Source organism: Pantoea sp. BJFS-204 (genome assembly GCF_049310725.1).
GTDB lineage: Bacteria > Pseudomonadota > Gammaproteobacteria > Enterobacterales > Enterobacteriaceae > Pantoea > Pantoea agglomerans.
The window spans coordinates 229,423-452,462 of record NZ_JBMOWE010000003.1 but is presented as its reverse complement, the minus strand read 5'-3'; the positions used below and the strand labels follow the sequence as shown (position 1 = coordinate 452,462).

Below are 223,040 nucleotides of genomic sequence, written 5' to 3'. Positions count from 1 at the left end.
CAAGATTTGCCTGGCGGCTTTAGCGCGGTGGTCCCACCTGACCCCATGCCGAACTCAGAAGTGAAACGCCGTAGCGCCGATGGTAGTGTGGGGTCTCCCCATGCGAGAGTAGGGAACTGCCAGGCATCAAATTTAGTGTGCTGATATGGCTCAGTTGGTAGAGCGCACCCTTGGTAAGGGTGAGGTCCCCAGTTCGACTCTGGGTATCAGCACCAGTTAAGACACGAGTTCGGTAAATAAAAGAATTTGCCTGGCGGCTGTAGCGCGGTGGTCCCACCTGACCCCATGCCGAACTCAGAAGTGAAACGCCGTAGCGCCGATGGTAGTGTGGGGTCTCCCCATGCGAGAGTAGGGAACTGCCAGGCATCAAATAAGAGAGAGCCCTTTGCGTATGCGAAGGGCTTTTTTCGTTGTGGCAAACCGCAATAAAACTCCCTCTTCACAGCGTATCTGTCTGTCTATTCATAACAGCAACAGGTCAGTAAGCATATTAAAGCGGCTGTTCAGGCCATAAAAAAACCCGGCACCAGGCCGGGTAGTGAGATAACTGAACGTCTGATCAGTGAATAACCTGCGATAGAAACGCCCGGGTACGCTCCGATTTTGGATTCGCAAAAAACTCCTGCGGTGGCGCGACTTCGACGATCTCTCCCCGATCCATAAAGATCACCCGGTCAGCCACCGTTCTGGCAAAGCCCATCTCATGGGTGACGCACAGCATAGTCATCCCATCCTCAGCCAGACCAATCATCGTATCCAGCACTTCTTTAACCATCTCAGGATCCAGCGCTGACGTGGGCTCATCAAACAGCATAATTTTGGGCTTCATACAGAGTGAGCGGGCGATGGCGACACGCTGCTGCTGTCCGCCAGAGAGCTGGCCCGGAAACTTATGTGCATGCTCGGCAATACGCACGCGTTGCAGATAGTGCATGGCCAGCTCATCAGCTTCCTTCTTTGGAATCTTTCTTACCCAGGAAGGTGCCAGCGTGCAGTTTTGCAGTACGGTCAGATGTGGAAAGAGATTGAAGTGCTGGAAGACCATACCGACTTCGGTGCGCACGCGCTCAATGTTACGAACGTCATCATTAAGATGGATACCGTCAACAACAATGCGGCCCTGCTGATGCTCTTCCAGATGGTTGATACAGCGGATCGTCGTCGATTTGCCGGAGCCGGAAGGTCCGCACAGTACGATGCGTTCACGGGGTTTAACCTGCAGGTTGATGTCTTTCAGTACATGGAATTGCCCGTACCATTTATTCACGTTCTCAAGCGAGATCATCAACGCGTCGGAAGAGTGTGTCATAGAGTCAGTCATGTAAAACCTCAGTGCGATGTACGCCCGGTGTGAAAGCGCTTTTCCAGATACTGGCTGTAGCGCGACATGCTAAAACAGAAGATCCAATAGACCAGTGCAGCAAAGACATAACCTTCGGTCGACATCCCCAGCCAGGTCGGATCGACCGTTGCCTGCTGGACGCTGCTGAACAGATCGAATAGACCAATGATGATGACCAGGCTGGTATCTTTAAACAGTGCGATGATGGTATTGACCAGGCCGGGAATAGTGAGCTTCAGCGCCTGGGGCAGAATAACCAGCATCTGCGTCTTCCAGTAGCCCAGCGCCAGAGATTCGGCTGCTTCGTACTGACCTTTCGGCAGTGCCTGCAGGCCACCGCGAACCACCTCTGCCACATAGGCGGACTGGAACAGAATGACGCCGACCAGCGCGCGCACCAGCTTGTCGATGTTAGTGCCTTCAGACATAAACAGCGGCAGCATCACGGATGACATAAATAGCACGGTAATCAGCGGCACGCCGCGCCAGAACTCAATAAAGATAATCGACAGCGTGCGCACGACCGGCATGCGTGAGCGACGGCCCAGCGCCAGCAAAATACCCAGCGGCAGCGCACCGGCAATACCCACTGACGCAATAATCAGCGTCAGCGTTAATCCGCCCCATTGACGTGTTTCGACACGTTCCAGCCCCAGATAGCCGCCATACAGCAGAAACCAGACAATCACCGGATAGATGACGGCCCAGGCAGCAATATAGCGTCCACGATACGGCAGGCTCTTAATGAACATCGGCACAATCGACAGCAGGCCGATCACCAGCGCCAGGTTAATACGCCAGCGCAACTCATGCGGGTAAAGCCCATACATGAACTGGCCGAAACGAGCATGAATAAAGACCCAACAGGCACCCTCTTTGGTGCAATCGGCGCGCGTGGTGCCGATCCAGTTTGCCTGAAAGACCAGCCAGTTCAGCGCGGGCGGAATGACGTGCCAGATAACCCAGATGCAAAAAAGCGTCAGTAGCGTATTAAACCAGCTGGAAAACAGGTTTTTACGAGCCCAAAACCAGGCGCGACTGACCAGAGTCGTCGGGACGGGGGGCGTTTCATGCGTAGTCACAGACATAGTTATCCCGTTCTCTTAACGCTCAACCAGCGCAATTTTGCGGTTGTAGAAGTTCATAAGCATTGATATCAGCAGGCTGATAATCAGGTAAACGCCCATCGTGATAGCAATCGTCTCGATGGCCTGACCGGTCTGATTCAGTACCGATCCGGCAAACAGCGACACCATATCGGGATAACCGATAGCGGCGGCGAGTGAGGAGTTCTTCACGATGTTCAGATACTGGCTGGTCAGTGGCGGAATAATGACGCGCATGGCCTGCGGAATAATCACCTGGCGCAGCGTAACCGGATTAGGCAGCCCCAGCGACCGCGCTGCTTCATGCTGACCATAGGGTACCGACTGGATCCCGGAGCGGATCACTTCAGCAATAAACGACGACGTATAAATCGACAGTGCCAGCGTCAGGGCTGCCAGCTCCGGTATCATCACCGAGCCGCCACGGAAATTGAAACCGCGCAGTTGTGGCACATCCCAGTGCGTGGCTGGGCCAAACCCAAGGTGTGCAAGCAAAGGAAAGAGAATCAGCATCACAACGGCAGCGGGCCATGTGCGACGTAACTGACCGGTTTTCAGCTGATGTTTACGGTTAAAGCGGTACAGGCCATAGCTCACAGCCGCGGCCAGAAGCAGTGCAATAACAAACGGCCAGCTGCCTGCTGCATAGGTCGGCCATGGAACGTAGAGTCCGCGATTACTGACATACGCCAGGTCAAAAGCATTCAGCGCCTGACGTGGGCCCGGTAGATTGCGTAAGACTGCAAAGTACCAGAAGAAGATTTGCAGCAGGGGTGGGATATTACGGAAGGTTTCGATATAGATATTCGAGAGTTTCCGCAGCAGCCAGTTGTCAGAAAGGCGGGCAAGACCGACCGCGAATCCGAGAATCGAAGCGAAAACAATACAGAGTGCAGAGACCAGCAGCGTGTTGGTTAATCCAACCAGAAACACGCGCGCGTAGGTATCTCCCTCAGTGTACTCAATCAGATGCTGAACGATGCCGAAACCGGCAGTGCGCTCAAGAAATCCAAACCCCGATGTAATGCCGCGATTGGCAAGGTTAATAATGGTGTTATGCGCCAGATAACCCACCACACCAAGCACCGCGACGATGGCGATGAGCTGATAAATCCAGGCGCGAACCGTGGGATTACCAAATGAAAAATCCCTTTTCACGGTTGGGCGTTGTGACATGTTGAAACCTCAGTAACGAAAGCTGGGGTAGGGCACCACAGAATAGGGTGCCCGATTAGTGAGGTCTGTTAACGTACCGGTGGTGCGTACTGAATACCGCCGTGGTTCCACAACGCATTCTGACCACGTGCGATCTTCAGTGCGCTGTCTTTACCGACGTTACGGTCAAAGCTTTCCTGATAGTTACCCACCTGCTTGACGATGTTGTAGGCCCACTTGTTATCCAGCTTCAGATCCTTACCAAAATCACCTTCGGCGCCCAGGAAGTGTGCCATGTCTGGTGTGGTTGGCTTGGCCGTCATCTGATCAACGTTCTTCGAGGAGATGCCCATCTCCTCCGCATTCAGCATGGCGTAGAGCGACCACTTCACGATGGTGAACCAGTCATCATCACCACGACGTACCAACGGCCCCAGCGGCTCTTTGGAGATCACTTCGGGCAGAACAATAAATTCGTCCGGTTTGCCCAGCTTAATGCGTAATGCGTAAAGCTGAGACTGGTCAGACGCCAGCGTATCGCAACGTCCGCTATCCAGCGCTTTAGCCGATTCATCAGAGCGGTCAAAGGTCACAGGCGTATATTGCATTTTGTTGGCTTTAAAGAAGTCCGCTACGTTCAGCTCGGTGTCGGTTCCCGCCTGAATACAGACGGTGGCACCATCCAGCTCTTTCGCACTTTTCAGGCCGGCCTTCTGGTGAGTCAGGAAGCCGATACCGTCGTAATAGTTCACGCCCGCAAACAGGAAGCCCATGCCACCATCGCGCGATGAGGTCCAGGTGGTATTACGTGAAAGCACATCCACCTCGCCGGACTGCAGGGCGGTAAAACGCTCTTTCGCGGTCAGCGGGGTATATTTCACTTTGGTCGCATCACCAAACACAGCGGCAGCCGTCGCACGACACACATCCACATCAATACCGGTAAACTTGCCGCCAGCATCTGCATAGGAGAAGCCCGGCAAGCCGTCACTGATACCACATTGAACAAAACCTTTTTTCTTTATCGCATCCAGTGTGGTGCCTGCGTGTGCTTGCTGAGCAACGGCAACCAGCGAGGCAGCAGCGATCAGCGTAGAGAGCATCATCTTTTTCATAAAGCATCCTGTGTGGCGGGATCATGTTGTTATGTTTGCGCACTTTAGTGTGCGTTTTTCCTGTCTGTGGCGGTCAGCCATCCACGACTCTGCAAAGCTGATGCCAGGTTTGCAGGTTCCTGAATTCGTATGAAAGAACGGTTAATAATCGGAAGCACTTAGAAAGTTCCGCTAATATGGCGCACCAAAAGGAAGCAATGCGAGTCGACCCGATCACATTTAGTGCAAATAGTTTCACTATGTGGGAGCAGTGTGAGCATTCACTCAGGCAGAAATGTATGAAGAGATTGCGTTGCTTTTTAATGCGCAGAAAGTCACATACCCAGCAGTGGCGGGGATGTGAAGCAAGGTGAGGGTCAGGCAGGCACTAAGTCAAATCACAGCGGGCGAAAGCGAGAGGGTGAAATATCACGCCAGCGATTGCAACTACAGTTACCATATTACCGGAAACTGTTTCACTATCATTACCGTGGCTTTGTGCGTCGACGCACAAATAAAAACGCCAGCCCGAAGGCTGGCGTGATTTACAGACAGAACTAAAAATCAGTTCATGCCGTATTTTTTCAATTTCTTACGCAGCGTACCGCGGTTGATACCCATCATCAGGGCAGCACGGGTCTGATTGCCACGGGTATACTGCATCACCATGTCCAACAGAGGCTGCTCGACTTCAGCCAAAACCAGCTCATACAGGTCGCTCACATCCTGACCATTCAGTTGAGCAAAATAGTTCTTCAGTGCCTGTTTAACCGAATCACGCAAAGGTTTTTGAGTTACCTGATCCTGTGAGTTAACGGTTGAAACGGTCAGTACGTCAGAATTTACGCGTTGTTCGAACATAGTTCTTTCAGCTCTTTATTTCGTTACGCAAGATTTTCGAAGTATGCCTCCAACGCCTCCAGCTGTTCGCTGGCATCCTCAATGGCGTTGAATGTGCGCCGAAACTGGTCATTCGGGGCGTGCTCCTGCAGGTACCAGGAGACGTGCTTTCGCGCTATACGGTATCCCTTGCCTGAACCGTAAAAGTCGTGCAGCTCACGTATATGCGAAACAAGCAAGCGCTTGACCTCTGCCATCGGCAGCGGGGCAAGCAACTCCCCAGTGTCCAGATAATGCTGGATTTCCCGGAAGATCCACGGTCTTCCCTGAGCAGCACGTCCTATCATCAGAGCATCGGCCCCTGTATAGTCGAGCACCGCTCTGGCTTTATGCGGGTCAGTTATGTCTCCATTCGCGATAATCGGAATGGAGACACTCTGCTTAACTGTCCGAATGCTGTCATATTCAGCTTCTCCGTTGAACAGGCAGGCACGAGTGCGACCATGTATCGTCAGAGCCTGTATACCGCAGCGTTCAGCCAATTGGGCAATCGCGACACAGTTCCTGTTTTCAGGATCCCAGCCAGTACGAATTTTCAGCGTAACCGGCACATTCACTGCATTAACCACTGCGGAGAGAATTGACTCCACCACGGTGGGATATTGCAGCAAGGCTGAACCCGCCATTTTGCGGTTAACCTTCTTGGCAGGGCATCCCATATTAATGTCGATGACCTGTGCACCAGCCTCAACATTAATGCGTGCAGCTTGCGCCATTTCACTGGGATCGCAACCGGCAATTTGCACGGCGCGAATGCCTGGCTCATCGCTGTGAACCATACGTAATCGAGATTTGTCGCTAGCCCAGACTTCCGGGTTTGAAGACAACATCTCAGAAACTGCCATGCCTGCACCCATTTCGTGACACAGCGCCCTGAACGGCCTGTCGGTAATACCGGCCATCGGTGCTGCAATCAGTCGATTTCTCAGCTGGAGGTTTCCAATACGCATGAAGTCAGAATGGCCATACTGTGTCTGCAAGGCGGCGTATATTACGCATTTTTGCAGGAAGATGAAAGGCCAAACTTTGAACAATCAGCAAGAAAGATCAATGAAATCCGGGCCATGATCGATGCGCATATTTATTAATCTTAAATATCAATGAGTTAACAATTTATGCTGAAATTGTGAGCAAAAGTTTTTCCAGAAAAGTACGTCAATTCGCCAGATAAAAAACGTCACATGCCGTGATTAACGATACAAGCATCCATTTCAAATCGGGAAAGCCCGCAACTTACGCTACGGGCTGGCTGAATGTTCTGTTAAGGCACTTTGTTCCGGGCAGCGCGATATCAGAGGGGGCAGACAGGCGCTATATTCAGGATTTAATCCCGGTAATCCGGCACCACTCCTCTTTAACCGCAACCGGGTCGAGCGTGAACTCGCTGACATACGCTTCGCAGACGCTCTCTGCCTGGCTCTCTAACACGCCCGAGAGACCCAGATGACCGCCAGACTTCGGCAGTACGCTGATCAGCGGGGCCAGTTCACGTAGCGGGCCGGCCAGGATATTGGCCACCACCACATCAGCCTGCAGATTTTCGGGTTGCTGGTGGGGCAGATAGAGCGACAGGCGATCAGAGACGCCGTTGCGCTCAGCATTATCCCGGCTGGCCTGAATAGCCTGCGGATCGATATCAATCCCGATCGCCTGAGCCGCGCCCAGCTTCAGTGCGGCGATCGCCAGGATCCCCGAACCACAGCCGAAATCGATCACCGTTTTGCCCACCAGATCCAGCCCGTCAAGCCAGGTAAGGCAGAGTGAGGTGGTCGGATGCGTGCCGGTCCCAAACGCCAGGCCGGGATCGAGCATCACGTTGACGGCATCGGGATCCGGCACATCACGCCAGCTCGGACAGATCCAGAGCCGCTCACCGAAGCGCATCGGATGGAAGTTTTCCATCCATTCGCGCTCCCAGTCTTTATCTTCGATCTGCTCGATCCGGTGACGAAAACCGGCGCCCAGCAACGGATGCTGCGCCAGTTCGGCGGTAATCGCGGCCATATCAGTTTCTGCATCGAACAGGCCGATAACATCGGTATCGCCCCACAGGCGGGTTTCACCTGGCAGCGGCTCATACACCGGCGTGTCGTTGGTATCCTGAAAGGTCACTGAAACCGCACCGATGTCCATCAGCGCATCGCTCAGCGTTTCCGCGTGTTCACCTGAGCTATTAATTTTGATTTGAATCCACGGCATAACGTCTCTCTTTCCGTCAATGTTGCGGCGCGTCGACCGTTTGCGGCGCGCGTCCAAACAGGTTGCCCACTAAAAATGCCAGCAGGCTTAAAAGCAGTGAGGGCACAATGGGATGAAAACCCAGAATCTGCAGGTTCAGGCTCGCCAGAAAAGCGTAGCAGCCTCCACCCACCACCATGCCGGTGATGGCGCCTGCGGCATTAGCGCGTTCCCAGTAGAGACCCAGTACCAGCGGCCAGAGGAAAACCGCCTCAAGGCCGCCAAAGGCCAGCAGGTTGAGCCAGATAATCATATCGGGTGGATTCCAGGCCGCAATCAGCAGCAGGAGACCCAGTGCGAACGTAATGGTGCCAGATAACAGCCGCAGCCGCGTCTCATTTTCCATCTGCTGTGGGGCAACACGCAGATAGAGATCTTTGATCAGCGTAGCCGAAGCCTGTAACAGCTGGGCATTAATGGTCGACATAATGGCGGCCATGGGGGCTGCCAGAAACAGTCCGGCAGCTAACGGTGGCAGCACAGTGATCATCAGGGTGGGTATAACACTATCCGGCACGGTCAGATTCGGCAGTATCGCCCGGCCCAGCGCACCGGCCAGATGCATTCCCAGCATCAGGATCACCACCACAATGGTACCCAGAATAATGGCCCGATGGACTGCCTTGCTGTCTTTATAAGAGATGCAGCGCACCGCAGTATGCGGCAAGCCAATCACCCCAAAGCAGACCAGCACGACAAATGAACTGAGGAAGGTCGGCGTTATAATCTCACCCGGTCCCTGCGGCGACAGCAGAGCGGGATCAATGTCATGTAGTTTCTGCACGGCCGTGCTCAGGCCGCCAGCCTGATGAATCACCGCGAACAGCAGCAGAAATGTGCCAATCAGCATCACGATGCCCTGCATGGCGTCATTGAGAACGCTGGCACGGAACCCGCCAAAAGCGGTGTAGAGCGCAATAGTGCCGCCAAAAATCAGCAGACCCGTGTCATACGGGATGCCTGCGGCGGTTTCGAGCAGCCGCGCGCCGCCAATAAACTGCACCGTCATGGCACCGATAAAGGCAACCAGCAGGCTCAGACTCGCCAGCCAGATCAGCAGCGGGCTCTGATAGCGGGCGTAGAGCATGTCATTCAGCGTCACCGCATTATGCTTACGCGCCAGGATGGCAAACTTTTTCCCCAGCACACCCAGCGAGAGCCAGACGGCGGGCACCTGCACCATCGCCAGCAATACCCATCCCAGCCCATATTTGTAGGCGGCACCGGGACCACCAATAAACGAGCTGGCGCTGATATAGGTGGTGGTGAGCGTCATCGCCAGCACAAATCCGCCCATGGAGCGGCTGCCAAGGAAATATTCAGTGAGGAAGCTACCCTCGCGCCTTTTGCGCACGGCAAACACCGACAGCGCGGCAATCAACACCAGATAAATCAGTAACGGCAGGATAATTTCACTGTTCATTTGTGTCCTCCAGCGGCATGTCGCGGAAAATTAACCGCACCATTATCCAGCACAGGAATATGAACAACAGGGGAGCAAACAGGCAGGAGAGTTCAAACCAGCGCGGCAGGCCGGTGATACCAATTTCACTGCCACCCAGCCAGGCAGAAAGCCCCCAGGCAGCGAGCCAGAGCAGGGTGAGGTAGAGCGACCAGCGCGCCTCTTTATGTGCCTGTATAAAACGAGCATCCATGATTCAACCTTAACGCCAGCGGCAAAAGAAAAAGGCCGGATTAACCGGCCTCTGACTGACTCAGCGTTGCGTTTACTTCTCGTGCAAGCCGAGTTTTTTCTCCAGATAGTGGATATTGGTTCCACCGTGCTGGAAGTTTTCGTCGGACATGATTTTCATCTGCAGTTCAACGTTGGTTTTGATACCGTCGATGATCAGTTCCGCCAGCGCATTCTTCATGCGGGCGATAGCCACGTCGCGCGTTTCGCCATAGGTGATCAGCTTACCGATCATGGAGTCGTAATACGGCGGTACGGTGTAGCCTGAGTAAATATGCGACTCCCAGCGCACGCCAAAACCGCCTGGCGCATGGAAGCGGGTGATTTTACCCGGACTTGGCAGGAAGGTGACCGGATCTTCAGCGTTAATACGGCACTCGACCGCATGTCCGCGAATAACCACTTCGTCCTGTTTGATCGACAGTGGCTGACCCGCAGCAATGCGCAGCTGCTCTTTGATCAGATCCACACCAGTGATCATCTCGGTCACCGGATGTTCCACCTGAATACGGGTGTTCATCTCAATGAAGTAGAACTCACCGTTTTCGTACAGAAACTCGAAGGTACCTGCGCCACGATAGCCAATCTCAATACAGGCTTTGGCACAACGATTGCCGATAAAGCTGCGCTGTTCTTCAGTAATACCTGGGCCTGGCGCTTCTTCAACCACTTTCTGGTGACGACGCTGCATAGAGCAGTCACGTTCGCCCAGATAGATCGCGTTGCCCTGGCCGTCAGCCAGAACCTGAATCTCGATGTGGCGCGGATTCTCCAGATACTTCTCCATGTAAACCATGTCGTTGCTGAAAGCCGCTTTGGCTTCCGCTTTCGTCATGTTGATGGATTGTTCCAGATCTTTGTCGCTGCGCACAACGCGCATACCACGACCGCCGCCGCCGCCAGAGGCTTTGATGATGACCGGATAACCGATGCGCTTCGCAAAGGCACGGTTTTTTTCCATATCATCGGTCAGCGAACCGTCAGAACCGGGTACGGTTGGGACGCCTGCTTTCTTCATCGCATTAATCGCAGAGACTTTGTCGCCCATCAGGCGAATGGTGTCTGCTTTCGGACCGATAAAGATAAAGCCGGAGCGCTCAACCTGCTCAGCAAAATCGGCATTCTCAGAGAGGAAGCCGTAGCCAGGGTGAATCGCCACCGCGCCGGTGATCTCTGCAGCAGAGATCAGCGCCGGGATGTTGAGGTAACTTTTAACTGACTGCGCCGGGCCAATGCAGACGGTTTCGTCTGCCAGCAGCACGTGCTTCAGGTCACGATCCGCGCTTGAGTGTACCGCAACAGTCTTGATGCCCAGTTCTTTACAGGCACGCAGAATGCGCAGCGCAATCTCACCACGGTTAGCAATAACAATTTTATCCAGCATGATCTGCCCCGTTACTCGATGATAACCAGTGGCTCGTCAAATTCGACCGGCTGACCGCTTTCAACCAGGATCGCTTTCACTACACCTGATTTGTCAGCTTCGATCTGGTTCATCATTTTCATGGCTTCGACGATGCACAAGGTATCGCCGGCATTCACTTTCTGGCCGACTTCCACAAAGGCTTTCGCATCCGGGCTCGGCGTACGGTAGAAGGTCCCTACCATTGGTGAACGCACGATGTGACCGCTGATTTCAGCCGGTGCCGCTTCGGCAACCGCTGCAACAGGAGCAACAGCTGTTGCCAGAGCAGGCTGTTGAACCGGCGCAGCATAAGTCTGCTGCATCATCGGGTAACCCACGTTTGCAGGTGCACGGCTGATGCGAACGGACTCTTCACCTTCAGAAATTTCCAGCTCTGAAATGCCAGACTCTTCAACCAGTTCGATCAGTTTTTTAATTTTACGAATATCCATGAGTGGGGTTCCGTACTCAGTTTGATTAATTAGTTTGAGACAGGCGTTTTACTGCCGTTTGTAAAGCCCATGTGTAGCCGTCAGCGCCAAGCCCACAGATCACGCCAGCAGAGACATCAGAAAGATAGGAGTGATGGCGGAAGGGCTCGCGGGCATGCACGTTGGAGAGATGAACCTCGATAAACGGTATTTCTACCGCCAGCAGGGCATCACGTAGTGCGACACTGGTATGGGTAAACGCGGCAGGATTAATAATGATGTAATCCACATTGCCTTTGGCCTCATGAATGCGATCAATCAGCTGAAATTCAGCATTGGTTTGCAGGTGGCTCAATTCCACATTCAACTGGTCTGCCTGACGTGTCAAATCGTCAACGATCTGACGCAGCGTGGTATGACCATACTTCTCAGGTTCACGCGTTCCCAACAGGTTCAGGTTGGGCCCGTTTAAAAGCAGAATATGTAATTTATGCGCCATCGTGCTGCCATCTCCCGCAATCATTGAGGCATCGCGTAAAATACCTTGCGAATCTTCATTTGTCACCTTTGAGAATGAAAAAGAAGACCCGACGAGCAATAAAGCCGGGCATTATATCCGTTTCGTGTCATTTCGCAGCAAAATACTGGTCTTATCTGCGAAGATGATCGGATGTGGCCTGCGGGCCACATCTTTTATCAGAAAAGTGCAGAGGAAAACAACGGGTGAAGCGCTAGCGAGGCCACCATTTGAGAAATTTTTTGTAACGCCAGGCTAACAGTATTGCAGCAAGTAGTGCGTAGATAAGTGGCTGGGGTGACACGGTTTTCACTGACCAGATATAGTGAATCGGCACCAGAATGGCCACCAGATAGACCGCGTTGTGCAGAGTTTGCCAGCGCTTACCGAGCTTGCGCTGAGCGCGCTGAAACGACGTCAGCGCCAGGGTCAGTAATATCAGCCAGCTGATAATCCCCAGTGTCAGATAGGGACGGGAAATCAGCTCGCTGCCCAGCAGACGCAGATTGTCAGCGCCCAGCTCCAGCAGGTAATAGCTCAGCAGATGGAGAGAAGCCCAGACAAACGTCCAGACGCCAAGCAGACGCCGGGTGCGGATTAACAGCGGTTGCCTGCCATAACGTGCCAGCGGTGAGACCAGCAGCGTACCCAGCAGCAGTTTCAGCGCCATGCGGCCGGTAAAATGCTGAATATCTTTTGCCGGATCCGCACTCAGGCCGCCCTGCATCGCGGCAAGAACCAGATAAACCAACGGCAACAGGGCCGCCAGATGCAGAATCACCTTAAGCCAGGTGATCTGTTTTATCGACAGGCGTACCACCTAGTAATTCTCCCGTAAATCCAGGCCACGATAGAGCGACGCAACCTGTTCGGCATAGCCGTTAAACAGCAGCGTTGGCTGACGTTCGACCTTCAGACTGCCGCCCGGGCCAATAAATCGCTCAGTGGCCTGCGACCAGCGTGGATGATTAACATGCGGATTCACATTGGCATAAAAACCATATTCATCTGCGGCGATCTGGTTCCAGGTCGTTGGTGGCTGATTTGCGGTCAGGGTGATTTTGACAATCGACTTAATGCCCTTAAAACCATATTTCCACGGCACCGTCAGGCGAATCGGCGCGCCATTCTGCGGCGGCAGCGCTTTGCCATAGACGCCGGTGGTCAGAATGGTCAGCGGATGCATGGCTTCATCCAGACGTAAACCTTCGACATAGGGATAATTGAGTCCGCCGCCAATAAAGCGATCTTTCTGACCTGGCATCTGCTCAGGATCGTACAGCGTCTGGAAGGCGACAAAACGCGCTTTGCTGGTGGGTTCCGCCAGAGAGATAAGCTTATTCAGCTCAAAGCCTATCCAGGGCACCACCATCGACCAGGCCTCCACGCAGCGCATGCGATAGATTCGCTGCTCCATGGCAAACCGTTTAAAGATGTCATCCATATCCAGGGTCACGGGCTTCGCCACTTCGCCATCAATGGTCAGTTTCCAGGGCTCTGTTTTCAGCGTACCGGCATTGGCGGCCGGATCGGCCTTATCCAGCCCGAACTCATAGAAGTTGTTATAGCCGGAAACTTTATCCGCAGGCGTTAAGGTCAGATCGGCCTGATATTGCGCTGGTTTGGTAAAGTCCAGCGGCCGGCCTGCTGGCGCGGGTGGGCGATCGTTGCCTTTGAACCAGCTGAGAATATCGGCTTGCGCCACGCCCGGCATACCCATCGCCGCTGCGCTCAGTCCCAGCGTTTTCAGCACCTGGCGGCGCTTCATGTTAAAAATGCTTTCCGGCGTTACGTCGGCTTCGGTCAGACGGGGTGTGCGTTTCATGGTGCCCTCTCCAGACAGGATGTCATTAACCAGCATGATGACTATTACTGATATCAGCCAGTTTCGCCCTAAAAATGTGAAATTTCCTGGCTGGCTGGCACGATGAGAATGCACCGAAAAGTGCCAGGATCAACGTCAGCGATGATATCCCGACGATATACTTCGGCTTCATACGTCCCGGCGCTGTCGGCAACGGCAAATTATGCTATTTTTGCTCGCGTTTTCGTCAGGCTGACGGTACAAGGTTGGGTGATCCGGTTATCACCGCAGTAATACAGGCACAGGGATGCGATTAACCACAAAATTATCTGCGTTTATTACCTTTTTAAGCCTGCTGGCCATGTCGTTGATGCTGGCAGGCTGTGCATTCAGTGTTTTCTGGTTCAGTCATCAGCGGGTTGAACATCGGGCGCAGATACTGGCGACCGAAGTGGATCAGGCGATGTTCACCCAGACGCCGGCAGAGCTGCATGTCTGGCTCACGCGTATGATGCCGATAATGAATGCCGAGCAGATTTCTCTTCACAACGGCAGGCAGACTTTCCTTACCCTCTCCCGACACGAAAACCAGATGCTGGAAGACGAACCTAATCGTTTTATCCAGGTCGATGTGCCTTTGATGCACCAGACGGGTTTAGAGCTGCGGGTCGTCACCCTTGATCCTGCCAAAACCTGGCTGCGCTCCATTACCGGCACCTCTACGCTGGGCATCCTGTTTACCGTCATGCTGGTAATGAGTCTGGTGCTGCTGCTGATGCATCGCTGGCTCAGTCGGCAGTGGCGCGGTATGGAGCATCTTGAAGTACGGGCAGAGGCGATTATCAGCGGTGAGCGCGGCGTAATGCCGAAACGCGGTGCGGATGAGTGGCCACCGAGAGCGAGCCGCGCACTGGATGTGTTGCTGGCGGATCTGCAGGAAGCGGGCGAACAGCGTCTGCGTATCGACACGCTGATCCGCACCTTTGCTGCGCAGGATGGACGCACCGGTCTCAACAACCGGCTGTTCTTTGATAACCAGCTCGCCACCCTGCTGGAAGATCAGGAGGCTGTCGGCACCCATGGTGTGGTGATGATGGTGCGCCTGCCCGATCTGGACACGCTGAAGGATTCGCTGGAGCCGGGGCTGGTTGAGGAGTACCTCTTCAATTTCGTCAACATGCTTTCCACCTTTGTGCTGCGCTATCCTGGCGCCCTGCTGGCACGCTATTTCCGCAGTGATTTTGCCGTGCTACTGCCGCATCGCAGTCTTAAAGAGGCAAACAGTATTGCGGATCAGCTGATCAATGCTGTTGATTCTCTGCCGCCGATGCGGCTGGTTAATCGTGATGATCTCATTCATATCGGTATCAGCGCCTGGCACAGCGGGCAGACTGTGCCGCAGGTGATGGAAAATGCCGAAATGGCTACCCGACGTGCGGCACTGCTGGGCGGCAACAACTGGACCAATGGTGCCGGAAATCCGCAGGACGCCGGGCGGGGTAGTGTGCGCTGGCGAACCTTGCTGGAGAACACGCTTAGCCGTGGCGGCCCGCGGCTCTATCATAAACCCACCGTCAATATTGAGGGTAAGGTACAGCACCGGGTGATGCTGACCCGCATCTTCGACGGCGATAAAGAAGTGCTGGCCGCAGAATATATGCCCCTGGTACAGCAGCTCGGCATGGCTGATGGCTGGGATCGCCAGTTAATGACTCGCATTGCGGCACTCTCTGAACTCTGGCCAGAAGAGACGCTGGTGATCCCGGTGACGATTACCTCGCTTCTGCAGCGCTCTTTTGTCCTCTGGCTGCAGAACATGCTGCTGCAGTGCCCGAAAGCGCAAAGAAAACGATTTTTATTTGAACTTGCCGAGGCAGATGTTTGTCAACACATCAACCGTTTAACGCCAGTTTTCCGCGCACTTAAGGCTTTTGGCTGTCGGGTTGCGGTAAATCAGGCGGGTTTAACCGTGGTAAGCAGCGCCTACATACGACAGCTGCCGCTGGAACTGATCAAGCTTGATGCCGGTCTGGTACGCAATATTGAGCGCCGGACTGAAAATCAGCTGTTTGTGCAGAGTCTGCTGGAAGTCTGTAAATGTACGGGCATTCAGGTGTTTGCTACCGGTGTCCGCACTAAAGCGGAGTGGCAAACTTTAGTCGCGTTGGGCGTAGCAGGTGGGCAGGGCGACTTTTTTGCTCCCTCGCTTCCGGTTAACAGTAACGTGAAGAAGTATTCACAACGTTACCGTATTTAATGAATTGCTGTCGTACTGACGGAAATTTACGGTTTTTTTTAATGTTTATCCGCGTCTGAACCTCTGAACTTACTGCCGGAAATGTTAGATTTTATGTCGGACAGGGCGAGGGGAAATAGCGTGAAATGCAGTGCTGATGGCGTCTGGTCGCCATTCTGCTGTTGTGGATCGCCAGTTCAGATGACTTAAACGCAATCAGGCGTCTTTTTTCACCGAAGCAGAACGTTTTTGCGCCTTGTGGCAGCTTCGTGTGGTTGGTAAAGTAAGCGGATTTTATTTTCCGCCCCCAGCTTGCAGGATTACCCCTTAGTATGTTTAAAAAATTTCGTGGCATGTTTTCCAACGACTTGTCCATTGACCTGGGTACCGCGAATACCCTGATTTACGTGAAAGGACAGGGCATCGTACTGAACGAGCCCTCCGTCGTCGCTATTCGACAGGATCGTGCCGGTTCACCGAAAAGTGTTGCGGCCGTGGGTCATGAGGCCAAACAGATGCTTGGCCGTACGCCAGGCAATATCGCAGCGATTCGTCCGATGAAAGATGGCGTTATCGCTGACTTCTTCGTGACCGAAAAGATGCTGCAACACTTCATCAAGCAGGTTCACAGCAACAGTTTTATGCGTCCCAGCCCGCGTGTGCTGGTCTGCGTACCCGTCGGGGCAACACAGGTTGAACGCCGCGCGATTCGTGAATCCGCTCAGGGCGCAGGCGCGCGTGAAGTGTTTCTGATTGAAGAGCCAATGGCTGCAGCAATTGGTGCGGGTCTGCCCGTTTCAGAAGCGACTGGCTCAATGGTGGTGGATATTGGTGGCGGTACCACAGAAGTTGCGGTGATCTCGCTGAACGGTGTGGTCTACTCCTCGTCAGTGCGTATTGGTGGCGATCGTTTCGATGAAGCTATTATTAATTATGTGCGTCGTAACTACGGTTCACTGATCGGCGAAGCGACCGCAGAACGTATTAAGCATGAGATCGGTTCAGCCTATCCGGGTGATGAAGTCCGTGAGATCGAAGTGCGTGGTCGTAACCTGGCAGAAGGTGTACCGCGCGGCTTTACACTGAACTCTAATGAAATTCTGGAAGCGCTGCAGGAGCCATTAACCGGCATCGTTAGCGCGGTGATGGTTGCCCTTGAGCAGTGTCCGCCTGAGCTGGCTTCAGATATTTCGGAGCGCGGCATGGTGCTGACCGGCGGTGGTGCGTTACTGCGCAACCTGGATCGTCTGCTGATGGAAGAGACGGGCATTCCGGTTGTGGTTGCTGAGGATCCACTGACCTGTGTGGCTCGCGGTGGCGGCAAAGCGCTGGAAATGATCGACATGCATGGCGGCGATTTGTTCAGCGAAGAATAATTGCCTCAACCGGCTAAGAACGCAATGATCATGCGAGGGAGTGGCATGTGAACCGGCGCAATCTGTGCCGGTGCAGTGCGTTCAGCCCAGGGAAGCACGGTGTTACGCCGTCGCTTCCTCTCCTGTTGTCGAGGATCACGCAGATTATATGAAGCCGATTTTTAGCAGGGGACCTTCCCTGCAGTTGCGTCTATTCCTGGCGGTTATCGTGGCGATTGCCATTATCATTGCCGACAGCCGTGTGGGTTCTTTCACCCAAATACGCAACTATCTGGATACGTCGGTCAGTCCGTTTTACTTCCTGGCCAATGGGCCACGTCAGTTGCTGGATGGCGTGTCAGAGTCGCTGGCGTCGCGTCAGCAACTCGAGCAGGAAAACAAAGCGTTACGTCGTGAGCTCTTCCTGAAAAACAGTAACCTGCTAATGCTGGGGCAATATAAGCAGGAAAACGCACGCCTGCGTGAACTGCTGGGTTCACCGCTGCGTCAGGATGAGCAAAAGATGGTGACACAGGTCATCTCCACCGGCACCGATCCTTACACCGACCAGGTGGTAATCGACAAAGGCAGCGTTAACGGCGTCTATGAAGGCCAGCCGGTCATCAGTGATAAAGGGGTAGTCGGTCAGGTCATCGCTGTCGGACAACTCACCAGCCGTGTTCTGCTGATCTGTGATGCGTCACATGCCCTGCCGATTCAGGTGCTGCGTAATGACATCCGTGTCATTGCCGCAGGTAACGGCTGTACTGAAGATCTTCAGCTTGAGCATCTGCCGGGTAATACGGACATTCGGGTCGGCGATGTGCTGGTGACTTCAGGTATCGGTGGCCGATTCCCTGAAGGCTATCCGGTGGGTGTGGTTTCCTCGGTAAAAGTGGATACCCAACGCGCCTATACGGTGATTCAGGCGCATCCGACCGCGGGTCTGCAGCGTCTGCGTTACCTGCTGCTGCTGTGGGGCGCCGATCGCAATGGTGATATGCCGCTGCCGCAGGATGAAGTTCATCGCGTTGCGAACGAGCGTCTGATGCAGATGATGCCGCAGGTCTTACCGCCTGCTGGAGAAATGGGCCCGCCTGCGCCTGCCGTACAGATGGGACCGCCTGCACCGTCAGCTACCAGCAGCAGTGGACAAAGCAACTCCTCGCGTTCACGCGGGGGGCAGCCTTGAGTCGATATCGCAGCCAGGGACGTTGGGTCATCTGGCTCTCCTTCCTGGTTGCGCTTGTCCTGCAGATCATGCCCTGGCCGGATGAAATTTATATGTTCCGGCCCTCATGGCTACTGTTGATCCTTATCTATTGGGTGCTCGCACTGCCGCATCGGGTCAATGTCGGCAGCGGATTTGTGCTGGGTGCCATCATGGATCTGATTGCGGGTTCCACACTCGGCGTGCGTGCGCTGGCGCTCAGTATCATCGCCTACCTGATTGCCTTTAAGTTCCAGTTATTCCGCAACTTAGCGTTGTGGCAGCAAGCGTTAATGGTTATGGTGCTGTCGCTGGCGATGGATGTGATTGTCTTCTGGGCTGAATTCCTGGTAATCAACGTTTCATTCCGACCTGAAATTTTCTGGAGCAGTGTCGTCGACGGTATTCTCTGGCCCTGGCTATTCTTATTAATGAGAAAAATTCGTCGTCAGTTCGCTGTTCAATAAGGAAATTTATGGTAACCCTCTATCTTGCTTCCGGTTCACCGCGTCGTCGTGAGCTGTTAACTCAACTTGGGCTGACATTCGAGCGCATCGTGACTGACGTTGAAGAGCAGCGTCAGCCGAACGAAGCGGCGGAAATCTATGTCCGCCGTCTGGCCAATGATAAAGCGCAGGCGGGTGTCAAACTGGCCGCGCAGGATCTGCCGGTGCTGGGCGCGGATACGATTGTGGTGCTGAATGGCGAAGTGCTGGAAAAGCCGCGCGATGCCGCTGATGCCCGCGCGATGCTGTGCAAACTCTCTGGTCATACGCATCAGGTGATGACGGCGGTAGCGCTGGCCGACAGTCAGCAGGCGCTGGATTGCGTCGTAACGACTGATGTGACATTCCGCACCTTAACCGCCACCGACATCGACGACTATATCGCGACCGGCGAGCCAATGGATAAAGCGGGTGCATACGGTATTCAGGGCAGGGGAGGAAACTTTGTCCGCAAAATTAATGGAAGCTACCATGCAGTGGTCGGATTACCCTTGGTTGAGACAGGGGAGTTGATCAGCCATTTCGAGTCACTGCGTGCCGTAAGGGGTCAACATGACGGCTGAATTACTGGTAAACGTCACGCCTTCTGAAACACGTGTTGCCTATATTGACGGCGGCATATTGCAGGAAATTCACATTGAGCGTGAGGCGCGGCGCGGCATCGTTGGCAATATTTATAAAGGCCGTGTAAGCCGTGTTCTGCCCGGCATGCAGGCCGCCTTTGTTGATATCGGTCTGGAGAAAGCGGCCTTTCTGCATGCCTCAGATATCATGCCGCATACTGAATGTGTGGCGGGCGACGAAAAGAAAAACTTTATCGTGCGGGATATCGCCGAGCTGGTGCGGCAGGGACAGGATCTGGTGGTTCAGGTCGTCAAAGATCCGCTTGGCACCAAAGGTGCCCGGCTGACCACTGACATCACGCTGCCTTCGCGTTACCTGGTCTTTATGCCAGGCGCATCGCATGTGGGTGTCTCTCAGCGTATTGAGAGCGAGAAAGAGCGCGATCGGCTTAAAGCGGTCGTGGCTGACTACTGCGACGATCTGGGCGGCTTTATTATTCGTACCGCCGCAGAAGGCATCGGGGAAGAGGAGCTGGCGCAGGACGCGGCTTTTCTCAAACGACTCTGGACCAAAGTCAGCGAGCGTAAAAAGCGCAATCAGACCCGCTGCCTGCTCTACGGTGAGCTGGCTCTGGCCCAGCGTATTCTGCGTGATTTTGCGGGCGCGGCGCTGGATCGCATCCGGGTCGACTCCCGCCTGACCTGCGACATGCTGGTGGAATTTACCGGTGAATATATCCCGGAAATGGCCGGTAAGCTGGAGCTCTACAACGGTAAACAGCCTATTTTCGACCTGTTTGACGTCGAAAATGAGATTCAGCGCTCGCTGGATCGCAAAGTTGAACTAAAGTCAGGCGGATATCTGATTATCGATCAGACCGAAGCGATGACCACCATCGATATCAACACCGGTGCGTTTGTCGGCCATCGTAACCTTGATGAGACGATCTTTAATACCAATGTTGAAGCTACTCAGGCGATCGCACGTCAGCTGCGACTGCGTAATCTTGGTGGCATCATCATTATCGACTTCATCGATATGAGCAACGAAGACCATCGCCGCCGGGTACTGCATTCGCTGGAAAGCGCGCTCAGTAAAGATCGGGTTAAAACCGGTATAAATGGTTTCTCGGCGCTGGGTCTGGTGGAGATGACGCGTAAGCGTACCCGCGAAAGCATTGAGCACGTTTTGTGCCAGGATTGCCCGGTCTGCAAAGGGCGCGGCACGCTGAAAACCGTTGAAACGGTCTGCTATGAAATCATGCGTGAGATTGTCCGGGTTCATCACGCTTATGATTCTGACCGCTTTCTGGTCTATGTTTCACCGACGGTGGGTGAGGCGTTAAAAACTGACGAGTCTCATGCACTGGCTGAAGTCGAAATCTTTGTCGGCAAGCAGGTTAAAGTTCATGTCGAAGCGCTCTACACTCAGGAGCAGTTCGACGTAGTGATGATGTAACGCCAGCCCGGTTACCGGTTTCTTCGGATATCGGGCTGAAAAATCGCCCTTGTTTGAGATAAAATGCGCGTTTTAACGCTTTTATCGGGAGACGGTCGGGTATGAGAACCAACTATCCGTCGTTTACGGAACACAAGGAGAGGCGTGAGTGAGGCAGTTGCCGAGGATTTTGTTACTGCTGGTCGCGGCAATCATCGTGATTGTCGCGCTGCTGGTCAGCGGATTGCGTCTGGTGATGCCGCATCTCGACAGCTATCGCAGCAACCTTCTGCAATACATCTCCGACAGCAGCGGCGTGCCGGTCAACGCCAGCCAGTTACAGGGTAAATGGGAGAATTTTGGCCCAACCCTGCAGGTTCGCGATCTTAGCGTCGATCTGCATGAGAACGGCAAACTCACTATCAAACGCATCAATCTGGCTCTCGACGTCTGGCAGTCCCTGCTGCACTGGCGGTGGCAGTTTCGCGATCTGACCTTCTGGCAGTTGCACCTCGATACTAATCGCCCGCTGCTGGATAACGACAAAGAGAAAAACAGCTTCCGTCCGGCGCAGATAAACGAACTCTTCCTGCGTCAGTTTGACCACTTTGACCTGCGTGACAGCACCATCCGTTTCCGCACCCCTTCCGGTCAGCATGCTGAGCTGGCGATCCCGCGACTCACCTGGGTCAATGAAGATAACCGCCACCGGGCCGAAGGCGAAGTCAGCCTGTCGAGCTTCACCGGCCAGCACGGCGTGGTCCAGGTGCGGCTTGATCTTAACGACAGCAACGGTTTACTCAATGATGGCCGCATCTGGATGCAGGCCGACGACGTCGATATGCGCCCGTGGCTGGGCCGTTGGGTGCGTGACAATACCCGGCTGGATAGCGCCCGATTTAGCCTGGCGGCCTGGGTTAACCTGCGCGATGGCGACATCTACGCCGGTGATCTGCTGCTGCGCAAGGGCGGAGCCAGCTGGCAGGGCGAGACCGGACGACACCGCATTGAGGTCGATGGGCTGACCGCGCATCTGTCACGTTTCCAGAATGGCTGGGTGGTCAATGTGCCACAAACCCGGCTCAGCACCGACGGCCACGCCTGGCCCGCCGGTCACTTCTCTCTGTTATGGCGTCCTGAAGATAAGCAGATGCTGGGACCGGATGGTCAGCCGGAAGTGCGCGTTCGCGCCACACAGCTGGTGCTGAGTCATATTGCGCCGATCGTTCCGCTGTTTGCGCCGCTCTCACCGGCACTGTTTGAAAACTGGCAGACGCTGCAGCCACAGGGCACCATCGATGGCCTGGCGCTGGATATTCCGTTACAGCAGCCTGAAAAAACCCGCGTACAGGTGAAGTGGCGTGATTTCAGCTGGCAGCACTGGAAACTGTTGCCGGGCATCAGCCATTTAAGCGGTGAAGCGCGCGGCAGCCTGAGCAATGGTCAGGTCAGTGTGGATATGGGGGCGGCGACCGTTCCCTATGGCGACATGTTCCAGGCTCCGTTAGAGATTAAGCGGGTGACCGGTGCGCTGCGCTGGCTGAATGATGATCATGGCCTCACGCTGGCGGGCGAAAATCTTGACCTGGAAGCACGCTCGCTCTGGGCGCGCGGCGACTTCAGCTACCAGCAGAACAGCGGCGGTGAGCCTCGTCTGGATATTCTGGCCGGTATCCGGCTTACCGATGCGGGCGATGCCTGGCGCTACTTCCCGGTGCCGCTATTGGGTAACAGCCTGACGCATTATCTGAGTGGGGCAGTGAAGGGTGGCAAGGTGGACAACGCCACACTGCTGTTTGCCGGTAATCCGGCGCTGTTCCCGTTCAAGCATAATGATGGCATGTTCCAGGTCTGGGTGCCGCTTCGCCAGGCAACCTATGCGTTTCAGCCCAAATGGCCAGCGTTGAGCAATCTCGATATCGACCTTAACTTCCTGAATGACGGCCTCTGGATGAAAGCGCCGGTGGCGAAACTGGGCGAGGTGGACGCGCGCAACGTCACTGCGGTCATCCCCGACTACCTGAAAGAAAAACTGATCATTGAGGGTGATATCAGTGGTGAAGGCCAGCAGATCGCGGACTATTTCGGGCAGACTCCGCTGAAACCTTCACTGGGTGCCGCGCTGGAACAGCTGGAAATCAAAGGCCGCGTCGGCGGCCACCTGAATCTGGATATCCCGCTGGATGGTGAGCAGGTTCATGCCCGTGGCAATGTGGACCTGAACAATAATTCGCTGTTTATCAAACCGTTAAAAACCACCATTAACAATCTCTCCGGGCGCTTCCGTTACGACAACGGCAATCTGGCCAGTGAGGATCTGCGTGCGAACTGGTTTGGTCAGCCGATGGGCGTGCGTTTCAGCACCAAAGAGAATCCGGACGATTTTGGCGTGAACGTCAAACTTCAGGGCGACTGGCAGCCTGCTAAAATCAGCCAGCTTCCTGCAGCCGTCAGCAAGCAGCTGGGCGGAAATCTGCCGTGGCAGGGCGACGTCAATATTACGCTGCCCCATCATGGCGGCGCGCGTTATGACGTGACGCTGAACGGTAATGCAAAAGAAGTAAGTAGTCACTTACCTGCACCGCTCGATAAGAAAGCCGGTGAGGCGATGCCAGTCGCAATTAAGGCCAGTGGCGACCTGCACCATTTCGATCTCAGTGGCAGCGTCGATGCAAACCATCGCTTTAACAGCCGCTGGTTGCTGGAGCCGACGCTGCGCGTCGATCGTGGCATCTGGCTGTATGATGCGCAGAAAACACCTGCTCTGCCCGATCATCCCGGCATGGTACTGAACCTGCCCGCGCTGGATGGCGAGGCCTGGGTGGCGATGATGGCCGCAGGGGGAGCATCCGGGGGCAGCGAGTCAGGCGGCGGCCTCAAAACGGGTGGCGTCACGCTGCCCGGCAATATCACGCTACGCAGCCCGGCGGTCACCCTGGCCGGGCAGCAATGGCATGAGGTTGAAGCGACACTGGCTCAGAGTGCGGGCGGCAAGGGCCAGGTCGGCGTCAGGGCTAAAGAGCTGCGTGGTGCGCTGGCAATGGCCCCGAAAGCACCGTGGCAGGTGAACCTGGATTACCTTTACTACAATCCGCAGTGGGATAACGGTGAAGGCAAAGGCGGCAAAGCGCCACCTCAAAAAGCCACGAACATTAACTTCAGCCAGTGGCCCGCTTTACAGTTGCGCTGTAAAGAGTGCTGGGTGCTGGGTCAGAAATATGGTCAGGTCTCCGCGATGCTGCAACCCCGCGGAGATACGTTAGCGCTTACTAACGGAAAAGTGGATACTGGCAGTTCACAGCTGAAAATCAACGGGGAATGGGTTAACCGCCCGGACGACCAGCGCACTTCGCTGAAGGGCACGCTGAAAGGCCCGAATATTAATAACGCGACCAACTGGTTTGGGGTCAACACGCCGCTGCGCGATGCGCCATTTGATATTGCGTATGACCTGCACTGGCGCTCTGCGCCCTGGCAGCCCTCGGCAGAGACGCTGAGCGGTACCCTGAAGACCCACATTGGCAAAGGCCAGATCGCCGATGTGAATACCGGTGCCGCCGGGAAAATCCTGCGGCTGGTGAGCTTTGATGCGCTACTGCGCAAGCTGCGCTTCGACTTCAGCGACACCTTCACCAATTCTTTCTACTTCGACTCGATTAACGGCACCGCCTGGATCGAAAACGGCATGATGCGCACCGATAATCTGCTGGTGGATGGCCTGGAAGCGGACATTGCGATGCAGGGTAATCTCGACCTGGTGAAGCGTCAGATCGACATGGAAGCGGTGGTTGCGCCGGAAATATCCGCCTCGGTTGGTGTGGCGACAGCTTTTGCCATCAATCCGGTGATTGGCGCGGCGGTATTTGCCGCCAGTAAAGTTCTGGGACCCCTGTGGAACAAGATATCGCTGCTGCGTTATCACATCAGTGGCCCGCTGGATAAACCGGAAATCAATGAAGTGCTGCGTAAACCGCGTGAAACTGACAACAAGTGAATTTGACGCCGTACCGGAATTACCGCAGGCTATGATTATCTGAGCACATAATGAGTGAGAAACGATGACTCTGAACCTGGTAAGTGAGCAGTTACTGACTGCTAACGGCATTAATCAGCAGGACCTATTTTCCCTGTTAGGGCAGCTTTCAGAACGTCGTCTGGATTATGCCGATCTCTATTTTCAGTCCAGCTTTCACGAATCCTGGGTGCTGGAAGACAAAATCATTAAAGATGGCTCCTACCATATCGATCAGGGTGTGGGTGTGCGCGCGGTCAGCGGGGAGAAAACCGGCTTCGCCTATGCAGACCAGATCACGCTGAATGCACTGCGTCTCTCCTCTGAAGCCGCACGCAGCATCGTACGCGAACAGGGAAATGGCAAGGCACACACGCTTTCTGCCGTGATGAACCGTTCGCTCTATCAGGCTATCGATCCGCTGAGCAGCCTGACACGTGAAGACAAAATTGCCCTGCTGCATCGCGTTGATAAAGTGGCTCGTGCGGCTGATCCGCGCGTGCAGGAAGTCAATGCCAGCCTGACCGGCGTTTACGAGCAGGTATTGGTAGCCGCGACTGACGGCACGCTGGCGGCAGATGTCCGTCCGCTGGTTCGCCTCTCTATTAGTGTCCAGGTGGAAGATCAGGGCAAACGTGAACGCGGCGCAAGCGGCGGCGGTGCGCGTACCGGTTATGCGTTTTTCCTGGCAGATGAAGATGGCGAAGTCCGCGCTGACGCCTGGGCGCGTGAAGCAGTGCGTATGGCGCTGGTGAATCTCTCCGCCGTGGCCGCACCTGCTGGTGCGTTGCCAGTGGTACTGGGTGCGGGTTGGCCGGGCGTGCTGCTGCATGAAGCGGTCGGTCACGGTCTGGAAGGCGACTTCAATCGCCGTGGCACCTCGGTGTTCAGCGGTAAAATTGGTCAGCAGGTTGCGTCTGACCTCTGTACCGTGGTGGATGACGGCACCCTTGAAGGGCTGCGCGGTTCACTGGCAGTAGATGATGAGGGCGTTCCCGGTCAGTACAACATGCTGATTGAGAATGGTGTACTGAAAGGCTACATGCAGGACAAGCTGAATGCGCGACTGATGGGGGTTAGCCCTACCGGTAACGGACGTCGTGAATCCTACGCGCATCTGCCGATGCCGCGCATGACCAACACCTATATGCTGGCTGGCAAGTCATCGCCGCAGGATATTATTGAAAGCGTTGAGTATGGCCTCTATGCGCCCAACTTTGGTGGCGGTCAGGTGGATATCACCTCCGGCAAATTTGTCTTCTCAACCTCAGAGGCTTATCTGATTGAGAACGGCAAAATCACCAAACCGGTTAAAGGCGCAACGCTGATTGGTTCCGGCATCGAAGCGATGCAGCAGATCTCGATGGTGGGTAATGACCTGGCGCTGGATAAAGGCGTCGGCGTCTGTGGTAAAGAGGGACAGAGCCTGCCGGTCGGTGTCGGTCAGCCGACCCTGAAGCTGAATAAACTGACCATCGGCGGCACCGCCTGATGTGACCCCAACAACCCGCCGCCTGGCGGGTTGTCAGAATGCTGACAAATCCATAGCCGGATGAACCTGGCAGCAATGCAATAGCTGAAAGCGCAGGGAACACGGGCAGAGGAGGAAAGCGTCCCGCGCCACGGATGGCGCGGGCCGAGCGTGTCAGGGATGACGGATTTTGCGTCTTTCCGATCTGACCGTGTTCCCTTCGCTGGCTGGGTCTTACAGCTGGTCGGGACAGATGTTGTCAACAATCTATTGTTAGCTTTTACGATGCTGCTGATACTGTTCAGCCACCTGTTCAAAATAGCCGGTCAGATAATCGATACAGACCTGCACCTTAAGCGGTAACTTATCCTTCTCGGTATAGAGCGCGTAGACCGGGCGCGGATCGGACTGATACTGCGGAAACAGAATATCGATCTCGCCTGCGGTGATCTCATCAATCACCCACATCATCGGCACATAGGCGATGCCATTGCCCGACTTCAGCCAGCGAATCAGCGTCAGGGAATCATTGGTCACAAAACGTCCCTGCGGTGCCAGGCGTGTCACTAATCCTTCCGGCGCAATCAGTTCGAAATTGTTATCGGGCCGTACGCTATATTCCAGCCAAGAAAAATTATCGATATCACCCGGCTTCTCCGGCGTACCATGCTGCGCCAGATAGCTTTTTGCGGCGCACACCACCATCGGCATCGCACCCAGGCGACGCGAAAATAAGCTGGAATCTTTTAACGCTCCCACCCGAATCACCAGATCCAGACCATCCGCGATCAGATCCGGGGCCGGAACGCCGGTGACCAGATTCACACTCAGCCCCGGATATTCCCGCAGCATATCGCTGGTCATGCCAGCTAACACGTTCTGCGCCATGGTAGAGGAGCTGCCAATTCGCAGTACGCCAATGGGCGTATTGTTAAAAGCGTAAAGCTGTTCATGCACCTGCGTCGCTTCGGCCAGCATACGGCGACAGCCCTGATAATAGATTTTGCCCGCTTCGGTCAGCCCGATACTGCGGGTACTGCGATTCAGCAGTTTCACCTGCAATGCATCTTCCAGTTTCGCGACGATCTGGCTGATTGATGAGACGCTCAGATGAAGCTGACGCGCCGCAGCGGTAAACGAACCCAGTTCGACCACTTTAGCGAAGACAGACATGCCTTTCAGTCGTTCCATTATTTACTCTGACTTAAAAGTGATTTAGATCACATTCTGTAGAAAACTTATAGTCAGGCGCGTTATTATAAGCGCGCCGGGGTATTTCCCGGTGATTCTTCATTGCCTGATACCCTTCGATGATACGCTATTATTAAGCCAGCTGCGGTTCGGATAACGCTTCCAGAGGGTTTTCCTGCGACATCTGAAGAGGCATGAGTATCCCGGCAAGGTCGAACTAAGGATTTGTGATGAGTGTGCTTCCGGTATTTGTCATGTTTGGGCTCTCTTTTCCGCCCATTTTCATCGAACTTATTATTTCACTGATGCTGTTCTGGTTAGTGAAACGCGTGCTTACGCCGAGCGGTATCTACGATCTTGTCTGGCATCCGGCACTTTTTAATACAGCGCTTTACTGCTGTGTGTTTTACCTTGTCTCCCGTTTATTAGTCTGAGGTTTAAGTGAAAGCACTCATAAGAAAAATCGCGCGCTACGCGATTACTATCCTGCTGGTCATCATCGCAGTGGTCATTATTTTCCGTGCCTGGGTCTTCTATACCGAATCGCCCTGGACCCGTGATGCGCGTTTCGCCGCTGACGTGGTGGCGATCTCCCCTGACGTCACCGGCCTGATTACCGAGGTTCCGGTACACGACAACCAGCTGGTGAAGAAGGGCGATACGCTGTTTGTGGTTGACCGGCCGCGCTATCAAAAAGCGCTCGATCAGGCGCAGGCGGATGTTGAATATTACCAGGCACTGGTCAGTGAGAAACGTCGCGAAGCCGGGCGCCGTAACCAGCTGGGCACCTCCGCCATGTCGCGCGAGGCTATCGAGCAATCCAATAACGATTTGCAAACCAGCGAGCACCAGCTGGCGAAATCGGTGGCGACACGCGATCTGGCGAAGATTGACCTTGAGCGCACCACGGTGAAAGCGCCATCCGATGGCTGGGTCACCAACCTGAATGTCTACCAGGGTGAGTTCATTACCCGTGGTTCGGTTGCCGTGGCGCTGGTTCAGCAGCACTCTTTCTATGTGCTGGCTTACCTGGAAGAGACCAAACTGCACGGCGTGGAGAAGGGCTTCCGCGCGGAAGTCACCCCACTTGGCAGCAACATCGTGTTGCGCGGCACCGTAGACAGTGTGGCGGCTGGCGTCACCAACAGCAGCAGCTCGGTCGACAGCAAAGGCATGGCAACGGTGGACTCCAATCTGGAGTGGGTGCGTCTGGCGCAGCGTGTGCCGGTTCGCATCCGGCTTGATCAGCAGCCCGGCAATCGCTTCCCGGCGGGCACGACAGCGACAGTGGTGATCACCGGTCAGGCCGATCGTCAGCCTGAACAGGTTTCACCGATGGTCCGACTGTTTAATCGCCTGCGTGAGTTTGGTTAAGAGGGCGATATGATCGAGTTCCTGCGGTTCCCGGTAAAGCTCACCTTTGCGCTGGTGTTAGCGCTGATGGTGGGTTTTCACTTTAACCTTGAAACGCCGCGCTGGGCGGTGATGACCGCCGGTATCGTGGCCGGCGGTACCGCGTTTGCGGCCGGGGGGGACCCCTATTCAGGGGCGCTGCGCTATCGCGGCGTTTTGCGTATTATCGGGACATTTATTGGCTGTATCGCCGCGCTGACCATCATGATCGCCACCGTGCGTGCACCGGTCGTGATGCTGCTGCTGTGCTGCATCTGGGCAGGACTCTGCGTCTGGCTCTCTTCGCTGATCAAGGTAGAAAACTCTTACGCGCTCGGACTGGCGGGCTACACCGCGCTGATTATTGTGGTGACGGCTAACGCCAGCGGCGGTCTGACGCTGGTGCCACAATATGCGGTAGAGCGCTGCAGTGAAATCGTACTCGGCATCCTGTGCGCCATTCTGGCCGACATGATTTTCTCACCCCGTTCGATTAAAAAAGTGATCGACGCTGAGGTCGATTCGCTGCTGGTGGCACACTATAACCTGCTGCAACTCTGCGTCGCTCACGGTGATAAAGAAGAGGTCGATAAAGCCTGGAGCGCGCTGGTACGGCGCACCACGGCGCTGAACAGCATGCGCAGCCAGCTGATGATGGAATCCTCACGCTGGAAGAACAGCAATCGCCGTTTGCAGATGCTCAATACGCTGTCACTGACGCTGATTACACAGGCAGCCGAAACCTTTCTGATCCAGAATTCCCGTCCTGATTACATTCCGCCCCAGTATCGTCTGATGGTTGAAAAACCAGCCTCGACCGTTGAAGAGGTGCATAAGCGGATGAAAGTGATGCGGCGGGTGATTGGTGCCAGCGGCAAATCAACGCCGGTCACGCTGGCCAGCTGGGTAGGCACTGCTACCGAATATCTGCTGCTACTGAAAGGGATCAAAAGTAATAGCCGGATCACCTCGCTGGAAGAGGAGATTCTGCAGCGCGAGGTGGTGATCCAGGCGCGTTCCGCTGAAACGCATCATGCGATGATCAATGGTATCCGTACCTTTGTGGCGACCGCGCTGGGTTCGCTGTTCTGGCTCTATACCGGCTGGACCTCTGGCAGTGGCTGCATGGTCATGCTGGCTGTCATCACCGCACTGGCGATGCGTATGCCCAACCCGCTGATGATGGCAAAGGACTTTCTCTACGGCATGACGGTCGCGGTTCCGCTGGGCGCGCTCTACTTTATGTATGTTCTCCCGGCGACGCAGCAGAGCGCACTGCTGCTCTGCATCGCAATCGGCCTGCTCGGTTTTATCGGTGGTATCTTTATTCAGCGGCGTCAGCTCGGCACGCTGGGGGCGTTGATTGGCACCCTTAACGTTCTGGTGCTGGATAATCCGATGGAATTCCACATTAACGTCTTTCTCGATAACGTTCTGGGCCAGGTCATCGGCTGCTTCGTGGCGATGATGGTGATCCTGCTGATTCGTGATAAATCAAAAGCGCGCACCGGCCGCAAGCTGCTGAACCGCTTTATGTATGCGGCTGTCTCTGCCATGACGACCAATCAGGCGCGCCGGCGTGAAAACCATTTGCCAGCGCTCTATCAGCAACTGTTTCTGCTGCTGAACCTGTTTCCGGGCGATATCAACAAATATCGCATCGCCCTGACGCTGATCATCGGTCATCAGCGGTTACGCGACGCAGAAGTGCCGGTGAATGCCGATCTTTCTGCTTATCACCGGCAGTTGCGTTACACCGCTGACCGGGTGATCTCCGCCAGCAGCGATGACAAGCGGCGTTACTACTTTGAACGTCTGCTGAAAGAGCTGGATGTCTATCAGGAAAAACTGGCCCATTACGAGGCTCCCGCCAGCGTAACGGAACCGGTAAAACGACTGGCTATGATGCTGGATAAGTACCAGAACACGCTCATCCAAATCTGAATCTGGCCGCTGTGACCTGCAGCGGCCTGCGCAATCCCCACCCATCACAAAATCTGTCGCTTTTGCCAACTATACTCTCCAGACGGAAGAGCAAAACTGACAGGAGCGAATCAATGAAATCACTGCAAGAGAGCCAACTGTTCCGGACCGGCTATTTAGCGGACGGCCAGTGGCATCAGGCGGCCTCTACCTTTGACGTGACCAATCCGGCGACCGGTGAGGTGATTGCACAGGTGGCAAAAGCGGGTAAAGCTGAAACGGAACAGGCTATCGCCGCAGCGGAGCGCGCATTTCCCGCCTGGCGGGCGCAGACTGCAAAAGCGCGCGCTGAAATTCTCACTCGCTGGTACCAGCTGATCATTGAGAACAAACGCTGGCTGGGACAGCTGATGACGACCGAACAGGGCAAGCCCCTGAAAGAGGCGGAAGGGGAAGTTGAATACGCCGCCAGTTTTATTCAGTGGTTCGCCGAGCAGGCGAAACGGACCAATGGTGAGATCATCCCGCCAGCTAAACCCGGCTCCCGTATTCTGGCAACCCGCGAACCGATTGGCGTTGTGGCTGCCATTACGCCGTGGAATTTCCCGATGGCGATGCTGACCCGCAAACTGGGGCCAGCTCTGGCTGCCGGCTGCACCGGCATTGTTAAACCTGCCAATAACACGCCACTCTCCGCCTTTGCCCTGCTGGCGCTGGCGAAAGAGGCAGGTGTGCCTGATGGTGTACTGAATGCGGTAGCCGGTGATACCCATGCTATCAGCGATGCCATCATGGCCAGCAAAGCGGTGCGTAAAATCTCGTTCACCGGCTCCACCCAGGTGGGCAAGCTGCTGATGCGTAATGCTGCCGAAACCATGAAAAAAGTGTCGATGGAGCTGGGGGGTAATGCCCCCTATATCGTGTTTGACGATGCCGATATTGATGCCGCCGTGCAGGGCGCCATTGCCAACAAATTCCGTAATGCGGGCCAGGTGTGCGTCAGCGTAAACCGCTTCTACATTCACAATGCTATCTATGATCGTTTTACTCAGCAGCTGGCTGCCGAAGTGAACAAGCTGAAGGTGGGCAACGGCATGGAAGAGGGCGTGATTGTCGGGCCATTAATTGAGGCATCGGCGGTGGAAAAGGTTGAGCAGCACGTCAATGATGCGGTAGCAAAAGGTGGCAAATTACTGGCGGGTGGCGAGCGACATGCGCTGGGTGGCAACTTCTGGCAGCCCACTGTGATTACTGAGGCGCACGAAGGGATGCAGCTCGCGCAGGAGGAGACCTTTGGTCCGGTGGCTGCCTGTTTCCGCTTTGATGATGAAGATGACGTCATCCGTCGTGCTAACGATACACCGTTCGGCCTTGCCGCATACTTTTACACCCAGAATCTGCAGCGGGTGTTCCGTGTTTCAGCCGCGCTGGAAAGCGGCATGATTGGCATTAATGAATGTGCCGTATCAACCGAGCTGGCGCCGTTTGGTGGTGTGAAAGAGTCGGGGCTGGGCCGCGAAGGTTCGGTACTCGGCATGGAAGAGTATCTGGAGGTCAAAGCGCTGCACCTGGGCGGTTTGAGCTAGCGGACAGTAACGGGCGGCGAAGGTCGCCCGCAGACGGAGCATGGGAGCCGTCAGCATGAAAATCGAGCGTTTTGATTTTAATGAAATTGTTGATCAGGCCCATTTCTTCCGCCAGTTCAGCGAGCGATTTGCGCTGGAGGAGCGCCGCATCTGCGATCTGGATGGATTATGGGATGTGGTGACGGGCGATCTGTTACCGCTGCCGCTGGAGATTGAATTTGTTAATCTGGGCAGGGGACAGCGACGGCGTTATGGCGCGCTGATTCTGTTATTTGATGAAGCGGAAGAGGAGCTGGAAGGTCAGCTTCACTTTAATGTCAGATAAAACGTCAGATGAAAAAAGGCCCCGGCGAGCGGGGCCAAAGGGTTCGTCATACATCTGACGAGGAATTATTTATAAAGCTGTGCGGTGATGTGATAGTTATCGCCGGTGCGCGCCTCAATAACTTTATAGGCACTGGCACCCTGTTCATCCGCTTTCTGAGAAAGCTCAGCGCGGTAATCCATTGGCGATCCCGCGGTTCCACTGATGGTCACGGTGCCCGCAGGCTGCAGGTTCTGCGTCTGATCGCCGGTGACCAGCTGTGCGGCTGATGCGCCGAACGCCATAACGGAAAGCAGACTGACTGTAGCGATGGTTGTTTTGATATTCATGATTATCTCCTCAATACATTCAACAACCAGCGGTTTCTCGTAAAGGCGGGTCGTCGATATCTTCTGACGCCCTTCAGGCGTCATCACGGTTAATTATTTATAAAGCTCAGCGGTGACATGCCAGGTGTTATCCTGGTTGTTTTCGATGATGCGATAGTGGCTCGCGCCCTGGGCATCCGCTTTCTCTGACAGCACCTGACGGATATGCGTCTGGTCGCCATTTCGTCCACCAATGCTGATGGTCTGATTCATTGGCTGCAGACCCTGTGCCTGTTCATTGGACACCAGGCTGGCGGCGTTAGCACCTACTGAGAACAGGGATGCCAGACTCAGTGCAGCGATAGCTAATTTCATTTTCATGGTCAACTCTCCTGAAATTTCTGCTTCAGCTCTCCGGAGCGCAAAAGGGCGCGTCAGACAGAGAGCAGATGGCATTATCGGTTACGCCTTAGTTATACAGTGCGGCGGTAGCGTGATAGTTGCCGTTGTTGTATGCCTCAATCACGCGATAGGCTTTTGCGCCCTGCTGATCGGCTTTGTCGCTGAGTTTCTGTTTGATATCCATCGGTGAACCCGCCACGCCGCTGACACTGATGGTGCCGACAGCCTGCAGATTCTGCGCCTGTGACGCATCAATAGATTCTGCTGCCACAGCACCAAATGAGAGTGCGGAGAGAATGCTCAGGGTAGCAATGGTAGTTTTTACGTTCATAGATTTTTCCTCGTCGTCTATTTTTATCTTTTTATTTAGTGTGATTTGCATCACGAAAAGAAGTATAGAACTAATAACGGAAGAAATTAATACCCCGCTAATAATGTTTTTTTGTGATTCTTTATCCTTATGGCTACTTTTAATAACTTAACGTTATAAAAAAAGGATAAAAAGTAACCTTTAAGCCACTTTTAATTGCAAAAACAGTGAGATAGATCACTTTAACTTTTAGTGCGAAAGTTGGAGGTATATCGGGCTGGAGTTTGATCTGGATCTGGGCAATGGTGCCGGTTCAGTGATGTAAAGCAGTGTAAAATAGCGCAGAAAGTGAAGCAGAGTTATCGATCTGACCAACAGCCGGGCGTGTAAAAGCAGGCTTAATACTTATCCAGAGCGGGTGACTATTGTGGAAAGGGGTGAGCAGAGAGAACGAACTGACGATCTGGCACATGATGGCCTCTCGTCAGTCCGCGATCAGAGTTCCTGTTCAAACAGGGTGAGGATGGCGCCGTGCAGCTGCTTAACGGTGAAGTCGCGCGCGCGGGTAATAAAGATTGTGTCATCACCCGCAATGGTACCCAGAATCCCGTGCGACTTACCCAGTGAATCCAGCATACGTGCAATCAGCTGTGCTGCGCCGGGACTGGTATGAATCACCACCAGTGCATCGTTGTAGTCGATATCCAGTACCAGGTTTTTTAACGGGCTGGTGGTGGTCGGCACACCCAGCTCAGCGGGCAGGCAATAGACCATCTCCATCCTGGCATTCCGGGTGCGCACTGCGCCAAACTTGGTCAGCATCCGAGAGACTTTGGACTGATTGATATTTTCAAAGCCCTCGTCCTGAAGCGCCTGAACAATTTCGCCCTGGGAACTGAATTTTTCTTCTTTTAATAAGGCTTTGAAAGCCTTAACCAGATCGTCTTGTTTCGATGGGTTTCGCATAGGTTACCAATAAATAGAGAGAATAACCGCGCATCCGCCCGCGGCAGAGTGGTGATTATGCATTTATATGCATTTTTATGCAATCGTTCGATTGATGAGCAGCGTCCGGGCGGCTAGCGGGCGGCGATAATAGCAAATAAATCCGCTCAGACCAAAACACGCGTCACAGCCCCGGAAGGCGAAGGTTGCAAAGTTGTTATATTATTGGTGGTGTAGTAACAGAAAACGCACGTAGCCGTTCTCTGTCTGACGACGGCAAAGTTGTCGGTCATTCAGGTGCAATGATAAGTAACTTTTGAATCCGGAGATTAAGTGTGAAAACACGTAGAATTAACAACGGATATTTATCATCGCCTGAGCAGTTGATTAAGGTCTGACACAGATAGAATTTCGGCCCATCTCTGCCCCACCTTAATAAGGAGTTAAGAATGAAAGTTGCCGTTCTCGGTGCCGCTGGCGGCATAGGCCAGGCGCTCGCACTTCTGCTCAAAACCCAGCTTCCCGCAGGTTCAGAACTCTCGCTGTATGACATCGCGCCGGTTACGCCGGGTGTTGCCGTTGATCTCAGCCATATTCCTACCGCAGTGGCTATTCAGGGATTCAGTGGAGAAGACGCCACGCCTGCCTTACAGGGTGCCGATGTGGTACTGATTTCCGCGGGTGTCGCACGTAAGCCCGGTATGGATCGCGCCGACCTGTTTAACGTTAACGCAGGTATCGTCCGTAATCTTATCGAACAGGTTGCCACAACGGCACCTAAAGCGTTGATTGGTGTCATCACCAACCCGGTCAATACCACCGTGGCCATTGCGGCAGAAGTGCTGAAAAAGCACGGTGTTTACGACAAAAATCGGCTGTTCGGCGTGACCACGCTGGATATCATTCGCGCCAATACTTTTGTGGCTGCATTGAAAGGCAAGCAGCCTGACCAGGTGGAAGTCCCGGTCATTGGTGGCCACTCTGGCGTAACCATTCTGCCGCTGCTGTCGCAGGTTAAAGGCGTCAGCTTCAGCGATCAGGAAGTGGCTGATCTGACCAAACGCATCCAGAACGCCGGCACCGAAGTGGTGGAAGCCAAAGCGGGTGGCGGCTCGGCCACGCTGTCGATGGGTCAGGCAGCTGCACGTTTCGGTTTGTCACTGGTACGCGCGCTGAAGGGTGAAGCTAATGTGGTGGAGTGTGCTTACGTAGAAGGCGAGGGTGAACATGCGCGCTTCTTCTCCCAGCCGCTGCTGCTGGGTAAAAACGGTGTGGCTGAACGCAGGCCGATTGGTACCCTCAGCGCTTACGAACAGCAGGCGCTGTCAGGCATGCTGGATACGCTGAAGAAAGATATCGCCCAGGGCGAAGAGTTCGTTAAGCAGTAACTGACGGCTCAGACTTGCAATAACGCCCGGCTTTGCCGGGCGTTTTGCATTACAGTCCGCCAGACTTATAGGCGCGGGCAGCGGGTGTACCGTTGCTGGCAGGCAGCTTCTTACCCAGGGTTTCCATACGCATCTGGAACGGCGGGAACGGCATCTCAATACCGTGCTGATCAAATCCGCTGAGAATCAACTGATGCAGTTCGTGACGAAGCGGCATACGGTGTCCCATCTCAGCAGCATGCACACGAAGTTCAAATAACTGAATGCCCTGCTGCAGATCGACCAGGAAGGCTTCCGGTTGCGGCGTGTCCAGGACATAGCTGCAGCGCTCAGCCGCCTGGATCAGAATGGTGGTCACCTGTTCACTGCTGACTTTCGCCGGAGCCGGAATGGTGAGCACCACGCGCGTCACGGAATCGGACAGCGACCAGTTAATAAACTGCTCGGTGATAAAGGCCTTGTTCGGCACGATGATCTCTTTGCGGTCCCAGTCGGTAATAGTGGTCGCGCGGGTATTAATTCGCGTGATACTGCCGGTCAGATCGCGGATCGTCACGGTATCGCCGATACGAATCGGCTTTTCGAACAGGATAATCAGACCTGAGATAAAGTTGGCAAAAATCTCCTGCAAACCAAACCCCAGTCCCACACCCAGCGCGGCAACCAGCCACTGCAGCTTCGACCACTCAATACCAATCATTGAGAAACCAATCAGCCCGCCAATCAACAGCAGCAGATATTTGGTCAGTGTGGTGATGGCGTAACCCGTACCTGGCGTCAGATTAAGATGCTGCAACAGCGCCAGCTCAAGCAGCGCGGGCATATTGCGCACCAGCTGGGTGGTGATAATAAACACCAGAATGGCGATCAGCACTGACCCCAGGGTGATAGGCTGAATCGACTCTACGCCCTGTACTGAGGTACTGACGTCCCACAGCTGAATATTCTCCAGGAAGCCAAAGGCCGAATGGATTTCTGACCACAGCACAATCACAGAGACCAGGGCGATAAGCATCAGGATAGAGCGTACCAGCCGCAGCGACTGCGCACTGATCGCATCCAGGTCAATTACCGGCTCTTCAATTTCAATCGCATCAGTGTTCAGAGAGCCTTGCTCCTTCTCTTCTTCACTGCGCGCACGGTTAGCCAGCATATCGGCACGACGCTGACGGGCGCGATCAAAGCCAAGACGGCGACGCTGAATCAGCATCCAGCGCCGGATAATGTGATAGATAACCAGCAGCAGGAACCAGATGGCGACAGAGGTTTCCAGTCGCGCCAGCAGCGCCTGCGCGGTAGCCAGATAACCCACAGCGGAGGCGAGGGCAGCCATCAGCGGCATAGCGATCATCAGGTTCCACAGCATCCGGTTCACCATGTTCTCGCCATTTCCCTCTTTATCGAGATAGAGCGGAATCCCGGAACGCTTCAGGCTCACGGTGACAATGCTGATTGCCCCGCAGATCAGGATGAAACAGAGACGGCCCAGCGATGAGGAGAACTGCCGATCTTCCAGATTACCAAAGGCGATCAGCAACATAATCAGCGGCACAATTAATCCGATGCTCAGCGAGTAGTAGCGCATGGCGCGCGCCACCCGATTTTGCGGCCAGCGGAAATGCACAATGAACAGGCCGTTAGGACGGGCAAAGGCAGCGCTGATCATAAACGCCCACAGCAGCGGCAGCGTGGCGGTAATGCCATCACCAATCGCTACGGCGATAGGGTAGGGCCAGGCGTTCTGCAGGCCATAACCCAGCGCACCCCATAACACCGGCAGCGGCAGCGCCACCAGGATCGACCAGAACAGGGTACGGATAGTCAGGCGGAAACGATCCTGAGTGACCTTGCCGACTTTGCTGGCGGAACGGTCAAGGAAAGCATTGAAGTGGCGACGCGAACTGATGCTGAAGCCGACCAGCAGCAACGCACCAATAATCGGCAGCACTGAGTTGCGGCTGGTAAACATCATCGCCATCGCTTTGCCGAGCTGACCCAGCGTATCCAGCGACAGCAGACGGGAAAGATCTTTGGCCAGATCCAGCGGATAACTCAAACCAATCGGGTTAACGTCGGCGGTCCAGAACAGATAGCGGTGCGTCGCCTCTTTGACTTCCGTCAGCGCATCCTGCAACTGCGTGTTGCCAACCTTGAGCTTGGTGATCTCCAGAATCAGCGTGTCACAGCCGGAGATCAGCGAATTGAGCAGTTCCCTCTGAGTGCGTAGCTGCGCATCAAGAATACGCTTCTGGTCTGCGGTGAAAGGCTGACCATCGGCCTGCCGTCCCTTGCGCAGCGCCTCCTGGCGCTCCAGCAGATCTTCATAATTGAGACGCTGCACGCGAAGCTGTGCCATCTCATTATCAATCTGCTGCGACTTGGGCATCTCCGGCAGACGCGCGACCTGCGCCCGTAGCGCTTCGCCCAGCAGATTAGAGGCACCCAGCCACTGCGACTGTTCACGCAGGGTAGAGAGCGCCTGACGGACCTGAATAATCTGGTTAGTGGCCAGTCGCTGCTGCGACGCCACCAGATCCATGCGCTGCGCCTGCTGATTCAGGGCAACCGAGAGTTCGCGGTTAACCCGAAACTGATCGCTGATCTCTGGCGGAAGATCGCCACTGTTTTCTGCCAGTTGCTCGGTGCGGGCCAGCGCGACTTCGGCTTCACGTTGCCGCTGATCGTTGAGCTGGTTGCGCAGCGCCTGAAGATAGTTATCGAGCTGAGTTGCTTTGCGCTGGTGGGCTTCAGCCCGCATCCGCGCCAGTTCCTGACGGTTGTTGGCAGAGAGCTGTGCCAGCTCAAGTTCATCGACCAGCGCTTTATTCGCGGCGCTTTCCGCCTGGCGAGCCGCCAGCTGCAGCTGCCCCTGTGGCGAACTGCTGCTGACGCTCTGCAAACGGCGTTCACTCTCCGTCATCGCCCGGCGTGCTTCCGTCTGCTGCTGCGGCAGTTGCGACAGCGAATCACTGATTTCCCGCGCCCGATCCTGCTCCTGCCGTGCCTGACGCCCCTCTTCCAGCAGCTGGCTGCTGACCTGCAGGATCTCCTGATCCAGCTCGGCGCTGCTCATGTTGTTGCGCACGGTTTTCCCGCTGTCACTCAGCGCGGCGATCTGCTGACGCAGTTCGCGCGCCAGACGCGGAAAATCATCAATAACCTGCTGATATTGCGCCGCGCGCTCCAGCGATTCATCGCGTTCAGAGAGAAAGTTTAAGGCGGCTTCAATCGTCTGGATCTGTTCAGCCTGCGAGGGTGAACTTTTGGCCGATTTTATCTCTTCCAGCTGCTGTTTGAGCTGGCTGGCGTCAGGAAGGCTGGCCGCGAAGGCCGGGCTGCTGAGCCACAGGCTCAGCAGCAGGAGGAGAATCGAACGCACAGAGGACACTCAATTTAATCGACGATGACGTCGGAAATGTCTGTCGCGACCGGCAGCGCAATCGCCAGCGGTTGACCCAGACGGGTTTTGCTTTCTGCTTCCAGGCTTTCAGCCAGTTTGACGCGGCCAGGTGCGAACAGATTGATAACGGTAGAGCCAAGCTTGAAGCGGCCCATTTCCTGGCCTTTCAACAGCACCACGGCGCTTTCATCATCCGCTGCCGGATAGTGCCAGCGCTTGATCACGCCTTCACGCGGTGGCGTGATGGTGCCAGCCCAGACGGTTTCGATGCTGCCGACAATGGTGGCACCCACCAGGATCTGCACCATCGGCCCGATATCGGTTTCGAAGTAGCAGATGACGCGCTCGTTACGGGCGAACAGGTTGGGAATATTACGCGCGGTCAGCGGGTTGACGGAGTAGAGGTCGCCAGGCACATAAATCATCTCACGCAGGATGCCGTTGCACGGCATATGGACGCGGTGATAATCACGGGGCGCCAGATAGGTGGTGACGAACTCGCCATCAACAAATTGGGCTGCCATCCGCTCATCACCCGCCAGCAGGGCGTCGATGGTGTAGTGATGACCCTTAGCCTGGAAAATCTGATCGCCATCAATGTGGCCGAGCTGGCTGATAGCGCCATCCGCGGGCAGGGCGATGAGATTGGCATCGGCATCCACCGGACGCGCATCATCTTTCAGCGGACGAACGAAAAAGTCATTAAAGGTGCGATAGCTGGCGGTATCGGGCTTACGCGCTTCCGCCATGTCGACTTTGTAAAACCAGACAAAGATGTCAATGACCAGTTTGGTCAACCAACCACCGCGGCGACTGGCGCCCCAACCGGCAAGTTCAGTCAGCCATTTCTTCGGGAGAATATGATTCAAGCCGAGTTTTAAACGATCAAACACCTTAGCCTCCTGGCTATTTTATGACGTTGTAAAAAAGGGGGCGGATTGTAGCAGCGCCCCGTTCAGATGGCGACTATACCCGAATTCCGGCACGCTGCACGGTCTGGACGCGCGACTGGAATGCACCTCGCAAAATGCCCCGGCTTATCCGTTCAGACGCGGTTATACCGATTAACTTTCACCATCAGGGAAATTTTTACGCGTTTTTACCTGCGCCATGCTCTCCAGGATACGGTGGTAGTTATCAAAACGGGACCTGTTGATTTTGCCCTGTTCGACCGCTTCGCGAATGGCACAGCCGGGATCGCTGCCGTGTTTACAATCGCGGAATTTGCAATCGCCAAGGAATGCGCGGAATTCGACAAATCCGCGGGTAATTTGTTCCGGCTCAAGATGCCATAAACCGAACTCACGCACGCCAGGTGAATCGATCACATCGCCGCCGTCCGGGAAGTGATAAAGGCGCGATGCGGTGGTGGTGTGCTGGCCTAAGCCTGAGCCATCCGAAACCTCGTTAGTCAGAATAGCGACCTGCTCTTCTTTGTCGAAGCCGAGCAGGGCATTCAGCAGACTCGATTTGCCGACGCCAGACTGACCGGCAAAGATACTGATGCGGTCGGTCAGCGCCGCTTTCAGGTCGTCCATGCCGTTTTTCGCCCGGCTGGAGACCATCACCACGCGATAGCCAATATTGCGATAGATATCCATCTGCTTATCGACAAAGGCGCGCGCCTTGTCATCCAGCAGATCGGTTTTGTTCAGTACCAGCAACGGTTCAATGTCCAGCGTTTCGCTGGCAACCAGATAGCGGTCGATGATGTTTAACGACAGTTCAGGCAGGATTGCGGAGACGACGATGATCTGGTCGATATTCGCCGCCATCGGCTTCACGCCGTCGTAAAAATCGGGGCGGGTTAATACGCTGGTGCGCTCATGCACCGCTTCAACAATACCTTTGTTGCCGCTGGTTGCCGGACGCCACAGCACCCGGTCGCCGGTAACCAGCGAACGAATGGTTCGGCGGATATTGCAGCGGTGGGCGACGCCTGCGCTATCCTCAACATCAGCGTGCATGCCAAAACGGCTGACAACGACCCCATCTGCAGCTTCACCAAACAGGTTGTCATCCGCTTCCGGACGCTCTCTGCGTTGGTTGAGACGGCGATCGTGGTTAGCGCTTACGCGGCGTTGTTGGCCCTTCGACAGTTTATTTTTACTCACTCACCCTCACAGCGTTAGCCAGATTTCGCCCGGCTGGGCAAAACGTCTATGATACACCTTATTCATCGTAAATGACGACTACAGCAACCGCAGGAAACAGCATGGCTACTGGAAATGAACAGAATCTGATCTGGATTGATCTTGAGATGACCGGACTTGATCCGACGCACGATCGCATTATTGAAATTGCGACCCTGGTGACTGATGCCAACCTGAACATTCTGGCGGAAGGGCCGGTCATGGCCGTTCATCAGTCTGATGCGCAACTGGCGCTGATGGATGAGTGGAATGTCCGCACTCATACCAACAGCGGTCTGGTTGCGCGGGTGAAGGAGAGTCAGATTGACGATCGCGCAGCAGAGCTGGCGACCATTGAGTTCCTGAAACAGTGGGTTCCGGCGAACACCTCGCCTATCTGCGGCAACAGCATCGGGCAGGATCGTCGTTTCCTGTTTAAGTACATGCCTGAGCTGGAAGCGTATTTCCACTATCGTTATCTGGATGTCAGTACCCTGAAAGAGCTGGCTCGTCGCTGGAAACCCGATATCCTTCCTGGCTTCAAAAAAGGGGGGACGCACCAGGCTCTGGATGATATCCGTGAGTCCGTGGCGGAGCTGGCTTACTACCGCGAACACTTTTTGCAGCTTTAATCGGCGACGGGTGCGCATGAAATCACCAGGTTGCTGATTTAATCAGCAAACGCGCTGAAAGCGAAAATTTTTGCTTTCAGACGCTTGCAGCAGCAACGATTTCTCGTATAATGCGCACCCCGTACCGGTGAAGAATTTATTAACGGTACAAGGCGCGGGAATAGCTCAGTTGGTAGAGCACGACCTTGCCAAGGTCGGGGTCGCGAGTTCGAGTCTCGTTTCCCGCTCCAGTTTTAAAATGTAAGCAGTACCCTCTTTGCGGGAATAGCTCAGTTGGTAGAGCACGACCTTGCCAAGGTCGGGGTCGCGAGTTCGAGTCTCGTTTCCCGCTCCAGTTTTATTTAGCAGTGCCCTTCTATGCGGGAATAGCTCAGTTGGTAGAGCACGACCTTGCCAAGGTCGGGGTCGCGAGTTCGAGTCTCGTTTCCCGCTCCAGATTTAACATCACCCTCATTTCAGTCCGTTATCCGACTGTTTTACGTCGCGTGATTTTGATTGTTTCATGAAGGTTATCCACAGCACTGCACCCCATCATCTGCGCCTGTTACGGCGATCTGTAAATGGCTTTTGAACAGAGTTATCCACAACCTTGCAGGTTAACCGAAGCGATAGCCTCATTATTAAATAAACACAACTTTTATATAAGTTGTTGATATTTATCATTATGAAAATATTTCAATTTGTTATTTAACAGCAAAATCAGCGTTGTTGCAGTTGAATGACAACAGCTTTTTATTTTTATTCACAGCATGTGGAAAACGATAATTCGCGATCAAGCTGTTCAATCACGCATCACGCGGTAAACCCTTCTCTACTGCACGAACCAGGCGCTTCTGCTGGGCAGGTTGCACTTCAACCACGAGTTGCTCGCGTTTCTGCTGCTGCTGCGTGATTGCCCACAGAATATGTTCATCCAGCAGGTCACTTTCACCGAGTCGTTGTTCCAGTACCTGAACGATTTCGGGCGACCAGGGCGCGTTACCCAGCGCCACTGCAATATTACGCAGCCAGCGTACATGACCAATGCGGCGAATCGCTGAGCCTTCAGTGATGCGTAAAAACTTCGCTTCATCCCATTGAAACAGATCGATCAGCTCAGGGGCGTGTAGCGCCGCTCGCGGTGAAAAGTCGCTTTCGTCACTGAGTTGTCCATAGCGATTCCACGGACAGATCAGCTGGCAGTCATCACAGCCATATATCCGGTTGCCCATCAGCGGGCGAAATTCTTCCGGGATCGCGCCTTCCAGCTCAATGGTGAGATAGGAAATACAGCGCCTGGCATCCACGACGTAGGGCTCAACGATCGCGCTGGTAGGGCAGATGGTCATGCAGGCGACACAGCGGCCACACTGCTCCTGCTGCGGTGTATCTATCGGCAGCGGAATATCGATCAGCAGTTCGCCGAGGAAAAACCATGAGCCTGCTTCCCGATTCAGTATCAGCGAATGTTTGCCGGTCCAGCCGAGTCCCGCTTTGGCGGCCAGCGGCCGCTCAAGCAGCGGGGCCGAATCCACAAACGGGCGAAAATTAAGCTCGCCACAATGCTGCTGGATCATTTCTCCGAGCTTTTTCAGTCGATTGCGCAATACTTTGTGGTAATCACGACCTAATGCATAACGGCTGACATAGCCCAGCTGGGGATTTTTCAACGTGCTGGCAAAGGCGGCTTTGGCCGGAAGGTAGTTCATGCGAACGCTGATAACGCGCAGCGTGCCGGGCAGCAGTTCATGAGGACGCGCCCGCATCATGCCGTGTCGCGCCATCCACTCCATCTCGCCATGATACTGCTTATCCAGCCACGCCTGCAGGCGCGGCTCTTCCGCACTGAGATCGGTATCGGTGATGCCGACCTGCTGAAAGCCGAGATCCAATCCCCACTGTTTAATCTGTTGTGCGAATTGATGAAGATCGAGAGGGTATGACATGAGTAACCAGGATTCGAAGAAAAACAGCCGCAGTTTACCATATTCTGTCTGGCCTGCGCAGGCTGTGGCCCGGCTTGAGCAACAGGGGGCCGATGCGCTCGGCATTACGCTGTATGAGCTGATGCTGCGTGCCGGACAGGCCGCTTACGAGCATCTGACTGCGCACTGGCCAGAGGCCAGCCACTGGCTGATTCTGTGTGGTCACGGCAACAACGGTGGCGATGGTTATGTGCTGGCGCGACTGGGACAGGCGGCGGGCAAAACCGTTACGCTGCTGGCGTGCGAAAGTGAAAAAGTGTTGCCGGAAGAGGCGCAGCGTGCACGGGACGCGTGGCTGGATGCGGGCGGTGAAATTCATGCGGCCGATGCGGTCTGGCCAGAGCAGATCGATGTGATTGTGGATGCGCTGCTGGGAACCGGCAGTCATCGTGCGCCCGAAGAACCCTATGCCACGCTGATCCAGCAGGCGAACGCTCATGCGGCGCCGAAACTTGCCATTGATATGCCTTCCGGCTTATCAGCCCGCAATGGCACCGCGCCCGGTGAGGTAATTAATGCCAGCCATACGCTGAGTGTGGTTGCTCTTAAACCGGGCCAGATCACTGGCAAAGCGCGAGATTACATTGGAGAGCTTTACTATGCCGATCTCGGCCTGGCCGCTTTTCTGGCGGGCGAAGGGGCTCCCATCGCGCGTTATGATGCCAGCGCATTAACCCGCTGGCTCAAGCCGCGCAAACCAACCTCGCACAAGGGCAGTCATGGCCGGCTGCTGGTAGTGGGGGGCGATGCCGGTACCGCTGGCGCGGTACGGATGACGGCCGAAGCGGCGTTGCGCAGCGGTAGTGGGTTGGTGCGAGTACTTACTCACAAAGATAATATTATTCCGATCCTGACCGCCCGGCCCGAAATTATGGTCGATGAACTGACCGATGAGCGCCTGACGGAGGCGCTGGAGTGGGCCGATGTCATTGCGATAGGGCCCGGTCTGGGTCAGCGCGACTGGGGAAAGCGTGCGCTGAAGCAGGTCGCGAGCAGTGAAAAGCCGATGCTTTGGGACGCGGATGCACTTAACCTGCTGGCAATCAGTGCGGAGAAACGTCAGAATCGCATTATTACGCCGCATCCTGGTGAAGCGGCGCGTTTGCTGAATACCGAGACCAGTGAAATTGAGAGTGACCGCTTACATGCAGCGCAGACATTGGCGCAGCGTTATGGTGGTGTAGTGGTACTGAAAGGTGCCGGTACGCTGATTGCCAGCGAGCAGGGTGAAATGGCCTTTGCTGACGTGGGCAATGCCGGTATGGCCTCCGGCGGTATGGGCGATCTCCTGAGTGGAATCATCGCCTCGCTGGTGGGCCAGAAACTGACGCTGTTTGATGCGGCCTGCGCCGGCTGCGTTGCACATGGTGCCGCGGCCGATGCGGTCGCTGCGGAACGTGGTACGCGCGGTATGCTGGCAACTGATTTACTGGATCTGCTGTGGCAGTTTGTTAATCCTGAGATGAATAAAGAAGCATGAAGACCTGTGTTATCTCTTTGCCCGATGAGGCGGCTACGCTCAGTTTGGGCGCTCAGCTGGCGCGCGCCTGTGGCAGCGCGGCAGTGATTTATCTCTATGGCGATCTGGGGGCGGGTAAAACCACCTTCAGCCGCGGCTTTCTGCAGGCGCTGGGCCATCAGGGCAACGTCAAAAGCCCTACTTACACGCTGGTTGAGCCTTACACGCTGGACGACCGCACACTTTATCACTTCGACCTCTATCGTCTTGCCGATCCTGAAGAGCTTGAATTCATGGGCATCCGCGACTATTTCAGCGGCGATGCTATCTGCCTGGTTGAATGGCCGCAGCAGGGCGCCGGTTTTCTGCCGCCGCCCGATCTCACGCTAACGCTGCGTTACGTGGGTGAGGCGCGTGAAGCGGAACTGACGGCACAATCCTCGTCGGGCCAGCAATGGCTTGAACAATTTGGTCAGGGCAGGGATCAGGCATGATGTCACGGATGAAAATAGCGCTGGTGACACTGTTGCTGCTGGTCTGTACACCCCTGTTTGCCGCCACCCTGTCGGATATCAAAGTCGCTAATGGCGACAGCCAGGCAACCATCACCCTGAACTTTGCCGGACAACCTGTCTATGGCTTCTTCCCGCTGCGCAATCCTGACCGTGTGGTGCTTGATGTGCGCCAGAGCGGCGTGGTTCAGGGGCTGCCGTTAAATTTCAGCGGCGAAAACATCGTAAAGCGAATTCGCACCAGCACCCCGAAAGATAAACAGAGCGTGCGGCTGGTGTTTGAGCTGACGCAGGCGGGTAAAACCCGGGCGGTCACCCAGCGCAATGGCAACAGCTACAGCGTGGTCTTCACCATTACCGGTAAGCCGCCTGCTGTTACGCGCAGTGTGCCTGCGCCGGTAACGGCCCCGACGCGCGTGCCCACCCAGAGTGCCGCAGCGGCGAACCCCTTTAATTCGAATCCGGTGACGTCCGTGACCAGCACAGCCAGCACCGTGAGTCCTGGCCGGGCCGTCAGCCAGAACGATACCGTGATTGTGGCGATTGATGCCGGACATGGCGGTCAGGATCCCGGCGCTATCGGGCAGCGCGGACTGAAAGAGAAGAACGTCACGATCGCAATTGCACGTAAACTGCGGGTGTTGCTGAATAACGATCCGATGTTCAAAGGCGTCCTGACGCGTGATGGCGACTATTTTATCTCGGTTATGGGCCGCTCCGACGTGGCGCGTAAAGCCAACGCCAACGTGCTGGTTTCAATTCATGCTGACGCCGCGCCGAGCCATGCGGCGACCGGTGCATCGGTCTGGGTATTATCAAACCGCCGGGCCAATAACGAGATGGCTAACTGGCTGGAGCAGAAAGAGAAACAGTCTGAGCTGCTGGGCGGCGCAGGTGACCTGCTGGCTAACAGTCAGGCCGACCCCTACCTCAGCCAGGCAGTACTTGACCTGCAATTCGGTCACTCGCAGCGTGTCGGTTATGACATCGCCCAGAAAGTGTTGCAGCAGATGCGCAGCGTGACGTCGCTGCATAAACGTCTGCCTGAGCATGCCAGTCTTGGCGTGCTGCGTTCACCCGATATTCCTTCTTTGCTGGTGGAAACCGGCTTTATCAGTAATTCCTCGGAGGAGCGACTGCTTGGCAGTAGCGCACACCAGGATAAGATTGCGCAGTCGATCTATAAAGGTCTGCGCACTTATTTCCTGGCGCACCCGCTGCAATCCATCCCAAAGGAGGAAAACCGGCCGCTGGGCTCGTCGCCAGCGGTTAACGTCGCCAGCAACCCGGCGACCGGGGTGACGCAATATACCGGCGTAACTCAGCGCCATACGGTTACGCGCGGTGAGACACTCTCCGGGATTGCCGCGAAGTATGGCGTCAGCATGTCGACACTGCGTGAAATGAACACCCTGAAGCGGGATGTGGTATGGGTCGGACAGCGGTTGAAAGTGCCGGCCAGTGCGGCCGCCAGCCGCACCACGCGCGCCACGCCACGCGGCATTGTGCGTCATAAAGTGGTTGTGGGGGATTCACTGACCGGCATTGCCGCACATTATGGCGTCAGCCCGAAAGCGATAATGCAGACCAATAATCTGAAATCGACCAACGTCATGTTGGGGCAGAACCTGAAAATCCCTGCATCCTGATTGTTTGCCCGACCGCTGCGCCGGGCGACCAGCTAAAAGGAAAACCATGCCGATACAAATTTTACCGCCCCAACTGGCAAACCAGATTGCGGCGGGTGAAGTGGTTGAACGTCCTGCATCGGTTGTAAAAGAGCTGGTGGAGAACAGCCTGGATGCTGGTGCAACGCGCATTGACGTTGATATTGAAAAGGGGGGCGCAAAGCTTATCCGCATTCGTGACAACGGCTGCGGCATCGTGAAAAGCGAGCTGTCGATGGCGCTGGCCCGACACGCCACCAGTAAAATCGCCTCACTGGATGACCTGGAAGCGATCATGAGCCTGGGTTTTCGCGGTGAAGCGCTCGCCAGTATCAGTTCTGTCTCCCGCCTGACCTTAACCTCACGTACCGCCGATCAAACCGAAGCCTGGCAGGCCTATGCGGAAGGGCGTGATATGACGGTAACGGTTAAACCGGCTGCGCATCCCTGTGGGACCACGCTCGAAGTGCTGGATCTGTTTTATAACACCCCGGCGCGCCGCAAATTTATGCGCACAGAGAAAACCGAGTTCGGTCATATCGACGAAGTGATCCGTCGTATTGCACTGGCGCGTTTTGATGTCGCGCTTTCACTGAGCCACAACGGCAAAATGATGCGTCAGTATCGGGCCGTCAGCGAGGAGAGCCAGCGCGAACGGCGACTGGCGGCTATCTGCGGCACCACGTTTATTCAGCATGCGCTGCGAATTGACTGGCAGCATGATGATCTCTCGCTGCGCGGCTGGGTCGCCGATCCCGCCGGTTCGCGCCAGGTCACCGAGTTACAATATTGCTACGTCAATGGCCGGATGATGCGCGACAAGCTGATTAATCACGCTATTCGCCAGGCTTTCCAGACCCAGCTCCAGGATGACCAGCAGCCCGCTTACGTGCTCTATCTGGAGATCGATCCGCATCAGGTGGATGTCAACGTTCACCCGGCCAAGCATGAAGTGCGTTTTCATCAGTCACGCCTGGTGCATGATTTTATTTATCAGGGCGTGGTCAGCGCGTTACAGGCGATAGCGTCACCCATTTTGCCTGCGCTGCAGGCAGAAGAAGCCGCACCGCGCTGGCAGCCGGAAAACCGTCAGGCGGCGGGGGGGAATCATTTTGCGCAGCCTGCAGCGCCCGCCAGCGAGAATCAATCTTCAGCCTCCACGCGGCAAACACCGCCCGCAGCGGCGCCGGCCTGGCAAAACAAAGAGAACGTGTATCGTCAGCGTGAAGGCGCGGTTTATCAGCAGTTGCTGAAAACGCCTGTCAGCGCCACGCCGCCGCCAAAAAACCGTGAACCGGCACCGCGTCCGGCCGAAAAACCCTCGCCGCTGGCCGCGCATGCCCAGAGCTTTGGCCGGGTACTGACCGTGTTGCAAAACCACTATGCGCTGCTGGAGCAGGATCAGAAGTTAATGCTGATGGCGCTGCCGGTCGCGGCGCGCTGGCTGAAACAGGCGCAGCTTGAACCGGGTGAGGAAGGGCTTAAACCGCAACCCCTGCTGATTCCGGTGCGGCTCAAAATCGCCCTGGATGAACGGCAGGCCGCAAAAGAAAAGAGCAGCCTGCTCAATCAGATGGGTATTGATCTTCAGCCCGAAGGTGACCACGTGACCTTACGCGCGGTGCCTTTACCGTTACGAACACAAAATTTACAAATCTTGATTCCTGAGCTGTTAGGCTATCTCGCCCGGCAGCAGGAGATCTCTGCGACGCAACTGGCCCAGTGGCTGGCGCGGCGTCAGGATACAGAGTCCTCCGACTGGAATCACTCACAGGCGATCAACCTGCTGGCAGAGCTTGAACGGCTTTGCCCACAGCTGCTGAAATCGCCGCCTTCAGGCTTATTACAGCCCATAGAGATTGAGAGCGCGATCAACGCGTTGAAGCATGAGTGAATTAAACCAGGCTGGCCGGCCAAAGGCTATTTTTTTGATGGGACCCACGGCTTCTGGCAAGACTGCTTTAGCAATTGAATTGCGTAAGCGGTTACCAGTGGAACTAATCAGCGTAGACTCTGCCTTAATCTATCGTCAGATGGATATTGGTACGGCGAAACCGTCGGCTGAGGAGTTAGCAGTGGCCCCCCATCGTCTGCTCGACATTCGCGATCCCGCTGAAGCCTATTCGGCAGCGGAGTTCCGGCGGGATGCTTTAGCAGAAATGGCGGATATCGTTGAAGCCGGACGAATACCGTTGCTTGTTGGTGGAACCATGCTCTACTTCAAGGCGTTACTTGAAGGATTGTCGCCGTTGCCCTCGGCCGATCCCGACGTTCGTCAGCGGATAGAGCAAACGGCGCGTGAAAAAGGCTGGGAAGCTTTACACCGCCAGCTGTGTGAAATCGACCCGGTTGCCGGCAGTCGTATTCATCCGAATGATCCGCAGAGACTTTCGCGAGCACTGGAAGTTTTTTTTATTTCGGGTAAAACTTTAACGGAACTGACAAAAACATCCGGTGAAGCGTTACCCTACGACGTGCAACAGTTTGCCATCGCCCCCGCGAGCCGTGAATTGCTGCACCAGCGCATCGCGTTGCGTTTTGAGCAGATGTTGGCGTCAGGATTTGAAGCGGAGTCTCGGGCCCTTTTTGCACGAGGTGATTTGCATACGGACATGCCTTCCATTCGTTGTGTTGGCTATCGTCAGATGTGGTCTTATTTATCGGGCGAAATCGATTACAGCGAGATGGTTTATCGGGGAATTTGCGCAACCCGGCAGCTTGCTAAGCGACAGATGACCTGGTTACGCGGTTGGGAAAATGTTCACTGGCTTGACAGTGACGAGCCCCGGCTGGCGCGTGATACAGTGTTACAGGTTCTTAGTGCGAAGCATGGGTGATTGTGTACAATTGATGGGTTATCGTGCGCAAATTTTTACGCAGTTTTTTTCAGAACCATAGGTTCTACTTGCAACAAACAACAAGCATATAAGGAAAAGATAGAATGGCTAAGGGGCAATCATTACAAGACCCGTTTTTGAACGCACTGCGTCGTGAACGTGTTCCGGTTTCGATTTATCTGGTTAACGGTATTAAGTTGCAGGGTCAGATTGAGTCATTTGATCAGTTCGTCATTTTGTTGAAAAACACGGTGAGTCAGATGGTGTATAAGCACGCCATTTCTACCGTTGTTCCTTCACGCCCGGTTTCTCACCATAGCAATAATACCGGTGGCGGCAGCAACAATTACCATCATGGCGGCAGCAACACAACTGCGCAGCCACAGCCACAACAAGACGGTGATAACGCAGAATAACGCGTCACCGTACAGCCAGGAACGGAGAACAGCGGTTTTCCGTCCTGGTCTTTTATTTAGCGAGGTTATAGCTTGTTTGACCGTTATGAAGCCGGTGAGCAGGCCGTACTGGTACACATCTGGTTCTCCCAAGACAAAGAAGTAGAAGATTTGCAGGAGTTTGAAACCCTGGTCTCTTCTGCTGGCGTTGAGGCGCTGCAAGTGGTTACTGGCAGCCGCAAAGCGCCACACCCCAAGTATTTTGTCGGTGAAGGAAAGGCCGTTGAAATTGCCGATGCGGTAAAAACAACAGGAGCATCGGTCGTATTATTCGATCATGCCCTTACGCCCGCTCAGGAAAGAAACCTCGAGCGCCTGTGCGAATGCCGGGTCATTGATCGCACCGGTTTAATTCTGGATATCTTTGCCCAACGCGCACGTACCCACGAAGGTAAATTGCAGGTTGAGCTGGCACAGCTGCGCCATCTTGCGACACGTCTGGTGCGCGGCTGGACCCACCTTGAACGCCAGAAAGGCGGGATTGGTTTACGTGGCCCGGGTGAAACGCAGTTAGAAACGGACCGCCGGCTGTTGCGCGGCCGTATCAGTCAGATTTTGTCTCGTCTTGAGCGAGTTGAAAAACAGCGTGAGCAGGGACGTCAGTCACGCGCCAAAGCGGATGTGCCAACGGTTTCGCTGGTGGGTTACACCAACGCCGGCAAGTCGACCCTCTTTAACGCCATGACCTCCGCCAACGTCTTTGCCGCAGACCAGCTGTTTGCGACGCTCGACCCCACACTGCGCCGTCTGAATGTTGCTGATGTCGGGGACGTGGTACTGGCGGACACGGTAGGCTTTATTCGCCATCTTCCTCACGATCTGGTTGCCGCTTTTAAAGCCACGCTGCAGGAGACACGTCAGGCGACGCTGTTAATGCACGTGATTGATGGGGCTGACCTTCGCGTCACGGAAAATATCGCCGCCGTCGATGCCGTACTGGAAGAGATTGAAGCGGACGAAATCCCGACGTTACTGGTGATGAATAAAATCGATATGCTCGACGGATTCGAACCGCGTATTGATCGTAACGAAGAGAACCTGCCAATCCGCGTCTGGCTTTCCGCCCAGACAGGCGCAGGCATTCCGTTGCTATGGCAGGCGCTGTCTGAGCGTCTGGCGGGTGAAATAGCCCAGCACGCATTACGTCTGCCACCGGAAGCGGGGCGACTTCGCAGCCGTTTCTATCAGCTGCAGGCGATTGAGAAAGAGTGGAATGAAGAAGACGGCAGTGTAGGATTGCAGATACGTATGCCCATTATTGAGTGGATGCGTTTATGTAAGCAGGAACCGTCGCTGACCAGTTACATTGTTTGATATTGCCCAAACGCATTTACCTTAAAAATTGAAGATTGTCGCACTTTCTTTGCAGACCCGAATACGCTGGCGTTACCCGAGTATTTTGGATTTCAGCAAGGCGGCAACTGAGTGAATCCCCGGGAGCTTACGCAGGTAAGTGACCAGGGTGAGCGAAGGCAGCCAACACCGCTGCAATCCGAAAGCTGAAGGGTAAAAATCGTAATTACAATAAATGGAGTAGAAACATGGCGTGGAATCAGCCCGGAAATAACGGACAGGACCGCGACCCGTGGGGAAGCAGCAATAATCAAGGCGGCAACTCTGGGGGGAATAAGGGAGGACGGGAATCCGGGCCTCCTGATCTGGATGATATCTTCCGTAAGCTGAGCAAGAAGCTTGGTGGACTGGGCGGTGGCAAACAGAACGACAACGGTCAGCGCGGCTCCGGCAGCGGTCGCAAAATTGTTGGTATCGTGGCTGTTGCTGCTGTAGTCATCTGGGCTGCAAGCGGTTTCTACACCATCAAAGAAGCGGAACGTGGCGTGGTGACGCGCTTCGGTAAGTTCAGTCATCTGGTCGAACCCGGCCTGAACTGGAAGCCGACATTCGTTGATCAGGTGCGTGCGGTTAACGTTGAATCGGTGCGCGAACTGGCTGCTTCTGGCGTCATGCTGACTTCGGATGAGAACGTGGTACGCGTGGAGATGAACGTGCAGTACCGCGTGACCGATCCGGAACGTTATCTTTATGCTGTGACCAGCGCGGACGACAGCCTGCGTCAGGCTACCGACAGCGCACTGCGCGGCGTGATTGGTCGCTCTACCATGGACCGCATCCTGACCGAAGGTCGTACCGTGGTGCGTAGCGATACCCAGCGTGAAATCGACGAGACGATTCGCCCTTATAACATGGGGATCGCGGTGCTGGACGTCAACTTCCAGGCTGCACGTCCGCCGGAAGAGGTGAAGTCTGCATTTGATGACGCGATTGCCGCACGCGAAAACCGCGAGCAGTACGTTCGCGAAGCCGAAGCTTACGCCAACGAAGTTCAGCCTCGTGCTAACGGCCAGGCGCAACGTATTCTGGAAGAGGCACGCGCTTACAAAGAGCGTACCGTTCTGGAAGCGCAGGGTGAGGTGGCGCGTTTCGCCAAGATCCTGCCTGAGTATAAAGCTGCACCCGAAATCACCAAAGAGCGTCTCTATATCGAGACCATGGAACGTGTGCTGAGCCATACCCGCAAAGTACTGGTTAACGATCGGAGTAATAACCTGATGGTGCTGCCGCTGGATCAACTGATGCGTGGCGGTCAGACTTCATCGGGCCAGAATGGTCAGAAAGGCGCGAATGGTTCTTCGCTGCCTGCGCGCTCCGATAGCAGTGCCAGCCGCAATGAAACGTCGTCATACAGTCCGGACAATATCATGGATCAGCGTCGGGCAAATGCTCAGCGCAGCGACAGCCAGCGCGAAGGGAGAGAGTAATCGATGCGTAAGCCAATAGTATTTTTAATCATTGTCGTGCTGGTGGCGCTCTATGCGTCCCTGTTTGTGGTGCAGGAAGGGCAGCGAGGCATTGTTCTGCGCTTCGGTAAAGTCCTGCGCGACGGCGAAAACAAACCGCAGGTGTTTGAGCCGGGTCTGCATTTCAAGATTCCATTCCTGGAAACGGTTAAAACGCTGGATGCGCGTATCCAGACCATGGATAACCAGGCCGATCGCTTCGTCACCAAAGAGAAGAAAGATCTGATCGTGGACTCCTACATCAAGTGGCGTATCAGCGACTTCAGTCGCTACTACCTGGCCACCGGTGGCGGTGATGTCTCTCAGGCGGAAGTGCTGCTGAAACGTAAGTTCAGTGACCGCTTGCGTTCTGAGATGGGTCGTCTGGATGTGAAAGATATCGTAACGGACTCCCGTGGTCGTCTGACTACCGATGTGCGTGACGCGCTGAATACCGGCTCTGCAGGCAACGATGATGAAATCGCAACCCCTGCGGCTGATGACGCGATTGCCAGTGCAGCGGCCCGTGTCGAGCGTGAAACCAACAGCAGCGAGCCAGCACCGAACCCGAACAGTATGGCGGCGTTAGGTATTCAGGTGGTGGATGTACGCATCAAGCAGATCAACCTGCCGACCGAAGTGTCTGATGCGATCTTCAACCGTATGCGTGCTGAGCGTGAAGCGGTAGCGCGTAGCCAGCGTTCACAGGGTCAGGAAGAGGCGGAAAAACTGCGCGCCCAGGCCGATTACCAGGTCACCCGTACTCTGGCTGAAGCCCAGCGTGAAGCGCTGATTACACGCGGTGACGGTGATGCGGAAACGGCGCGGTTGTTTGCCGATTCGTTCAGCAAAGATCCTGACTTCTATGCCTTTATTCGTAGCCTGCGTGCCTATGAAAACAGCTTCAATAGCGATCAGGATGTGATGGTGTTAAGCCCGGATAGCGACTTCTTCCGATATATGAAGGCGCCCTCTAACGCGACACGCTAAGAACTGATATAACCTGTGGGCCGACAATGTTGTCGGCCCTTTTTTTTGGGTATCAGAATGAAAACAAGCATCTGGATGGCGCTGGCGCTGGTGTTAGTGCTGGAAGGGTTGGGACCAATGTTTATGCCGCGCGCCTGGCGACGCATGATCCTGACGATGACGCGGTTGCCCGATCGTCTGCTGCACCGCTTTGGTGGAGGACTGGTCGTTGCTGGCATGGTGATTTACTGCATGCTCAGCCTGCACGGTAACCTCTGAGGCTGACGTTCAGACCGGCTAAATTGTGCCTTTCAACGCTATTATCCCCAACATGTTGTAGTGATCAAAACTCAGGCAAAAAAGCGCGCAATCGTATGCTAAAAGTGCTGAAAACCACGGGATCAGATGGTAGAATCCTTTTTTAAGCAATCGGTGATTTTGAGAAATGGGTAAGAACGTCGTCGTACTGGGCACCCAATGGGGTGACGAAGGTAAAGGTAAGATTGTAGACCTTCTGACTGAGCGCGCGAATTACGTTGTGCGTTATCAAGGCGGCCACAATGCGGGCCACACGCTTGTCATCAACGGTGAAAAAACCGTCCTCCACCTGATCCCTTCTGGCATTCTGCGCGATAACGTCACCAGCATCATTGGTAACGGCGTAGTGCTCTCTCCTGAAGCCTTAATGAAAGAGATGAAAGGCCTGGAAGCGCGCGGGATTCCGGTACGTGAACGTCTGCTGATTTCTGAAGCCTGTCCGCTGATCCTGCAATATCATGTTGCGATGGATATGGCGCGTGAACGTGCTCGTGGCGCCAAAGCGATTGGTACCACGGGTCGTGGCATCGGACCGGCTTATGAAGATAAAGTCGCTCGCCGTGCCCTGCGCGTCAGCGACCTGTTTAACAAAGAAACCTTTGCTGCCAAGCTGAAAGAAGTGGTCGATTTCTACAACTTCCAGCTGGTGGAGTACTACAAAGAGCCGGCAGTCGACTTCGATAAAGTGCTGAGTGATGTGATGGAAGTCGCTGACATCATCACTGGCATGGTCGTTGACGTCTCTGAACTGCTGGACGTCGCGCGTAAGCGTGGCGATCTGATTATGTTTGAAGGTGCGCAGGGTACGCTGCTGGATATCGATCACGGTACCTATCCGTACGTGACCTCATCCAACACCACCGCAGGTGGCGTAGCGACCGGTTCAGGCATTGGCCCGCGTTATGTCGACTACGTGCTGGGTATTGTGAAAGCTTACTCAACCCGCGTTGGCGCAGGCCCGTTCCCGACCGAGCTGTTCGATGAAACCGGCGAATTCCTCTGTGCGCAGGGTAATGAGTTTGGCGCGACCACCGGTCGTCGTCGTCGTACCGGCTGGCTGGATGCGGTAGCGGTTCGCCGCGCGGTCCAGATCAACTCCCTGTCAGGTTTCTGCATGACCAAGCTGGACGTGCTGGATGGCCTGAAAGAGGTGAAGATCTGTGTGGCTTATCGTATGCCTGATGGCCGCGAAGTGACCACCACGCCACTGGCGGCAGAGAACTGGGAAGGCATTGAGCCGATCTACGAAACCCTGCCAGGCTGGAGTGAGACAACGTTTGGCGTCAAGACGCTGGAAGGTTTGCCTCAGGCCGCGCGTGACTACATCAAGCGTGTGGAAGAGGTAACGGGTGTGCCGATTGATATCATCTCAACCGGCCCTGATCGTAGTGAAACAATGATTCTGCGCGACCCGTTCGACGCGTAATCATTCAGGCCGGACGCTGTCCGGCCCTTGTTTTTCCATTCTTTGATGCCACTTAACCTCCCTTCGCTTGTCAAACCTTCTGCTGGCTTAAAAAAGCGCACGGCCAGACAGACTCTGGTTTATCATCGTAGCTAATCGAATGGCGATCCGATTTAATCCTGGCATCAATCACAGGGCGAATAAGGTCATGCCGCGCCTGAAGGTTCACTGAGGTTACTGTGCAGCTCACGAGTTTTACTGATTATGGCTTACGGGCACTGATTTATCTGGCATCGTTGCCGGAAGGTCAGCAGACCAATATTACGGAAGTGACGAACACTTATGGTTTGTCCCGTAATCATATGGTCAAAATTATCAATCAGCTGAGCCGGGCGGGCTATGTCGCCGCAACGCGTGGTAAAAACGGGGGCATTCGTCTGGGTATGCCAGCTCGTCAGATTGTCATTGGCGATGTGGTACGTAAGATGGAACCACTACAATTAGTGGATTGCGCGTCCTGTTCCATCACGCCAGCCTGTCGTCTGAAGCAGGCGTTACATGATGCGGTGCAGCGATTTTTGCAGGAGCTGGATAGCTATACGTTGGCAGATCTGGTCGAAGGAAATACACCACTTTATGAGATCATCTTGTCCAGATCGCCGGTGGAAATAAATATTAAATGACATCGGAGGAACCGCTATGTCAAAAGATCCTTTTCAGGATAGAGAAGCTGAAAAATACGAAAACCCTATTCCGAGCCGTGAATTTATTCTGGCTCTGTTAGAAAAACGTGAAAAACCGGCCAGCCGCGAAGAGCTGGCTGAAGAGATGAATCTGCAGGAAGAAGAATACCTTGAGGCGCTGCGTCGCCGCCTTCGCGCCATGGAGCGTGATGGTCAGCTGGTGTTCACCCGCCGTCAGTGTTATGCCCTGCCAGAACGTCTTGATCTCCTGCGCGGTAAAGTCATTGGCCACCGCGATGGCTACGGCTTCCTGCGGGCAGAAGGTCAGAAAGATGACCTCTACCTTTCCGCAGAACAGATGAAATTCTGTATGCACGGTGACGTGATCCTGGCGCAGCCGCTGGGTGCCGATCGCAAAGGCCGCCGCGAAGCGCGCGTGGTCCGGGTGCAGGAACCCCGCAACAATCAGATCGTTGGCCGTTACTTTACCGATGCCGGTGCTGGCTTCGTGGTACCGGACGACAGTCGCCTGAGTTTTGACATCCTCATCCCGCCTGAAGAGACGATGAATGCCCGCATGGGTTCCGTGGTGGTGGTTGAGCTGGTCCAGCGTCCCAACCGTCGCAGCAAAGCGATCGGTAAAATCGCCGAGATTCTGGGCGATGATATGGGTACCAGCCTGGCCGTGGATATGGCGCTGCGTACGCATGAAATCCCGCACACCTGGCCGCCGGAAGTGGAAGCTCAGGTCAGCAAACTGAAAGAAGAAGTCCCGGAAGAGGCCAAAAAAGGCCGCGTCGATCTGCGTAAGCTGCCGCTGGTCACCATCGATGGTGAAGATGCCCGTGACTTTGATGATGCTGTTTACTGTGAGAAGAAGCGCGGTGGCGGATGGCGTCTGTGGGTAGCTATCGCGGATGTCAGCTATTACGTCCGTCCGGGCACCCCACTGGATGACGAAGCGCATCAGCGCGGAACCTCGGTCTACTTCCCGTCGCAGGTTGTGCCGATGCTGCCGGAAGTGCTGTCGAATGGCTTATGTTCGCTTAACCCGCAGGTCGATCGCCTCTGTATGGTGTGCGAGATGACCATCTCGACCAAAGGTAAACTGACCGGCTTCAAGCACTATGAAGCGGTGATGAACTCCCATGCGCGTCTGACCTACAACAAAGTCTGGAACATCCTGCAGGGCGACAAAGAGCTGCGTCAGCAGTATGCGCCGCTGGTTAAAGACCTTGAAGAGCTGAACAACCTCTATCATGCGCTGGAAGCCGCTCGTGAAGAGCGCGGCGGTATCTCGTTTGAAACGGAAGAGGCGAAGTTTATCTTCAACGCCGAGCGCCGTATTGAGCGTGTTGAGCGCGTGTCACGTAATGACGCTCATAAGCTGATCGAAGAGTGCATGATCCTGGCTAACATCGCCTCGGCACGCTTCGTTGAGAAAAATCAGGAACCGGCGCTGTTCCGCGATCACGATCGTCCGACCGACGAAAGCATCAAGAGTTTCCGTACCGTGCTCAACGAGCTGGGACTGAGCCTGCCTGGTGGCAATAAACCGCAGCCAATCGACTATGCGGCGCTGCTGAAGCAGGTTGCCGATCGTCCTGATGCGGAAATGCTGCAAACCATGCTGCTGCGTTCGATGAAGCAGGCCGTTTACGACCCGGAAAACCGCGGTCACTTTGGTCTGGCACTCTCGTCGTATGCGCACTTTACCTCGCCAATCCGTCGTTATCCGGATCTGACGCTGCATCGCGCCATCAAATATCTGCTGGCAAAAGAGCAGGATGAAGGTAAAGGCCTGGTACAGCGCGCCATTAAATACCTGATGCCGAGAGATCGCAGCGTCGCCAAAGATATGACGACAGCAACCGGCGGCTATCACTACGAGATGCCGCAGATGCTGCAACTGGGCCTGCACTGTTCCCTGACCGAACGCCGCGCCGATGAAGCGACCCGTGACGTCGCGGACTGGCTCAAGTGTGACTTCATGCAGGATCAGGTTGGCAACGTCTTCAACGGCGTCATTTCCAGCGTGACCGGATTTGGCTTCTTTGTACGCTTAAGCGATCTGTTCATTGATGGTCTGGTCCACGTTTCGACGCTCGACAACGATTACTACCGTTTTGACCCGGTAGGTCAGCGTCTGATCGGTGAATCGGGCGGACGCACCTATCGTCTGGGTGACACGGTTGAAGTGCGTGTTGAAGCCGTCCATATGGATGAGCGTAAAATCGACTTTGCCCTGATCTCCAGCCAGCGTCAGGTACGTGGTGAAGGCAAAACCGCACGCGACCGGGCGAAGCGTGACGACAAAGCGCCAGCGAAACGCCGTCGTGATGCGAGCAAGAAGTCCAACTTCGAGCCGGACGCCGCTTTCCGGGGCGACAAGGGCAAGCCCGCCGCTGCAAATACCGAGAATAAAAGTAAAAACGTCTCGGAAAAAACCCGTAAAATCGCCGCCGCCACCCGGGCGAAGCGCGCCAGAAAAAAGGCGCAGCCTGACTGATGCGCGCACCCGCCCTTTCTCACTGAGAAAGGGCGGTCATTCATTCATTTCCAAACACTGAGCAGATCGATGAGCGAAATTATTTTTGGTATCCATGCCGTGCAGGCGCTGCTGGAACGTGATCCACAACGATTCCAGGAAGTCTTTATCCTCAAAGGCCGCGACGATCGTCGCCTGCAACCCGTGGTCGCCGCGCTGGAAGCTCAGGGGGTCGTGATTCAGCTGGCCGAGCGCAAGTGGCTCGACAGCCAGGTTGAAGGCGGTGTACATCAGGGTATTGTGGCGCGGGTAAAACCGGGTCGTCAGTATCAGGAAGGCGACCTGCCGGATCTGCTGCAGAGCCTGGAGAAACCCTTCCTGCTGGTGCTGGACGGGGTCACCGATCCGCACAATCTGGGTGCCTGCCTGCGCAGTGCCGATGCGGCCGGTGTTCACGCGATTATCGTGCCGAAAGATCGCTCTGCTCCCCTGAATGCAACGGCCAAAAAAGTGGCCAGCGGCGCGGCAGAAAATGTGCCGTTGATCCGCGTCACCAACCTGGCACGTACCCTGCGTCTGCTGCAGGAGTACAACATCTGGGTTGTCGGTACCGCAGGTGAAGCTGACCATACCGTCTTCCAGAGCAAAATGACCGGTCCGATGGCGCTGGTGATGGGCGCGGAAGGGGAAGGCATGCGTCGTCTGACCCGTGAGCATTGCGATGAGCTGATCAGCATTCCGATGGCCGGCAGCGTCTCTTCGCTGAATGTCTCGGTGGCTACGGGTGTCTGCCTGTTTGAAGCAGTGCGTCAGCGCAACGCCTGATCCCCGATGTGATCCTCGCCACAAATTAGTTTCTGTACCAGGCATAACTGCGCGTCATTCGTATATACCCAAAGGATTTCGGGTTGCATTGAGGCGGCAAGAGAACGAATCCCGATGAGCTTACATGAGTAAGTGATTCGGGTGAGTGAACGCAGCCAACAAAAATGCAGCTTGAAAGACGACGGGTATACTTACTGAGTGACATCCGCGAGGAGTGGTTATGACCTGGACAACACACACCGTTTTTAATCAGCCCCATCCTCTGAGCAACAGCAACCTGTTCCTGTCTGATACGCCGCTCGGCGAGGCACTGTCACGCGAAGGCGCCGGATGGGACCGGGAGTGGCTGGCTTCGGTAGGCCGACAGCTGGGCAGCGCCGAGTCGCTGGAACTGGGCCGGCTCGCCAACGCGGAGCCACCTGAACTGCTGCGCTACGACGGCCGTGGCGTACGGATGGATGAAGTCCGTTTTCACCCCGCCTGGCACCTGCTGATGCAGGGTGTCTGCGCCAGCCGCCTGCATAATCTCAGCTGGCATCCCACAGTACGTGAACAGGCCAGCGTGGCGCGCGCTGCGCGCTTTATTCTGCACGCGCAGGTTGAAGCGGGCACGCTTTGCCCGGTGACCATGACGCACGCGGCCATTCCACTGCTGCAGACTTATCTGCCTGCCGCGTTCGAAGGCTGGCTCGATCCGCTGCTCAGCGATCGTTACGATACCCATGCGCAGCCCGGCGACCAGAAACGGGGTCTGCTGATCGGTATGGGCATGACGGAAAAACAGGGCGGCAGCGATCTGCTCACCAGCACCACCCGGGCCGAGCCGCTGGGCGCGCGCGGCCCGGGTGAAGCCTACCGTCTGACCGGCCACAAATGGTTCTTCTCGGTGCCGCAGAGCGATGCGCATCTGGTGCTGGCGCAGACGCCCGCCGGATTAAGCTGCTTCTTCCTGCCGCGCCTGTTGCCTGACGGGTCACGCAACGCCATCCAGCTTGAGCAGCTTAAAGATAAGCTGGGTAATCGCTCAAATGCCAGTTGTGAGGTGGAGTTTCGCGATGCGACCGGCTGGCTGCTGGGAGAAGAGGGCGAAGGCGTGCGGCTCATCCTTAAAATGGGCGGTATGACGCGCTTCGACTGCGCACTCGGCAGTCATGGTCAGATGCGGCGTGCATTCTCGGTGGCACTCTGGCATGCACATCAGCGCCAGGTGATGGGGAAAAACCTGGTGGATCAACCGCTGATGCGTCAGGTTCTGGCACAGCAGGCGCTGCAGCTGGAGGGACAAACCGCGCTGCTGATGCGGCTGGCGCGCGCCTGGTCACAACCGGCAAAACCGCATGAGGTCACGTTTGCCCGCTTATTCACTCCGGCTGCAAAATATCAGATCTGCAAAGCGGGTGCCCCGTTCGTCGCGGAGTCGATGGAAGTGCTGGGTGGCATCGGCTACTGCGAAGCGAGCGAGCTGCCGCGCCTCTATCGTGACATACCGGTCAACAGCATCTGGGAAGGGTCGGGCAACGTGATGTGTCTTGACGTACTGCGCGTGCTCACCCGTCAGGCAGAGGTTTCGGAGATGCTGAGTCAGGAATTTGAAGCGGTGAGAGGGAGTAATCGTCATTTCGATGCGCGCTGGCGTCAGTTACGGCTGCGAATGAGCAAAGTCCCCGAAGAGCAGGCGCGCGAGGTGACCCGCACGCTGCTGCAGCTTGCGACCGGCGCTCAGCTACTGAAATATGGCGAACCGCCGCTGGCGGATGCATGGTGCCAGCAGTGGCTCGATCGGCGTGGCTCCCGCCCGCTTGAGACAGCAATCACAGACCGTTTACTGGCCCGCGCCTGTGGCAGGTGATGCGCCGTAAAGAATCGCGCTGGCGTACCAGAGACCGGGCATTACCGTTTCACTCAGCGCCACGATCTGATAGTAAGCCGCACCGGCCTGGTTAGCCCGGGTGGCCACGGCCCGCCCGGCATCATCCGGTGAGCCGCGCACGTTAACGGTAATATTGCCCAGCTTCGGCAAACCGCCACTCTGCGCCCGTGAAATCTCCTGCGCCTGTTGCGTCGGCGCGGGCGGTGCTTTTGGCGTGGTATCAAGCGCGGAACAGCCTGCCAGCAGCAGGCTTATCATCAGTAAATAAGCGAAACGCATAGCAAAACCCTCTTTCAGGACGAAGCATTAAGTGTATGTCATCGCCCTGAATGGCGTCAGGATTTAAGGCTGAATACGCTGACCAGCTGGGTCAGGTGATGCCCTTTATCACTCAGGTTCTGCGCGCTGTTTTCCGCCTGTGTCACCAGTTCGCTGTTCTGGTGAGTCGCCTGGCTGATCTGGTTCATCGCCAGATTAACCTGGCCGATGCCTGCCGCCTGCTGCTGCGCCGCGACGTTGATCTCGCCCATCAGCGCCTGCACCTGCTCGATGTGGGTCACAATGTCGCTCATCGCATCGCGCGTCTGCTCAGATAACTGATGGCCTTCCGCCACGTTGCTGATGGAGGTCGCAATCAGTCCATCAATCTCTTTAGCGGCCTGCGCAGAACGCTGTGCCAGCGCACGCACTTCTGCGGCCACCACGGCAAAGCCACGGCCCTGTTCCCCGGCACGTGCCGCTTCAACGGCGGCGTTCAGCGCCAGGATATTGGTCTGGAAGGCGATCGACTCAATCACGTGGGTGATATCCGCAATGCTTTGTGATGAAACCTTAATTGCCGACATGGTGTTGACCGAGCGCACCACCGTCTGGCTGCCGTGACTGACGATATCGCTGGCTTCGGCCACCAGTGACATCGCCTGACGCAGGCTGTCTGCGGTGTGTTCAACCGTCGCGCCAAACTGCTCCATGCTGGCAGAGGTCTGCTCCACGCTGCTGGCCTGACGCCCGATCTGCTCGCTGATGTTATGACTGCTGGCCGCGATGGTGTCCGTGCCGTCGCTGATCTCCTGCGCCGCGCCGCGTACCTGGCTGACGATTTTCTCCAGACCATCGCCAATGCCGTTGATCGCAACGATCAACTGGCCCACTTCATCGCGACGCTGGGTATCCATATGGACCTGCAGATTCCCGGCGGCATACTGCTCCGCCAGATGGATCACCTGCTGCAGCGGACGGGTAATCGCCCGACGGCTGTACCAGACAAACCCCAGCGCAAAGACCACCACCAGAATCAGTCCGGTTATCAGGAACAGGTTACGGCTATGCGTAATCGGGGCGAGCAGGCTTTCACGGTTAACTTCGCCGGCGATCACCCAGTTCCAGCCCGGCAGCTGCTGCCAGGCCAGAATCTGGTGCTCGCCGTTGATCTCTACCTGCAGCATGCCCTGCGGCTGAGTCAGCAGCGGCTGGAGTGTCGCGTCATCCCAGGCGGGTCGTTTTCCTTCGTTGTGCTGATCGAACAGATACTCTCCCTGCGTCTTACCGGGTGTGCCGTTGAGCACAAAGAAATGACCACTATCACCCAGCTTGCGTGCCAGGATTTTTTCACGCATCAGCGCATACTGCTTATCAATGCCAACGCCGACAAACAGGATGGCGACAACCTTGCCACTCTCATCTTTTACCGGCTGATATTGTGTGATGTAGCGATGGCCGAACAGCGTCGCCAGCCCCTGATAGACGTCGCCCTGACGGACGCTTTTCCAGGCGGCGCCGTTGCGGTCAAGCTGCGTACCGATCGCGCGACTGCCATCCTGCTTTTTCAGCGAGGTGGAAATACGGATAAAATCATCGCCGTCGCGCACAAAAATGGTCGCCACGGCGGCGGTGCGTTCGGTGAAATCGTCTACCGCGGTCTGGTCGAGGTTCAGCGTTTTTAACCCGGCGCGCAGCACCGGCGTCGAGAAGGCACCGACCTGCACCCGGGAGCCTTCATCCAGGCTAAAACGCTTAGGCAGGAAACTGGTAAACAGACTGGTGTAGTGAGCCACCTCTTCGGTGAGGGTGGCGTTGAACATGGTGGCCATTTCACTGATGCCCTGCACCTGGTTTTGCATGTCATCGATGGCGAGATTTTCCAGCTGCCGCGAAGCGGTGTGGCTCTGGGTTAGCGTCAGAACCAGCAACAATAACGCTACGCTGAGAGACGTCAGTACAGACAGCTTAACTCCAAGACTCAGGCCGCTGAGAGAGAGACGCTTCATAAATTACCTTTGATCAAGTTAGGGGGACACAACATCAACGGCAAAGCGCGGGAAAAGTTTAGGCCGAAATCTGGCGACTAAACGCAGCAGGGGATTTCGTAAATTAACCCGCAGACGTACACTCAATCGGCACGCCTTGCCCCTTCTCAGGAGAGACCATGATTGAACTCACCACAGAAACGCTGGCCGGTATCGAATGCCTGCACGCCACGCCTGCCGGACAACGGCATCAGCCACTTCCTACCGTGCTGTTTTATCACGGCTTTACCTCTTCAAAAGAGGTCTACGCCTACTTCGCAGTCGCGCTGGCACAGGCGGGGTTCCGGGCGGTGATGCCGGATGCAGATCTGCACGGCGCGCGCTATCACGGTGATGCCGATGCACGCCTTGGCCGCTTCTGGGAGATTCTGAAACAGAACATTGATGAGCTGCCGCAGCTGGAATCGGCGCTGCGCGCTGACGATCTGATCGCCGGCGAGCGCTTTGCGGTGGCGGGCGCGTCGATGGGCGGCATGACGGCGCTGGGCGCGATGGCGCGTTATCCGCAGATTCAAAGCGTCGCCTGCCTGATGGGATCGGGCTATTTTATGCAGCTCAGTCAGTCGCTGTTTCCGCCGCTGGTGGCCGACACGCCTGAGCAGCAAGCGCAGTTTGCTGCCCGCATGGCACCGCTGGCCGACTACGATCCCTGCAACCGGCTGGAGGCCCTGGCAAACCGTCCGCTGCTGTTGTGGCATGGTGAGGCGGATGAGGTGGTGCCCTGGGCGGAGAGCGTCCGGCTGGAGAGGGCGCTGCGTGACAACGGGCTGGCGCAGCATCTGACTTCGCTGTCTGAAAAACAGATTGGACATAAGATCACGCCATCAGCATTGACGGCGCTGGTCAGCTTTTTTAAACAGCAGCTATAAAAATGAGCGGGCGGAGAGTGGATCTGCCGCCCGTAAATTTACCAGCACTTACCAGTGCGCAGACGATTTTTCTGCTGCTCTGGCAGGCGCGTTGACCGGGTTCTTTTGTGGCGCATCCAGCCGATTAACATAGATATAACCCGATGCCGCTTCGCTGCTGTGACTTCTTATCTGCTGCGCACAGTCAGCATTGCTGGCAAGAGCGGGTGGAGACAGGAAGAGACCCAGTAAAGTGGCGATGACGAACGTTTTCATGCCCGACTCCTCACTTCAGGGAACACACTCTGTTAGACGCCGATAAGCCAAACCGTAACGTCTGCATTAAGTTTAGCGACTGTGCACATTATCGCCAGATCGTCCGCCTGAAGCTCTTTATCAGCTTTTTTGAACCTTTCCCGCTTAACGCGCTGTATTCACATGATTAGCACGAAAAGCTACCGTATATGGCACGCCGGATGGCATTTGTTGAAATGTGCGCTTGAGTTTAGCCGTCGCCGCCAGTATGATTACGCGTCAATTTTTCAGCCGCATTCTCAGGCTGTGTCCCACAAACGCTCGTCACAACGAACCTTTGTGGGACACAGCCTATAACGTTCCTTGCTTCCATGGGCCGCGGTTGACCCCGACAGGAGGCTGAATAATCCGTAAGGAGCAATTTCGATGCGTCATTACGAAATCGTATTTATGGTTCATCCTGACCAGAGCGAACAGGTTCCTGGCATGATCGAGCGTTACACTGGTGCTATCACTGGTGCAGAAGGCACGATTCACCGTCTGGAAGACTGGGGCCGCCGTCAGCTGGCTTACCCGATCAATAAACTGCACAAAGCGCATTACGTTCTGATGAACGTTGAAGCGCCGCAGGAAGCGATCGATGAGCTGGAAACGAACTTCCGCTTCAACGACGCCGTTATCCGTAGCATGGTTATGCGCGTTAAAAACGCGGTAACTGAAGCATCGCCGATGGTTAAAGCGAAAGATGAGCGTCGTGATCGTCGCGAAGATTTTGCTAACGAATCCGCTGATGAGTCAGATGCTGGGGATTCTGAAGAGTAATCCATCGTGACGGTTAATCGACTTCGCCTGTCTGGCACTGTGTGCAAGACGCCGGTTCGAAGAGTTAGCCCGTCAGGAATTCCTCACTGTCAGTTCGTGCTTGAGCACCGCTCAGTGCAGGAGGAGGCCGGGTTTCACCGGCAAGCTTGGTGTCGTATGCCGGTTATTATCAGCGGCAGCGCCCATCAGGTGATTACTCAACATATAACGGTCGGCACGCAACTCACACTCGACGGTTTCATTAGTTGCCATCAGGCACGAAATGGCCAGAGCAAAGTGGTGTTCCATGCCGAGCAGATTGAATTGATAGATTCTGGAGACTAGCCTAATGGCACGTTATTTCCGTCGTCGCAAGTTCTGCCGTTTCACCGCGGAAGGCGTTGTTGAGATCGATTACAAAGACATCGCAACGTTGAAAAACTACATTACCGAAAGCGGTAAAATTGTCCCGAGCCGTATCACCGGTACTCGTGCAAAATACCAGCGTCAGTTGGCTCGCTGCATCAAGCGTGCGCGTTACCTGTCTCTGCTGCCGTACACTGATCGTCATCAGTAATCGGCAACTGTCCATTAACGACTTTAAGAGGATAAGGTAATGCAAGTTATTCTGCTTGATAAAGTAGCAAACCTTGGCACCCTGGGTGATCAGGTTAACGTTAAAGCGGGCTACGCTCGTAACTTCCTGGTACCACAGGGCAAAGCTGTTCCTGCTACTAAGAAAAACGTTGAGTTCTTCGAAGCACGCCGTGCTGAACTGGAAGCCAAACTGGCTGACGTTCAGTCTGCAGCAACTGCACGCGCTGAGAAAATCAATGAACTGGGCACTGTAACCATCACGTCTAAAGCGGGCGATGAAGGTAAACTGTTCGGTTCAATCGGTGCCCGCGACATCGCTGATGCAGTGACTGCAGCTGGCGTTGAAGTGGCTAAGAGCGAAGTTCGTCTGCCGAACGGCGTTCTGCGCACTACCGGTGAGCATGAAGTAAGCTTCCAGGTTCACAGCGAAGTATTCGCGAAACTGAACGTGAAAGTAGTTGCTGGTTAATCTTTATTAACTGAGCACGACACAAACGCCGGCCCTGTGCCGGCGTTTTTGTTTTTGTGCCTTTCAATCGCCGCTGTTCACGTTACTGCGCGCGAATAAAGCTGCCGTCTGGCTGACGTGTAAACAGCACCGGACCGTTTGCGCCCTCCACCGTCAGACCTGTTACAGCCCCCTGCGCATCCTGACGGATTTTTACCTGCTGACCACTTTTCAGTGAGCTGAGTGGCTGATCGCTGCCTTCCACCCGCGCCATCGCAAAAACATCATTGACCGGCAGACTATTATCACGAAACAGCTGCGCCAGCGTCTGACCGGAAGCGATGGTCAGATTGCGCCACTCGCCCTGAGAATCGGCTTTTGGCGTCTGCTGAGACGGTGAGGATGACGGCTGGCGGCTACTGTTGTTCTCATAAATATCCGCCTGCATCGGCACCTCTTTCTCCGTCTGGGGTGCGACCGGCTGCTCGACCGGATAGCGCAGCGTGCTGGCGGGCCAGAGAAACGCCACCAGCATCACCAGCAGTGCGGCCACAATGCCACGGCGGTGCGGCGCAGGCAGCGGGTCCATCCAGCGAATGTGGTCGGTAAAATGCCAGATACGCTGAAGCCATGTCGGCAGGCGGGATGACGTGTCTGAAGCCATTCGGGGTTCCTCCTCTCCGGCAGGCTGCTTTAGCCTGCGTGCGGCCAGCCAGGTCTGCAGCCGGGATACAAGATGTTTTGCACGCATCCTGCGGCGTCGTGGGGCTATCTGGCCCATGTTTGCTCTCTTATTCGTGTGCTACAGAGGGGGTGATCCCCCCCGATAGTTATAGTATGGGCAATACCGGCGCGAAGTGCCTGCCAGCATTGATAAAATTGACGGCTCTATTGTTTCTCTTTCCCCGGCAAAAGTCATCTGCGATGCAGGGCATTTTACGCCAGCGGCCTGCGCTGCTATGCTGCCCGTTCGAATTTATCCGAGAGTGAAAGGAACGAAGATGACTACCCCTTCTTTCGACAGCGTCGAAGCACAAGCAAGTTACGGTATTGGTTTACAGGTTGGCCAGCAGTTGCTGGAATCTGGTCTGCAGGGTCTGCAACCAGAAGCACTGCTCGCGGGTCTGCGCGACGCGCTGGAAGGGAACTCGCCGGCCGTACCGGTTGATGTGGTTCATCGCGCACTGCGTGAAGTGCATGAACGCGCTGAAGGCGTGCGTCGTGAGCGCACCGAAGCCATGGCCGCAGAAGGTCAGGCGTTCCTGCAGGAACATGCGCAGCGTGAAGGCGTGAGCAGCACCGAATCAGGTCTGCAGTTCAGCGTGATTACGCAGGGCGAAGGTCCAATCCCATCACGTCAGGATCGCGTACGCGTTCACTACACCGGTAAACTGATCGACGGCAGCGTATTCGACAGCTCTGTTGCCCGTGGCGAACCGGCGGAATTCCCGGTAAGCGGCGTGATCCCAGGCTGGATTGAAGCGCTGACCCTGATGCCGGTTGGCTCAAAATGGGAACTGGTTATCCCACAGAACCTCGCGTATGGCGAGCGCGGTGCGGGTGCCTCTATCCCACCATTCAGCACCCTGATCTTCGAAGTCGAACTGCTGGAAATTCTGTAATTCCGGACGCTGCAACCACTCCGGTTGCAGCGTTTTCTCCCGCTTTATTTCTGCTGTAAATTCACCTGCCACAGAGCAAAGCCGATCGCATCTGTCCCTTTGGGCTGAAGCGGATATTGCGCATGTTGCTTAATAAACCCGGTCGCTCTATCACCCGGTGCCGTTTCAAACTGAATGTCGAGTGGGGTGGATGAGGTAATCGGTGCCAGCCGCCAGTTATTGTCCGCCTTCGGCTGAACTTCACCGTGCGCTTTGGTTTCCGCGCTGATGTAGGCTGCAACCACGGAACGGTTCTCATCCGGCGAGGCAAAGGCAATGTATTTATCTCCGGTGCCGGCAAACTTGCCGCCGTAAGCGCGATAGTTATTGGTCGCCACCAGGAAGGTCGCCTGTGGATCGACGGGTTTACCCTGCCAGCTAAGCTGACGAATACGTGAGGCCTCAGGATGGATCAACTGACACTCTGCGTCGTAGCGTGCGGGCTGGGTCACATCAATCTGATAATTAACCCCGTCAATCACATCAAAGTTATAGGTGCGGAAATCCCAGTTGATCAGCGACTGCGTTTTCGTGCTGTGGGGATCGATCTGATTAAACTGGCCCGCTGAGCACTCCAGCCACTCTTTTACCTGCGCACCGGTGACTTTCATGACCACCAGGGTATTGGGATAAAGATAGAGATCGGCCGCGTTACGGAAGGTCAGCGCGCCTTTCTCCACTTCGACATAGCTGGCCGGATCGTTTTTACGTCCGCCCGCTTTAAACGGCGCAGCAGCAGAGAGCACCGGCAGACGGCCCAGATCCGGATCGCCCTGAATGAAATGCTCCACGTAGGCGCGCTGGGCATTATTGACGATCTGTACCGTCGGATCGTCCTGTACCAGCGACAAGTAGCTGTACATCACATCGGCGGACTTGCCGATGGGCTTCGCCACAAACTCCCGCGTGGCGCGGTGATCGTCAGCCAGTACCTTCACCAGCGCCGGATCCTCTGCCGCCAGCGATTTCTTCGCTGCGGTATCGTAGATTGGCCGCGCCTGTGCTTTGCCGCTGCTCACCTGCCAGCGTCCGCCCTCATTGTTCAGCACCAGGTCAACCACGCCAAGGTGATCGCCCCACATGCCTGGCATCACCGCCGGAATACCGTTCAGGGTGCCGTTGGCGATATCTGCACCCTTGATGTCAGCAAACTCCTTGCCGGGGAAGACCGCATGCGCATGACCAAACAGGATGGCGTTAATGCCTTCCACCTGGCTGAGATAGTAAACCGAGTTCTCCGCCATCGTGTGATACGGCTCGCTGCTCAGGCCGGAGTGGGGAATAGCGATAATCAGATCGGCGCCCTGCGCGCGCATCTCAGGCACGTAGCGGCGAGCCGTTTCGGTGATGTCATCGACGCGTACCTTGCCCTGCAGGTTGGCTTTATCCCACACCATGATCTGCGGCGGCACAAAGCCGATATAACCTATCTTCAGGGTCTGCGTTTTGCCCTCACGATCAACCACCGTAGTGGATTTGATGAGGTATGGGGTAAACAGCGGTTTGCCGCTCTTCACATCAATCACGTTGGCGTTCACATAGGGAAAGCGTGCGCCCGCCAGCGCTTTTTTCAGGTAGGGCAGGCCATAATTGAATTCATGATTACCGAGGTTACCGACGCTGTAATCCAGCGTGTTGAGCGCCTTGTAGACCGGATGGATCTCGCCCTCACGTAATCCTTTGGCCGCCATGTAGTCACCCAGCGGGCTGCCCTGAATGATGTCGCCGTTATCGACCAGCAGGCTGTTTTTCACCTCCTGGCGTGCGGCGTGGATCAGCGTGGCGGTTCGCACCAAACCAAACTTCTCGGTTGGCGTGTCTTTGTAATAGTCGAAATCCATCATATTGCTGTGCAGATCGGTGGTTTCCAGTATCCGCAAATCCACCGTCGCCGCCTGGGTGGCGACGGAAACGCTCAGTGCCAGTAACATCATTCCGGGCTTAAACATGCTTGCTCCTGCTGCAAAATAAATAAGGATCTCAAAATAATGTAAAAGCATGACAGATAGTCATTTTAAATCGTGATGGGTATAACGTTTTGGCGCATCGGTCAGCGACGGATTCTTAAACGATGGAGGCGTAGCGGCACAGGCGTGGCGATAAATGGGTAACTATGATATTGATATATCTATAAATTGAATCGCCAAAGTGCCTGTAAATGGGTACTTCAGGCGGAACTGCTAAAATGTCACTATCTGACGATGAGCTGATCCTGCAGCAGACAGACACAATGAGGTGAAAAATGTTAGAGCAAATCTGCCAACTGGCACGCGAAGCAGGCGACGCGATTATGCAGGTCTATAACGGTGCCGCGCCGCTTGACGTTTCTCACAAATCGGATGATTCGCCGGTGACCGCTGCGGATATCGCTGCACACGAGGTGATCCTCGCGGGCCTCAAAAAGTTAACGCCTGATCTCCCCGTGCTGTCAGAAGAAGATCCGCCAGCCTGGGAAGTGCGTCAGCACTGGCAGCGCTACTGGCTGGTCGATCCGCTGGATGGCACCAAAGAGTTCATCAAGCGTAACGGCGAATTTACCGTTAATATTGCGCTGATCGAAGCGGGCAAGCCGGTAATGGGCGTAGTCTATGCGCCGGTGCTGGGCGTGATGTACTCCGCTGCAGACGGCAAAGCGTGGAAAGAGGAGGGCGGTCAGCGTGAACAGATTCATGTCCGTGATGCGCGTCCTCCGCTGGTGGTGGTGAGCCGTTCACATGGTGACGACGATGAGATGAAAGAGTACCTGAAGCAGTTAGGTGAACATCAGACCGTCGCGACCGGATCCTCACTGAAATTCTGCCTGGTGGCAGAAGGAAAAGCCCAGCTCTATCCCCGTTTCGGACCCACCAACATCTGGGATACCGGCGCGGGCCATGCCGTGGCGATGGCGGCGGGCGCGCATGTGCACGACTGGCAGGGTAAAACTCTGGACTACGCGCCGCGCGAATCCTTCCTTAATCCTGGCTTCCGCGTTTCACTGTTTTAACGCTGTCTGAGCGCTGAGCCTGCTGAAGGCTGAAACCCCGGCGGGCGATGCTCTTCCCACCGGGGCTTCAGCGATTAATCCTTCAGCAGGGAGGTGACCAGCGTAATCACTTTTGTCACTTCATCCTGCGTCAGCGATCCATCCTTCACAAATTTCACCTTACCCTGCTTATCCAGCACCACAATGGCGGAACCGCCCGGCTGTAACTGCCAGGCATGCTGCACATTGCCCTTGCTGTCGACAACAAACTGCGACCACGGATATTGCTGCTTGTTAGTCTCGACGCTGCTGCGCACAAACATGCCCGTACCGGGAATGGCATCATCTGTATTCACGATGGTGGTGGTCTGATAGCGATCATGCGGCAGCTTCGTGGCCTTAATCGCCTCGATCAATGCGGCATTCATCTCTTTAGCGGATGAGCGACCCGCGATGTGCTGAACCACGCGAACTTTTCCGCCGAGCTGCGCGCTATTCCAGTTTTTGTAGCTAAACTTATCCTGCTGCAATAACAGCTCGCCTTTGTCGTTCACGCCAACGGCCGGTACCCGCATATCCTGCCTGAGGTCATGAGCCATCACGCTTGCCGGTATCAGTAAAGACAACGCTACAGCTGCCAGAATTATTCGCATTGCTATTTCCTTGAGTGATCAGACCAGTTAGTCATTTTACTGCAATAGTAAGCAGGGATGATGCGCCTGTCCTGGAAAGGTGTCAGGTTTGTTATGGCCGCCACAATTCCTTAACCAACGAAGGTTTATACTGTGTTGTGTGAGCCTGATAACAGAGTGTTCTGTAATGATGTGTCAATTCAGTAAAAAAAATCACTTTTAGGAACATTAGTAGGTTTGAGTGTTCTATAGTTATCGCGAATTCGCGCTTCATGGGCTGGAACCAAATTTGGAAACGGCGAAGCGTGCTTAAAAATGTACAGGAGTTAGTCAGTATGAAGATCTTCCAGCGCTATAATCCGCTACAAATAGCGAAATATGTAAAAACGCTGTTCAAAGGAAGGTTGTATATCAAGGACGTCGGCGCGTTCGAGTTCGACAAAGGGAAAGTATTAATCCCGCGCGTCAAAGACAAACAGCACCTGAGCGTGATGTCAGAAATTAACCGCCAGGTCGTTCGTCTCAAACTTGAGTTCAACTAATCATAAGGGCGCCGATGGCGCCCTTAGTGTCTGGCCAGTCAGGCCATTTTATTTGTCACTCTGAACCTGAGCAGTGCCAACAATTCTCACAGACTACGTCACATTCCGGTTGTTCCGCGCTGTCCATGTCCAGACTGCTGGTCATTCTACTCTTCTTCGCTTTTTGTCATGCTCAGCACCGGCGGTCGTTCATCGATGCGGGTGACCAGCAACTGATCGATGCGATAGCTATCAATATCCACTACCTCGAACTTGTAGCCAGCAAACTTCACAAAATCGGTACGCTTCGGAATCTTACGCAACATATACATCATAAAGCCGCCGATGGTTTCGTAGTTGCCTGACTGCGGGAAATCATCAATGTCCAGCACGCGCATCACGTCATCAATCGGCGTACCGCCTTCAACCAGCCATGAATTCTCATCGCGCGCCACAATCTGCTCTTCCATACCCTGGCCAACCAGATCGCCCATCAGCGTGGTCATTACATCATTCAGGGTAATAATGCCCACAACCAGCGCATATTCGTTCATGATCACCGCGAAATCTTCTCCGGCGGTTTTAAAACTTTCCAGTGCTTCAGAGAGGGTCAGCGTGTCCGGCACGATCAGCGCCGAGCGAATCTGCAGGCCGCTGTTCAGCGCCATGCTCTGATTACCCAGCACGCGCAGCAGCAGCTCTTTGGAGTCGACATAGCCAACGATATGGTCGATATCGCCGCTGCAGACCAGAAACTTCGAGTGAGGATGCTGGGCGATTTTGGTTTTGAGGCTGGTCTCATCTTCGTGCAGATCAAACCAGACAATATTCTCACGTGAGGTCATGGAGGAGGGAACAGTACGTGACTCCAGCTCAAACACGTTTTCAATCAGCTCGTGCTCTTGCTTACGCAGCACGCCAGCCAGCGCACCCGCTTCAACCACCGCGTAGATATCGTCGGAGGTGATGTCATCTTTACGCACCATCGGCAGCTTGAAAATACGGAAGAAGACGTTAGCCAGGCCATTAAACAGAAACACCAACGGACGCATTATCAGCAGGCAGAAACGCATCGGGTTGATGATGCGCAGCGCGATGGTTTCCGGTGCGACCATGCCGACCCGCTTTGGGGTTAAGTCAGCAAACAGGATAAACAGGCTGGTGACGATGGTGAAGGAGCAGATAAAGCTGAGCTGCTCCGCCAGTTCCGGCGAGACAAACCGGTTAAACAGGCCGCTGAAAACCGGCGAAAACGCCGCATCGCCAACAATACCCCCCAGGATGGCGACGGCGTTGAGGCCAATCTGCACCACGGTGAAGAACATGCCCGGCGTTTCCTGCATTTTCAGCACGCGCTGCGCATTTACGTTGCCTTCATCGGCCAGCAGTTTCAGTTTGATCTTACGGGCGGCCGCCAGCGAGATCTCCGACAGAGAGAAAAAGGCACTGATTACGATCAGTAACAGAATGACAAGTAAGCTATCTAACATATGAGATCCAAAGGGTTATCCACTTGTCATTTTTGGCCTGGGCAGCGTGGGTAAGCGCAAACAGAGTTGGTTTATCCGTGAAACAAAGCTATCCGTGCCAAAAATGTCTGCGCCAGTTCGACAACAAACGACATGTCGGGGCAGAAATGAAAACAGGCGGCATGCCTGTGGTGGCCGATTATAGCAGGAGCGCTCATTGCGCCGCCAGAGGGCAAACCGCTGCTTAAGGGCGCATTAGCAGCCAGAGCGGCCGGTTACAGACTCGGATTTATCTGAGTGAGTCATATCGGACTGATCATTCCGACCCGCAGGAGTTGTATCGCTCACCCCATTTACCGACAATAGCCCCGTTATTTGACTTAGATGTCAGAGTTGCTCCGCCGTTTGCCATAAAGTGCGGCTATGATGAGGATGTTGCCGTTGCGGTAGTGCGGGCAAAGAAGATTAATAAGCGCCCCGCGGAAAAGGGGCCGGCATGATTAACAGGAGTACAGGTGCCACGATTTTATGTTTATTGCATGGCTGGCCTGCTGCTTGCCGCGCCCGCCCTTGAGGCGGCGACAGTGCGATTACAGGTAGACGGCTTATCCGGGGATCTGCAAAAGAATGTCAGAGCGCGTCTGTCCACCATCGGCAGCGATGAGGTCTCTAATGATGGCCGCTTTCGCGCGCGCGTTTCTGTTGCGATAAAAGAGGGGCTGCGCGCGCTCGGTTATTACGAGCCCACCATCGATTTCGAATCCCGCCCCGCGCCTGCGCAGGGTGGACGACCGGTATTAGTGGCACACGTAACGCCTGGTGAACCGGTAAAAATCGGCGGCAGCACGATTGTGGTCGAAGGTGATGCGCGCAATGACGCGGATTACAAAGCCTGGGTGAAGCAGGGACGCCCTGAAGTGGGCAGCCAGCTTAACCACGGGCAATATGACAAATTCAAAAGCGGCTTCTCTAATCTCGCACTGCGTAACGGCTATTTCGACGGCACGTTTAAAAAAAGCCAGCTTGGTGTCTCGGTTGAGCGGCGTGAAGCGTTCTGGGATATCGACTACGACAGTGGCGAACGCTATCGCTTCGGCGACGTTACTTTCCAGGGATCGCAAATTCGCGAAGAGTACCTGCAAAACCTGGTGCCGTTTAAAGAGGGGGACTACTACAGCTCCCGCGATTTAGCCGAGCTGAATCGCCGCCTCTCCGCTACCGGCTGGTTTAATTCGGTGGTGGTCGCGCCGGAATTCAGCAAGGGACGACAGACCAAAGTGCTGCCGCTGAGCGCAGTAATGTCACCCCGCACCGAAAACACCATTGAAACCGGCGTCGGCTATTCCACAGACGTCGGTCCGCGCCTGAAAGGGACCTGGAAAAAACCGTGGATCAACGACAGCGGCCACAGCCTGGCGGCCAGCGCCTACGTTTCCGCGCCGGAACAGCAGGTCGATCTCAGCTACAAAGTGCCGCTGCTGAAAAGCCCGCTTGAGCAGTACTACACCTTCTCCGGCGGCCTGAAGCGCACCGACCTCAACGACACCAAAGCGGATACCACGACGCTTGCGATGTCGCGCAACTGGGACAGCAGCAGCGGCTGGCAGAAGGCGGTCAACCTGCGCTGGAGCCTGGATCACTTTACTCAGGGCAGCGTGACCAACACCACTATGCTGCTCTATCCCGGCGTCAGCGTAAACCGTACCCGTTCCCGTGGCGGCCTGATGCCGACATGGGGCGATTCACAGCGCTATTCGGCAGACGTCTCTGATACCACCTGGGGTTCAGACGTCGACTTCCTGATCCTGCAGGCGCAAAACGTCTGGATCCGTACCCTTGGCGACAGTCATCGCTTTGTGGCGCGCGGCAATCTGGGCTGGATCGAAACCAACGACTTCGAAAAAGTGCCGCCGGATCTGCGCTTCTTTGCCGGTGGTGACCGCAGTATTCGTGGCTACAAATATAAAAACATTTCACCGCGCGATGATGACGGCAAACTCACCGGTGCGTCAAAACTCGCCACCGGATCGCTGGAATATCAGTACAACGTCACCGGGAAATGGTGGGGCGCGGTGTTTGTCGACTCGGGCGAAGCGGTTAACGACATCAAGCAAAGTAACGTCAAAACCGGTGCGGGCGTCGGCGTGCGCTGGTCTTCACCGGTTGGCCCAATCAAATTTGATATCGCCAGACCCATCGGGGATGACGAAGAGCATGGATTACAATTTTACGTAGGGCTGGGGCCAGAACTATGAAGCTGTGGAAAAAGGTCCTGATCGGCATTCTGATCTTTCTGGTCGTGCTGTTGGGTGGGGTGGCATTTTTAATCGGTACCACGCCTGGGCTGCATTTAGTGCTGAAAGGTGCGTCGCGCTGGGTGCCGGGCCTGTCAATCAAGCAGGTCGATGGGGGCTGGCGTAACCTGACCCTTAACGGTCTGCGTTACGAAATGCCTGGGGTCAGCGTCGATGCCGGGCAAATTCATCTGGCGGTGGATCTCAACTGCCTGCTGCACTCCTCCGTGTGCGTTAACGATGTCTCCCTGCGCGATATCAGCGTGGTGGTCGACAGCAAGAAAATGACGCCTGCGGCACCAGCGCCGGAAGAGGAGAGTGGCAACACTAACCTCAGCACGCCATACCCCATCACGCTGCGTCACTTTGGCCTGCACAATATCAATGTCAAAGTTGATGACACCGCAATATCGCTGCTCGACTTCACCACCGGCCTGCAGTGGCAGGATCGTGCGCTGACGCTGAACCCGACCCATATTCAAAGCCTGCTGATTGCGCTGCCGAAAGCGGCGAAAGTGGTCAATGACGAGGTGGTGGAGCCGAAAGTCCAGCAGCCACATCCCGCTGAAAAACCGCTGGGTGAAACGCTGCAGGCGATGTTTGCGCAACCCCTTCTGCCTGAGATGCCTGATTTCCGTCTGCCGCTGGATATTGAGGTGCAGCAGATTCTGGGTGAACAGCTGCGCATTACCGGCGACACCGATATTTCCGTCAGCCGGTTGCTGCTGAAAGCCAGAACCGCCGATCGTCAGATGCAGCTCAGCACGCTGGAGGTGGACTCGAACCTCGGCAACCTGAAGGGTAGCGGTCAGGCGACGCTGGCGGATAACTGGCCTGTCGATTTCTCCCTTAACGGCACAGTGAATACCGATCCGATTAAAGGCGAAAAGCTCGCGCTGAAACTTAATGGCGCGATGCGCGACGAGCTGAAGATGGGGCTGAACTTCTCCGGTCCGGTGAATGCGCAGCTGGACGCCACGACCCAGCTGGCGGTGGCGGGACTGCCGCTGTCACTGAAGCTGACCAGTCCGCAGTTACGCTGGCCGCTGACCGGTCCGGTAGCGTATCAGGCGGATAACCTGGACTATCAGTTCAAAGGCAAAGCCACCGACTATGTGATGTCGCTGCAGACTGCCGTGAAGGGTGAATCTGTACCACCGGCGACGATCTCGCTGACGGGTAAAGGCAACGTTGAGCAGTTCAGCCTCGACCGCCTGCGCGTGGCTGCGCTGCAGGGCAATATCGATCTCACCGCGCTGGTGGACTGGAGCAAGGCGATAAGCTGGCGCAGTGAGCTGACGCTGGCGGGAATTAATACCGCTAAACAGTATCCCGACTGGCCAGCAAGGCTGGATGGCAAAATCACCACCCGCGGCAGTCTGTATGGTGGCAGCTGGCAACTGAGCGTGCCGCAGCTACAGCTGAAAGGCAATGTGAAACAGAACGCCGTGACCGCTGATGGCTCCCTGACCGGTAACAGCTACAACCAGTGGACGGTGCCGGGCATTAAGCTGGCGCTGGGACGCAACCATCTGGATGTTAAAGGCGCGCTGGGCGACAGTCTGGATCTCGATGCCAGTATCGACGCACCCCAGCTCGACAATGCGCTGCCGGGTCTGGGCGGCGTCATCAACGGCACAATAAAAGCGCGGGGTACCCTGAAGGCACCGCAGCTGCTGGCCGATCTTAATGCCCGTGGTCTGCGCTGGCAGCAGATGCAGATCAATCGCGTCACCCTGAATGGCGACGTCCGTTCCGGCGAGCAGGTGGCGGGTAAACTGCAACTGCGCGTCGAGCAGCTGAAGCAGGATGCGCTGAACATCAGCCTGCTGACGCTGAACGCGGACGGCAATGAGCATCAGCATCAGCTGAAGCTCAATGTGCAGGGCAAACCGGTCTCTGGCCAGCTGGCGCTGAACGGCAGCTTTGATCGCCAGACGGAGCGCTGGAAAGGGTCGCTGAACGACACCCACTTTGATACGCCAGTCGGTGAGTGGCGTCTGACCCGCGCCATGGCCATCGACTATCTGAACAGCCGCCAGACGGCCACCATCGGCCCACACTGCTGGCAGAACCCCAATGCGCAAATTTGTGTGCCGGAGCCGGTTGAAGCGGGCCCGGCAGGCAAGGCGCATGTGGTGCTGAATCGCTTTGACCTGGCGATGGTGAAGCCGTTTATGCCGGATGCGACTCAGCTTAGCGGCCTGTTCAGCGGCGACGTGCGCGTCAACTGGACTGCCGATGGCAGCCTGCCGACCGGTACCGTGGCGCTGAAGGGCAACGGCGTGAAAGTGGTGCAGGATGTGCAGGGCAACAATCTGCCGATCGCCTTTGACACGCTGAACCTCAATGCCGCGCTGCGAAACGGGCGCGCCCAGCTCGACTGGCTGATCCGCATCGCCAATAACGGTCAGCTGGATGGCAACGTGCAGATCGACGATCCGCAAAACCGTCGCACGCTGGGCGGTAACGTCAACATCCGCAATGTCTCGCTGGCGATGCTCAATCCGGCACTGATGCAGGGCGAGAAGATCAAAGGCAGCCTGAACAGCAGCCTGCGCCTGGGCGGCAGCGTGCAGCAGCCGCAGGTATTTGGTCAGCTTGGCCTGACGGGTGTGGATGTGGATGGCAACTTTATGCCGGTTGACCTGACCAGTGCCAACCTGAATCTGGTGTTTAACGGCATGAGCTCCACCCTGAACGGGCTGGTGCAGACCGGGCAGGGCAATATCAACCTCAGCGGTAACGCAGACTGGAGCCAGCTCGACAACTGGCGTGCGCGCATTGCGGCGCAGGGCAGCCGGGTTCGCGTGACCGTGCCGCCGATGGTGCGCATGGATGTCTCGCCGGATCTGGTGTTTGAAGCGACGCCAGCTGCCTTTAACCTTGATGGCCGGGTCGATATTCCATGGGCGCGCATCACGGTGCAGGAAGTGCCGGAAAGCGCCACCGGCGTTTCGTCGGATGAGGTGTTGCTGGATAAACAGCTGAAGCCGATTGCACCGCAAACCGCCGCGATTCCGATTAACAGCAATCTGGTGATCCACGTCGGCAACGATGTGCGACTCTCTGCGTTTGGCCTGAAAGCGAAGCTGAATGGCGATCTGAAAATGGTGCAGGATAAGTCAGGACTCGGCCTGAACGGTCAGATCAACATTCCGTCCGGTCGCTTCCACGCTTATGGTCAGGATCTGATCGTACGTAAAGGCGAGCTGCAGTTTGCCGGTCCGCCGGATCAGCCTTACGTCAACCTGGAAGCCATCCGTAACCCGGATGCTACCGAGGATGGCGTCACCGCGGGTCTGCGCGTCACTGGCCTGGCGGATGAGCCAAAAGCGGAAGTCTTCTCCGATCCGGCGATGTCGCAACAGGAAGCGCTTTCCTATCTGCTGCGCGGTCAGGGATTGGGCAGCGATGGCGACAGTAACGCCCTCACTTCAGCACTTGTTGGCTTAGGGGTTGCACAAAGTGGGCAGGTTGTGGGTAAAATCGGGGAGACATTCGGTGTCAGCAATCTCGCTGTTGATACTGCCGGTGTTGGCGACAGCCAGCAGGTGCAGGTCAGCGGCTATGTGCTACCGGGTCTGCAGGTAAAATACGGTGTTGGCATATTTGATTCACTGGCGACGTTAACCTTGCGTTACCGCCTGATGCCTAAACTCTATCTGGAAGCCGTGTCCGGTGTGGATCAGGCTCTCGATTTGCTCTATCAGTTTGAGTTTTAGCAATGCGAATAATTGTCTACGGCAGTTTACGGCGCAAACAGGGAAACAGTCACTGGATGACGAATGCGCAGTGGCTGGGTGATCACCAGATTGAAGGCTTTGAGCTTTACAGTCTGGGCCATTATCCCGGCGTGATTGAGGGCAATGGAGCGGTACATTGTGAGGTGTACCGCATTGATGCCTCAACCCTTGCGGAGCTGGATGCGCTTCGCACCAAAGGGGGAGAGTACAAACGTTATCTGACTCAGACGCCGTTTGGCAGTGCATGGCTTTATGTCTATCAACGCTCAGTGGCAGGACGCCAGCGCATCATGAGTGGTGACTGGCTGAAGCGCGATGAGGAGCCAGAGGCCTGAACAAAAACACCGTCCATCCGGACGGTGTTTTTTTTTTCGACTCACAAACCGGCAGCAGAATTACTTCTTCTGTGCGCGCTCGTAAGAGGAGATGATTTCAGCTTTAGCGGCTTCGGCATTATCCCAGCCATCCACTTTCACCCATTTGCCTTTTTCCAGATCTTTGTAGTGCTCAAAGAAGTGGGTGATCTGTGCACGCAGCAGTTCTGGCAGGTCGTTCACATCTTTGATGTGATCGTACTCTTTAGAGAGTTTGGTGTGCGGAACGGCAACCAGTTTGGCATCTTCGCCAGACTCGTCGGTCATTTTCAGCACGCCAACCGGACGGCAGCGGATCACTGAGCCTGGAACCAGTGGATACGGGGTCGGAACCAGTACGTCAACCGGATCACCATCCAGAGAAAGGGTATGGTTGATGTAGCCGTAGTTGCACGGATAGAACATGGCGGTAGACATGAAACGGTCTACAAACAGGGCACCAGACTCTTTATCAACTTCATATTTGATCGGATCAGCATTCGCTGGGATCTCAATGACAACGTAGATATCTTCTGGCAGGTCTTTACCTGCTGGCACCTGGTTCAAACTCATCTGGCATTCCTTCAGTAGTCGTATGTTGAGTGTCGGCTATTATAGCCAACTGACTCTGAAAGTATGCCCCCTTTTTGGCGTTTCGGAATGCGCCCAAACGCTACTTAGCCGCCACAAACAGCGAAACAATGCCTGCGGCAATCAGTGGTCCTACCGGCACCCCTCGGAAGAACGCCACGCCAATCACTGTACCAATCAGCAGACCACCAATCACCGAAGGCTGGACGCTCATAAAGTTCACGCCACGGCCGCCCAGCCAGGCGACAAAGATCCCCACCAGAATCGCCACAATCGACTTCCAGTTAGCAAACGACTTGATCAGCGCAGAGGCGGGCAGTGAGCCGCTTGCCAGCGGGGCCATCACCGCCACCGTAAGAATAATGATGCCTAAGGTAATGCCCTGTTTTTCTACGTAGGGGAAGAACTGTGCCAGCGGGGTAATTTTAATCGCCAGCAGCACCAGAATTGAAATCGTGACCGCGTTGTTGTGAACGAAATAACTCAGTACGGCAAGGCAAATCAGAATGATGGTCGAGGCGTAAGCAGCCATGGTTTCTCCCTGAAGGTTAATGAGCGCGCTGACTTCAGCCAGCGCTAAAGCCGGTTATCGATCAGCAGTCATCGGGGTTAGCACAGCTGCCTTTACCAAGTGACTGCAACATCAGTGCCTGATTGCGCACCAGGCTCAGGCTCTGAGCGCTCAGCGAAACGCTGCCCAGCGTGCCTTGTGAACTGAGCTGGCTGCGGCTCGCCTCAAGCCAGCTGTCGCGGTAGCTCATCCAGGCGCGTTGCGCGGCACGCAGTTTGTTTTTAGGTTCGCCGGAGAGGGTTTTCATCAGTTTGTTGTACTGCTTATTCATCTCCTGATCCCAGGCCCGATTGGCCGCAGCGTAGCACTGGTTCATGGCAAGGGTAGTCGAGGCGTCATTGAGGCAGCGATCGGGCGAGGCGTCTGTCGGCAGATCCTCTGCCAGCACCGCCGTGCTGAGGCACAGCAGCATCAGAAGTAATCCTGGTTTCATTCTTTTCTCCGGATAACGGATAAGCGGCGATTAGCTTGATGGATGTTCCCGTGATGATCAAGTTGTTAACACTAATCAGGGTTAAAGTTTCGCGCCGTTACTGCCGATACTTCATCCGTTTTAGGGCCGCTGGAAAATTTGCCTTTTCACATACACGGAAACTATCTGGATGAAACAGTTATCACTTCGCACGGGGTTGCTGGCATTGCTGGCATTTATGACACTGCTGCTGTTGGCGGTGAGTTTTATGGGTATCGTGGCAATTAACAAAGGGAATCGCTCGCTGGATGTGATCAACCGCATTCAGGGGATCGAGCTGAACAGTCTTTACCAGAGCAATGCCGATCTGATGCGGGCCCGCGCTAACGCCGCGCTGGCGGTGCGTAAAATTGAAATTGGTTTACTGGAAGAGGGGGCGGCAGTAACAAAACTGTCGCAGGCGGATGTGGTCTCATCACAGCAAAGCCTGAAGCGCTTTGTAGACGCCGGAACGGTGACGGCGCACGGCAAAAAGCTGGCTGATGCAGTTTCGGCCAGTTACAAAGCCTATCTCGACCAGGGCATCAAACCGATGATGAACGCCCTGGATAAGCAATATACCGACGAGTATTACCAGTTGCTGGAAGGCAACCTGGCGACGCTGGCAGCCAGCTACAACAAGGCCGTCACGGACTTCAGCCAGCTGGCCGATCAGATCACCCAGGCCCAGCTGGCGCAGGCGGCCTACAACGAAACCAAAATGAAAATCCTGATCGCCGTGGCGGTGGTATTAACACTGCTGCTGCTGGTGCTCGCCTGGCAACTGCTGCGCCGGATGCTGCTGCAGCCGCTGAACCTGGCCATTCTCCATCTTGAGCAGGTCGCGGCGGGCGACCTCTCGCAGGCGCTGCCACCGTCGGGCAACAATGAGCTGGGGCGGCTTAATCATGCGCTCGCCGGGATGCAGCAGTCGTTGCGTACCTCGGTGAGTCAGGTGCGCGAAGCGAGTATGCAGATCGACATCGGCAGTCGTGAACTGGCCGCGGGCAACGTCAATCTGTCGCAGCGTACCGAAGAGTCCGCCGCCTCGCTGGAGCAGACGGCCGCCAGCATGGAGCAGCTCACGGCAACCGTGCGGCTTAACGCCAGCAACGCCCAGCAGGCGCACCAGCTGGCTAACGCGGTCTCTGATACTGCCGATCGCGGCGCGGAGGTGGTCTGCTATGTGATGGAAAAAATGCATGAGATTACCGACAGTGCCAATCGTATCGGCGACATTCTTGGCGTGATTGATGGTATCGCCTTCCAGACCAATATCCTGGCGCTCAACGCGGCCGTTGAAGCGGCGCGCGCAGGCGAACAGGGCCGTGGCTTTGCGGTGGTGGCAAATGAAGTGCGCACGCTGGCACAGCGCAGCGCTAACGCGGCCAAAGAGATCCGTACGCTGATTAGTGATTCACAGTCGCGGGTCAAAGAGGGCAGCGAGATGGCGACGCGGGCCGGGGAAACCATGGATGAGATTTCTGGTGAGGTCATGCGCGTAACGGCACTGATGAAAGAAATCTCGATGGCCTCCGACGAACAGAGCCGTGGCATTGAGCAGGTCAATCTGGCGGTCACACAGATGGATGCGGCGGCGCAGCAGAACGCGGCGCTGGTGGAGCAGGCAACCGCCGCGACCCAGTCGCTGGAAGCGCAGTCCGATCAGCTTCAGGCAACCATGGCGCAGTTCAGGTTGCAGACGGCGTAAAAACAGCAAGGGCGCGAAAATCGCGCCCTTACTTTTTATATGACTTTTTATACCCCTGCCGGATTAACCCTGACGGCAATCCGGGAACTCGGCCAGGAAACGCTCAACGTCGTTCACCATCGCCTCGTTACCGCAGTAGAACGGACAGCGCTGGTGCAGCGTGACCGGTGGAATATCCAGAATACGCTTCTGACCGTCGCTGGCTTTACCGCCCGCCTGCTCTGCCAGGAACGCCATCGGGTTGCACTCATACAGCAGACGCAGCTTACCCTGAGGATGGCTGGCGGTGCTTGGATAGAGGTAGATGCCGCCTTTCAGCAGATTACGATGGAAATCCGCGACCAGCGATCCGATGTAACGTGAGGTATAAGGACGGTGCGTTGGCAGATCCTCTTCCTGACAGAACTTCAGATATTTCTTCACACCCTGCGGGAAACGAATGTAGTTACCTTCGTTAATGGAGTAGGTGTAACCCGTTGGTGGATAGGTCATACGTTCGTGGCTGAGGCAGAACACACCCAGAGACGGATCGTAAGTAAACGCATGCACGCCTGCACCGGTGGTATAAACCATCATGGTGGAGGAGCCGTAAACCACGTAACCGGCAGCGACCTGCTTGTTGCCTGGCTGCATGAAGTCCGCTTCAACAACCGGCGTACCCGGCTCGCTGACGCGGCGGTAGATAGAGAAAATAGTGCCGACGGAAACGTTAACGTCAATGTTAGAAGAACCATCCAGTGGATCCATTAACACCACGTACTTACCGTTTTCTTCACCTTCAAAGATCACAAACTCGTCTTCTTCCTCAGAAGCGATACCGGCGACGATGCCGCGTGCTTTCAGTGCTGCCTTCAGTTTCTCGTTGGCAAACAGATCAAGTTTCATCTGCTGCTCACCCTGAATATTCTCGACGCCGCTGGCACCCAGAATATCCACTAAACCGGCTTTGTTGATATCGCGGTGGATGATTTTGGCACCCAGCTTAATAGCGGAAATCAGCGCTGTCAGTTCACCTGTAGCGTGCGGAAAGTCATGCTGCTTCTCGACGATAAATTCGCCCAACGTTTTCATAACACATTCCCTGAATCTTCGATGGAGTGGCAGCACGCGTAACAGTCTGCCAACGGATGCGTACGCAGTTTAGCCGATTGAACTTCAAAAACCATAGTCCTAATCCGTTTCTTCCATCTGCGAGCGGCGTTACACTGTGCGCCGAACTTTTGAGTAATGGATCACGTAATGCGCATTCACATCCTCGGGATTTGTGGCACTTTTATGGGCGGTCTGGCGATGCTGGCCCGTTCACTTGGTCATCAGGTGACCGGGTCAGACGCCAACGTTTACCCACCTATGAGTACTCTGCTTGAACAGCAAGGTATTGAATTAACAGAAGGTTACGACGCCAGTCAGCTTGACCCGGTGCCTGACCTGGTGATTATCGGCAACGCGATGACGCGGGGTAATCCTTGCGTGGAAGCGGTGCTGGAACGCAACATTCCTTACCTCTCTGGCCCGCAGTGGCTGCACGATTTCGTGCTGCGCGATCGCTGGGTGCTGGCGGTCGCGGGAACCCACGGCAAAACCACCACAGCCGGCATGGCAGCGTGGATTCTTGAGGCCTGCGGCCTTGAGCCAGGCTTTATTATTGGTGGTGTACCCGGAAACTTCGATGTCTCAGCAAAATTAGGAAAAAGTCCATTCTTCGTGATTGAGGCGGATGAGTACGACTGCGCGTTTTTCGATAAGCGTTCCAAGTTTGTCCATTACTGCCCACGTACGCTGATCCTCAATAATCTTGAGTTTGATCACGCCGATATCTTTGACGATCTGCGGGCGATTCAGAAGCAGTTCCACCATCTGGTGCGGATCGTGCCGGGCCAGGGCAAGATCCTGCTGCCGGAACATGATCCTAACCTCAAACAGGTGATGGCAATGGGCTGCTGGAGCGAGCAGGAGAACGTGGGCGAGCACGGGCGCTGGCAGGCGAAGAAGCTCACCAACGATGCGTCTCACTGGGAAATCTGGCTCGACGGCGAAAAAGTCGGGGAAGTGAACTGGGCGCTGGTGGGTGAACACAATATGCACAACGGGCTGATGGCGATTGCTGCCGCGCGCCATGTGGGTGTGAAGCCGGAAGATGCAGGCCAGGCGCTGAACAGCTTTATAAATGCGCGTCGACGGCTGGAGCTGCGCGGCGAAGTGAACAGCATCAAAGTCTATGATGACTTCGCCCACCATCCGACCGCGATTCTGGCGACGCTGGCTGCCCTGCGCAGCAAAGTTGGCGGCAGAGCGCGTATCCTGGCTGTGCTGGAGCCACGCTCCAATACCATGAAGATGGGCGTCAGCAAGAACGATCTGGCACCGTCGCTGGCGCGTGCTGATGAGGTCTTTCTGTTCCAGCCGCACCATATTCCGTGGCAGGTATCAGATGTTGCAGAAGCGTGCATTCCGCCTGCGCACTGGAGCGCGGATATCGATACCCTGGTGGAAATGGTGGCCAAAGCCGCTCAGCCAGGCGACACGATTCTGGTCATGAGCAACGGCGGGTTTGGTGGCATCCACCAGAAGCTGCTGGACAGGCTGGCATAATGTCACAGGCGCCCGTTTCGGGCGCTTTTTTTTTAAAAGCATTATCTCCGGAAATATTATTCCCTCAATAAATCCCGCATATTTTTGAATTCGATCTACTCACTCTTCCTGCCGTTGCCATATTTTTCTTATTAGTGTCTGAAACAGAAAGGCCGCTCTCGCCGGTTATTTCTAGCATCATCCCTGTAGCGACTGAGGAATAATAATTAACGCGTTAAAGTTAAAGGAATAAATAACAGATTCTCTTTATGCGCGATCTTATATTGATGAGGATTTTAAATATAAGTTAACTATGGGTTAAACGAATGAGTTCGGATAATTCATTGCTCTGATTACCACTAATAAGGATGTTCATATGGGAAATAATAATTCATTGTCGTTTTTGCTGGGCGCCGCGTTGTTATGCAGTTCTGCTGCGGCGCTGGCCACGGCCACCGTTGATTACCGGCATGAGTACCGCCTTCGCGACCGCACGCACTACGACAAGCTGGGTCTGAGCACCACGCTGCCGGACAATATGTTTCTCGGCGTCGAAACCAAATTCAAAACCGGCGGCGCCGATCCAAAAGACAAATATTATAACGACACCGTGTTAAATGTGGTGGAGGTGACCTTTCTGAAATCGTATTACTGGGGGAACTGGACAGTGTCGCCTTTTATTCAGCCAGAGTTTAACTCCTCGCGCACTGAATGGAAATTTGGTGTGGCACCCTGGTATAAATTTAATGATCGCTGGTCTCTCGGTGGCCTTTATCGTCTTGAGCTGACCGATTATGCGCATGACGATCAATGCCGCACCGGCGGTATTGATTATTGCGATACTGACCGGCATCGTACTGCCAACCGTTTTGATCTCTATCTGCGAAATAAAAGCGATCGGCTGACCACTACCTATAAGCTGGTGTATAAGCACGCGGATGCGAAACTCTTTGCCAATAAACATGACGATTACGAACAGGAGTTACAGTTCGATTATGCGCTTGGCAACGATCGCGTCTGGGTGCCTTACGTCACCTTTGGCGATATCGGACGTTCTGCGACATCGAGCGAACGCCAGCTGCGGTTGCGCACCGGTATTCTCTATATCTATCGATAAATGCGCTGCCGGGAGGCGGGCGAGGCTGCCCGCCATGGCGTTACTTCGCTTCGGCCAGTTCGCGCAGATACTGGAAAATCTGACGGGCAGACTTCGGCGGCTTGCTGCCCGCTTTCTCTTTCTGCGCGTTACGGATCATGCTGCGTAACTGCTGACGATCGGCATCGGGATAAAGCGCAATCACGTCGCCCATCGCTTCATCACCCTGTTCAATCAGACGATCGCGCAGCATTTCCAGTTTATGGAACAGCGCAACCTGCTGGTTATGGCGATTATTGAGCTTATCCAGCGCAACGCGGATCGGCTCCACATCAATACTGCGCAGCAGTTTACCGATCAGCTGCAGCTGACGGCGGCGACCCTCTTTCTTGATGCGCTGTGCCAGTTCAACTTCGGTACGCAGGCGCTCATCCAGCGGGATTTTATCCAGCGAGTTTTTACCCAGATCAACCAGTTCGGCACCCAGGCGCTTTAACTCTTCTGCATCGCGTTTAATTTCACTCTTACTGACCCAGATAATCTCTTCATCTTCTTCTTCGTCATTATCTGGCACATCGTCGAGCCACTCATCGGGCTGTTTGGTCATTTCCGGGCTCCCAAAAAAAAGAGGCTAATCCTACCAGTTTATCGGGTGACTGCGAAATTGTTCTCTGACTCTGATAGACTCAAATCATTCACACATAAGATTAGACGGCAGGTCGATGAACGTATCTACTCAGGTTGCAGAACAGCGAAAAGTACTGGAGCAGGCCATTGCGCAGGCACTTGAACTGGCTAAAGCAAGCACTGACAGCGCGGAAGTGGCAGTCAGTAAAACCACCGGCATCGGGGTCAGCACCCGCTATGGCGAAGTGGAAAACGTCGAATTCAACAGCGACGGTGCGCTGGGCATCACCGTCTATCATCAGAATCGTAAAGGCAGCGCCTCATCGACCGACCTCAGCCCGGACGCGATCAAACGCACCGTGCAGGCGGCGATTGATATTGCACGCTATACCTCGCCCGATCCCTTTGCCGGTCCGGCCGACGCAGAGCTGCTGGCCTATGATGCGCCAGACCTGGATCTCTACCATCCGTGGGAGATTGATGCTGACCGCGCCATTGAACTGGCTGCGCAGGCGGAACAGGCATCACTGCGCGCCGACAAGCGTATTACCAACACTGAAGGTGGCAGCTTCAACAGCCACGTCGGCATCAAAGTCTTTGGCAACAGCCACGGTATGTTACAGAGCTACTGCTCAAGCCGTCACTCGCTCTCCAGCAGCGTGATTGCCGAGCAGGATGGCAACATGGAGCGCGACTACGCCTACACCATTGGGCGCGCGTTTGAAGATTTGAAGAGCCCGGAGTGGGTCGGTGCAGAGTGCGCGCGCCGCACGCTCTCTCGTCTGGCACCGCGTAAACTTCCGACCATGAAAGCCCCGGTGATTTTCGCCTCAGAAGTGGCAACCGGCTTATTTGGTCATCTGGTTGGCGCGATCAGCGGCGGCAACGTTTACCGTAAATCGACCTTCCTGCTGGATTCTATGGGTCAGCAGATCCTGCCGGAGTGGCTCACCATCAATGAACAGCCGCATCTGCTGAAAGGGCTCGCCTCCACGCCATTCGACAGCGAAGGGGTGCGTACCCAGGCGCGCGACATCATCAAAGATGGCGTGCTGCAGACCTGGCTGTTAACCAGCTACTCAGCCCGCAAACTGGGCCTGACCAGCACCGGTCACGCTGGCGGCATTCATAACTGGCGCATTGCGGGTCAGGGCCACAGCTTTGACGACCTGCTGAAGCAGATGGGCACCGGGTTAGTGGTGACCGAACTGATGGGACAGGGGGTCAGCGCCATTACCGGTGATTACTCACGCGGTGCGGCCGGGTTCTGGGTCGAGAATGGCGTTATCCAGTACCCGGTCAGCGAAGTGACTATAGCCGGAAATCTCAAAGAGATGTGGCGCAATATGGTTACCATCGGTGACGATATTGAAACCCGCAGCAATATCCAGTGCGGTTCAGTGTTACTGCCTGAGATGAAGATAGCGGGACAATAAAGATGGATTCCTGAAGCAGCCGGTTGGCTGCTTTTTTTTCATCACAATAAAAAGGAAGTAATGATGCGTAAGCATGTGATTGTAATGTTGTCGGCTTCTCTGTTGTTCTCCAGCGTCAGTCTCTATGCGGCGGATCTGGAGCAGGATATGGATACACTGAATGCGAACCTGAAAATCGTCAAAAAAAGTGACAATGCTCAGGAGATGCAGCAGGCGTTAACCAAAATGCGTGCCGCAGCGCAGGATGCGCGACAGGGCACGCCGGATAAGCTGGAAGGCCAGCCGGCTGACAGCCCACAGGTGAAAGATTTCCATGCCGGTATCGACTCGCTGATCGCGCAGATCGATGTGGTCAGCGCGCTGGCGAAAGCCAACAATGTGGACGGGGCGAAACGCGAAGCAGCGAAGTTCGACGACATCCGCAATACCAACCATAAGAAATTCCGTTAATCAGATCGCCGGCCAGCCAGGCCGGCGGTTTTTTACCATCACTTCTGCTTATCACCGTACCCTGAACCCCAGCGCTTCCGGCTTGTCGCCGCACAACATCACCGCTTTTCTCGGTTAAATCCATCAAATTATGCATTCTGCGACGCGTGTCGCACTAAGCATGCAGCCTGCGATCTGACGCACAACCTTCACTTCAATTTCCACTTGCTGCTGGAAATGTTGCCTCTCCACAGCCGGGGCGATGACCGCTAATTTGTTTTTAACGCGAATTATCCGGTTTAACAGGAGTAGCAAGGTGAGTAATAACGGCGTCCCGGTGTATGAAGCGGCACCTGAGAAAGTGCAACAGCTGGCTGACAGCGTGATGACGCAGATTGCTGCGATCTATCAGCAGCAGGGTATTCAGCCCAATGCGGTTCAGCAGCAGATGCTGCAATCGCATGTCGGTGCCATGGCGTCACGCTCGCTGAGCGGTGAGCCGCTGCCGGAAGTGGAAGCGGAGCTGTTTGAGGATATTCCGCCGGAAACGTTAGCGCTGGCGCAGCAGGTCGTCGATCTGTTTGGCAATCTGCCCCGCGAAGAGGCCTGGCTGCTGTCAGTGCATATTGAAGTCGCGCGATCAAACAACCAGAGAGGAACATAAGATGGTAACAGTAGTGATTGGTGATCGTTTAGGTAAAGGACAGAAAGTGGCGGCGGGCATCGAAAAAGCGGGTGGCCGTGCCGTCGTGGTGCCAGGTGTCGCCGCTGACATGAAACTGGGTGACGTGATGAAGGCGGAAAACGCCGATTTCGGCATCTCGTTCTGCGGCAGCGGCGGCGCCGGTGCTATCACCGCTCAGAACAAATATGGCTACAAAGCAAAGCATGGCATGCGTTCTGTCGACGAAGGCGTCACCGCCATTAATGAAGGTGCCACGGTGCTGGGCTTCGGCTTTATGGATAAAGAAGAGTTAGGCGAGCGGCTGGTGCAGGCCTGGAACAAGAAGCACGGCAGCTGATTATGAAAGAACAATACGTTACCCAGGTGACGGTCGAGGGCAAAGGCGACACCAAAGCGAAAGCCTTTGCCGATGCCCTGAGTCGTGTGCAGAACCAGGTGCTGCGCGCGACGCAAAAAATTCTGCTGCGCATTGAACCTCAGGATGTCCGGGTACTGCGCGCGCAGGAGAGCGTCAAAACCGAGAAGTTTCTCTTCTTCTTTCTGGCGCGCCAACGGCGGAGCTTCAGCGTCACGCTGGAGATCACCGTCAGCGTCACCGTTTTCGACACCGAACAGGTGGCGTTCACGGCGGCATCGTAAAGCAGAGCCTGTTAACGCCAGCCAGCCGTTTGCCCGATGCTCTGCTGTCGCGACATCGCGATGATCAGGCGTGGGCGATTCGGCGGCGTGGATAGGGCAGGTAAAAACGACAACAAGGTACAACAACATGTTTTTAATCATTTTGTTTAAGTCGTTGATCATTGGCGGGCTGGTAGGGGTCGGCGTCGGTGCGGGTGCGGCGCGCATGTTCCACGCGCCAACCACTCAGGGCATGGGCGCTTTCCGTACGCTGGGCGAACTGAACTCGTGCGAGGGCGATCCGGCATCCCACTTCTCCTTTGGTCTTGGCTTCTTTTTCAATGCCTGGGCATCGTCGGTTGCAGCCGGTTCATTCACTCAGGATGTGGATCATCGCATCATTCCAAACTGGGGTGCGGCCGCCTTGATGGTGAAGAATCGTAATGTGGCGGAGACGCTGCACGATCCGAAAAAAATGGCCATCGCCTGCGGCATCATCGGCATGATCGTGGTCGCCTTCCTCAACTCCACCGCCTCGGCTGTTCCGGCTGCGCTGCAGGTCACGGCGGTCAAAGTGCTGGTGCCCGCCGCTAACCTGCTGGTGAACACCGTCATGCCGGTGATCTTCTGGCTGGCGGCGATCGACGCGGGCAGAAAGTCAGGCTTCTGGGCCACCATTTTTGGCGGTCTGGCGCAGCTGATCATGGGCAACGCCGTGCCGGGGCTGGTGCTGGGTATCCTGATCGGTAAAGGCGTGGAAGAGAGCGGCTGGAACCGGGTCACCAAAGTCATGATGACCGCCATCGTGCTGCTGTTTGTGCTGAGCGGCTTCTTCCGTGGTTTCGACATGAAGCTGCTGCAGTCCTTCCAGCTCGGCATTCCCGGCTGGCTCGACATGATCCACAACTCAGTCAGCGGCAAATAAGAGGCGATGCGATGAACGAAAATAAAGGCTTCTGGTACGCCGACTGGTCTTTCCCGATCTTTGTTGGCCTGCTCTCTTCTGGCGTCTTTGCCGGGACACACATGTATTACCTCTATGGCATCGGCGCGTTCAACGAAGTGGCGTTTGTGTCGATGCTGCGCGCAGGCATGGAGACCGGCGTCTACGGCGCGGTCGCCGCCTTTGGTGCCAGCTTCCTGTTCGCCCGTATCATCGAAGGCTCGCTGGTGGGCATTCTGGATATCGGCGGGGCGATTCAGACCGGCGTCGGGCTGGGCGTTCCGGCACTGCTGCTGGGTGCGGGCATTGTCTTCCCGGTGGCGAACTTCGCTGCCTCGCTGGCGACGCGCCTGGTGATTGGTGTGGCGATTGGCTACCTGATTATTCTGGCGCGTAAATTCACCATCAATCAGAGCGACTCAACCTACGGCGCAGACGTGATGATGGGTGCGGGTAATGCCTCGGGGCGCTTTCTGGGGCCGCTGATCATCCTGTCAGCCATGGCGGCATCCATTCCGATTGGCCTGGGTTCGCTGCTGGGCGCGCTGCTCTTCTATCTCTGGAACAAGCCCATTACCGGCGGCGCCATCCTCGGCGCGATGATCCTTGGGGCACTGTTTCCGATTGCTCTCTGATCTCACCGGCAGCCCGGCAGCGGGCTGCCGTTAAGGAGAAACCATGTACGACTTGATTATTCGCGGTGCGCGTCTCAGCGATGAGCAGGTGGTCGACATTGCGCTGCAGGATGGCCGCATCGCCGCCATAGGCAAGGTGCAGGGCAACGCACAGCGCGAGCGCGATCTGGCTGGCCGTTACTACCTCAGCGCAGGCTGGATCGACTCCCACGTTCACTGCTATCCCAAATCACCGATTTATCATGATGAAGCGGATGCGATTGGTGTTGCGCATGGCGTCACCACGGTTGTCGATGCGGGCAGCACCGGCGCAGAGCACATTGATGACTTTTACCGGCTGACACGCGCGGCACAGACCCAGGTTTATGCGCTGATCAATATCGCCCGCACCGGCATCGTCACCCAGAATGAGCTGGCTGACATGACGCAGATAGATGGCGAGGCGGTGCAGCAGGCGGTGGCGCGGCTGCCCGATTTTATTGTCGGCCTCAAGGCGCGCATCAGCAGCAGCGTGGTGGGCGAGAATGGTGTGCAGCCGCTGATTAAAGCGAAGGCGATCCAGCAGGAAACCGGCGGGCTGCCGCTGATGGTTCACATTGGCAATAATCCGCCCAATCTCGACCAGATTGCGGATCTGCTCACCACGGGTGACATCATCACGCACTGCTTTAACGGCAAACCCAACCGTATACTGACGCCGCAGGGCGAACTCAAAGCGGCGGTAAAACAGGCTATCGCGCGTGGCGTCAAACTTGATGTCGGCCACGGCAGTGCCAGCTTCAGCTTTGAAGTCGCCCGCGCGGCGATTGCGCAGGGCATTCTGCCCGACACCATCAGCTCTGACATCTACTGCCGCAATCGTCTGGCCGGACCGGTTCACAACCTGGCGCATGTGATGTCGAAATTTTTCAGTGTCGGTATGACCCTGCCGCAGGTGATTGACTGCGTAACGGTCAATGCGGCGGCAGGACTGCGCCTGCAGCGCAAAGGCCAGCTGAAAATCGGCTACGACGCCGATCTGACTGTGTTTAGCGTCAAAGAGGAAACCCGGCCATTCATCGATTCAGAAGGTGAACAGGTCGCAGGTGAGAAGCATCTGGTCCCGCTGGCGGCCGTCGTTGCTGGTACGTGGATCGCGACTGAAGAAGGAAAAGCGCATGACCTCGGTGTATGAAAAGTATGGCCTGAAGCCGGTGATTAACGCCTCTGGCCGTATGACGATCCTCGGCGTCTCTACGCCATCGAGTGAGGTGATCGATACGGTGAAATATGGCCTCGATCACTACTTCGAAATGAAAGATTTGGTGGATAAGACCGGTGCTTATATCGCCGGTCTGCTGAAGGTGGAGAACGCGCTGGTGGTCTCCTGCGCCTCGGCCGGTATCGCCCAGAGCGTGGCGGCGGTGATTGTGAAAGACAACGACTGGCTGGTGGATAACCTGCATGCCGCGCCGCTGACCGTCCCGCATCAGATTGTGGTGCCGAAAGGGCACAACGTGAACTATGGCGCACCGGTCGGCAGCATGGTGGCACTGGGTGGCGGGCAACTGGTGGAAGCGGGTTACAGCAACGAGTGCTCACCCGCCCAGCTGGCGGCGGCGATCACCCCACAGACCGCGGCGATCCTCTATGTAAAATCGCACCACTGTGTGCAGAAGAGCCATCTCGATGTGGCGCAGGCCGCGGCCGTTGCGCGCCAGCATGGCGTCCCGCTGATCGTCGATGCGGCGGCAGAAGAGGATCTGCAATGCTACTACCAGGCGGGTGCCGATCTGGTGATCTACAGCGGAGCAAAAGCGATTGAAGGGCCGACCAGCGGACTGGTAATTGGCCGACACCACTACGTTGAGTGGGTCAAGCGCCAGACCAACGGCATTGGCCGCGCGATGAAAGTGGGCAAAGAGGGGATCCTGGGGCTGACCCAGGCGATTGAAAACTATCTGACGCAGCCAAAAATCAGCGGCGCGCAGATGGTAGAAAAAATGACGCCGTTCATTGAACAGCTCAACAGTCTGAATGGCGTGACGGCCCGGGTAGTGTGGGACGCCGCCGGACGCGACATCGCCCGGGCTGAGATCAAGTTTGACGAAGCCGCGATCCAGCAGCGCACCGGCGATCTGGTGCAGGCGCTGAAAAACGGCGACGTGGCGATCTACTTCCGCGGCTACAAAGCCAACGAAGGGATCATTGAGGCAGACGTGCGCAGCGTCAGCGCCGATCAATTGCACACTATTTTCACCCGCATTCAGGCACTGTTAAACGGAGAGAAAAACGCATGACGATGACCCCCAATTTCTATCAGGATCGTCTCTGCCTTAACGTACTGGCGGGATCGAAAGAGAATGCGCGCGCCATCTGGCAGGCGGCAGAAGGGCATGTGCTGGTCGGCGTGCTGTCGAAAAACTACGCCAGCAATGAAGCCGCTATCGCCGATATGCGCGAGTATGCCGCGCTGATCGATAATGCGCTCTCGATTGGTCTGGGTGCGGGCGATCCCAACCAGTCACAGATGGTGAGTGAGATCGCGGCAGTGCTGCAACCGCAGCATGTGAATCAGGTCTTTACCGGCGTCGCCACCAGCCGTGCGCTGCTGGGGCAGTCGAAGACAATAGTGAACGGTCTGATCTCGCCCACCGGCACGCCAGGTCAGGTGAAAATCTCCACCGGACCGCGCAGCTCAAAACAGCGTGACGGGATCGTGCCCGTCGAAACGGCGATCGCGATGCTGCAGGATATGGGCGGCAGCTCGGTAAAATATTTCCCGATGGGCGGTCTGCAGGCGGTGGATGAGTATCGCGCTGTGGCGGAAGCCTGTGCAAAACTGGATTTCTGGCTGGAGCCAACCGGCGGCATCGATCTGGAAAATTTCGGTGAGATCGTGCGCATAGCGCTGGAGTCGGGCGTCAGCAAAGTGATCCCGCACGTCTACAGTTCGATCATCGACAAAGCCAGCGGAGAGACCCGCATTGAAGATGTGAAGCAGTTGCTGGCCATCTGTAAAACGCTGCTGGCTTAGAGATCAACACGATCTGCCTGCAACAGGCAGATCGCGCAACATGGACGTTGCGAGACGATCTCCGTAGGCTGATGTTCCCTATTTCTGTCTGCAAACAGGTAACGCTTGTGAGATTTCCCAATCAGCGCCTTGCGCAACTGTTCGATGCCATGCAAAACGAAACGCTGCCTCAGGATGAGCTGGCGCGGCGTTTCGCCGTCTCGACACGCACCGTGCGTACCGATATCACGGCGCTGAATGCGCTGCTGGCAGAACATGGCGCGCAGTTTGTCCTCAATCGCGGCGCGGGCTATCAGCTGAAGATTGAGGATGCTCAGCGCTTTCAGCATCTGCAACAGCATACCGCGTCGCCGCTGCGGGTACCGCGCACCTCGCCGGATCGGGTTCGCTACCTGCTGACCCGCTTTCTTACCGCCGCTTATTCCCTGAAACTTGAAGAGCTGGCAGAGGAGTGGTTTGTCAGCCGCGCGACCCTGCAGAATGATATGGCGGAGGTGCGCGAATGGCTGGGGCGCTATCACCTCACCATTGAGAGCAAGCCACATTACGGCATGAAGCTGTTTGGCAGCGAAGTGGCAATTCGTACCTGCCTGACCGACCTGTTATGGCAAATTGATCAGGCGCAGCCCGAGAGCCCGCTGCTGACTATCGAAGCGCTGAACAGCGGCATGCTGGAGACGCTGCGCCCGCTGCTGCAAAGCTGTTTTGCTCAGCACAATATTCGGCTCAGCGATGAGGGTGAACGCTATCTGCGGCTTTACTGCGCCGTGGCGGTGCGGCGCATCAGCGAAGGCTATCCGCTTAACGATCCGGGTGCAGAGGAGATTGGTGATGAGGTGCGTGAAGCGGCCCATCACCTGATTAATCTGATGCGTCCGCTGGTCAGCAAACCGATTTCACCGGCGGAAGAGAACTGGCTGCGGGTCAATATCGCCGCGCGACGCATTCAGGCGATTGCTCCCAGCGCCATCAATGCTGATGACGCCGACGTGCTGGTGGATTATCTGCTCAGCTTTATCAACACCCATTACAACTTCAATCTGCAAAACGATCAGCAGCTGCGTGCTGACCTGCTCACCCACATCAAAACCATGATTACGCGGGTGCGCTATCAGATTCATATTCCCAACCCGCTGCTCAGCAACATCAAACAGCACTATCCCATGGCCTATGATGTCACCTTAGCGGCGGTGACCAGCTGGGGAAAATATACCCCTTACGTGATCACCGAGAATGAGATTGGCTTTCTGGTGCTGCATATCGGTGTCGGGCTGGAGCGCCACTATGACGTCGGTTATCAGCGTCATCCGCAGGTGCTGCTGGTTTGCGACAGCGGTAACTCTACGCTGCGAATGATTGAGGCGATGCTGCTGCGCAAATATCCGCAGTTGCAGGTCACGGCCCGCCTGTCCCAGCGCGAGTATGAGGCGCGCAGCCGCATCGACGAAGATTTTGTTATCTCTACCATCCGGCTCAGCGAAAAAGAGAAACCGGTAGTGGTAATGTCGCCGTTTCCCACCGGTTTTCAGCTGGAACAGATTGGCAAGTTGGTGCTGGTGGACCGTACCCGGCCCTATATGCTGGCGAAATTTTTTGATGCCCAGCACTTTCATATCGTCGACAGGCCGATGACCCAGTCTGAACTGTTTCGCCAGCTGTGCGATCAACTGGAGGCGGAGGGATTTGTGGATGCGGCGTTCTATCCGTCGGTTGAAGAGCGCGAAGCGATTGTCAGCACCATGCTCGGCGAAGGCATTGCGCTGCCGCACTCGCTGGGGCTGCTGGCAAAGAAAACCGTGGTTTACACCGTGCTGGCACCGCACGGCATCGCCTGGGGAGACGATACTGCCTATGTCATTTTCCTGCTGGCGATCAGCAAAAGTGAATATGAAGAGGCGATGGCGATATACGATCTGTTTGTGACGTTCCTGCGTGAAAGGGCGATGACCCGCCTGCGGGACAGCACCGATTTCACCCGCTTCAGGGCAGTGGCGATGGATTGCCTGAGCCGCTCGTGGCCCTCGCCCTGAATCAGCGCTTTAGTTTTTCTTCGCCAGCAGGCGCGGGATCTCACGCAGGCACCAGGATTTGGCTTCGCCCATGCTGTCACGCCGCCACGCCATAATAATATCGACCTCACGGGTATATTCCGGACTCACCACCCGCAGACGGCCTTCCGCAATATCCTGTTCTACCAGTGAATAGGGCATGGTCGCCACGCCCAGGCCAGCCAGCAGCGCACGTCGCTTATCGTCCATGCTGCTCACGGTCAGGCGCTGCTGCTTATCCAGTAACTGCACGGTCAGCACCGGACGCTCACGCGCGGTATCTGCGACCGCAATGCCACGGTATTTCACCCGCGTCACTTCAGACTGAGGTTCAGGCTCGTTATGAATCGGGTGATCAGCACTGGCGACGTAGACGCTCATCATGGTGTAGAGCTTGCGGGTATTGATCTCGGTGGAGGCGCGGAAGTGCATATCGGGGGCGATCACGATATCGGCCCGGCCCTGTTCCAGCCGTTCCCACGCGCCTGCCAGCACTTCCGTCACCAGTGAAAATTGCGTATTGGCCTTGTCGGCCAGTCGCGTCACCAGCGGAAACAGCGCATCAACAGGTACCAGTGCTTCGGTGACGATGGTCAGATGGGTTTCCCAGCCACGTGCCAGCGCTTCCGCATCGGTGGTGAGCTTATCGGCTGCTTCCAGCAGCACCCGGCCACGCTCCAGCAGCATGCGTCCCACGTTAGTAAATTTGGTACGGTGACCTGAACGGTCAAACAGCACCACATCCAGCTCCTCTTCCAGCTTTTGCATGGTGTAGCTGAGGGCGGAAGGGACGCGTCCCAGTTCATCCGCCGCCGCGGCAAAACTGCCACGCCGATCAATCGCATCCATAACGCGTAAAGATTCAAGGGTTAACGCACGCTCTTTAGCCATCCCGGTTCTCTGTCAGGAAATTTGAACATGCCCGGCAGATTAACTGGCTAACAATCCGGCGTCCAGACTTTTACCATGGGAGCATATAGTCCGTGGCCGATCCTCGTCACCGGATGCTGGAGGTAAACAATGATAACGACACGCAGTGCGTCCGCATGTGGTCAGGCCGATTTCGGCTGGTTACAGGCGCGCTACAGTTTCTCTTTTGGCCACTATTTTGATCCCAAACTGATGGGGTACGCGTCGCTGCGCGTACTGAACCAGGAAGTGCTGGCGCCGGGTGCTGCTTTTCAGCCGCGCACCTATCCACAGGTTGATGTGCTGAACATCGTGCTGCAGGGTGAAGCTGAATACCGCGACAGCGAAGGCAACACGATCAGCGTGCGGGAAGGGGAGGCGCTACTGCTCTCTGCTCAGCCGGGCGTGAGTTACACCGAAATGAACCTGAGCAAAGATCGACCGCTGACACGCATGCAGCTCTGGCTGGCCGCCTGTCCGGAGCGCGAAAATCCACGGATGCAGAAAATCGCCCTGACGGATGGCCGGTTGTCCCAGCTGATCGCCTCGCCGGATGGCATGGACGACAGTCTGCAACTGCGTCAGCAGGTGTGGATTCATCAGGTCGAGCTGGCACCAGGCGAAAAGCATTCGCTGCGGTTACAGGGGCCGCGTGCCTATCTGCAGTCGATTCACGGTTCGCTGGAAGCGATGTCCGGCACGGATCATCAGGAGAAGCTGGGCTGTGGCGATGGTGCATTTTTGCAGGAAGAGAAGCTGTTGCAACTGACGGCGAAAACCGCGACCCGCGCGCTGGTCATCGACATTCCCGTCTGAACATCGGGCATTAAAAAAGGCGGCCATGGCCGCCTTTTTTGCGTTTTGCGTATTACTTCAGCATGGTGAAGGCCGTGGTGACGTGCTTCACGCCACTGACGCGGCTGGCGACATCAGCCGCTGCCTGCGCTTCCTGCGGTGTCACCAGACCCAGCAGGAACACTTCGCCATTCTCCGTCGTCACCTTCACGTTGGAGGATTTCACCTGATCGCTGCCCAGCAGCTGCGAGCGGATTTTGGTGGTAATCCAGGTGTCTGACGATGTGGTGCCCAGCGTCACTTTCTGGCCGATACGGATCTCGTTATAGACCTCGGTTGCGCCATCAACGCCCATGGTGATCTGTTTGGCACGATTGGCGATCTCCTGTGAAGGCGCCTGACCGGTCAGCAACACTTTGCCCTGATAGGCGGTGGCGACAACGCGCGCATCGGTTTTAATCTGCTGATCTTTTGCCAGCGCGTTAGTCACGCGTAGCTCCAGCGTACCGTCGTCAACCTGCGTACCCACTGAACGGGGATCGGTGGCCGTTTTGGTGGCAACGGCTGCGCCGCCCGCCACAACCGCAACACAGCCCTGCAGCAGCATGGCGGTTAACAGAATAGCTATAGCATTCAATGCTTTCATTCGTGCTCCTTCGGTCATTCCTGATGGGGAAAGAGAGTGTTATCGATCAGATCACATAAGCAATTAACGGTGAGCATATGCATCTCCTGAATACGGGCGCTGCGGTGCGACGGAATGCGGATCTCCACATCCTGCGGACCCAGCAGTCCGGCGAGCTCTCCGCCATCATACCCGGTAAGCGCAACGATAGTCATATCGCGTGTTACCGCCGCTTCCACGGCCTTAACGATGTCACGGGTGTTGCCACGGGTTGAGATAGCCAGTAACACATCGCCTGCGTGTCCCAGAGCGCGCACCTGCTTGGCATAGATCTCATCGTGCAGGCGGTCATTACCAATCGCGGTCAGCATCACATTGTCGGCGCTCAACGCCAGCGCCGGTAAGCTTGGGCGTTCGGTCTCGAAACGGTTGATCATGCTGGCGGCGAAGTGCTGTGCATTGGCGGATGAGGCACCGTTGCCACAGCTCAGGATTTTATTGCCATTCAGTAACGACTGCACCAGCGTCATAGCGGCGCGGGAGATGGCATCGGGCAACGCTTCGGCTGCGGCAATCTGAGTTTGAATACTTTCGGTAAAACACGCTTTAATTCTGTCCTGCACACGACCACCTGGTTCTAAACGTCTGCATTAAAGGCATTCGGCAGCCACTCGAGCGCCGTGCCGGTAATGGCGATGATGTCGAAACGGCAATTCACTGTTTCAAAACTGCCGCCGCGTTGCGCCAGCCAGAGAGCGGCAGCGCGCAGCAGCTTTTGTTGTTTATTCCGGGTTACGCTGGCGAGCGCGCCACCATAACGCGCATCGCGTCGGTAGCGAACTTCAACAAACACCCAACAGTGCCCGTCACGCATTATCAGGTCAAGTTCACCATTGCGAAAGTGAACATTACTGGCGACCCATATCAGGCCAGCCTGCTCCAGATAGCGCCGGGCATCTTCTTCATGCCTGGCGCCAGTCTGACGCCGATTTAGTTGGCCGGTGCTATTTCGCCCCGACGATACTGGTTCCATGTCAACTTCCTGTTGATCACACAATCCGTGTCGGCGCTGAGCTTGCCGGTATTGCCGTCCAGCGTAAAGCCAGGTGACTGACGCATCTGGTTAAAGTGATTCGCCAGCGTCCAGGCATCCATTCCCATGGCATAGAGACGCACCAGCGAATAGTCATTATTGAATGACTTTGATGTCTGCTGCATCAGGCCAGGATTGCTGCCGGAGAGCAGCGGAATATCGCTGAACTGCAGGCCATCCATTTCCAGACGGAAGTCCGGGCCGGCACCGGCTTGCGCGCTGCGCGAACTGGCGTAGAGCGAGATATTGCTACGACTGCCGGTGCGCATGGTAATCATCGGTTTGATCAGCTGCAGTTCGTCCTGCGTTGAAACGATATAGACCGCATCGACACCGCCGCCGCTGCTGGTGCTGACCACATCTGGCGTGTTCTGCTGCGGTGCCGGGATAGTCAGGCCCGCAATCGTAACACCCTGCGGCTCGGCAGGTGCAGCGTTCACCGGCGTACCGGATAAGCTGATGCCCGCGCCGCTGTTAATGCCCTGTTTCAGCTCTGAGGTCGAACCAAAGCGCTGCTGCATCACGGTGCTGCCACCCAGCGTCTGCCACTCCTGAGCAAAGGCGTTGGTGACGCGATCGCCCAGTCCACTGCTCGGAACCAGCAACAGCGGCTGGCGTTTGCCCTGATCCCAGATATGGTGCGCCGCATCGCGCGCTTCGTCTTCAGGAGAAAGCGCAAAGTAGCAAATATTCGGATGGTTCTGGATCTTTTCCGGCTCGTTGAGCGCCAGCACATTCAGTGGCGTCTGGCTGTTGGCGACCTTCTCAACGTTGCTCTTCAGCAGCGGGCCGACCACGATGGTGGCACCATCCTGCTGTGCCTGCTGCATCACCTGTTCAATCGGCTGGCTGCTGGTGTCATAGACCTTGATCTGTGCGTTGCTGGCCGGTTCCGCGGCAGCAGGCTGTGATTGAGGCTGTGGCGTCGCGTCGGCAGGCTGTTGCTGCTGCGGCGCGCTGATTGGATCGGTGGAAGAACCAGCAGCGGCAGCGGGTTGGGTGCTGGCAGTTGCATCAGCAGCGGCGGGCTGAGCTGCCGCAGGCTGAGCGACCGGCGCGGAGATGCCATTCTTCGCATCATTAAAGCCTTTCTGAATCGCGTTGGCGAACACCTGAGCCTGGCCATTCAGCGGCAGCAGCAGCGCGATGATGCTGGTTGAAGCTTTGGTGTAGTTCTGCATCTGGCTCAGCTGCGTCGGCAGCGTTTTGGCCGCCGGGTTCTGCGGATAGCGGGTCTGCCAGTCTTTGATGCCTGACTTGAGCATCTCAGCATCCTGCGTGTTGGCGCGCCAGACCGCGAGCAGATCCAGCCAGCCCTGCAGCACATTTTCATCGGCATTGATGACCAGGTTGCTGACTTCCTGCGGCGACATCTGGGTCAGTGTCTGCCAGGTGGCGTCGATATTGCCCTGATGATCGGTGCCTTTCAGCAGCGGCTCCTGGGCAATATAGTTGCGCAGCAGCGAGAGTGAAGGGCGACCCTGTGCGCTGGCGATCTGCAGGCTGTAGTAACGCGCCAGCTGATCCTGCGACAGTGCGCCGGTTTTCACTGCCGCTAACAGCGGTTCGGCGTCTTTGATCTTCTGCTGTGCAATCAGCAATTGCGCTTTTAGCAGCAGGGATTCCTGTTGCTGCGTCTCAGAGAGCTGCTGCGGCAACTGGCTCAGTTGCTGAGTCGCCTCAGGATACTTTCCTTCCTTCAACAGGGCGCGGATTGCAAGTAATTGCCAGTCGGTCTTGCTATCATCGCTGCTTTGCTGCGCTTGCTGCAGATAGTAAGCGGAGCTGGCTGTGACGGGCCCCTGAATATTGACGGTTGAGGTTTGCGGCCCCTGACCGCTACATGCGGCTAAAATCAGCCCAGCAAGAATGACAGGCAGAAAGCGTCCTGCTTTATGACGAACGACTTTTGAAGGAAGCATACTGTATCCAGTGATGTTTTTTTCAAGATGCTCAATATTAAATCGGCAATTCGGATGAAACAATGAAACAACTCGATCGGGCAGAGATTTCTGCCAGCACGCTCTACATCGTTCCAACCCCGATTGGTAATTTGGGTGATATCACCCAGCGGGCGCTGACGGTGCTTTCGAGCGTCGATCTGGTCGCTGCGGAAGATACACGTCATACCGGACTGTTGCTACAACATTTCGCCATCAATGCGCGACTCTTCTCACTTCATGACCACAACGAGCAGCACAAGGCTGAACTGCTGCTGACGAAGCTGCAGGAGGGTCAAAGCATAGCCTTAGTTTCTGATGCTGGCACGCCGCTGATCAACGATCCGGGCTACCATCTGGTGCGTCGCTGCCGTGAAGCGGGCATTCGTGTGGTGCCGCTGCCGGGCGCCTGTGCTGCCATTGCTGCATTAAGTGCCGCAGGACTGCCATCCGATCGTTTCTGTTACGAAGGGTTTCTGCCCGCGAAAACCAAAGGCCGTTGCGACGCCCTGCGGGCGCTGGTGCAGGAGCCGCGCACGCTGATTTTCTATGAGTCGACCCACCGTCTGATCGACAGCCTGCAGGATATGGTGAGTGAGCTGGGTGCCGAACGCTACGTGGTGCTGGCGCGCGAGCTGACCAAAACCTGGGAGTCGATCTACGGTGCACCGGTCGGCGAGCTGCTGGCGTGGGTAAAAGAAGATGAGAATCGTCGCAAAGGCGAGATGGTGCTGATTGTCGAAGGTTACAAGACCGATGATGAAGATGCGTTACCGGCCGATGCGCTGCGTACGCTGGCGCTGCTGCAAAAAGAGCTGCCGTTGAAACGCGCGGCTGCGCTGACCGCTGAGATCCACAGCGTGAAGAAAAATGCGCTTTATAAGTATGCGCTGGAGCAGCAAGAGGCGTGACAAACGCCGGCGAATGTCCTATTATCCCGCGCCGAAGCTGACCAGACAGTCGCCGCTTTGTCGTCGTCCTCACTTGTGGGGAGACGGGCAGAGGGGAGGAAAGTCCGGGCTCCATAGGGCAGGGTGCCAGGTAACGCCTGGGAGGCGCAAGCCTACGACCAGTGCAACAGAGAGCAAACCGCCGATGGCCCAGAAATGGGATCAGGTAAGGGTGAAAGGGTGCGGTAAGAGCGCACCGCGCGACTGGCAACAGTTCGTGGCACGGTAAACTCCACCCGGAGCAAGGCCAAATAGGGGTTCACAAGGTACGGCCCGTACTGAACCCGGGTAGGCTGCTTGAGCCAGTGAGCGATTGCTGGCCTAGATGAATGACTGTCCACGACAGAACCCGGCTTAACGGTCAGCTTCGACTTTTTATCAAAAACCCCGCTTCGGCGGGGTTTTTGCTTTGTGACGCGCGGTGACAGGATGAATGACTGCCCACGACGCTTTCTATGAAAAGAACGCGGCTTAACGGTCAGCTTCGACTTTTTATCAAAAACCCCGCTTCGGCGGGGTTTTTGCTTTGTGACGTGCGGTGACAGGATGAATGACTGCCCACGACGCTTTCTATGAAAAGAACGCGGCTTAACGGTCAGCTTCGACTTTTTATCAAAAACCCCGCTTCGGCGGGGTTTTTGCTTTGTGACGCGCGGTGGTTTGAAGGTCAGCGGTGAGATCGCGCCTGCAAAGGAAACAGGGTCAGATCGGAAAGTCGCAAAATCCGTCATCCCTGACATGCTCGGCCCGCGCCATCCCTGGCGCGGGACGCTTTCCTCTTCTGACCCTGTTCCCTTCGCGTTTAGATTGTCATTGCGGTCAGATTGTATCTGCTCCCTGCGCGATATGCAGGCAGCTTAACCGCGGCCGTGCGGCTCGTCCCAGTCAAACGCCGGGCCCAGCGAAATGACGCCATTCGGATTGATGGTCTTGTGGCTGCAATAGTAGTGATGACGAATATGCGGCAGATTAACCGTCTCTGCGATACCAGGCATCTGATAGATATCACGCAGGAAACCACTCAGGTTTCTGTAGTCACTAATGCGATGGCGATCGCATTTAAAGTGGGTCACATAGACCGGATCAAATCGCACCAGTGTGGTCCACAACCGCAGATCCGCTTCGGTCAGTTGATCGCCGGTGAGATAGCGATGCTGGCCTAAAATCTGCTCCAGCCGCGACAGCGAATGGAACAGCGCAGTGACTGCCTCGTCGTAAGCGGACTGAGAAGTGGCAAAGCCCGCTTTGTAAACGCCGTTGTTCACGGTGTCGTAGATCCAGCTATTCAGTTCATCAATCTTTTCGTGCAGAGCAACAGGATAATAATCCCCGGCACGGGCACCGACAGCATCAAACGCACTGTTGAACATGCGGATGATATCGGCAGACTCATTGCTGACGATGGTGTTCTGCTGCTTGTCCCACAATACCGGCACGGTTACACGGCCACTGTATTGCGGATCGGCGTGCAGATAGAGCTGATAGAGGAACTCATTCTGGTAGAGCTTATCGCCGGTCGCATCCTGAAAACTATCATCGAACGTCCAGCCATTCTCCAGCATCAGCGGATGCACTACGGAGACATCGATCATGCTATCCAGGCCCTTCAGCTGACGCATCAGCAGCGTGCGGTGCGCCCAGGGGCAGGCCAGCGAGACATAAAGATGATAGCGGTCGCGTTCGGCGACAAATCCCGCTTTACCCACCGGGCCAGCACTGCCATCCGCGGTAACCCAGTTGCGGAAAGCCGACTCTGAACGCTTGAAGCGTCCGCCGGTAGATTTGGTGTCGTACCAGGTGTCATGCCAGACACCGTCAATTAACTGTCCCATAATGGCTCCAATGCAAACAGGGCGGGGAAATGTCCCCGCCCTGCTAAGTATATGTGGCATTACGCTTTATGTGAGATTAGCGCGCAATCGCTGGCTGTGTTTTTCTTTTGCTGATCAGGCGATCAATGCTGTATGCACCAGGACCCACCAGACCTAACACCAGGAAACCACCGGCGATAGAGAGGTTCTTCATGAACATCAGCTGGTTCACGCCTTCGGCAAAGTTACTGTGGAACAGAAACGCGGTCAGGATGGTGAAGCCTGCAGTAAACAGGGCAGTGAAACGGGTCAGGAAACCAAACAGGATAGCCAGACCGCCGCCAAACTCCAGCAGGATAACCAGCGGCAGCATAAAGCCCGGGACGCCCATTGCTTCCATATATTGCTGAGTGCCTGCATAACCGGTGATTTTGCCCCAGCCAGCCGTAATGAACAGGATTGGCATCAGGATGCGAGCCAGTAACAAACCAACGTCTTCGAATTTTTTCATCATTTACTCCAGCGCTATCAGGGATGCAGGGCAAGCTGCCCGCAAGGTTTATGCCCGCTGAAAGCAGTATTGCGTTCATTGGGTTGATAGCTGGAGATGATAGTCGCGGAGTGGAAAGGTTGTAAGCGAGATATACTGTCAGTGTTTTTCAGAAATTCTGATGAAGAAAAGCCGGCCTTTTCAGGACCGGCTTTTAGCAAAATTAACGCGGTGGCAGAGCGGACTTGATCATGCGCCAGGTACTCCAGGCGCCGAATCCCCGTTTTACCCAGCGTAACAGCATGTTGGGACTGCGAACGGAGTAGATAGCCAGCGCACTGCTGCCAATGGCCAGGTAGCGGCGTAAGCTGAGGAAGGTGAACCAGCCGCGATCGTAATGGGCGGTGCCTTCCAGCCAGTCACGCCGCGCAGCGCTTAAATCCAGCCGCTGCTGCTGCACATGCTTAAGCAGTTCATGGATGCGTTCTTCACGCTCGCGGCGGCTCATCAGCGCTGGTCCTCAAGTAAATCCCGGTCTGTTTCCAGCTCCTTGCGCGTGTGGCGCAACAGCGTGGACTGACGTGATTTGTGAAGCGTCCAGAGCCCCAGAATAACCGCCAGCAGTAGCAGCGTGCCGGTCGTGATGCCAATGGCCATCAGACGGTACTGCGCATCCACTGCCCAGATAATCAGAACCATCAGGCTCATCAGACCAAATGCAGTGAACAGCATTGTCAGGCCAACCATCAACAGCAGCTGAATCAGGTTAGCTTTCTCGTGCTCCAGTTCCACCACTGCCAGACGAACGCGTGTCTCGACCATGCCAACCAGCGTGGTAACAATGCGCTGGCCGATGTTAATGACCCCTTTAGCCGGGCCGTGGTTATGCTGTGAGTCAGCCATAATTATCGACGCGAAATGAGCATGCCCAGTGCGACGCCAATCGCTGCACCGATACCCACACCATGCCATGGATTTTCACGCACGTAGCCTTCGGCTTTTTGCGCCGCTTCGCGGGTGGTCGCAGCAATGCGCTCGCTTGATTCGCCCAGACGTTCACGTGAGCTATCCAGCGCCACACGCGCTTTATTGCGAAGTTTATCCAGCTCGCCTTTGGATTTTTCAGTGCTGCTGCTCAGCACCTCTTCCAGGGTATCGGCCAGGTTTTTCAGTTCAGCACGCAAATGTTCCGATGATGTGTCTTTAGACATAAAATACTCCTTTAACATCAGTTGGTTAGTTCCGATTAATAGGGCTCCGCCTGTAACTTTTTCAGCTCCCGGCGCGCTTCATCCAGTTTTTGTTGTCGCTTAGCAATCTTCTCCTTGTCATGGCCCTCTTCACGCTCTTCCCTGAGTGCGTGCTCACGCTCAGCAACTTTCTGCTTCTGAGCGTTAATTCTTTCCAGATGGGCGGCCTCGAGCTTTTTGTCGCTGCAATCGGCCCGGACTTCGGTCAGCGCGCGCTCCAGACCGTTAACCCGGCGCTGGTTGTTATGCTTCTGCGCCATCCCGATTTCACGCTGAATATCCTGCTCTTTCTGCTCACACAGCGATTCTGCCGCCAGCAGCGAACCCGACAGCGAAAACAGCGCGACTCCCAGTAGTACTTGATATTTCATTGGTCCTGGACCCTTCCATTGCGACCTGATCCATCATCACCCGTGTAATCATATGGCTGCGGGTGCTAAGAATCGACTCTCGCTTAAGCATAGACACCCATAGTAAAAAGTTCAAAGAAGACCGGGAGATAGAGCGCCTTTCAGACCGCCGAGCGATGGCGCGTCGGTCTGAAAAGGAGAGGGGAGTCGGGGAATTACGCCAGTGAGAGGTGCTGAGAGTGATCGTGCTGCGCCACAATAAAGCCCTGTGGCAGCAGACGGCGTAACACCTTCTGGGCCGCCAGGCTCTGCTCTTCGCTATCAAAATGGATGATCAGTGCATCACCCGCAGGCGTAATGCTTTTGATACGAATACCCTGCGCACTTAATTGCTGGTAGAGATAAAAACCATCGGGCAGGGTGGCGCCAGCATGGGAAACCCGAATCTGCACCACCGTCTCGTGCTTCATCAGACCGGGGACCACACAAAGCGCGACCAGCGCAAAGACGCCAGCGATCAACCACGGTAACCACCGTTTAGGAATAGCCTGCAGCAGTTTCATTACTCGGCTTTCCCGTTCTGATTCGCCTGACGTTTACGCCATATCACCACCAGCGATCCCACCAGACCAAACACCAGCAGCGCCAGCGGCAGCATCATCAGGAAGAACATCATCTCATCTTCATAACGACGGAAAATCGGGGTTTTACCCAGCGCGAAGCCGATAACGGTCAGAATCACCACCCACAGGAACGCACTTACCCAGTTGAAGAACTGAAAGCGGGCATTACCGAGGCCTGATAATCCGGCGATGGTAGGCAGCAGAGTACGCACAAACGCGATAAAGCGACCAATCAGCAGGGCAGATAAGCCGTGACGATGGAACATGCTGTGCGCGCGCAGATGATACTGGGCAGGAAGATGGGAGAGCCATTTCTGTACCGTGGGCGTGTTACCCAGCCAGCGGCCCTGTAAGTAGCTCACCCAGCAGCCAAGACTGGCACCGGTCGTTAACACCAGAATCGTCAGGGGGAAGCTCATGGTGCCTTTAGCAATCAGTACGCCGACCAGAATCAGCAGACTGTCACCCGGCAGAAATGCAGCGGGAAGAAGGCCATTTTCTAAAAACAAAATCATAAACAGCACGCCGTAAATGGCCCATACCAGCGTGGGATCGGAGAGGGTTTCGTAGTCCTGCTGCCAGAGGGCATGCAGCAACGATTGCAAAATATCCATCAATTCATTCCTGAACATCATTGTTAAACATGTCCCACAGGGACTTAAACGCAGACCGGCATTTCGTTATAAATTTTAGGAGCGCAGCCTGGGCGGGATTTTCCGGATCCTTCCAGAATTGATTGTTAAATCAGCGACTTTATAACCCCCAGTCGCAAAGGGTAATAAAAGGGCGATAACTGTAACAAAAATCGCCTGGCTGAGACAGGAAAACTCTCTGGCGAACAGGAGTTTTACCTTGTGAAACGGCGTGTAAAAAGGAGCTTTACATGACCTGACACTATTGCAGATTAACTGACCATCTCAGGGCATTTTCAGGCACTTTTAGCGGGCGTTATTGGACCCATCAGGCAGGATGACCGGATTCTCACCAAACATGTATCGATCCACGTTAAATTCAAAATCATCCGCCGTCGCGTTAAACAGCATCTGTTTAGTATTTTCCAGATGTTGCCACATCGCCAGTTTGCTGGCGGCGGGATCTTTGCGCATCAGAGCTTTAAGAATCTGATCGTGGTCGTCGCACCAGCTGAGAATGCTGCGCTGGTCGATGTGTTCGTGAAGTTTGAGCCAGTAGGGATTGTGCAGGCGATGCAGCCACATTTTTTCAACGATGGCGGCTAAGGCACTGTTCTGGGTGGATTGCGCGATACGTACATGAAACTGCATATCCCACTCGGAGTCGCGGAAGTGATCCTCCTGGCGGGCTTTTTCCTGAATCGCCATCAGGTCGATAATGTCCTGACGCGTTACCTGCGTCGCAGCGAACTCGGCAACATTACTCTCAATCAGCTGACGAGCCTGAAGCAGTTCGAAGGGGCCAAACGTGGCGAACTCCAGCTGACTGCTGGTGGAAGCGATGCGGTTCTGCTGCTGGCTGGCAATGACGTGGATGCCCGAGCCTTTGCGGACCTCAACATAGCCTTCAACTTCCAGCATGATGATCGCTTCACGTACGACGGTGCGGCTCACTTCCATCTCTTCGGCAATCAGGCGCTCAGCAGGCAGTTTGTCACCCACCGGATAGATTCCGGTTTCAATGCGGCTTTTCAGCTCGCTGGCCAGCTGTTGATAAAGTCGACGGGATTCAGTGAAGTCCATAGCACAATCCTGGTAGCAGACAGATAAGTTGTTATACCACTTCAGGAGGTGCGAGGAAATGGGCTGGCTTGCGCCAGCCCGGCAGATTAACTGCGAACGGCGCTGGCCTGCGGAATAATGGCTTCGGCATTCAGCTCTGAAATGGGTTTATTTTTCAGAACCGTCCAGATAACGACGGCACCCAGCAGATCAAACACCGCCAGCGCGGCAAACAGTGGGCTGAAGCCCAGCGTATCGGCCAGTGCACCGACCACCAGCGCAAACATGGTGCTGGCGGTCCAGGCTGCCATGCCGGTCAGGCCGTTAGCCGTAGCAACTTCATTGCGGCCGAAAACGTCTGAGGAGAGGGTGATCAGCGCGCCAGAGAGGGCCTGATGCGCAAACCCGCCGATGCACAGCAGACCAATGGCGACGTAGGGGCTGGTGAACAGGCCGATGGTGCCCGGCGCAATCATTAACACCGCACCCATCGTCACGACCATCTTGCGGGAGACGATCAGGTTAACGCCGAACCAGCGCTGAAACAGCGGCGGCAGATAGCCACCGAGGATGCAGCCGAAGTCCGCGAACAGCATCGGCATCCAGGCGAACATCGCAATCTCTTTCAGATTGAAGCCGTATACCTTAAACATAAACAGCGGAATCCAGGCGTTGAACGTTCCCCAGGCCGGTTCTGCCAGAAAGCGCGGCAGGGCAATACCCCAGAACTGGCGGTTACGGATAATCTCCAGTGCTGACATTTTGCGGGTGTTGCCGGTCTGATGCTGCGCTTCCTGGCCGGAGATAATATAGTCGCGCTCTTCATCGCTCAGCTTCTTCTGCTGTTTCGGGTGCTTGTAAAACACCAGCCAGCTGAGTGCCCAGGCCATGCTCAGCACACCGGTCATGATAAATGCCATCTGCCAGCTGTGCGCCACAATCGCCCAGACCACCAGCGGCGGAGCCAGCATCGCACCGATAGACGAACCCACGTTAAAGTAGCCCACGGCGACCGAACGCTCTTTAGCCGGGAACCATTCGCTGCTCGCTTTCAGTCCGGCCGGGATCATCGCCGCTTCAGCCGCACCGACTGCGCCACGTGCCAGCGCCAGTCCGCCCCAGCTGCCCGCCATCGCGGTAGCGGCACAGAAAATCGCCCACATAATAGCAAACACCGCGTAGCCGACTTTGGTGCCGAGCAGATCCAGTACATAACCTGCCACCGGTTGCATCAGCGTGTAGCAGGCTGAATAGGCCGCAATTATGTAGGAGTACTGCTGCGTGGTGATATGCAGCTCTGACATTAATGTCGGGGCCGCCACGGCAATGGTGTTACGGGTCAGATACCCTAACACCGTACCGAGCGTCACCAGTCCAATCATGTACCAGCGTAACCCTTTGATCTTACGCATCCTCTACCTCTTCCAGTTCTGTATGCGGTCTTGCCGCTGTTGTTATCTGGAGCGGGACAGCACGTGATGCAGCTCTGCTCACGCCCGCAGGTTCTGTATGAGCAACCCTGTTATGACCTTGCCATTTGTGAGTCGCTAACGACCTCACGATGGGGCGAGAGCCTAACTTGTTATACAACTTTAAAAGTTGAGAGCCATCACAAAAACCCTTTCTGCACTGTGGGATACTGGAAACCTGCGTAATGACAGCCATTTAGCGCGATACGGGCGACAAAAACGTCCATAACGGCAGCCAGCTACCGCCGTTTATGTGAGCAGGATCGCAAATAAATCCGTAACGGACTAAAATTGGTATGATAACTTTGGGCCATCAGTGGTTCAGTCGATGAGGAAGCATGTATGTCACGTTTCATGACCGAAGATTTTTTGCTGGATACCGAATTCGCCCGTCGTCTCTATCACGACTATGCAAAGGATCAGCCGATTTTCGACTATCACTGCCACTTGCCGCCGCAGCAGATTGCCGAAAATTATCGCTTCGCCAACCTTTATGACATCTGGCTGAAGGGCGATCACTATAAGTGGCGGGCCATGCGCGCCAACGGTGTGGCTGAGGCGTTCTGTACCGGTAACGCCAGCGATCGTGAAAAATTTGACGCCTGGGCGCGCACCGTACCGCACACCATCGGCAACCCGCTCTATCACTGGACCCACCTGGAGTTACGCCGGCCTTTCGGTATTACCGATACGCTGCTTTCTGAGAAAACGGCTGACAGCATCTGGCATCGCTGCAATGAACTGCTGGCGCAGGATAGCTTTACCACGCGCGGCATCATGCAGCAGATGAAGGTGAAGATGGTGGGCACTACCGACGATCCGCTGGATGACCTGCGCCATCACCGCGCGCTGGCAGACGATGCCAGTTTCAGCGTTAAAGTGCTGCCGAGCTGGCGTCCGGACAAAGCGTTTAATATCGAAGCGGAAACCTTCCTGCCGTGGATCGAGACGCTGGAGCAGCTGACGGACATCAGCGTGCAGCGTTTTGACGATCTGCGCAGCGCACTGCATCAGCGGCTGGATCACTTCGCGGCGCACGGCTGTAAAGTCTCCGATCACGCGCTGGATGTGGTCTGCTACGCCGAGGCGGATGACGCCACGCTGGATGCGATTCTGGCGCGTCGTCGCAGCGGTGCCGCGCCCAACCCGCAGGAAACGGCACAGTTTAAAACGGCGGTATTGGTCTGGCTGGGCAGCGAATATGCCCGCCGTGGCTGGGTGCAGCAGTATCACATTGGCGCACTGCGCAACACCAATCCGCGCCAGTTCCAGCTGCTGGGGCCTGATGTCGGCTTCGATTCGATCAACGACCAGCCGCTGGCCGAACCGCTGGCACGCCTGCTGGGCGCGCAGAATCTTAATAATGCGCTGCCTAAAACCATTCTCTACTGCCTGAACCCGCGCGACAACGAAGTGCTGGCTACCATGGCGGGCAACTTCCAGGGCGAAGGTCAGGCGGGCAAGATGCAGTTTGGTTCAGCCTGGTGGTTCAACGATCAGCTGGATGGTATGCAGCGTCAGATGACGCAGCTGGCGCAGATTGGTCTGCTGAGCCGTTTCGTCGGCATGCTGACCGACAGCCGCAGTTTCCTCTCCTACACCCGCCACGAATATTTCCGCCGGCTACTGTGCCAGATGATAGGCCGCTGGGTGGAACAGGGTGAAGCGCCAGCCGATGAAGCGCTGTTAGGTCAGATGGTACAGAACATCTGCTTCAACAATGCCCGCGATTACTTCGGCATCGAGCTGGGAGCCTGATAATGAAAAGGCTAAACCGTCACGACTTTCCGGGCGCCGTCTATCGCGACCGGGTGATCCAGTTCGGCGAAGGCAACTTCCTGCGCGCCTTTATTGACTGGCAGATCGACTGGCTGAATGAACATCAGGGCACCGATGCCGGGATCGTGGTGGTGCGGCCGCGCAACCGTGAAGTCAGCGACAGCCTGAATCAGCAGGATGGTCTCTATACCACGCTGATCCGCGGGCTGAACGATCAGGGCGAGCAGGTCAGCGAAACCCGGCTGATCCGCAGCCTCAACCGTGAAATCCAGCCCTGGCAGCAGTTCGGCGAATTTATGGCGCTGGCCCGTAATCCTGATCTGCGCATGGTCTTCTCCAATACCACCGAAGCGGGCATCGCCTTTGTCGGCACGGATCAGCTCACCGATCAGCCCGCCAGCAGTTTCCCCGGCAAACTGACGCAGCTGCTGTGGGCGCGCTATTCCTTCTTCAACGGCGCCAGCGACCGGGGCTGGCTGGTGGTGCCGTGCGAGCTGATTGACCATAACGGCGACACGCTGCGCGATCTGGTGCTGCGCTACGCCGATCAGTGGCATCTGCCCTCCGAATTTAAAACCTGGGTTCATCAGCACTGCGCGTTCTATAACACCCTGGTCGACCGCATCGTCACCGGCTTCCCGGCGGAAAGCGAGCAGCTACAACGCGAGCTGGGTTATGAAGATCGCTATCTGGTGGCGGGCGAAGTCTACTATCAGTTTGTGATTCAGGGGCCGTCGGCGCTGTTTAATGAACTGAAGCTGGCGGCGCTGTCGCCGCAGGTTCGGCATGTGGATGACATTGCGCCCTATAAAGCGCAGAAAGTGGCCATTCTCAATGGCGCACACACTGCGATGGTACCGGTCGCGTTTCTGGCCGGTATTGAGAGTGTGGGAGAGGCGATGGCCGATCCGACTATCGCCGGATTTGTGGATAGCCTGCTGCGTCACGAAGTGATCCCGACGCTGGATCTGCCTGCCGATGAACTGCACGCGTTTGCCGATGCGGTACAGCGTCGTTTCCGCAATCCGTTTATTCGCCACGCGCTGCTGTCGATTGCCCTTAATGGCATGACCAAATTCCGCACCCGTCTGCTGACCCCACTCCTTGCCGCGCATCAGCAAACCGGCGAGTGGCCGACACACATCACCTTTGCGCTGGCCGCGCTGATCGCTTTTTATCGCGGCGAGTCAGCCGGCAAAAGCTGGCCATTGCAGGACGAGCCGCAGTGGTTACAGCGCTACGCCGACGCCTGGAAAGCACTTGATGCGGATCAGCTGTCACCGCAACAGCTGGTGAACGGCGTACTCAGCGACGCGCAACACTGGGGTGAAGATTTAACCCGTCAGCCCGGACTGGCTGCGGCTGTCACCCAACACCTGCAAAATATCATCGCCCACGGAATGCGTGAGGCGCTGAACCAACTGAGATAACGCTATGCAAGACGCAATCAAAATTGATCCCCGCGACAATGTCGCCGTGGCGTTACGTGATTTAGACGCGGGTGCCACGATAGAGCTGCCGCCACTGAGTGTGGCGGTGCAACAGGCGGTCGGACGCGGGCATAAATTTGCCCTGCAGCCTATCGCGCAGGATGAGCTGGTGATCAAATATGGGCTGCCGATTGCCCATGCCACGCAGCCTGTGGCCGCCGGTGAGTTAATCCATTCGCAGAACGCCCGCACCAATCTCAGCGATCTGGATCAGTATGCGTATCAGCCCGAGTTTGTGACGCTACCGCCGCAGCCGGGTGACCGTGAGGTGCAGATCTACCGTCGTGCTAACGGCGAGGTCGGCATCCGCAATGAGCTGTGGATCCTGCCGACCGTTGGCTGCGTCAACGGCATTGCGCGTCAGATCCTGCAGCGTTTCCTGAAAGAGACGCAGGAGGCAGAAGATATCGATGGTGCATTCCTGTTCAGCCATACCTTCGGTTGTTCGCAGCTGGGGCAGGATCACGAAAACACCCGCACCATGCTGCAAAATATGGTGCGCCATCCTAATGCTGGCGCGGTGCTGGTGATTGGTCTCGGCTGCGAAAACAATCAGGTTGATGCCTTCCGTGACACCCTCGGCGCGTTTGAAAGCGACCGGGTCGAGTTTATGGTGTGCCAGCAGCATGACGATGAGGTGGAAGCCGGGCTGGAGCGGCTGCACGCATTGTATGAAAAAATGCGTCACGACCAGCGCGAGCCGGGCAAACTCAGCGAGCTGAAGTTTGGTCTGGAGTGCGGCGGTTCAGATGGTTTGTCTGGCATCACCGCCAATCCGTTGCTGGGACGTTTCTCGGACCAGATGATCGCCAATGGCGGCACGACCGTACTGACCGAAGTGCCGGAAATGTTTGGCGCAGAGCGGATTCTGATGAGTCGCTGTCGCGACGAGGAGACCTTCAGCAAAACGGTGGCGATGATCAACGATTTCAAACAGTATTTTATCGATCACCAGCAGCCGATCTACGAAAACCCGTCACCAGGCAACAAAGCGGGCGGTATCACCACGCTGGAGGAGAAGTCGCTGGGCTGTACTCAGAAAGCGGGGCAGAGCCAGGTGGTCGATGTGCTGAAGTATGGCGAACGGTTAAAAACGCCGGGGCTGAATCTGCTGAGTGCGCCGGGCAATGATGCGGTCGCCACCAGTGCGCTGGCAGGTGCCGGTTGTCACATGGTGCTGTTCAGTACCGGACGCGGCACGCCTTATGGCGGTTTTGTGCCGACGGTGAAGCTGGCCACCAACACGCCGCTGGCGGAGAAGAAACCGCACTGGATCGACTTTAATGCCGGACGGTTGATCGAGGGGATGAGTATGGACGCGATGCTGGAAGACTTTGTCGACAGCATTGTGGCGATTGCCAGCGGTCAGCCGACCAACAACGAGAAGAACGATTTCCGCGAGCTGGCGATTTTCAAAAGCGGTGTGACGCTATAGTTTGTCAGGCAAACAATGGCGATCCTGATGTTGTTATTACCGTCGGTTAATCCTGTGCCCTTCGTGGGTGGCAGAGTCCGATCGCAAAGTCGCTTAAAGCATCCCTGCTCGCTCGGCCCGCGCCTTCCCTGGCGCGGGACGCTTTGCTTTTCGGACTCTGCCACCCACTCTTTGAGCTTTTGAGCTATCTGAAAGGTTAAGCCCGGCTGGTTTCGCGCTCCGCTTCTGCCTGACAGACGGCGGCGGTAAACAGAATATCGGTTGAAGAGTTCAGCGCGGTTTCCGCCGAATCCTGCAGGACGCCGATAATAAAGCCGACCGCCACCACCTGCATTGCCAGATCATTCGGAATGCCGAACATGTTACAGGCCACCGGGATCAGCAGCAGCGAACCGCCCGCCACGCCAGATGCACCACAGGCACAGAGTGATGCCACCAGACTCAGCAGAATCGCCGTCGGCACATCAATGCTGATCCCCAGCGTATGCACCGCCGCCAGCGTCAGCACGGTAATGGTAATCGATGCCCCCGCCATACTGATAGTTGCACCCAGCGGAATCGACACCGAATAGGTATCCTCATCCAGATCCAGACGTTTCGCCAGCGCCATATTTACCGGAATGTTGGCGGCAGAACTGCGGGTAAAGAAGGCGGTCACGCCGCTTTCGCGCAGGCAGGTGAAGACCAGTGGATAGGGGTTGCGACGGATTTTATAGAACACCAGCAGCGGGTTCACCACCAGCGCCATCAGCAGCATACAGCCGATCAGTAACGTCAGCAGATGGGCATATTGCCACAGCGCGCCAAAGCCGGTAGACGCGAGGATCGAGGCCACCAGACCGAAAATACCAATCGGCGCGCAGCGAATCACGCAGCGTACCAGCCACGTCACCGCATGAGAGGCATCATTGAGAAAGGCGCGGGTAGTGTCACTGCTGTGACGGAACGCCAGCCCGAGACCAATTGCCCACACCAGAATGCCGATGTAGTTGGCGTTCATCAGGGCCGTGATTGGATTCGACACCATGCTCATCAGCAGTCCACGTAGCACTTCGGTAATGCCGGAAGGCGGAACGATTTCCGTGGTGCCCACCGCCAGCGTCAGCGTCTGCGGGATCAGATGGCTGAAGACCACCGCGACCACCGCCGCGAAAAAGGTGCTCAGCAGATAAAGCATAATAATCGGCCGGATATTGCTCTTCTGGCCCTGCTGGTGGTTGGCAATCGAGGCGATCACCAGCATCAGTACCAGCAATGGCGCGACTGCTTTCAGCGCACTGACAAACAGTTCACCCAGCAGACCGACCGCGATAGCGGCATCGTGTGAAATCCAGGCGAGCGCCACACCGGCGATCAGCCCAATCATGATTTGCTTCACCAGGCTTCCGGCGAGCAGCGTGCCCAGACGTGCGGAGAGAGTTTTCTGCATAATATTTTCTATATTTTGTCGCGGATGTAGTTTCAGACGCGATGTTTTGCATCGGCTAAAACGGTTTGCCCGGCGGAGTATAAGGAAAAGATCGGACGAGAAAAGAGAAAGTTCTGTCACTGTGGAGCAGGTCAGATTTTTATTATGCTGGATAGTGGAAGTGTGACAGAGGGATGAAATGGCGTGACAGGCTGCCACAAAATAAAACAGGGGCATCGGCTGCCCCTGCAGGTAATTATGGTGCGAGCTTTTTCTGGTCTCTTTTGCGGTTAACCCAGGCATTAATCAGCAGGGTTGATGCCAGAATGGCACCGACCACACCCAGCGAGATACCGACCGGGATATGGTAGAGGTCGACAATCAGCATCTTAAAGCCGATGAACACCAGCACAATCGCCAGGCCATATTTCAGCATCGAGAACCGTTCCGCCACGTTTGCCAGCAGGAAGTACATGGCACGCAAACCCAGGATAGCGAACAGGTTTGAGGTCAGTACGATAAACGGGTCAGTGGTCACGGCGAAGATCGCCGGGATACTGTCTACCGCAAAGATCACGTCGCTGATTTCTACCATGATCAGCACCAGCAGCAGTGGCGTCGCAAACAGCACGCCGTTTTTGCGGGTGAAGAACTTCTCGCCGTCGAGATCATCAGTCATGCGCAGATGCTTACGCAGCCAGCGCACCACAGGTTTTTCGCCCACCGCGCTGTCATCCTCTTTCGCCAGCGCCATTTTCACACCGGTGAACAGCAGGAAGGCACCGAACACATAGAGGATCCAGCTGAACTGCGTGACCAGCCAGCTACCGGCGAAGATCATGATGGTACGCAGCACGATAGCGCCTAATACCCCATAGATCAGCACCCGGCGCTGCAGATTGGCCGGAATAGAGAAGTAACTGAACAGCATCAGCCAGACGAAGACGTTATCCACCGCCAGCGCTTTTTCCAGCACGTAACCGGTCAGGAAGGCGAGCGTCTGCGTGTTAGCGACTTCACGTCCCGCGCTGCCCTCCAGATACCACCAGAAGGCGGCGCTGAACAGCAGTGAGACTGAAACCCAGATCAGCGACCAGACGGCCGCCTGTTTGAAAGACATGGTCTGCGCGCCACGGCGTCCCTGCAACAGCAGGTCGATAGCCAGCATGATAAGCACCACAACCGCAAAGCTGCCCCACAGTAAAGGCGTACCCACAGTTTGCATATTCGTATCCTGTCCGAAAAATAAAAAAAAACGGCTGAAGTCAGAAGACGTCAGCCGCTTATTTTTGTGTAAGCAAACCTCGCCTTCCGGCAAGGTCTCACTTACAACACAGAAATTGATTCCGGGTTGCCTGATGACCGGATGCTTTCGCATCGTAATGACGATCAATCAGCTTACAAGTTACTCCCCTTTGCAGGAGGGTAAGTTACGGTTTAGCCGCACAGGAAGCAACACCTCTCAGACATATTTAGAAATATTTACACAGCAGCCTGGTCGGCCGGGAAGATTACGCCGGTCTGGCGGCGTATCTCAGTCAGCAGCGACGCAGTAATCCGCGAAACCTCAAGCGAAGGGTGGTCCACCTGACGCTGCTCAACCAGCCGGGCAAAAGCGGCGGCCTCATACAGCATGGTGTTGATATGCTGCGGCTGGCTCAGCGTCTGCTTTTCCGCGCCCCGCGGCACAAAAGTCAGCTGCTGGCACTCCGATAACTTCTCTATCACCAGCGCGCCCGCTTCACCCTGAATCTCGCTGGGCAGGCTGGAATCACTCACCTTCGAATGCAGGATCGTCACATCGAAATCAGCGTAACTCAGCACCACCACGCCGTGCGCGTCCACGCCGCTTGCAAGCAAAGTCGCGCTGGCCTGCACACGATCTGGCTCGCCCCACAGCGTCACCGCCGAGGCCAGACAGTAATAACCGATATCCATAATTGAGCCATTCGACCAGCGCGGATCAAAGGTATTGGGGTTCTCACCGTTGAGATAGCGTGGGTAGCGTGAGGAGTACTGGCAGTAATTCAGCAGCGCTTTTCGCAGTTTCCCCACGTCAGGCAGTGCCTGCTGCAGCCGCAGGAAATTAGGCAGGCTGGCAGTTTTAAACGCCTCAAACAGCACCACCTGATGCTCACGGGCGCAGGCGATCATCTGTTCCACTTCTGCCAGATTAGAGGCCAGCGGTTTTTCGCAAATCACATGCTTGCCGTGCGACATAAACAGCAGCGCCTGCTGGCAGTGCAGGGCGTTGGGGCTGGCAAGATAGACTGCATCGATCTCCGGGCTGGCGGCCAGCGCTTCCAGTGAGGTAAAGGTCTGTTTGCAGGGATAATCGGCGATAAAGGCCTCAGCCTGCTGCTGACTGCGTGAATAGACCGCACAGAGCTTCATCGCTCCGGTTTCATGAGCGGCATCAATAAACTGGCGTGTAATCCAGTTTGTTCCCACAATGGCAAAACGAATCACGTCATCTCTCCGGCAGCTGTAAAGCGGCAGAGTAACATCTCACCCACGCTGTGCAATGGTGCTGGGCGGGCAGGGATTGATCCTGCGATCCGCATTCCAATAATATGCGGAAGCGATGATGTTTATGTACCAACCAGGGAGCGCAGGTGAAAGCAAGTAAGCACGCATTAAACTGGACCACACTTCTGATCGCCATTCCGGTCGGGTGTGCGGCGTCGCTGGTGACGCTGGCTTTCCGCGGCGTGATTGAACTGATCAACCATCTGCTGTTTGCCCGCAGTGGCGAAATAACCGAATCCCTGCATCTCTGGCCGTGGATCTTCTGGCCGCTGCTGGTGGGGGCGGGCGGCGTACTGGCGGGCTATTTTCTGCGTTATGCCGTTGCCATCGAGCAGCAGCAGACGGTGAAAACGGATTACCTTGAAGTGATCAACGCCCGGCTGGATGCGGTGCCGACCCGGACCTCACTGTTCCGCGCCTTATCGTCGATTGCCAGTATCGGCAGCGGCGCCTCGATAGGTAAAGAGGGGCCGATGGTGCAGCTCTCGGCACTGTGCGGCAGTGCGATTGGTCGCCTGTTACCGGCCTCACTTAACCTGAAAAACAGTGACGTGGTGGCGATGGCCGCGGCGGCGGGCCTCGCGTCGGTTTACCATGCGCCACTGGCGTCGGCGATTTTTGTGGCGGAAATCGCCTTCGGCATTTCTGCGTTGCAGCGGCTGATTCCCCTGATCATCGCTGCCGCCACGGCGGTGATGACCATGTGGACGCTAGGTTTTCGCAGCGCGCTCTATCCGCTGGCAGACGCGAACTTCGCTATGGATCTCAGCAGCCTGCTGATGACGGTGGTGATTGGTCTGTGCGCCGGTCTGGCGGGCTGGATCGTGATTAAATGCATCGCCCGCAGCAAAGTGCTGTTCAGCCGGGTCGCCTCCCTGCCGCTGCGCCTCGGAGCGGGCGGCTTTGCGGTCGGCTTACTGGCGCTGATCTCCACTGATATCCTCGGCAACGGCTACGAGGTGATCGTCAAAGTGATGGCAGGGCACTACCTGCTGCCGGGTCTGCTGCTGTTGCTGGTGCTGAAAACCCTCGCTACCAGCCTGTCGGTAGGGTCGAACGCCGTCGGCGGACTCTTTACCCCTTCGCTGCTGATTGGCGCGCTGCTGGGGGTGATCATCGCGACGATGGGGGCGGCGTTGCATCTGCCGCTCGGCAATGTGCTGCTCTATGCCGCGATTGGTATGGCGGCGGTGCTGGCGGCGGTCAGTCAGGCGCCGTTGATGGCGATGCTGATGGTGCTGGAGATGACGCTCAACAGCAGCCTGCTGTTTCCGCTGATGATCGCCACGGTGCTGGCGTCGATGGTGGTCTATCGCCTGCAATCCGCCAGTACTTATCCGGTTGTGAGTCATCACTTCAGCCGTTCAGAAGCGAAATATGATTTCGATAACATGCGCATTGCCGAGCTGATTATTGCGGGTGCGGCGTTGCAGCCGGAGGAGTCGGTGGGGCAGGCGCTGGCGGTAAGCTCCCTGAAGCGTGAACGCTATGTTTATGTGATCAACGCCGCGGGCGCTTTCCTCGGCGTGGTCTCGATTCATGAAATTTCGCGCCGGGTGCTGGCCCAGGAGATCACCCTCGACTCACCGGTGCAGTGCGTGATGGATCAGGATTTCCCGGTGGTGTATCAGAATCAGAGTATGCGTGAGGGATGGGAAGCCTTTGCGGCGGTGACGCTGGAGCGGTTGCCGGTGCTCAACAATCCGCAGGAACGGCGCTTTCTGGGCGCGCTGACCAAAACCAGCCTGATTCAGAAAGCGCAGGAGTTTCTTTAAGCCGCGTTGCCGCGCATCGCCTGGTCCGTCATCCACAGTCGCGCATCAAATTCGAGCTGGTGATAATCCGGCTCCATATGGCAGCAGAGCTGGTAGAACGCCTTATCGTGATCTTTCTCTTTAAGGTGTGCCAGCTCATGCACCACGATCATCCGCAGAAACGGCTCTGGCGCGAGGCGGAAAAAGGTCGAGATACGGATTTCCGCTTTCGCCTTAAGCTTACCGCCCTGAATCCGCGAGATGGCAGTGTGCAGCCCGAGTGCATGCTTCATCACCTTAATCTTGTTATCCCACATCACTTTGCTGATCGGCGGCGCATTGCGCATATAGCGATTTTTCAACGCCTGCGTGTAGTCATACAGCGCTTTATCACTCATCACGTCGTGGGTGTCGGGATAACGTTCCTGCAGGAACGCACCTAAGCGCTGATGGGCGATCAACGACTGAACCTGCTCAAGAAGGGGGGCAGGATAACCCTGAAGGTAGATCAGTGAGGACATTAGGGATTCCAGGCGAAAGACAGTATACTGCGCCCCCGATTTTGGGGCGAAAATCAACCAAAGTGTACCACGCCGGAGAATTCATGAGCCAACTTGAACTGAACGATCGCACACTGATCCTGCATCGCTTCCCGCAGATGCGTGACGAAAGTCCATTACAAGCCTGGGATGCGGCTGATGAATATCTGTTACAGCAGGCGCTGCCAGAGGGGCCGGTGCTGGTCTTCAACGACAGTTTCGGGGCCTTAACCTGCGCCCTGAATTCGCGTACCGTCTGGCACATCAGCGACTCCTGGCTGAGCCAGCAGGCCGCCCGTCAGAACCTGACCTTTAATGGGCTGGATGACAGCGACGTTCACTTTGTTGATAGCCTGGCTGAACTGCCTGCTTCACCTGCGGCTGTGCTGATCAAGGTGCCTAAAACCCTGGCGCTGCTGGAGCACCAGCTGCGCGCCATTCGCGAAGTCGTCACGCCTGATACGGTGATTCTGGCGGCGGCGCGCGCCAAAGAGATCCATAACTCTACGCTGCAGCTGTTCGAACAGATCATTGGTGAAACCAAAACCTCACTGGCGTGGAAAAAAGCGCGTCTGATCTACAGCCAGTTCAGCAAGCCTGAACTGCGTGAGGCCACGCCGACGCTGGTCTGGCCGCTGGATGGTACCCCTTATCAGATTCACAACTACGCCAACGTCTTCTCGCGCGCTTCGCTGGATATCGGCGCACGGCTCTTTGTGCAGCATCTGCCGGAAAACATTGAGGGCGAGATTGTCGATCTCGGCTGTGGTAACGGCGTGGTGGGACTGGTGGCGCTGGAGCAGAACCCGCAGGCCGAGGTGCATTTCCTTGATGAGTCTTACATGGCGGTCGCTTCCAGCAAGCTTAACGTGGAAGTGAACCGTCCTGAGGATCTGTCACGCAGTCAGTTCCTGGTGAACAACGTGCTGAGCGGCTATCCGTCAGATCGGCTGCAAGCGGTGCTGTGCAACCCGCCGTTCCATCAGCAGCACGCGGTGACCGATCACCTGGCATGGCAGATGTTCCGCGATGCCAAACGCTGCCTTCAGTATGGCGGCGAGTTGCGTATTGTCGGCAACCGCCACCTCGATTATCACCACAAGCTGAAGAAGCTGTTTGGTAACTGTACGCTGATCGCCTCTAACCAGAAGTTTGTGGTGCTACGCGCGGTGAAAATGCGCTAGTCAGACGGTTAATGCCAGCTGCGTCGCCTGCGCAATCGCACGGCGCGCATCCAGCTCCTGCGCCACATCTGCACCGCCGATGACTGTCACCCTCTGTCCTTTTGCACGCAGCGCGGCTTCCAGTTCGCGCTGCGGCTCCTGTCCGGCACAGATAATCACATTCTCGACCTCCAGCAATAGCGTTTCGCCGTTGCGCCGCAGATGCAGGCCGCTGTCATCAATCGCCAGATACTCAACGCCGCCCCACATCTCAACGCCCTGCGCCTGCAGACTGGCGCGATGGATCCAGCCGGTGGTTTTTGCCAGCCCGGCACCCGGTTTTCCCGATCGGCGTTGCAGCAGCCAGATTTGCCGTAACGCAGCAGGCGGCTCGGGTTTCATCACGCCGCCACGCTGCGTCAGGCTGTGGTCGATGCCCCATTCGGCATAAAACGCCGCCAGATCTTCGTCATGGGATGGCTGTGACAGATACTCCGCCACATCAAAGCCAATACCGCCTGCGCCGATAATCGCCACCCGTTTCCCCACCGGGCGCTTATCGCGCAGCACCTCCAGATAGCTCAGCACGCTGGGGTGGTCGATGCCCGGAATATCGGGCGTACGCGGCTGAATGCCGGTCGCCAGCACCACTTCATCGGCGTCACTCAGCTGATCCGCCGTCACCCGCCAGCCCGTCTGAACCGTCACGCCTGCGGCTGCCAGCTCATGCCGGAAATAGCGCAGCGTTTCGCTGAACTCCGATTTGCCAGGGATCAGCCGGGCAATATTGAACTGGCCGCCTATCTCCGGCGCGGCCTCATAGAGTGTTACCTGATGACCGCGCTGGGCCGCCTGCAGCGCAAACGCCATTCCGGCCGGACCGGCACCCACTACGGCCAGCCTGCGCGGGGCGGTGCTGGCGATGACCGGCATCAGCGACTCATGGCAGGCGCGCGGATTGACCAGGCAGGAGGTGATTTTACCGGCGAACACCTGATCGAGGCAGGCCTGATTACAGGCAATGCAGGTGTTGATGCTGTCCGGTTCACCGCGCTGTGCTTTAGTGACAAAGGCGGGATCGGCGAGAAAAGGGCGCGCCATCGACACCATATCGGCGCAGCCGGACTGCAACAGCTGCTCGGCAACAGCGGGATGGTTGATGCGATTGGTAGCGATGACCGGCACCTTCACCTGTTCACGCAGGCGCTGCGTCACCCACGCAAAGGCCGCACGCGGCACGCAGGTGGCGATGGTCGGGATGCGCGCCTCATGCCAGCCAATACCGGTATTAAACAGCGTGACGCCGCACTGCTCCAGTTCGCCCGCCAGCAACAGCGTCTCCTCCAGCGTGCTGCCCTCTTCGATCAGGTCGAGCATCGACAACCGGAAGATGATGATAAAGGCGTCACCGGTCGCGGCGCGAACGGCGCGGGTAATCGCCAGCGCGAACTGCATCCGCTGCCGGAAGTCGCCGCCCCAGCGGTCGGTGCGCTGATTGGTGTGCTTCACCAGAAACTGATTAATCAGGTAGCCTTCGGAACCCATGATCTCCACGCCATCGTAGCCCGCCTGCTGTGCCAGTCGGGCGCAGCGGGCAAAGTCCTCAATGGTCTGTTCAATCGCCGCCTCGCTCATCGCCTGTGGCGTAAACGGATTAATCGGCGCCTGGCGTGCTGAGGGCGCAACCAGATCGGGCTGATAGCTGTAACGACCGGTATGCAGGATCTGCAGGGCGATTTTGCCCTGATGCTGATGTACTGCCTCCGTGATCTGCCGGTGCCAGTCACATTGCGTCTCGTCGGTGAGCATCGCGCCATGCGCGGTGGTGACACCCTGGGCATTGGGGGCGATGCCGCCGGTGACGATCAGCGCGACACCTTCACGCGCCCGCTCGCCATAGAAAGCCGCCAGCCGGGCTGCACCATCCGGGTGCTCTTCCAGTCCGGTGTGCATTGACCCCATCAGAAAGCGGTTTTTCAGTCGGGTAAAGCCAAGGTCCAGCGGCGTAAACAGCGCAGGATAGTCAGGATTGACGGACATGATAGTCACTCACGGTAAAGTGGTCGGATGAGTTCACTCTAGCCACTTCTGCGTTAAAAAAAAGTGAAAGAATGTCAGGGTGTGAGTGAAATCATAAACAACGGCAGGGGAGTGAGGTGAGTAACAAAGAGTGGGCGGAGCTAGCCCGTGCCTTGCGCAAAGAAGTTAAGACCGCCATCCGTGGCCCGCGTAGCTTTGCGACAGGCGTCAGCGCCCGTCGCTGTTCAGGTTCCGCTACATGCTGTCAGCGCGGTGCCAGAAAACCCATTAACGTCGACGGATCCACGAATAGCGGGAGTGATAGCCGCTGCCGTGGTGGGTATTGAAGCGGTAGCTTGAACCGCTTTCGGCCATGCAGTAGGTGCAGACATTGACGTTATCGATCTGCGCAGCTGGCACACCCGCGTTTATCAGCAACTGCGTTGCCAGCGCAGGCAGATCGAACCAGACACCCTGCTGGCGGGCAGCGGCCTGTGGACGTTGCGCCAGAGGATTAACCGGCTGGTTCTGGTGCCAGCGCAGCCCGCTGGCCAATGCCGGGTTCTGCGCAATCTCCGCCAGCTGCGGTTCTGCCAGTTCATAACAGCAGGGGCCCATCGCCGGACCGATCGCCACCATCAGGTTCTGCGGCTCACAGCGCTGCTCGCACAGTTTTTCAACCGCGCGGGTCAGCACACCCGCCAGCGTACCTTTGAGTCCGGCATGAACCGCGGCCACGATCCGCTGCTGGCGATCGGCGAACAGCACTGGCAGGCAGTCGGCGGTGTAGACCGCCACCGGGCGCGTCCCGCTGCTAATCACGCCGTCAGACTCGCAGCTTTTGGGTGGGATGTTCTCGATATCGGTGACCACGGTCGCGCTGTGGCGCTGATGTCCATAGGCTGCATCAGCGGGTGGGGGCTCACCGGCTGGCTGAAACGCATATTCGAGCCACTCCAGCGAATCGAGCAATGGCGAGCGCGGGATCACGGCCATAGGAATCTCCTGTTATAACAGCGTGCGTTGGGCTGCCCACAGCTTACGTTAACTGCTACATTTTTGAAGCTTCTCCTCAGACCTTTCTCACCTTAAGGATGAAATGATGAAAACCTCCGCAAAACTGGCTGCATCCGGACTGGTCGCGCTGCTGCTTACCGGCTGCGCCTCGTCGACACATCAGACCGCGCAACAGCAACTCGGCCAGCAATCGGTGCTGGCGGTAAACTGGTTCCAGCAGTCTGGTGAATATCAGGCGCTGACCTGGCAGGCATTTAATACCGCGCGTATGGCGTTTGATCAGGCCCCCTCGCTGACTGGCAAACCCAAAGCGGTGATTGTCGATCTGGATGAGACGATGCTGGATAACAGCGCCTACAGCGCGTGGCAGGCGAAGAACGGCCAGCCGTTCAGCAGCAAAACCTGGTCAGCCTGGACACAGGCGCGGCAGGCGAAAGCGGTGCCGGGCGCGATAGAGTTTGCGCGTCATGTCACACAGAATGGCGGCACGCTGTTCTATGTGTCGAACCGCGATCAGAAAGATTACGCGGCCACGGTCGCTAACATGCAGCAGCTTGGCTTCCCCAACGTCAGCGATAAAACGGTACGTCTGAATACTGACAGCTCCAATAAGCAGGCGCGTTTCGATGCCATTAAAAATGCCGGCTATAACGTGGTGCTCTACGTTGGCGATAACCTCAACGATTTTGGTGGCGCGACCTGGCATCAGGGTAATCAGACGCGTCGTGATTTTGTGAATCTTAACCATCAGCAGTTTGGAACGCAGTTCATCGTGCTGCCGAATCCGCTCTACGGCGACTGGGAGAGCGGAATGGCGGAAAACTACAATAAACTGACGCCCGAACAGCAGCTGTCTGTGCGGGAATCGCGCCTGCAAAGCTGGAACGGTAAATAATTCGTCAAGAAAAAGAGCCTGACCGTGTCAGGCTCTGTTAAAACATGGTCCTGATTTACTTTCTCCCGTCACTATTTTGCTGCAAATTAAATTAATTATCTCTTGCTTCATTCTTATCTAAAATCAGGCATATCTGACTGGCTATCAGCAATTAAGCCGGTTGATCGTGCTAATGGTTAATTTTTTAATTAAGAGTATTCCTGGTAAAAAGCAGGCCGGTTGGTATGGCAGTGAATATCCCCTTGGTTAATGATTGTATTTTTTTGTCAGCAATAACTTTAGTTTATTATCTTTTATATTTTAATCTATTGAAATTATTGAACTTAAAATGATTTCCGCTAATTATTTCACTTCTCTGCTGCTTAATTAAATTTACTCACCCCTGACTCTTACTGACGCCAGATTGACAAATAGCATGATGTTAAAGTGCTGTGAAATATTGCTCGTGCATTGGTAATGGTTAGCGGCTATAACCTTTTTCTGTGACTCAGTTCTTATTTACCTGGCGGCTCACGCTTTATTTGTGAGCCGATACACTTTGTGGTTAGCCAGGATGCGACATCCCGGTAGTAGAGAGAAGATGATTGTGACGACACTTAAACCCTTATTAGCGAAAAATCGCAGTTGGGCATTACAGCGCCGCCAGCGTAATCCAGACTACTTTAAAAAATTCCTTCATCAGCAAAAGCCGCACTCACTCTGGATAGGTTGTTCTGATAGTCGCGTTCCGGCAGAAGTCTTAACTGGCTCCCATCCTGGCGAACTCTTTGTGCATCGTAATATCGCCAACATGGTGATTGAAGACGATGACAATTTACTGAGCGTGCTGCAATACGCGCTCTTCTTTCTCGGTGTAAAACGCATTGTATTAAGCGGCCACTATGGCTGCGGTGGGGTGGAAGCCGCGCAGAATCTGCCGGGCAGCGTGCTGGACGGGCAGGAGAGCGCGCTGGCGAGACGCATTCAGACGTTGCGTCATGACATTCAGCATGGCCTGGCGGAAAGCCCCCCTTCAGACGCGGAGCCGGGTGAACAGCTCGATCGGCTGGTTGAGGCCAACGTTAAGGCGCAATTCGCCAGACTGGTGAAATCTGAACCGGTCCGGCAAATCTGGCAATCGGGCCAGGAACTGGAGGTGTTTGGTTGTGTGTATGACCTGCGCTCCGGCCATCTTAAAGAGCTGATTCATCAATCTGCAGAGGAACCTTCATTATGAACCTCGATACCCTGCGTCGCGACATTCCTGCGGGTCTGGTGGTGTTTCTGGTCGCCTTACCGCTCTGTCTTGGCATCGCACAGGCCAGCGGATTACCGCCGTTTGCCGGTCTGCTGACTGGTGTGATTGGCGGCCTGGTGGTCACATCACTGAGTCCGTCCCGGTTTGCCGTCAGCGGCCCGGCGGCAGGCCTGGTCACCATCGTCGTTGCCTCAATGGCGTCTCTGGGCAGTTTTTCCGCCTTTCTCACCGCGCTGATTATCGCCGGAGCACTGCAATGTCTGTTTGGCCTGCTGCGTGCCGGACGGTTTATTTCGCTGGTGCCGGGCAGCGTCATCAAAGGGATGCTGGCGGCGATCGGTTTGCTGCTGATCATGCAGCAGATCCCGGTGGCGCTGGGAGCCGCGGGCGATGCGGAGCTGGTTTCACTGGTGACCGGTGAGATGACCTTCTCGCTGCCTGCGGTAGCGGTAGCGGGTGTCGGCCTGGCCATTTTATGTCTCTGGACTACCGCACCGGTGAAGCGGATCAAAGCGCTGGCCTGGATCCCTGGGCCGCTGATTGCCGTGCTGATAGGCTGCCTTGCTACCGTCTTGGGTGGACGGCTGTTCCCGGAGATGACCAGCGGTCTGGCGCGTATTTCGTTGCCCGCTTTTGACAGCATTTCCGCGCTGGTAGCAGAGCTGGAAACGCCCGACTGGATGGCCTGGCAGAATCCGCAGGTCTGGGTTGTTGCGGTAACCTTAGCCCTGGTCGCCAGTCTGGAAACGCTGCTGAGTCAGGAGGCGCTGAAAAAACTGCGTCCTCAGACGCCCGCGCCATCGCCTAACAAAGAGATGTTCGCGCAGGGCATCGGTAACCTGGCAGCCGGTTTTCTTGGCGCGATGCCGATAACGGCGGTGATCGTGCGCAGTTCGGTTAACGTCAGTGCGGGCGCGCAGACCAAACTGTCGATCTTCATTCACGGTGTGCTGCTGCTGATTTGCGGTATGTGGTTCAGTGAGATGCTGAACGCCATTCCGCTGGCCAGCCTCGCTGCCGTGCTGCTCTATACCGGCTACAAGCTGGCGACACCCAAACTGTTTATTGAGCAGTTCCGGATGGGCGCCCAGCAGTACGTGCCGTTTCTGGCCACCATCGTCGGTATTATCACGCTGGGCATGCTGGTCGGGATTGGTATCGGCATCGCCACGCAGATCCTCTATAGCATCTATAAGAGCCATCGCAACGCGCTGCAGCTCACCCGCTATGACGACCACTACGTGCTGCGCTTTCAGCAGAACCTGACCTTTATGCACAATCCAAAGCTGCAGGGATTGCTGGATGAGATCCCGGAGAACAGCGTAGTCATCGTCGATAACGACAATGCGGAATATATCGATCCCGACGTCAAAGCGGTGCTGAAAGATTTTGGCGATAATGCCGACAAACGCGGCATTCGCCTGAGTCAGTGGCCGGTTGCCGTAAAATAGCGTTTAGCGCAACGGTAAAGTCGTCAGAACAGCAAAAATCGGATATCTCGGATATCCGATTTTTTTATTTGCGATGCATAATAGAGCCCCAGTTTTTGCTGTCATCTGATGGGTTTAGCCTCAAAACGGTAACTTTTCTGAGTTAGCCCATGAAACGAGGTTTTATCGCCGGATGACATTGAGGAGATTCAGGATTTAATCATTCTGACACCACGCGCCTGTCCAGGCTGGCGTGGACAGCCAGCCTCTCTGTGACAAGGTCCGGATGTATGCGCATACAGCTGTTTGAAGAGCACAACGTTAAGAAGAACGCATTTTCACTGTTTTTAATCACGTTGCTGTTTTGCTTTATCGGCGGACACCTGCGCTTTCCACAGGAGCTGTCGCTGTTCTGGCCGGTCAACGCGATCGTCACTGGCGTGATCGTCCGGAATCCTTTTCTGCATCAGACCCGCTATTACCTGGCCACCTTTGCTGCGATGGTGTTTAACGACATCGTTTTTTCAGGCTGGGCGCTCTCTGCTTTTACCCTCAACATGGCGAATCTTCTGTTTGTGCTGGTGGCGGTGACGCTGCTGGTAAAACATCTTCAGCACGACTCCGGCAGCGAGCGTATAACCAGCGTGCTGCGCATTTTTCCGGCCTGTCTGCTGGCCGGACTGGCCTGCGCCAGCTGGGGGGCGCTGGCGCAGCAGGCCGATTTTAACAGCGGGCTGGTGACGGCCTGGGGCGAATGGTTCAGCGAACAGTTCTCAACCGGGCTGATGCTGCTGCCCTTTTTGCTGACGCGCGACTGGGCGTCGCTGTCGCCCCGGCAGTTTATGCAGATGCGCAAGCTGGCACCGGTTGTCGCCGTGATTTTTTCGCTGATGATTGGCGCGATGATGGGCGGCGCAGGCAGCCTGACGTTCCCGGTTCCGGCGCTGGTCTGGTGCGCCATCGTGCTGCCGATGCCGCTCACCAGTCTGGTGATTTTGCTCACCGGCATTAGCGAAATCATTCTGGTTTCGCACGGTGTGATGAATATCCAGGGCGATGACAATATGCTGCCGATTACCCATCTGACCTCGGCACGGCTGGGCGTGGCGACCATTGCGATCAGCCCGCTGATTGTAGCGGTGAGCATGGATGCGATTCGCCAGCTCAACCAGCGTCTGGCGTTGCGCGCCAACTATGACTTTCTGACCCGGCTGCTGTCGCGTTCCGGCCTCTATGAAAGTCTGCGTACTGAGCCGATCTTCCCGGACCGCCGGGCGGGCGTGATCCTGCTGGATGTCGACTACTTTAAAGCGATTAACGACAATTTTGGTCATGATGCGGGTGACAGCGTGCTGGAAGAGATCGCCCGCCGTATGCAGCGCGTTGTGGATAAAGAGGGGCGCATCTGCCGTTTTGGCGGCGAAGAGTTTGCGGTGGTGCTGTTCGACCAGAATCCGGAAAAGCTCTACTTTCTTGCTGAGAGCATCCGGCAGAAGATGGCTAAAGAGAAGTTCTGGCTGCAGGGCAGTACGGCCACGGTCACTGTCAGTCTGGGGCTGGCGCATGGCAGTGCCGGTGAGGCGACGGAGTGGCACCGCGTCATCAACCGGCTGATCTCCGCAGCCGATAAAAATCTCTATCTGTCGAAACGCAATGGCCGCAATCAGACCTCACCGGTTAACTACCGTGCCATCACCAGCGACGTGGCATAAGGCCACGCCGCCGGGTTCTGTCAGCTGACGCTGCTTTTCAGGGTACTGGCCTGCTGGTGGCGTTCAATCGCCAGGTCGATCAGACGACTGATCAGGTCCTGATAGCTGAGTCCGGCCGCCTGCCACAGTTTCGGATACATGCTGATATTGGTGAAGCCCGGCAGGGTATTCACTTCGTTGACGATAATTTCGCCGTCGGCAGTTAAAAATACATCGACGCGCGCCATGCCAAAGCACTCCAGCGCGGTAAAGGCTTTGATGGCGACCTCACGTATCGCATCGCTGGTTTCCGGTGAAATGGCTGCCGGGACCACCGTCTGCGCACCGCTCTCAGAGATATATTTGGTGTCATACGAGTAGAAAGCGTCATGCACCACCACTTCACCGCAGGGACTGGCTTCAGGGGCATCGTTGCCCAGCACCGCACACTCGATCTCGCGACCTTTGATACCCTGCTCAATCAGCACCTTGCGGTCAAAGGAGAAGGCCAGCGCCAGCGCGGCATCAAACTCTTCAATGCTATCCACTTTGCTGACGCCCACGGATGAACCCTGGTTGGCGGGTTTGATAAACAGCGGCAGGCCAAAGCGGGCAATGACTGCGCTGGCGTCCAGCTGTGCACGCTGGGCCTGGGTGACGCTCACCCACGGCGCGACGTTGAGGCCGGCGTCGCGCAGCAGGCGTTTGGTAAAATCTTTATCCATGCTGACCGCAGAGCCCAGCACGTCGGAACCGACAAAAGGTAACGAGGCCATACGCAGCAGGCCCTGCAGGGAGCCATCTTCACCCAGCGTACCGTGCACGATAGGGAAAATAACGTCGATCTGCGAAAGCGGATGGGCGTTATGACGGGTGATGATCTGCTGCTGAGTCGTGCCGGGCACCAGCGCCACATCTTCAGCGGCGTGATTCAGCGCGATCAGCGCCGGATTTTCAGCGTTAAGTAAGAAGTTTGAAGCATCGTTAAGACGCCAGTGTCCCTGCTTATCAATGCCCAGCAACACCACGTCAAACCTGGTTTTGTCGATCGCCTCAAGGATATTTTTGGCCGACTGTAACGACACCTCATGCTCAGCCGATTTCCCGCCAAACACGATCCCTACCCGCAACTTTGTCATCAATTTTGCCCACTGAAAAAATCAAAACCACAAGATAGCATGGGCTTCGCGAGGGAAAACAGGGCAGGGCGACAGATAATTGTGAGCAGGCGATTAACCCTCGCCATTCACCGGATCGCTGTCGTTGAGCTGCCCGTGCTGACGCGGGTGGCAGCTCAACGGCCCGCTCGCAAAGGCCACTGAATATCCTCTTTAAGCTGATGCAGGCGGGGTGTCAGGTTTAACTTAACCTGATGCAGAGCCCAGCCAGACTTCAACCTGATGTTCCTGGCGATGGCTTTCCAGCGCTATTTCGTCACCGTCACACCGTTTGCCATCCAGCCACAGCTGATAAATGCTGTCACCGCGAGTGACCCGGATGTTGTAGATCCCTTCCCCCTCACGGTAGACAATTTTTATCTCTGACCAGTCAGCGGGAAGATGTGGCCGGACAGACAGCGCGTTGCCGCGCCGGCTTATCCCAAGCAGACTCTCACTGATAAGCTGATAGGTCCAGCCTGACGAACCGGTATACCAGGTCCAGCCACCCCGCCCGCTGTGGCCTTCGGCCGCATACACATCCGCAGCCATCACATAAGGCTCTGCTTTGTAGATCGCCATATCCTGTTGATTGCCACTATGATTAACCGGATTAATCATAGAGAGCAGGGACCAGGCGCGCTCTGTTTCACCCATCGCCGCAAAGGCCATAATCGCCCACAGAGCCCCATGGGTGTACTGACCGCCATTTTCCCTGACGCCCGGTAAATAACCGCGAATGTAGCCCGGATTTGGCCCTGCACCATCGAAAGGCGGAGTGAGCAATTTAATCAGCCGGTTATCCTTATCAACCAGATGCTGATAAAGCGCCTCCATCGCTGACCGGCATCTGGCGTCCTCGCCTGCGCCAGAGAGTACCGACCAGCTCTGGGCAATGGCGTCTATCCGGCACTCACTGTCAGCATGTGAACCGAGCGTCTGGCCACTGTCAAAAAAGCCGCGCAGATACCATTCGCCATCCCAGGCCGCATGGTTAAGCGCGGTTTTGAGCGTCTGCGCGTGCTCCTGACAGTGGCGGGCGGTATCGGTATCGCCGAACCGCACAGCCAGCGCGGCAAAGCGGTCCAGAACCGTATAGAGGAAGAAGCCGAGCCAGACGCTTTCACCCTTGCCGGCAATCCCGACGGTACTCATACCATCGTTCCAGTCCCCGGAACCCATCAGCGGGAGGCCGTGCTGACCGAAAGTAAGGGCGTGGTTAACCGCGCGAACGCAGTGCTGCCATAGCGGTTCGTTAATCTTACTGACGCCCGGAAGCTCATAGACAGACTCTTCGTTCTCTGCCAGCAGGCGACCTTCAAGGTAGCTGACGGGCTGTGACAGCAGCGTAATATCATCGGTTGCCTGCACATAGCGGCACAGCGCATAGGGCAGCCACAGGTAGTCGTCGGAGCAGCGGGTTCTGACGCCACGGCCAGTAGGCGGATGCCACCAGTGCTGTACATCTCCCTCAATAAACTGGCGGGATGCACACAACAACAGCTGATCGCGCAGGCGCTGCGGGGCCGCGTGGGTCAGCGCCAGCGTATCCTGCAACTGATCGCGGAAACCAAAGGCACCACCGGATTGGTAATATCCGCTGCGCGCCAGCAAACGGCTGGCCAGCGTCTGGTACAGCAGCCAGCCGTTTGCCAGTAAATCGACCTCCGTTGCCGGTGTCTGGATTTGCACTTTAGTCAGTAGCTGGTGCCAGTGCTGTTTAACTTTGGTCAGCTCGTTCTGAGCCTCCCCGGTGGAGAGGAACTGCTGCATCAGCGCGGTCACTGCACCCTCATCTTCCCCGACGCCGAGAGCAAAAACAAAGCTGCGGCTGTCGCCGTCAATCAGTGTCGTCAGCGTCTGCAGCGCGGCGCAGGGATCCATTCCTGCCCCGGTGTTACCCGACAGACCACGAACATTCATCATCGCGGGCTGCCGTGTGGTGCCGTTGCGACCCAGACACTCAAGCCGGTTGCCGCTGTACGCAATCCGGGTACCTGTGACGGCAAAAAAAGCGGTCCGTGCAGAGCCCGTGCTGTTATAAAAGTTTCTGGCCAGAACCGCGCTGCCTGTGGCGATAGCGGCAGGGGATGTCACCACATGCCTTGCGGAGCGGCTCGCCAGCTCACCCAGAACCCATTCGACGTATCCGGTAATCGACAGATTACGCGTTTTGCCAGAGAGGTTACTCAGCGTCAGCAGGGAAAGTCTGACCGGCGCCTCCTCTGCCACGAACACCGTTAACGTGCTGCTGATGCCATACTCCGTGTGTTCAAACGTGCTGTAACCGAAGCCATGACGGGTCAGATAATCCCCCTTGCCGCGAACCGGAAGCGGCGTGGGCGACCAGACATCACCCGTCTCTTCATCACGCAGATAAAGCGCTTCGCCAGAGCTGTCACTGACGGGATCGTTGTGCCAGGGCGTCAGACGATATTCATGCGCGTTTTCATACCAGCTATAGCCCTGGCCACTCTCGGAAATGACGGTGCCCAACTGGCTGTTGGCCAGCACATTGCACCACGGCGCAGGCGTCTGCTGCTGGCCGGAAAGAATGATGTGATATTCGCTACCATCTTCGTTGAAGCCACCGGTGCCATTAAAAAACTGCAACCGCTCCGGCGAAAAGGTAACGGCTGCAGGCGGCGGCGTCTTACTGATCGATGGAAACGCAAAAGCAGGCGGGGTGCGCACCGGCTTTAACAGCGTGCTGAGCTGATCGGCGAGGCTACCGTTCCGGCCTTCCAGCACGACAGCCGCGACGCTCAGCAACAGTTGCAGATCGTCAGCGGAAAAACTTTCGGCTTTGCGGATAAATATGCCGCCAGGTTTGTCCGCCTGCTGTCGTTCATCTCCGGCAGGGATCAGGGTCGTGAGCTGATTGAACAGGTTCTGCTGGTAGCCGCCCTGATCGCTGTTCAGGATGAGCAGATCGACCGTCAGCCCTTTTTGTCGCCAGTACTGATGCGCCTGAATGAGGGTGGTGACCAGATCGAGCTGATTAATGTTTTCTATCCGAACCAAAAGAATCGGCAGATCACCCGAAATCGCATGACGCCACAATGACTCCTGGCCCAGCCGGTTCTGCATCAGCGCGTCTGATTCGCCACGCATTTCGGCACTGGAAAACAGCACGGCACTGGCCAGCTGATTAAACAGGCTGGTATCTTCGGTGCGGATATTCAACTGACGCAAGGCGACCTGACTATGAGACCACGCCAGTTCAAACACCCGATCGGCGCTGATGTGGTTACGGTACTTCTCAATCAGCGCAATAGTGGTGTCACGCTGAAGTGTCACACCGTAAAGCATATCGATGGTGACGGCCTCTCCCGCTTTTAACGTCACTGACTGGCGAATTGATAACACGGGATCTAACACCGCTCCCTGCTGACCCGTTAATTCACTGCCCGGCATCAGCGCCTGAGCATCGGCTGGCGTCCTGCCGCGCCCGAGAAAACGAGCCCGGTCGGTTTCAAAAGAGGTCTGGCGACCGGTATTGCCATGTATCGCCATCGCGTGAAACATCCATGCCGTCACTTCTTTCTCTTCACGTGGCCGACGGTGAGCCAGAATCGCTTCCAGCCTGTCAACGATTTCAGTCTGGACGAACAGATTACTGAACGCAGGGTGGGCCATATCGCTGGCTGCTGGCGCCAGTACCACTTCGGTGTAGCTGGTGATATCGAACGGGCGGGTCTGACGGGAACGGTTAGTGACCGTGATGCGTCTGATCTCCACATCATCTTCCGGGGAGACCACGATATGCGTGTGAATGCTGAAGGTGGTGCCTGAAGCGTCAAACTCAATCCCGGCATCATTGAAACGGGTTTTATAATGCGGACGCTCGCAGCAGGTCGGCTGATAGCTGTGAGCAATCACTTCGGCGGATTGCTGATCGGTAACGTAACAGAACGTTCCGTAGTTGTTGCTGGTGCTATCCGCACGCCAGCGGGTGAGTGCCAGCCCCTTCCACTGGCTGTAGCCTGTCCCCGCGTGCGTCACCATCAGATGATAATCTGCATTGGAAAGCAGCTGAAGTTGTGGCTGGCGCGGATCTGAACCACTGAATTCACGCTGGTCGGGAATGCTGCGCTGCTGTTTAGGGTCACTGTTTTCGACAAAACTGCGGCGTGGGGTATAGAGCTCAATATCATCAGGCACTTTTTCCTGAAGCAGCAAACGCGACGACTGAAACAGTGCGCTGGACATAAAGCGCGCGACCATGGGCGCATCCAGCAGCTGGTGAGAGAGCGCAAGCAATCCCATCGCCTGATGATGAGCCATATACGATTTGACGATCGCAAATGGCTGACCGGGAGCCAGTCGATCCGCGGTGAAATCCAGCGCTTCGTAATAACCGTAGTCACCGCTGGCACCCATTTTTTTAAGTCTTATCAGATTAGCCGTCGCCTCCTGCGGCAGCACCATCAGCGCCAGCAGCGTCGCATAGGGCGCAACAACATGATTGTCATTCAGGCCGCGTTTCAGACCCAGTTCTGGCGTACCAAATGCCCGATACTGGTAGTTATGATTGACGTCAAACGCAGCGTAACCCGATTCCGAAACGCCCCAGGGCGTATCGGTGCTGTTACCCGAGGCAATCTGTTGCCTGACCGCCGATAACGCCATCTTTTCCAGCAGCGTGTCGGGGTAAACCGGCATGACCAGGTGCGGCATCAGGTATTCAAACATTGAGCCGCTCCATGACATCACGGCGGGCTGGTTATTAAGCTGAGTAAATAAGCGACCCAGTACAAACCAGCTCTTGGCCGGAAGCTGACTGGTGGAAATAGCAAAGTAGTGCGTCAGGCGGACTTCTGAAGGGAAAAGGTCATATTTGCTGGCGTCCAGCAGACCGCTGTCCATGTTATAGCCCACGCTGAGTAAAGACGTGGCCGGATAATAGAGAAAGCGGAAGTCCATACTGGCGTGATCGCTAAGGCGGCTGTCCAGCTCCAGCAGGGCAGCCATTCGTTCGCGGGCGGCCCATATTGCAGTCTCTGCCTGTTTTTCCGGGAGTCCGGGGCGGTTCAGGTTCAACTCAGCGAGCCACAGCAATGACGGAATGTCGGCAGGCAGTGGCGCATCCGGGGTAACCCAGCTGAAAAGGAGGGCCCACTCCTGAGTGAAATCGACCAGCTGCTGGTGGAAAAGCGCCGGCCAGTTTACCCGCGTTGTCGGAAGATAAGCCTGTTCTGCCACCATGCTTAATGCCAGCAGAGCCTGCATCCCGGCGTGAAAATCGGCGGGCGAAGCGCGCTGCATCAGGCTTAGCTGCGCATCGATTTTTTCCACTATGTCGCCGCGGGTGTCGCTCAGTTGGTCTTTAAGCAGTGAGAAGGTATCGGAGAGACCTTCCAGGATACAGGGAAGAGACATCACCGGCTGGTATTTCCACTGCGCCAGGCCAGCCTGAAGGGTTACAAGGTGAGCCGCCATATTACCGCTGTCTACGGTTGAGACGTAGCTTGGGTTCAGCGGTTTTAACGTCTGGGTGTCATACCAGTTATAAAGATGTCCTCTGAAATGCTCCATTCGATCAAGGGTATCGAGGGTGTCGAGCGTCCGGCTGATGACCCGATTCTGGCTGATATAACCAAAATCCCAGGCCGTCAGGTTTGCCAGCAGCGACAGGCCAATGTTGGTCGGTGAGGTCCGGTTGGCCACCCGCGACTCCGGAATCTCCTGCAGATTATCCGGCGGCAAATGGTTGTTATCACTGCTGGCAAATTCGTTAAACCACGCCCAGGTTTTACGCGCGGTGCGACGCAAAAAGATGCGCTGTTCCGCTGAAAGGCTGCCTGGCTGAGCGCGTTTGGGCTGGCTCATGCGGCTCAGTAACGCGGGGGCGACCGCCCACAATAAAGCGAGCGCCAGTGCGACATGCGTCATCGACGGCATGCTCAGGCTGGTCAGGAATACCAGAGCCGCGCCTGCTACCGGATTAATCCACATGCGGCGGTAGAAATGGCGCACATCAGGCTCGACAGGTTTCTGTGATGAAGCGCTTTTCCACTCGTTCAGAAAGCGGTGGCTGATAGTCAGGCGCCATAAGGTTACGATAATCGCCTTCAGCGACCAGTAACTCTCGTGAGGCAGGATGGCCAGCGCCAGGCCAGCGCGGGAGAGGCGGTTAAAGGCATCAGTAATCAGCATGGATAAATGCTGCCGCCAGGCACGCGTTTTACTTTTCGTCACCCCATCGATCACCAACGCTGGCAGTCCCGGAAGCAGCAGAAATAGCATGATGCACCCGACCCAGAATATTGGATTCGGTACTATCGTACACAGCATAAACACCAGCATCAGCAGGGCAGGCGCCACCAGGCTGCGGCGCAGATTGTCTGTTAATTTCCAGCGGGAAAGCGCACTGAGCGGGTTCTTTTGACGACTGCAATCTTCCTGCCGCACCTGCAACCGTAGCCAGTTAAGGAGCTGCCAGTCGCCCCGCACCCAGCGAAATCGTCGGGCAACATCGCTCAGATAACTATCCGGATATTGTTCATACAGGACGACGTTACTGACCACACCGGAGCGGGCATAGCACCCCTCAAGCAGGTCATGGCTCAGCACCAGATTTTCCGGACAGGTATTGCGTATCGCCCGGCTAAAGGCAGCGACATCGTAAATACCCTTGCCGACAAATGAGCCTTCACCAAACAGATCCTGATAAATATCGGATGAGAGTGAGGAGTAAGCATCATTCCCCGGAATGCTGCTGCACAGCCGGGCATAGCGGCTCTGACCGTTAACCGGTATCTCTTCAGCCAGACGAGGCTGCAGGATGGCATAGCCTTCAACCACCCGATTTTTGACATCGTCGAATACCGGCGCATTGAGCGGGTGGGCCATGACGCCAATCAGCTTATGCGCAGTCTCACGCGGCAGTATTGTGTCGCTGTCGAGAGTAATCACATATTTAACGCTGTGCAGCTGCGTCTGCGTGGCACCTACCGTGACGCTGAAGGCGTTTTCTTCACCCTGAAGCCAGCGATTCAGGGCATGGATCTTACCGCGCTTGCGTTCATACCCCATCCAGACGCCCTGAGAAATATTATGGGTGCGGTCACGGTGTAACAGGGAGAACAGCGCAATATCCGATTTACCCCCGCTGTAGCGCCGATTCAGCGCTTCCGTTTTCAGCACGGCGTAACGGATAAGCGCGGCGTCATGATGATGGTCCTGTTCGGCGCTATCGGTAAAGTCGGTCAGCAACGCAAAACTGATATTCGTTAAGGCGTTACCGAGATAGCAGATTTCCAGAGAGCGCAACAGGGCGTCTGTTCCCTCATTGCTGCTGAGTAAACAGGGGATAACTACCAGTGTGCGGTCATGCTCCGGTACCGCCAGAGAATAATCGAGTCGGGGCAGGGGAAGGGGATGGCGGCTACGGGTGGTTAACTCGCTCAGCAACTGTAAGGCTAGCTGGCTGCTGACAATGATGGCGGGCAGCACCAGCAACCAGAGTAATGACGCCATGCCCGCCTGATGGGTGCTGTAGAGCATCTCGGCGGTAAACGCGGTTGTTAGCAGTAAAAGGCTGCCTAACCAGGAGAGTAAAGGAGTCTGGCTCAGATGCTGCCGGCTCCTGTTCAGCCACGTTACTTTAACGTCAAGCTGCTGTTCCAGTTGCTGAAATCCTTTATCCAGCAGGTAATAGCCGACATGCTGCTGACGCAGGGGAAGATCAGGCTGGCTGGCCAGCGTCAGCACAGCCTGGGCGACTTCACGTTCATCAAACCGACTGTGCCGTGCCAGACGTTCAATCACGTGGCGGTAGTCATCGCGACTGTCAAAATGCATCAGCGGGTATGTCCCGGTGGGATCCTGCTGCAGGACTTTCTCAACCAGGCTGACGGATTCGACAAAGGCCTGCCAGTCAATTTCGCCGAGTTGCCGCAGGCCGGTAATACTATTGCTGACAGAGAGCTGACTCAGGGCCAGCTGCCGGTTGAACTGCTCAATGACTTCCGAGGTTTTCCGGCCGGTATTTTCCAGCTGTTGTTCGACCCAGGTTAACGCCAGAGTATTGTTCTGGCCACTTAATCGCCGTTCAAGTTCAGCGACGAAAGCGCCGGAAACCTGCGGGTTCTGGCGGGCCATATCAGCGATGACCAGAATAACTTTTGACGCATCTTCGGCGGCAGTGGAGAGGATATCGCTGATCCACTGCTCCGCTTTATTACGTTCCTGATGTACCCTGGCCACGTCAGCCGCAATCCGGGCCAGATTGTTGATAAGCGCAAACCGTAACATGGCAGGCATGGCCCACAGTTCGCCGAGCAGCAGGGGCGTAACGCGCTGGTAGGCAGCGATAAAAGGATGCAGGACGCTGGTTTCCAGTCGGCCATCACTGTGCTTAATCATCTCCTCGGCGATAGCCTGGATGCGCAGGTAATGAGCCGACTCCTCCAGCATGGGCAGTCCTTTACCGAATTTTGCCGGTAACAGGTGCCGGACCAGGCGGATCTGCTCTTCAATGATGTAAAAATTATCCAGTATCCAGACGGCCGCCGGTGTCTGGCTGCGCTTATCGCCTTCACTCAGGATCTCTGCGCTGCGCGTCAATGACAATTCATTATCTGCCAGCTGCTGCAACAGTCGGTAGGACCATTTTCCACCCGACAGATTATGCGTTTTCGCTAATTTTTCGCCGTAGTTATCCATTTGTTCAGCCGAAAAAATATCTGGCCGATGGGCCTGATAAATACCTTCTGTCGGGAACAAAGGAAAATGCTCATCGGGTAATTCACTTTCCCGGCTGAACCACGTCGTCAGTTTTATTTTCACACTCATTTCCTTGCGCTTACGCAGCAGATGGATCCGGAAAAAAAGAAAGGATGACAAAAAAGGAGCCAAAAGAAGGGCTGGAGGTGATAAACAGGTGTAGATGATATTGATTATAGTCCTGTTTCCGTTATTCGTAGCTATCCTGATTAACCGTCTGGCGTTCTCTTATGGCGATAAAATAAAGTTAAAAAAAATAAATAGCTGCCTTCTCCTCACCTTAGCCCTTTTTAACATCAGAGCCGACAGATAAAAAAATTAATTTACCTGCACTGTGTTACGCTGATGGCAACATTTCAGAGGATAACGACATGACCTGGTTGAGCTTTCTCTTCGACGCGCTACACAGCAGCGAAACCAATACACAGTGCCCGGTGTGTAAAAAGTTTTCCAGACAGTCTGTAGCTAAAAAGAATAAAGGACAGGCAGTCTTATGCCCTCACTGTAAGTCATTGTATGTTATATAAAGTCCGTCGTCTTTTTATGTTGCGATCAACAGGCAGCAGCAAGTCATACTGTTTAACCTTATCTCTCATTGAGACAATATCTTCGTAACATGTTTTTCAATGTGCTGATAACTCTGCATTATCTTTCGTACTCGGTGAAATAACGCTGTGATTCGCCCTGGTCGAGAAATTCGAATGATGAAAGTTGAATAATATCTGGTCCTGCAGACCACACTTCATTAACTCTTGAGATAATATCGCCTTCCTGAAGCGTCAGAAGGTTATTAATGCGTAACACAGCAAATCTGCCATTTTCAAATTCGACCTGATACAACGCAATTTTCTTCAGCGGCATGATGGTTCTTCCACGAATTACCCGACAGCAGAGTTCAGCACTCGATGAACTTTTCATGATAAACCTCTAATCTATTCATACTCTTCTGTTCAATAAATTAATCTGCATAATTATGAATCTGACCTCAGCGCACACGTTGTGCAGATTTCAATTGGCCCGTTTTGACTGCATTTGTTCATATCCGTAAATATAGCGGGTTTATGAAAATAATCTGATACACCCTCTGCAGGGTTAAAAAGTGACTCTGGGGTATCAGTCGGCCTATCAGAGTGAGCATGAGTGGCGTCTTTTACAGGGAAAATGGTGGGTATGAGAGTGTGAGGTTAATCGGGGAAAGGGTGAGGTGAAACTACTGACGCGGCAATATACTGAAGCCTTCATCTCCCTGACGTAGTTTACCCGGCACGGCCCCGACCAGTAGAGATATGCGCATTAAGGCATCACCACGCTGCCTGTTGAGTTCGCGAAAGGCCGAACTTTCCATCTGATGGAATCGGACATCAATCAGCAGATTTCCGGCCTGCCGGGTTAGCTGTCGGTGGCTTAACAGAAAAATTTCAGATTTTTATAGGAAGAGAGAAACAAGGAAGGGGGATTTGAAGGATAAACAAAAAAGCCACCCTGAAAGCTAGCTTCAATATGCTGATTTAACAGGTAAAATTTGGTGGCCCCTGCTGGGCTTGAACCAGCGACCAAGCGATTATGAGTCGCCTGCTCTAACCACTGAGCTAAGGGGCCAGCGGAGCGGGGATTATAAAGTATCTCTTCAGGGCAATCCAGCACTCAGCCACCGGTTGCTGAAATAAGCAGCAGTGATTTACCTGCTGATTTCTATAACAAATCTGGCGAACCGCGATCCCGAAGTCGCAAACAGGCACGGATAATGCTTCTCCGTGCCTTTAGTGAAACCGGACTTCAGTCGTTATGGCTGATGGCTGACTCAGCGCTGACGATAACGGGATGCTGATTGATTTCGTGAAAGGTGGGGAACCATCGTGCCACGAGCCTGATCGTAGTCGTGCCACATCTGCAGATCCTCCAGTGCCGGAATGGTTACCGTCTCCTTGCTGTCGAGTCCGGCAAGCGCGGCGTCCACCATCTCATCAACGTCCATCAGCATTTCAGCCGGGATGTCATTAATAGACTGGCCTGCGCGGTCGAAAATCTCCGTACGGGTCGCACCGGGTAACACTGCCTGTACCTGCACGCCGCTCTCTGCAAGTTCACGCTGCATCGCACGCGTCAGAGTCAGTACGTAAGACTTAGTGGCGTTATAAGCGCCGTTGAACATCTCATGCACCAGCGACAGCACCGATGCGATATTGATAATGATGCCATTACTGCGCGCTTTGAAAGCCCGGCCAGCCGCCTGTGCCAGACGGGTGGGTGCCAGAATATTTAACGCCAGCATGCTGTTAATGCGTATGATGTCCGCCTCCAGAAACTCACCCTCAACGTTCATGCCCGCGTTGTTCAGCAGCAGCGTAATCTGTGCGTTGTTCGCGAGCTCCGACTCCACGCGTTGCAGATCCTGCTCGTGCGTTAAGTCAGCCGCCATAACCGTCACCCGAATATCGTGCTGCTTTGCCAGTGCGTCAGCCAGGGTGGTGAGCCGCCCCTGATCGCGTGCGACCAGAATCAAATCATAACCGCGTGCTGCAAGTCGTTTTGCATAGGTCGCACCGATACCGCTGGATGCGCCGGTGATTAAAGCTGTGCCTGATTGTGACATCTCTTTTTCCTCGTATGATGGTCGTCATAATTGCCATCAATATGACGACCATCATATCTGCCGTCAAGCTGGAATATGATGACCGTAATAATTACTATAATAGCCAGACGCTACGTAGCAGACACCGCAGGAGATGAGATGGAGAAGCAGAGCAGCAAAGCGCATACGCGGCGGCGTATCCTTGATGAGGCGGCGCGCGTGATGCGTGAAACCGGCACCGAAGGAATTGGTGTAGCGGCGCTGATGAAGCGGGTCGGTCTGACACACGGCGGTTTTTATGCGCATTTTACCTCACGCGAGGAGCTGGTTGAGGAGGTGCTGAAGCATATGTTTGCTGAAGCCGATACCTTAAAGCCCGCGGAGTCCGTGACCCAGCCAGCGCAGCAGCTGGCAGATTTTATTGATAGCTATCTTTCCGAGGCGCATCGCAATGCGCCGGCACAGGGCTGTCCATTAGCCGCTCTGGTGAGTGAAGTGGCTCATCTTCCACAGCCGACACGGCAGATCTTCGCACAGGGCTTTAATGCGATGCATGCCGGTCTGGCGCAGATATTGCGTGAACTGAAGTTGCCGGATGCGGAAGCGCTGGCCTCCAGCATGCTGGCAGAGATGGTTGGCGCGCTGGCGCTGGCGCGCGCCTGTCCGGATACAGAGCAGGCCAGCCAGATGCTGCAACGCAGCCGCGATGCGCTGAAGCAGCGCACGCTGGAGGTGGCGGCATGAGTGAACACGCTATCCGCGACATCATCACCTCCGATCTTGATGTGTTGTTCTGTGGCATTAACCCGGGTCAGTCAACCGCCCATCAGGGGTTTCACTTTGCGCATCCCGGCAACCGGTTCTGGAAAGTCATCCATCTGGCGGGATTCACCCAGCAGCAGCTGAGGCCGGAAGAGGAGCAGCGCTTAACGGAGACCGGCTGCGGCATCACCATGCTGGTTGAGCGGCCCACGGTACAGGCGAGTGAATTAGCGCCTGATGAGCTACGCGATGGCGGCAAACGGCTGATGGAAAAGGTACTGGATTACCAGCCAACAGCGCTGGCGATTCTGGGTAAGGATGCGTTTCGTCGTGCTTTTAAACAGAGCAAAGTCGAATGGGGCAAACAGCCGATATACATGGGGAAAACGCAGGTATGGGTATTGCCGAATCCCAGCGGTCTTAATCGCGCATCTCTGGACGAGATGGTAGAGGCGTATCGTCAGCTTTATGTGGAACTGCATGCGGGGAACGAATGAATCTGCGCAGGGCAGGGGAGAGACAGTAACAGGCAGGCATAAAAAACCCCGGCGAACCGGGGTTTTGTCTGACTTAATCGTCGAGGAAGCTGCGCAGCACTTCCGAACGGCTCGGATGGCGCAGTTTACGCAGAGCTTTGGCTTCAATCTGACGAATACGCTCACGCGTAACGTCGAACTGTTTGCCCACTTCTTCCAGCGTATGGTCAGTGTTCATATCGATACCGAAACGCATGCGCAGCACTTTCGCTTCGCGCGCGGTCAGGCCAGCCAGCACGTCATGGGTCGCAGAACGCAGGCTCTCTGAGGTAGCAGAATCCAGCGGCAGCTCCAGCGTGGTGTCTTCGATAAAATCGCCCAGATGTGAATCTTCATCATCACCAATCGGCGTCTCCATAGAGATCGGCTCTTTAGCGATTTTCAGCACCTTGCGGATTTTATCTTCTGGCATCAGCATACGTTCAGCCAGCTCTTCCGGCGTAGGTTCGCGGCCCATCTCCTGCAGCATCTGGCGTGAAATACGGTTGAGCTTGTTGATGGTCTCAATCATATGCACCGGAATACGGATGGTACGCGCCTGGTCGGCGATAGAGCGGGTGATAGCCTGACGGATCCACCAGGTCGCATAGGTCGAGAACTTGTAACCACGGCGATATTCAAACTTATCTACCGCTTTCATCAGGCCGATATTACCTTCCTGAATCAGGTCAAGGAACTGCAGACCGCGGTTGGTATATTTCTTGGCAATCGAAATAACCAGACGCAGGTTAGCTTCCACCATCTCTTTCTTGGCGCGACGTGCTTTGGCTTCACCGATCGACATGCGACGGTTAATGTCTTTGACCTGTTCAATGGTCAGACCGGTCTCTTCTTCAACCTGCGCCAGTTTCTGCAGGGAACGTGTCACGTCATCCTGCACTTCCAGCAGCTTTTCAGACCACGGCTTGTTCATGGCCAGTGCGGCTTTGAACCAGGTTTCATTGGTTTCGTTGCCGGTAAACAGCGTGATGAAATTTTTCTTCGGCATTTTGCACAGCTCAATACAGAGCTTCATGATCAGACGTTCCTGCGTACGGACGCGTTCCATCATGGTGCGCATGCTGCCTACCAGGTAATCGAACTGCTTCGGTACCAGGCGGAACTGCTTGAAGACATCAGAGAGGTTCTGGATTTCAGCAACGGCGGCAGCATGACTGCGACCTTTGCTTTTAATCACTGCGCGGGTAGTTTCATATTGCTTACGCAGGTCAGAAAACTTCTCGCGCGCCAGTTCCGGATCGATTGAGTTATCGTCGTCGGAGCTGTCATCATCCTCCTCATCTTCTTCTTCATCGTCCTTACGATCGGCTTCAGAAAGTTCAGAGCCCACGTGCGTTGCCGTTGGGGCGATATCTTCTTCTGCGTTAGGATCGACGAAACCGGTGATCAGATCGGAGAGGCGTGATTCGCCTGCTTCAACTTTGTCGTACTGATCCAGAAGATACGTAATCGCTTCAGGGTATTCGGCTACAGAACACTGAACCTGGTTGATACCGTCTTCAATACGCTTAGCGATGTCAATTTCGCCTTCGCGCGTCAGCAGTTCAACGGTACCCATTTCACGCATATACATGCGGACCGGGTCAGTAGTACGCCCGATTTCAGATTCAACGCTGGATAACACCTGAGCGGCAGCTTCCGCGGCATCTTCGTCAGTATCGGAGCTGTTTTCGTTCAGCATCAGATCGTCGGCATCCGGGGCTTCTTCAACCACCTGAATACCCATGTCGTTAATCATCTGGATGATGTCTTCGATCTGATCTGAGTCGACGATATCTTCCGGCAGATGGTCATTGACCTCAGCATAGGTCAGATAGCCTTGCTCCTTACCACGGGTGACAAGAAGCTTGAGCTGTGACTGCGGGTTTTGCTCCATAAGACGGTATCCACACTTCTGTTAAATTAGATTGGTGTCGGTCGGCAGCGAGCCAACAATAGCAGTAAAGGCATTTAATTCTTGCCGCTGCCTTCGTCGCGGCGTGGGCTTTGCCCATCAGTAATCGGCACTTAAGCCGCTTGTATAAACTCTGTGCTAAGGGCCTGGCTTACTTGCCATTCTTGTCCCCGGCAGTGCTCGCTTTCCTCACGTACTTCAGTACGCTCCGGAAGCTGTGCGCTGGCGGTGACCAGACTGGCTTCGACGCCTGCGGCCTTAAAACTATGTGCTGCGGGCCTGGCTTACTTGCCATTCTGCTCCCCGGTAGTGCTCGCTTTCCTCACGTACTTCAGTACGCTCCGGAAGCTGTGCGCTGGCGGTGACCAGACTGGCTTCGGCGCCTGCGGCCTTTAAATTTTGTGCTAAGGACCCGGCTCTACGCCAGAGGCCTTTAAACCTGGTACTGCGGACTATTTCGGTCCCGGCATCACTCACGGTAGCGAAACGGGTGTCCGCGGCACTAAAACAGGCAATCTGCCCTTTCATCTGTCAGAACGGGCAGCGTGCTGAAAACAGTTACTTTCTGGCAAACGCCTGACTGAGAGTCCAGAGTTCCCGGCGCTCATCGGCGCTCAGTCCCTGGGTGCGTTCACGCGCAATCAAAAACTCCAGGCGCTCTTCAAGAGCAGAGTCGTAGATGCTGGCCAGCGAGTCCTGAAACACCGCTTCGGCTTCCTCATCTACTATCATGTGGTTCCAGATCGCCAGTGTTTCAAGCGTCTGACTAAAATTTGTTCCGCGATATAACTCTAGTAGCTGACCGGTGGTCAATCCAGGATTCTCATTACAACGGCCCACTAATTCAATAAATAGCGGTAAACCCGGCATTTTTGACTCAGACAACCCATCAAGCGAAGGCACCAGGGTGGCCAGCTGCGGACTCTGAATCAGCAACGCGATCAGCACGCGCATAGTGGTACGCTTCAGCGGTGGCGCTACCGGCGTCGTTCCGCTTGCGGCCAGCTTCGGCATCAGCTTTTCAAGCTGATTGTCGTCAAGAATACCCAGCTTATTCCCCAGTTCCTGACGCATATAAATACGTAAGGTCTCACCAGGGATCTGCGTAATCAGCGGTAAAGCCAGCGTGCTCAGGCGCGCTTTTCCGTCGCGTGAGCTCAGATCCACCTGCGGCAGCAGGCTATCAAATAAAAACGAAGAGAGCGGCATCGCCTGCTCCATCCTCGCTTCGAAGGCGTCTTTACCCTCTTTGCGTACCAGCGTATCCGGGTCTTCACCATCGGGTAAAAACATAAAGCGTAGCTGACGACCATCATTCATGTAAGGCAATGCGGTTTCAAGCGCACGCCATGCCGCTTCACGACCAGCCCTGTCGCCGTCGTAGCAGCAGATCACTGTGTCGGTACTGCGAAACAGCAACTGAATGTGTTCAGAAGTGGTGGAGGTGCCTAATGACGCGACGGCATAATCTATCCCGTACTGCGCCAGCGCAACCACGTCCATGTATCCCTCAACCACTAACAGGCGGGCGGGTTCAGGATGGTTCTTAACGGCTTCATAGAGGCCATAGAGCTGGCGGCCTTTATGGAAAATAGGTGTTTCCGGCGAGTTCAGATACTTCGGCGTATCGTTACCCAGTACGCGTCCGCCAAAACCTATGACGCGTCCACGCTTATCGCGAATCGGAAACATGACGCGGTCGCGAAACCGATCATAAGTACGGCCTTTGTCATTGCTGACCAGCATGCCCGCTTCCATCAATGACTCGCGATCTTCCGATTGCTTACCAAAACGCTTGAGAACGTTATCCCAGCCGGCTGGCGCGTAACCTATGGCGAAGTGATTGATGATTTCGGCGCTCAGACCACGACGATCAAGATAGTCGCGTGCTGGCTGCGCACTGGATTGCTGCAGACCCTGCTGATAAAAACCGTTCAGGTTCTCCATCAGCTGATACAGGCTCTGGCGCTGATGGCGTTCCATCTGGCTGGGCCCGCTGCCTGCTTCATAAGGCACGTCTAAACCGTGGGAAGTGGCTAACTCTTCAATACTTTCCACAAACTCCAGACGATCAAAGTTCATTAAAAAGTCGATAGCGTTGCCGTGTGCACCACAGCCGAAACAGTGATAGAACTGCTTTTCGCCGTTTACGGTGAAAGAGGGCGTTTTTTCATTATGGAAAGGACAGCACGCATGGAAATTCTTACCCTGCTTTTTCAGCTTAACGCGGGCATCGATAAGATCCACGATATCCGTGCGGGCAAGTAAATCGTTGATAAATACGCGTGGAATTCGTCCAGCCATACGCCCCAGATTTTCAGCTCATAAACGGCAACAAGCCGCGCTTCCTTTCGGAAAGCACGGCCTTTTACTTGACTCTGTCTGCGTGAATCACGCGGTGGAGGCGGACCTCCGGAACGACTTAGTACAGACGAGTGCGGCGTGCGTTTTCGCGAGCCAGTTTCTTGGCGTGACGCTTAACTGCTGACGCTTTAGCGCGCTTACGTTCGGTAGTCGGTTTTTCATAGAACTCACGACGACGAACTTCAGCCAGAACGCCTGCTTTCTCGCATGAACGCTTGAAGCGACGCAGTGCTACGTCAAATGGCTCGTTTTCACGTACTTTAATTACCGGCATGTAACTCTCACCTCGATAAAATTCGGTTTTTGCTGCTGACTGCGGCGCCAGCACATTTCAAAATGGTGCAGCATTTTACTCCAACTCAAGTTGGTTTGTAAAGCACCATGGATAATTTGAAACCAACAGGAGCGTTTGCCTGTGCGGCTGCCGGTTTTTCCAGGGGCGGGAGTATAGCGCACTCTTTAGCCGACAGAAAATGACTTTTTACGGTGGATGCCCGCGCTGCACATCCAATTGCTGTGATAAACTGCGCGCCGCAAGAATGAGGTGATGCAATGCGAATTCTGGGTATTGAAACGTCGTGCGATGAAACCGGCATCGCAATCTATGATGACGAGGCCGGATTACTGGCTAACCAACTCTACAGCCAGGTAAAACTGCACGCCGATTATGGCGGTGTGGTGCCGGAACTGGCCTCACGTGATCACGTGCGTAAAACCGTGCCGTTGATTCAGGCTGCGCTGAAAGAGGCCGGTCTGGAGCCGCAGCAGATCGACGCGGTGGCTTACACGGCAGGCCCTGGGCTGGTCGGTGCGCTGCTGGTTGGTGCCACCATTGGCCGCGCCCTGGCGTTTGCCTGGAAAGTCCCCGCCGTGCCGGTCCACCATATGGAAGGCCACCTGCTGGCGCCGATGCTGGAAGAGAATCCGCCGGAATTTCCGTTTGTCGCACTCCTGGTGTCGGGCGGACATACGCAGCTGATTAGCGTCACCGGCATTGGTGAATACGCGCTGCTGGGTGAATCGATCGATGATGCCGCGGGTGAAGCGTTCGACAAAACGGCCAAGCTGCTTGGGCTGGATTATCCGGGCGGGCCAATGCTGTCGAAGATGGCGCAGCAGGGCACGGCGGGACGTTTTACCTTCCCGCGTCCGATGACCGATCGTCCGGGCCTGGATTTCAGCTTCTCTGGCCTGAAAACCTTTGCCGCTAATACCATCCGCGCCAATGATGATGATGCTCAGACCCGTGCTGACATCGCCCGCGCCTTTGAAGATGCGGTGGTGGATACGCTGTCGATCAAATGTAAGCGTGCGCTGGATCAGACCGGCTTTAAGCGTCTGGTGATTGCCGGTGGCGTCAGCGCTAACCGCACACTGCGCGAGCAGATGGCGATCATGATGCAAAAGCGCGGCGGCGAAGTGTTCTACGCCCGCCCGGAGTTCTGTACCGATAACGGTGCGATGATCGCGTATGCGGGCATGGTGCGGTTAAAAGGCGGAACGCGGGGAGAGTTAAGCGTCAGCGTGCGACCGCGCTGGCCGCTGGCGGAACTGCCCGCCATCTGATGTGAAAAAAGCCGGCTCACAAGCCTGCATCTGGGGGAATCTGGCCGTAACGGATAAGCTCAACGCGCAGGGAACAGGGTCAGAGGAGGAAAGCGTCACGCGCCATGGATGGCGCGGGCCGAGCGGTCAGGGATGACGGCTTTTGCGTCTTTCCGATCTGACCCTGTTTCCTGCGCAGTCGCGGACATAAAGCCAGACTTTGTCGACACCTTCAGGCCGGCTTTTTTTATGGCTGAGATTTCTTTTTGCGCTTCCAGATCTTGCCTTCCTGACCCCGCCACAGCCGCTGAATATTGTCGTGATGACGCAGCAGGATCAGACAGGAGAGCATGGAAACCGGGAAGGTGAACTGCGGTTTGAACCACCACACATAAAAAGGCGCGATCAGCGCGCTGACGATGGCACCCAGCGAGGAATAGCCGCTGAGTAAGACCGTTAACAGCCAGGTGCCGGTGACCAGCCCGGTTAAGTCCCAGCCAATCGGCGCAATCGCGCCAAATGCCGTCGCCACACCCTTGCCACCGCGAAAGTGAAAGAACACCGGATAGATATGACCCAGACAGGCGGCAATGGCGGTCAGGCCGAGATAGAGCGGAGTCACGTGCATCAGATAGGCCAGCCAGACCGGCACCATCCCTTTCAGCACATCAAACACTAATACGCTGGCTGCTGCGGTTTTACCGCCCAGACGCAGGACGTTGGTGGCACCCGGATTGCCGGAACCGTGTGTGCGCGGATCGGGCAGGCCAGCGAGTTTGCAAACCAGAATCGCACTGGAAATCGAACCGCAAAGATACGCGAAAATAATCATACCAAGCGCGAAAGCACTCATAACACCGTACCGTTCCCTTTAGGGTCGTTTTGATCTCTTTAACCGTAGATAATACGCATAATCAGCCGGAAGTGGTATCCGGCTTAGCCAAAAACAGAGACTCTCATCATGGATATCGTATTTATAGAACAACTCACGGTTTTCACCACCATTGGCGTTTACGACTGGGAACAGGGCATACAGCAGAAGCTGGTGCTCGATGTCGAAATGGCCTGGGATAACCGTCTGGCGGCCAGCAGCGACGATGTGAAAGATTGTCTCAGCTATGCGGATGTCTCCTCGGCGATTCTGACGCATCTTACCGGCAGTCGTTTTGCGCTGGTTGAACGGGTTGCTGAAGAAATCGCGGATCTGTTGATGAACCGTTTCAATTCGCCTGGCGTCCGCATAAAGGTAAGCAAACCGGGGGCTGTAGCCCAGGCAGCACAGGTTGGCGTGCGAATTGAGCGCGGGACTATTCCTAAATAAATACGATGTGATTGCCATCACAATGAAACCAAACCAAATTACTGTCTGTCATAGCGTGTACCGTTTCGTTACAGCAGGCGAAATGGTGTAGACCTTAAGGTTTAATTCAGGCTGATAGCGGCATGATTTCAGGCGATAGCCACGCGCTACCGCCTTTTTAATGGTTTTGAAACGGATAGAGGAAACATTTGATGGCAGATATTCATCAGCTTTGGGTAGCTGCAATCCTGGGCGTTGTGGAAGGGCTGACCGAATTTTTACCGGTCTCTTCCACAGGGCACATGATTATAGTGGGTCACCTGCTGGGCTTTGAGGGTGAAAAAGCCGAGACCTTTGAAGTTGTGATCCAGTTAGGATCGATTCTGGCTGTAGTAGTGATGTTCTGGCGCCGTCTGTTTGGCCTGATCGGCATCCACTTTGGCGAAGTCAAACATGAAGGCGTCGGCACTGGCCGTCTGTCGCTGATCCATATCCTGCTGGGTATGGTACCGGCGGTGGTCGTGGGTCTGGTGCTGCACGATCAGATCAAAACGCTGTTTAATCCGATCAACGTGATGTACGCCCTGGTGGTAGGTGGTGTGCTGCTGCTGGCAGCTGAGTACCTTAAGCCAAAACAGCCGAAAGCGGTGGGCGTCGATGATATTACCTATCGTCAGGCGTTTATGATTGGCTGTTTCCAGTGCTTAGCGCTGTGGCCGGGCTTCTCACGTTCCGGTGCAACCATCTCCGGTGGCATGCTGATGGGCGTGAGCCGCTATGCCGCGTCGGAGTTCTCCTTCATCCTGGCGGTGCCAATGATGATGGGTGCGACCGTACTGGATATGTACAAGAGCATCGGCTTCCTGACGATGGCGGATTTCCCGATGTTTGCGGTGGGCTTTGTCACGGCGTTTATCGTGGCGCTGATTGCGATTAAAGCTTTCCTTCAGCTGATCAAACGCATCTCGTTTGTTTCGTTCGCGATCTACCGTTTTATTGTGGCAGCCGCGGTTTACATGGTCTTCATGTAAAGCCCACGCAGCCTGCTAGTCAGGCTGCGTAATCGCCAGACCCTGCGCGACGGCGTCAATCCGTCGTCGCGTCAACTCTTCCCGCACTTCTGCACCTTTAAATCCCGCTTCGACCACCGCTTTGGTCGGCACCGCCTGCGCCAGCGCAAAAGCACGACGCAGATAGTCGCCCTGCGGATAAGGCATGCTCTCCAGTCCGGCTCGCCCGCGCGCATCCGCTTCACTGGTCAGCGCCATCTGCTCAACGCGCTGTGGCTTACGCCAGGCATCGATTCGGTCAAACAGTGCTACCAGCGACGCGGCAGATTGCCGTTCAATGGTGTGCACCACGTCGTGAAATTCGGTCACAATCAGCGCCAGATCGCGAATCGCGTTTGGCACCCGCAGTCGCTGGCACAGCGCCTCGACCAGGGGAACGCCCGCCAGACCATGACCGTGGTGGCTGGGCCACAGCTCAGGCGGCGTCAGCGCCTTGCCGACGTCATGGAACAGCGTGGCGAAGCGCACCTCGATCTCACTGGAGAGGGCGGCGGCCATCGCCAGTGTCATCAGCGTATGGACGCCAGTGTCGATCTCCGGGTGCCACTTAATCGGCGCAGGAATACCAAACAGATTATCCAGCTCAGGAAACAGCACCTGCAACGCACCGCAGTCGCGCAGGACCTGAAAATAGACCTGCGGATTACGGGAACTCAGCGCCTTTTCCGTCTCTTTCCACACCCGCTCAGCAGTGAGATTCGACAGCTCGCCGCTTTCGGCCATCTGCTGCATCAGCAGCTGGGTTTCGGGGGCAATACGAAAGTTGAGATGGGCAAAACGCGCCGCAAAGCGCGCAACGCGCAGTACCCGCAGCGGATCTTCACTGAAGGCGTCAGAGACGTGACGCAGCAGGCGCAGGGCAATATCACGCTGGCCATTATAAGGATCGACCAGCACGCCGTTTTCATCCTGCGCAATCGCATTGATGGTCAGATCGCGGCGCTGTAAGTCCTGCTCCAGCGTCACGTCGGGCGCGGACCAGGTGACAAAACCGGTGTAGCCTTTCCCGTTTTTCCGCTCGGTACGTGCCAGCGCATACTCTTCGCGACTGACGGGATGCAGGAAAACGGGAAAATCGCGACCGACCTGGTGATAGCCCTGCTCAAGCATGGCTTCGGGCGTGGAACCTGTCACCACCCAATCTTTGTCTGTAACCGGCAGATTCAGCAGCGCATCACGCACCGCACCGCCAACAAGAAACGTCTTCACGCAAAACTCCAGAGAAAAAGAAATGGCCTGCACGCCGGGCGCGTCCCGCGCCTGAAATCAGCGGTGCATCTCATTTTATTGTTGCACAGATTCCCCGGATTGCAGACATGCCAAAAGGGGGATCCTGCGATCCCCTGCTCAAATCCGGCTAAATGGTGTCAGTTCATCCAGCGATCGCTTTTCTTACGGCGCGGCAGCATGTGCGGCAGTAACAGGCCCAGCAGCAGGCCGACGCCCAGCACGCCGCCGCCATACATAAACCACTGCATGATGATGGTGCGCTGCTTATCATCCAGCTGAACGTTAGCGGCGCTGACTTTCTTCTGCGCGACGATCAGCTCATTTTTCAGCTTCTGATTCTCGCCTTTCAGCCCGTTGATAACGCCGTCGCTGCTGGCGACTTTGTTCTGCATCTCAGCCGTGCGCTGGTTCCAGCTGTTGTCGATGTTATCCAGTTTGGCGGTCAGATCTTTCACCTGCTGCTCAAGCTGAGGCACCCGGGTGCGCAGGCTCGGATTAGCACTGAGCTGCGACAGGGGAATCCAGGTGGTACGGCCTTCCGAATCACGGATCTGGCCATAATGCGTGTCATTGTTGGTCTGTAACAGCTGCACCTCTTCCCCGGCGTTCAGCTTACCGAGCAGGCGAAACTGATCGCCCGGTCCGCTGCGAACCCAGGTTGAAAGTTCATCAGAAACATAGCGTTTTTCTTCGGCATGGGCAGGTGCAAGGGTGCTAAGGGCCAGCAAAGTGAGTCCAGCGAGAGTAATTTTTTTCATTCGATTTCGTTTGGCTTAGTCTGACTAAAAATTTACCGGCACAGTCTGGAGAGGCCTCGCATAAATCTGAATGAGAACTATCCTGGTCTCATGAGAGTGCGAAAAGGTCTGCGAAAGAGCAAAGAAAGCAGAGACAGCGCGGCTTCTGTGCATTAATCTTCGCCTGATAACCCCTTGCCCTCCAGGCGACAGCGTGAGTAACCTGCTGATAATCGCCTGAAATATGCAGGAAACACCCTCTTAAGTGCCAGCGGCGTAGTGAATAAAAAATTATGACCATCGAAATCGAACTAAAGTTCATTGCAACTCCACAGGCGGCCGGGAAACTGGCTGAACTGCTCTCCACTCTGCCGCATCAGCATCAGGCTGCTCGCGAGCTGACCAACATCTACTTTGAAACCGACGACAACCAGCTACGACGCTGGGATATGGGATTGCGTATCCGCGGCGTAGACCAGCGTTATGAAATGACGCTGAAAGCGGCGGGGCAGACGCTCGGCGGACTGCATCAGCGTCCGGAATACAACGTTGAGCTCAGCGAACCGGTTCTGGACATTGCACGCCTGCCGGCAGAGATCTGGCCGCAGGGCACCGATGTCGCGGCACTGCAGCCGCGCTTGCAGCCCCTGTTCACCACCCATTTCCAGCGCGAGATCTGGCTGATCACCACAGGCAACAGTGAAATTGAAGTGGCGTTTGATCAGGGCGAGGTCACGGCAGGCGATCTCAGCGAACCGCTGTGCGAGATCGAGCTGGAGCTGAAACGTGGCGAACGCCAGGATCTGCTGGCCTTCGCACAGCAGCTGGTGGCGCTGGGCGGTCTGCGTATGGGCAGCCTGAGCAAAGCTGCCCGCGGCTATCAGCTGGCGCAGGGTAATCCGCCGCGCCAGATACAGCCTTTCCCGCTGCTGAAAGCGGGCGCCAAAGCCACCGTAGAGCAGGGCATGGTGGCCGCGATGTCAGCAGGACTTCATCACTGGCAATATCATGAAGAAGTCTGGCTGCGCGGCAATGCGGCGGCCCAGGATGCGGTGCGCGAAGCGCTGGATCTGCTGCGTCAGGCGTTCAGCCTGTTTGGTGCGCTGGTGCCGCGTAAAGCCAGCAGTGCGCTGCGTCAGCAGCTGACCACGCTGGAAGAGACGCTGGTGAATGAAGAGCAGGATGCTGCCACTTTCTGCTTATCTTCCCTCTCGGTTGAGACGCAGCTGGCGCTGACACACTGGCTGGCTGAATCTCAGTGGCGTCAGTGGATCGATGCCAAAGGGGAAGCCAAGCTGCAGGGGTCCTATAAACGCTTCAGCGACATTATGCTGAGCCGCGTCAACGCCGATCTGAGAGAAACGTTCATCACGGTAAAACAACCCAACGAGTATCAGGACAAAGCTACCCGTCTGGCGCGTCAATTGCTTACCGTCCACCTGCTGGCGGGATTCTATCCGTCTGAGGCGGTCGTGAGCTGGCTCGACCCGTGGCAACAGCTGCTGTCGGCAATTCATGAAAAACAGACGTCCGGGTTAGCCTGGCTGGCGATGCAGGCGCTGAAACAGCCTCCGTTCTGGCTCACCAGCGGCGCTGGTCGCTAACGGGTATTCCGTCACGCCATCAAGGAGGGAGTTATGTTGTCAGCACTTCCCGCGTTGCTACGCGACCAGGCCGAAGAGGCCGCCCGACAGATTGGGGTTCCGCTGGCTTCGTTAAGCCCGGAGCAGGCTGCCGGACTGGCTTTCAGCGATTTTGTGCTGGAAAACCTGCAACAACATCCCGACTGGTGGCAGGCGATGCTCGACCAGCCGCCGCAGCCTGATGAGTGGCAACACTACTCTGCGTGGCTCAATCAGGCGCTTAGCGGCATCGACAGTGAAGCGAGCCTGATGCGCGAACTGCGGCTGTTTCGTCGCCGTATGCTGGTACGCATCGCCTGGATGCAGTCTCTGCAGCACGCCACAACCGAACAGAGCCTGCAACAGCTCAGCGCATTAGCCGAAGTGCTGATCAGCCGGGCGCGTGACTGGGTTTATCAGGATTGCTGTCGTGATTTTGGTACGCCCTGTAATGCGGACGGCGACGCGCAGCCGATGCTGATTCTGGGCATGGGCAAGCTGGGCGGCGGCGAACTCAATTTTTCTTCTGATATTGACCTGATTTTTGCCTGGCCGGAAAACGGCACAACGCGTGGCGGACGGCGTGAACTCGACAACGCTCAGTTCTTTACCCGCATGGGACAGCGGCTGATCAAAGTGCTGGATCAACCCACCATGGATGGCTTTGTCTATCGGGTGGATATGCGGCTGCGCCCGTTTGGCGACAGCGGCCCGCTGGTGATGAGCTTTGCCGCGCTGGAAGATTATTACCAGGAGCAGGGACGCGACTGGGAGCGTTACGCCATGGTCAAGGCGCGGCTGATGGGTGATGACCACGATCGCTGGAGCCTGGAGCTGCAGCAGATGCTGCGGCCATTCGTTTACCGCCGCTACATCGACTTCAGCGTGATCCAGTCACTGCGTAACATGAAAGGGATGATCAGCCGCGAAGTGCGGCGACGCGGGCTAAAAAACAATATCAAACTGGGCGCGGGCGGCATCCGTGAAACCGAATTTATCGTGCAGGTATTCCAGCTGATTCGCGGCGGGCGTGAGCGCTCGTTGCAGCTGCGCTCACTGCTGTCGACGCTGGAGGCGATCAAAACCCTGGCCCTGCTGCCCGCGGAACAGGTCGATGCGTTGCGTGTTGCCTACCTGTTCCTGCGGCGGCTGGAGAATCTGCTGCAAAGCCTGGGGGACGAGCAGACCCAGACCCTGCCAGAGGATGAACTGCATCGCGCCCGGCTGGCGTGGGCGATGGATTGTGCCGACTGGCCTGCTCTGATGACCCGGCTCGACGGCCAGATGGCGGCGGTGCGCGCTATCTTCGACGAGCTGATTGGCGAAGATACCCCTGAGATTGGCGATCAGCGTGAGCTGGCAGAGTTTCAGGTGCTGTGGCAGGACCAGCTGGAGGATAGCGAACTGGCGCCGCTGGTGCCGCAGCTCAGTGACGAGCAGCGGCTTACGCTGCACCAGACGCTGGAGGCGTTTCGTCAGGATATCAACCGGCGCACCATCGGCCCGCGTGGCCGTCAGGCGCTGGACCAGCTGATGCCGCGTCTGCTGAGCGAAGTCTGCCCGCGTGAAGATGCGGCGGTGACGCTCGGCCGCCTGACGCCGCTGCTGATCGGCGTACTGACCCGCAGCACCTATCTGGAACTGCTGACCGAATATCACGGTGCGCTGCGCCACTTAATTCGCCTGTGCGCCGCCTCACCGATGGTAGCCAGCCAGCTGGCGCGTCATCCCTTATTGCTGGATGAACTGCTCGATCCCGCCACGCTCTATCAGCCAACCGCCACCGATGCCTATCGCGATGAGCTGCGACAGTATCTGCTGCGCATCCCTACCGAGGACGAAGAGCAGCAGCTGGAAGCGGTGCGGCAGTTTAAGCAGGCACAGCATCTGCGTATTGCTGCCGCCGATATCGCCGGAACGCTGCCGGTGATGAAAGTCAGCGATCATCTCACCTGGCTGGCAGAAGCGATTATCGAATCTGTGGTGCGCCAGGCATGGAATATGATGGTGCAGCGATACGGCCGTCCTTCGCATCTGAGTAATGAACATGAACGCGGTTTTGCCGTGCTGGGCTACGGCAAACTGGGGGGCTGGGAGCTGGGTTACAGTTCTGACCTCGATTTGGTGTTCCTGCATGACTGCCCGGCAGACGCGGTGACAGAAGGGGAGCGCAGCATCGATGGCCGTCAGTTCTATCTGCGCCTCGCCCAGCGCATCATGCATCTTTTCAGTACCCGCACCTCCTCCGGCATTCTCTACGAAGTGGATGCGCGCCTGCGTCCTTCGGGCGCGGCGGGCATGCTGGTCAGTACCTTTGAGGCCTTTGAAGAGTATCAGCGCAGTGAAGCCTGGACCTGGGAGCATCAGGCGCTGGTCCGGGCACGCGTCGTCTTTGGCGAGGCGGCACTGGGTGAACGTTTCAGCGTGATTCGTCAGGCGATTCTGTCGCTGCCACGTGCCGCGGAAGCGCTGCAAACTGAAGTGCGTGAGATGCGTGAAAAGATGCGCGCTCACCTCAGCAACAAACATAAAGGTCGCTGGGATATTAAAGCCGACGCGGGCGGCATCACCGATATTGAATTCATCGCCCAATATCTTGTCTTACGCTACGCCGCTGAGCAGCCTGAACTGACGCGCTGGTCTGACAATGTGCGCATTTTCGAGCTGATGGCGAAGTACCATAAAATGCCCGCCGATGAAGCACAGGCGCTGATGCAGGCTTATGTGACGCTGCGCGACGCATTGCACCATCGCGCCCTGCAGGAACAGCCCGGCCACGTTGAGCCAGAGGCCTATGCAGCGGAGCGGCAGACGGTTCTGAGCAGCTGGCAGCGCTGGCTGATAACGCCTGCGTCTATCCTGGCGTGATGCTGATAGCACAAATCGCAACTGTGCTATCATCCGCGCACTATTTTTAATGCAGTCTGGAGTGTCTGGAATGAAAGTGACTCTGCCCGCGTTCGGCCAAGCCTCAGTGCTGGTTGTTGGCGATGTAATGTTGGATCGTTACTGGTATGGCCCAACCAGCCGTATCTCCCCTGAAGCGCCGGTTCCGGTGGTGAAAGTGGACACGGTTGAAGAGCGCCCTGGCGGCGCGGCAAACGTGGCGATGAACATTGCAGCACTCGGTGCCGCGTCGCGACTGATTGGCCTGACTGGCGAAGATGATGCGGCGCGTGTGTTGAGTAACACGCTGAAAGACGTCAACGTGCATTGTGACTTCGTGGCGGTCAAAAGCCATCCGACCATTACCAAACTGCGCGTGCTTTCCCGTAATCAGCAGCTGATCCGCCTCGATTTTGAGGAGGGCTTTGATCAGGTCGATCCGGAGCCGATTCACCAGAAAATGCGTGATTCACTGGCTGCCGCGGGTGCGCTGGTGCTGTCCGATTACGCCAAAGGCGCGCTCTCCAGCGTGCAGACCATGATTACTCTGGCGCGCGAAGCGGGCGTACCGGTATTAATTGATCCGAAAGGCACCGATTTTGCGCGCTACTGTGGCGCGACGCTGCTGACGCCGAACCTCTCTGAGTTTGAAGCCGTGGTCGGCAAATGTAAAAACGAAGAGGAAATTGTGGCGCGCGGCACCCAGCTGATCGCCGATTTTGACCTCTCCGCGCTGCTGGTGACCCGTTCAGAAAATGGCATGACGCTGCTGCAGCCGGGCAAAGCGCCTCTGCATCTGCCCACCCAGGCACAGGAAGTCTATGACGTGACCGGTGCGGGCGATACGGTGATTGGCGTGCTGGCGGCGGCATTAGCGGCCGGTGATTCGCTGGAAGAAGCCTGTTTCCTGGCCAACGCGGCTGCGGGTGTGGTGGTGGGTAAACTGGGTACGTCCACCGTCAGCACCGTTGAGCTGGAAAATGCGATTCATGCCCGCCCGGAACAGGGTTTCGGCATCATGACCGAAGCGCAGTTAAAAGCCGCCGTTGAGATGGCCCGTCGCCGTGGCGAAAAAGTGGTAATGACCAACGGCGTGTTCGACATTCTGCATGCCGGTCATGTCTCCTACCTGGCAAATGCCCGCAAGCTCGGCGATCGACTGATTGTCGCGGTGAACAGTGATGCGTCAACTAAACGTCTGAAAGGCGAAAGCCGTCCGGTGAATCCGCAGGAAAACCGGATGATCGTGCTGGGCGCGCTGGAAGCGGTCGACTGGGTGGTGGTATTTGAAGAGAATACGCCGCAGCGGCTGATTGCGGGCATTCTCCCTGACTTGCTGGTCAAAGGGGGAGATTACAAGCCGGAAGACATCGCGGGCAGCAAAGAAGTGTGGGCAAATGGCGGCGACGTTCAGGTGCTGAACTTCGAAGATGGTATCTCCACTACCAACATTATCAAAACCATCCGCGGCAGCTAAAACGCAGCGTAAGCGGGAGCCGCGCTCCCGCTTAAAGGCTTATTCTGGCTTGTTGTCCACAACAGGTTTCACCACGTCCGCAACCGGTGACGGCGAGGCTGCAGGTGAGGTCGCTACGGCGGCTGATGGTGTGGTCGCGGCAGCAGGTGTTACTGGTGCGGTTGCCGTCGGCGGCGTACCGGCTGATGACCCCTGACTTTCCAGCTGCGCCAGACGCTGCTCCAGCGCCGCCAGCTTCTCACGTGTACGCAGTAATACCTGCGTCTGCACATCAAACTCCTCACGGTTGACCAGATCCATCCGGGTCAGCTGCGCCTGAAGAACCTGACGAATTTTCTTTTCGACATCATCACCAAACTCACGAACACCTTTAGGCATCGCTTCGTGAACCTGACGGGCAAGTTGTTCAATTTTTTTCGTGTCGATCATGATGATTTCCTGGTTACGGGGAGCTGTGTCAGCGTGTTTACCAACGTAATAAGTGTTAAGTGTAATGCCAGAAATGAAAAGGATAAACCTCAAATCGGTAACGCAGGAAATGCAAAAGCAATTGCGCTATTGATGATTGCCGCCTCAAACGATCGGCGTTATAGTTAAAGTGCTTATTCTCAGGGCGGGGCGCAATTCCCCACCGGCGGTAAATCAGCTTCGGCTGAAAGCCCGCGAGCGCTTTATCTTGATGAAAAGAGAGGTAAAGGTCAGCAGATCCGGTGTAATTCCGGGGCCGACGGTTACAGTCCGGATGGGAGAGGGTAACGACATCTGTCGGACAATTGTGTCTGCTTCACGTTATTGCCACGTCTTTTTGACGTCACTCCTAAGCACGCCCTGATTCTGGTAACCCATACATTTTAAGGTTTTTATTACCATGAATCAGACGCTACTTTCTGAATTTGGCACGCCTGAACAGCGTGTAGAACGTGCTATCGCCGCCCTGCGTGAGGGACGCGGTGTGATGGTACTCGACGATGAAAATCGCGAAAACGAAGGCGACATGATCTTCGCCGCAGAAACCATGACCGTTGAACAGATGGCACTGACTATCCGTCACGGCAGCGGCATCGTCTGCCTTTGCCTGACCGAAGCGCGTCGCCAGCAGCTCGATCTGCCAATGATGGTGGAAAACAACACCAGCTCTTTCGGCACTGGCTTCACCGTGACCATTGAGGCCGCAGAAGGCGTCACCACGGGCGTCTCCGCGCAGGATCGTATCACCACCATCCGCGCCGCCATTGCCGACAATGCCAGACCCACCGATCTGCATCGCCCTGGTCATGTCTTCCCGCTGCGTGCCAGCGAAGGCGGCGTATTAACCCGTGGCGGGCATACCGAAGCGACTATTGATTTAGTCACCCTGGCCGGCTTTAAGCCCGCAGGTGTGCTGTGCGAACTGACCAACGACGATGGCACCATGGCCCATGCGCCAGAAGCGATTGCGTTCGCCCGTCAGCACAACATGCCGGTGGTGACCATCGAAGATCTGATCGCCTGGCGTCGCGCGCACGAAACACGCCACGCCAGCTAATCTGGCTGCCGCGATAAACAGGCCCCCCGGGCCTGTTTTTCTTCTTGCCGCCCAGGAATGGCGCGGCCTGACCGCTGACTTCTCCTCTTTCCTTCATGCCGAAGGCGCTGTTAAACCTGCCACGTTAGATTTCATTCAAATTTCCTGATGATCACCATCATGGTTATCCGCGTGATAAAGCAGCGGATGCGCGTATCGTAATGGCTATCAAATACTCGATCCCGGGGATCACGAATGAGCCAGTTACGAATGCCAGCGCTGTTTTTGGGTCACGGCAGCCCGATGAATGCCCTTGAAGAGAATCGCTATACCGCCGCGTGGCGTCACCTGGGCGATACTCTGCCACGTCCACGCGCGATTATTGCGGTTTCGGCGCACTGGTATACGCGCGGCACCGCCGTGACGGCAATGGGACAGCCTGAGACCATTCATGATTTTGGGGGCTTTCCGCAGGCGCTGTTTGATACGCGCTATCCGGCACCGGGATCGCCTGAACTGGCGCAGCAGCTGGTGGAGCAGTTAGCGCCCGTTGCGGTGACGCTGGATCACGAGTGGGGACTGGATCATGGTTCCTGGGGTGTACTGATCAAGATGTATCCGGAGGCCGATATTCCGGTGGTACAGCTAAGCATTGATAGCACCAAACCTGCGGCATGGCACTTTGAGATGGGCCAGAAACTGGCTGCACTGCGCGATCAGGGCGTGATGATTGTCGCCAGCGGCAACGTGGTACATAACCTGCGTAAAGTGCGCTGGGATGGCAACAGCGAAGTTTATCCATGGGCCAGCAGTTTTGAACAGTTCGTGCGCGATAACCTGGCGGTGCAGAGCGATGCTGCTTCTCATCCGCTGGTTAACTTTATGGATCATCCTGGTGCGGCGCTTTCTAATCCGACACCTGAGCACTATCTGCCGCTGCTCTATGTACTTGGCGCACGTCAGCCAGATGACGCCATCAGCATTCCGGTTGATGGCATGGAGATGGGGGCGATCAGCATGTTGTCGGTTCAGGTAGGTTAGGGCGAAGCTGACAGCCATAGAAGAGCTTATTGTGCAGGGAACACGGTCAGAAGAGGAAAGCGTCCCGCGCCAGGGACGGCGCGGGCCGAGCGTGTCATGGATGACGGCTTTTGCGTCTTTCCGATCTGACCGTGTTCTTTGCGCAGGCTCGGTCTAACCGCTAAACCAAACGGAGATTATCGCGGTGCATTAACCGATAAAAGCGTGCGGATAGAAACGGGAAAGATCCTGCGTGATCAGGTCGCGATCTTCCCGCAGGCCGATACCGGCCGGTTGATCGTCAATCAGCCAGCTGCCGATCAGCGTATAGCTGTCGCCAAACTTAGGCAGCGGATGGAACTGCTGGACGATCATTCCCTCTTCGCCATACGGCCCATCGACGCGGGCGATCTCCTGACCATTTTCCACGATGCGGATGTTGGCACCTTCACGTGAAAACAGCGGCTTCACCACATATTTGTCCATGTGCGGCACGTCATCTTCCGCGAACCAGGCGGGCAGCAGGTTAGGGTGATTCGGGAACATCTCCCACAGCAACGGCAACAAGGCTTTATTCGAGATAATGCTTTTCCAGGCCGGTTCCAGCCAGCGCACGCCAGCATCGCCCAGCTTGGTGGAGAACATCTCACGCAGCATGAATTCCCACGGATAGAGCTTGAACAGGTTGCTAATCACCTGATCCTGGGCGTCGGTAAATTCCCCTTTTTCGCCCAGTCCAATTTCATCCATGTAGAGAAACTCACTCGGCAATCCCGCTTCGGTGGCGCAATCCTGAAGATATTGCACGGTGCCGCGATCTTCGTCAGTATCACGGCAGCAGGCGAAGTGCAGCCAGTTGAAGCCGTGCTGCTGATGTAACGCGGCGAAGCGTTCAATCAGCTTTTCCTGCAGGCTATTAAACTGATCGCTGCCTGCGGGGAGCTGACCGGCGTTAAGCTGGTCCTCCAGCCACAGCCACTGGAAAAATGCCGCTTCATACAGCGAGGTCGGCGTATCGGCATTGTTCTCCAGCAGCTTTACATCGCCTTTGCCATCCCAGGCGAGATCCAGACGAGAGTAAAGCGAAGGCTGACGCTGATGCCATGAATCGCGCACGAAGTCCCAGGTGTGTTTAGGAATGCGGAATTTAGCCAGCAGCGCTTCGCTGTTAACCACTTTTTCCACCACCTGCAGGCACATTTGATGTAATTCAGCGGTCACATCTTCCAGATGCTCGATTTGCGCCAGCGTGAACTGATAATAAGCATCTTCACACCAGTAGGGTTCACCATGCATGGTGTGAAAACGAAAACCGAACTCGGTGGCTTTTTCGCGCCAGCCTGGGCGCTCTGAAATGGCAATGCGTTCCATCGGGGCGTTAGCCTCCCATTGAGCGGCTGGAAGTGCCGCTGGCGCTGCTACGCTGCATGCTGTTCTGCTTCGCGACGGTTTCACCAAAGCCACCACGGGTAATGGTGGAGGTGGTAGCCGGTTTTGGTGCCAGCGCCGTTTTCGGCACGGTCATGCTTTTGCCGGATGTTGCTGCACCATAATTACGGCCTGATGCATCAACAAACTGACCATTGGCCGGGCTGCGGGCATTTTTCGGTGAGAAGAGCGGTTGCTTTGCAAAGCCCGAACCACCGCCCATCATGCGACCCATCATGTAACCTGCCATCAGTGGCATCCAGAAGCTGCCGCCACTCTGCTGCGATTCGGCATTAGTGGTGCCCACGCCCGCCTGAGCCGGTGTCTGCTGACACTGGTTTTCACCAAATTCAGCGACACAATCTTCACGCGTGGCATATTTTGGCGCGGTGCGTTCCGCCTCTTTTTTCGCTTCATTGAATGCGGTAGTACATTGGGCACTCTGGCCCGGATTGGCTTTTGAACAGTCATCGGCATTCTGGTACATCGAAACTGTTTCGTCGTTCTGTTCACAACCAGCCAGCATAAATACCGCCGAAACGGCGATAGCAACGGGCGTTAAATGGCGTGCCTGCCAGCTTTTGCGAAAAGCGGCATAGCGAATAGATTTTGTGCGTTTCATTATGATTATCCTGTGCCCAAAGGTAGCGCATAGAATAGGGGATGGGGGGGTAAAATTGAAGCTGGAGGCCTGATACAACAGGGATCTTTACTTAGTTATACGTTCAACAGAGAGACGGGCCGCAAAGCAGCCCGTCCGCTCATTAATTACCGAAAGGATTACCGCTGCTGTGGCGAGCCGCAGGACGCGCTGCCTCAGAAGAGCCGGTTGCTGCCGGACCGCTATCCACGCGCGCGGTCTGCTGTGCATTTTCCGGTGCTACCGTTTCCGGTGAGGTCGGGATCTCTTTACCCAGCTGGCTGTTCAGTTTCTGCAGGCTCTGCTCATTGAGCGTACCCAGCGCATAGCTGATATTCAGCTGGTTAATCAGATAGCTATAGCGCGCATCAGAGAGCTGCTGCTTAGCGTTGTAGAGCACGGTGGTTGCATCCAGCACATCAACGATAGTACGCGTACCAACCTGATAGCCCGCTTCTGACGCATCCAGAGAGCTTTGCGCAGAGACCACGGCCTGTTTATAAGCGTTGATGCTGCTGATAGAAGCATTCACGTTGTTAAACGATGAGCGGACTGTCTGAACCGCAGAGCGGTGCGCGCTTTCCAGTGATTCACTGGCGCTGACGAAGCTGTACTGCGCCTGTTTCACCTGAGAGGTGACGCTGCCGCCGCTATAGAGTGGCAGTGAGAAGCTCAGACCCACCTGGTTAGAACCGGTAATGGAGTCAGTAGACCCCTGGCTCTGGTTCGCACGGCTGCCGCCATATTTGCTGTTCGACATGCCGGTAGAGGCCGTCAGACCCAGCGTCGGCATGTGACCAGCTTCAGCGGAGCGGATCTGCTCACGGGCTAAATCCTGGTTCAGACGCGCAGAGAGCAGCGACAGGTTACGGCTTTCCGCCTGCTTAAGCAGCGCGCTGACCGGTTCGGGCTTATCGGTTCTGAAGCGATCAATGCTCAGCGACGCCAGCGACATGTAGTCCATGCCGGTGATCTGACGCAGCGTTTCCACGTTGTTATCGAGGTTATTACGCGCGGTCACTTCGTTAGCCAGCACGCTGTCATATTGCGCACGGGCGTTCTGTACGTCAGTAATGGCAACCAGGCCAACGTTAAAGCGCTGAGTGGTTTGATCCAGTTCGCGATAGATCGACTGTTTCTGCGCTTCGGTGTAAGAAAGGGTATCAATCGCTTTCAGCACGTTGAAGTAGGCGGTCGCGGTGTTCAGAATCAGATCCTGCTGCGCCACCTGATAGGTCACATCCTGAATACCGGCAGCTTTTTCCTGCAGGGTCAGTGCGCGCCATTTCGACATGTCGAAAATAGTCTGGGTTAATTGCAGCGAGCCGCTGGTCGTGTTGGAATGGAGACCGCTACTGTCGCGATAGCCGTTGTTATAGGTGTAGTCTGCACCCAGGCCGAGCTGGGGTAATAATGGGCTACGCGCTTCGTTGATTTTCTCAAAGGCAGAATCGCGATCGGCAGCGGCGCTGCGCAGATCCGGGTTGCTCAGACGTGCTTGTTGATAAACCTGAAGCAGGTCTTCGGCCTGGCTGGCGAAGCTGAAACCGCCCAGGCTCAGCCCAATAAAAAATGGGAGCAGTTTTTTCATTTGCATTCCTTTTGTTGCAGCAAATTGCAGTGGGTGCGCTGCCGGGTAAGCCAAAAAATTATCGCCGATTCTAGCAGAGGGCAACTGTGAGATAAGTTGGCTGAACGTGCCTTCTCCCCCTAATTTACGTAAATAATTCAGAAAGAACCACTTACATGGAGCACGGTTACAGGCTTTTTTCGCTCCACCCCAATCTGCATAAGGAACCCGATGATGCCGGAAGAAAAAAAATCCCCTGTGACTTTCACAAAAAACGATGTAGAAATTATTGCACGCGAAACCGTCTATGATGGTTTTTTTTCCGTCGTACGTTATCGCTTCCGCCACCGCCAGTTTAACGGCGAAATGAGTGGGGAAGTACAGCGCGAAGTTTTTGAGCGCGGACATGCCGCCGTGCTGCTACCTTATGATCCCTTACGCGATGAAGTGGTGCTGATTGAACAGATCCGCATCCCGGCTTATGACAGCAGTGCTTCGCCCTGGCTGCTGGAGATGGTCGCCGGCATTATTGAGCCCGGTGAATCTGTCGAGCAGGTCGTGCGCCGTGAAGCCGTTGAAGAAGCAGGATTAGAGGTCGGCCGGATTAAGCCCATGCTTAACTATCTGGCCAGCCCTGGCGGCACCAGCGAACGTCTGTCGGTGCTGATTGGGGAAGTGGATGCCAGCCAGGCAGAGGGATGCCATGGTCTGGAGGAAGAGAATGAGGATATTCTTGTCCATGTGGTAAGCCGCGAACAGGCTTACCGCTGGGTGGAAGAGGGGATAATTGACAATGCGGCGTCTGTCATCGCCCTGCAATGGCTGGCGTTGCACCATGAGAAACTACGCGAAGAGTGGATACAAAAATGAAACAGCGCTATACCCCTGACTTTCCCGAAATGATGCGGCTCTGCGAAACCAATTTCGCCCAGTTACGCCGCCTGCTGCCGCGTAACGATGAGGCGGGAGAATCGGTGATCTATCAGGTGAGTGGCGCCCGTTATCAGCTGACGATCCAGGAGTCCACACGCTACACCACGCTGGTGGAGATCCGCCAGGTCGCGCCTGCCGTGAGTTACTGGAGTCTGCCCTCGATGTCGGTAAGGCTCTATCACGATGCGATGGTCGCCGAAGTGTGTTCAACTCAACAGATCTATCGTTTCAAAGCGCGCTATGATTATCCTAATAAAAAATTGCATCAGCGCGATGAAAAACATCAGATAAACCAGTTTCTCGCAGACTGGCTGCGCTACTGCCTGGCACATGGGGCGATGGCAGTTCCGGTCTGCTGATGCGTATAATGCAGTAAATGGCGTGGAGACGAAGGAAACGCTTTGGATAGCCTGCTAACTCTTCCTGCAGCGAACGGTTCCGAAATCAGGATTTTGCAAATCACGGATACCCACCTGTTCGCGGGAAAACATGAATCGCTGCTTGGGGTGAACACCTGGTCGAGCTATAAAGCGGTGCTGGATGCGATTATTGCGCAACATCGCGACTACGACCTGATTATCGCCACCGGCGATCTCGCCCAGGATCACTCTATCGAAGCCTATCAGCATTTTGCTGAGGGCATCTCACGTTTGCCGCGGCCCTGCGTCTGGCTGCCCGGTAATCACGATTTTCAGCCCGCGATGTTCGACACGCTTGCAGCCGCTCATATCAATGCCCACAAGCAGGTGCTGGTGGGTGAGCAGTGGCAGATTGTGTTGCTGGACAGCCAGGTCTCGGGTGTGCCGCACGGGATGCTGAGCGATTATCAGCTGGAGTGGCTCGATAACGCGCTGGCCCGCTATCCGCAACGTCATACGCTGGTCCTGCTGCACCACCATCCGCTGGCCTCTGGCTGTACCTGGCTCGATCAGCACAGCCTGCGCAACTCACATCAGCTCGATGCGGTGTTACAGCATTACCCGTTAGCCCGGACGCTGGTCTGTGGTCATATTCACCAGGAGCTGGATCTTGAGTGGCACGGTCGTCGTGTGCTGGCCACCCCTTCAACCTGCGTTCAGTTCAAACCGCACTGCACCAGCTTTACGATCGACACCGTGGCACCAGGCTGGCGCTGGTTCACGCTGTATCCGGATGGCGGCCTTGAGACCGAGGTTAACCGGCTCGACACCGACGCTTTTCGTCCCGATTTAGACTCAGAAGGATACTGACGCGTGGCGGCATTACTCTATCTGCACGGTTTTAACAGCTCGCCGCAGTCGGCTAAGGCGACGCAGTTCCGGCAATGGTTAGAGGCGCAGCATCCGGAGATCGAAATGATCGTGCCCCAGCTGCCGACGTTTCCGGCCGATGCCGCCGCAATGCTGGAAGATCTGGTACTGAGCCGCAGTGGCGAAACGCTGGGGCTGGTGGGCTCGTCGCTGGGCGGTTATTACGCCACCTGGCTGTCGCAATGCTTTATGCTGCCTGCTGTGGTCGTCAATCCCGCGGTACGGCCTTTTGAGCTGCTGGCGGATTTCCTGGGCGAAAATCAGAATCCCTACACCGGCCAGCAATATGTGTTAGAGTCACGCCACATTTACGATCTGAAAGTAATGCAGATTGAACCGCTGGAAGCGCCCGATTTACTCTGGCTGCTGCAACAGACCGGCGATGAAGTTCTCGATTACCGTCAGGCGCTCGACTATTACAGCGCGTGCCGTCACACGGTAGAAGAGGGCGGAAATCATGCATTTACTGGATTCGAGCGCCATTTCCCGCAGATTCTGGACTTTCTCGGTCTGAATCATCCCTGAGTAATGCGGAAATCGCACCCCATTTCACCCTTCTAATCAGACATTTACGATGAGTCAATCTAACTATAACGCGGATGCCATTGAGGTCCTGACTGGCCTTGAGCCTGTTCGCCGTCGCCCGGGGATGTACACCGATACGACGCGACCCAACCATTTGGGTCAGGAAGTGATTGATAACAGCGTCGATGAGGCGCTGGGCGGCCACGCGAAGCGGGTTGAAGTGATTCTGCACGCTGACCAGTCGCTGGAAGTTATTGATGATGGTCGCGGCATGCCGGTGGATATTCACCCGGAAGAGGGCGTGCCTGCCGTCGAGCTGATCCTGTGTCGTCTGCACGCGGGCGGCAAGTTCTCCAATAAAAACTATCAGTTCTCGGGCGGCCTGCACGGCGTTGGTATCTCGGTGGTTAACGCCCTGTCAAAACGCGTCGAAGTCACGGTGCGCCGTAATGGCGAAATCTATGACATGGCGTTTGAGAACGGCGACAAAGTCCAGGATCTCACGGTTACCGGCACGGTGGCTAAACGCAACACCGGCACGCGCGTCCATTTCTGGCCCGATGAAAGCTTCTTCGACAGCCCACGTTTTTCGGTGTCACGCTTATCACATCTGCTGAAAGCCAAAGCGGTGCTCTGTCCTGGCGTTGAGATTGTCTTTAAAGACAAGCTGAACAATACCGAACAGACCTGGTGCTACGAAGATGGCCTGACTGACTACCTGTGCGAAGCGGTGAATGGCTTACCGACGCTGCCGGAAAAACCGTTTGTCGGCAGCTTTGCTGGCGATGTGGAAGCGGTTGACTGGGCGCTGTTGTGGCTGCCGGAAGGCGGTGAGCTGTTAACTGAAAGCTACGTTAACCTGATCCCGACCATGCAGGGCGGGACTCACGTCAACGGCCTGCGTCAGGGGCTGCTGGATGCGATGCGCGAGTTCTGCGAATACCGCAACATTCTGCCGCGTGGCGTGAAGCTCTCCGCTGAAGATATCTGGGATCGCTGCGCCTATGTGCTGTCGGTGAAGATGCAGGATCCGCAGTTCGCCGGGCAGACCAAAGAGCGCCTCTCTTCACGTCAGTGCGCAGCCTTTGTCTCTGGCGTGGTAAAAGATGCCTTCAGCCTGTGGCTGAACCAGAATATCCAGATCGCAGAGCAACTGGCTGAGCTGGCGATCTCCAGCGCCCAGCGACGTATGCGGGCAGCCAAAAAAGTGGTGCGTAAAAAGCTCACCAGCGGTCCGGCTCTGCCGGGCAAACTGGCGGACTGCACCGCGCAGGATCTGAATAAAACAGAACTGTTCCTGGTCGAAGGGGACTCGGCAGGCGGCTCGGCCAAGCAGGCGCGCGATCGTGAATATCAGGCGATCATGCCGCTTAAGGGCAAGATCCTTAACACCTGGGAAGTCTCTTCCGATGAGGTGCTGGCGTCGCAGGAAGTGCATGATATTTCCGTGGCGATCGGCATCGATCCCGACAGCGAAGATCTTTCACAGCTGCGCTACGGCAAGATCTGCATTCTGGCGGATGCGGACTCGGATGGTCTGCACATCGCCACGCTGCTGTGTGCCCTGTTCGTGAAACATTTCCGTTCACTGGTCAGAAACGGACACGTCTACGTTGCCATGCCGCCGCTCTACCGTATCGATCTCGGAAAAGAGGTCTACTACGCGCTGGATGAAGATGAGAAAGAGGGCGTGCTGGAGCAGCTGAAACGCAAAAAGGGCAAACCTAACGTTCAGCGCTTTAAAGGGCTGGGTGAGATGAACCCCTTGCAGCTGCGCGAAACGACGCTGGATCCGAATACCCGCCGTCTGGTACAGCTGACCATCAGTGAAGAGGATATCGACCAGACGCTGCGCATGATGGATATGCTGCTGGCGAAGAAACGCTCCGAAGACCGGCGTAACTGGTTGCAGGAAAAAGGCGACAAGGCCGATATCGAAGTGTAAAAAAACAGGACGCGAAAGCGTCCTGTTCTCTTTGTGCTTCAGCCAGCACATCCCCGGAGAACCCGGCAGATTCAGAGCAGAGACAGTAATCCTTGTGAAAATTACCCTGGAAGAGTTACGTGCCTGGGTGGCGGTGGTGGACAGCGGTTCCATTACCGCGGCGGCATCCCAGCTGGCGCAGACCAGTTCGGGCATCAGCCGGGCGTTGTCCCGGCTGGAGAGTAAGCTGCAGACCACCCTGCTGCATCGCACCACCCGACGGCTGGCGCTGACCGAAGAGGGACAGGTTTTTCTGGAGCATGCGCGCCAGATCCTGGCCTCGGTTGAGCAGGCTGAAGAGCAGATAGCCCTGCGGCGCGAGATGCCGTCAGGGCGGCTGCGGGTAAACGCCGCCACCCCTTTTATGCTGCATGTGATTGTGCCGCTGGTGGACGATTTCCGCGCCCGCTATCCCCTGATCCAGCTTGAACTGAATACCGACGATATCCTGATCGATCTGCTGGAGCAGCAAACGGACATTGCCATTCGCATCGGCGAACTGCGCGACTCTACGCTGCGCGCCCGGATGCTTGGCAGCAGTGCGATCCGGCTGATGGCCAGTCCGGCCTATCTGGCGAAAGCGGGCACCCCGCAGAGCGTGGCCGATCTCGCGCAGCATCAAATCATCGGCTTCAGCCATCTTGAGGCGCACAACGTCTGGCCGATCTGGCAGCCTGATGGCGATTTCATGCGCATTAAGCCCACAATCTCTGCCTCCAGCGGCGAAACCATCCGGCAGCTGGCGCTGGCAGGACAGGGGATCGCACGCCTCTCCGACTTTGTCAGCCGGGAAGATTGCGCGGCAGGCCGGCTGGTGCCGGTTCTCCCCGCTGAAACCCGCGAGCTGCGGTTGCCGGTGCATGCGGTCTATTACCGCAACACCACGCTCTCTTCGCGCATCGGCTGCTTCCTGGATTTTCTCCGCACCGAGATTGATCGGCGTCAGCTGCTGTGATCTCTCCTGGCATAATAAAAAACCCCTGTCATAGGGCAGGGGTTTGGAGATGCTGGCAAGTCTGGCCGGATTCGCTGTGAGATTGTGCTTGCACAGGGAACACGGTCAGATCGGAAAGACGCTCAAGCCAGTCCCTGGTCGCTCTACCCGCGCCATCCCTGGCGCGGGACGCTTTCCTCTTCTGACCGTGTTCCCTTCGCGTTGAGCTAATTCATTGCTGCCAGAGGCACTCAGGTTTGAGGTTGTCAGCAGCCTTGACCCCTTTTACCGAAAAGGGGTAAAGCCTTCAGCACGAATCAGGCGCTGGGTTCCAGCACCAGAATCTTCACATCCACCACATCATCTTTAATGATGGCGCGATGCGCATCCATGTGCGGCATCTGCTGATGCTGCTCCAGATGACGCAGCGTTTCCCACTGTTCCAGCATAAAAATGGAGTCCGGCGAGTTCTGTTTCCACGGCACCTGCGCCTGATGGTCCAGCAGCGCGTCATACTGATGGCAGCCTTCTTCTTCTAAAACCAGCGGGATCAGTTTTTTCACCGCATCCAGCACGGCCTGACGACGACCGGGTTTGACACAAATTTCAGCAACGACTGTTAACATTCGCGAATTCCTCTTTCGTGGGAAAATAGGGGGTATCCCCCAGCCATCTTACGCAAAAACGCGACTAAGATGGGTCCGATAAGCGGCAATATCGCGTGGCACGTCCGGCGCTTTAATCACATCGTTGCAGATAAAGGTCGGCAGCGCTTCCATGCCCAGGAACTGGTTGGCTTTGTGGAAGTGCAGATAAAGACCGTCAACGCCGACACCTTCAAAGAACTGCTCCGGGTCGGTAAAGGCCTGCAGCGGTGCATTCCATGTCAGCGACAGCATATATTTTTTGCCCTGCAGCAGACCGCCGGAACCATATTTCTTCGCCGCATCAGAACGGGTACGGCCATCGCTGGCGTAGAGTGAGCCGTGGCCTTCGGTAAAGACTTCATCGATGTAACGCTTCACCGTCCACGGCTCGCCCATCCACCAGCCTGGCATCTGATAAATCACCACATCGCTATCGACATATTTCTGCACTTCATCGGCGACCACGTAGTCGCTGTCAGCCAGGGTCACAGACACCTCATGCCCCATATCACGCAGCTGGCTGGCCGCAACGTCGGTCAGCGTGTGGTTCAGTTCGCCTTTAGAGTGGGCAAAGGTTTTGCCGCCATCGATAATTAAAATCTTGCTCATGAATAGTTTGCCTCATTTCCTGAATATGGCGCTTAGCTTACGCGCGCTGCGGTCGCAGAAAAATGGGAGGTTGATCACAACACTTTTGCTGTGGAAGCAACAATGCGCCGGTTTATGGCACCATCGGCAGGCAAACTCACCATGAAAACAATTAAAGAAAAACGCAAAATGAAAAAAATTGTCCTTTCTTTGCTGCTGGCCACCGGTGCTGTCCAGGCACAATCTCATCTCGACACCATCCTCAGTTCTAAAACGCTTAAGGTCTGCACCACCGGTGATTACAAGCCTTACAGCTACCTGCGACCCGATGGTCAGTATGAAGGGCTGGATATCAGCATGGCGAACGCGCTGGCTACCTCGCTCGGCGCGAAAGTGGAGTGGGTGCCAACCAGCTGGAAAAACCTGATGCCCGATTTTCTGGCAAAGCAGTGTGATATCGCCGTCGGCGGCGTCTCCGTCACGCTGAAACGCCAGCAGACCGCCTGGTTCGCCCGGCCGCTGGATGTGGATGGCAAAATCCCGCTGGTGCGCTGCAGCGATAAAGATCGCTTCCAGACCATCGAACAGCTCAACCGGCCTGACGTGCGGCTGATTGAACCGGCAGGCGGCACCAACGAAGCCTTTGTGCACAGCCACCTGCCAAAGGCCTCACTGACGCTGTTCCACGATAACGTCACCATCTTCCGGCAACTGGTGGACAACAAGGCGGATGTGATGATCACCGATGCCTCTGAAGCGCGTTTTCAGCAGCAACATTACCCGACGCTCTGCGCGATCAATCCCGACAAACCGCTGCAGTATGGCGAGAAGGCTTACATGATTCCGCGTGACGATATCAGCTGGAAGCTCTATGTCGATCAGTGGCTGCATCTCAGCACCGCCACCGGCGAATATCGTGACATTGCCCGCCAGTGGATGGGTGCAAAGCCCTGAGCCACTTCCACAGACAGGTCAGACACTTGCCGGTCTGAATCCGGCGTGCCTCCGGCACATGAAATCGCGCGGCGGGACGCCTGCTCTCCCGCGCTTCCCCTGTGACTAACACCAGCGAATAAGGTACTATCCTCGCCAAACCACCGCCGGGTGTCCCGCCGTTGTGGGCCACGATGTGAGGATGAGAAATTAATGAGTGAACTGACTCAGGATGGTGCAGAGCGTCTTGCCCTGCACACATTCACCGAGAATGCGTACTTAAACTATTCGATGTACGTCATCATGGACCGCGCCCTGCCTTACATTGGCGACGGATTAAAGCCGGTTCAGCGACGTATCGTCTACGCCATGTCCGAACTGGGACTGAGCGCCAGCGCAAAATTCAAAAAATCGGCGCGTACCGTAGGTGACGTGCTGGGTAAATACCATCCGCACGGCGACAGCGCCTGCTATGAAGCGATGGTGCTGATGGCGCAGCCGTTCTCCTACCGTTATCCGCTGGTCGATGGCCAGGGTAACTGGGGTGCACCGGATGATCCCAAGTCGTTCGCGGCGATGCGTTACACCGAATCCCGCCTGTCAAAATATGCCGAGCTGCTGCTGGGTGAGCTGGGTCAGGGGACGGTCGATTATCAGCCGAACTTTGATGGCACGCTGCAGGAGCCGAAGATGTTACCGGCGCGCCTGCCCAATATTCTGCTGAACGGCACCACCGGGATTGCCGTGGGTATGGCGACCGATATTCCGCCGCACAACCTGCGCGAAGTAGCTCAGGCCGCCATCGCACTGATCGACTCGCCGAAAACCACGCTGGAACAGCTGCTGGATATTGTCCAGGGGCCTGATTATCCTACAGAGGCGGAGATCATCACGCCGCGTGACGAGATCCGCAAAATCTATCAGACCGGTCGCGGCTCGATTCGCCAGCGTGCAGTCTGGAAGAAGGAAGAGGGCGAGGCGGTGATTACCGCGCTGCCGCATCAGGTGTCGGGCGCGCGCGTGCTGGAGCAGATTGCGAACCAGATGCGCAATAAAAAGCTGCCGATGGTGGAGGATCTGCGTGATGAATCGGATCACGAGAACCCGACCCGCCTGGTGATCGTTCCGCGCTCCAACCGCGTCGATCTCGATCAGGTGATGAACCATCTGTTCGCCACCACCGATCTGGAAAAGAGCTACCGCGTTAACCTCAACATGATCGGGCTGGATAACCGCCCGGCGGTTAAAAACCTGCATGAGATCCTGACCGAATGGCTGGTGTTCCGCCGAGATACGGTCAAACGTCGTCTGAATCACCGCCTGGATCGCGTGCTGCGCCGCCTGCATATCCTGGAAGGTTTGCTGGTTGCGTTCCTGAACATCGATGAAGTGATCGAGATCATCCGTACTGAGGATGAGCCTAAGCCGGTCCTGATGTCACGCTTTGGCATCAGCGAAACCCAGGCCGAGTCGATCCTCGAACTGAAGTTGCGCCACCTGGCAAAACTGGAAGAGATGAAGATCCGTGGCGAGCAGGCGGAGCTGGAAAAAGAGCGCGATCAGCTGCAGGCCACGCTGGCCTCTGAACGCAAGATGAATACCCTGCTGAAAAAAGAGTTACAGGCTGACAGCGCCAGCTACGGCGACGATCGTCGCTCGCCGCTGCGTGAGCGTGAAGAAGCCAAAGCCCTGAGCGAAACCGAGCTGGTGCCGTCTGAACCGGTGACCATTGTGCTGTCGCAGATGGGCTGGGTGCGTAGCGCCAAAGGCCACGATATCGATCCAGCCGGACTCAGCTACAAAGCCGGCGACAGCTATCTGGCTGCGGCACGCGGCAAGAGCAATCAGCCGGTGGCCTTTATCGACTCCACCGGCCGCAGCTACACCCTGGATCCAACGTCGCTGCCTTCAGCGCGCGGGCAGGGCGAGCCGTTGACCGGCAAGCTGACGCCACCGCCGGGTGCGGTAGTTGAACAGGTGCTGATGGAGCCGGATGACCAGCGCCTGCTGATGGCCTCTGATGCGGGTTATGGCTTTATCTGTACCTTCAGCGATCTGGTGTCGCGCAACCGCGCCGGTAAAGCGCTGCTGACGCTGCCGGAAAACGCCCGTGTGATGACGCCGATGGCCGTCCATCATGAAGATGACATGCTGCTGGCGATCACCCAGGCGGGACGGATGCTGATGTTCCCGGTCGGGGAGCTGCCGCAGATGTCGAAAGGCAAGGGCAACAAAATCATCTCGATTCCATCCGCGGAAGCGGCCGCCGGTCAGGACAAACTGGCCTGGCTGATGATTTTGCCGCCGGGCAGCGCTATCACGCTGCACGTGGGCAAGCGTAAAATGCTGCTGCGCAGTGAAGAGCTACAAAAATTCCGCGCCGATCGCGGACGTCGCGGCACGCTGTTACCGCGCGGCCTGCAAAAAATTGATCGTGTTGAACTGGATGCGCCTGCGCGTCCGGCGAGCCCGGATAGCGAAGCGTAAACTACCCGGCTGACACCGCGTCAGCCGTGGCTCAATGAGGGAACTATGTTACTGATTCTGCGTGCCATTATTGTCGTCATCTATTCGATCTTAGTCTGTATATCTGGCTGTATCTGGTGTCTGTTTTCACCGCGCAATCCGCGTCATGTCGCCACATTTGGCCATCTGTTCGGCAAACTGTCGACGGTGTTTGGCCTTAAAGTAGAACTGCGCAGACCGGAAGGTGCTGAGAATTATGGTAATGCGATCTACATCGCGAACCATCAGAACAACTACGACATGGTCACCGCGGCTAAAATGGTGCAGCCCTGTACGGTGACGGTGGGCAAGAAGAGCCTGTTGTGGGTGCCATTTTTTGGCCTGCTCTACTGGCTGACCGGTAACCTGTTGATCGATCGCGATGACCGTGCAAAAGCACGCGGCACGATCGGTCAGCTGGTAGATGAGTTTAACAGTAAGCGCATCTCCATCTGGATGTTCCCGGAAGGAACGCGCAGCCGTGGTCGTGGCCTGCTGCCGTTTAAAACCGGTGCCTTTCACGCCGCTGTGGCGGCGGGTGTGCCGATCATTCCGATTGTGGTCTCTAACACGCATGGCAAGATCAACCTCAATCGCTGGAAAAACGGGCTGGTAATCGTTGAGATGCTGCCACCGATTGATGTAAAGGCTTTCGAGTCGTCGTCGGTGCGTAAGCTGGCGACCCACTGTCGCGAACTGATGGCGGCAAAGCTGGAAGAGCTGAACGCCGAAGTCGCAGAACGCGAAAAAAACGGAAATATCTGACCGGCGAACCATTCGCCGAACTATCCTGCAGGGATGCCGCACGGCGGGGCACGTCCGCCCGCCGTGAACGCAGCACAGCAAAAACAGATCAATAAAAACAGGGTCGGCGCCTAGCGCCACGCGTAAAGGGTCAGAAGTTTTATGTCTTTCAGCAGACGTCAGTTCATCCAGCTTTCTGCCGGAGCGGCGCTTAGCGCCAGTGTACTACCTCATGCGGCGCGTGCCGCTTCTTCAGCTAATGGCGATACGCCACTTCCGGTTCCGCCGTTGCTGGAATCCCGTCGCGGCCAGCCGCTGTTCCTGACAATGCAGCGCAGCCACTGGTCTTTTAATGGCGACAACAACAAAGTGCCGGTGTGGGGCATTAATGGCCTCTATCTTGGCCCGACCGTCCGGGTTTACAGCGGCGATGACGTTAAGCTGATCTACAGCAATCGTCTGAACGAGCCGGTCTCCATGACTATCAGCGGCCTGCAGTTGCCGGGTGCGCTGATGGGGGGCGCGCCGCGTATGATGTCAGCCGGTGTCGACTGGTCGCCGGTGCTGCCGATTCGTCAGGCGGCCTCAACCTGCTGGTATCACGCCAATACACCGAACCGCATGGCTCCGCACATCTATAACGGACTGGCGGGGATGTGGCTGGTGGAAGATGATATTGGCAGGCAGCTGCCGTTGCCGAAGCATTACGGCGTCGATGACTTCCCGATTATCATTCAGGACAAGCGGCTCGATAACTTTGCCACGCCGGTCTATGACCCGCCGCAGGATGGTGGTTTCCTGGGCGACACGCTGCTGGTGAATGGCGTACGCAATCCGTTTGTGGAAGTATCACGCGGCTGGGTGCGTCTGCGTCTGCTGAACGCCTCGAATGCGCGCCGCTATGAGATGGTGCTCAGCGACAATCGCCCGTTTATGGTCATCGCCAGCGATCAGGGCTATCTGCCTGCGCCGGTGGCGGTGCAGCGCCTGTCACTGGCGCCGGGCGAACGCCGCGAAGTGCTGGTGGATATGTCGCAGGGCGATGAAGTGTCGATTACCGCAGGTACGGCGGCGGGCATTATGGATCGGCTGCGCGGCTTCTTTGAGCCATCCTCCATTCTGACGTCAACCCTGATCCTGACGCTGCGGCCAACCGGCTTGCTGCCGCTGGTGACGGATAATCTGCCGATGCGGCTGCTGGCCGATCAGATTCTGGATGGCGTGGCGGTTCGCACCCGTGAATTCCGCATCGGTGACAGCATGCCGGGCATTAACGGCGCGATCTGGGATATGAGCCGCATTGACACCACGGCACAGCAGGGCACCTTTGAGCGCTGGATCCTGCATGCTGACCGGCCACAGTCGCTGCATATCCAGGGCGTGATGTTCCTGATTAAAAGTGTGAATGGTGCGCAGCCGATGGGCGAAGATCGCGGCTGGAAAGATACGGTGTGGGTCGATGGCAGCGTGGAACTGATGGTCACTTTCCCGCAAAGTTCGTCAGATCACTTCCCGTTCGTCTACTACAGTCAGACGCTGGAACTGGCCGACCGCGGCACTGCCGGTCAGCTGGTGGTGCAGCCCAGCGCATAACAGCGCGGTCAGGCAGGGAGAGCCCGTCTGACCGCGTTAATCGTTAGCTGCCCCAGCCGCAGGGCAGATAAGGTGAGGTCACCTGGTGACGCCCAGCCTTAGTTAAAGGTTTCCGGATCCGGCCCCAGACGATTGCCGCTGTCCAGCTTCGCAATATCGCTCACTTCATGCTTGTCCAGACGGAAGTCGAACACCTTAAAGTTCTCTTCAATGCGGGCTGGTGTGACCGACTTCGGAATCACCACCAGGCCGCTATCCAGATGCCAGCGGATCACGATCTGTGCCGGCGTCTTGCCATATTTCTTCGCCAGCGACTTGATGATCTCCTGATCGAAGACCCCTTTGCCGCCCTGCGCCAGCGGACTCCAGGATTCTGTCTGGATCTGATGCAGTGCGTTCCACGCATGCAGCGTACGTTGCTGTAGCATCGGGTGCAGCTCAATCTGGTTCACCACCGGCGTGACACCGGTTTCATCCAGCAGTCGCTTCAGATGCGCCTCATGGAAGTTACAGACGCCGATACTTTTAGTCAGCCCCTGCTGCTGCAATTCAATCATCTTCTTCCAGGCATCGACATAATTGTCTTTTTCCGGGCACGGCCAGTGCATCAGATAGAGATCAACCTGCTCCAGTTTCAGTTTCTCCAGGCTGGTTTCCATCGCCTGCTGAACGTTCTGCTGATCGTCGTTCCAGAGTTTGGTGGTCACGAAAATCTCTTCACGCGGCACGTCAGTTTCCTGCAGTGCCTGGCCAATCGCCTCTTCATTCTTATAGGCGGCGGCGGTATCGATTGAGCGATAGCCGACCTCCAGCGCTTTCAGCACCGCATGACGTGCATCTTCAATGCTGGCCTGCCACACACCGAGTCCGAGTTGCGGCATCATATTGCCATCGCGCAGTTTGATAATGGGTTGGTCTGCCATAGTTGCTCCTTTCCGTTGCGGTTAATCCGTGAGATTTCACTGTGCTTAAGTCTAGCCAACAATTCTCAGCCTGCTTAGCTGAGGCAACAACAGTGGTTCTGCCGTCATGCCCGATCCGGTAAATTTCTTGCCTGATTCTCCAGGCTGCTGGTGATTCAGGCATTCGCACGGCACACTGGCTTTTTGCCCGTAAAAGGAGTCGCTATGGCGCACGATGCCCTGTGTCACCGGCTGGCGCAGCAGGTCGTCACATTAATGACCCATGGTCACGACCGTCTTTGTCCGGTCGAAAATGTGTCGCTGATTTACGCTAATCAATATCGTCCCCGTACGCCGATGATGTATCAGCCCGGCATTGTGATCCTGTTTCAGGGCAGCAAAACCGGCTATCTCGGCAGCACGGTGTTTCAGTATGACGCCAGCAAGTACCTGATGCTCACCGTGCCGCTGCCGGTGGAGTGCGAAACCTGGGCCTCGCCAGAGGTGCCGATTGCCGGGCTGTGTCTTAATGTCGATACCGCCAGCCTGCAGGATCTGCTGATTGAAATCGGCGATGACGATCAGTTCCAGCCGCAGCCGCAGACCTCGGGGATCCACTCGGCGTGGCTGACGGAACCGATGCTGTGTGCCGCTGAGCGGCTGCTTGATGTGATGACCCAGCCGCGCGATGCGCGGGTGCTGGGGCCGCACATCGTGCGGGAGATTATCTACTACGTGCTGACTGGCCCGATTGGTGGTGCGCTGCTCTCACTGGTGAGCCGACAGACGCAATTCAGCCTGATCGCGCGTGCCCTGCGACGGATTGAGAATCACTATGCGGAAAACCTCAGCGTCGATGCGCTGGCGGCGGAAGTGAACATGAGCGTTTCAGCCTTTCATCATAACTTTAAAGCGGTCACGCAGACGTCGCCCCTGCAGTATCTCAAGCGATATCGCCTGCATCAGGCGCGATTGCTGATGCTGCACGATGGACTGAAAGCGAGTGCGGCGGCGGTGCGGGTTGGCTATGAAAGTCCCTCACAGTTTTCGCGGGAATTTAAGCGCTATTTTGGCGTGACGCCAGGGGAAGAGGTGAATCGTGTGCGGCAGACGGTAGCGGATCCGTCCGCCTGAGTGGCGGCGGATCCTGATGCTACGCGCTGACGTCAGGCCTGTTTCTGCCGACGCTTTTTCCAGATAACCAGAATGCTGCCGAACAGCCCGAGAAACAGCAACACCATCGGCAGTATCATCAGGATCGCCATCACCTGATCTTCATGACGCTTGATGAACGGCACCTGGCTGATGCCATAGCCAAACGTCACGACGATGCCGACCCACAGCACGCCGCTGAGCCAGTTGAACAGTTGAAAGCGACCATTCTGTAAGCCCGCAATGCCCGCCATGGTTGGCAGGATCGTCCGGATGAAAGCCAGAAAACGGCCCACCAGCAGCGCCATCAGGCCATGACGGTTAAACATATTCCAGGCGCGCTGGTGATACTGCGCTGGCAGATGCATCAGCCAGCTCTTCACCAGCCGGGTATTCCCCAGCCAGCGACCCTGCAGATAGCTCAGCCAGCAGCCCAGACTGGCGGCGGTGGTGAGGATCACCATCGTCGGCACAAAATCCATCACCCCTTTTGCCACCATCGCACCCGCCAGCAGCAGCAGGCTATCGCCCGGCAGGAAAGAGGCGGGTAACAGCCCATTTTCCAGAAACAGCGTCAGGAACATCACGCCGTACACCACCCACACCACATCCGGATTTGCCAGCGCGGCAAAATCCTGATGCCAGAGCGCGTGGACAATCTCGTGTAAAACACCCATTTGCTATTCCATCACGTCACAAGGAACTATCCGTCTGCATTCAGGCAATCGGTCGCGGCGCTGCGCAATAAATGCAGCGACCTCACTGATGACCTGAACGGTCTGGGATAAATTTTAACAATAAATGAGCAGCAGCCCGGCAAACTCTGCGGGTGGCCGCTACCCGGTTCATCTTCTGTTTAGCGTCTGTTTATCTTTTGCCTGAGTTTATTAACGCGTCAGGCGCGCAAAACCGGCGTCCAGGTCAGCCAGCAGATCGTCAACGTGCTCCAGACCAATATGCAGCCGCACCAGCGTACCGGTGAAATCGACTCCACCCGCCGGACGAATCGCGGCCAGCTCTTCCGGCTGATTCGCCAGGATCAGTGATTCATAGCCGCCCCAGGAGTACGCCATGCTGAAATGATGGAAGTGATCGAGATATTCCGCCAGCTGGGGCGCGCTGAGTCTTTCCTGCAGGATAAAAGAGAACAGGCCGCTGCTGCCGTTAAAATCACGCTGCCAGAACTGATGACCTTTGCTCTGCGCCAGCGCCGGGTGATTAACCCGCGCCACTTCGGGACGCGCTGCCAGCCACTCTGCCACCTGAATCGCGCTCTCTTCATGCTGACGCAGACGTGTGCCCAGCGTGCGCAGACCCCGACTCGCCATGTAGGCGGTATCGGCATCGACCATCTGACCCATCAGATAGGAGTTCTCGCGCAGCTGATCGATACAGCGCGCATTGGCGACCGCCGTGCCGATCATCGCATCGCTGTGACCAATCAGATATTTGGTGCCCGCCTGAATCGAAATATCGATGCCGTGCGCCAGCGCATCAAATAAAATACCGGCCGCCCAGGTGTTGTCGATCATAATGATCGCCTCGGGCGCTTTGGCGCGAACCGCCGCCACAATCGCCGGAATATCCTGAACTTCCATCGTGATAGAGGCAGGCGATTCCAGGAAAACGACCCGGGTATTGGGCTGCACCAGCTCACCGATTTCACTGCCGATGCAGTGATCGAACCAGCCCGTTGAAACCTGCAGCTTAGTCAGGATCTTAGTACAGAAATCCTGGGTCGGTTCATAGACTGCGCCACTCATCAGCACGTGGTCGCCCGCCTCGACAAACGCCAGAATCGCGTTCGCCACGGCAGCCGCGCCGCAGGGGTAGAGCACACAGCCTGCGCCGCCTTCCAGCTCCGTCATCGCATCCTGCAGTGCAAAGTGCGTCAGGGTGCCACGACGGCCATAAAAGAGCTCGCCTTTTGCCCGACCGGCAGTGGCGCGTTTCTTCTCCGCGACCGTATCAAAAACCAGCGAGGAGGCCCGTTGAATCACACTGTTCACCGAGCCCTGGGTATAACGCTTGCTGCGTCCTGCACTGACGAGCGTGGTATCAATTTTTCTGGTGGTCATGAGTCGCCTTTGCCGCTTCTGACTAAGCCCTCACGTTACCACGAAACGACCAGCAGGGTTGAGACTCAATGGTGATTATCAGAGTGCTTCGCAGGATGAAAATCGGGTCCGCTACCGGACCCGATTTTGCCGACGCTACATCACGCCCATCAGGCGCGGTAACCAGAGGGAGATGGCGGGAATATAGGTAATCAGCATCAGCACGATAAACAGCATGCCGTAAAACGGCAGCATGGCTCTGACCACCTGCTCGATTTTCTGCTTACTGACCGCACTGGCGACAAACAGTACTGTACCGACCGGCGGGGTGATCAGGCCGATCCCGAGGTTGGTCAGCATGATCATGCCGAAGTGAACCGGATCGACGCCAAGCGCGGTAGCGACCGGCAACAGCACCGGCGTCAGGATCAGGATCAGCGGCGCCATATCCATCAGCGTCCCCACCACCAGCAGCAGGATGTTGATACACATCAGGATCACATATTTGTTATCGGAGAGGCTGGTGAACGCCTCGGTGATAATCGTCGGCAGTTGCATGAAGGTCATCACTGCGCCAAATCCAGCGGCAAAGGCGATCAGCACCATCACGATGGTGACGGTTTTAATGGTGCGGAACAGCAGGATATGCAGCTGGTTCCATTTAAAGTCGCGGTAGATAAACATGGTGACGAAAAAGGCCCAGATACAGGCGATCGCGGCGGACTCCGAGGCGGTAAAGATGCCGGAGAGAATGCCACCCATAATGATCACCACGGTAAACAGGCCCCAGAACGCGTCGAAGAAGATTTTCAGCGCCTGACGAAACGGAATACGTTCTCCTTTGGGATAGCCGCGTTTATGGGCAAAACCCAGGCACATTATCATCAGGCAGCCCCCCAGCAGCAGGCCGGGAAAGATACCGGCAACAAACAGCGAGGAGATGGTCACCATGCCGCCGGTCGCCAGCGAGTAAATCACCGAGTTGTGGCTGGGTGGCGTCAGCACCGCCTGCACTGAGCCGCTGGCGGTGACGGCGGCGGCGAAATCACGCGGATAGCCTTTCTCCTCCATCTGCGGAATCATCACCGAGCCAATCGAGGCGGTATCCGCCACCGATGAGCCGGAAATCGCGCCAAAGAAGGTGGAGGCGACAATGTTCACCAGCGACAGGCCACCGCGGATAAAGCCGACAAAGATATAGGCGAAGTTGACCAGCCGCCGGGCAATCCCGCCCTCCGCCATAATCGCACCCGCGAGAATAAAGAACGGGATAGTCAGCAGCGAAAATTTGTTAATGCCGTTGGTCACCTGAATCACCACCGCTTCCAGCGGCAGATCGATCCACCAGGCGCCAATAAAGGCGCTCAGCCCCACCGCAAAGGCGACCGGAAAACCCACCATCAGCAACACCAGCAAACTGCCTATCAAGATCAATGCATCCATTTTTCTGCTCCGCGTTAGTGGGTGCCGCCCAGCGTGACAATCGGCCGCTGGCTCTGATCGCCGGTCAGCAATCGCTCAACAACAAACAGCAGGGTAAAGATCGCGCCAATCGGAATCGGCAGATACATCTCGCCGTAAGTCACTGCCGGTAATGAAGCGAGCGTCTGCACCCACATCGCTTCGCACAGGCTGTAACTGGCCTGAAAGATCACCAGACAGGTGATGATCATCAGCAGATCGCTGACGCGCAGCATCAGGCGCTGTCGGGCGGGTGACAGGCGATCGGTAACCATGGAAACGCAGATATGCGTTCCGGCCCGCAGTCCGACCGGTGCGCCAATAAACGTAAAAATGATCATGCAGATAATGGCCACCGGTTCCGGCCAGGAGAGCGCGCCGTTCATCACGTAGCGGGCGAAGATCCCGATCGGGATCACCGTCACCATAATCATCAGTGCCACGGCGGCCACCAGCATGCAGAGCAGATAGAGCCCATCCATCAGACGTGTATAAGCAGCCATAATTGATACCTGATTAAGCACGCCACACGGCAGTGTGGCGCGGAAGGGTTATTTCACCTCAGCGATCCGGGTCATCAGATCCTGATATTTGCCGCCAAACTGATCGCGCACCGGCTGGGTCGCTTTGACGAAGTAGTCACGGTCGGTCTGCTGGAAGGTGACGCCACCCGCCTTCATTTTGGCGATCGACTCTTCGGTATAGGTCGCCCAGAGCTGGCGCTCCTCATCCTGCGCCTCTTTGCCGAGCTTCTTCAGCAGCGCCTGATCCTCAGGTTTCAGGCGATCCCAGGCGCGTTTTGAAAACAGGATCATCTCTGGCTGGATAAAGTGGCCGCTGAGGGTGTAGTACTTCGCCACCGGCATATAGTTATGGGCGACAAAGGTCGGTGGGTTGTTCTCGGTGCCATCGACCACGCCGGTCTGCATCGCACTGAACACTTCACTGACGCCCATCGCCACCGGATTCGCGCCCATCGCTTTCAGCGTCGCCAATGAGATGGCGCTGTTCTGCACCCGGATCTTCATGCCTTTCAGATCTTCCGGTTTTGCCAGCGGCTTCTTGGTGATCATGTTGCGCTCACCGGCATCGGTCCAGCCCAGGAACACCATGCGGGCGTTGGGATCTTTATCGAATTTGTCGGCAATCTCGCGGCCTATCTCGCCATCCAGCACTTTGTGCATGTGGTCAATGTCGCGGAAAATGTAGGGCAGGGTCAGCACGCTGGTTTCCGGGGCGATCGAGGTGACTGGCGCCAGCGACACACGGATCATGTCGATTGCGCCCAGCTGCACCTGTTGCAGCGTCTGATCTTCGTCCCCCAGCACGCCACCGGCGAAGAGCTTCATCTCCAGCCGTCCATCGGTGGCCTGTTTGAGTTTGTCGCCCATGTGCTGCAGGGCGACCACGGTCGGATAACCGGCAGGCTGGACTTCAGCCACTTTGATCACCTGTGCCGTGGCGGTGGCGCTCATCATCATCGCCGCCAGGGCACTGGCCAGGCATGTTTTCGTCATTCTCATTATTTTGTCTCCCGCAGAGGTAGGACGGCGTCCGGCGTCGGGGGCTAACCGGAGAGAACCGTGTGGAGCCAGCATAGTGAAAACGCGCGCCAGTAAAATGCGGCAATGCTGATTGAATGAATGCCATCACATTTTGAAACGATGTTTTAATAAATTTTCATGCAACTTCACATTTTCGAAACATCCTTGTCAAAAGTGTTTAAACCTGGTCAATTGCGGGTAAATGGCGGCGATCAGCTTTGTAAATACTAATGAGAACTACTATCAATTCGCCGTCGTTTTGCTATTATTCGCGCTTGTCTCGCATCCCTGAATCAGAAGTTGGAGAAGCAGCGTGGTAGCCAGTGATTTGATGCAAACGGACCTCTCCGTTTGGGGCATGTATCAACATGCCGATATCGTGGTAAAGGTGGTCATGATTGGCCTGTTATTGGCCTCAGTGGTGACCTGGGCGATCTTCTTCGGCAAATATGCCGAACTCAGCGCCGCTAAGCGCCGCCTGAAGCGCGAGCATCTGGCGCTGGGCGAAGCCCGCAATCTGAATGACGCCGCCCGCATTGCCCAGTCGTTTACCGGTCACAGCCACAGTGTGGTGCTGCTGAATGATGCGCAGAATGAGCTTGAACTGTCGGCTGGCGTGGAAGATACCAACGGGATTAAAGATCGCACCAGTTTCCGCCTTGAGCGCCGCGTCGCTGCGTTCAGCCGCCATGCAGGCCGGGGCAATGGCTTCCTGGCGACCATCGGTTCGGTTGCGCCGTTTATCGGCCTGTTCGGCACCGTATGGGGCATCATGAACAGCTTTATCGGCATCGCTAAAACCCAGACGACGAACCTGGCGGTTGTTGCACCGGGTATCGCCGAAGCGCTGCTGGCAACCGCGATTGGCCTGATCGCTGCGATTCCGGCGGTGGTGATCTACAACGTCTTTGCCCGCATGATCGCCAACTACAAAGCCTCGCTGGGTGATGTCGCCGCTCAGGTGATGCTGCTGCAGAGCCGTGATATCGATCTGGGCACCGTCGCCACTGATGTTCCGCGTCCTGCGACGGCTCAGAAACTGCGCTTAGGGTAAGTTCTTATGGCAATGCGATTAAACGACGATCTGGAAACGGATGGTGAAATGCATGAGATCAACGTGACGCCGTTTATCGACGTCATGCTGGTTCTGCTGATCATCTTTATGGTGGCCGCGCCGCTGGCCACGGTCGACGTACGCGTCAATCTGCCCGCCTCAACCAGCGCGCCACAGCCGCGCCCGGAAAAGCCGGTTTATCTGTCGATTAAAGCGGATAAGCAGCTTTACGTCGGTAACGATCAGGTCACGCCGGAGTCGCTGGTTAACGTGCTGACTAACCAGACCCAGGGCAACAAAGAGACCACCATTTTCTTCCAGGCGGATAAGTCAGTCGATTATGAAACGCTGATGAGCGTGATGGATAAGCTGCGCACGGCGGGCTATCTTAAAATTGGTCTGATGGGCATGGAAACCGTGAAGAAATAGCGGGTTATCCGGCTCAGGAAAAAGGCGACTGTTCAGGTCGCCTTTTTTTATGGCTGCTCTCCAGCCCTATAAAATCAGGCAAATCAGGGCCAGGGTAATCACTTATGCTCCTCGAACTGACTTGTTAATTAGTTGTTACTTATGTACATGGGTTTGTAAAGTGCAATGGTGAGCCAGGTCACATTAATCCCGCATCAGGCAGGCTAAAACGGCTAAAAAAACAACAGGAAGCCGTTATGAGTCACACCCCCTCTTTACAAAAGCCGCCGAAAAGTGCCGCCCGAACCATCTTCACCGTCACCAGTGGTAACTTCCTGGAGATGTACGATTTTATGGTGTTTGGCTACTACGCCACCGCCATTTCAAAAACCTTCTTTCCCGGCGATGACCCGTTTGCCTCCCTGATGCTGACCCTGATGACTTTCGGTGCAGGCTTCCTGATGCGCCCGCTGGGGGCGATCATCCTCGGTGCCTACATCGACCATCATGGTCGTCGTAAAGGGCTGTTGCTGACGCTGGGCTTAATGGCGATGGGCACCCTGACCATCGCGCTGGTGCCGGGCTATGCCACCCTGGGCGTGGCAGCGCCGATTCTGATCCTGCTGGGACGGCTGTTGCAGGGCTTCTCGGCGGGCGTGGAGCTGGGTGGCGTGTCGGTCTATCTGGCCGAAGTCGCGCCCAAAGGACGCAAAGGCTTTTTCGTCAGCTGGCAGTCGGGCAGCCAGCAGATTGCGGTGATCTTTGCTGCTCTGCTGGGTCTGATGCTGAATCATCTGCTGGCGAAAGAGGCGGTGACGGAGTGGGGCTGGCGTATCCCGTTTGTGATCGGCTGTCTGATTGTGCCGTTCCTGTTCTATATCCGCCGGATGCTGGAAGAGACCGAGGCGTTCAGCAAACGTAAACATCATCCGAGCATGACGGAAATCATGCGGTCGGTCGCCAGCAACTGGGCGCTGGTGCTGGCGGGGATGCTGATGGTGGTCACCACCACGGTGATGTTCTACATGATCACCGCCTTTACCCCGACCTTTGGTAAAACGGTGTTGATGATGAGTGACAAGCAGGCGTTCCTGGTGACGCTCTGTGTCGGTGTCTCAAACCTCATCTGGCTGCCGCTGATGGGGGCGTTGTCGGACCGCGTCGGTCGCCGTCCGCTGCTGATCATTTTTACCCTGCTGATGATTGTCACCACCTGGCCGGTGCTGCACTGGCTGGTGGGATCGGCCAGCTTCGCCCACCTGCTGGAAGCGGAACTGTGGCTGTCGTTTCTCTATGCCAGCTATAACGGTGCGATGGTGGTCTATCTGGCGGAGATCATGCCTGCGGAGGTGCGCGCCGCCGGTTTCTCCATGGCTTACAGCCTGGCGACGGCGCTGTTTGGCGGCTTTACGCCTGCCATCTCCAGCTACCTGATCCATGCCACCGGTGACAAAGCGATGCCGGGCGTCTGGCTGACCTTTGCCGCAGTCTGTGGGTTAATCGGCACGTTGCTGATTGGCCGGATGGTGAAGCAGTATCAGGCCCGTCACAGCGGCACGCCGGTCAGTGCTTCACTCTAAAACGACAAATCGACCACCACGCTGTCGCTGTAGTTTCCGGCTGGCGGCGTGTTCTGCGTGGTCAGGATGCGCGCGGTGTAGTTAAAACCGCGCGTCAGTCCATCCGTGGATACCGCCGTCGAGGTGGTACTGCTCCAGCGTTCAGTGCCTGCCGATCCCCAGCGATTGCTGGTGGTACTTTTATAAATTTCATAGCTCAGCCGATTCGCGCCGCTCGCCATATTCCTGACGCTGCCCACCGGATAACTGCCATTGCTCAGCCCGACGGTATAGGTGCTGCCTTTGCTGCACAACACATTGATGGTCTGTGACACGGCGGAGAAGCTGCCGACCAGCGGCGCGCTGCCAAAGCTGATATTCGGCGCGGTGATGGTGGTGCAGTCATTGGTAAGAATGGCGGTGATATTAATCGGGATGACACCGCTGCCGTTCTGCTCGCTTAAACAGATATTGCCAATCGCAACGCTGGTGCAGATGCGATAAGTCACGGCCATATTCAGCGTCAGCTGGTAGGTCCCGGCGGCGACCACCTGACCAGGAACGGTGCGCAGATAGACCGGGATGGCGAAGTTAAGGCTGCCCAGCAACCCCGCCAGGTTGATCAGGGTCTGCGAACCATAGACAAATGGCGTGCCGCCAATCGTCAGTTCGGTAGCGCAGGCCGTGTCGGTGCAGAGCCGCACCGGCACATTATCGCTGCCGGTATCACCGCTGCGTTTCAGCGTACCGCGCGTGCCGTTGCTATTGGTCGCGCCCGTCAGCTGAAAGGTGATCTGGTTATTGCCCAGCAGCGACAGCCCGGCACCCGCGCCACAGTTGACGTTGGCATTGGTGGTGGTGGAACTGACGGTGGTGTTAGCCACAAAGGTTGTGACTGAACCGAAACTGGCGGTCGATGCGGGCAGGGCGCAGGCGGCGTAGCCCAGCGACGGCAGTAACAGCAGCAGGCCAGCCAGTATCACAGATTTCATCATGGTCGGTTTCCGGACGTAAAAGATTCAGCGGGAGAGGGGGCGCTGCCTGCGGCAGGAGCGGGCAGCGCACAGGTCAGGGGGCCGTAAGTTTTCAGCGCCTGCGGCTGACCGCTGGCGATGCGCAGTTCGGCTTCGCACTGGCGGCCATCGGGCGTCACCACCTGCATCGGGTTACTGGCGGTGAGATCTTCCATCCAGACGATGCCATCCCAGCCGACATACTCGGTGGGATGATCGGGACGCTGCACCAGGCTTGATACCGGCAGCGGCTGGCCCTGCGCATCGACCAGGATTACGCTGGCTGAGCGCAGTTTCTCCACCGGGAAGTTGAGCAGATAGCCGCTCTGGCGTTTCACCGCAAAGCGCTGCTCAACCCGTGGCGTGGTCATATCTGCCGGCAGGTCGAGGGTGTCGATATCATATTTGGCCGGGTAGTAGCTGCTGATGGCAGGCACCAGCAGATAACCCTGTTGATTGGTGCGTCCCATCGACTGATTCTCGTAGCGCACGTTAACGTCGGGATAGTTGGTCTTCACCAGCACAAAGGCGTCGTTGATCTCGTTAGCGGCAAAGACGCTGTTGTCCATTAACACCAGCGCACCCGAGAGATCGGCCCACTGGGTGAGGTTGTCATCATCGCCATAGAAGCCCGCTGAGGTATCAATCTGGTTGTTGCGATAGCGCAGACTGCCCTGACGATAATCGCCGCTGTCTCCGCTCTGATTCGCCCAGGAGGCATCCCAGGCGAACCCGCCGTCGCTGGGCATGGCGCGTGAGGCATAAACGCGCTGACTGTCGCGGCCACGCTGGTCGCGTTCGTTGCTGAGGGCTACGCTGCCCTGTTCACCAAACGGGATCACCAGCGAGATTGCACCGGTCCAGCTTTTCTCCTGCTGATCGCGGCTGGCCGAGACATACAGACTGCTGTTACCCCACAGATTTTTACTCCATGAGAGGTTCCACAGCCGGGTGCGATCGCCCTGACCGTCGGTGATGTCGATGAAAGCGGCACCGACGCTGCCAAAGCGGTTCAGCGAGACGCTGGCGCTGTACTGAGCACTGCGGCGTGAGAGTGCGTAGCGGCTATCCGCCTGGCTACCGGCACGGCTGCCGACCAGCGCCAGATTGCCGAAGTCGCTGCTGCGCTGGGTCTGTTGAGTGCCGATGTTGAACCAGCGGTTGTTGTACTGATATCCCCAGCTATATTGCCTGCCGCTCTCGCCATCGAGCTGACTTTGCGCCACCGCGCCGTTGACCACGCCCCAGCTGCCGACGCGCAGCTGACCACCCAGCCCGCCCATCGCCAGCGTTTCGCTGCCTTCGGCGTGGCTCTCCAGCGTCAGCCAGTCGGTCATACCGTAACGATAAGAGCCGCTGGCCGCTGCCTCACCATAATCGAAGTTCTTTATGCCATAGTTTTCGCGGATTGCCCCGGCAGAGAAGGCGTAGTCCGACAGCCCCGATTTCAGCAGGTTACTGGAGACGTAAAACGGCATGGTGGTGGTGACGCGGCGGCCAACCGCATCGGTGGTAGTGATCACGGCATCACCCGCGCCGTTAACGAATGGCACATTGGTCATCGACCAGGGGCCAGGCTGCACGTTCGCCTGGCTGGAGCGATAGCCATTAATAAACAGATCGACGGTGGAAGGGACGGCGGCCTGACCGGAAAAAGCGGGCAGCGGATAGGTCACCAGATCGGGACGGACGCTGAAGTCGCGACCGACGCGGATGCCACCGAGCCGCACGCTGCTGCTCCAGGCCAGCGAGTCGGTGACCAGATCGCCGACCCGCCAGCTTACCGCCGCATTCTCATCTTCATTGCTCCACCAGGTGTCGTAGCGGATATAGCCATCATCCTGATAAGTCGTACTGCCTTCCAGCTGCTGTTGCCAGACGCCGTTAGTGGAGAAATGACCGGCATCACCAAACAGCCGCAGTTCGTTCCAGGCGGACAGGCGGGAGCCACTGTTATCCGTGCGGCTGGCGTAAAGATCATAATTAATCAGCGCGCCGCTGCTGGTACGGCCCGGATAGCGCGGTCCGTTCTTCGCCTCGCCAATCACCTGACCGGGCAGCCACTCAGGCGGTACGGTCAGCAGCAGACGCTGTCGCGCAGCGTCATACTCCACTTTGATGGGTTGCAGGCTGCTGACATCGACCTGCGGCTGCTGGCCCAGCTTATCCGCTGGCAGGCCGGCACGCTGCAAATCGCCACTGCGAATCCAGAAATGACCGTCGCGCTGCTCTGCCGGCACAATATTGCCGTTCTCCTGCTGGTTAATCACCAGCTCCAGCATATATTGCTGACCGTTGCTGCTGGTCTGCAGGCTGGGTGGCGGGGGCAGGGATGAGTAAGTCTCCGCCAGCACAGGATCCGGCGTAACAGCGTAAATGACGCTGGCCACGGCCAGCGCGCAGGGATGCAGGGAAAACGGTCTCATTCAGCGCTTACTTCTGGGCAGCGCTGCGCCACTGGCTCTTGTTAACCTCTGCGGTGAGTTCGCCGCTCACCGGCGAGGTGAGCGGCCAGTGGTGATAGCTGTCAGCCAGCACATAGCCGTATAAGCCTTCGCCCAGTTTGCGACCACCAATCGCCACATTGCTCAGCCGGGCGTGACCGCTGCCGCTGTTGGTTAACTGGAGCCAGCGCCTGCCGCCCTCGCTGACCTGTTGCCAGCGCAGAGCCGGGCGAGCGCTGTCTGTGTTCAGCCCGGTACCGTAAACAAACAGCGGCACCGAATAGCGCATCTGGAAGGTCAGCCCGGCCTGATTCTCGCCGGGATTACGCGGGGTCGGGATCTCATCCAGCACCACCCGATAGGCCAGCTCTTTACCGGCCGCAGGCGGCGTCTGTTTAATCAGCCTGACCAGCTGTTTCTGGCCTGGCTCCATCCGCACCATCGGCGGGCTGGCGACCACCTGCTGCTGAGTCTGATACTGCTCCTGGCCATTGTTCTGCTGCCAGCTGAAGACGCGGATCTGCATCATGGTGGTGCTGTTACCGCGATTCTCCAGCCAGAGTTCGCTGGCTTTCTCTTCAGGATTAATGGCGGGATCGATGGGCCAGATCATGACCGAATTCGCGGCGAAGGCCGGGGAGAGGAGGGTGGAACTTAGCAGCAGCAACAGGGCGCGCAGTGGCTTCATGATCATATCCTTGTTTTCTATCACCTCACCAGCTCAGGGTGACGGTCAGCGTGTCGGTATAAACGCCGGCGCGCGCAGTGCCGGGCAGTTGTAGCTGACCGTAGATCGGCAGCGTAATGTTATTGGCATTGCTATAACTCAGCGGCACCGCCTGGTTCACCGGGATCACCGTGGTGCGGCTGGCGTTGCTAAAGAGCGTGTAGGGAACGGTGTTGCTGAAATTGGGCAGCTTCAGGTTACGGGTCGTGGTGAAATTGTTGCCCTGATTAATGCTCATGCTCAGCGTTGTGCCTGGCGTACAGGCGAGATTAATCGAGGTGCTCTGCAGATAGCTGGCGTTGACGGTATTCGCCGCCACGCCAGACTGCGTGCCGAAATTAAGCGTGCCAAAGACGCCGGTATTGGTACCGGATATCACGCAGCCTGCCACAATCGACGCGGTAACCTGGAAGGTGCTGGTTGGCAGACTCCAGGCGCTGATACTCCCTGTCAGCAGGGGCAGACCGCATGCGATCGTCAGGCAGGATCGCCAGAGAACCAACCGTATTTACCTGCGACAGCAGTTAATAGTTCACGGCAACGTTAATCGTGTCGGTATAGGTTCCGGCAGGGATCAGGGGATTGAAGCCGCCGCCGACCACCCGGCCATAGATGGCGTAGTTGGTCCCCAGCGTCGGATCGGTGGTACCGCTGGCGGCGATAGGCGTATTGTTGGCGATCGCCGTGGTAAAGGAGGCATCACTGTAGAGGGTATAGGCGATGCCCTGCGCATTATCCGATCCCAGCACCAGATAACGCGGCGATGCAGAGGCGGTGCCGTAGATGGTCGCCGGTGCAGTATTGCTGCTGGTGACCACCACGTTGTAATCCTGACCAGTGGTGCAGCGCACAAAAATACCGTTACCAGCCGCACCGACCAGTGTGGCGTTCAGGGTATCGAAAGTGGCTGCGCTGCTACCAAAGTTCAGGGTACCGAAGTTAACGCCCGCCGTAGCCGACTGGCCGTTCACCAGACAACCGGTGGTCAGGGTTAACGTGGCATTGATGGTTCCCGAGGTCGTCGCCGCCTGGGTTAATGACGGAATAGCGACAGTTAATCCTGCAGCGGCAAACAGAAAAAGCTTGAGTTTCATAATATTTCCTTACGGATTATCCAGAGTCAGTGCTTTTTCACCCGGTGTTTATTAACGATTCAACCCAAAATAAAGGAAATAAAATAACAAGGGAGGCAGTGCCGCTATCTTAAGAAAAATCTTAGACTTAAGAATGCTGATTTATATCAGTTTTACTTACTATAGATCAGTTAAAGCGTTACGCGAAGCCTTGCTATTTATTTTTGATTAATCAAAACGTCACCCCGGCCGATAACCCAGTAACAGCAAGGCGCGAAGACGAGGCGATAAAACAAAATTCTTTGTTTTTTCGGTATCTGGCATGCTTTCTGCTTCGGTGATATGTTCCTGTACCAATCAGACATAATAACGGTTTACCGGCTTGCTCTGGGGGCGGTTAATAAGATGCAGGTTATAAATTGCCAGCGTCGGCGGGCGCGTTTTGCCTGACCTTCAGGACCAGAAAATACCGAAATTTAATCACTTTCACCCATCGGGTGTTTTCAGATCACTTATCAGACTGTACACAGCACCCGTTTCTCCGCGGGTGGTGAGGAGTTGCACATGTTGCCTGTCACCTGGGATAGCGTCCTGATCTGCGTTTCGCTGATCGTGGTGTTCATTGCCTCTTTTACAGCCCTGGATACCGCCGGACGAGTGGCGGTATCCCGTGGCTGGAGCGCCCGGTTATGGCTGTTGGTGGGCGGCATCGTAATGGGGATTGGCGTCTGGGCAATGCACTTTATCGGGATGCTGGCGATGATGATGCCGATGATGATGCGCTATGACACGCGACTGACGATCCTCTCGCTGCTGGTGGCGATCCTGGCGTCTGTGCTGGCTTTTGGCCAGACGGTGGGTGGCCTGCATCTCACCCGCCAGCGGCTGCTGCGCGGCACGCTGATCCTGGGCGCGGGTGTGGTGGTCATGCACTATCTTGGTATGTATGCCCTGCTGATTGAACCGCAACCGGAGTGGAATGCGCTGCTGGTGGCGCTCTCTGTGCTGATTGCGTTTGCGGCCTCTGGCCTGGCGCTGTGGCTGGCCTTTCATCTGCGCCAGGGCGATCATCATCTGATGCTGATGCGCGGGCTGGCCTCTCTGGTCATGGGCATCGCCATCGCCGGTATGCACTATGTGGGTATGGCGGCAGCAGAGTTCAGCCACAGCAGTATGATGCAGCCGCACGGCGTCAGTAATGCGGGCCTGGCGGTGTGGGTGACGCTGATTACCCTGACTATTCTGGGTGTCACTCTGCTGAGTTCGATGCTGGATGCGCAGCTGCGTGCCGCGCGTCTGGCGACCCGCCTCAATCGCGCTAACCAGGAATTGCGTCAGCTGGCGATGCATGACAACCTGACCACGCTGCCCAATCGTGTAATGCTGGAGCAGCAGCTCGATCTCGCCATTAAACAGGCGATGCTTAATGAGCATCGCTTTGCCGTGATCTATATGGATCTCGATGGCTTCAAAGCGGTCAATGACACATGGGGACATCACGTCGGTGACCGGTTGCTGGTGGCGGTGGCGGAACGGCTGTGCAGCCAGCTCAGCAACACGATGCTGCTGGTGCGTCTGGGGGGCGATGAATTTGTGCTGATGGCTGAGTGCGATATCAGCGCAGCCCGCCAGCTGGCGCAAAAACTGGTTAAAGTCATCAGTTCGCCGTTTGAACTTGACCGCTATGTGCTGCACGTTTCACTCAGCGCGGGCATTGCGATCTTTCCGCTGCACGGTCGCAACCGGCAGGAGCTATTGTTTAATGCTGATGCGGCGATGTACCACACCAAACACAGCGGACGAAACGGCTGGTGCCTGTTTGAACCGGCCATGAGCGCCGCGACGCAACATCAGCTGGAGCTGGCGAACGATCTGTGGGAGGCGATAGAGCGCGAGCAGATGCGGCTGTTCTATCAGCCGAAATTCTGTTCCGGCGGCACCAGGTTAATGGGATTCGAAGCGTTGTTGCGCTGGCAGCATCCGCAGCGCGGTTTACTGACGCCTGAGCTGTTTCTGCCGCGCGCCGAAAAAACCGGTCAGATTATTGCGCTGGGTAACTGGGTGATCGGGGAGGCCTGCCGTCAGCTCAGGATATGGCACAGCCAGGGCCACAGTGACTGGACAGTATCGGTGAATCTCTCCGCGTTGCAGTTTCACCAGCGTGATTTGCTGACTATCCTGACGCAGACCCTGGCGCGTAACCAGTTGCCAGGCAGCGCGCTGATGCTGGAGATCACTGAAGCGATTGCCATGCGCGATCCCGCTTTCAGCCAGCAGCGCATTCGTGAATTGCAGCAGGCGGGTGTCAGCGTCGCGATTGATAACTTCGGCATCGGCTATGCCAACCTGCTGCATCTCAAAGATCTGGATGCCAGTGAACTCAAAATTGATCGCAGCTTTATCAACTGCCTGCGGCCCGGCAGTGAAGATGCGACCGTAGTCAGCGCCATGCTGACCCTGGCGCAGAGCCTCAATCTGCGCATGGTGGCGGAAGGGGTGGAGACTGAAGAGCAGCAGCATTTGCTCACCAGCTTAGGCTTTGATGCGTTGCAGGGCTATCTGCTGGGCAAGCCAACGCCAGCGGATCGGGTTGAGGCGCTGAGTTTTCCCTCACTGCGACAGCCGGTGGCGTCACTGTCCGGCTGATAGCGCTGACAGCAACGATAGATTTCATCACTCAGAATGAGTGGAAGGATGCAGGGTTCGCGGCTCATTAACCGCCGGGCTGTGCCGATAACTAAGAGAATAATTTTAAAACCCTCTGCCCAACCACAAGCTCTGCTTTCGCGGGAATGCACTATGTTAGCGACCTCATACGACTCTTTTATCGTCATCGTCTCCGTTCTTGTCGCGATGCTGGCTTCGTTCACCGCCTTAGATATGGCGGGACGGGTGGTGCATTCAACCGGCAAAGTTGCGCTGGTCTGGCTGTTCGGCGGCGGTTTTTCCATGGGCATCGGCATCTGGGCGATGCACTTTATCGGCATGCTGTCGATGAACATGGAGATGGTCATGAGCTACAACGCCGGGCTCACCGCCTTTTCTGCGGCCATCGCGGTTTGTGCGTCGATATTTGCGCTGTGGCTGGTCTGCAATGGCGATCTGCCTTTGCCGCGCCTGGCGGGCGGCGCGCTGATCCTCGGCAGCGGCGTAGTCGCGATGCACTACACCGGCATGGCGGCGCTGATGTTCTCCCCCGGTATCGTCTGGAAATGGGGCTGGGTAGCGCTGTCGGTGGCGATCGCCCTGGCCGCCTCTGGCACCGCGCTGTGGCTGGCGTTTAACCTGCGGGAAGGACAGACCAGTCGGGTCACCCTGCTGCGCATTGGCGCATCGGTGGTGATGGGCTGTGCGATTGCCGGCATGCACTACACCGGCATGATGGCGGCAGAGTTTCCCGTCCACAGTCATCCGGTCGGGCAGGGCGTCAACAGCAACTGGCTGGCGATTCTGGTCACGGTGGTCACTATTTCAATTCTGGGCATTACCTTGCTGGTGTCGATGCTGGATGCGCGGATGCAGGCGCGTACCTCGATTCTCGCCAGTTCGCTGGCTGAAGCTAATCGCGAGCTGGCACAGCTGGCGCTGCACGACAACCTGACGCGGCTGCCCAACCGCATCCTGCTGGAGGATCGGCTGGAGCAGGCGATTAACAAAGCGAACCGTGAGCAGAGGCAGTTTGCCCTGATGTTTATGGATCTCGATGGGTTTAAGGCGGTCAACGACGCGTTCGGGCACCACATTGGCGACAGTCTGCTGGTCGGCGTGACCGAGCGCATGAGCGAGCAGATGACCGGCTACTTCACGCTGGCGCGGCTCGGCGGTGATGAGTTTGTGCTGCTGGTGGAGATCGACGATCCCAATGATGCGGCGGCCATCGCCGATAAGCTGGTCAAAGCGGTGGATCGCCCGTTTGATATCTCACGCTATGAGCTGGTGGTATCGCTGAGTCTTGGCATCGCGGTCTATCCCGGCGATGGCGTGGATGAGCGCGAACTGATGTTCAACGCCGATGCGGCGATGTACCACACCAAAAATAATGGCCGCAACGGCTACACCTTCTTTCAGCCTTCAATGAACATTCAGGCCCAGAGCCAGCTTCAGCTGAATAACGATCTCTGGCAGGCGCTGGATCATGATGAACTGCGCCTGTTCTATCAGCCAAAATATTGCGCGCCGAGCGGTCCGATTCTCGGTTTTGAGGCGCTGCTGCGCTGGCAGCATCCGCAGCGCGGCCTGCTGTCGCCCGATAAATTTCTGCCAATGGCAGAAAAGACCGGAATGATTGTCAATATCGGCAACTGGGTAATCCATGAAGCCTGTCGCCAGCTGCGCCAGTGGCATCTGCAGGGCCATCCGCACTGGTCGGTGGCGGTGAACCTGTCGGCGTTGCAGTTTGAGCAATCGAATCTGGTGAAGACGGTGGTGGATGCGCTGGAAAAACATCAGATTCCGGCCGAACTGCTGACGCTGGAGGTGACGGAAACCACCGCGATGCGCGATCCCGATGAGAGCGTGCGTATTCTGACTGAGCTGACCCAGCTCGGGGTTAAAGCTTCAATTGATGACTTTGGCACTGGCTACTCCAGCCTGCTCTATCTGAAACGGCTACCGGCCAGTGAACTCAAGATTGACCGGGCCTTTGTGAATGAGCTGCAGCATCACACAGAAGATGCCACCATCGTGTCGGCGATAGTGGCGCTGGCGCAGTCGCTGCAATTGAAAGTGGTGGCCGAAGGCGTTGAAACCGCTGAGCAGCAGGCCTTCCTGACCAGCCTGGGCTGTAATACGCTGCAGGGCTATCTGCTGGGCAAGCCGGTTCCCCCGGAGCGGGTGCCGGAGCTGGCTGATTATGTGGTGGCAGAAATTGAAGAGGCGATTGCGGAAGTGAGTCTTAATGCCGAAGCCGAAGCCGAAGCCGGGCAGCCGCTGACGCCGCAGGTCGCTGTGATCTGACCTGCCTGAAGCCGTGAAGAATCAGCGCAATCGGATAAAGCGATTCGCGCCGCCTGTCATTGGTCGCCGTGCGTGGTAAAGTCTCGCGGTCAGACTATTCACGGTCAAACAAGGAGAGGTCACCCGTGGCGAAATACCAGCGATTGATGGATGAGATTCAGCAGCAGATTGAGGCCGGCATCTGGCTGCCGGGCACCCGTCTGCCGTCATTGCGTCAGCAGGTCGCGCAGCAGGGCGTCAGCCTGATGACGGTGCTGCATGCCTATGAGTTGCTGGAGAGTCAGGGCTGGATCGTCTCCCGTCCACAGTCGGGTTACTACGTTGCACCGCGTGCCTTAGCACCCGCGCCGCTGAGCGTGGCGATCAGTGAACAGGTCGATATCAACGACTTTGTGTTTGATGTGCTGCAGGCCACGCGCGATCCGGCCATCGTGCCGTTTGGCTCCGCCTTTCCCGATCCCGCACTCTTTCCGCAGCGCCAGCTGATGCGCTCGCTGGCTAACGTCTCTCATCATCTGACCCCAACCGATGCGCTGCACAATCTGCCGCCCGGCAACGCTACACTGCGACAGCTGCTGGCGCAGCGCTATGCGCGTCAGGGCATCACCCTGTCGCCGGATGAAATTGTCATCACCAGCGGAGCGCTGGAGGCGCTGAACCTCAGTCTGCAATCTCTGACCGAGCCGGGCGATTATGTGGTGATTGAACAGCCGAGTTTTTATGGCGCGCTGCAGGCGATAGAGCGGCTTAAGCTCAAGGCGCTGGCGATTCCGGTCGATGCCAGAAATGGCATCGACCTCGTCCAGCTGGAGGAAGCACTGCAGCGCTGGCCGGTGAAAGCCTGCTGGCTGATGACCACCCTGCAGAATCCGCTGAGCGTAACCTTAACGCCGGAACGCAAACAGCAGCTGGTCGCACTGCTGGCGCGTTATCAGGTACCGATGATTGAAGATGATGTCTATGCCGAACTCTGGGCGGGTGATGCGCCGCCGCTGCCGGCGAAAGCCTGGGATCGCCAGGGGAACGTGCTGCACTGCGGCTCATTTTCAAAGTCGCTGGTGGCAGGATTCCGCGTCGGCTGGGTCGCGGCGGGACAGCATGCGCAGCGTATTCAGCGGCTGCAACTGATGAGCACGCTCTCTACCAGTGCGCCGATGCAGCTGGCGCTGGCCGATTTTCTTGCCACGCGGCGTTACGACACCCATCTGAAGCGGCTGCGGCAGATTCTGGCGAAGCGACAGCAGATGGTGCGCCAGGCGTTAATGAAGGTGCTGCCGCCGCAGGCCACGGTCAGCGAAGCGCGTGGCGGCTATTTTCTCTGGGTGACGCTGCCGGAAAGCATCAATACGACCCGGCTCTATCAGCGGGCGCTGGCTCAGGGGATCAGTATTGCACCGGGGCAGCTATTTTCGGCAGGTGAGCAGTTCAGGCACTGCTTCAGGTTAAATACCGCCTGGCCGTGGGATAGTCGGGCCGAGGCGGCAATCGTGAAGCTGGGTCAGCTGATGGCGGAAGGGCAGGCGGATTAAACCCGCGCCGCTTCCTGATGGCCCCAGGTCAGGTAGTAGACATCATAGAAGTCCACTTCCCCTTTTTGCGTCAGCAGACGCTGGATACCGCTCTTCACGCGTTCTGGTGTCTCAGGCAGCGACAGAATGCGTGAGATTGCCTGTTCGCGCACCGGCTGAATGTAATACCACTCGCCGTTGTAGCAAACGCGCAGATCGAGGGCATCGATATCTTCAAAGCGATATTTCGGGTTGATATCCAGCAGCATCAGCACACTCATCACCAGCACAAACACGGTGGCAAACCAGAAGGCGGGCCAGCCGAGCATCTCTGTGGTGAAAATCAGCGCCACGCACAGGCCGTAGCAGAGATACATTACTGCCCAGAGACCAGGGTGGTTCTTCAGAAACGAGAGGCTGAAACGCGGCAAATTGTCGCGACGTTCTTCGCGGTTAAGCAGGGCGATCTCGTCAATCAGGATTTGTTTAATAGCGTCCATTTGTTACCTCACTGTCATCTGTTAGCTATTACAACAGATAACAGTCAAGCATATCAGAAACAGATCTGTGCTTTTTTTATATAACAGTTTATACGACAGTGCCCGGGGCGTCGGGCTGCTGCGCCTGTGTGACTTTCCGCCTGACATTTTGCAACACTTTGCCGCAGTAAGAACCGCTACCCGCCGTCGCGCAGGCACACTCCGACCCTATAGTTAACGACACATTTGGCTTTAGTCAGCAATATCAGTCAATTATCTCAATTGTGTCGTCTGGCGCACATTGCATTGTGCCGCGGGTTTGCCACACTTAGAAAAACATCGGAGAACCTGTATGCGTGCCTCATCCTCCAGTCTGCTATTAATGATGTCCTTTGCCGCTGGCACCTTCTCGGCCGGGGCTTCTGACAATCCTCAGCATCTGATGCTTGCCAGCCCGTCGGGCGGTGTACCCAATAACCCGTTACCTCTGATTATCTGGCCGCGCGTGGTGCCGGAAGAGGAGGAGATCGCCACGTGGTTTGAAAAAACTTTCGAGGAGAACGGCTGGCCACCCGCCTGGCGCTATCCGATCTTCCCATATACCCATTATCATCCTAATACCCATGAACTGCTGGGCGTCGCTGAAGGCTGGGCGGAAGTGCTGTTTGGCGGCGACAGTGGCCGGATGGTGACCCTGCGCGCAGGCGATGCGGTCCTGATTCCGGCGGGTGTCGGCCATCGGCAGGTCAGCGCCAGCGAAGATTTTATGGTGATAGGCGCCTATCCGCACGGGATGTCGCCGGAGACGCTGCGCGATGAGCCCGCGAAGCTAAAAATGGCCCAGGAGCAGGTAAAAAAAGTGCCGTTGCCGACGCAGGATCCCTTTACCGGCAAAGAGGGCGCATTAACCGAGATCTGGCAGCCGATTGCGGCGCTCACCGCCCAGCAGTAAGCCACGGGGCGAGCACGCCCCGATGCCGCTTCGCCAGCCCGGCTTTCGCGTCCCGTAAGCCTGGCTGTCACCGGGCTGTCATCAAACTGTCGTAGCGTTTTGCCCAGCATGTTAACGGCAAAGGCAGAGTAAGATGGCGGCAATATCGTTAACCGGACTGAGTAAAGCGTTCGGCGCCCAGCCGGTACTGGACGCGATTTCGTTACAGATTAATCAGGGCGAGTTTGTCGCCGTTCTTGGGCCTTCTGGCTGCGGCAAAACCACCCTGCTGCGCCTGCTGGCCGGCTTTGAAACGCTCGACAGCGGTGAAATCCGCATCGGTGAACGCCAGGTTGCCGCAGACGGGCTGCACCTGCCGCCGGAAGCCCGCGAGCTCGGCGTGGTGTTCCAGAACTACGCTTTGTGGCCGCATATGACGGTCGCGGAGAACGTCGGCTACAGCCTGAAGGTGAACGGTGTGGCGTGCGCAGAACGCGAACTGCGCACCACCCAGGCCCTGACGCTGGTCGGGCTGGATCGCTTCGCCGACCGCCGACCCGCCGATCTCTCCGGTGGTCAGCGCCAGCGCGTGGCGCTGGCTCGCTGCCTGGTGGCACGGCCGACGCTGGTGCTGCTGGATGAGCCGCTGGCTAACCTTGATGTCCATCTGCGCGCCACCATGGAAGAGGAGTTCCGCCGCTTCCATCGCCACAGCGGCGCCACCTTACTCTATATCACCCACGATCAACGCGAAGCGATGGCACTGGCCGACCGCATCGTAGTGCTCGAACACGGCAGAGTGATGCAGTTCGCCAGCCCGCAGACCCTGTGGCGCGAACCGGCTAATGAGATGGTGGCGACCTTTATTGATGAGGGGCGGGTGCTGCCGGTCAGCGACATTGAGCCGCTCGATCCGGGTCAGGCTACCGCCACGCTCTGCGGGCTGCGGGTTTTGCTGCGCTGCTCGCCTCACCAGCGCCCGCTGCCACACGGCAAAGCCAGCTTCCACAGCGTCAGTTTTCACCTCGCCGCTGAGGGAGAGCGGCAGTTTGCCGCCCGCGTTGAGCGCATCATCTTTCGCGGTGGCTACCATCAGATCAACCTTCGACCGCTTAATCAACCGGATGTCAGCCTGTCGCTGACGCTTAATGATGCTGCATTACTGGCGGTGGATGACACCGTCGGCGTCGCCGTCGATGACGGCTGGATTCTTCCTGCATAAAGGGTTTCAGAAACCATGAAAACGGCTTTTCGTACTCCGCTTCACGCGCTGTTGTTGCTATCGAGCCTGGCGGCCTCAACCCTGTTGCAGGCGGCCGACGCGCCCGGCGGCAAGCTGGTGGTTTACACGTCGCAGGCACCTGAAATTGCGCAACAGACCATCGATGCGTTTAAGGCCGCGTATCCGGCGGTGGAGGTGGAGTGGACCCGCAACGGCACCACTCAACTGATGAACGTGCTGCGTACTGAAATGATGAGCGGCCAGGTCAAACCCGATGTGCTGCTGGTGGCCGACGCGATCAATCTGGGCGCGCTCAAGAAAGAGGGGCAGCTCTATTCATATCCGGCCGCCCCGGTCAGCCACCTGAAGCCTGCCTATTATGATGCGGATAAAACCTTTTTCGGCACCAAAATTATCGCCACGGTGATCGCCTATAACACCAAGCGTGCGAAGCCGGTCAGCAGCTGGAAAGCGCTGGCAGTAGAAGAAAACAGAGGCCAGATTGCGGTCCCCAGTCCCCTCTATTCCGGTGCGGCGCTCTATAAGCTGCATACCGATATCCATACCCCGTCGATTGGCTGGGCGTTCTATCAGCAACTGGCCGCTATCGGCATTGCGCCACAGGGCGGCAATGGACCGGCGCTGAAAGCGGTTGCCAGCGGCATGGATAAGTATGGCGTGATCACGGATGCCGATATTATCCGCGCCAAAAAGCAGGGATCGCCCATCGATCTGGTCTATCCGCAGGAGGGCGTCTCCTATGTGACCGAGCCGGTGGCGATCATGAAGTCGGCGCATAATCTGCCGGCCGCCAAAGCCTTTGTTGATTTCATGCTGTCGGAAGCAGGACAGCAGCTGGTGGCGAAGCAGGGCAACCGGCCGGTCGATGCCCGCGTGGCGGCACCCAGTGGCTTTGCGCCGATTGAGCAAATCACGCTGCTGACGCCGGATGTGGCAAAAGCGGTGGCCGAGGATGCTCAGGTCCGCGAAACCTTTACTGAACTGTTTGGCGGCTGATCGTGAGCGTGCTGGGCAACGAATGGCGAAGAGGCCAGGCCGCCAGGCATCGCAGATGGCGGGCGGAACCGCTGGTGCTGGGCATACTGGTGCTGGTGATCGGCCTGCTGTCGGTGGCAACCTTTGCCCGGCTGATGGGAACCGCGCTGGCACCGGATGGCATACTGGATAGCGATCGCCTGCTGAGATTGCTGACCAGCCGGCGGGTGCTCAGCGCCACGCTGAATACCCTGGCGATCGGCATCAGCGCAACGCTGCTGTCGCTGCTGCTGGGAACGGTGGCCGCCTGGCTGGTGGCGCTCACCGATTTGCGTGCCAAAGCGGCCTGGGTATTCGCCTTTATCCTGCCGCTGATGATCCCGCCGCAGGTGACTGCGCTGGCCTGGATACAGGCGCTGGCACCGGGCAGTCTGCTGGCCACAGCGGTGAGTGCGCTGGGCGGGACGTGGCTGGCACCCGGTCAGCAACCGCTCTATTCCGCGACCGGCATGGTGCTGCTGCTGGGTCTGCACAATGCGCCGCTGGTGTTCCTCACGGTGCGGGCCGGCCTGCGTCGACTCCCCGCCGAACTGGTGGAGGCGGCCCGTATCAGCGGCGCATCACCCCGGCAGATTCTGTTCACGGTGATCCTGCCGCTGGCGCGCCCCGCGATCTTCGCCGGGGCGGCGCTGGCGTTTGTCGCTGCGGTCGGGAATTTCGGTATCCAGGCGATGCTGGGTATTCCGGCGCGGGTGCCGACGCTGATTACGCTGGTTTATCAGCAGCTCAATACCCTCGGCCCCGGTGCGCTGCCCAATACCGCCGTCTACTCGATGCTGATTGCGCTGATCACCCTCGCCGGAATGCTGATTAGCGGCTGGCTGGGTGGACGGCGCGATGTCCGGGTCAGCGGATCGCCACGACCCTGGCACCGGCCGCTGGGGCGCGCGCGACTGCCGGGCGAAATCATCGCCTGGCTGTGGATGGTGATCACCTTGCTGCTGCCGCTCAGCGCCTTGCTGACAACCGCCTTAACCCGCGGTTTCGGTCAGGCTCTGAACTGGCAAACCCTGACGCTGGAGAATTTTCAGCAGGCGCTGTGGGGCTATCCGGCGATACGGCAGGCGTTCTTTACCAGCCTGTGGCTCACCGGCCTGACGGCGCTGCTGCTCAGCGTCATGGCACTGTTCCTGGCTTTCTTTCTCAGCTGGCATCGTACCCGGCTGGTGCGGGGGCTGGGATTCGCCAGTGAGCTGACCTATGCGCTGCCCGGCATTGTCACCGGCGTGGCGGCGATGCTGTTTTTCCTGCGGCCACTGCCGCTGCTGGGATTTTCCCTTTACGGAACGGTGTGGATTATTCTTGCGGCCTATCTGGCCAATTTCCTGGCGCTGGTGTTAAGGCCGACGCTGGCCGGGTTCGCGCAAATCGAACCGTCACTGGATGAGGCAGCGCGCTTATGCGGCGCGGGTCTGATGCGGCGGATGACTGACATCCTGCTGCCGCTGGCGGCGCCTTCTGTGCTGGCCGGTGCGCTGCTGGTGTTCCTCACCGCGCTGAATGAAATACAGGTTTCAGTGCTGCTGGTTACCGCGCAAACCCAGACGCTTGGCCCGACCATTATTTTCCTGGACGAAGGCGGATCGGCGCCGCTGGCGGCGGCGGTCGGATGCCTGATGATTGGGATCGTGCTGGGCTTAATGCTACTGGCCTCACGACTGACGCGCCGTCTGCCGCAGGGAGTCCTGCCATGGCAAGCCTGACGGTGATCAGCGGCGTCGGCGGAAAACTGCCGGCCGCTTTCCTGCTGGAGATAGAGGGATACCGTCTGTTATGGGATTTAGGTGCCGGGCCGGAGCCGGGCGTCCGGCCCGCAATGGACGCCATCGGCCAGGTCGATGCGCTCTGCCTGACCCATTCCCATGTGGATCACGCGGCGGCGCTGGATAGCTGGGCCGACATCGGTTCACCGCCGGTCTATGCCAGTGAGATCACCTGGCAGCAGCTGGGCGAGGCTGGCGTGCCGGCTCAGGCGCGACGCATCCTGCCATTGCGCGGCCAGTGCGCGCTGGGGCCGCTGAATCTCTTTACCGGTCGCAGCGGGCATTCGCCAGGATCGATCTGGTTTCATCTGCCGATTGCGGGTGGCATCACCTATATGGGCGACTGGAGTCGCGAATCGCTGCTGTTGCCGTTTGATTGCCCGCCACGCGCACGGCTGTTGATTACCGATGGTTCCTATGGCGACCGCAATCAGCGACTGGCGCAGCAGATCGACGCGCTGGCCCTGGCGGCACAAGGGGGCGCCGTGGTCACCGCGCCGCTGCACGGGCGCGGTCCTGAGATGGCGCTGCAGCTCAGCGCTCGCGGGCTGCCGGTGGTGATGTGTCCCCAGGTGCGCGAAGAGGTGGCGCAGTTGCTGGCGCTCAACAGCCTGCCCGCCGCGGCGATGCTGGCACTGGCCCGGTTATTGCGCGTCGCAACACCCGACCACTGGCGACCGGATACGGTAATTGTCGCGGCGGATGCGGTGGCTGACAGCGGGCTGGCGGCGCAGCTCAGCCATCAGCCCGACTTTCGTCTGATCTTCAGCAGTCACGTTTCCAGCGGCACCCGTGCCTTTGAGATGCTGCAATCCGGCATGGCACGCTGGCTGCCGTGGAATGTGCATCCGCCCCTCGACGATCAGCTGGCGCTGATCAGACAGACGGCGGCCCAGAAAGTGATCCCGGCGTTTGTCGCGCCGCAAGAGTGCCAGCAGCTGATGAGCCAAAGTCCGGCAATGCTCTGCTGGCAGCACCGTTATTCGCTCTCCTCGCGCTGGGAGCGGGTCGCCTGACGCGCCGCCGCCACGGAGTCATTGAACATTTACTCGCCGCTGCCGATAAACCCCTTATAAACACTGATTAATCTTCTTAATGCGCTTGTCATCTCAGCTCTTTTCGGCTGTAGTCTGCGCACGCTATTAAGAACATTCCTAAGCCGTCATCCGGCTACAGAGCAGCAGGCTAATCACAATGGATAATAACTCTGAGGTCATCTATCGCATGCTGGTACAAAGCGTGAATGATTACGCCATCACTATGCTAAAACCTGACGGTATCATCGGCAGCTGGAATCAGGGTGCTCAGCGCACGATAGGCTATACGCCAGACGAGATGATTGGCTGCAGCTTTGCCCTGTTGTATAGCGAAGAAGATCGCCGCCGGGGCCTGCCGCAGCGTGGGCTGGATATGGCTGCCACTGCCGGACACCATGAAAGCGAAGGCTGGCGCTATCGCAAAGATGGCAGTGCTTTCTGGGCGCACGAGACGATCGACCCGATACGCAATGACGCCGGTCTGCTGGTGGGATACGCCTGTATTACCCGCGACTGTACTCAGCAGCAGGAGCAGCAGCGCAAAGAGCGGGAGCAGGAGATGCGCTTCCGCCTGCTGGTGGAGGGCGTTACCGATTACGCCATCTATATGCTCGATCATGACGGTAACGTAGTGAACTGGAATGCCGGCGCACAGCGCGCCAAAGGCTATGTGGCGGAAGAGATTGTCGGCCAGCATTTTTCCCGCTTCTACAGCGCCCAGGATCGCCAGAACCGTGTCCCGGAGCAGAACCTGCAAACTGCTTATCGCACCGGCCGTTTTGAAGATGAGGGCTGGCGCTACCGCAAAGATGGCAGCGCCTTCTGGGCGCATGTGGTGATTGACACGATCCGCGACGATCAGGGCAAGCTGCTGGGCTACGCTAAAATCACCCGCGACTGCACCGAACAGCAGCGCGTCCGCAGTCAGCAACGGGAGCAGGAGCAGCGTTTCCGTCTGCTGGTAGAAGGGGTCACCGATTACGCCATCTATATGCTCGATGTCGACGGCGTGGTGGTGAACTGGAATGCCGGTGCGCAGCGTGCCAAAGGGTACAAAGCGGATGAAGTGGTGGGTCAGCACTTCTCGCTGTTTTACAGTTCCCAGGAGCGGCTGAACCGCATCCCGGAAGCGAATCTCGGTATCGCGCTTAAGACCGGCCGTTTTGAAGATGAGGCCTGGCGCTACCGCAAAGATGGCAGCGCCTTCTGGGCGCATGTGGTCATCGACGCGATCCACGATGATGACGGTAAGCTGGTCGGCTTCGCTAAGATCACCCGCGACCGCACGGAACGCCGTGAGCAGGAGCAGCAGGTGCTGCGCGCCAGGGATCTGGCTGAAGCCCAGAGCACCCAGAAAACCGCGCTCTCTAAATTCCTGGATAACATCATCGCCAATATTCCCTCCTGCGTGATCGTTGAAGATGCGATCACCCGCGAGATCCTGCTGGTTAACGACCGCACTCAGCAGCTGTTCGGCCTGTCGAAATCGCTGATCGTCAACAAGCGCCCGCATGAATGTATGTCGCCCGAACTCAGCGATTACTTTAATAATCTGGCGGATGTTGCGCTGCGCAGTGAGGGCATGCATGAGCGTGAGCAGTTGCTGATGACCGCCAGCGGCGAACGCATTCTGCATACCCGCGCCACCGCGATTAACGGTCAGGATGCGCGACGTAACTACCTGATGCTGCTGGTGGAAGATGTCACTGACCAGCGCGCTGCTGATGCCCGTATTCACCATATGGCGCACCACGACAATCTCACCAGCCTGCCGAACCGCATTCTGTTCCGCCAGCGTCTGAGTGAAGCTTTGCGCACTGCCGGTCAGATACAGCGCCAGACCGCCGCGCTCTGCCTTGATCTCGATAACTTTAAAAATGTGAACGATGCGCTGGGCCACCAGATTGGCGACGAGTTGCTGCGCAGTGTGGCTAAGCGTCTGCGTAACGCGCTGCGTGACCAGGATACTCTGGCGCGTATCGGAGGCGATGAGTTCGCCATCGTGCTGCCTTCGGTGGCCAGTAATGAAGAGGCGAGCATTGTGGCGCAGCGCCTGATTGAGGCGATTCGCCCGCCGGTCAACGTTGAAGGCCATAATCTGTCGGTCGGGCTCAGCGTGGGGATTGCGCTCAGCACCACCATCACCAATACGCCGGAGCAGCTGCTGCGCTGTGCGGACATGGCGCTGTATGAAGCCAAACGAAACGGTCGCAACCGCTATGAGCATTTCACGCTGGAGATGGACGATGTGGCGCGCAGTCGACGCCTGATTGAAAACGATCTGCGCGATGCGATTAGCGGCGGGCATCTGCGGCTCTACTATCAGCCCATCACCAACGGTGATAACCGTACCATCATTGGCTATGAGGCGCTGATGCGCTGGCATCATCCGGTTCGCGGGCTGATCATGCCCAACGACTTCATCCCGATCGCTGAAGAGACCGGCCTGATCCATATGCTGGGGGCGTTTGCACTCTACGAAGCCTGTCGCGAAGCGGCGAGCTGGGAAGGGGAGCAGTCGGTCTCGGTCAACCTCTCACCGCTGCAGTTTAAAAACAGCTCGCTGGTGCCGGTGGTGGAAGGCGCGCTGAAAGAGTCGGGTCTCGATCCGGCACGGCTGGAGGTTGAGATCACCGAATCAGTGCTGCTGGATGATTCGCTGGGTAATATCCGTACCCTGCAAAATCTCAAGGCGCTGGGCGTGCAGATTGCGCTGGATGATTTCGGCACCGGCTATTCGTCGCTGAGCTATCTGCGATCTTTCCCGTTCGACAAAATCAAAATCGACAAATCCTTTATCAATGATATGGGTGACAGCCGCGAGGCGCTGGCGATTATCCGCGCCATCACCGGCATGAGTCGCAGTCTTGATATCCAGATTACTGCCGAAGGGGTGGAGAGCGATGAGCAGTTCGCTAAGCTGCGCGATGAGGGCTGTACCCTGTTCCAGGGCTTCCTGTTCGGACGGCCTCAGCCGTCGGAACTGCGGCTGAAAACGCTGGGTTAATCCGCGCCGGGTTAATCCATAGCGTGTTAATCCATACCGTGTTAATCCATACCGTGTTAATCATAGAGGCCATGCTGCTGGACCGGCGCATGGCTGAGATTATCGCGAATGCGCCGCACCGACTCGCGCACCACCAGCCTGCCATTCAGCAGGAGGCTGCCGGTGGGTGTGCCTGGATTCAGTCGCATCTCCTGCAACATTCTCACTGCCGCTGCGCCCAGCTCATCACGCGGCACCTGCACCGAGGTCAGCGGAATATCGTGGATAGCGGCCAGGTTAAAGCCATCCATACTCATCACCGAAATATCCTGCGGCACCCGCAGACCGGCCTGCTCCAGCGCAGTGACGGCGCCCGCCGCAATATAATCACCGCTGGCGAGAATCGCGGTCGGGCGCAGCGCATCAGGGCAGTGGCGCAGATATTCACTCAGCCGCTCCGCCGCTTCATTGCTGCTGAAGCTGTTCAGGGTCAGCAGATGCTGGCGGCTGTCAAACCGCAGGTTCATGGCATGCCAGGCGTCGCGCACCCCCTGCAATCGCTGCTCCATGGTGTAGCGGCGTAAGCAATGCAGCGACAGGATCTGCCGGTGTCCCTGCTCAAACAGATAGCGCGCTGAGAATTCACCAATCAGCTGATGATGGGGCGAGACCGAAGGCAGGCGCATTCGGCGATCGCGGGCGTTAATCAGCACGCAGGGTTTGTTCATCTCCGCCGCCAGCTGATGAATATGCTCATCATCAATGCCGATCAGCAGTGCCGCTTCGGTCTGCTGCATCTTATCAATAAACAGCGCCGCATCACTTTCCACCTCCTCCAGCGGGCAGTAGCGCAGCCGCACCTCATGCGGCTCCACCGCCTGGCTGATCCCCTGAATCACTTTGTAGTAGAAGATGTCACTGCGTACATCAAAGGCGCGCGGCGGGGCAAAAACCATCAGGTTATTCAGCAGCAGGCGACCACTGTGCAGGTTGTTTAGCACGCCCTGTTGCTGCGCCACGGCCAGCACTTTGTCACGGGTGGCGGGCCGGGTATTGGCTTTACCCGCCAGCACCCGCGACACCGTACTGATGGAGACGCCGCTGAGTGCCGCAATCTCGCTTACTTTCAGCCTTTGTTTCATTCTGTGATCGCCTTCAAATCTGCTGATGAAAAATTTTTCATAACCTGCTGAATCGCGTCAGATAAGCGTTTCAGTGCCATTTTCTGCCGGGATTCAGCCTGCCATGAAAAGTGTTGCAAAAAAGTGTCTGTACCCACGTTTCGCACTTTTCTAAGTTCGTTACAGGACACGCGGTACGCCAGCAGGCGGTGTGCGTCATCAATGGCAATCAGGAGTGGCACAATGAGCCTCGAATCAACAACCAAACCCATCAGTGCATCCCGCACGGTGCGCGTGATTAAAAATTTACGCTGGTGGATGCTGGGAATGTTCCTGCTGGGTGTAACCGTCAACTACATCACCCGCAACTCGCTCGGCATTCTGGCACCGGAACTTAAAAACAGTCTGCACATGACGACCGAACAGTACTCCTGGGTGGTGGCGGCGTTTCAGCTGGCCTATACCCTGTTTCAGCCAATCTGCGGCTGGCTGATCGATGTGATCGGACTGAAGATGGGCTTCCTGATCTGTGCGCTGATCTGGTCGGTGACCTGTCTGCTGCACGCCGGCGCGGGAAGCTGGCTGCATCTGGCATTGCTGCGCTTTGTCATGGGCGCCTCTGAGGCGGCGGCAACGCCCGCGAACGCCAAAGCGATCGGTGACTGGTTTCCGAAAAAGGAGCGTCCGGTCGCGGCGGGCTGGGCGGGCGTCGGCTTTTCGATTGGTGCCATGCTGGCACCACCGATTATTTATGTCGCGCACATAACGTTTGGCTGGCAGGGCGCCTTTCTGCTCACCGGCGGGCTGGGCCTGCTGTGGGTTGCACTCTGGTGGTGGGGCTATCACTCGCCTGAGAGTCATCCTCGTCTCTCTGATGAAGAGCGGGCCTTTATTAATCAGGACAACGAAGCGATCGGGGAAAAACTGCCGTTCTTCACCGCGCTGAAAGTGATTGGTAAAGAGAAGAAATTCTACGGCATCGCCATCCCGGCTTTTCTGGCCGAACCGGCCTGGGCGGTCCTGAGCTTCTGGGTGCCGCTCTATCTGGCCAATGAGCGCGGCATGGATCTCAAGCAGATCGTGATGTTTGCCTGGCTGCCGTTTCTGGCCGCCGACCTCGGCAGCGTCGCCAGCGGCTATCTGACCAAAATCTATGTGCGCTGGTTTGGTCTCACCCGCGTCAATTCGATTGTCGCCAGTTCGGTGACCGGCGCACTGCTAATGGTCTCCCTGGCGCTGATGACGCTGGTAAAAGATCCCTGGCTGGCGATCGCCCTGATCTCCGTCGGTGGCTTCGGCCATCAGGTGATCTCCTGCATGCTGAGCGCGCTGGTGGTGGAGCGTTTTGATCGCCGCCAGATGGCCACGGTCAACGGCATGCGCGGCTCCTGCGCCTGGATCGCCAGCTTTATCTTCTCGCTGATTATCGGCGTCACCGCCGATACCATCGGCTTCAATCCGCTGTTTGTGGCGATGGGCTTCTTTGACCTGATTGGTGCCGTTTTCCTGGTGATGCTGGTCGCCGAACGCCGCCAGCGCCCTGCTAACCCATAAGGATATCGCGATGAAAACCCTGAAGAACTGGACGCTGCATCAGCAGGCCGATCACTTTGTTGAACTCAAGGTCGAAGATCGTCATTTCCTGCGGCTTTACGTGCTGGAGGATAAGCTGATGCGCGTGCTGCTGAAGCGCGACGGTGAGCTGGCGCTGAACCGCACCTGGAGCATTGCCCCTGTCAGCGACGTGCCCTGGCAGGGGCGGGATCGTGAGGCGCTGGATGGCTTTATGCTGCCGGCATTTAAGGTTGAACACGATGCGCAGCAGTTGCGCATCAGCACGCAACGGCTGCGTGTCACGGTGCATCAGCCGCTCTGCCTGAGCTGGGAGCAGTTTGATGGTGAGAGCTGGCAGCCGCTGGCCGCCGACCGTCACACCGGTGCCTATCTGCTCAATGCGCACGGTGATGGAGTCGAGCACTATCAGCGTCGCCAGCCGCAGGATCGGGTTTATGGCCTGGGCGAGAAGAGCGGCGACCTGAACCGCGTTAACCGCCGTTTTGAGATGCGTAATCTGGACGCCATGGGCTACAACGCCGCCAGCACCGATCCGCTCTATAAACATATTCCGTTTACCCTGACGCAGCGCGATGGCGTCAGTTTTGGCCTGTTTTATGACAACCTGAGCAGCAGCTGGCTCGATCTGGGGAATGAGCTGGATAACTACCATCTCCCTTATCGTCGCTACCGCGCCGAGGCGGGCGATCTCGATTACTACATGATGCTGGGCCCGACGCTGCTCGACGTCACCAAAGCCTTTGTGCGTCTGACCGGTCGCACCCTGTTTCAGCCGAAGTGGAGCCTGGGCTACAGCGGGTCCACCATGCACTATACCGACGCGCCCGACGCGCAACAGCAGCTGCAATCCTTTATCCGTCTGTGTCGCGAGCATGAAATTCCCTGCGACTCGTTCCAGCTCTCTTCGGGTTACACCTCGATTAACAACAAGCGCTACGTCTTCAACTGGAACTACGACAAAGTCCCGAATCCCAATGCGCTGAGCGACACGTTTCATACTGCCGGAATGAAGCTGGCGGCCAACATCAAACCCTGCCTGCTGCAGGATCATCCGCGCTATCAGGAAGTGGCTGCGCAGGGGCTGTTTATTCGTGACTCTGAGCAGGATCGTCCTGAGCGGTCGGTGTTCTGGGACGATGAAGGCTCGCACCTCGACTTCACTCATCCGCAGGCGGTGCGCTGGTGGCAGGAGAATGTCACCCGGCAGCTGCTGGAAAAGGGCATTGATTCCACCTGGAATGACAACAACGAATATGAGGTGTGGGATGGCGAAGCGCGCTGTCACGGTTTTGGTCAGCCGATCGCCATCAAGCATATCCGGCCGGTAATGCCGTTGCTGATGATGCGCGCCTCAATGGAAGCCCAGCAGCAGTTTGCACCGGACAAACGCCCTTATCTGATCTCCCGTTCCGGCTGCGCCGGGATGCAGCGCTATGTACAGACCTGGAGCGGCGATAACCGCACCAGCTGGCAAACGCTGCGCTACAACATCCGCATGGGACTGGGGATGAGCCTCTCCGGGCTGTTTAACGTCGGGCACGATGTCGGCGGCTTCTCGGGCGATAAGCCGGATGCCGAGCTGTTTGTGCGCTGGGTTCAGAATGGCGTTATGCACCCGCGCTTTACTATCCACTCCTGGAATGACGATCACACGGTAAACGAGCCCTGGATGTACCCGGAGGTCACACCGATGATCCGCGAGGCGATCCGGCTGCGCTATCGCCTGATGCCCTACCTCTATAACCTGGCGTGGCAGGCCAGCGTGGAAGATGAGCCGATGCTGCGCCCGACCTTCCTCGATCACGAGCAGGATCCGCTGACCTATCAGGAGTGTGATGACTTTATGCTGGGGCGCGATCTGCTGGTCGCCAGCGTAGTGGAGCAGGGCGCGCGCAGTCGTGAAGTCTATCTGCCCCGTAACCGCGGCGGCTGGTATGACTGGCACAGCGGCAAGGCGTTTGCGGGCGGCGAGACTATCACACTGGATGCGCCGCTGGATCGGCTGCCGCTGCTGGTAAGGGCCGGTGCGGTGATCCCGCTGGGCGAGTGCGAAAGCACCACCGATGCGCGGCGTGATACGGTGCGGCAATGGCAGCTATGGCCTGCCCCTGAAGGCGTGCAGACTCAAGGCGAAATGTTTGATGACGATGGCGAGAGCCACGGCTGGCAACAGGGTAATGCGCTATGGCTTCGCTGGACGCTCAGCAGCAGCGCCACGCGTATCGACCTGACGGTGGAAAAACGTGGAGATTACCAGCCAGCCTGGCGGGAGATCGCGCTGTTACTACCTGCGGGTGAAAGCCGTGAACTGTGGGTGAATGGCGTGAAAGCCGCGAGTTACCGGCTGGAATAGCGGTGCAGTGGTGTCAGCAAGACGGCAATAAGATCGGCCCCGAAAAGGGGCCGATAAACATTATTCTGCGTGGTTCTCGGTGCTCATGCGGCCCAGATCTTTATCGACCAGGAACAGACCGTTGCCGCTGTTGCTGACCAGCGCCAGTTTATCCAGCACGGTTTTGAACAGTTTCTCTTCTTCATGCTGCTCGGCAACATACCACTGCAGGAAGTTGAAGGTAGAGTAATCCTGTGAGGTCATGGCAGCATGGGCCAGTTCATTGATTTTGCTGGTGATCAGCTGCTCATGCTCCAGCGCCTGTTGCAGAATTTCATTCAGCGAGGTGAAAGAAACTGGCGGCGCAGCGATGGTACCCAGCACCGGCATGCCGCCGGTATCGCTCAGGTAATCAAACAGACGCTGCATATGCTGCATCTCTTCGCGTGAATGCATCTTCAGGAAGGAAGCGGCACCCTCAAAGCCTTTGTCGCTGCACCAGGCACTCATTTGCAGATAAAGATTGGCAGAGAAAAATTCCAGGTTCAGCTGGTCGTTTAAACGCCCAGTCATTTCAGCAGTCAGCATGGCCGAGTCCTTTTAAGAAGATGTTAAATAAACAGGTATAGTCGGTGAATTATGCATCAAATATGTTAGTAAAGCGAAGGCTTTTCCGCAAAAACAGCCAATTTATCTGATTGATTTAAATAGAATTATTTCGCAAATTGAATGCGAGCGATTCTCATTCTGCATCACTCCTTATCGGGCAACAAAATCAGGGTTTCAGCACCATGATAGTGCGCCCGGTCGCTATCCTGCTGGTGCAATCGCCGCTGAAGCTGGAGAAATAGCGGTCATCTGATAACGCGCCGGAAATATCACGTTGCCGTCAGAAAAAGATATTTCGCAGAGCCATAACAGTCATGTCGTGGATTAAACGCCCGGTGGTGGCAGCAGGGCCATTAATCATCGCGCGCCGATCGGCTCTGGCATAAATCATGCTTAGAACTCAGTTCCATATATTGAAACTTGCCATGGCAGGGAACAGGCGGCAAGCCAGGTTATCAGGAGAAAATAATGTCAGATGAAAGTGTTATTAGTCCGGCAAAAATGACGGCGACCAAAGGCAGTTATGTCGCGTTAATTTTTGCCATCCTGTTTTTCTCAGGGCTGTTTTATAACGTCGAGGGTCTTTCATGGCTGGGCGCCTTTGACTTCACCACGCTGGGCGGCAGCTTTGGCACCATGAAAGATCCCGCCAGCAACACCTTTATTGGCGCAGGCGGACTCAGTGCCAAAGCGGGTTTCCTGTTTGCGCTGTCGCTGACGCCCACGGTGATGCTGGCGCTGGGCGTGCTGGAAATCTTCACCCACTACGGCGCGATTCGCGCGGCGCATCGGTTGCTGACGCCGCTGCTTAAGCCGCTGATGGGGCTGCCGGGCCATTGCGGTCTGGCATTAATCACCGACCTGCAAAGTACCGACGCGGGCGCGGCATTAACCAAAGAGATGGCCGACCAGAAACAGATCGGTAAAAAAGAGGTGGTGGTGATGAGTGCCTGGCAATATTCCGGTGCTGGCTTAATCAATAATTACTTCGCCATCGGCTCCGCGCTATTCGCCTCAATGACGCTGCCGATTATTATTCCGCTCTTATTAATGTTCGTGCTGAAATTTGTCGGTGCGGCGATAACGCGCGCTGTGTTAAACAGTGTTTATAAGAAGGATTTCGCCGATGGAAAATAAAATCACGACCAGCAGTAATCCCTTTGATGTGTTTGTGACCGGCGCGCGTAAAGGCTTTCACATCGCCATTCACAACCTGATGCCAAATGTGGTGATGGCCTATGTGCTGGCATAAGTGCTCAATCTGCTCGGCATCATGCAATTTCTCGGGCACGTTTTTGCGCCAGTGATGGGGCTGTTCGGCCTGCCGGGTGAGGCAATTACGGTGCTGCTCACCGCCTGGCTCTCATCGTCGGCGGGTACCGGCGTAGCGGTGAGTCTGCTGACCAAAGGGCTGCTGACCGGCGCGGATATCACGATTCTGGCCCCGGCGATTTTCCTGATGGGATCGCAGCTGCAATATATGGGACGGCTGCTGGGCGTGGCCGATGTGCCAAAAAAATACTGGCCGCTGCTGATGCTGGTGAGCATCATCAACGCGCTGATCGCAATGTCTGTTATGCGTCTGTTTATTCAGGAGTAACGCTGTGTCTAAGGTATTAGAGCATTACCACTATTTGCACGAAATTCCGGAGCTGGGTTTTCAGGAGGTGAAAACGTCGGCCTACATCGCCGATCAGCTGGAGAAAGCGGGCCTGAAGGTGACGCGCAATATCAATAACACCACCGGCATTGTGGCCGAGATCGACAGCGGTGTGCCGGGTCCGGTGCTGGCACTGCGCGCGGATATGGATGCGCTGGGGCACATCATTGATGGCGTGCCGTGTGCGCGCCACACCTGCGGTCACGACGGTCACTCTTCGGTCGTGCTGACGGCGGCGACGGCTCTGCTGCAGGAGGGCGCGGTGAAACGTGGCCGGCTGAAGATCCTGTTCCAGCCCGCCGAGGAGCTGGGCGCCGGTGCGCTCTCAATGATCGAAGGTGGCGCACTGGATGATGTGGAGATGATTCTGGGGTTCCATCTGCGTCCGCTGGAGGAGTGCGTGGTCGGCCAGGCGGTGCCTGCGGTACTCTACTCAGCCTGCAGCACGCTGGAAGCGACCATCAAAGGCCAGCCCGCCCATGCGGCGCGTCCGCACCTTGGGGTAAATGCGCTGGATGCTGCCGTACAGGCGGTTCAGGCGGTCAACGCCATCCATCTCTCGCCCGGCCTTACCTGGAGCGTCAAAGCGACCCGCTTCCTGTGCGATGCCGGTGTCACCAACTCGGTGCCGGATGAAGCCCGCGTAGTGTGGGATCTGCGTTCGCAGGAGAACGGGCCGATGACGCTGCTGAAAGAGCAGGTCACGCGCGCCATTACTCACAGCGTGGCGGCACTGGGTGCCAGCGCCGAGGTCCGCGTATTAAAAGAGATGCCCGCCGCCGAGATTGATGATGAGGCGACGGCGGTGATCCGCGCCGCGATTGTCGAGGTGCTGGGCGAAGAGGGCGCGCTGTCAACCCGGACCACGCCAGGCAGCGAGGACTTTTTCTACTATCCGGTGAAGCGTCCGGGTGTTAAAGCGGGCTTCTGGGGACTGGGCACCAACCTGACGCCAGGATTGCATCATCCCGACATGCATTTTGATCTCGACTCGCTGGAGATTGGTGTGCAGATCTTCAAAGCCTGCGTCAGAAAGGTGCTGGGATAACGGAGGCGGAGCGGGTGCAGACCCGTCCCGCTTTGTTGCGGCATCCACCTTTCCCCGATTCCCCGCCCCTGAAATCCTGCCCCTCTCCCTGTAGGCCGCGCGCGCAAAATATTGTATGCTATGCCGCCTTAAAGCTGACCAGGTAACCGGAATTCACGCCAATGTAACTTCGCGCTGACCCGCCAACGATGAAAGATCGTTTTTGGCACCGTTTACCCGCCGGTAAGGTTCTGCCGGCCACCGTGATTTATCAGCAGCGCCAGTAAGTTGCGCTGCCTATTGAGAAGAATTCCATGTCTAATCCCTTTTTAGAAGAGGTGGCACGCCGCCGCACCTTCGCGATCATTTCGCACCCGGATGCCGGTAAAACCACCATTACCGAAAAAGTGTTGCTGTTCGGACAGGCTATCCAGACCGCCGGTACGGTAAAAGGCCGTGGCTCTAACCAGCACGCTAAGTCGGACTGGATGGAGATGGAGAAACAGCGTGGTATCTCCATTACCACCTCGGTGATGCAGTTCCCCTATCGCGATAGCCTGGTGAACCTGCTGGATACCCCGGGTCACGAAGATTTCTCGGAAGATACCTACCGTACGCTGACCGCGGTTGACTGCTGTCTGATGGTGATTGATGCCGCTAAAGGCGTCGAGGATCGTACCCGTAAGCTGATGGAAGTTACCCGTCTGCGCGATACGCCGATCCTGACCTTTATGAACAAACTTGACCGTGACATCCGCGACCCGATGGAAGTGCTGGATGAGGTGGAAAGCGAGCTGAAAATTGCCTGCGCACCGATCACCTGGCCTATCGGCTGCGGCAAGCTGTTCAAAGGGGTTTATCACCTCTACAAAGATGAGACCTATCTCTACCAGACCGGTAAAGGCCACACCATTCAGGATGTCCGCATCGTGAAGGGGCTGAACAACCCGGACCTCGACACCGCAGTCGGTGACGATCTGGCGGCACAGCTGCGTGAAGAGCTGGAGCTGGTACAGGGTGCATCGCACGAGTTTGAGCAGGAAGCCTTCCTGAGCGGCAAACTTTCGCCGGTCTTCTTCGGCACCGCACTGGGTAACTTTGGCGTTGACCATATGCTGGATGGCCTGGTGGCATGGGCACCGCGTCCGATGCCGCGTGACACCGACACCCGTACGGTTGAAGCGAAAGAAGAGAAGTTCACCGGCTTCGTGTTTAAGATCCAGGCCAACATGGACCCGAAACACCGCGACCGCGTGGCCTTTATGCGTGTGGTGTCCGGTAAATATGAAAAAGGGA

The 223,040-nt window shown here is 56.3% G+C and carries 192 protein-coding genes, 5 tRNA genes, 2 rRNA genes, 1 other RNA gene, 1 pseudogene and 1 riboswitch (1 of these 202 running past the window's edge); of the genes and pseudogenes, 113 read left to right on the top strand and 88 right to left on the bottom strand.

The genetic code is table 11. From position 1 onward, the window contains the following. Positions 1-9 precede the first annotated feature (9 nt). The 3 genes from rrf (ACO6VX_RS13200) (at position 10) to rrf (ACO6VX_RS13190) (ending at position 365) form a co-directional block, all read left to right on the top strand. Positions 10-125, top strand: a 5S ribosomal RNA gene (gene rrf, locus ACO6VX_RS13200). Positions 126-139: 14 nt separating this feature from the next. Next, positions 140-215 (top strand) — tRNA-Thr (locus tag ACO6VX_RS13195). A 34-nt stretch (positions 216-249) separates the two neighbouring features. Further along, positions 250-365: ribosomal RNA gene (gene rrf, locus ACO6VX_RS13190) — 5S ribosomal RNA — on the top strand. 194 nt (positions 366-559) lie between these two features. On the opposite strand, the gene ACO6VX_RS13185 is transcribed toward rrf (ACO6VX_RS13190), so the two are convergent. From ACO6VX_RS13185 to msrP, 14 genes are all read right to left on the bottom strand, one after another. Then, the gene (locus tag ACO6VX_RS13185; protein WP_010699823.1) at positions 560-1,321 is read right to left on the bottom strand and encodes an amino acid ABC transporter ATP-binding protein; all 762 of its coding nucleotides are present in this window, start codon (positions 1,319-1,321) and stop codon (positions 560-562) included. Between the two features lie 8 nt (positions 1,322-1,329). Beyond that, positions 1,330-2,430 (bottom strand): amino acid ABC transporter permease, encoded by a 1,101-nt coding sequence (locus tag ACO6VX_RS13180; protein WP_064690035.1) that lies wholly within the window; start codon positions 2,428-2,430, stop codon positions 1,330-1,332. A 15-nt stretch (positions 2,431-2,445) separates the two neighbouring features. Further along, positions 2,446-3,624, bottom strand: a complete 1,179-nt coding sequence (locus tag ACO6VX_RS13175; RefSeq protein WP_422458177.1) for an amino acid ABC transporter permease — start codon at positions 3,622-3,624, stop codon at positions 2,446-2,448. A 68-nt stretch (positions 3,625-3,692) separates the two neighbouring features. After that, complete coding sequence (locus ACO6VX_RS13170) at positions 3,693-4,718, bottom strand: amino acid ABC transporter substrate-binding protein (protein WP_422458176.1); 1,026 nt, start codon at positions 4,716-4,718, stop codon at positions 3,693-3,695. Between the two features lie 543 nt (positions 4,719-5,261). Further along, a complete protein-coding gene (gene fis, locus ACO6VX_RS13165) occupies positions 5,262-5,558 on the bottom strand; it encodes a DNA-binding transcriptional regulator Fis (protein WP_003855228.1) in 297 nt (98 codons plus the stop codon). 23 nt (positions 5,559-5,581) lie between these two features. Continuing rightward, the gene (dusB, locus tag ACO6VX_RS13160; protein ID WP_008925814.1) at positions 5,582-6,547 is read right to left on the bottom strand and encodes a tRNA dihydrouridine synthase DusB; all 966 of its coding nucleotides are present in this window, start codon (positions 6,545-6,547) and stop codon (positions 5,582-5,584) included. A 367-nt stretch (positions 6,548-6,914) separates the two neighbouring features. Continuing rightward, positions 6,915-7,796 carry a 50S ribosomal protein L11 methyltransferase gene (gene prmA / locus ACO6VX_RS13155; RefSeq protein ID WP_010699821.1) on the bottom strand — a complete coding sequence of 294 codons (882 nt, stop codon included), beginning with the start codon at positions 7,794-7,796 and terminating at the stop codon, positions 6,915-6,917. 16 nt (positions 7,797-7,812) lie between these two features. Continuing rightward, positions 7,813-9,258, bottom strand: coding sequence for a sodium/pantothenate symporter (gene panF, locus ACO6VX_RS13150; protein ID WP_010256003.1), 1,446 nt, complete (start codon positions 9,256-9,258; stop codon positions 7,813-7,815). Then, on the bottom strand, positions 9,248-9,490 hold the full coding sequence (locus ACO6VX_RS13145; RefSeq protein ID WP_236352083.1) for a YhdT family protein: 243 nt from the start codon (positions 9,488-9,490) through the stop codon (positions 9,248-9,250). The genes panF and ACO6VX_RS13145 overlap by 11 nt, the downstream gene beginning before the upstream one ends. A gap of 72 nt (positions 9,491-9,562) precedes the next feature. Next, the gene (accC, locus tag ACO6VX_RS13140) at positions 9,563-10,912 is read right to left on the bottom strand and encodes an acetyl-CoA carboxylase biotin carboxylase subunit (protein ID WP_010256007.1); all 1,350 of its coding nucleotides are present in this window, start codon (positions 10,910-10,912) and stop codon (positions 9,563-9,565) included. 11 nt (positions 10,913-10,923) lie between these two features. Next, positions 10,924-11,385, bottom strand: a complete 462-nt coding sequence (gene accB, locus ACO6VX_RS13135; protein WP_010256009.1) for an acetyl-CoA carboxylase biotin carboxyl carrier protein — start codon at positions 11,383-11,385, stop codon at positions 10,924-10,926. Between the two features lie 25 nt (positions 11,386-11,410). Beyond that, complete coding sequence (gene aroQ / locus ACO6VX_RS13130; protein ID WP_010256011.1) at positions 11,411-11,863, bottom strand: type II 3-dehydroquinate dehydratase; 453 nt, start codon at positions 11,861-11,863, stop codon at positions 11,411-11,413. A 232-nt stretch (positions 11,864-12,095) separates the two neighbouring features. After that, entirely contained in the window at positions 12,096-12,701 is a 606-nt protein-coding gene (gene msrQ / locus ACO6VX_RS13125; RefSeq protein ID WP_236352084.1) for a protein-methionine-sulfoxide reductase heme-binding subunit MsrQ, read from the bottom strand. Further along, a complete protein-coding gene (gene msrP, locus ACO6VX_RS13120; protein WP_010256016.1) occupies positions 12,702-13,706 on the bottom strand; it encodes a protein-methionine-sulfoxide reductase catalytic subunit MsrP in 1,005 nt (334 codons plus the stop codon). Between the two features lie 286 nt (positions 13,707-13,992). Between msrP and csrD the strand changes: the two genes are divergently transcribed. The 8 genes from csrD (at position 13,993) to tldD (ending at position 26,497) form a co-directional block, all read left to right on the top strand. Continuing rightward, positions 13,993-15,942 carry an RNase E specificity factor CsrD gene (csrD, locus tag ACO6VX_RS13115; protein ID WP_010699819.1) on the top strand — a complete coding sequence of 650 codons (1,950 nt, stop codon included), beginning with the start codon at positions 13,993-13,995 and terminating at the stop codon, positions 15,940-15,942. 311 nt (positions 15,943-16,253) lie between these two features. After that, positions 16,254-17,297 carry a rod shape-determining protein MreB gene (mreB, locus tag ACO6VX_RS13110; protein WP_004385136.1) on the top strand — a complete coding sequence of 348 codons (1,044 nt, stop codon included), beginning with the start codon at positions 16,254-16,256 and terminating at the stop codon, positions 17,295-17,297. Between the two features lie 148 nt (positions 17,298-17,445). Then, positions 17,446-18,468: a rod shape-determining protein MreC gene (gene mreC, locus ACO6VX_RS13105; protein WP_010256043.1), complete on the top strand. Its 1,023-nt coding sequence runs from the start codon at positions 17,446-17,448 to the stop codon at positions 18,466-18,468. After that, positions 18,465-18,953, top strand: a complete 489-nt coding sequence (mreD, locus tag ACO6VX_RS13100) for a rod shape-determining protein MreD (protein ID WP_010256045.1) — start codon at positions 18,465-18,467, stop codon at positions 18,951-18,953. Before mreC ends, mreD begins: the two co-directional genes overlap by 4 nt. An 8-nt stretch (positions 18,954-18,961) precedes the next feature. After that, positions 18,962-19,555 carry a Maf family protein gene (locus ACO6VX_RS13095; protein WP_010256046.1) on the top strand — a complete coding sequence of 198 codons (594 nt, stop codon included), beginning with the start codon at positions 18,962-18,964 and terminating at the stop codon, positions 19,553-19,555. Continuing rightward, entirely contained in the window at positions 19,545-21,014 is a 1,470-nt protein-coding gene (gene rng, locus ACO6VX_RS13090) for a ribonuclease G (protein ID WP_003855268.1), read from the top strand. Before ACO6VX_RS13095 ends, rng begins: the two co-directional genes overlap by 11 nt. Before the next feature lie 148 nt (positions 21,015-21,162). Then, positions 21,163-24,987: an AsmA2 domain-containing protein YhdP gene (yhdP, locus tag ACO6VX_RS13085; RefSeq protein ID WP_236352085.1), complete on the top strand. Its 3,825-nt coding sequence runs from the start codon at positions 21,163-21,165 to the stop codon at positions 24,985-24,987. A 64-nt stretch (positions 24,988-25,051) separates the two neighbouring features. Next, entirely contained in the window at positions 25,052-26,497 is a 1,446-nt protein-coding gene (tldD, locus tag ACO6VX_RS13080) for a metalloprotease TldD (protein ID WP_060681163.1), read from the top strand. A 252-nt stretch (positions 26,498-26,749) separates the two neighbouring features. Here tldD and aaeR read toward each other — a convergent pair whose 3' ends face one another. Next, complete coding sequence (gene aaeR, locus ACO6VX_RS13075; RefSeq protein ID WP_010256055.1) at positions 26,750-27,667, bottom strand: HTH-type transcriptional activator AaeR; 918 nt, start codon at positions 27,665-27,667, stop codon at positions 26,750-26,752. 230 nt (positions 27,668-27,897) lie between these two features. Here aaeR and aaeX point away from each other — a divergent pair, with 230 nt between their 5' ends. The 5 genes from aaeX (at position 27,898) to ACO6VX_RS13050 (ending at position 32,893) form a co-directional block, all read left to right on the top strand. Further along, a complete protein-coding gene (gene aaeX, locus ACO6VX_RS13070) occupies positions 27,898-28,101 on the top strand; it encodes a p-hydroxybenzoic acid efflux pump operon protein AaeX (protein WP_010256058.1) in 204 nt (67 codons plus the stop codon). Between the two features lie 7 nt (positions 28,102-28,108). Next, entirely contained in the window at positions 28,109-29,041 is a 933-nt protein-coding gene (gene aaeA, locus ACO6VX_RS13065) for a p-hydroxybenzoic acid efflux pump subunit AaeA (protein WP_010256061.1), read from the top strand. A gap of 9 nt (positions 29,042-29,050) precedes the next feature. Next, entirely contained in the window at positions 29,051-31,003 is a 1,953-nt protein-coding gene (gene aaeB / locus ACO6VX_RS13060) for a p-hydroxybenzoic acid efflux pump subunit AaeB (RefSeq protein ID WP_010256064.1), read from the top strand. A 113-nt stretch (positions 31,004-31,116) separates the two neighbouring features. Beyond that, positions 31,117-32,568 carry an NAD-dependent succinate-semialdehyde dehydrogenase gene (locus tag ACO6VX_RS13055; RefSeq protein ID WP_236352086.1) on the top strand — a complete coding sequence of 484 codons (1,452 nt, stop codon included), beginning with the start codon at positions 31,117-31,119 and terminating at the stop codon, positions 32,566-32,568. Between the two features lie 55 nt (positions 32,569-32,623). Continuing rightward, a complete protein-coding gene (locus ACO6VX_RS13050) occupies positions 32,624-32,893 on the top strand; it encodes a barstar family protein (RefSeq protein ID WP_010256069.1) in 270 nt (89 codons plus the stop codon). A 65-nt stretch (positions 32,894-32,958) separates the two neighbouring features. Here the strand turns inward: ACO6VX_RS13050 and yhcN (ACO6VX_RS13045) are convergent, their stop codons facing one another. The 4 genes from yhcN (ACO6VX_RS13045) to argR form a co-directional block, all read right to left on the bottom strand. After that, complete coding sequence (gene yhcN, locus ACO6VX_RS13045) at positions 32,959-33,222, bottom strand: peroxide/acid stress response protein YhcN (RefSeq protein WP_010256072.1); 264 nt, start codon at positions 33,220-33,222, stop codon at positions 32,959-32,961. A 93-nt stretch (positions 33,223-33,315) separates the two neighbouring features. Then, positions 33,316-33,582 carry a YdgH/BhsA/McbA-like domain containing protein gene (locus ACO6VX_RS13040; RefSeq protein ID WP_010256074.1) on the bottom strand — a complete coding sequence of 89 codons (267 nt, stop codon included), beginning with the start codon at positions 33,580-33,582 and terminating at the stop codon, positions 33,316-33,318. Positions 33,583-33,670: 88 nt separating this feature from the next. After that, positions 33,671-33,934, bottom strand: coding sequence for a peroxide/acid stress response protein YhcN (gene yhcN / locus ACO6VX_RS13035; protein WP_022623941.1), 264 nt, complete (start codon positions 33,932-33,934; stop codon positions 33,671-33,673). A gap of 474 nt (positions 33,935-34,408) precedes the next feature. Then, positions 34,409-34,879, bottom strand: coding sequence for a transcriptional regulator ArgR (argR, locus tag ACO6VX_RS13030; RefSeq protein ID WP_010256080.1), 471 nt, complete (start codon positions 34,877-34,879; stop codon positions 34,409-34,411). Between the two features lie 428 nt (positions 34,880-35,307). On the opposite strand from argR, the gene mdh reads away from it, so the two are divergent. Continuing rightward, positions 35,308-36,246: a malate dehydrogenase gene (gene mdh / locus ACO6VX_RS13025; protein WP_010699812.1), complete on the top strand. Its 939-nt coding sequence runs from the start codon at positions 35,308-35,310 to the stop codon at positions 36,244-36,246. 49 nt (positions 36,247-36,295) lie between these two features. Here the strand turns inward: mdh and mscM are convergent, their stop codons facing one another. The 3 genes from mscM to rsgA form a co-directional block, all read right to left on the bottom strand. Then, the gene (mscM, locus tag ACO6VX_RS13020; RefSeq protein ID WP_010256086.1) at positions 36,296-39,625 is read right to left on the bottom strand and encodes a miniconductance mechanosensitive channel MscM; all 3,330 of its coding nucleotides are present in this window, start codon (positions 39,623-39,625) and stop codon (positions 36,296-36,298) included. A 14-nt stretch (positions 39,626-39,639) separates the two neighbouring features. Beyond that, positions 39,640-40,539, bottom strand: coding sequence for an archaetidylserine decarboxylase (gene asd, locus ACO6VX_RS13015; protein ID WP_010256089.1), 900 nt, complete (start codon positions 40,537-40,539; stop codon positions 39,640-39,642). Positions 40,540-40,710: 171 nt separating this feature from the next. Then, the gene (gene rsgA / locus ACO6VX_RS13010; protein ID WP_010256092.1) at positions 40,711-41,760 is read right to left on the bottom strand and encodes a small ribosomal subunit biogenesis GTPase RsgA; all 1,050 of its coding nucleotides are present in this window, start codon (positions 41,758-41,760) and stop codon (positions 40,711-40,713) included. Between the two features lie 101 nt (positions 41,761-41,861). Between rsgA and orn the strand changes: the two genes are divergently transcribed. The 4 genes from orn to ACO6VX_RS12990 all read left to right on the top strand — a co-directional run bounded on the left by orn (position 41,862) and on the right by ACO6VX_RS12990 (position 42,845). Further along, entirely contained in the window at positions 41,862-42,410 is a 549-nt protein-coding gene (orn, locus tag ACO6VX_RS13005; RefSeq protein ID WP_010256094.1) for an oligoribonuclease, read from the top strand. Between the two features lie 154 nt (positions 42,411-42,564). After that, a tRNA-Gly gene (locus ACO6VX_RS13000) sits at positions 42,565-42,640 on the top strand. A gap of 28 nt (positions 42,641-42,668) precedes the next feature. After that, positions 42,669-42,744, top strand: a tRNA-Gly gene (locus ACO6VX_RS12995). Between the two features lie 25 nt (positions 42,745-42,769). Further along, positions 42,770-42,845: transfer RNA gene (locus ACO6VX_RS12990), tRNA-Gly, on the top strand. Between the two features lie 350 nt (positions 42,846-43,195). Here ACO6VX_RS12990 and queG read toward each other — a convergent pair. After that, positions 43,196-44,335 carry a tRNA epoxyqueuosine(34) reductase QueG gene (gene queG / locus ACO6VX_RS12985; protein ID WP_191917486.1) on the bottom strand — a complete coding sequence of 380 codons (1,140 nt, stop codon included), beginning with the start codon at positions 44,333-44,335 and terminating at the stop codon, positions 43,196-43,198. Here queG and nnr point away from each other — a divergent pair. The 15 genes from nnr to ACO6VX_RS12910 all read left to right on the top strand — a co-directional run bounded on the left by nnr (position 44,334) and on the right by ACO6VX_RS12910 (position 62,639). Continuing rightward, on the top strand, positions 44,334-45,854 hold the full coding sequence (nnr, locus tag ACO6VX_RS12980; RefSeq protein ID WP_236352087.1) for a bifunctional ADP-dependent NAD(P)H-hydrate dehydratase/NAD(P)H-hydrate epimerase: 1,521 nt from the start codon (positions 44,334-44,336) through the stop codon (positions 45,852-45,854). The two genes, queG and nnr, sit on opposite strands and share 2 nt — an antisense overlap. Then, the gene (tsaE, locus tag ACO6VX_RS12975; protein WP_010256103.1) at positions 45,851-46,327 is read left to right on the top strand and encodes a tRNA (adenosine(37)-N6)-threonylcarbamoyltransferase complex ATPase subunit type 1 TsaE; all 477 of its coding nucleotides are present in this window, start codon (positions 45,851-45,853) and stop codon (positions 46,325-46,327) included. The genes nnr and tsaE overlap by 4 nt, the downstream gene beginning before the upstream one ends. Continuing rightward, positions 46,324-47,994, top strand: a complete 1,671-nt coding sequence (gene amiB, locus ACO6VX_RS12970; RefSeq protein ID WP_022623938.1) for an N-acetylmuramoyl-L-alanine amidase AmiB — start codon at positions 46,324-46,326, stop codon at positions 47,992-47,994. The genes tsaE and amiB overlap by 4 nt, the downstream gene beginning before the upstream one ends. Positions 47,995-48,040: 46 nt before the next feature. After that, the gene (gene mutL, locus ACO6VX_RS12965) at positions 48,041-49,906 is read left to right on the top strand and encodes a DNA mismatch repair endonuclease MutL (protein ID WP_010699808.1); all 1,866 of its coding nucleotides are present in this window, start codon (positions 48,041-48,043) and stop codon (positions 49,904-49,906) included. Continuing rightward, a complete protein-coding gene (miaA, locus tag ACO6VX_RS12960; RefSeq protein WP_010256112.1) occupies positions 49,899-50,849 on the top strand; it encodes a tRNA (adenosine(37)-N6)-dimethylallyltransferase MiaA in 951 nt (316 codons plus the stop codon). The genes mutL and miaA overlap by 8 nt, the downstream gene beginning before the upstream one ends. Positions 50,850-50,953: 104 nt before the next feature. Further along, the gene (gene hfq, locus ACO6VX_RS12955; protein ID WP_010256116.1) at positions 50,954-51,265 is read left to right on the top strand and encodes an RNA chaperone Hfq; all 312 of its coding nucleotides are present in this window, start codon (positions 50,954-50,956) and stop codon (positions 51,263-51,265) included. A 72-nt stretch (positions 51,266-51,337) separates the two neighbouring features. Next, a complete protein-coding gene (hflX, locus tag ACO6VX_RS12950) occupies positions 51,338-52,618 on the top strand; it encodes a ribosome rescue GTPase HflX (protein WP_010256119.1) in 1,281 nt (426 codons plus the stop codon). Positions 52,619-52,845: 227 nt separating this feature from the next. Then, on the top strand, positions 52,846-54,084 hold the full coding sequence (hflK, locus tag ACO6VX_RS12945) for an FtsH protease activity modulator HflK (protein ID WP_236352088.1): 1,239 nt from the start codon (positions 52,846-52,848) through the stop codon (positions 54,082-54,084). 3 nt (positions 54,085-54,087) lie between these two features. Then, on the top strand, positions 54,088-55,092 hold the full coding sequence (hflC, locus tag ACO6VX_RS12940) for a protease modulator HflC (protein WP_010256123.1): 1,005 nt from the start codon (positions 54,088-54,090) through the stop codon (positions 55,090-55,092). 57 nt (positions 55,093-55,149) lie between these two features. Continuing rightward, positions 55,150-55,350 (top strand): DUF2065 domain-containing protein, encoded by a 201-nt coding sequence (locus ACO6VX_RS12935; RefSeq protein WP_010256126.1) that lies wholly within the window; start codon positions 55,150-55,152, stop codon positions 55,348-55,350. Between the two features lie 166 nt (positions 55,351-55,516). Then, the gene (locus ACO6VX_RS12930; protein ID WP_010256129.1) at positions 55,517-56,815 is read left to right on the top strand and encodes an adenylosuccinate synthase; all 1,299 of its coding nucleotides are present in this window, start codon (positions 55,517-55,519) and stop codon (positions 56,813-56,815) included. A gap of 218 nt (positions 56,816-57,033) precedes the next feature. Beyond that, positions 57,034-57,477 carry a nitric oxide-sensing transcriptional repressor NsrR gene (nsrR, locus tag ACO6VX_RS12925; protein ID WP_010256130.1) on the top strand — a complete coding sequence of 148 codons (444 nt, stop codon included), beginning with the start codon at positions 57,034-57,036 and terminating at the stop codon, positions 57,475-57,477. A 16-nt stretch (positions 57,478-57,493) separates the two neighbouring features. Beyond that, entirely contained in the window at positions 57,494-59,986 is a 2,493-nt protein-coding gene (gene rnr / locus ACO6VX_RS12920) for a ribonuclease R (protein ID WP_422458175.1), read from the top strand. 69 nt (positions 59,987-60,055) lie between these two features. Beyond that, entirely contained in the window at positions 60,056-60,790 is a 735-nt protein-coding gene (gene rlmB / locus ACO6VX_RS12915) for a 23S rRNA (guanosine(2251)-2'-O)-methyltransferase RlmB (RefSeq protein WP_010256134.1), read from the top strand. A gap of 220 nt (positions 60,791-61,010) precedes the next feature. After that, entirely contained in the window at positions 61,011-62,639 is a 1,629-nt protein-coding gene (locus ACO6VX_RS12910) for an isovaleryl-CoA dehydrogenase (protein WP_422458174.1), read from the top strand. Here ACO6VX_RS12910 and bsmA read toward each other — a convergent pair. After that, on the bottom strand, positions 62,613-62,939 hold the full coding sequence (gene bsmA, locus ACO6VX_RS12905) for a biofilm peroxide resistance protein BsmA (protein ID WP_031592741.1): 327 nt from the start codon (positions 62,937-62,939) through the stop codon (positions 62,613-62,615). The two genes, ACO6VX_RS12910 and bsmA, sit on opposite strands and share 27 nt — an antisense overlap. A 56-nt stretch (positions 62,940-62,995) precedes the next feature. Then, positions 62,996-64,927 (bottom strand): methyl-accepting chemotaxis protein, encoded by a 1,932-nt coding sequence (locus tag ACO6VX_RS12900; protein ID WP_346440446.1) that lies wholly within the window; start codon positions 64,925-64,927, stop codon positions 62,996-62,998. A gap of 158 nt (positions 64,928-65,085) precedes the next feature. Here ACO6VX_RS12900 and yjfP point away from each other — a divergent pair, with 158 nt between their 5' ends. Beyond that, positions 65,086-65,835, top strand: coding sequence for an esterase (gene yjfP / locus ACO6VX_RS12895; RefSeq protein ID WP_033758907.1), 750 nt, complete (start codon positions 65,086-65,088; stop codon positions 65,833-65,835). 48 nt (positions 65,836-65,883) lie between these two features. Here yjfP and ACO6VX_RS12890 read toward each other — a convergent pair whose 3' ends face one another. Further along, positions 65,884-66,090, bottom strand: a complete 207-nt coding sequence (locus tag ACO6VX_RS12890; RefSeq protein WP_010256150.1) for a hypothetical protein — start codon at positions 66,088-66,090, stop codon at positions 65,884-65,886. A 405-nt stretch (positions 66,091-66,495) separates the two neighbouring features. On the opposite strand from ACO6VX_RS12890, the gene rpsF reads away from it, so the two are divergent. The 4 genes from rpsF to rplI are packed head-to-tail and all read left to right on the top strand — an operon-like array spanning position 66,496 to position 67,936. Then, positions 66,496-66,891 carry a 30S ribosomal protein S6 gene (gene rpsF / locus ACO6VX_RS12885; RefSeq protein WP_003855334.1) on the top strand — a complete coding sequence of 132 codons (396 nt, stop codon included), beginning with the start codon at positions 66,496-66,498 and terminating at the stop codon, positions 66,889-66,891. A gap of 6 nt (positions 66,892-66,897) precedes the next feature. Beyond that, complete coding sequence (gene priB, locus ACO6VX_RS12880) at positions 66,898-67,215, top strand: primosomal replication protein N (protein WP_010256154.1); 318 nt, start codon at positions 66,898-66,900, stop codon at positions 67,213-67,215. A 4-nt stretch (positions 67,216-67,219) separates the two neighbouring features. Then, the gene (rpsR, locus tag ACO6VX_RS12875; RefSeq protein ID WP_002210155.1) at positions 67,220-67,447 is read left to right on the top strand and encodes a 30S ribosomal protein S18; all 228 of its coding nucleotides are present in this window, start codon (positions 67,220-67,222) and stop codon (positions 67,445-67,447) included. Between the two features lie 39 nt (positions 67,448-67,486). Next, entirely contained in the window at positions 67,487-67,936 is a 450-nt protein-coding gene (gene rplI / locus ACO6VX_RS12870; RefSeq protein ID WP_010256429.1) for a 50S ribosomal protein L9, read from the top strand. Between the two features lie 82 nt (positions 67,937-68,018). Here rplI and ACO6VX_RS12865 read toward each other — a convergent pair whose 3' ends face one another. Then, positions 68,019-68,696 carry a LysM-like peptidoglycan-binding domain-containing protein gene (locus ACO6VX_RS12865; protein ID WP_149917073.1) on the bottom strand — a complete coding sequence of 226 codons (678 nt, stop codon included), beginning with the start codon at positions 68,694-68,696 and terminating at the stop codon, positions 68,019-68,021. A 220-nt stretch (positions 68,697-68,916) separates the two neighbouring features. On the opposite strand from ACO6VX_RS12865, the gene fklB reads away from it, so the two are divergent. Next, positions 68,917-69,537, top strand: a complete 621-nt coding sequence (gene fklB, locus ACO6VX_RS12860) for an FKBP-type peptidyl-prolyl cis-trans isomerase (RefSeq protein ID WP_010256433.1) — start codon at positions 68,917-68,919, stop codon at positions 69,535-69,537. Positions 69,538-69,581: 44 nt separating this feature from the next. Here the strand turns inward: fklB and ACO6VX_RS12855 are convergent, their stop codons facing one another. After that, positions 69,582-71,525, bottom strand: coding sequence for a bifunctional 2',3'-cyclic-nucleotide 2'-phosphodiesterase/3'-nucleotidase (locus ACO6VX_RS12855; RefSeq protein WP_422458173.1), 1,944 nt, complete (start codon positions 71,523-71,525; stop codon positions 69,582-69,584). Between the two features lie 293 nt (positions 71,526-71,818). Here ACO6VX_RS12855 and cysQ point away from each other — a divergent pair, with 293 nt between their 5' ends. Continuing rightward, positions 71,819-72,562, top strand: a complete 744-nt coding sequence (gene cysQ / locus ACO6VX_RS12850) for a 3'(2'),5'-bisphosphate nucleotidase CysQ (RefSeq protein ID WP_010256437.1) — start codon at positions 71,819-71,821, stop codon at positions 72,560-72,562. A 74-nt stretch (positions 72,563-72,636) separates the two neighbouring features. On the opposite strand, the gene ACO6VX_RS12845 is transcribed toward cysQ, so the two are convergent. Then, positions 72,637-73,194, bottom strand: a complete 558-nt coding sequence (locus tag ACO6VX_RS12845; RefSeq protein ID WP_422458172.1) for a YtfJ family protein — start codon at positions 73,192-73,194, stop codon at positions 72,637-72,639. 314 nt (positions 73,195-73,508) lie between these two features. On the opposite strand from ACO6VX_RS12845, the gene ACO6VX_RS12840 reads away from it, so the two are divergent. Further along, positions 73,509-73,715 carry a DUF1107 domain-containing protein gene (locus tag ACO6VX_RS12840; RefSeq protein ID WP_003855513.1) on the top strand — a complete coding sequence of 69 codons (207 nt, stop codon included), beginning with the start codon at positions 73,509-73,511 and terminating at the stop codon, positions 73,713-73,715. Between the two features lie 146 nt (positions 73,716-73,861). Here the strand turns inward: ACO6VX_RS12840 and ACO6VX_RS12835 are convergent, their stop codons facing one another. Further along, entirely contained in the window at positions 73,862-75,184 is a 1,323-nt protein-coding gene (locus ACO6VX_RS12835; RefSeq protein WP_010256442.1) for a hemolysin family protein, read from the bottom strand. 518 nt (positions 75,185-75,702) lie between these two features. Here ACO6VX_RS12835 and tamA point away from each other — a divergent pair. The 3 genes from tamA to ACO6VX_RS12820 are packed head-to-tail and all read left to right on the top strand — an operon-like array spanning position 75,703 to position 81,538. Further along, the gene (tamA, locus tag ACO6VX_RS12830; protein WP_154210861.1) at positions 75,703-77,418 is read left to right on the top strand and encodes an autotransporter assembly complex protein TamA; all 1,716 of its coding nucleotides are present in this window, start codon (positions 75,703-75,705) and stop codon (positions 77,416-77,418) included. After that, positions 77,415-81,182 carry an autotransporter assembly complex protein TamB gene (tamB, locus tag ACO6VX_RS12825; protein ID WP_422458171.1) on the top strand — a complete coding sequence of 1,256 codons (3,768 nt, stop codon included), beginning with the start codon at positions 77,415-77,417 and terminating at the stop codon, positions 81,180-81,182. Before tamA ends, tamB begins: the two co-directional genes overlap by 4 nt. Positions 81,183-81,184: 2 nt before the next feature. Then, a complete protein-coding gene (locus ACO6VX_RS12820; RefSeq protein WP_010256451.1) occupies positions 81,185-81,538 on the top strand; it encodes a gamma-glutamylcyclotransferase family protein in 354 nt (117 codons plus the stop codon). 60 nt (positions 81,539-81,598) lie between these two features. Here ACO6VX_RS12820 and ppa read toward each other — a convergent pair whose 3' ends face one another. The 3 genes from ppa to ACO6VX_RS12805 form a co-directional block, all read right to left on the bottom strand. Then, a complete protein-coding gene (gene ppa / locus ACO6VX_RS12815; protein ID WP_003855519.1) occupies positions 81,599-82,129 on the bottom strand; it encodes an inorganic diphosphatase in 531 nt (176 codons plus the stop codon). A 100-nt stretch (positions 82,130-82,229) separates the two neighbouring features. Continuing rightward, on the bottom strand, positions 82,230-82,679 hold the full coding sequence (locus tag ACO6VX_RS12810) for a DUF441 domain-containing protein (RefSeq protein ID WP_003855520.1): 450 nt from the start codon (positions 82,677-82,679) through the stop codon (positions 82,230-82,232). Positions 82,680-82,740: 61 nt separating this feature from the next. Beyond that, positions 82,741-83,151, bottom strand: a complete 411-nt coding sequence (locus ACO6VX_RS12805; protein ID WP_187512085.1) for a lysozyme inhibitor LprI family protein — start codon at positions 83,149-83,151, stop codon at positions 82,741-82,743. Between the two features lie 169 nt (positions 83,152-83,320). On the opposite strand from ACO6VX_RS12805, the gene ACO6VX_RS12800 reads away from it, so the two are divergent. Continuing rightward, entirely contained in the window at positions 83,321-84,880 is a 1,560-nt protein-coding gene (locus ACO6VX_RS12800; RefSeq protein ID WP_010256457.1) for a methyl-accepting chemotaxis protein, read from the top strand. A gap of 63 nt (positions 84,881-84,943) precedes the next feature. On the opposite strand, the gene fbp is transcribed toward ACO6VX_RS12800, so the two are convergent. Then, the gene (gene fbp, locus ACO6VX_RS12795; RefSeq protein WP_010256459.1) at positions 84,944-85,951 is read right to left on the bottom strand and encodes a class 1 fructose-bisphosphatase; all 1,008 of its coding nucleotides are present in this window, start codon (positions 85,949-85,951) and stop codon (positions 84,944-84,946) included. A 168-nt stretch (positions 85,952-86,119) separates the two neighbouring features. On the opposite strand from fbp, the gene mpl reads away from it, so the two are divergent. Together mpl and ACO6VX_RS12785 are read left to right on the top strand one after the other, a co-directional pair. After that, positions 86,120-87,472: a UDP-N-acetylmuramate:L-alanyl-gamma-D-glutamyl-meso-diaminopimelate ligase gene (gene mpl / locus ACO6VX_RS12790; protein WP_010256463.1), complete on the top strand. Its 1,353-nt coding sequence runs from the start codon at positions 86,120-86,122 to the stop codon at positions 87,470-87,472. A 355-nt stretch (positions 87,473-87,827) separates the two neighbouring features. Next, the gene (locus tag ACO6VX_RS12785; RefSeq protein WP_010256466.1) at positions 87,828-88,568 is read left to right on the top strand and encodes an oligogalacturonate-specific porin KdgM family protein; all 741 of its coding nucleotides are present in this window, start codon (positions 87,828-87,830) and stop codon (positions 88,566-88,568) included. Positions 88,569-88,608: 40 nt separating this feature from the next. Here ACO6VX_RS12785 and yjgA read toward each other — a convergent pair whose 3' ends face one another. After that, positions 88,609-89,154, bottom strand: coding sequence for a ribosome biogenesis factor YjgA (gene yjgA / locus ACO6VX_RS12780; protein ID WP_010256467.1), 546 nt, complete (start codon positions 89,152-89,154; stop codon positions 88,609-88,611). 115 nt (positions 89,155-89,269) lie between these two features. Between yjgA and pmbA the strand changes: the two genes are divergently transcribed. From pmbA to ACO6VX_RS12725, 11 genes are all read left to right on the top strand, one after another. After that, entirely contained in the window at positions 89,270-90,610 is a 1,341-nt protein-coding gene (gene pmbA / locus ACO6VX_RS12775; RefSeq protein WP_010256470.1) for a metalloprotease PmbA, read from the top strand. A gap of 63 nt (positions 90,611-90,673) precedes the next feature. After that, complete coding sequence (cybC, locus tag ACO6VX_RS12770) at positions 90,674-91,060, top strand: cytochrome b562 (protein WP_158149708.1); 387 nt, start codon at positions 90,674-90,676, stop codon at positions 91,058-91,060. 295 nt (positions 91,061-91,355) lie between these two features. Continuing rightward, on the top strand, positions 91,356-91,703 hold the full coding sequence (locus ACO6VX_RS12765) for a glycine dehydrogenase (protein ID WP_022623928.1): 348 nt from the start codon (positions 91,356-91,358) through the stop codon (positions 91,701-91,703). A 1-nt stretch (position 91,704) separates the two neighbouring features. Beyond that, positions 91,705-92,061, top strand: coding sequence for an SFCGS family glycine-rich protein (locus tag ACO6VX_RS12760; RefSeq protein ID WP_010256477.1), 357 nt, complete (start codon positions 91,705-91,707; stop codon positions 92,059-92,061). Between the two features lie 2 nt (positions 92,062-92,063). Next, entirely contained in the window at positions 92,064-92,363 is a 300-nt protein-coding gene (locus ACO6VX_RS12755; protein ID WP_010256479.1) for a DUF4312 family protein, read from the top strand. 127 nt (positions 92,364-92,490) lie between these two features. Further along, a complete protein-coding gene (locus ACO6VX_RS12750) occupies positions 92,491-93,267 on the top strand; it encodes a DUF4311 domain-containing protein (protein ID WP_010256480.1) in 777 nt (258 codons plus the stop codon). An 11-nt stretch (positions 93,268-93,278) separates the two neighbouring features. After that, a complete protein-coding gene (locus tag ACO6VX_RS12745; RefSeq protein WP_422458170.1) occupies positions 93,279-93,920 on the top strand; it encodes a DUF4310 family protein in 642 nt (213 codons plus the stop codon). A gap of 43 nt (positions 93,921-93,963) precedes the next feature. Continuing rightward, the gene (locus ACO6VX_RS12740) at positions 93,964-95,094 is read left to right on the top strand and encodes an amidohydrolase/deacetylase family metallohydrolase (protein ID WP_422458169.1); all 1,131 of its coding nucleotides are present in this window, start codon (positions 93,964-93,966) and stop codon (positions 95,092-95,094) included. Continuing rightward, positions 95,078-96,199 (top strand): DgaE family pyridoxal phosphate-dependent ammonia lyase, encoded by a 1,122-nt coding sequence (locus ACO6VX_RS12735; protein ID WP_033769812.1) that lies wholly within the window; start codon positions 95,078-95,080, stop codon positions 96,197-96,199. Before ACO6VX_RS12740 ends, ACO6VX_RS12735 begins: the two co-directional genes overlap by 17 nt. Continuing rightward, positions 96,196-96,936, top strand: a complete 741-nt coding sequence (dagF, locus tag ACO6VX_RS12730) for a 2-dehydro-3-deoxy-phosphogluconate aldolase (RefSeq protein WP_422458168.1) — start codon at positions 96,196-96,198, stop codon at positions 96,934-96,936. The genes ACO6VX_RS12735 and dagF overlap by 4 nt, the downstream gene beginning before the upstream one ends. Before the next feature lie 107 nt (positions 96,937-97,043). Continuing rightward, positions 97,044-98,966 (top strand): BglG family transcription antiterminator, encoded by a 1,923-nt coding sequence (locus ACO6VX_RS12725; protein ID WP_422458167.1) that lies wholly within the window; start codon positions 97,044-97,046, stop codon positions 98,964-98,966. Between the two features lie 9 nt (positions 98,967-98,975). On the opposite strand, the gene ACO6VX_RS12720 is transcribed toward ACO6VX_RS12725, so the two are convergent. After that, entirely contained in the window at positions 98,976-99,875 is a 900-nt protein-coding gene (locus tag ACO6VX_RS12720; protein ID WP_010256496.1) for a LysR family transcriptional regulator, read from the bottom strand. Between the two features lie 129 nt (positions 99,876-100,004). On the opposite strand from ACO6VX_RS12720, the gene ACO6VX_RS12715 reads away from it, so the two are divergent. Beyond that, entirely contained in the window at positions 100,005-100,709 is a 705-nt protein-coding gene (locus ACO6VX_RS12715) for a pirin family protein (RefSeq protein WP_010256500.1), read from the top strand. A 52-nt stretch (positions 100,710-100,761) separates the two neighbouring features. On the opposite strand, the gene dolP is transcribed toward ACO6VX_RS12715, so the two are convergent. From dolP to ACO6VX_RS12695, 4 genes are read right to left on the bottom strand one after another with little or no spacing between them, the layout of a single operon-like run. Further along, positions 100,762-101,334 carry a division/outer membrane stress-associated lipid-binding lipoprotein gene (gene dolP / locus ACO6VX_RS12710; RefSeq protein ID WP_003855537.1) on the bottom strand — a complete coding sequence of 191 codons (573 nt, stop codon included), beginning with the start codon at positions 101,332-101,334 and terminating at the stop codon, positions 100,762-100,764. A gap of 14 nt (positions 101,335-101,348) precedes the next feature. Beyond that, complete coding sequence (gene diaA, locus ACO6VX_RS12705) at positions 101,349-101,936, bottom strand: DnaA initiator-associating protein DiaA (protein ID WP_010256507.1); 588 nt, start codon at positions 101,934-101,936, stop codon at positions 101,349-101,351. 14 nt (positions 101,937-101,950) lie between these two features. Beyond that, positions 101,951-102,346 carry a YraN family protein gene (locus ACO6VX_RS12700; protein ID WP_187494971.1) on the bottom strand — a complete coding sequence of 132 codons (396 nt, stop codon included), beginning with the start codon at positions 102,344-102,346 and terminating at the stop codon, positions 101,951-101,953. Next, the gene (locus ACO6VX_RS12695) at positions 102,304-104,328 is read right to left on the bottom strand and encodes a penicillin-binding protein activator (protein WP_422458166.1); all 2,025 of its coding nucleotides are present in this window, start codon (positions 104,326-104,328) and stop codon (positions 102,304-102,306) included. The genes ACO6VX_RS12700 and ACO6VX_RS12695 overlap by 43 nt, the downstream gene beginning before the upstream one ends. A gap of 62 nt (positions 104,329-104,390) precedes the next feature. Here ACO6VX_RS12695 and rsmI point away from each other — a divergent pair, with 62 nt between their 5' ends. Beyond that, positions 104,391-105,257 (top strand): 16S rRNA (cytidine(1402)-2'-O)-methyltransferase, encoded by an 867-nt coding sequence (gene rsmI / locus ACO6VX_RS12690; RefSeq protein WP_010256516.1) that lies wholly within the window; start codon positions 104,391-104,393, stop codon positions 105,255-105,257. 33 nt (positions 105,258-105,290) lie between these two features. After that, positions 105,291-105,669, top strand: an RNA gene (gene rnpB / locus ACO6VX_RS12685) — RNase P RNA component class A. A 484-nt stretch (positions 105,670-106,153) separates the two neighbouring features. Here rnpB and ACO6VX_RS12680 read toward each other — a convergent pair. The 10 genes from ACO6VX_RS12680 to ACO6VX_RS12635 all read right to left on the bottom strand — a co-directional run bounded on the left by ACO6VX_RS12680 (position 106,154) and on the right by ACO6VX_RS12635 (position 112,926). After that, complete coding sequence (locus ACO6VX_RS12680; RefSeq protein ID WP_010256519.1) at positions 106,154-107,128, bottom strand: glutathione S-transferase family protein; 975 nt, start codon at positions 107,126-107,128, stop codon at positions 106,154-106,156. 76 nt (positions 107,129-107,204) lie between these two features. Then, positions 107,205-107,618 (bottom strand): DoxX family protein, encoded by a 414-nt coding sequence (locus ACO6VX_RS12675; protein WP_010256522.1) that lies wholly within the window; start codon positions 107,616-107,618, stop codon positions 107,205-107,207. 202 nt (positions 107,619-107,820) lie between these two features. Beyond that, positions 107,821-108,105, bottom strand: coding sequence for a YqjK-like family protein (locus ACO6VX_RS12670; protein WP_010256526.1), 285 nt, complete (start codon positions 108,103-108,105; stop codon positions 107,821-107,823). Continuing rightward, entirely contained in the window at positions 108,105-108,500 is a 396-nt protein-coding gene (locus ACO6VX_RS12665) for a phage holin family protein (RefSeq protein WP_010256529.1), read from the bottom strand. Before ACO6VX_RS12665 ends, ACO6VX_RS12670 begins: the two co-directional genes overlap by 1 nt. 2 nt (positions 108,501-108,502) lie before the next feature. Further along, entirely contained in the window at positions 108,503-108,808 is a 306-nt protein-coding gene (locus tag ACO6VX_RS12660) for a DUF883 family protein (RefSeq protein ID WP_010256532.1), read from the bottom strand. A 35-nt stretch (positions 108,809-108,843) separates the two neighbouring features. After that, on the bottom strand, positions 108,844-109,218 hold the full coding sequence (locus ACO6VX_RS12655) for a DUF1090 domain-containing protein (protein ID WP_010256536.1): 375 nt from the start codon (positions 109,216-109,218) through the stop codon (positions 108,844-108,846). Between the two features lie 194 nt (positions 109,219-109,412). Further along, the gene (gene mzrA / locus ACO6VX_RS12650; RefSeq protein ID WP_010256540.1) at positions 109,413-109,760 is read right to left on the bottom strand and encodes an EnvZ/OmpR regulon moderator MzrA; all 348 of its coding nucleotides are present in this window, start codon (positions 109,758-109,760) and stop codon (positions 109,413-109,415) included. Beyond that, positions 109,760-110,434 (bottom strand): DedA family protein, encoded by a 675-nt coding sequence (locus ACO6VX_RS12645; RefSeq protein WP_422458165.1) that lies wholly within the window; start codon positions 110,432-110,434, stop codon positions 109,760-109,762. Before ACO6VX_RS12645 ends, mzrA begins: the two co-directional genes overlap by 1 nt. Before the next feature lie 324 nt (positions 110,435-110,758). Then, complete coding sequence (exuR, locus tag ACO6VX_RS12640; RefSeq protein ID WP_022623920.1) at positions 110,759-111,535, bottom strand: transcriptional regulator ExuR; 777 nt, start codon at positions 111,533-111,535, stop codon at positions 110,759-110,761. Positions 111,536-111,621: 86 nt separating this feature from the next. Then, positions 111,622-112,926 carry an MFS transporter gene (locus ACO6VX_RS12635; protein WP_422458164.1) on the bottom strand — a complete coding sequence of 435 codons (1,305 nt, stop codon included), beginning with the start codon at positions 112,924-112,926 and terminating at the stop codon, positions 111,622-111,624. Between the two features lie 399 nt (positions 112,927-113,325). Between ACO6VX_RS12635 and uxaC the strand changes: the two genes are divergently transcribed. From uxaC to ACO6VX_RS12620, 3 genes are read left to right on the top strand one after another with little or no spacing between them, the layout of a single operon-like run. Next, a complete protein-coding gene (uxaC, locus tag ACO6VX_RS12630) occupies positions 113,326-114,741 on the top strand; it encodes a glucuronate isomerase (RefSeq protein ID WP_422458163.1) in 1,416 nt (471 codons plus the stop codon). A 2-nt stretch (positions 114,742-114,743) separates the two neighbouring features. Next, complete coding sequence (locus tag ACO6VX_RS12625) at positions 114,744-116,192, top strand: tagaturonate reductase (protein ID WP_422458162.1); 1,449 nt, start codon at positions 114,744-114,746, stop codon at positions 116,190-116,192. Positions 116,193-116,196: 4 nt separating this feature from the next. Next, complete coding sequence (locus tag ACO6VX_RS12620) at positions 116,197-117,687, top strand: UxaA family hydrolase (protein ID WP_033769824.1); 1,491 nt, start codon at positions 116,197-116,199, stop codon at positions 117,685-117,687. 196 nt (positions 117,688-117,883) lie between these two features. Here the strand turns inward: ACO6VX_RS12620 and sstT are convergent, their stop codons facing one another. The 3 genes from sstT to ACO6VX_RS12605 form a co-directional block, all read right to left on the bottom strand. Continuing rightward, on the bottom strand, positions 117,884-119,116 hold the full coding sequence (gene sstT, locus ACO6VX_RS12615) for a serine/threonine transporter SstT (RefSeq protein WP_346445915.1): 1,233 nt from the start codon (positions 119,114-119,116) through the stop codon (positions 117,884-117,886). Between the two features lie 235 nt (positions 119,117-119,351). Next, a complete protein-coding gene (locus ACO6VX_RS12610) occupies positions 119,352-120,320 on the bottom strand; it encodes a TerC family protein (protein WP_010699777.1) in 969 nt (322 codons plus the stop codon). 257 nt (positions 120,321-120,577) lie between these two features. Next, positions 120,578-121,564 (bottom strand): Gfo/Idh/MocA family protein, encoded by a 987-nt coding sequence (locus tag ACO6VX_RS12605; RefSeq protein WP_182500818.1) that lies wholly within the window; start codon positions 121,562-121,564, stop codon positions 120,578-120,580. A 146-nt stretch (positions 121,565-121,710) separates the two neighbouring features. Here ACO6VX_RS12605 and ACO6VX_RS12600 point away from each other — a divergent pair, with 146 nt between their 5' ends. After that, a complete protein-coding gene (locus ACO6VX_RS12600; protein WP_122889570.1) occupies positions 121,711-123,399 on the top strand; it encodes a chloride channel protein in 1,689 nt (562 codons plus the stop codon). On the opposite strand, the gene ACO6VX_RS12595 is transcribed toward ACO6VX_RS12600, so the two are convergent. Beyond that, positions 123,396-123,899, bottom strand: a complete 504-nt coding sequence (locus ACO6VX_RS12595) for a M48 family metallopeptidase (RefSeq protein ID WP_010256568.1) — start codon at positions 123,897-123,899, stop codon at positions 123,396-123,398. The two genes, ACO6VX_RS12600 and ACO6VX_RS12595, sit on opposite strands and share 4 nt — an antisense overlap. Before the next feature lie 83 nt (positions 123,900-123,982). Here ACO6VX_RS12595 and rlmG point away from each other — a divergent pair, with 83 nt between their 5' ends. After that, the gene (rlmG, locus tag ACO6VX_RS12590) at positions 123,983-125,101 is read left to right on the top strand and encodes a 23S rRNA (guanine(1835)-N(2))-methyltransferase RlmG (RefSeq protein WP_422458161.1); all 1,119 of its coding nucleotides are present in this window, start codon (positions 123,983-123,985) and stop codon (positions 125,099-125,101) included. Here the strand turns inward: rlmG and ACO6VX_RS12585 are convergent, their stop codons facing one another. Further along, a complete protein-coding gene (locus tag ACO6VX_RS12585) occupies positions 125,102-127,120 on the bottom strand; it encodes an FAD-dependent oxidoreductase (RefSeq protein ID WP_422458160.1) in 2,019 nt (672 codons plus the stop codon). It lies immediately after the preceding gene. A 267-nt stretch (positions 127,121-127,387) separates the two neighbouring features. Beyond that, positions 127,388-128,095 (bottom strand): polyphenol oxidase family protein, encoded by a 708-nt coding sequence (locus ACO6VX_RS12580; RefSeq protein ID WP_158131372.1) that lies wholly within the window; start codon positions 128,093-128,095, stop codon positions 127,388-127,390. Positions 128,096-128,201: 106 nt separating this feature from the next. On the opposite strand from ACO6VX_RS12580, the gene ACO6VX_RS12575 reads away from it, so the two are divergent. The 4 genes from ACO6VX_RS12575 to ACO6VX_RS12560 all read left to right on the top strand — a co-directional run bounded on the left by ACO6VX_RS12575 (position 128,202) and on the right by ACO6VX_RS12560 (position 133,390). After that, positions 128,202-129,011 carry a 5'-nucleotidase, lipoprotein e(P4) family gene (locus tag ACO6VX_RS12575; RefSeq protein WP_010699771.1) on the top strand — a complete coding sequence of 270 codons (810 nt, stop codon included), beginning with the start codon at positions 128,202-128,204 and terminating at the stop codon, positions 129,009-129,011. A 580-nt stretch (positions 129,012-129,591) separates the two neighbouring features. Next, positions 129,592-130,227, top strand: coding sequence for a carbonic anhydrase (locus ACO6VX_RS12570; protein ID WP_029519418.1), 636 nt, complete (start codon positions 129,592-129,594; stop codon positions 130,225-130,227). Continuing rightward, complete coding sequence (locus tag ACO6VX_RS12565) at positions 130,224-131,699, top strand: SulP family inorganic anion transporter (RefSeq protein WP_052271971.1); 1,476 nt, start codon at positions 130,224-130,226, stop codon at positions 131,697-131,699. The genes ACO6VX_RS12570 and ACO6VX_RS12565 overlap by 4 nt, the downstream gene beginning before the upstream one ends. Before the next feature lie 269 nt (positions 131,700-131,968). Next, on the top strand, positions 131,969-133,390 hold the full coding sequence (locus ACO6VX_RS12560) for a diguanylate cyclase (protein WP_422458159.1): 1,422 nt from the start codon (positions 131,969-131,971) through the stop codon (positions 133,388-133,390). Between the two features lie 20 nt (positions 133,391-133,410). Here ACO6VX_RS12560 and ddlA read toward each other — a convergent pair whose 3' ends face one another. Next, complete coding sequence (ddlA, locus tag ACO6VX_RS12555) at positions 133,411-134,508, bottom strand: D-alanine--D-alanine ligase (RefSeq protein WP_010699767.1); 1,098 nt, start codon at positions 134,506-134,508, stop codon at positions 133,411-133,413. Positions 134,509-134,733: 225 nt separating this feature from the next. Continuing rightward, positions 134,734-143,319: a GH36-type glycosyl hydrolase domain-containing protein gene (locus ACO6VX_RS12550; protein ID WP_422458158.1), complete on the bottom strand. Its 8,586-nt coding sequence runs from the start codon at positions 143,317-143,319 to the stop codon at positions 134,734-134,736. Positions 143,320-143,627: 308 nt separating this feature from the next. On the opposite strand from ACO6VX_RS12550, the gene ACO6VX_RS12545 reads away from it, so the two are divergent. Beyond that, positions 143,628-143,783 carry a YnfU family zinc-binding protein gene (locus ACO6VX_RS12545; protein ID WP_216844881.1) on the top strand — a complete coding sequence of 52 codons (156 nt, stop codon included), beginning with the start codon at positions 143,628-143,630 and terminating at the stop codon, positions 143,781-143,783. Positions 143,784-143,901: 118 nt separating this feature from the next. On the opposite strand, the gene ACO6VX_RS12540 is transcribed toward ACO6VX_RS12545, so the two are convergent. From ACO6VX_RS12540 to ACO6VX_RS12530, 3 genes are all read right to left on the bottom strand, one after another. Continuing rightward, the gene (locus tag ACO6VX_RS12540; protein ID WP_422458157.1) at positions 143,902-144,174 is read right to left on the bottom strand and encodes a hypothetical protein; all 273 of its coding nucleotides are present in this window, start codon (positions 144,172-144,174) and stop codon (positions 143,902-143,904) included. A 605-nt stretch (positions 144,175-144,779) separates the two neighbouring features. After that, positions 144,780-144,855 (bottom strand) — tRNA-Ile (locus ACO6VX_RS12535). Positions 144,856-145,057: 202 nt separating this feature from the next. Continuing rightward, the gene (locus ACO6VX_RS12530; RefSeq protein WP_422458156.1) at positions 145,058-145,849 is read right to left on the bottom strand and encodes an SDR family NAD(P)-dependent oxidoreductase; all 792 of its coding nucleotides are present in this window, start codon (positions 145,847-145,849) and stop codon (positions 145,058-145,060) included. 138 nt (positions 145,850-145,987) lie between these two features. Here ACO6VX_RS12530 and ACO6VX_RS12525 point away from each other — a divergent pair, with 138 nt between their 5' ends. Together ACO6VX_RS12525 and mug are read left to right on the top strand one after the other, a co-directional pair. Further along, positions 145,988-146,572, top strand: a complete 585-nt coding sequence (locus tag ACO6VX_RS12525; protein ID WP_422458155.1) for a TetR/AcrR family transcriptional regulator — start codon at positions 145,988-145,990, stop codon at positions 146,570-146,572. Further along, complete coding sequence (gene mug / locus ACO6VX_RS12520; protein WP_422458154.1) at positions 146,569-147,087, top strand: G/U mismatch-specific DNA glycosylase; 519 nt, start codon at positions 146,569-146,571, stop codon at positions 147,085-147,087. Before ACO6VX_RS12525 ends, mug begins: the two co-directional genes overlap by 4 nt. A 73-nt stretch (positions 147,088-147,160) precedes the next feature. Here mug and rpoD read toward each other — a convergent pair whose 3' ends face one another. The 3 genes from rpoD to rpsU all read right to left on the bottom strand — a co-directional run bounded on the left by rpoD (position 147,161) and on the right by rpsU (position 151,658). Beyond that, positions 147,161-149,002: an RNA polymerase sigma factor RpoD gene (gene rpoD, locus ACO6VX_RS12515; protein WP_010699749.1), complete on the bottom strand. Its 1,842-nt coding sequence runs from the start codon at positions 149,000-149,002 to the stop codon at positions 147,161-147,163. 576 nt (positions 149,003-149,578) lie between these two features. After that, positions 149,579-151,324 carry a DNA primase gene (gene dnaG / locus ACO6VX_RS12510; RefSeq protein WP_422458153.1) on the bottom strand — a complete coding sequence of 582 codons (1,746 nt, stop codon included), beginning with the start codon at positions 151,322-151,324 and terminating at the stop codon, positions 149,579-149,581. Positions 151,325-151,442: 118 nt separating this feature from the next. Continuing rightward, positions 151,443-151,658, bottom strand: a complete 216-nt coding sequence (gene rpsU / locus ACO6VX_RS12505) for a 30S ribosomal protein S21 (protein WP_001144069.1) — start codon at positions 151,656-151,658, stop codon at positions 151,443-151,445. 278 nt (positions 151,659-151,936) lie between these two features. Between rpsU and tsaD the strand changes: the two genes are divergently transcribed. Beyond that, complete coding sequence (tsaD, locus tag ACO6VX_RS12500) at positions 151,937-152,950, top strand: tRNA (adenosine(37)-N6)-threonylcarbamoyltransferase complex transferase subunit TsaD (protein WP_010249066.1); 1,014 nt, start codon at positions 151,937-151,939, stop codon at positions 152,948-152,950. A 226-nt stretch (positions 152,951-153,176) separates the two neighbouring features. Here the strand turns inward: tsaD and plsY are convergent, their stop codons facing one another. Next, positions 153,177-153,782, bottom strand: a complete 606-nt coding sequence (gene plsY, locus ACO6VX_RS12495) for a glycerol-3-phosphate 1-O-acyltransferase PlsY (RefSeq protein WP_010249063.1) — start codon at positions 153,780-153,782, stop codon at positions 153,177-153,179. A gap of 108 nt (positions 153,783-153,890) precedes the next feature. On the opposite strand from plsY, the gene folB reads away from it, so the two are divergent. Next, positions 153,891-154,250, top strand: a complete 360-nt coding sequence (gene folB, locus ACO6VX_RS12490) for a bifunctional dihydroneopterin aldolase/7,8-dihydroneopterin epimerase (protein ID WP_010249061.1) — start codon at positions 153,891-153,893, stop codon at positions 154,248-154,250. 191 nt (positions 154,251-154,441) lie between these two features. Then, a complete protein-coding gene (bacA, locus tag ACO6VX_RS12485; protein WP_010249058.1) occupies positions 154,442-155,260 on the top strand; it encodes an undecaprenyl-diphosphate phosphatase in 819 nt (272 codons plus the stop codon). Between the two features lie 15 nt (positions 155,261-155,275). Here the strand turns inward: bacA and ACO6VX_RS12480 are convergent, their stop codons facing one another. After that, a complete protein-coding gene (locus ACO6VX_RS12480; protein ID WP_045139609.1) occupies positions 155,276-156,508 on the bottom strand; it encodes a multifunctional CCA addition/repair protein in 1,233 nt (410 codons plus the stop codon). A gap of 158 nt (positions 156,509-156,666) precedes the next feature. Further along, entirely contained in the window at positions 156,667-157,287 is a 621-nt protein-coding gene (locus ACO6VX_RS12475) for a TIGR04211 family SH3 domain-containing protein (protein ID WP_010671133.1), read from the bottom strand. A gap of 272 nt (positions 157,288-157,559) precedes the next feature. Between ACO6VX_RS12475 and ACO6VX_RS12470 the strand changes: the two genes are divergently transcribed. From ACO6VX_RS12470 to hldE, 3 genes are all read left to right on the top strand, one after another. Further along, complete coding sequence (locus tag ACO6VX_RS12470; protein WP_010671132.1) at positions 157,560-158,870, top strand: inorganic triphosphatase; 1,311 nt, start codon at positions 157,560-157,562, stop codon at positions 158,868-158,870. Positions 158,871-158,903: 33 nt separating this feature from the next. After that, positions 158,904-161,756, top strand: coding sequence for a bifunctional [glutamate--ammonia ligase]-adenylyl-L-tyrosine phosphorylase/[glutamate--ammonia-ligase] adenylyltransferase (gene glnE, locus ACO6VX_RS12465; RefSeq protein ID WP_422458152.1), 2,853 nt, complete (start codon positions 158,904-158,906; stop codon positions 161,754-161,756). A 70-nt stretch (positions 161,757-161,826) separates the two neighbouring features. Continuing rightward, positions 161,827-163,251, top strand: coding sequence for a bifunctional D-glycero-beta-D-manno-heptose-7-phosphate kinase/D-glycero-beta-D-manno-heptose 1-phosphate adenylyltransferase HldE (gene hldE / locus ACO6VX_RS12460; protein WP_422458151.1), 1,425 nt, complete (start codon positions 161,827-161,829; stop codon positions 163,249-163,251). 39 nt (positions 163,252-163,290) lie between these two features. Here the strand turns inward: hldE and ubiK are convergent, their stop codons facing one another. Then, a complete protein-coding gene (ubiK, locus tag ACO6VX_RS12455; protein ID WP_022623887.1) occupies positions 163,291-163,680 on the bottom strand; it encodes a ubiquinone biosynthesis accessory factor UbiK in 390 nt (129 codons plus the stop codon). A 171-nt stretch (positions 163,681-163,851) separates the two neighbouring features. Beyond that, positions 163,852-164,009, top strand: a riboswitch (FMN riboswitch). 110 nt (positions 164,010-164,119) lie between these two features. Here ubiK and ribB point away from each other — a divergent pair. Further along, positions 164,120-164,776 (top strand): 3,4-dihydroxy-2-butanone-4-phosphate synthase, encoded by a 657-nt coding sequence (gene ribB / locus ACO6VX_RS12450; RefSeq protein WP_031590879.1) that lies wholly within the window; start codon positions 164,120-164,122, stop codon positions 164,774-164,776. A gap of 234 nt (positions 164,777-165,010) precedes the next feature. After that, positions 165,011-165,796, top strand: coding sequence for a 4,5-DOPA dioxygenase extradiol (gene ygiD / locus ACO6VX_RS12445; protein ID WP_422458150.1), 786 nt, complete (start codon positions 165,011-165,013; stop codon positions 165,794-165,796). A gap of 189 nt (positions 165,797-165,985) precedes the next feature. Here the strand turns inward: ygiD and ACO6VX_RS12440 are convergent, their stop codons facing one another. The 3 genes from ACO6VX_RS12440 to tolC all read right to left on the bottom strand — a co-directional run bounded on the left by ACO6VX_RS12440 (position 165,986) and on the right by tolC (position 169,434). Further along, the gene (locus ACO6VX_RS12440; protein WP_033769850.1) at positions 165,986-167,146 is read right to left on the bottom strand and encodes a glutathionylspermidine synthase family protein; all 1,161 of its coding nucleotides are present in this window, start codon (positions 167,144-167,146) and stop codon (positions 165,986-165,988) included. Between the two features lie 7 nt (positions 167,147-167,153). Then, positions 167,154-167,825 carry a DUF1190 family protein gene (locus ACO6VX_RS12435; RefSeq protein ID WP_422458149.1) on the bottom strand — a complete coding sequence of 224 codons (672 nt, stop codon included), beginning with the start codon at positions 167,823-167,825 and terminating at the stop codon, positions 167,154-167,156. 142 nt (positions 167,826-167,967) lie between these two features. Further along, positions 167,968-169,434, bottom strand: coding sequence for an outer membrane channel protein TolC (gene tolC / locus ACO6VX_RS12430; protein ID WP_010249035.1), 1,467 nt, complete (start codon positions 169,432-169,434; stop codon positions 167,968-167,970). Between the two features lie 213 nt (positions 169,435-169,647). Between tolC and nudF the strand changes: the two genes are divergently transcribed. From nudF to ACO6VX_RS12400, 6 genes are all read left to right on the top strand, one after another. Next, on the top strand, positions 169,648-170,283 hold the full coding sequence (gene nudF / locus ACO6VX_RS12425) for an ADP-ribose diphosphatase (RefSeq protein ID WP_010671126.1): 636 nt from the start codon (positions 169,648-169,650) through the stop codon (positions 170,281-170,283). After that, a complete protein-coding gene (locus ACO6VX_RS12420; protein WP_008925735.1) occupies positions 170,280-170,705 on the top strand; it encodes a DUF1249 family protein in 426 nt (141 codons plus the stop codon). The genes nudF and ACO6VX_RS12420 overlap by 4 nt, the downstream gene beginning before the upstream one ends. Before the next feature lie 42 nt (positions 170,706-170,747). After that, positions 170,748-171,575 carry a 3',5'-cyclic-AMP phosphodiesterase gene (gene cpdA / locus ACO6VX_RS12415; protein WP_022623882.1) on the top strand — a complete coding sequence of 276 codons (828 nt, stop codon included), beginning with the start codon at positions 170,748-170,750 and terminating at the stop codon, positions 171,573-171,575. 3 nt (positions 171,576-171,578) lie between these two features. Next, entirely contained in the window at positions 171,579-172,160 is a 582-nt protein-coding gene (gene yqiA, locus ACO6VX_RS12410; protein WP_010249032.1) for an esterase YqiA, read from the top strand. A 49-nt stretch (positions 172,161-172,209) separates the two neighbouring features. Then, positions 172,210-174,105: a DNA topoisomerase IV subunit B gene (parE, locus tag ACO6VX_RS12405; protein ID WP_010249031.1), complete on the top strand. Its 1,896-nt coding sequence runs from the start codon at positions 172,210-172,212 to the stop codon at positions 174,103-174,105. Positions 174,106-174,199: 94 nt separating this feature from the next. Continuing rightward, positions 174,200-175,099 (top strand): LysR substrate-binding domain-containing protein, encoded by a 900-nt coding sequence (locus tag ACO6VX_RS12400; protein ID WP_010671124.1) that lies wholly within the window; start codon positions 174,200-174,202, stop codon positions 175,097-175,099. Between the two features lie 296 nt (positions 175,100-175,395). Here ACO6VX_RS12400 and ACO6VX_RS12395 read toward each other — a convergent pair whose 3' ends face one another. Together ACO6VX_RS12395 and ACO6VX_RS12390 are read right to left on the bottom strand one after the other, a co-directional pair. Beyond that, positions 175,396-175,704 (bottom strand): putative quinol monooxygenase, encoded by a 309-nt coding sequence (locus ACO6VX_RS12395; protein WP_010249029.1) that lies wholly within the window; start codon positions 175,702-175,704, stop codon positions 175,396-175,398. 48 nt (positions 175,705-175,752) lie between these two features. After that, a complete protein-coding gene (locus ACO6VX_RS12390) occupies positions 175,753-176,334 on the bottom strand; it encodes an NAD(P)H-dependent oxidoreductase (RefSeq protein ID WP_010249028.1) in 582 nt (193 codons plus the stop codon). A gap of 114 nt (positions 176,335-176,448) precedes the next feature. Here ACO6VX_RS12390 and ACO6VX_RS12385 point away from each other — a divergent pair, with 114 nt between their 5' ends. The 4 genes from ACO6VX_RS12385 to ftsP all read left to right on the top strand — a co-directional run bounded on the left by ACO6VX_RS12385 (position 176,449) and on the right by ftsP (position 182,088). Further along, positions 176,449-177,267, top strand: coding sequence for a transporter substrate-binding domain-containing protein (locus ACO6VX_RS12385; protein WP_187500572.1), 819 nt, complete (start codon positions 176,449-176,451; stop codon positions 177,265-177,267). 192 nt (positions 177,268-177,459) lie between these two features. After that, positions 177,460-179,733, top strand: a complete 2,274-nt coding sequence (gene parC, locus ACO6VX_RS12380) for a DNA topoisomerase IV subunit A (RefSeq protein ID WP_010671122.1) — start codon at positions 177,460-177,462, stop codon at positions 179,731-179,733. 45 nt (positions 179,734-179,778) lie between these two features. Next, positions 179,779-180,516, top strand: a complete 738-nt coding sequence (locus ACO6VX_RS12375) for a 1-acylglycerol-3-phosphate O-acyltransferase (RefSeq protein WP_010671121.1) — start codon at positions 179,779-179,781, stop codon at positions 180,514-180,516. A gap of 141 nt (positions 180,517-180,657) precedes the next feature. Continuing rightward, a complete protein-coding gene (gene ftsP, locus ACO6VX_RS12370) occupies positions 180,658-182,088 on the top strand; it encodes a cell division protein FtsP (protein ID WP_010249023.1) in 1,431 nt (476 codons plus the stop codon). A gap of 98 nt (positions 182,089-182,186) precedes the next feature. Here ftsP and dkgA read toward each other — a convergent pair whose 3' ends face one another. Then, positions 182,187-183,011, bottom strand: a complete 825-nt coding sequence (dkgA, locus tag ACO6VX_RS12365; protein ID WP_010249022.1) for a 2,5-didehydrogluconate reductase DkgA — start codon at positions 183,009-183,011, stop codon at positions 182,187-182,189. Positions 183,012-183,215: 204 nt separating this feature from the next. On the opposite strand from dkgA, the gene ACO6VX_RS12360 reads away from it, so the two are divergent. After that, positions 183,216-184,124, top strand: coding sequence for an AraC family transcriptional regulator (locus tag ACO6VX_RS12360; RefSeq protein WP_010249021.1), 909 nt, complete (start codon positions 183,216-183,218; stop codon positions 184,122-184,124). 32 nt (positions 184,125-184,156) lie between these two features. Here ACO6VX_RS12360 and ACO6VX_RS12355 read toward each other — a convergent pair whose 3' ends face one another. The 5 genes from ACO6VX_RS12355 to ACO6VX_RS12335 form a co-directional block, all read right to left on the bottom strand. After that, positions 184,157-184,819 carry a DedA family protein gene (locus ACO6VX_RS12355; protein ID WP_010249020.1) on the bottom strand — a complete coding sequence of 221 codons (663 nt, stop codon included), beginning with the start codon at positions 184,817-184,819 and terminating at the stop codon, positions 184,157-184,159. 210 nt (positions 184,820-185,029) lie between these two features. Continuing rightward, entirely contained in the window at positions 185,030-186,220 is a 1,191-nt protein-coding gene (gene metC, locus ACO6VX_RS12350) for a cystathionine beta-lyase (protein WP_069025384.1), read from the bottom strand. A 135-nt stretch (positions 186,221-186,355) separates the two neighbouring features. Continuing rightward, on the bottom strand, positions 186,356-187,642 hold the full coding sequence (locus ACO6VX_RS12345; RefSeq protein WP_010671118.1) for a TRAP transporter large permease: 1,287 nt from the start codon (positions 187,640-187,642) through the stop codon (positions 186,356-186,358). A 14-nt stretch (positions 187,643-187,656) separates the two neighbouring features. Beyond that, on the bottom strand, positions 187,657-188,163 hold the full coding sequence (locus ACO6VX_RS12340; protein WP_010249016.1) for a TRAP transporter small permease: 507 nt from the start codon (positions 188,161-188,163) through the stop codon (positions 187,657-187,659). Between the two features lie 48 nt (positions 188,164-188,211). Further along, positions 188,212-189,183 carry a TRAP transporter substrate-binding protein gene (locus tag ACO6VX_RS12335; RefSeq protein ID WP_010249015.1) on the bottom strand — a complete coding sequence of 324 codons (972 nt, stop codon included), beginning with the start codon at positions 189,181-189,183 and terminating at the stop codon, positions 188,212-188,214. Positions 189,184-189,535: 352 nt separating this feature from the next. Here ACO6VX_RS12335 and exbB point away from each other — a divergent pair, with 352 nt between their 5' ends. The 3 genes from exbB to ACO6VX_RS12320 all read left to right on the top strand — a co-directional run bounded on the left by exbB (position 189,536) and on the right by ACO6VX_RS12320 (position 192,246). Next, entirely contained in the window at positions 189,536-190,258 is a 723-nt protein-coding gene (exbB, locus tag ACO6VX_RS12330; RefSeq protein ID WP_022623877.1) for a tol-pal system-associated acyl-CoA thioesterase, read from the top strand. Positions 190,259-190,264: 6 nt separating this feature from the next. After that, complete coding sequence (exbD, locus tag ACO6VX_RS12325) at positions 190,265-190,687, top strand: TonB system transport protein ExbD (protein ID WP_010249013.1); 423 nt, start codon at positions 190,265-190,267, stop codon at positions 190,685-190,687. Positions 190,688-190,923: 236 nt separating this feature from the next. Further along, complete coding sequence (locus ACO6VX_RS12320; protein WP_061703105.1) at positions 190,924-192,246, top strand: MFS transporter; 1,323 nt, start codon at positions 190,924-190,926, stop codon at positions 192,244-192,246. On the opposite strand, the gene ACO6VX_RS12315 is transcribed toward ACO6VX_RS12320, so the two are convergent. The 5 genes from ACO6VX_RS12315 to ACO6VX_RS12295 are packed head-to-tail and all read right to left on the bottom strand — an operon-like array spanning position 192,243 to position 197,503. Continuing rightward, positions 192,243-193,220 carry a Csu type fimbrial protein gene (locus tag ACO6VX_RS12315; RefSeq protein WP_010249011.1) on the bottom strand — a complete coding sequence of 326 codons (978 nt, stop codon included), beginning with the start codon at positions 193,218-193,220 and terminating at the stop codon, positions 192,243-192,245. The genes ACO6VX_RS12320 and ACO6VX_RS12315 overlap by 4 nt on opposite strands. Then, positions 193,217-195,664, bottom strand: coding sequence for a fimbria/pilus outer membrane usher protein (locus ACO6VX_RS12310; RefSeq protein WP_346553759.1), 2,448 nt, complete (start codon positions 195,662-195,664; stop codon positions 193,217-193,219). Before ACO6VX_RS12310 ends, ACO6VX_RS12315 begins: the two co-directional genes overlap by 4 nt. A 7-nt stretch (positions 195,665-195,671) precedes the next feature. After that, positions 195,672-196,370 carry a fimbrial biogenesis chaperone gene (locus ACO6VX_RS12305; RefSeq protein WP_364110021.1) on the bottom strand — a complete coding sequence of 233 codons (699 nt, stop codon included), beginning with the start codon at positions 196,368-196,370 and terminating at the stop codon, positions 195,672-195,674. A 25-nt stretch (positions 196,371-196,395) separates the two neighbouring features. After that, a complete protein-coding gene (locus tag ACO6VX_RS12300) occupies positions 196,396-196,911 on the bottom strand; it encodes a Csu type fimbrial protein (protein WP_010249007.1) in 516 nt (171 codons plus the stop codon). Positions 196,912-196,933: 22 nt separating this feature from the next. Next, complete coding sequence (locus ACO6VX_RS12295) at positions 196,934-197,503, bottom strand: spore coat protein U domain-containing protein (protein ID WP_010249006.1); 570 nt, start codon at positions 197,501-197,503, stop codon at positions 196,934-196,936. Positions 197,504-198,046: 543 nt separating this feature from the next. Between ACO6VX_RS12295 and ACO6VX_RS12290 the strand changes: the two genes are divergently transcribed. The 3 genes from ACO6VX_RS12290 to ACO6VX_RS12280 all read left to right on the top strand — a co-directional run bounded on the left by ACO6VX_RS12290 (position 198,047) and on the right by ACO6VX_RS12280 (position 203,967). Next, on the top strand, positions 198,047-200,128 hold the full coding sequence (locus ACO6VX_RS12290) for a putative bifunctional diguanylate cyclase/phosphodiesterase (protein WP_364110016.1): 2,082 nt from the start codon (positions 198,047-198,049) through the stop codon (positions 200,126-200,128). A gap of 153 nt (positions 200,129-200,281) precedes the next feature. Beyond that, on the top strand, positions 200,282-202,438 hold the full coding sequence (locus ACO6VX_RS12285; protein WP_010249004.1) for a putative bifunctional diguanylate cyclase/phosphodiesterase: 2,157 nt from the start codon (positions 200,282-200,284) through the stop codon (positions 202,436-202,438). Positions 202,439-202,563: 125 nt separating this feature from the next. Continuing rightward, entirely contained in the window at positions 202,564-203,967 is a 1,404-nt protein-coding gene (locus ACO6VX_RS12280; protein WP_010249003.1) for a PLP-dependent aminotransferase family protein, read from the top strand. Here the strand turns inward: ACO6VX_RS12280 and ACO6VX_RS12275 are convergent. Next, the gene (locus tag ACO6VX_RS12275) at positions 203,964-204,446 is read right to left on the bottom strand and encodes a YlaC family protein (RefSeq protein ID WP_010249002.1); all 483 of its coding nucleotides are present in this window, start codon (positions 204,444-204,446) and stop codon (positions 203,964-203,966) included. The two genes, ACO6VX_RS12280 and ACO6VX_RS12275, sit on opposite strands and share 4 nt — an antisense overlap. A gap of 331 nt (positions 204,447-204,777) precedes the next feature. On the opposite strand from ACO6VX_RS12275, the gene ACO6VX_RS12270 reads away from it, so the two are divergent. From ACO6VX_RS12270 to ACO6VX_RS12245, 6 genes are all read left to right on the top strand, one after another. Continuing rightward, positions 204,778-205,377 carry a cupin domain-containing protein gene (locus ACO6VX_RS12270; protein WP_010671108.1) on the top strand — a complete coding sequence of 200 codons (600 nt, stop codon included), beginning with the start codon at positions 204,778-204,780 and terminating at the stop codon, positions 205,375-205,377. 133 nt (positions 205,378-205,510) lie between these two features. Next, a complete protein-coding gene (locus ACO6VX_RS12265; protein ID WP_422458148.1) occupies positions 205,511-206,578 on the top strand; it encodes an ABC transporter ATP-binding protein in 1,068 nt (355 codons plus the stop codon). Between the two features lie 15 nt (positions 206,579-206,593). After that, the gene (locus ACO6VX_RS12260; protein WP_422458147.1) at positions 206,594-207,595 is read left to right on the top strand and encodes an ABC transporter substrate-binding protein; all 1,002 of its coding nucleotides are present in this window, start codon (positions 206,594-206,596) and stop codon (positions 207,593-207,595) included. 2 nt (positions 207,596-207,597) lie between these two features. Further along, positions 207,598-209,337: an ABC transporter permease gene (locus ACO6VX_RS12255; protein ID WP_422458146.1), complete on the top strand. Its 1,740-nt coding sequence runs from the start codon at positions 207,598-207,600 to the stop codon at positions 209,335-209,337. Next, positions 209,325-210,413, top strand: a complete 1,089-nt coding sequence (locus ACO6VX_RS12250; RefSeq protein WP_124890330.1) for an MBL fold metallo-hydrolase — start codon at positions 209,325-209,327, stop codon at positions 210,411-210,413. Before ACO6VX_RS12255 ends, ACO6VX_RS12250 begins: the two co-directional genes overlap by 13 nt. A gap of 178 nt (positions 210,414-210,591) precedes the next feature. Next, positions 210,592-213,441 (top strand): sensor domain-containing protein, encoded by a 2,850-nt coding sequence (locus tag ACO6VX_RS12245; RefSeq protein WP_422458145.1) that lies wholly within the window; start codon positions 210,592-210,594, stop codon positions 213,439-213,441. 56 nt (positions 213,442-213,497) lie between these two features. Here ACO6VX_RS12245 and ACO6VX_RS12240 read toward each other — a convergent pair whose 3' ends face one another. After that, positions 213,498-214,562: a LacI family DNA-binding transcriptional regulator gene (locus ACO6VX_RS12240; RefSeq protein WP_010248992.1), complete on the bottom strand. Its 1,065-nt coding sequence runs from the start codon at positions 214,560-214,562 to the stop codon at positions 213,498-213,500. Further along, positions 214,559-214,813 carry a hypothetical protein gene (locus tag ACO6VX_RS12235; protein ID WP_132499402.1) on the bottom strand — a complete coding sequence of 85 codons (255 nt, stop codon included), beginning with the start codon at positions 214,811-214,813 and terminating at the stop codon, positions 214,559-214,561. Before ACO6VX_RS12235 ends, ACO6VX_RS12240 begins: the two co-directional genes overlap by 4 nt. Between ACO6VX_RS12235 and ACO6VX_RS12230 the strand changes: the two genes are divergently transcribed. Both ACO6VX_RS12230 and ACO6VX_RS12225 read left to right on the top strand, forming a co-directional pair. After that, positions 214,785-216,095 carry an MFS transporter gene (locus ACO6VX_RS12230; RefSeq protein WP_010248988.1) on the top strand — a complete coding sequence of 437 codons (1,311 nt, stop codon included), beginning with the start codon at positions 214,785-214,787 and terminating at the stop codon, positions 216,093-216,095. The genes ACO6VX_RS12235 and ACO6VX_RS12230 overlap by 29 nt on opposite strands. Positions 216,096-216,105: 10 nt before the next feature. Next, positions 216,106-218,469, top strand: a complete 2,364-nt coding sequence (locus ACO6VX_RS12225; protein WP_422458144.1) for a TIM-barrel domain-containing protein — start codon at positions 216,106-216,108, stop codon at positions 218,467-218,469. A gap of 60 nt (positions 218,470-218,529) precedes the next feature. Here the strand turns inward: ACO6VX_RS12225 and ftnA are convergent, their stop codons facing one another. Continuing rightward, positions 218,530-219,036: a non-heme ferritin gene (gene ftnA, locus ACO6VX_RS12220; RefSeq protein ID WP_010248984.1), complete on the bottom strand. Its 507-nt coding sequence runs from the start codon at positions 219,034-219,036 to the stop codon at positions 218,530-218,532. Between the two features lie 489 nt (positions 219,037-219,525). On the opposite strand from ftnA, the gene ACO6VX_RS12215 reads away from it, so the two are divergent. The 4 genes and pseudogenes from ACO6VX_RS12215 to prfC form a co-directional block, all read left to right on the top strand. Next, a complete protein-coding gene (locus ACO6VX_RS12215; RefSeq protein ID WP_422458143.1) occupies positions 219,526-220,194 on the top strand; it encodes a nucleoside recognition domain-containing protein in 669 nt (222 codons plus the stop codon). Further along, positions 220,184-220,657: pseudogene (locus ACO6VX_RS12210) on the top strand (YjiG family protein). The gene ACO6VX_RS12215 and the pseudogene ACO6VX_RS12210 overlap by 11 nt, the downstream one beginning before the upstream one ends. A gap of 4 nt (positions 220,658-220,661) precedes the next feature. Next, positions 220,662-221,765 (top strand): M20 peptidase aminoacylase family protein, encoded by a 1,104-nt coding sequence (locus ACO6VX_RS12205; RefSeq protein WP_033758792.1) that lies wholly within the window; start codon positions 220,662-220,664, stop codon positions 221,763-221,765. 293 nt (positions 221,766-222,058) lie between these two features. Continuing rightward, positions 222,059-223,040: the 5' portion of a peptide chain release factor 3 gene (prfC, locus tag ACO6VX_RS12200; protein ID WP_010671098.1), read on the top strand. It continues 605 nt past the right edge of the window; only the first 982 of its 1,587 coding nucleotides appear in the window; the start codon lies at positions 222,059-222,061; its stop codon lies beyond the right edge, outside the window.

Bases quoted from the DNA above. Each gene is read 5' to 3' on its own strand.
- ACO6VX_RS13185 (WP_010699823.1), bottom strand. From the start codon at position 1,321: ATGACTGACTCTATGACACACTCTTCCGACGCGTTGATGATCTCGCTT.
- ACO6VX_RS13180 (WP_064690035.1), bottom strand. From the start codon at position 2,430: ATGTCTGTGACTACGCATGAAACGCCCCCCGTCCCGACGACTCTGGTC.
- ACO6VX_RS13175 (WP_422458177.1), bottom strand. From the start codon at position 3,624: ATGTCACAACGCCCAACCGTGAAAAGGGATTTTTCATTTGGTAATCCC.
- ACO6VX_RS13170 (WP_422458176.1), bottom strand. From the start codon at position 4,718: ATGAAAAAGATGATGCTCTCTACGCTGATCGCTGCTGCCTCGCTGGTT.
- fis (WP_003855228.1), bottom strand. From the start codon at position 5,558: ATGTTCGAACAACGCGTAAATTCTGACGTACTGACCGTTTCAACCGTT.
- dusB (WP_008925814.1), bottom strand. From the start codon at position 6,547: ATGCGTATTGGAAACCTCCAGCTGAGAAATCGACTGATTGCAGCACCG.
- prmA (WP_010699821.1), bottom strand. From the start codon at position 7,796: ATGCCGTGGATTCAAATCAAAATTAATAGCTCAGGTGAACACGCGGAA.
- panF (WP_010256003.1), bottom strand. From the start codon at position 9,258: ATGAACAGTGAAATTATCCTGCCGTTACTGATTTATCTGGTGTTGATT.
- ACO6VX_RS13145 (WP_236352083.1), bottom strand. From the start codon at position 9,490: ATGGATGCTCGTTTTATACAGGCACATAAAGAGGCGCGCTGGTCGCTC.
- accC (WP_010256007.1), bottom strand. From the start codon at position 10,912: ATGCTGGATAAAATTGTTATTGCTAACCGTGGTGAGATTGCGCTGCGC.
- accB (WP_010256009.1), bottom strand. From the start codon at position 11,385: ATGGATATTCGTAAAATTAAAAAACTGATCGAACTGGTTGAAGAGTCT.
- aroQ (WP_010256011.1), bottom strand. From the start codon at position 11,863: ATGGCGCATAAATTACATATTCTGCTTTTAAACGGGCCCAACCTGAAC.
- msrP (WP_010256016.1), bottom strand. From the start codon at position 13,706: ATGAAACGCACACCCCGTCTGACCGAAGCCGACGTAACGCCGGAAAGC.
- csrD (WP_010699819.1), top strand. From the start codon at position 13,993: ATGCGATTAACCACAAAATTATCTGCGTTTATTACCTTTTTAAGCCTG.
- mreB (WP_004385136.1), top strand. From the start codon at position 16,254: ATGTTTAAAAAATTTCGTGGCATGTTTTCCAACGACTTGTCCATTGAC.
- mreC (WP_010256043.1), top strand. From the start codon at position 17,446: ATGAAGCCGATTTTTAGCAGGGGACCTTCCCTGCAGTTGCGTCTATTC.
- ACO6VX_RS13095 (WP_010256046.1), top strand. From the start codon at position 18,962: ATGGTAACCCTCTATCTTGCTTCCGGTTCACCGCGTCGTCGTGAGCTG.
- rng (WP_003855268.1), top strand. From the start codon at position 19,545: ATGACGGCTGAATTACTGGTAAACGTCACGCCTTCTGAAACACGTGTT.
- tldD (WP_060681163.1), top strand. From the start codon at position 25,052: ATGACTCTGAACCTGGTAAGTGAGCAGTTACTGACTGCTAACGGCATT.
- aaeR (WP_010256055.1), bottom strand. From the start codon at position 27,667: ATGGAACGACTGAAAGGCATGTCTGTCTTCGCTAAAGTGGTCGAACTG.
- aaeX (WP_010256058.1), top strand. From the start codon at position 27,898: ATGAGTGTGCTTCCGGTATTTGTCATGTTTGGGCTCTCTTTTCCGCCC.
- aaeB (WP_010256064.1), top strand. From the start codon at position 29,051: ATGATCGAGTTCCTGCGGTTCCCGGTAAAGCTCACCTTTGCGCTGGTG.
- ACO6VX_RS13055 (WP_236352086.1), top strand. From the start codon at position 31,117: ATGAAATCACTGCAAGAGAGCCAACTGTTCCGGACCGGCTATTTAGCG.
- ACO6VX_RS13050 (WP_010256069.1), top strand. From the start codon at position 32,624: ATGAAAATCGAGCGTTTTGATTTTAATGAAATTGTTGATCAGGCCCAT.
- yhcN (WP_010256072.1), bottom strand. From the start codon at position 33,222: ATGAATATCAAAACAACCATCGCTACAGTCAGTCTGCTTTCCGTTATG.
- ACO6VX_RS13040 (WP_010256074.1), bottom strand. From the start codon at position 33,582: ATGAAAATGAAATTAGCTATCGCTGCACTGAGTCTGGCATCCCTGTTC.
- yhcN (WP_022623941.1), bottom strand. From the start codon at position 33,934: ATGAACGTAAAAACTACCATTGCTACCCTGAGCATTCTCTCCGCACTC.
- argR (WP_010256080.1), bottom strand. From the start codon at position 34,879: ATGCGAAACCCATCGAAACAAGACGATCTGGTTAAGGCTTTCAAAGCC.
- mdh (WP_010699812.1), top strand. From the start codon at position 35,308: ATGAAAGTTGCCGTTCTCGGTGCCGCTGGCGGCATAGGCCAGGCGCTC.
- orn (WP_010256094.1), top strand. From the start codon at position 41,862: ATGGCTACTGGAAATGAACAGAATCTGATCTGGATTGATCTTGAGATG.
- nnr (WP_236352087.1), top strand. From the start codon at position 44,334: ATGAGTAACCAGGATTCGAAGAAAAACAGCCGCAGTTTACCATATTCT.
- queG (WP_191917486.1), bottom strand. From the start codon at position 44,335: ATGTCATACCCTCTCGATCTTCATCAATTCGCACAACAGATTAAACAG.
- tsaE (WP_010256103.1), top strand. From the start codon at position 45,851: ATGAAGACCTGTGTTATCTCTTTGCCCGATGAGGCGGCTACGCTCAGT.
- amiB (WP_022623938.1), top strand. From the start codon at position 46,324: ATGATGTCACGGATGAAAATAGCGCTGGTGACACTGTTGCTGCTGGTC.
- mutL (WP_010699808.1), top strand. From the start codon at position 48,041: ATGCCGATACAAATTTTACCGCCCCAACTGGCAAACCAGATTGCGGCG.
- miaA (WP_010256112.1), top strand. From the start codon at position 49,899: ATGAGTGAATTAAACCAGGCTGGCCGGCCAAAGGCTATTTTTTTGATG.
- hfq (WP_010256116.1), top strand. From the start codon at position 50,954: ATGGCTAAGGGGCAATCATTACAAGACCCGTTTTTGAACGCACTGCGT.
- hflK (WP_236352088.1), top strand. From the start codon at position 52,846: ATGGCGTGGAATCAGCCCGGAAATAACGGACAGGACCGCGACCCGTGG.
- hflC (WP_010256123.1), top strand. From the start codon at position 54,088: ATGCGTAAGCCAATAGTATTTTTAATCATTGTCGTGCTGGTGGCGCTC.
- ACO6VX_RS12935 (WP_010256126.1), top strand. From the start codon at position 55,150: ATGAAAACAAGCATCTGGATGGCGCTGGCGCTGGTGTTAGTGCTGGAA.
- ACO6VX_RS12930 (WP_010256129.1), top strand. From the start codon at position 55,517: ATGGGTAAGAACGTCGTCGTACTGGGCACCCAATGGGGTGACGAAGGT.
- rnr (WP_422458175.1), top strand. From the start codon at position 57,494: ATGTCAAAAGATCCTTTTCAGGATAGAGAAGCTGAAAAATACGAAAAC.
- rlmB (WP_010256134.1), top strand. From the start codon at position 60,056: ATGAGCGAAATTATTTTTGGTATCCATGCCGTGCAGGCGCTGCTGGAA.
- ACO6VX_RS12910 (WP_422458174.1), top strand. From the start codon at position 61,011: ATGACCTGGACAACACACACCGTTTTTAATCAGCCCCATCCTCTGAGC.
- bsmA (WP_031592741.1), bottom strand. From the start codon at position 62,939: ATGCGTTTCGCTTATTTACTGATGATAAGCCTGCTGCTGGCAGGCTGT.
- ACO6VX_RS12900 (WP_346440446.1), bottom strand. From the start codon at position 64,927: ATGAAGCGTCTCTCTCTCAGCGGCCTGAGTCTTGGAGTTAAGCTGTCT.
- yjfP (WP_033758907.1), top strand. From the start codon at position 65,086: ATGATTGAACTCACCACAGAAACGCTGGCCGGTATCGAATGCCTGCAC.
- ACO6VX_RS12890 (WP_010256150.1), bottom strand. From the start codon at position 66,090: ATGAAAACGTTCGTCATCGCCACTTTACTGGGTCTCTTCCTGTCTCCA.
- rpsF (WP_003855334.1), top strand. From the start codon at position 66,496: ATGCGTCATTACGAAATCGTATTTATGGTTCATCCTGACCAGAGCGAA.
- rpsR (WP_002210155.1), top strand. From the start codon at position 67,220: ATGGCACGTTATTTCCGTCGTCGCAAGTTCTGCCGTTTCACCGCGGAA.
- rplI (WP_010256429.1), top strand. From the start codon at position 67,487: ATGCAAGTTATTCTGCTTGATAAAGTAGCAAACCTTGGCACCCTGGGT.
- ACO6VX_RS12865 (WP_149917073.1), bottom strand. From the start codon at position 68,696: ATGGGCCAGATAGCCCCACGACGCCGCAGGATGCGTGCAAAACATCTT.
- fklB (WP_010256433.1), top strand. From the start codon at position 68,917: ATGACTACCCCTTCTTTCGACAGCGTCGAAGCACAAGCAAGTTACGGT.
- ACO6VX_RS12855 (WP_422458173.1), bottom strand. From the start codon at position 71,525: ATGTTTAAGCCCGGAATGATGTTACTGGCACTGAGCGTTTCCGTCGCC.
- cysQ (WP_010256437.1), top strand. From the start codon at position 71,819: ATGTTAGAGCAAATCTGCCAACTGGCACGCGAAGCAGGCGACGCGATT.
- ACO6VX_RS12845 (WP_422458172.1), bottom strand. From the start codon at position 73,194: ATGCGAATAATTCTGGCAGCTGTAGCGTTGTCTTTACTGATACCGGCA.
- ACO6VX_RS12840 (WP_003855513.1), top strand. From the start codon at position 73,509: ATGAAGATCTTCCAGCGCTATAATCCGCTACAAATAGCGAAATATGTA.
- ACO6VX_RS12835 (WP_010256442.1), bottom strand. From the start codon at position 75,184: ATGTTAGATAGCTTACTTGTCATTCTGTTACTGATCGTAATCAGTGCC.
- tamA (WP_154210861.1), top strand. From the start codon at position 75,703: ATGGCTGGCCTGCTGCTTGCCGCGCCCGCCCTTGAGGCGGCGACAGTG.
- tamB (WP_422458171.1), top strand. From the start codon at position 77,415: ATGAAGCTGTGGAAAAAGGTCCTGATCGGCATTCTGATCTTTCTGGTC.
- ACO6VX_RS12820 (WP_010256451.1), top strand. From the start codon at position 81,185: ATGCGAATAATTGTCTACGGCAGTTTACGGCGCAAACAGGGAAACAGT.
- ppa (WP_003855519.1), bottom strand. From the start codon at position 82,129: ATGAGTTTGAACCAGGTGCCAGCAGGTAAAGACCTGCCAGAAGATATC.
- ACO6VX_RS12810 (WP_003855520.1), bottom strand. From the start codon at position 82,679: ATGGCTGCTTACGCCTCGACCATCATTCTGATTTGCCTTGCCGTACTG.
- ACO6VX_RS12805 (WP_187512085.1), bottom strand. From the start codon at position 83,151: ATGAAACCAGGATTACTTCTGATGCTGCTGTGCCTCAGCACGGCGGTG.
- ACO6VX_RS12800 (WP_010256457.1), top strand. From the start codon at position 83,321: ATGAAACAGTTATCACTTCGCACGGGGTTGCTGGCATTGCTGGCATTT.
- fbp (WP_010256459.1), bottom strand. From the start codon at position 85,951: ATGAAAACGTTGGGCGAATTTATCGTCGAGAAGCAGCATGACTTTCCG.
- mpl (WP_010256463.1), top strand. From the start codon at position 86,120: ATGCGCATTCACATCCTCGGGATTTGTGGCACTTTTATGGGCGGTCTG.
- ACO6VX_RS12785 (WP_010256466.1), top strand. From the start codon at position 87,828: ATGGGAAATAATAATTCATTGTCGTTTTTGCTGGGCGCCGCGTTGTTA.
- yjgA (WP_010256467.1), bottom strand. From the start codon at position 89,154: ATGACCAAACAGCCCGATGAGTGGCTCGACGATGTGCCAGATAATGAC.
- pmbA (WP_010256470.1), top strand. From the start codon at position 89,270: ATGAACGTATCTACTCAGGTTGCAGAACAGCGAAAAGTACTGGAGCAG.
- cybC (WP_158149708.1), top strand. From the start codon at position 90,674: ATGCGTAAGCATGTGATTGTAATGTTGTCGGCTTCTCTGTTGTTCTCC.
- ACO6VX_RS12760 (WP_010256477.1), top strand. From the start codon at position 91,705: ATGGTAACAGTAGTGATTGGTGATCGTTTAGGTAAAGGACAGAAAGTG.
- ACO6VX_RS12755 (WP_010256479.1), top strand. From the start codon at position 92,064: ATGAAAGAACAATACGTTACCCAGGTGACGGTCGAGGGCAAAGGCGAC.
- ACO6VX_RS12750 (WP_010256480.1), top strand. From the start codon at position 92,491: ATGTTTTTAATCATTTTGTTTAAGTCGTTGATCATTGGCGGGCTGGTA.
- ACO6VX_RS12745 (WP_422458170.1), top strand. From the start codon at position 93,279: ATGAACGAAAATAAAGGCTTCTGGTACGCCGACTGGTCTTTCCCGATC.
- ACO6VX_RS12740 (WP_422458169.1), top strand. From the start codon at position 93,964: ATGTACGACTTGATTATTCGCGGTGCGCGTCTCAGCGATGAGCAGGTG.
- ACO6VX_RS12735 (WP_033769812.1), top strand. From the start codon at position 95,078: ATGACCTCGGTGTATGAAAAGTATGGCCTGAAGCCGGTGATTAACGCC.
- dagF (WP_422458168.1), top strand. From the start codon at position 96,196: ATGACGATGACCCCCAATTTCTATCAGGATCGTCTCTGCCTTAACGTA.
- ACO6VX_RS12720 (WP_010256496.1), bottom strand. From the start codon at position 99,875: ATGGCTAAAGAGCGTGCGTTAACCCTTGAATCTTTACGCGTTATGGAT.
- ACO6VX_RS12715 (WP_010256500.1), top strand. From the start codon at position 100,005: ATGATAACGACACGCAGTGCGTCCGCATGTGGTCAGGCCGATTTCGGC.
- dolP (WP_003855537.1), bottom strand. From the start codon at position 101,334: ATGAAAGCATTGAATGCTATAGCTATTCTGTTAACCGCCATGCTGCTG.
- ACO6VX_RS12700 (WP_187494971.1), bottom strand. From the start codon at position 102,346: ATGGAACCAGTATCGTCGGGGCGAAATAGCACCGGCCAACTAAATCGG.
- ACO6VX_RS12695 (WP_422458166.1), bottom strand. From the start codon at position 104,328: ATGCTTCCTTCAAAAGTCGTTCGTCATAAAGCAGGACGCTTTCTGCCT.
- rsmI (WP_010256516.1), top strand. From the start codon at position 104,391: ATGAAACAACTCGATCGGGCAGAGATTTCTGCCAGCACGCTCTACATC.
- ACO6VX_RS12680 (WP_010256519.1), bottom strand. From the start codon at position 107,128: ATGGGACAGTTAATTGACGGTGTCTGGCATGACACCTGGTACGACACC.
- ACO6VX_RS12675 (WP_010256522.1), bottom strand. From the start codon at position 107,618: ATGAAAAAATTCGAAGACGTTGGTTTGTTACTGGCTCGCATCCTGATG.
- ACO6VX_RS12670 (WP_010256526.1), bottom strand. From the start codon at position 108,105: ATGAGCCGCCGCGAGCGTGAAGAACGCATCCATGAACTGCTTAAGCAT.
- ACO6VX_RS12665 (WP_010256529.1), bottom strand. From the start codon at position 108,500: ATGGCTGACTCACAGCATAACCACGGCCCGGCTAAAGGGGTCATTAAC.
- ACO6VX_RS12660 (WP_010256532.1), bottom strand. From the start codon at position 108,808: ATGTCTAAAGACACATCATCGGAACATTTGCGTGCTGAACTGAAAAAC.
- ACO6VX_RS12655 (WP_010256536.1), bottom strand. From the start codon at position 109,218: ATGAAATATCAAGTACTACTGGGAGTCGCGCTGTTTTCGCTGTCGGGT.
- mzrA (WP_010256540.1), bottom strand. From the start codon at position 109,760: ATGAAACTGCTGCAGGCTATTCCTAAACGGTGGTTACCGTGGTTGATC.
- ACO6VX_RS12645 (WP_422458165.1), bottom strand. From the start codon at position 110,434: ATGGATATTTTGCAATCGTTGCTGCATGCCCTCTGGCAGCAGGACTAC.
- exuR (WP_022623920.1), bottom strand. From the start codon at position 111,535: ATGGACTTCACTGAATCCCGTCGACTTTATCAACAGCTGGCCAGCGAG.
- ACO6VX_RS12635 (WP_422458164.1), bottom strand. From the start codon at position 112,926: ATGCGTAAGATCAAAGGGTTACGCTGGTACATGATTGGACTGGTGACG.
- uxaC (WP_422458163.1), top strand. From the start codon at position 113,326: ATGTCACGTTTCATGACCGAAGATTTTTTGCTGGATACCGAATTCGCC.
- ACO6VX_RS12625 (WP_422458162.1), top strand. From the start codon at position 114,744: ATGAAAAGGCTAAACCGTCACGACTTTCCGGGCGCCGTCTATCGCGAC.
- ACO6VX_RS12620 (WP_033769824.1), top strand. From the start codon at position 116,197: ATGCAAGACGCAATCAAAATTGATCCCCGCGACAATGTCGCCGTGGCG.
- sstT (WP_346445915.1), bottom strand. From the start codon at position 119,116: ATGCAGAAAACTCTCTCCGCACGTCTGGGCACGCTGCTCGCCGGAAGC.
- ACO6VX_RS12610 (WP_010699777.1), bottom strand. From the start codon at position 120,320: ATGCAAACTGTGGGTACGCCTTTACTGTGGGGCAGCTTTGCGGTTGTG.
- ACO6VX_RS12595 (WP_010256568.1), bottom strand. From the start codon at position 123,899: ATGTCCTCACTGATCTACCTTCAGGGTTATCCTGCCCCCCTTCTTGAG.
- rlmG (WP_422458161.1), top strand. From the start codon at position 123,983: ATGAGCCAACTTGAACTGAACGATCGCACACTGATCCTGCATCGCTTC.
- ACO6VX_RS12585 (WP_422458160.1), bottom strand. From the start codon at position 127,120: ATGTCCGTCAATCCTGACTATCCTGCGCTGTTTACGCCGCTGGACCTT.
- ACO6VX_RS12580 (WP_158131372.1), bottom strand. From the start codon at position 128,095: ATGGCCGTGATCCCGCGCTCGCCATTGCTCGATTCGCTGGAGTGGCTC.
- ACO6VX_RS12575 (WP_010699771.1), top strand. From the start codon at position 128,202: ATGAAAACCTCCGCAAAACTGGCTGCATCCGGACTGGTCGCGCTGCTG.
- ACO6VX_RS12570 (WP_029519418.1), top strand. From the start codon at position 129,592: ATGATTGTGACGACACTTAAACCCTTATTAGCGAAAAATCGCAGTTGG.
- ACO6VX_RS12565 (WP_052271971.1), top strand. From the start codon at position 130,224: ATGAACCTCGATACCCTGCGTCGCGACATTCCTGCGGGTCTGGTGGTG.
- ACO6VX_RS12560 (WP_422458159.1), top strand. From the start codon at position 131,969: ATGCGCATACAGCTGTTTGAAGAGCACAACGTTAAGAAGAACGCATTT.
- ddlA (WP_010699767.1), bottom strand. From the start codon at position 134,508: ATGACAAAGTTGCGGGTAGGGATCGTGTTTGGCGGGAAATCGGCTGAG.
- ACO6VX_RS12545 (WP_216844881.1), top strand. From the start codon at position 143,628: ATGACCTGGTTGAGCTTTCTCTTCGACGCGCTACACAGCAGCGAAACC.
- ACO6VX_RS12540 (WP_422458157.1), bottom strand. From the start codon at position 144,174: ATGAAAAGTTCATCGAGTGCTGAACTCTGCTGTCGGGTAATTCGTGGA.
- ACO6VX_RS12530 (WP_422458156.1), bottom strand. From the start codon at position 145,849: ATGTCACAATCAGGCACAGCTTTAATCACCGGCGCATCCAGCGGTATC.
- ACO6VX_RS12525 (WP_422458155.1), top strand. From the start codon at position 145,988: ATGGAGAAGCAGAGCAGCAAAGCGCATACGCGGCGGCGTATCCTTGAT.
- mug (WP_422458154.1), top strand. From the start codon at position 146,569: ATGAGTGAACACGCTATCCGCGACATCATCACCTCCGATCTTGATGTG.
- rpoD (WP_010699749.1), bottom strand. From the start codon at position 149,002: ATGGAGCAAAACCCGCAGTCACAGCTCAAGCTTCTTGTCACCCGTGGT.
- dnaG (WP_422458153.1), bottom strand. From the start codon at position 151,324: ATGGCTGGACGAATTCCACGCGTATTTATCAACGATTTACTTGCCCGC.
- rpsU (WP_001144069.1), bottom strand. From the start codon at position 151,658: ATGCCGGTAATTAAAGTACGTGAAAACGAGCCATTTGACGTAGCACTG.
- tsaD (WP_010249066.1), top strand. From the start codon at position 151,937: ATGCGAATTCTGGGTATTGAAACGTCGTGCGATGAAACCGGCATCGCA.
- plsY (WP_010249063.1), bottom strand. From the start codon at position 153,782: ATGAGTGCTTTCGCGCTTGGTATGATTATTTTCGCGTATCTTTGCGGT.
- folB (WP_010249061.1), top strand. From the start codon at position 153,891: ATGGATATCGTATTTATAGAACAACTCACGGTTTTCACCACCATTGGC.
- bacA (WP_010249058.1), top strand. From the start codon at position 154,442: ATGGCAGATATTCATCAGCTTTGGGTAGCTGCAATCCTGGGCGTTGTG.
- ACO6VX_RS12475 (WP_010671133.1), bottom strand. From the start codon at position 157,287: ATGAAAAAAATTACTCTCGCTGGACTCACTTTGCTGGCCCTTAGCACC.
- ACO6VX_RS12470 (WP_010671132.1), top strand. From the start codon at position 157,560: ATGACCATCGAAATCGAACTAAAGTTCATTGCAACTCCACAGGCGGCC.
- glnE (WP_422458152.1), top strand. From the start codon at position 158,904: ATGTTGTCAGCACTTCCCGCGTTGCTACGCGACCAGGCCGAAGAGGCC.
- hldE (WP_422458151.1), top strand. From the start codon at position 161,827: ATGAAAGTGACTCTGCCCGCGTTCGGCCAAGCCTCAGTGCTGGTTGTT.
- ubiK (WP_022623887.1), bottom strand. From the start codon at position 163,680: ATGATCGACACGAAAAAAATTGAACAACTTGCCCGTCAGGTTCACGAA.
- ribB (WP_031590879.1), top strand. From the start codon at position 164,120: ATGAATCAGACGCTACTTTCTGAATTTGGCACGCCTGAACAGCGTGTA.
- ygiD (WP_422458150.1), top strand. From the start codon at position 165,011: ATGAGCCAGTTACGAATGCCAGCGCTGTTTTTGGGTCACGGCAGCCCG.
- ACO6VX_RS12440 (WP_033769850.1), bottom strand. From the start codon at position 167,146: ATGGAACGCATTGCCATTTCAGAGCGCCCAGGCTGGCGCGAAAAAGCC.
- ACO6VX_RS12435 (WP_422458149.1), bottom strand. From the start codon at position 167,825: ATGAAACGCACAAAATCTATTCGCTATGCCGCTTTTCGCAAAAGCTGG.
- tolC (WP_010249035.1), bottom strand. From the start codon at position 169,434: ATGAAAAAACTGCTCCCATTTTTTATTGGGCTGAGCCTGGGCGGTTTC.
- nudF (WP_010671126.1), top strand. From the start codon at position 169,648: ATGCCGGAAGAAAAAAAATCCCCTGTGACTTTCACAAAAAACGATGTA.
- ACO6VX_RS12420 (WP_008925735.1), top strand. From the start codon at position 170,280: ATGAAACAGCGCTATACCCCTGACTTTCCCGAAATGATGCGGCTCTGC.
- parE (WP_010249031.1), top strand. From the start codon at position 172,210: ATGAGTCAATCTAACTATAACGCGGATGCCATTGAGGTCCTGACTGGC.
- ACO6VX_RS12395 (WP_010249029.1), bottom strand. From the start codon at position 175,704: ATGTTAACAGTCGTTGCTGAAATTTGTGTCAAACCCGGTCGTCGTCAG.
- ACO6VX_RS12390 (WP_010249028.1), bottom strand. From the start codon at position 176,334: ATGAGCAAGATTTTAATTATCGATGGCGGCAAAACCTTTGCCCACTCT.
- ACO6VX_RS12385 (WP_187500572.1), top strand. From the start codon at position 176,449: ATGGCACCATCGGCAGGCAAACTCACCATGAAAACAATTAAAGAAAAA.
- parC (WP_010671122.1), top strand. From the start codon at position 177,460: ATGAGTGAACTGACTCAGGATGGTGCAGAGCGTCTTGCCCTGCACACA.
- ACO6VX_RS12375 (WP_010671121.1), top strand. From the start codon at position 179,779: ATGTTACTGATTCTGCGTGCCATTATTGTCGTCATCTATTCGATCTTA.
- ftsP (WP_010249023.1), top strand. From the start codon at position 180,658: ATGTCTTTCAGCAGACGTCAGTTCATCCAGCTTTCTGCCGGAGCGGCG.
- dkgA (WP_010249022.1), bottom strand. From the start codon at position 183,011: ATGGCAGACCAACCCATTATCAAACTGCGCGATGGCAATATGATGCCG.
- ACO6VX_RS12360 (WP_010249021.1), top strand. From the start codon at position 183,216: ATGGCGCACGATGCCCTGTGTCACCGGCTGGCGCAGCAGGTCGTCACA.
- ACO6VX_RS12355 (WP_010249020.1), bottom strand. From the start codon at position 184,819: ATGGGTGTTTTACACGAGATTGTCCACGCGCTCTGGCATCAGGATTTT.
- metC (WP_069025384.1), bottom strand. From the start codon at position 186,220: ATGACCACCAGAAAAATTGATACCACGCTCGTCAGTGCAGGACGCAGC.
- ACO6VX_RS12345 (WP_010671118.1), bottom strand. From the start codon at position 187,642: ATGGATGCATTGATCTTGATAGGCAGTTTGCTGGTGTTGCTGATGGTG.
- ACO6VX_RS12340 (WP_010249016.1), bottom strand. From the start codon at position 188,163: ATGGCTGCTTATACACGTCTGATGGATGGGCTCTATCTGCTCTGCATG.
- ACO6VX_RS12335 (WP_010249015.1), bottom strand. From the start codon at position 189,183: ATGAGAATGACGAAAACATGCCTGGCCAGTGCCCTGGCGGCGATGATG.
- exbB (WP_022623877.1), top strand. From the start codon at position 189,536: ATGCAAACGGACCTCTCCGTTTGGGGCATGTATCAACATGCCGATATC.
- exbD (WP_010249013.1), top strand. From the start codon at position 190,265: ATGGCAATGCGATTAAACGACGATCTGGAAACGGATGGTGAAATGCAT.
- ACO6VX_RS12320 (WP_061703105.1), top strand. From the start codon at position 190,924: ATGAGTCACACCCCCTCTTTACAAAAGCCGCCGAAAAGTGCCGCCCGA.
- ACO6VX_RS12315 (WP_010249011.1), bottom strand. From the start codon at position 193,220: ATGATGAAATCTGTGATACTGGCTGGCCTGCTGCTGTTACTGCCGTCG.
- ACO6VX_RS12310 (WP_346553759.1), bottom strand. From the start codon at position 195,664: ATGAGACCGTTTTCCCTGCATCCCTGCGCGCTGGCCGTGGCCAGCGTC.
- ACO6VX_RS12305 (WP_364110021.1), bottom strand. From the start codon at position 196,370: ATGAAGCCACTGCGCGCCCTGTTGCTGCTGCTAAGTTCCACCCTCCTC.
- ACO6VX_RS12295 (WP_010249006.1), bottom strand. From the start codon at position 197,503: ATGAAACTCAAGCTTTTTCTGTTTGCCGCTGCAGGATTAACTGTCGCT.
- ACO6VX_RS12290 (WP_364110016.1), top strand. From the start codon at position 198,047: ATGTTGCCTGTCACCTGGGATAGCGTCCTGATCTGCGTTTCGCTGATC.
- ACO6VX_RS12285 (WP_010249004.1), top strand. From the start codon at position 200,282: ATGTTAGCGACCTCATACGACTCTTTTATCGTCATCGTCTCCGTTCTT.
- ACO6VX_RS12275 (WP_010249002.1), bottom strand. From the start codon at position 204,446: ATGGACGCTATTAAACAAATCCTGATTGACGAGATCGCCCTGCTTAAC.
- ACO6VX_RS12270 (WP_010671108.1), top strand. From the start codon at position 204,778: ATGCGTGCCTCATCCTCCAGTCTGCTATTAATGATGTCCTTTGCCGCT.
- ACO6VX_RS12265 (WP_422458148.1), top strand. From the start codon at position 205,511: ATGGCGGCAATATCGTTAACCGGACTGAGTAAAGCGTTCGGCGCCCAG.
- ACO6VX_RS12260 (WP_422458147.1), top strand. From the start codon at position 206,594: ATGAAAACGGCTTTTCGTACTCCGCTTCACGCGCTGTTGTTGCTATCG.
- ACO6VX_RS12250 (WP_124890330.1), top strand. From the start codon at position 209,325: ATGGCAAGCCTGACGGTGATCAGCGGCGTCGGCGGAAAACTGCCGGCC.
- ACO6VX_RS12245 (WP_422458145.1), top strand. From the start codon at position 210,592: ATGGATAATAACTCTGAGGTCATCTATCGCATGCTGGTACAAAGCGTG.
- ACO6VX_RS12240 (WP_010248992.1), bottom strand. From the start codon at position 214,562: ATGAAACAAAGGCTGAAAGTAAGCGAGATTGCGGCACTCAGCGGCGTC.
- ACO6VX_RS12230 (WP_010248988.1), top strand. From the start codon at position 214,785: ATGAGCCTCGAATCAACAACCAAACCCATCAGTGCATCCCGCACGGTG.
- ACO6VX_RS12235 (WP_132499402.1), bottom strand. From the start codon at position 214,813: ATGGGTTTGGTTGTTGATTCGAGGCTCATTGTGCCACTCCTGATTGCC.
- ACO6VX_RS12225 (WP_422458144.1), top strand. From the start codon at position 216,106: ATGAAAACCCTGAAGAACTGGACGCTGCATCAGCAGGCCGATCACTTT.
- ftnA (WP_010248984.1), bottom strand. From the start codon at position 219,036: ATGCTGACTGCTGAAATGACTGGGCGTTTAAACGACCAGCTGAACCTG.
- ACO6VX_RS12215 (WP_422458143.1), top strand. From the start codon at position 219,526: ATGTCAGATGAAAGTGTTATTAGTCCGGCAAAAATGACGGCGACCAAA.